Source organism: Shewanella sp. QJM3NY_23, from assembly GCF_056173105.1.
Map to the genome: position 1 here is coordinate 461,374 of NZ_CM149657.1, position 230,686 is coordinate 692,059.

Sequence of the window (230,686 nt, forward strand, 5' to 3'; positions counted from 1 at the left end):
TAGCAAGCGGGTTATGGTGCGCCGAGCCTGTCGACGCGCCTTAACCCTTATTGGATGAACATCACGCTGCGACTTAGCAAGACTGGCCAATAATTAGGTTGGCCGATAACAAGGCCGTCTTATGGCGCCTGTTGGCTCGTCGGCGTGACATCCTTGTTATGATGATTAGCATGGCCGTGTTATGGGCCGTGGTTAGCTGTTTTTGCTCGCAATGGCTGATATTGCTTTTAAAAAAATGTCAGTCGCTAGCATGCTTGAGCAGCGCTCAAATGGGTGAGTCTGGTCGTCACTAAGCGCGAATCTTGCCTTATTGAACAACTAACCTAGCAGCCTTGGTGACTAATATTAGTTAATTAATTGAAATAACTAACGATATAGACTTTGGCATTCCTAGACCAGTTTGATATTACAATGGCTTAGGTTCCTGATATTATAGGGGCAATATTCAGTGTCATCATTGCGTATCATGATGGCATGCGTTTGTTCTTAAAGGTAATCGATGAAACCGACAGAACCCGACTTACAGCTGAAGTCGCCGATCCAGAAAAATTATAATCGCGCTGTGTTTTACACCTACATAGGTGTGATTATTATGGCGTTGCTGACGGCGTGGGTGTTCTTTGAGCGGCAAAAGACCCAGATGATGACCCAGCGCGAAGAGTTAGTCGAGCGCCATGTGCTGCAAATCGACCTGCTGTTAGAGTCGAGTATTCGGGCGGTAAAGAGTCTGAGAAATGTCGCGGTCGATCATCTGAAGCTCGGTGAGCTGGTGCGTACCGAGCGGCTACCTCAATATGAAAAGTTTAACGAAAGTGGCCAATTTTTTACCCTAGAGCCCAGTTATGCTAAAAGCGGTAAGCCATTTACCAATATGGGGCGTATTACTGGCGCGGGCTCGCTCGATGGCCGCAGCGATAAGTTTTATCAAGAGCTCGAAATGTTGTTTGAGCTATCCTTGTCATTCCCGGTGGCGACCGAAGCCGCCCCCAAAGCATCCTCAGTATATTACATCTCTAAGCATCGAATGATGTCCTATTACCCTTGGCCTTCTGATGAGCTGCGCTTTCGAGATGAATTATTAAATAAGCAACAGTTTCAGCTGGTTACGCCTGCAATGAACCCTCAGCGCAGTGTGGCATGGAGCCCAGGCTATGTCGAGACCAACGGCAAGGGATTATTAACCACAGTTGGGGTGCCGGTGTACCTCGAAGATGAGTTTATCGGTTCAATCAACTTAGACATGACTCTGTCATCGCTCGACAAACAGATCCGCCTCTATTTTAAGATGCCGGGCACGGTAATTTTACTCGATCAGCAAAACAATATTTTGTCGCATAGTGGTATTAATACCGACGATATCAACCGGGTATATCACATCAGCCAGAAGATCCCCTCGGCGCTGCATTCGGTGCCAGAATCTGAGCTGTTTGACGCCCATGATGGTATTATGCGTAATGGGTATTATATCCACTCGGTGGCACTGCAAAATGCGCCGTGGCGCTTATTGTACCTGCAAGATCAAAACGAGCTGTTTAAAGATTCGTGGGAAAAGTTAGAGCTGACGTTTTTGTTGGTGGTGATCGCCTTGTCGGTGCTGGTGACCATAGTGCATTGGCAGACTCGCCGCTCGTTTGTTAATCCCGCATCACGTTTATTAAGCCATCTCGAAGGCTGCTCTCAAGAGCCGCGCAAGCCGCCAGAGAAGATCACTCCAGGCTGGGAGCCTTGGTTCCAGTTGGTGAGCCGTATTTTTGAAGAGAACCAACAATATACTCGCCACCTAGCGGAGCAAAATCGCCGTCTCGATAACTTGGTGGCGCGGCGCACAGCGCGATTGAAAGAGACCACAGAGCGGCGCGAGCGCGAGTACGCTTTACTGCGATCCTTGCTAGATTCGATCCCCGAAGCGATTGTCTTTAAAGACAAAGAAGGCAAGTACCTTGGCTGTAACAAGTCTGCCGAGCGGATGCTAGGCTATACCGAAAGTGAGATGATAGGCCAAGACTCGCAGGCAATGACCTCAAGTGAGCAGTCCATTCGTATTCGGGCCGAAGATGAACGGGTGCTGTCGGACCGTACGCCGCTGCGTTATCAAGAAAAAGTCGAGCTGGCGGGTAAGCCGGTACTGCTCGATACCCTTAAGATCCCCTTTTACAACCGCCGTGGTGAGCTGCTGGGGTTGATTGCCGTATGGCGCGATGTGACACGCGAATATGAATCGGCAGAGCAGCTGCGCTTATCTGAAGAGCGTTATCATCTGGCGATGGATGCGGTAGAAGATGGTCTATGGGATTGGTATTTGGACTCGGAGCAGATCATCTGTAATCCGGCTTACTATTCGATGTTAGGTTATGAAACCAATGAGTTTCCCGCTTTAGTGTCGACCATTGACGAGCTGATCCACCCTGACGATCGCATCCGCGTCGAAGAGTATCGTAATGAGTACTTAGCCAATCCGGTTGGCGCCTACGATATTGAGTTTAGAATGCGCGGTAAGAGCGGCATGTATCACTGGGTGCTAAGCCGAGGTCGGGTAGTGGAATTCACTAGCGACAACCAACCCAAGCGGATGGTGGGCACACACAAAGACATTACTCGTCATAAGAGTAACGAGGTGGCGCTGCTTGAAGCTAAGCAAGATGCTGAATCGGCCAACCTGTACAAGAGTGAGTTTTTGGCCAATATGAGCCACGAGATCCGCACGCCCATGAATGCCATTATCGGCATGCTGCAATTGGCGAGCCGCACCTCATTGACACCACAGCAGGCCGATTATCTCGATAAAGCCAGTTTCTCGGCGCAATCCTTACTGCGGATCATCAACGATATTCTCGATTTCTCTAAGATTGAGGCCGGTAAACTTGAGTTAGAAAAGGTCGCCTTCCCGCTGGATAAGGTGCTGGATCATGCACTGGATCTCAATGCGCTCAATGCCCAAGAAAAAGGGGTCGAACTGCTGCTATACGCCCCAGTCACCGCGGGCCTCATCTTAGAAGGCGATCCGCTGCGCCTAGGGCAGGTGCTGGTGAACATGCTCAGCAATGCGGTTAAATTTACCCAAAGCGGTGAAATTGAACTGGGGTGCGAAGATGTGGGCGAGCGCGATCACCGTATCACCCTTAAGTTTTGGGTGCGCGATACCGGTATCGGCATCAGCAAAGAGCAGCAAGAGAGCCTGTTTGATGCCTTTGCACAGGCCGATGGCTCGACCACGCGTAAATATGGTGGCACCGGATTAGGCTTATCCATCAGCAAGCATTTAGTCTCTATGATGGGCGGCACTATGCAGGTGCAAAGTGAGCTTGGTGTAGGCAGTACCTTTAGCTTTACCATCAGCTTCGAGATCGCCGCCGAGGCGGAGGTTAAGCCTTTGGTGGTGCCAGAGGTGCTGGGGAATTTAAAAACCTTGGTGGTCGATGACAACCCAACGGCGTTACAGATCTATTCCAGCGCCCTGCGTGATTTCCACTTTAGCGTTGAGACCGCCTCTAGCGGCGCCGAGGCCTTGTATAAGCTCGAGCGTGATCCTGTCGATCTGCTGCTAGTGGATTGGATGATGCCCGAAATGGACGGCGTGGAAGTGGTCAGAGAACTCGACATCATGGTCGCCGATGGCCGATTGCCTAAACGGCCGGTGATCATCATGATGACCGCTTATGCCTCAGATCCATTAAAAGAGGATTTGGATGAACTTAAGATTTACGCCATGCTGCAAAAGCCGTTTAAGGCATCGGCATTGTTCGATGAGATCATCGGTGCCTTCATCGACCAGCCTAAATTAGCTCCGCTGCCTGAGCCTCCTAAACTGGGCAATAATCAAGCCTCTGGGGTGATCCTTCTGGTTGAAGATAACTTTATAAACCAGCAGGTGGCGACAGAACTGCTGAAGAGTGCGGGTTATGAAGTGGATGTGGCCGAAAATGGTCAGCTGGCGATAGAACGGGTTGAGCAGCGCCGTTATGATGCGGTGCTGATGGACATTCAGATGCCAGTGATGGATGGGTTAACTGCCACTAAGTTGCTACGCGAGCGTTATTCGGCGCAGCAGTTACCTATTATCGCCATGACCGCCCATGCGATGTCGGGCGATCGCGAAAAAAGCTTAGCGGCAGGTATGAACGCGCATATTACTAAGCCCATCGTGCTTAATGAGTTGTTCGACACCTTAGCCCATTGGATCAATCAACCGCAGTAGTGCCGTTAACGGCAGCTTGTTAACCCAGCGGAAACCCATAATGGAGAAGCGTACTTTGCCAGTACGCCAATAACAGGAGATAAAATGAAGCCCTCAACATTAGCGCTGGCCGTGGTATTGGCTCTAGCGCCAGCGGTCAATGTCATGGCTGCAACGGATAACAGCGCCAACCTGATCAAACAGAGTCAGGCGGCTAATGGCTTTATTAATTTCTACTATGAGCAAGATTCTGGCGAACTCTATCTCGAAGCTAACCGACTCGAGCAGCCCTTTTTACTCATCACCAGTTTGCCCCATGGTGTCGGCTCCAATGAAATAGGGCTAGATCGCGGCCAACTGGGTGCTACGCGCATGGTGCAGTTTGAGCGCCATGGCCCTTATTTGATTTTAAAGCAGCTCAACACCGATTACCGCGCTGAGACCGAGGATCAAGCGGAGGTGCGCGCGGTTAACGAAGCCTTTGCCGAGTCGGTGCTGTGGCGCGGCAAAGTAGTACCTGGTAAGCGTCCTTTGGTGGCGGTAAGCGAGCTGCTGTTAAGCGATCTGCACGGCATTAGCAGCACCCTTAAAGAGACGCAGCAGGGGGATTATCGCCTGGACACTGGCAAATCACTGGTGTTACCCCAAGGGGTGAAGTCGTTTGAGCAAAATAGTGATGTCGATGTGTTACTCACCTTTACTGGCGCCAAAGCGGGCAGCCAAGTGGCAAAGGTGACACCCGATGCGCACCACCTGTCTATTCGTTTGCGTTACTCGTTTGTCGCCTTACCAGACAACGACTATCGCCCACGAGCTTATCATCCGATGAGCGGTTATTTGTCAGATGCTTATCTCGACTATGCGGCCGATGTCGATAGAGATATCGTCAAGCGTCATCTGTTACGCCACCGCCTAGAGAAAAAGATCCCCGGTGATGCCCCATCGGAAGTGGTTAAACCCATCACCTATTATCTCGACCCTGGTGTGCCAGAGCCTATTCGCTCGGCGTTACTCGATGGGGCGCGTTGGTGGCAAGATGCCTTTACCGAGGCGGGCTTTATTGATGGCTTTAAGGTTGAGCTGTTACCAGAAGATGCCGATCCGCAAGATATACGCTACAACGTGATCCAATGGGTGCACCGCGCGACGCGTGGTTGGTCGTACGGCAGCGCCATTACTGATCCGCGTACCGGTGAAATCATCAAAGGGCATGTCACACTGGGAAGCCAGCGGGTGCGACAAGATCACCTGATTGCCCGCGGACTCACCGCCGGTTGGCCTGATAGGGCCAGCGCAGAAGAAGCCAGTATGGCGCTGTCATTAGCCCGGATTCGTCAGTTAGCGGCCCATGAAGTGGGCCACACCTTGGGGCTTGACCATAACTTTGCCGCATCGACTAACGACAATGCCTCGGTTATGGATTATCCCCATCCAAAGATCACCCTCAATGGCGATAACATTGAGATTAGTCAGCCCTACGGTGAGGGAATAGGGCCCTGGGACAGGTACACCATAGCCTATGGTTATGGCCAGTATAGTGAGTCCAATCAGGCCAGTAAGTTGGCGGCGCTGATGAGCGATGTCGAGCGCCAAGGGCTGCGTTATATTGGTGAAGCAGATTCACGCGGCCAAAACGCCAGCAATGCCTATGCCAGCTTATGGGACAATGGTAACGATCCCGTGGCCGAGCTTAACCGTCTTGCTGCGGTGCGTAGCAAGGCGATTGAGCAGTTTTGTCATCAGGCCTTGTTAGCTGGGCAGCCCTTTGGTGAGCTACGCGATGCTTTTGTCCCCATCTACCTATTAACCCGTTATCAAATTACCGCCGCAGCGAAGTTTATTGGCGGCACAGATTATCACTATGGGTCTTCTGAGCTGGGTCAAAGCTGGCATTATTTAGCCCCCGCATTGCAACAAGAAGCCTTAGACAGTCTGTTACAGACCCTAAGCATGGACGCACTGCGCGTACCATCAGAGGTGATAGAGCAGCTTGTGCCTAAGTCGGGCAATTACCGCGCCACGCGCGAGAGTTTCCAAGGGGCTAACGGGGTAGTGATTGATCCGATTGGTATGGCCGAGGTGCTGAGCCGCCATGTGGCCCAAGCCTTGTTGTCGCCTTGGCGGCTTAATCGCGTCAGTCAGGCCTATTTGGCCGATAAAGAACAGCTATCAGTGATTAATTTGGTCGACCGATTACTGGGCGTGACCGCCTATAGCGATAGCCCATCGGGTGCTGATCTTGGTGTATGGATGCGCGTCAATGCGGTGGTCTTTGATGAGCTATTAGCCAGTTATCATAACGAACAGACCGCGCCCGAGGTGCAGGCCTTACTCTATGATCGTTTGCAATATGCACTTAAGCAGTTAAGCCGTAAGGTGAAACGCAGCAGCGATTTTGAAGCCGCGCATTTTGAATGGCTCAGACAAGGGGTTGAGCAAGGGTTGTTAGATGCCAAGGTGAGGTTAATTAAGCAGCCGCTGAGCTTGCCGCCAGGCTCACCCATTTAAGGGCCTCTTACTATGAGGGAGTGTTGTAGTGCTAAGCTTTCGGCCCTGATGGCGCAATATATCTTCGCGCCATCAAGCCTGAGAAAAAGCGCAAACAGTCTCGCCATCTCCTGGTATCATCTAGGGTCGATGGCGAGCCGTTAATTGTGGCTTATCCCGCGATTGGGGTATCACCAGTGCGAATGTTTTCCATGCTTTTAATTAGCATATAAATACAGGTGGTAATTAAACAGCCACCCAAGTAAAACACCACACCATGGGTCGCATCAGACAAGTTTGCCGCCAATATTGGGCCTAACACAGAGCCGACACTGTAGCTCAGTAACATCACTTCGGTGGCCGACACGATTTTCGCCATAGGTAACAGATCGCACGCTAAGGTGATCGCAATTGGGTAGAGCGCGAAGCTGCATGCGCCTAACACCAAGTAACTTATCACCAAAGGCACAAAGCTGCTTGCTTGTAATATACCGAGCACAGCTGCCGCGCCGATAAGGCAAAACATCGCCATCAACAGGCTCTTACCGATCCGCGTCGACAAATAGCTCACCAACGGCTGTACTAGCATACCGCCTAAAATGATGCTGGCCATCAAGGTGCCAGTATGTTCAGCCTGCTCAGGTTGGTTGGCTATATACATAGGCATCAAGCCATAAATGGGGCCCAATAATAGGCCTGATGCTAAGCAGCCCAGCATGGCCGGACGACTCAAGGATTTTATCTCTTTTAATGGCAGCTTTTGCTGATGTTGGCTCTCAGGCTGCCCAGAGGTAATTAACAAGGGCGCTAAAATAGCCAAAAACAGCAAGGCGATAACAAACAGGTACGGCGCTGCGCCTGTGGTTCCTAGTGGATCTATGGCTAATTGTCCCACGGCACTACCGCCATATAACGAGGTCATATATATGCCAAGGCGTTTGGCTCGCGCCTTAGGCGTGCTGGCCATTAACAACCATGACTCGACCACCACAAATACGCCTGCGACTGCGATACCGGCAATAAAGCGTGCCGCTAACCAAAACTCGGCGCTAGGGATCAACAGCTGGGTAATAACACTGGCGATCAATAACCCCAGAAACAGGATAAAAGCCAAGCGATGGCCAATTTTGGCCACCACGCGCTCAATACTCGTCGCACCAATTAGCAGGCCGAGATAGAACACACTGGCTAACCAAGGGGCCAGAGCGACATCCAGTTCAAATGCCGTTAGCGACAGTGGAATTAGGCTCATCAAAAAACCCGAGGCTATAGCAAAAAAAGACAGCCCAATGACAGGTGCTGCAGGATTGTTCGATTTGCAGCTAGCAGCGCATTCTACCATTAGAACCTCCGAGTTTAATGTGATAAATAGCCACTTGAATGCCAATATGGTTGTTGGTGGTTATTTGTTACTGTTTAATTTGGCGGCGAATGTAGGGCGCTTCGATGACGAAGTAAAGTTAATTTTTATCAATGATGAAAATTTAACTTAAAATTGCTGTTTGGAGCAGGTTTATTGAGCGTAAAGGTCAAGCACTTTGCTATCTAATGATGTTTTATTGTTAATTTATTAACGCTTATTTTGAGGGGTTTACTTGCTGTATATCGCCGTAGATGGTGATAAAAAGTGTTAATAAACTCGTTTTGATGTGGATGTTGGTAGTAAAAGGCTTAAAGTGAGGGTTTAAGCGGCTTGTTGTGGTAACCAGCCGCTTAGGGAAAGGTTGGTTTATGCTATTTGCAGCGCCACCATTTTTAGCGGGTGGTTGCCATCAAAAGAGGGGAAGTCACTGTGGCAAGCTAACCAAGTGGCGTGGCTGATCTTACGTCCCTGTTTTTCGACGCAGCGGCTTAGGGCATCGAACCAAGTTTGACGGTCGACTTTAGCGACATTATTACAACACACTATGGTGCCACCACTTTTAGTGGCCAGCATGGCCGGTTTAAACAGGCTTTGATAGTCGTTAATCAGATCCACTGTGCCAAAGGGGCTCTTGGCAAATCTTGGTGGGTCGAGAAACACTAAATCAAATTGTGTTTGAGGTAATTTAGGGTAGTTAGGCAACTTTTGATTACGTCGTCCTCCCACTGGCATCCCCGCGAGCTGACGCATGGCCGGAAAGGCATCACTTTGTACAAACTCACATACCGCTTCAACGCCATTGAGCTGGGCATTTTTACGTCCAGCGGCCAAGGCAAACGAGGAGAAATCCACATTCATTACACGGCTGGCGCCGCCAACGGCGGCCGCAGTACCAATACCGCAAGTATAAGAAAACAGGTTTAATACGGTTTTATCTTGGCTATTGGCTTGTACATATTCACGGCCGGCGCGCATATCGAGAAACAGTAGCGGATCTTGTCCTTCGTGACGCAGCTTGCTGGTGAAATGGATACCGTTTTCTTGCATCTGTTGTTCGGTATTGGCAAAGGCTTCTAATGTGTCGTCAAGCGGGTTGAGAATACGCGAGTTTTTGTTGGAGCGATCGTTATAGATCACCACAAGCGGTTCAATTTGGCTTAAGGCGGCGCGGATCTGATTGAGCTCATCATCGCTTAAGGTTTGATGAAACGTTTGGATTAACCAAGCATTGCCGTAGCGGTCGATATTGAGGCCATTAATGCCCTCGACTGTGCCATGAAATACCCGAAAACAATTGGTATTATTGATTTTTGCGTCAGCAATCAACTGCGCTCGTTGGTGTAGCGCCTTGGCTAACAAATCGTTGATTGACATAGCTTGGGGATCCGTATTCGATGGTATGCTTGAGCAAAGCGGCAATGATAGCAAATATCGCGAATAAGCGGGCGATAATCTTATCGTCAAGGCAAGGCTATGACGTAGGAGGTAGTAATGAAGGTGGTGTTAATTCATGGCATTTTTAACACGGGCCATGTGATGGCTTGGATGCGTAATAAGTTAACGGCGCAAGGGCATGAGTGTTTTGCACCCACACTGGCGCCCTTTGATGGCCGTCACGGCATAGAGCACGCCGCGCAGCAACTGAAACAAGCAATTGAGCAGCGTTTTGGCACCGACGATAACATCGTGCTGGTGGGCTTTAGTATGGGCGGTATTGTCGCCCGCTATTATCTGCAGATACTTGGCGGCGCGGCGCGCACCGAGGCGTTATTTTCTATCTCATCACCACATCAAGGCAGCTACTTGGCTTTTCTACCTTATCCCTCTAAAGGGATGCGGCAGTTGCGGCCTAATAGCGAGTTGCTAAAGCTGCTCGACGAAGTGCAGCAACCCATTGCCAATATGCCGCTCTATTCTTATCGTACGCCGCTGGATCTGACCATAGTGCCGAGCCGAAGTTCTCACTGGCCGCTGGCGATAAACAAGGTCTTTAAGGTGCCATTGCACCTATCAATGATCTTTAGCCAGCGGGTGGTCGATGAGATTATAGCCATGCTAGCTCTGCTGTCTAAAGGTGGACAAACGGCGACGTAGTGTCGGCAAAGCCTCTAGCGAACAAAGGATTAATCCGCTCCAGATCAGGGCAAAGCTCACCGCCTTCACCTGATCAAAGTGTTCATTAAAGACCAGTACGGCTAACAGAAAGTGCATGGTTGGCTCGATATATTGCATTAAGCCAATCATCGACAGACTGGTGGCTCGAATGGCGAGCGCAAAGAAGATAAGCGGCAGCAGAGTGACTGGCGCCGAACCAATATAAAGCAGTAGTTGGGTGGTTGAGCCTGACAAGGCACTACTTTGATCGGTAAATATCAGCCAAATTAAGTAGATTGCCGCAATGGGAGCCAATAGCGCCGCTTCGATAGTGACTGAGGTGAGCGAGTCAAAGTGAATAAATTTTTTACACAGGCCGTAAAGGGCAAAGAAACCGCCCATCAATAATGCCAGCCAAGGTAGCTCACCATAGTGAAATACCATGTAACAGATGCCTGCAATCCCCAATATTACCGCCCACTTTTGTGCTTGTGACAGTTTATCGCCGAGAAACAGTACGCCCAAGGCGATGGCGAAAAGCGGATTAATAAAAAAGCCTAAACTGGCCGCGAGCACCTGACCATGGGTGATGGCCCAAGTAAAACTGTACCAAGAGATACACATAATTAACGATGCAAGGCCGCACAAGGCAAGCGAACGCTTATGAGCCATTAACTGGCGCATTGATGGCAGAGGCCGGCGCAGCATGATAAACACTAATGCCATAAAGGGAACCGAGAAGAGTAGCCTAATGGCCAGCATCTCATTGATATCGGCATTAGGCAGGTATTGATAGTAAAGCGGTAATAGTCCCCAAAGTAAAAAAGAGACGAGTGCCAAGGCGTTGCCTTCAAATGTGTTGCGAGTTGAGCTGTGCATAATATTCCGACGTGTTGAGCTTATTTGTGGTGAAAAAGTGGCTAGCATTAACGCGGCGGATTCTCGCATTGGTGCTATACATTAACTGTGATATGAGTCACTATTTTGATGGTGTCATGATAGCAAGTCACGGTTTAAGACTAAGGTGCTAAAACGTGAAAGAGTGAGCCCATCTTGTGTTTAATGAGGCGATGAACACCAAGTCTTGGCTCCTTATGATTAGTTGTCTGGCTATTGTGCAGATGCTTCGCGGCAGGGAGCTGCGGCTTTGATTTGTAACAAGCTGTTAACCTGGCTGTTCTTTTGCCCGAGAGTCGGTAGATTAGTTAAGTTGATAATTAGGCAATGAAAGGAGCGAGTTTTACATGAACACAGCCCAAATCGGTTTGCGATGGTCACTTGCCATGATATTGCTGCTTACTCTGTCTACAGCGCAGGGCGCATCGATCAGTAGCCGACTATCATTGTACTCGCACCATATAGACGTTGGGTTTCGCATTACCCATCCCATCCTAACGGTCAACTTGTTGCCAGACCCAGGTAAAGAGTTAGTCGCTATCGGTGTCGATGATAGGCATCAACGCTGGCTGGGGGTGTATGCGTTCGATACTGAAGTAAAACAATATCGTCAGCGGGTAAAGCAACCTCTACCTAATGCGCTGTTTGCGTTCGATATCTCACCTGATAACCTAGAAAATCCCGATGCCATACAAGCACTGTACTTTCTCTCTAGCGACCGTTTATGGAGATTACAGTGGCGTGACAGCCAAGTTGAATTTGTGCCATTAATGACGGTCGATCCGCTGATCTTGAGCTCGCGAGTCGATTTTATCTCCCGTGGGCGCTTTGTACGCGATCTTAATCGTGATGGGCTGGATGACTTTATTATTAGCAGCTTTGAGCAGAGCGCACTATTGATACAGCAGGCCGATAAGCGCTACATCACTCAAATATTACCTATCCAGCCGCAGATGCTGTTGTATTTTGATGGTGCCAAGTATACCGAGGCTAGCCTCTATTTCGCCGATCTTAATCTTGACGGTCGCGAGGATATTGTCAAGGTAGCTGAGGGCGAATTTGAGGTGTATTACCAGCAAGATGATGGCCTGTTTACACCCTTACCCAATTACTTACCTGTGAGCTTAGCCATCAGCGGGCAAGATTGGTGGAGTAAACGTGATGCTTATGGTGAGGCGCTTGATCAAAGTAATTTAGTCTATCGAAAGGTCGAACATTTGGGCGACATTAACCATGATGGTCTGGCAGATATGGTGGTGCGCTATACCAAGAGTTCAGGAGTGCTGGATCGGGTTAACGATTATGAAATTTACCTAGGCAGTAAAATAAAAGACAAGCTGCAGTATGCCAAGGTGCCTAGCAGTGTGATCCGCGCCGAGGGTACCTTAACTGGGTTTGAGCTGGTGGATATCGATAATGATAAGGTTGATGAAGTGCTGGTGTCGGGCTTCGATATTGGTGTGTCGCAGATCATCGGTGCGCTCGTGTCGGGAAGCATTGATCAAGATGTACACTTATTTAAAAGTGATGCTAATAGCCGCTTTGCCAGTAAACCTAATATTACCAAAGAGGTGGAGTTAAGCTTTAGTTTAACTTCGGGGCAAACGGGGCAACCTGTGGTGACTTTTGCCGATATTGACGGCGATGGCTATCAAGATCTCTTGCTCTCTGGTGGCGAGCAGGCACTCACGGTGTATTTAGGCGAGCCGGGTGACAGCCTGTTTAATCGCAACGATGAAACTCTTAAACTACAGCTGCCCCGCGATGGTGAGATGCTCAGCGTGAGCGATCTTAATCATGACGGGAAAGATGAGCTAATCATTAAATATGGCCGCGAAGACAGTCAGGCACTGCAACAGCAATTGATGGTGATTATGGCGCAATAGCCAGGGTTGAACATTGTGCAAAGAAGCTAATGACACCACGAGCGGTGCCTAACAAGCTAGTGCAGTAAGTAGAGAGTGGCCAAGCCTAAAAAAGCAAATAAGCCTATTACATCGGTGACCGTCGTCAGCACCATGCCACCCGCCAGCGCAGGGTCAACATTGAACTTTTTAAGCAGTAACGGGATAGTCGCGCCAGCAAATCCAGCCACCGTCATATTGATCAGCATTGCGCCGCCAATTAAGGCGCCTAGGGCGACATCGCCTTTCCATAGCCACACGGCAGCAAACACCAAAATTGACCAGAGTAGACCATTAAGAAATCCGATGGCTAACTCCTTGCCAATTAACCAACGTGAGTTACTTTGGCCTATCTGTCCTAACGCGATACCACGGATCACCAGCGCTAAGGTTTGGTTACCTGCCACCCCGCCCATGCTGGGCACTATGGTCATTAATACCGCAATGGTGGCAAATTGTTCTATGGTGCCTTCAAACATATTGCTCACCGACGCCGCTAACAGTGCGGCAAATAGATTAATCGTCAGCCAGAGTGAGCGCCGAAAGGTACTCTTAAGGACCGGGCCGAAGGTGTCGGTCTCATCATCCATTCCGGCCATCCCCATCATCGAATGCTCAGCATCTTCACGGATCACATCGACAACGTCATCTATGGTGATCCGCCCAAGCAGTTTATTGGTTTTTTCATCGACCACAGGTGCCGATACCCAGTCGTGGCGTTCAAATAGCTGCGCGACTTCACTGTCGTGCATACCCACAGGGATCCCTTCGAGTTCTTGGTTCATGATGTCGCGCACCGATGCATTCGGATCGCAGGTGAGCAGATCGGCGATCGCTACGCCACCAAGCAGGCTGTCGTGTTTGTCAACCACATATAAGGTATCGGTGGCTTCTGGTAATTCACCACGAATACGCAGGTAACGCAGGATCACGTCGACATTCACATCTGGCCTTAGGGTGACCGTATCTGTGTTCATTAAGCTGCCGGCGGTGTCTTCTGGGTATGACAGAGCCTGTTCGACTCGCGCCCTATCTTGGCTGCGCATCGATTGCAGTACTTGATTGAATACGCTGTCTGGCAGGCTACGCAATATGTAGGCCAGGTCGTCGGTATCCATATTTTCGGCCGCTTTTGCTACGCGCTCAGGGCTCATCTGGCTAATAAATTGATCTTTGAGCTCTTCACTGAGTTCATCGAGTATCTCACCCGTATGGGCTTGATCGATAAGTTGCCATAATACTTGCCGCGCACGCGGTGGAGAGGACTCTAAAATAAAGGCGATATCCGAGGCCGCCATGTCGTGCAGCATACTGCGTACATGGACAAACATACCGCTGCTCAGGGCTTGCGTCAGCTGCTGTAAACGTTGATCTGTAGTTTCATTATCTAACACTTCGATCGGCATGACTTCCCCTTGGAAAAATGGCGCGGCGACATAGGTTATTGGTTAAGTAACCTGAACTCGGGATAATTATAGAATGATATGAGCCGTTTAGGCTCGAGGCGGGGCGATTATACGGCTTCTTCGAATTTTGCGTCAATCAGTGCGCTAATGGCATCGAGTGCCGCTTGAGCATCTTGGCCTTCACTGGTGATGGTAATGGTTTTACCAAAGCCGGTTTCTAGCATTAATAGCCCCAACACACTGGCGGCAGAGGCTTGCTTATCACCCTGAATTAAGGTGACTTGGGCATCAAACTGAGCGGCTAATACCGCCAATTTGGTAGCAGCTCGTGCATGCAGTCCCAGTTTGTTGCAGATGGTTAGCTGGCGCTCAAGCTTCATGTTTCTTTAACTCTCTGTGGCGCGCTTGAACCTTGTGTTTACCTTTATTAAATAATTTAGCAAGTTGGTCGGTAACATAGACAGATCTATGCTGGCCTCCAGTACAACCAATGGCGATAGTTAAGTAGCTACGGTTATTGCGTTCAAGGTGCGGCAGCCAAGTTTCGAGCAAATTCTCTATCTGCCAAATAAACTTGTTCACTAGCGGCTGTTGGCTTAAAAATTGCTGCACTGGTTGGTCGAGACCTGTCAGCGGACGTAACTCCGTTTCCCAGTGGGGATTGGGCAGAAAACGCACGTCAAACATAAAGTCAGCTTCACTTGGCATGCCATATTTAAAACCAAACGACTCAAAGTTAATCACTAATTCTTTATCTACTGTTCCCAGTAAGATCTCGCGTACCTTATCGCTTAAATCATAGATGTTAAGCGTCGAGGTATCTATGTAGTGATCGACCATCTTGGAGATAGGCTCGAGCATTTTGCCTTCAAGCTGTATCGCCTCTTTAAGGGAAACTTTTGAGCGTGATAGCGGGTGTAATCTACGGGTTTCACTGTAGCGTTTGAGTAACACATCGTCAGAAGAGTTTAGAAAGAAACTCAGTAATTCGGTATCTTTAGGAAGATTCGCTAGCTGTTTTTCAAGCTGGATATCTTCGCTGGGCATGTTGCGCACATCGACGCTTATCGCAACAAGTTCATTTCTACCTTTAAGCTGACTGAGCAGCGAGTCCATCATCTGCAGTGGCAGATTGTCGACACAGTAATAGCCCAGATCTTCCAGTACCCTAAGGACTACCGATTTTCCTGAGCCTGAGCGCCCAGATACCATTACCAATTTCATTGGGTGATCACCTGATACAGTTCTGCTTCGTCGTGGGTTTTTCTTAGCTGTTTGATGATAGCTTTATCACTTAATTTCTCTGCCATCGCGGCGAGAGTGCTAAGGTGTTGCTCGCATTGATCTGCGGGAACCAATAATGCAAAGAGGATATCGACCGGCTGATTATCAATTGCATCGAATGCAATTGGCTCTGCACATTTTATCAATACGGCGACGGGCTTCTCAATATTCGTCAGCCGTCCGTGAGGGATCGCGATACCATTGCCTATACCTGTGCTGCCCATTTTCTCTCTCGCCAAAAGGCTTTCAAAAATCTCTTGAGAGGAAAGGGTGGGGTACTGGACAGCGGCCAAGTCGCTGATAAGTTCCAGTACCTTTTTCTTACTGCCCGGAGTGGCGCAGGTTGTGCACTCCGGCCGCAGGATGGTACTAAGTTCCATCGTTAATGTTTTGTTAGCTTCTCTTTGTGTTTAATGACCTGACGATCTAATTTATCGATCAGGGAATCTATCGCGGCATACATATCCGCGTGCTCTGATGTTGCAAATACTTCTCCACCACTAAGATGTAACTTTGCTTCAACTTTTTGCATCAATTTTTCGACATTTAATATCACGTGGACATTATTGATCTGATCGAAATGCCGTTCAAGCTTTGTAAACTTTTCTTCAACATAGTTGCGCAGAGATTGGGTGATCTCAATGTGGTGCCCAGTCAGATTTATTTGCATAAAGTGATTCCTCCGGTTTCCAGTTGTTGATTATAAGCTTTTACGTTGATTTGACGGCGGTATCAACATCGCTTCACGATATTTTGCTATCGTGCGTCTAGCGACTTGAATACCTTGCTCGGCTAACAGTTGCGCCATCTTACTGTCACTTAAGGGTTTCTTCTGATTTTCTGCGGCGACTAGCTTCTTAATAAAAGCGCGGATCGCAGTAGAAGAGCATTCGCCACCATCGTCGGTCCCGACATGGCTGGAGAAAAAGTATTTTAGCTCAAAAATCCCTCTTGGAGTGTGCATATACTTTTGGGTGGTGACCCGCGAGATGGTCGATTCATGCATTTCGACCGCCTCGGCAATATCATTAAGCACCATAGGTTTCATCGCTTCTTCACCAAACTCGAAAAATCCTTGCTGGAAATCGACAATGCAGTTGGTAACCTTGAGCAAGGTATCGTTGCGGCTCTCTAAACTTTTTAGAAACCATTTAGCTTCTTGCAGGTGACCACGAATAAACTGGCCATCGGCTTGGTTTTTGGTGCTGCGCGCCATCGAGGCATAATGTTGGTTTACATTAATCTTAGGCATACTATCGGGATTAAGCTCGACCACCCAGCGACCTTTTTTCTTGCTAACTGTGACATCGGGGATCACGTATTCGTCGCGACTGGCAGTAATGGCCAGCCCCGGGCGCGGATTGAGGGTTTGAATTAGCGCTATGGCCTCGCGTAATTCATCCTCTTTCAGCTTGGTCTTACGCATCAATAGGCGAAAGTCTCGCCCGGCGATAAGATCTAAGTAATCACGGATCAAGAGTCTGGCGTTGTCGATATGCGGGGTGTCGGGGCTGTATTGGGCCAGTTGGATCATCAGGCATTCGCTGAGGTCTCTGGCACCAATCCCGATAGGATCGAAATGTTGTACCCGCTTTAATACCGCTTCAATTTCGTCGAGTTCGATTTCAGGATCGCCCATGGCTTCAAGAATATCGTCGCAAGTTTGCGTCAAGTAGCCACGCTCGTCTATGGCATCAATGATGGCGGTGGCGATAGCGAGGTCGTTGTCAGAAAAGGGAGTGAGGTTTTTTTGCCATTCGAGGTGTTCATACAAGCCTTCGCTGGTCTCCCCTTGAAATGGCATGTCATCGTCGCGCATCGCACCAGAGCTGGAGTTAGGTGATGCGGTATAGACCTCATCCCATGTAGTGTCGACGGGCAGCTCATCGGGCATAGAGTCTTGGTTGAGTGCATCGGAGGTTTCTAAGCTCGAATTGTCTTCACTCGAGTCGACTTGCAGTTGCTCATTGTAATCGGTGTCGAAGTTGTCATTACGCTCTTGTTCTGAGTCGATATTGGCGCCTTCTTGCTCCTCGTCTAACTCGAGTAGAGGGTTAGACTCTAGTGCTTGCTGGATCTCTTGCTGCAATTCCAACGACGACAGTTGTAACAAGCGAATAGCTTGTTGCAACTGGGGCGTCATGGTTAAATGCTGACCCATTTTGAGCTGAAGTGACGCTTTCATCGTACTGCTATTCCCTTGTTTCTAATTCTAAAGTGAGAAAGCTGCCTCTGGTATTAAACCGCTAAGGCGAATGATCTACTTATAAGGTAAAAGCGGTTTCGCCTTTACCTTGAGCGCTAATAACGTTAACTATAGCTTGAATTGTTCCCCTAAGTACACCGCTCGAACTTGTTGGTTATCTAAGATCTCAGCGGGGGTTCCTTCTGCAATCAAGTTGCCGTGGCTGACAATATAGGCTTTCTCACACACATCCAATGTTTCCCGTACGTTGTGGTCAGTGATCAGTACCCCAAGGCCACGATTTTTCAGTTGCTCAATAATCTTTTTGATGTCGATAACCGAAATGGGGTCGACCCCGGCGAAGGGTTCGTCGAGCAAAATAAACTTAGGGTTGGCGGCTAACGCTCGGGCGATTTCGACGCGTCGACGTTCACCACCGGACAGTGCCATCCCCTGACTATCGCGGATGTGGGTGATATGAAACTCTTCTAGCAGGTGCTCCAACTCCTCTTCGCGCGCATCGTTACTGAGTTCGCGTCGGGTTTGTAATACCGCCATAATATTATTGCGTACCGATAATTTACGGAAAATACTGGCTTCTTGCGGTAGATAGCCAATCCCTTTGCGAGCGCGCAAATGCATAGGATCTAGGGTGAGATCGTCATCATCAATAAAAATACGTCCCTTGTCACTTTGCACCAGACCAACCACCATATAAAAGGTCGTGGTTTTACCGGCGCCATTAGGGCCTAGCAAGCCGACAATTTGCCCTGTGCGCACGGTTAAGCTGACATCTTGTACCACGGCACGGCTCTTATAGCTTTTGGCTAAGTTAACCGCTTTTAGCGTCATCTCTGTCATTACTGTTCCTGCTTGGGCTGTTCTTGGGGCTGACTTTTGCTGTTGTCTTGGTAACTTTCGGGTTGAATGATGGTGATAACGCGATCGCTACCCGTACTTTCGGCTATCAACTGTTGCTGCTCAATGTTGTAGCGAATTTGATTACCTGTGACTTGGCTACCTTCTTGTTCGAGGGTGGCATTACCAATTAGGGTTAGAGTGCGGGTCGACAGTTCATAGCGGATCTCATTGGCGCTGGCTGACGCTGGACGACCATTTTCCATCACCTGTGTATAAGTGGCTGGCTTACCCTTTGCCACTAAGATTTTGCCACTACTATTTTCTTTGGTAAAGGCGCGTAATTCATCGGCTAAAATTTTAATGGAGCCTTGAGTCACCTCTACTGGGCCATTGAAGATAATCTGATTATTTTTAATATCAGCTTCTTGGCTTGCGGCTGAAATCTTAACCTCTTGCAGCAGGTCGGTTTCATTCGCCGCACTCTGCAGGCTAACCATGGTTAACAGGCCTGCAAGAATAAGATTATTTAGTTTCATATGTTCCTTCTACCTGGCTCGTCAGTCGTACTTTTTGTGCATTGAGGTCGGCATATAAGCCTTTTCCGGTAATCAAAAAATCGTTACCGGTGATCCGAATGGTTTGATCGGATGTCATGATCATGGTGTTGAGGTCCAATTCCATGTAGTTGGTTTCTATGGTTTGGATGGGCTCTTCAGGGCTAATGGCATCAATAATGACATTATTTTCCAAGATGACTTTGCCACTGTCTTTGTCTAATGTACCCCGAGCCGAGCGCAACCGCCACTGAGCATCGCCGTTATCGGGATAGACCAGATAAATGGGCTGGGTAAAATAGGTCATATTACGCTCGGCATAGTGTTCCATATGGCTAGCCGAGACGCGGCTATTAAGTTTGCCTTGTTCGTCGTATTGCACGCTATTGATGTTGTTAATCACATAATCTGGACGATCGGACGCGTCGAGCAACAGCGCTTGTGATCCTTGCTTAGTCTGCACCTGCCAATAGAGCACTAAAGCGGTACCAAAAAACGCGATAATCGCCAGGGTGACTCTATTCATATGCTCATACCGTGAGCCGATTCAAACTTATCTTGGCTTAGCAAAATAAGGTCGGTTAATTCACGTAGCGCACCATGGCCGCCATTAATATGGGTGACCATATCGGCATGCTGCTTAACATAAGGGTGACCATCGGCGACGCACACCGACAAGCCGACTTGTTGCATTACGGGTAGGTCGACCATGTCATCGCCAATATAGGCCACCTGTTGTGGGCTGACTTGATAGCGTGCCAGAAGCTCTTGGTAGGGGATGAGCTTGTTGTCGACCCCTTGATAAATATGGCTAATGCCAAGGGCCGTCATACGGTCTTCGACAATTTTCGATTTACGTCCGGTGATAATCGCCACGGCAATATCGCTAGTCAGTAGCGAGCGAACGCCATAGCCATCACGAGTATGGAACGTTTTTAGCTCGTCGCCAGAGTTACTCATATAAACCAGCCCGTCAGAAAACACGCCGTCTACGTCACAAATCAGTAGTTTAATCTGTTTAGCTTTTTGCCAGGCTGAATCAGTGATAGGGCCGTAAAAACCTTGATGCGCCATTTTAAATCACTCCTGCTTTAACCATATCGAGCATGTTGAGTGCGCCAATGGGTTGCTGTTGAAGGTTAGTCACAATTAAGCCATTAATCTGCTTTTCTTCCATTATGTTGAGCGCCTCAGCGGCTAAAATGCCGTCGGTGACGGTAACGCAACCTTGGGTCATGACTTCGCTGATGGAGGTGGTTCTGAGATCGACTTCAGCATCGATCACGCGGCGCAGATCGCCATCGGTAAAGATGCCAACCAATACGCCATTGTCATCGATAACGGCGGTCATGCCGAGACCTTTCTTAGAGATCTCATATAATGCGTCGGTAATACAGATGTGTTGAGGCACTAAGGGCAGTTCATCGCCTTGGTGCATCACATCGCTGACTCTTAGTAGCAATTTACGCCCTAAGCTGCCACCAGGGTGTGACAGGGCAAAGTCATCTTTAGTAAAGCCTCTAGCCTGCAATAGAGCCACAGCAAGTGCATCGCCCATCACTAGGGTTGCAGTGGTACTGGAGGTCGGCGCGAGCCCAAGTGGGCAAGCTTCTTCTGGCACGTCGATACACAGGTGTACCATAGCATGTTTTGCCATGCTGGAGTCGGGTTTACCTGTTACCGCAATCACTGGCAGCCCCATGCGTTTTATCACCGGCATGAGGGTTAAAATTTCACCGGCTTCGCCCGAGTTTGAGATGGCAAGTACAATATCATTTTCACTCAGAACGCCGAGATCACCGTGGCTGGCTTCGCCGGGATGCACAAAGAAGGCTGGGGTGCCAGTACTGGCTAAGGTGGCAGAAATCTTGTTGCCAATATGGCCCGATTTACCCATGCCCATCACGATCACTTTGCCGGTGCAACTCAGAATTAACTGGCATGCCTTGGCAAATTCGCTTGAATCGACATATTGATAAAGATTATCGAGGGCATTACGCTCGATATCGATAACATTACGCCCCCATTGGCGTAGTTGATCTGCATCTACCATCTTGTTCTCTCTATTAAAAAATCAGTTTGGGCCAGACCTGTAATTAGGATTGAAAAACGAGCACCTGATAAGCAATAAAGCTCATTAACAACACTCCGCCGTGCCAAGGTTTGAGCTGACGCGACTTTCCAGTTAATAGGATCAGTATGGCTAAGGCACTGCTGGTCGCCAATACCATGTAAAAGTCTCGTGTGCTGGCGGCGGCATCGACAGCACCAGGGGCGATCAATGCAGGTAGCGCGAGTACTGCTAAAATATTAAATAGATTCGAGCCGACGATGTTGCCTATGGCTAAATCATCTTCTTTTTTCAGTACCCCGGCAACACAGGCGGCTAATTCTGGCAGACTGGTACCGACGGCGATAATGGTGAGACCAATCACCAGATCCGATAAGTGGTACGCTTTAGCGATACCCACGGCGCCATTGACCATCCAGTCGGCCGATAGCGGCAGTAAGATAATACCGACGACTAACCAGAGTATGGCTTTGATTGTCGGGACATCTTTGGGGATTTCGCTATCAGACTCATCGGCTAACAGATCGGCTTCTTTGTTACTGACAGCATGCCAAATCAGGTAGCCCATTAAGGCTAAAAACAGCAGCATTAGGCCCACGCCCTCAATGCGGGTCAGTTGGCCGTCATGCAGGAAATACCCTGCAATCACAGTGGCGGCCAGCATCATAGGAATTTCACGCTTTAAAGTTTGCGAGCTAACGGAGATGGCACCCAGTAGTGCTGTGAGCCCGAGAATTAAACTGATGTTGGCGACGTTTGAGCCTAGTACATTACCAATGGCGGTATCGGTCATGCCTTCCATTGATGCCGTCGCGGCGACAAACATTTCCGGCGCCGAGCTGCCCATGGCAACAATCGTTAAACCAATTAACATGGGTGGTAGGCCCAAATTGCGGGCAAATGCGCCGGCACCATAAACGAATTTGTCGGCACTCCAAACTAGAGTGGCTAATCCAGCAAGCAGTAAAAAAATATTAAAAAGCATTAAAGTTCATTTTTGTTTGAGTGTCTGCCGCGCATTTTCGCTGGATTTGAACAAAATTGAAAGTATTGCGGCAAGATAGTGTCGATTCAGTTGTGCACAATAGGTCAATTACGTACAATTTGCCTCTTTTTGTGCCGATTTATCATGGAACATATAGGTCTTACAATGATCAATGAACGAGCAGATGATGACGCCACGCCGCTAGTCGAGATTGAACATCTGGCTTTTAGTCGCGGTTCTCATGTGATTTATGAAGATGTTAGCCTGTCGATCCCTAAAGGTAAGGTTACCGCCATTATGGGCCCCAGTGGGATAGGTAAAACCACCCTACTTAAATTAATCGGTGGCCAATTACAGCCCGATCGCGGCAATATTAAAGTCGATGGTATCGATGTACATCAGTGCAACCGCAGTGAGCTGTTTGAGCTGCGTAAGCGTATGAGTATGTTATTTCAAAGTGGTGCACTGTTTACCGACATGAATGTGTTCGATAATGTCGCCTTTGCCTTACGTGAGCACTCAGGCTTACCCGAAGCCATCATCAAGCGTATCGTACTGATGAAGTTAGAGGCCGTTGGCCTGCGCGGCGCGGCGAAGATGATGCCCAGTGAGTTATCTGGTGGTATGCAGCGACGTGCAGCATTAGCTAGAGCTATCGCCTTAGAGCCTGAGCTGATTTTGTATGATGAGCCATTTGCGGGCCAAGACCCGATATCTATGGGTGTATTGGTTAAGCTTATTAGAGAGTTAAGTGATGCACTTAATTTAACCTCAGTCGTGGTATCTCACGATGTGCAAGAGGTATTGGGCATTGCCGATTATGTCTATGTGTTGGCCGACAAACGTATTATTGCTCATGGTACGCCTGAAGAGTTAAGGCTGGCCGATAATCCAAAGTTGAAGCAGTTTATTGGTGGGGAGCCTGATGGCCCAGTGCCATTTCATTTTCCTGCTCCAGATTACCAAAAGGAGATGTTAGGTGAGCTTAACTGATCACATTGCTGGTATCGGCCGTAGTGCGATAGCCAGCGTGACTGGGCTTGGCAGTGCAGGGCTGATGTTGTGGGGCGCGATAGCGCGAGTGCCTAAGCCGCGTAAAGGTATCCCGCTGCTAATCAAGCAGTTGTACGTTATCGGTGTGCAATCTATGGTGATCATCTTGGTCTCTGGCTTGTTTATCGGTATGGTGCTTGCGCTGCAGGGCTATAATATCTTGGTGGGGTTTGGCACCGAAGATAGCCTGGGGCCTATGGTGGCGCTGAGTTTACTCAGGGAGCTTGGCCCTGTGGTCACCGCATTGCTGTTTGCTGGGCGAGCTGGCTCAGCTTTGACGGCTGAGATTGGCTTAATGAAGAGCACCGAGCAGTTGTCGAGCCTAGAGATGATGGCCATCGATCCGCTGCGGCAGATCATCGCTCCTCGTTTTTGGGCTGGGGTGATCAGCTTGCCGTTACTGGCGTTAATGTTTACCGCCGTGGGGATTTACGGTGGGCATATCGTTGGTGTGGAGTGGAAAGGGATCGATAGCGGCAGCTTCTGGTCTATTTTGCAGGCATCGGTCGAGTGGCGCCAAGATATCGTTAACTGCGTAATTAAAAGCCTGGTGTTTGCTGTCGTCGTGACTTGGATAGCCTTGTATCGAGGCTATAATGTGATCCCAAATCCTGATGGGATCAGCCGAGCGACCACCCAGACTGTGGTGCAATCGAGCCTAGCGGTATTAGCGTTAGATTTTCTGTTAACTGCAATGATGTTTGGCAGTTAATTATTGTTTGTTTATGGATGAACTAATGTACCGCAGATCGCGGTACGTATAGAATTGAGTGGTATGAGAGTATGTTGACTCGGAAAATTGAACTATTAGTGGGCGTGTTTATTCTGTCTGGTTTGATGGCGTTTTTAGTGTTGGTGTTTAATGTGGCTAACATCGAAGTTAAACCAGGGCAAAGCCATTACACCCTGTATGCTAAATTCACCAATATTGGTGGTCTTAAAGTGCGCTCACCAGTCAAAGTCGGTGGCGTCGTAGTTGGACGTGTGACTCAAATCAGCTTAGATCCAACTGAGCTGGTGGCCGTGGTCGAATTGGCGATGGATAAGCAGTATGAGCAGTTTCCAGAAACCAGTAGCCTGTCTATTTTAACGTCAGGCTTATTAGGTGAGCAGTTTTTAGGGCTGACCCCCGGGTTTGTGATGGACGATATCGGCATGCTGCAAGAGGGGGACTATATCGATGATACCCATTCCGCGTTAGTGCTCGAAGACCTGATCGGCCAGTTTTTATATAGTGTTAAATCGAAAGACAATTAATAGGGATCATTATGAAACAGTTATGCAAAGTCATCTTTGCCAGCATGGTGTATTTAGTTAGCTCTGTCAGTTATGCTGCCGACCCAGAGGTGAATATTCAAAATCCCTATGCCATGGTTGAATCGGTAGCCAATAAGACTTTTGCCCGTTTTCATCAGGATATTGACATAATTAAGACCAATCCTGACCATCTTAAGGTGATAGTCTCTGATGAGTTGATGCCTTATATCGACTACAAATATGCCGCATACAAGGTCATGGGCTCCTATTTACGCCAGAGTACGCCAGATCAGCGCGATCGTTTTGCTGAGGCTTTTAAGACCTACTTAATTGCCACCTATGCTCAGGCTTTTACCGAGTACACTAACCAGAAAGTGGAATTTGCGCCGGAAAAAAGTTTTGCCGATGAGAAAATGGTTGATGTAAACGTGCAGATTATCGAACAAGGCCGCCCGCCTATTAAGCTGCAGTTTAGAGTGCGCCGTCTTAAAGATGACAGCTGGAAGGCGTTTGATCTGGTGGCTGAAGGGGTGAGTTTACTCTCTTCAAAGAGTGCTGAAATCTCTAATTTGATCCGCCAAAATGGTATCGATTCGGTGATTGAAGAGTTACTGACACACACCAGTAACCACATTAGTTTGGGCAAATTGGAGACTAAGCTGTAATGCTGACGTTTAACAACGAAGGTAGCACTTGCTTGGTTTGCGGCGAGTTGTCACAGCAAGCGGTGATCGCGCATTGGCCTGAAGTTGAGCAGTTACTCACTTCTGATGTGTCACAGCTCAATCTATCTGGTATCACCTATGCCGACACGGCGGGGATGGCATTATTGCTGCAATTGATGGCACAACAGCGTCAAGGCGGTGGTTCATTAACCTTGAGCCAGGCACCGCTGCAATTACAAAAATTGATTGATTTATATGATTTACAAGACTTCTTCGTCGAAGAAGCCAATTAAAGGTTACCCGTTCATGGAATGTAAAGCGATTGAGCAGCTTCTGACTGAAGCGCTATCTCTAGAAGAAGTACACGTGACTCAAGATGGCACCCATTATAAAATTGTTGCCGTAGGTGAGTGTTTCGATGGCGCTAGCCGAGTGAAACAGCAGCAGATGATTTATGCCCCTTTGATGGAACAAGTGACTAGCGGTGCATTGCATGCCATCACGATAAATGCATTTACTCCAACGCAATGGAAGCGTGAAAAAATCTTCAACATGCCAGCGTAGAGAGTCATTGTGGATAAACTAAAAATTCAGGCCAGTGGTGCATTGGCCGGTGAAGTTGTTATTTCTGGTGCAAAAAACGCCGCGCTGCCTATTTTGATGGCGGGTGTGTTAGCCCAGACAGATTTTGTCGTCAGTAATGTCCCTAACCTCAGAGACGTTAATACCAGCTGCGAATTATTACGTTGCTTAGGGGCTGATGTTAAGCGGGCCGACAGTGGCGAAATCACCATCTCTACCACCCATCTAAATGAGTTCTGCGCGCCCTATGAATTGGTGAAAACCATGCGGGCGTCGATTCTGATTTTAGGCCCATTATTGGCACGTTATGGCACTGCAGATGTGTCATTGCCTGGCGGTTGCGCTATTGGCGCACGTCCAGTTAACTTGCATCTGCATGGTTTAGAACAGATGGGCGCTAAAATTGAGGTGAAAGAGGGTTACATCAAGGCGCGTGTCGATGGCCGTTTAAAAGGCGCACATATCTTTATGGATATGATCAGCGTTGGTGCCACCGAAAACTTAATCATGGCCGCAGCGCTTGCCGATGGCGAAACTGTGATTGAGAATGCGGCGCGTGAGCCAGAAGTCATTGATTTAGCCAACTGTTTAATTGCTATGGGCGCTAAGATCAGCGGTGCGGGTACTGATACTATTCGTATTCAAGGCGTTGAAAAATTAAATGGTTGTCACTATCGGGTTATGCCTGATCGTATTGAAACCGGCAGTTTCTTGGTTGCGGCTGCTGTCACGCGCGGTAAAATCCGCTGCACTGCTGCCGATCCTTCAACATTAGAATCTGTGCTAGCCAAACTTGAAGATGCCGGCGCGCATATCACCACGGGTGATGATTGGATTGAGCTCGATATGCAAGGTAAGCGTCCGAAGGCAGTTAATATCAAGACCATGCCTTACCCTGGCTTTCCTACCGACATGCAAGCGCAGTTTTGCGTGCTTAACGCCTTAGCCGATGGTACCGCGACCATTACAGAAACGATTTTTGAAAATCGCTTCATGCATGTTCCTGAGCTTATCCGTATGGGGGCGACGATGGAGCTAGAAGGTAATACTTGTATTATTCAAGGTATTGAAAAGCTTAATGGTGCTCAAGTGATGGCGACGGATCTACGTGCCTCTGCAAGCTTAGTGATTGCCGGTTTAGTTGCTGATGGCATCACTACAGTTGATCGTATTTATCACCTCGACAGAGGTTATGAGCATATCGAAGACAAGTTTAAAGGTCTCGGTGGCGAAGTGGTGAGAGTGAGTTAACCCACTTGTCTAGCGACTCGTTTATATAAGTTAAAAAACCACCGATAGTTCGGTGGTTTTTTTTGCTATCTAACGTATTACTTTGTCTGTTTTATAATCAAAGCTTGGTACGGTAATCCTCCCATTTTTAACTGCAATTAAAAATAGAAGTTAGGCAGCCATCAGTGGTGGCCTGCCGTTATTAGCTTTATGTGGTCTTTCATGATTGTAAAACCATAACCACTTAGTTGCATAGTCCTGCACCTCTTTAATTGATTCGAACAGGTACTTGCTGAGCCAACTGTACCGAATTGTTTTGTTATGTCGTTCGATATAAGCGTTTTGTTGTGGATTACCTGGTTGAATATATTCAATTCGAATATTCTGGCATTTAGCCCACGTTGTAAACTCAGTACTGATAAACTCAGGGCCGTTGTCACAGCGAATAACTGTTGGCTTAGCTCGATACTCAAATACCTGCTCTAGCGCTCTAATAACCCTTACAGCAGGAAGTGAAAATCCTGGTTCAATCACTAAAGCTTCACGCCGATAATCATCTATGACATTAAATAATCGGTAATTTCGACCATCTGATAACTGGTCATGCATAAAGTCGACAGACCATACTTGGTTAGGTTTTATCGGCTCTTTTAGTGGTTCCGGTGCATTTCGTTTGAGTCGACGTCTTGGACGAATACGCAGGTTCAGCGCTAGCTCACAGTAAATTCGGTACACTCGCTTATGATTCCATGGCTTGCCTTTTACATTACGTAAATAATCGAAGCACAGACCGAAGCCCCAATCACTTTCATCTTCGGTCAGCTTAATTAGCCAATTTGAAATCTGTGTATTTTCCGCCGATAATTTTGCTTGATAACGAAAGCATGTCTCACTGATAAAGAAAGCCGAGCAGGCCTTACTAATACTGATGTTGTGGTTAGCCACCGCAAACTGAGCGAGTTCTCTTCGCTCACAGGGCTTTACCACTTTTTTGCCATAGCTTCCTGAATGATTTCAGCTTTAAGACGCTCTTCTGCGTACATTTTTTTAAGTCGCCTATTTTCATCTTCTAGCTCTTTCATCCGAGCCATGAGTGATGCATCCATTCCCCCATATTTAGCACGCCATTTATAAAACGTTGCACTGCTCATACCGTGCTCTCGGCAAAGCTCAGGTGCGGGCGTACCAGCTTCAGCTTGCTTCAAAATCGTCATAATTTGACTATCCGTGTACCGCGACTTTTTCATATAGAACCTCCTGCGTTTAACTTACGAGAAAACTCTACTTTTAACAGCTGTTATTTTTCGGGGGGATTACCGTACTGTTAGAGGGGGGCGTAGTAAGGTAAGATGCATAACAAATTCCACTTTTATCGTGACGTCATCAATAGCAAAGGCTTAAAAGTGAGGGCTTATAACGTCAAGATAATAGACTAGATTCATTATACTAAGGAGAGTATATGGAACACGGCAAAAGGATAATGATATTAATTGTGTTACTGCTAGCGGCATTGGGCTGTTATGTCATAGGTCTTCATTTAGGTGCATTGCTCTTTATCGTCGCTGGTGTGCTGCTCGAATGTGCTTTTTGGTTGCACCTATTTAATCGCGAACAAAAGAAGTAGTACTAAGATTATTAGAGCGATGGCAACCCATAAAGCTAGGCCTGCAATTTAACCTGAATTTAGATTGTTAGTTGAGCGGATTTTATTTAAGACGTTAGGGTTACTGTGGCTATTAGCATACTTAAGGCCAGCAATTGCTGACCTTATTGAGTGTTATGTACTAATTATTAGTTACTTACTGTTAGCCATCTAATTAGGCTTGATGACACCGCAATTAGGCAAGGCTTTCACCTAAACACATTTATCTAAATGCTTTCACCTATTGTCACGGGTACATCAAAGTATTGGCCGTTACGTATGATGGTCATGGTGACTTTGGTCCCTGGTGGGGTTTCTGCAATTCTGTCCATCAGCATCTCAACGCCAGGCACCACTTCATCGTTAAACTTGGTGATCACATCACTGGGTCTGAGCTTGGCAAAGGCTGCAGGGCCTTGGCGATCAATATCGGTTATCAATACCCCTGTGAGATCGGGCAGATTAAGAATTTGTGCCATCACAGGGTTAATAGGCTCGCCTGTAATACCTAATGCGCCACGGATCACCCGACCATCTTTTATCAGTTTACCCATAATGCTGTGGGCTAATTTAATGGGGATCGCGAAGTTAATCCCATGTCCACCACCTTCACCACCCACCTGAAATGCGGCGGTATTAATGCCAATCAGTTGACCGCTGGTGTCGATAAGTGCCCCGCCAGAGTTCCCTGCATTGATGGCAGCATCTGTTTGTAAAAAATCGAGGTAACGCGAGCTGAGGCCATTGCGCCCAGTAGCACTGATGATCCCTTGTGTAATGGTTTGGCCTAAGTTGTACGGATTACCTATGGCTAACACCACATCACCCACTTGTGCCGGGATCTCAAGGTTAATTGGGACGATTGGCAGGCTGTCACCTTCGATTTTTAAGACTGCCAAATCGGTTACAGGATCAGATCCCACCACTTCAGAGGTAAACTTGCGACCATCTTGCAAAGCGACCACGATTTCATCGGCTTTTTTAATCACATGGTAGTTGGTCAGTATGTAGCCCGCTTTACTCATGATAACCCCAGAGCCCAGCCCTTGCAGTGCTCCAGAGTTTAATGGTTGATTTTGGTCTATGCTCAGGCTGTAGATGTTCACTACCGCGGGGGCAGCCCGACGAACCGCATGTGAAAATGACAACTCAATTCCTTGCTTACCGCGGGACTGAAACAAGTTATTACTCGAGTGTTGCCCTGTCAGTAGTGGGGTAAGGGTCAAAAAGACGCCAGCCATGATCAGCCCAAAAAATACAGCTTTGCCAACATATATCGCAGTGTCTTTAAGAGTCATTATTGAATGAATTAGGAAAAAAGTTGAGTAAGATTAACATGTTTATTTATAGTGCACTATTAGCTATGTCAGGTTATTGCAGCAACATAAGCCGAGTAAAAAAAACAAGGAGGCGATAATGGGATTATCGCCTCCTTGTTGGGAGAGCATTTAACGTAGGACGAGATAGAGACTATTGCCGTCACGCAATATTTTCAGTGCCACCACACCCGTGGAATCTTTGAGCTCAGCTTTAAGGGCTTTAAGATTATCTATTCGGGTACGGTTTATACCTACAATAATATCGCCTTTGAGCAAACCACTGGCTGCAGCTGGAGAGCCTTGAGCTATTTCGGTGATCTCAACACCTCTCTTAACATTTTCAAGTGTTGCACCGGCTAGCATTGGGTGTACGGCTCCCGCTGCGGTTTCGCTGGCTTGATTTGCCTCACCCAAGGTGGCGGTTACGGTTTCTTTATCGCCATCACGGATCAGTCCTAATTTTACCGTTGCACCCGCCCCCATGGTGGCCACTTTGGCGCGTAATTCTTGGAACGACTTAATGGGCTTATCGTTAACGCTAATGATAATATCACCAGCTTTGATACCCGCTTTATCGGCGGCGCTATCAGGCATCACCTCGTTAACAAAACCACCATGTTGGGTTTCTAAGCCAAAACCTTCGGCTAGGGCTTTATCGAGATCGCGTCCACTGACACCAAGTACACCGCGACGCACTTCGCCATGTTCAATGATCTGCTCAACTAGGTTATTGACCATGTTGGCTGGGATCGCAAAGCCAATACCTACGTTACCGCCGCCTGGGGCCACAATCGCAGTATTGATACCGATAAGTTCGCCATTAAGGTTGACTAGGGCTCCTCCCGAATTCCCGCTGTTAATGGCCGCATCGGTTTGAATGAAGTTTTCTAGCATCTCAATCCCCAGCCCTGAGCGGCCCATAGCACTGACAATACCTGAAGTGACAGTTTGCCCCAGACCAAAGGGGTTACCAATGGCTACGGCAAAGTCACCCACCCTTAGTTCATCAGAGTCGGCACGCTTTAATGCCACTAGATTTTTGGCTTTAATTTGTAATAGAGCAATATCGGATTCAGCATCTGCACCGATTAATTTAGCTTCTATTTCACGGCCGTCATGCAAACCGATTAAGATCTCATCTGCGCCATCGATCACGTGATTATTGGTGACGATATAACCTTTGTCTGCATCGATAATCACCCCAGAACCTAAGCCTTTAAATGGGCGTTCTTGTACTTGTTCGCGTGGTGCATTAGGCCCAAAGAAATAACGAAACGCATCGGGTAGTCGTTGCTTAGATACGTGGGTTCCCGATACTGCCACGGCCACCACCGCAGGGGTGGTTTTTTCTAACATAGGGGCTAAGCTTGGGAGTTCTTGACCACCCACCGCTAATGGAATCGCTGCCTGAGAGACGGCAGGCATCACCATGAGGCTAGCACCTAGTAACGCTGCTGATAGTAGTGATAATTTTGTTTTCATTTATGTCATGACTCCAATAGTTGGGATAATGGACTTATGATAATCATAGATATAAGGTTGATTTACCTCATATCAAGTCATTAATCTTAAATCTGTTATTCACTCCGACCGTACTCGTTTACGCAAAGTTCAGCTTGATTAACAAAGGTTAATTTTTTTGTCATTTATTCAGTGCCTTGTTAATGGTTGTATTGCGCTTATGGCGAGCATTTCGTGGCGCTGTTTTGCCGTCTTTTGTCTGAGTGGTATGACTTAGGTACGCTTACTTAAAAGTACTGAATCCATGCCGCTGAGTCATCCCTCAATGTTTTTATGATATGTACAAGTGCCACTTGTTAAGCGTATAGCCGTTCTAGTGTAGTTGTTATTTTCGACTATCGTACAGCGTATGCGACTTAAGTCTAAATGAACGTATTTTAATGGTTTAATTCACCTAATCAGTGAGTTAGGTTGGTGTGATGGTTGATGTTAGTTAGATGGAATTAAGTAGATATTTATGAGATTTAGCATTGCTCGTGCTAACATCGCCTCGTTGATTTAAGGATAGAAGAGAATATTTCACGTGTCACATCTCACTCCCTGGGAACATTACCAGCAAGATTTACAGCGAACGGATTTCTCCCATGATCCCGCACAAGAACAAGCGGTTAAGTCGCTGCAACGTGTCTATGATGAACTTATAGTAAGCCAGCAGCCCCCTAAAGGATTGGCAAAATTATTTGGCTTTATGGGTAAATCGACTTCCCAAGTGAAAGGCTTATACCTTTGGGGCGGCGTGGGACGTGGTAAAACCTATTTGATGGACACCTTTTATGATGCCTTGCCGGGTGATAAAAAGTTGCGTGCCCATTTTCATCGTTTCATGCACCAAATTCATTTGGATTTAGATGGGCTAAAAGGTCAGCGAGATCCCTTATTGGTGATTGCTAAGCGGATGGCCGAACGTTATCAGGTGATCTGTTTTGATGAGTTTTTCGTCTCTGATATCACCGATGCTATGCTGCTCGGCACGCTATTTGAAGCCCTCTTCGCTGAAGGGGTGGTATTAGTTGCTACCTCTAATATTATTCCCGATGAGTTGTACCGAAATGGACTGCAGCGTGCCCGTTTCTTACCGGCGATAGCCTTGATTAATAAACATTGTGAAATTTTAAATGTTGATAGTGGTATCGATTACCGTTTGCGCACTTTAGAGCAAGCCGAGATATACCATTATCCACTTGATCCACAAGCCGATAAAAATTTGCTGAGCTATTTTGCTCAGTTAGCGCCAGAGTCAGAAATATCTTATGCGGCAATTGATATCGATGGCCGCGAAATTGCCATACGTCAGCAAGCGCAAGGCGTACTACTCATCAACTTTCGAAACCTGTGTGATGGCCCCCGAAGTCAGCGCGATTATATGGAGTTGGCGTGCCTTTATCATACGGTATTACTCAGCGGGGTAGAGCAGATGGGTAGCAATACTACAGGTGATGATATTGCTCGGCGCTTCCTCGCCATGGTCGATGAGTTTTATGAGCGCAACGTTAAATTGATTATCTCGGCTGAAGTTGAGCTGGAACAGATCTATACCGAGGGTTTACTCTCATTTGAATTTAGGCGCTGCCGCTCACGCCTTATTGAAATGCAATCCCATGATTATTTAGCATTGGAACACCTCCCTTAAAGATATCGGTTTATAAACGTTGATTATCCCAATGAGTTACGCGCCATGAATGGCGCGATAATTGATAAGGTAATCAAAATAACGATTAATTTATTCGTTACCTAAGTGCGATTAGCGTAACGCAGGGTAAATCATTTAAATTAGCTAAAAAATTAGATGATTTTTAACTCAGCTTTGTCTATAATTCGCGACCTGCCCTCGTTACTCCATCTATACGGTGGAAGTTGTAAAGCCTTATTCTTTGCTCGAAGGGGCGGGGAATGGCACTTTTTGTGTTGTTATTTAATAATGAATGACGGCATGTGAGACAGAATTTTAACATTGGGTTTTTGTAAATGAAGACTACTTTTACTGCTACACCAGAAACCGTTACTCGCGACTGGTATGTTGTTGACGCTGAAGGTAAAACTTTAGGTCGTATCGCTACTGAAATTGCTGCCCGTTTACGTGGTAAGCACAAGCCAGAGTATACACCGCACGTTGACACTGGCGATTACATCATCGTTATCAACGCTGAGAAAGTTACTGTTACTGGTAATAAAGCGAAAGGCAAAGTGTACTACTCGCACTCTGGTTTCATTGGTGGCATCAAGCAGATCACCTTTGAAAAGCTGCAAGATCATAAGCCTGAAATGATCATCGAGAAAGCAGTTAAGGGTATGTTACCTAAAGGTCCTTTAGGACGTGCCATGTTCCGTAAACTTAAAGTTTACGCTGGTACAGAACATAACCACGCTGCACAACAACCTCAAGTTCTTGATATCTAAACAGGATTAAGCAAATGGCTGCAACTCAGTACTACGGCACTGGCCGTCGCAAAACATCTACTGCTCGCGTATTCGCTAAAGCAGGTAGTGGTAACATCGTCGTGAACCAACGTCCACTTGACGAATACTTTGGTCGTGAAACTGCTCGTATGGTTGTTCGTCAACCTCTAGAGCTAGTTGAAATGACTGACAAGCTAGACATCTATGTAACTGTTAAAGGCGGTGGAACCACTGGCCAAGCAGGTGCAATCCGTCACGGTATTACTCGTGCACTGATGGAACTTGATGAAGCTCTACGTCCATCTCTACGCGCTGCTGGTTTCGTTACCCGTGATGCTCGTAAAGTTGAGCGTAAGAAAGTGGGTCTACGTAAAGCACGTCGTAAGCCACAATTCTCTAAGCGTTAATATTTCGCTTCGAAAATTCAAAAACCCAGCATTACGCTGGGTTTTTTTATAACTAAATTCTGCTATTTTTAGGATTGAGATTATTTCATTGTCCTATTTAAGGAACGCTGTTTATGTCACTGCAATTAATCATGCTTGCGCTCGGTTTAGTGCTGGTTATCGAAGGTATTGGACCTTTATTATTCCCTAATCGTTGGCGTGCTTACTTACAAGACATTTCCAATCAAAATCAAAGTCTTCTTCAGAGGCTGGGCGGTAGTTTAGTCACTGCAGGGGTGATCATATTGATTATTTTTTCATAAATTACTTGCCACTTCCCCCCTAAGATCTGCTAAAATCCCGTTTTAACCACTACCTTGCAGCAAATAATGGGCAAAAACGTCGTAGTTCTCGGCACCCAATGGGGTGACGAAGGAAAGGGTAAGATAGTCGATCTACTTACCGAACAGGCCAAATATGTCGTTCGTTACCAAGGTGGCCACAATGCGGGTCACACACTGGTTATCGATGGTGACAAAACCGTTCTTCATCTTATTCCATCAGGAATTTTACGCGATAATGTGAAATGCATTATTGGTAATGGCGTGGTGCTAGCACCAGACGCTCTGATGACTGAGATCAACATGCTTAAAGAGCGTGGCGTACCTGTAGAGGAACGTCTACTTATCTCTGAAGCGTGTCCTTTGATCCTTCCATTCCATTGTGCGTTAGATGTCGCTCGCGAAAAAGCGCGTGGCAACAATGCTATTGGTACTACGGGTCGTGGCATTGGTCCAGCATACGAAGACAAAGTTTCTCGTCGCGGTTTACGTGTAGGTGATCTGTTTGATGCAGAATTGTTTGCCGTTAAACTAAAAGAAGTTATGGCTTACCATAACTTCATGCTGACCGAATACTACAAGTGTGAAGCAGTTGATTACGAAGAGACATTGAAAGATGCTCTAGCCATTGCTGATTACTTGAAGAGCATGTGTACAGACGTATCTGAGCTGCTTGATCAGGCACGCAAAGCTGGCGAACCAATTCTATTTGAAGGTGCTCAGGGCACGTTATTAGATATTGACCATGGTACTTATCCGTTCGTAACCTCTTCTAATACTACCGCCGGTGGTGTTGCAACGGGTTCAGGATTTGGTCCACGTCATCTAGATTACGTTTTGGGTATCATGAAGGCATACACCACTCGTGTTGGTGCAGGTCCTTTCCCAACAGAATTGAAAAACGAAATCGGCGACTACTTAGGTACTAAGGGTCACGAGTTCGGTGCCACGACTGGTCGTAAGCGTCGTCCAGGTTGGTTAGACGTTGTCGCAATGAAGCGCGCCGTTCAAATCAACAGTGTTAGCGGTTTCTGCTTAACTAAACTAGACGTTTTAGACGGCCTAGAAGAAGTTAAGATCTGTGTTGGCTATCAATACCCAGACGGTACTGTAGCAACTACGACTCCGTTAGCGGCTGAAGGTTACGAGCAGGTAACACCTGTACTCGAAACCATGCCGGGTTGGAGTGAAACTACTTTCGGCGCCACTTCTGTTGATCAATTGCCACAAGCGGCATTGAACTACATTAAGCGTCTTGAAGAGTTGCTGGAAACGCCAGTCGATATTATCTCAACGGGTCCCGATAGAAACGAGACCATGATTCTGGTGAATCCGTTTAGTTAATCATAAGGGCCGCGTTAAGCGGCCTTTTTATTGAGTCAGGCAAAAGAAACGGCTATAGATAGACGAGCGTTATTAAGGTATATGCCCAGCTGCCGATAAGATAAGTTATACTGCCCAATGACTGTGTTCCTACAGGTGATACAGGGCGCGAAATCGATATAGAGAATTTTGTTATGCTACGATTGGTATTCTTTATTATTTTGAGTTCCTTATCTTTAACCAGCTACGCAGATACCGAGGCTGTTGAAGTTTACAGCCAAGAACAATTGATTGATATGATACGAGATAAATCGTATCTCACTCGAGTCACCAGTGACGACTGCCAGTTACTGCAAGATATTGAGGCCCGTGCCGAAGTGCTGAAACAACCGCTGTATCAGTACCTTTGGGCTGAAATGCTCAATTATGGGATTTGCGTGACCGCCAATCCGCCAAGGGGTATTTCATTGCTTCGCGATGCCGCCGAACAAGGTAGCGCCGAAGCCATGGTTAGGATTGCCGAATATTACCGAGATGGTAAGTTTGTCATCCAAGATAGAGAGCGTGCAGTGCAATACACACTGCCCGCTGCCGCCAGTGGCGATCTTCCTGCACGTATGATGTTAGTGAGGTTGTTTGGCGAAGGCTATGGTAGCCCACGAGATTACGAAATGGGTTATCATTGGCTATACAATGATGTATTTAGTGATGAGGCGATGAAACAACAAGCCTTACAATTATTGATGGTGCTAGAAGCAAAAATGCCCGCCAGTGCAGTTAAGAGGGCAAAGCAGGAGCATCTGAGATCCCGGTAATTGCCCCAAGCAATTAAGCATGGGCTGACATTTTGGATATTGAATGAGCAACGATCCGCATTTAAAGCGTGAACAACAGAAGTACGACAACCCCATCCCCAGCCGTGAGTATATTTTAGAATACTTGCGCTCACAAAAATCACCCCTCAATCGCGAAAAAATTGCAGATGCACTCAACATTGTTGATGAAGAGCAATTAGAAGCATTGCGTCGTCGTCTACGCGCGATGGAACGTGATGGTGAGCTAGTCTTTACGCGCGGGCAAGCCTATGGCTTACCTGAGCGCATGGACCTACTCAGTGGCACTGTGATTGGCCACCGCGATGGTTTTGGCTTTTTAAAGCTCGACGAAGGGGGTGATGACCTTTATATCAATAACCGTGACATGTTGATGTATTTTCACGGTGATAAGGTTTTAGCTCAAAAAGCTGGCGTCGATAGAAAAGGGCGCGGCGAAGCACGTATTGTGCGCCTAACTCATCAGCGCACCGCCCCATTGGTGGGCCGTTTTCATATCGACTCAGGCATGGCCTTTGTCATCGCCGATGACAAACGTATCACCCAAGAGATTTTAATCCCTAACGAAGATCGCAACGGCGCCCGTCAAGGCGATGTAGTGGTGGTCGAGTTAACACGTCGCCCAGGCCGCCATATCAAGGCTGCCGGTAAAGTGGTTGAAGTGTTAGGCAAAGAGATGGCACCCGGTATGGAGATAGAAATTGCATTACGTAATTACGATCTTCCCCACACTTGGTCGAGCGCTATCGAAAAGAAACTGCGCAAGATCCCCGATGAGGTAACCGAAGAGGAAAAGCAAGGTCGTGTCGACCTGCGTAAGCTGCCTTTGGTGACCATTGACGGTGAAGATGCACGCGATTTCGATGATGCCGTTTATGCCGAAACTAAAAAAAGCGGTGGCTGGCGCTTATGGGTTGCCATTGCCGATGTGAGTCATTATGTGCGCACCGAATCGGCACTGGATCAAGAGGCTCGCGCACGGGGTAACTCGGTTTACTTCCCATCGCAAGTGATCCCTATGTTGCCTGAGAAGCTGTCAAACGGCTTGTGTTCACTCAATCCTGGGGTCGATCGCTTGTGCATGGTCGCAGAAATGACCATATCAGCCACAGGTAAACTGTCGGGTTATAAGTTTTACCCAGCGGTGATGCACTCTCACGCACGTTTAACCTATACCCAAGTTGCCGATATGCTCGAAGGTGGTGAGGTGAGCGATGAGCTCAAACCTATCTTCCCGCATCTACAGACGCTGCAATCTTTGTATCTGGTCTTAGATAAAAACCGCGCTAAGCGCGGCGCCATTGCCTTTGAAACCACCGAGACCCAGTTTGTGTTTAACGCCGATCGTAAGATTGAGCGTATTGAGCCGCGTCATCGTAATCAGGCCCATAAAATCATTGAAGAATGTATGATTTTGGCCAACGTTGCCTCGGCTAAATTTGTGCAAAAGCATAAAGGTGAAGTGCTGTATCGGGTGCATGAAGCGCCATCTGAGCAAAAACTTACTAATTTTAAGGACTTCCTTAAAGAGCGTGGATTGACCATGGGCGGCGGTTTAGAGCCTACCCCTGGTGATTACCAAGCCTTAATGGAACAGATAGCAGACCGACCCGATGCCGAACTGATACAGGTAATGTTGCTGCGCTCGATGCGCCAAGCTACCTATACCCCAGATAATCAAGGGCATTTTGGATTAGCGCTAGAAGAGTATTCCCACTTCACTTCGCCTATTCGCCGCTATCCCGACCTTATCTTGCACCGCGTCATTCGCTATCTATTAGCCAAGGAGCGAGGTGAAGGCAAAGATAAATGGACCCCAGATGGGGGTTACCATTACCAGATTGAAGAGCTAGATCTGCTTGGCGCAGAGTGTTCAACCACTGAGCGCCGCGCCGATGAAGCGACCCGAGATGTCAGCGATTGGCTTAAATGTGAATTCATGCAAGATCATGTCGGCGACACCTTCGAAGCTGTGATCGCCTCGGTGACTCATTTTGGTCTGTTTGTACGACTAAGTAACTTGTTTATTGATGGTTTAGTACATATCTCCAGCTTAGGTGGCGATTATTATCATTACGATAATATGCGTCAGCGTCTTGTGGGTGAAGCCTCTGGTCTGGTGTACCAGATTGGCGATCCGGTGACGGTTAAAGTGGCCAGCGTGAATCTTGATGATCGCCAAATCGATCTTGTGATGGTTGGTGATGAGGGACGCTCGCCAAGGCGAGGTAAGAGTAATAAACCGCTGACGGCCCGTGAGCGGGTTAACCTTGAAGGTGCTAAGCAAGGTAAAGGGACTGGCGATAAAACGGCCCGCAAACCTCGACGCAGTAGCGCTAAGGCCGCAGCCGGTAATCCCAAGGCAGACGCCAAAGCCCCCGCTAAGCGTAAAACCAATGGGGCTAAAGGTGGTGCAGCTAAAGCCAAAGCGGATGCAGCCAAAACTGGCGCCAAAAAACGTAAGCCAGTAAAGCGTAAAGTCACTAAGTAATAAGCGCAGTAATAAGAGAAAATATATTAATGAAAAAACAAGATATCACCTTCGGCATTCATGCACTTGAAGCAGTGCTTAACCATAGTCCCGAACGTGTGATTGAGATGTGGGTATTGCAAGGTCGTGACGATCAACGCTTAACCCCACTACTTGAAATCGCCGCCCAGTATGGCGTGTCAATTCAAAAAACATCGCGTAAGGCCCTCGATGAGAAGGCGGGTAGCACCCAACATCAGGGTGTTTTGGCTCGCGTTAAAGCGGTTAAACAGCTTAACGACAACGATCTGTTAGCCTTAGTGGAAAAGACCGACACCCCATTTTTGCTCATCCTTGATGGCGTTACCGACCCACATAATCTGGGGGCCTGTTTACGTAACGCTGATGCCGCAGGTGTTCACGGCGTCATCGTGCCACGTGATAACTCGGTTGGCTTAACCCCAACGGTTAGTAAGGTAGCATGCGGCGCGGCTGAAGTGGTGCCACTGTTTCAGGTGACTAACCTCGCACGTACCATGAAGAGCCTGCAAGACAAGGGGATTTGGATCATTGGCGCAGCAGGCGAAGCTGAGCATAATCTGTATCAAGCCGACCTTAAAGGACCGCTAGCCATCGCCATGGGCGCCGAAGATAAGGGCCTGCGTCGTTTGACTCGCGAGAGCTGTGATTCACTTGCCTCCATCCCAATGTCGGGCAGCGTTTCGAGTTTAAACGTATCGGTCGCAACGGGGATTTGTTTATTTGAGGCGGTTCGCCAAAGAATTAGCTAATCGCCAATTCGATGGTGAATTGTTGATTTGGCCATTAGCTGGCGATAGTTTTTAGCCAATAGCGTTGATAGATGCCGATGAGGGTTACCTTCATCGGCATTTTTGTTTCTGGTATGAGGCTAATGTTGCTTGCAGTAATATTTGAACGAGGTTCTTGTCGAGCAGTGAGTTCGGTAACATTGCCAAACAAGGTGCTGCTGTTGACCTTGAAATAAGCGTCAGCATCCCTATTTATTATTAGCTAACCTCAGATCGGTTTAACGTAACACTGAAATCACGTTGAATTCTGCTGATGTAATATTGAGTTGTGGCTTATTCTCTTTGAGTTGATAAGCCACTAAACCACCTATCACATTAAGCATGAAACCATGTACGCTGCGGTGCCGTGTATGCTCTATTTGTGAGATGTTTTTTAGCTGGTCATTGATTGTTTCGATAATAAATCGTCTAGAAAGCATGGCTCTATCCCATAATGATAAAGCCTTTGCTTTCATATTTTTACGCACGTTATTAACGATAGTTACCCCACGTTCTAATAGGTCGCCTGCTAACGCTTTGCCGATATACCCCTTATCAGCATAGAGTTTATCCATTGATTCAACGACCATATCTTTTACGGGTTTCGTGTCATGAACATTCGCAGGTGTTATTTTGGCTGCAACGATGCCACCTCGATGGTTCACAATAAGATGAAGTTTAAAACCATAGAACCAGCCCATCGTGCCTTTTCCTCGGCTGGCGAGACCTGCTAGCGTTTTATGCCTTGGAATTCGTAAATTATGACAAACCTTAATGCTCGTTGAGTCAACGAACTCGATGCCTGTCGGTTCGCTTTTTAAAGAGGAAAAATAACTGCACATTGGAATGACTGCACTCGGCATGACTTCAAGAAATCGAGTGTAGCTGAGTAAGTTTGGAAAATCAGATTTGTAGAAACGAGCCAGATATCCTGTGTGAAAATTCTTGAAGTCACGATGATTAGACATATGGAAGGCGATGATAATTGTCATAATTTCACTCATCGTCATTCTGCCTGCGCGCTTACGCTTGCGAGTTCCATCGGTTAGGCACTGTTGTTCCCATTGAGGAATAAAAGCATTACAAAAATCATCGACATCACAAAATACATCCACTAAATTATTCATATGCCCTCTGCGTGATTGATTAATCTTGGTCGAGAGATCTGATCACAAAGAGGGCTATTAGTTCAATTTCTTATCCCGAGTTCAGGTTAGCTAGTGCCACCATAAAGAGGTTATATCGATGAAAAAATTACGTATTAAAAAGATGTTAGCGGTTTCGGCCTTAATGCTGTTGCCATCGCCTATGGTCATGGCATCTAGCGATTGCACACATTTAGTGGGCTGTGAAAGAAAATTTTGTGAAATTGAAACTCAGCTAGCACAGGCTAAAAAACAGCATAACTCACATAAAGTTAATGGGTTAACTAAGGCACTTGAAGCGGCTAAAGCTAACTGCAGCAATGCAGCGTTACGCCAGGAGTTGATTGAGGATATTGACGATGTTAACCAAGATATTGCCGAGTATACCCAAGCATTAAAGGAAGCTAAGGCGGAAGGCAAGCAAGACAAGGTGATGAAGTACCAACATAAACTGCAGGATGAGCGGCAGCAGTTATTGCAGTTGCAAACTGAGTTATCCTATCTTAAGTAATGCGGTGCTCACTGACCGACGGGGTTATCAGCAAATGGTCATGAGCGTAAATCTGAGATGGTGTGCCAGTGACGGCGCCCCATCTCCAATATCATCCCTGTCGCTAAGCCCGCTGCGGTATTGACAAATAAACAGATCGTCGCGGTCGAGAGAATGACAAAAATACAAAAGGGTTTACCGTCGATAAAGCGTTTTGACCATGCCAACTGCACTCCAGCAATGGCAAGCAGGCTGCCGAGCACCGCTAAGGGGATAAGCGAGAGTAGACTCGCGATGTTCTCACCCCAACATAGGGCGATGAGTAAGCAACTGGTGCCAAACAGGGCTGGTGCAATCCAGGTTCTGGCACCAAAATGATATTGCACCGCTAGCCCTCCAGCGCCATGACACATGGCGGCTGCGCCAAAAGGGGCTAATAACAGGTTGGCCCAACCAGAGCTGGTAGCGAGGCGTTGAGGTGAAAATCTGTCTGGGTGATGATTGGCATCGTGGGGAAACTTTTCTTTCGCCATAGCTGAGGTAGCGATCACCGCATTGGTGAGCGTTAGTGCTAGCTGCGGCAGGACTAATAATCCGGCGGCAGAGGCCCACTCTTGCATGCTGGGCCAGCCAAGTTGCCAATCGTTGCTGGCTGCCAGTGTAAAGCTAGGGGCGAAGCCGCTGTTATATTGCCATACAATCCCGACCACTAGCACTAAAGGCATCACAAGGTAGGGCAGGGGTAAGAAACGGCTGGCAAACAGGGTACTAAAGGTCAAGATACCGATGAGCCAAGTGTCGCTCATCATCTGGGCCCCCATCCAAATCAGTTGTAACCCTATGGCCAATTGTATTCCAATGCTGATGGCAGGCGACAGCTGTTTAGCCATCCAAGTAATGGCGCCACTATAAGCCAAGATTAAAAGAATTACCCCCATCATTATACCGCTGGCTTGCAACATGCCGGGGGTTAACCCTTGGGCTATCACGAGCGCGGCAATCACTTTCATCGGTTGTACAGGTATCGGCCTGCGGTAGTAGAAGGCGCTAAATAGGGCGAACAGGCCAAAGCCGATAAAGATCCCTTGAGCCGAGAAGTGATTCAGGGCGATAAGGCCAAGCACTAAAGGTAAAAAAGTGCCTAAATCGGCAAAAGCTCCGCCGAATTCACCTGTAAATTGATTAATATGTTTCAGTCTGTTGCTATTACAACTCATATAGCTTGCCGCAGAAAATGGTCTTTTACTAACGCAATTTTAATGCCACATTTTTTGTGGTTATTCATAGGATTAAGCCACTAAATGGTCATGTTTTGCTAGAGGATGAGACAAAATGGCCAACTCGATAAAAAAGCTGTATCGAATTGGCCATAATGTCTTAACGGGATAACGGCGCTACCTGTTAGCGGTAGCGCTCATGAATCTAGACCTATTTTTCGTGTCTGACTCCTTGCTTGTTTTTCATCGGGTCGCCGTCATAACCTAAGGCTTGCCAATCCATACGAGTGCCTTTGTTGTGGCAGTCGTTACATTTAAGAGCTTGAGCTGATGGTGATACCATATGGTTGATACGCCACCACATTTCGGTTTCAGCAAAGCCATGCTCGCCACTGTATGTGATACCTTGCTCGGTTAATGCTTGGTTAGCTTCCATACCCAGTTTGGCGGCTTTATCCCAGTCGAAATCTTTCCAGTAGCCGCCTTTGCCATAAACCTTGGCCGTGACAAAGATATTTTGTTTCTTATCGTAGATCTGTTTGCCTCTGTGTACTTTGAACGGATAGATCTTAGCGGTAGCGTCGGTAATATCGCCTATGGGGTAAGTCAGTTTAGTTATCTTGGTGGGATCCATTTTATCGCCGACCATGTAGGCATCGGCTTTGCCGTTGTACCAAGCATATTCAGGAGCTACCATCTTAGCCCACACGAAGCTGCCTTTTTTCTTCATAAAGGTGTGCTTGCCATATTCATCGACGGTTTCTTCTTGATCGCTACCAGCAGTAGACCAATCCCAGCTCATCTTGGTGGGCTCATTGCGCGCAAAGAAGGGGATATGGCATGTCTGACAAGCCACACTAGCGGTATGGGTGTTAAGGCGGTTATTGCTGTGAGGCGCTGCTTCATGGCAGCTTTCACAGCCAATGTCATTCGTGCCGCCTGGTGATACACCCATGGCATTACCGCTGATTTGATGTTGCTCGGTAGCATGGCAGGTTTGGCACTGGAAGTCGTTGCCATCGCTGTCCATATGGACATCGGTTGCCTTATCTGGGTAAGCCATGGAGGAGTCGAGATCGCCATGTTTAACCGCATCTCCACCGCCGCCATAGAAGTGGCAAGTACCGCAGTTATCGCGGACTGGCATACCGACATTTTGCGCTACGCGCTCAAGGTTGACCTTGGCTAGCGCTTCACCCGCACCGGCAGGATCTTTAATATAGGTCCCTGTGGTGTCGTGACAGACCAAGCAGTCGACCTTGGTCATGTCGGTGAAGTCGAAGCTGTCGTCTTTCCAGCCATAACCGGCATGGCAACTAGTACACCTGGGTTCGTTACCCGAGATTGAGGTGCAAAAGTTATTGATGGCGTTTTTTTTGCCACGTTTAACTGTGCGTCCGGGAAGTTCTTGTTCCAATTCCCACGTCCAGTGGGATGATTTCATAAAGTCTTTAGCGTGATCTTCATGACATTCAACACATTGTGCCGTGACTTGTGTCCCTTGGTTAAAGGGGCCTTCAATGGCGTCTTTATGGGGATTGTCTGCGGCATTGGCGCTGGCCAGTCCCAATAGCCCCATGGCCATTATCGAGATTAAAAAGCGTGGATGTTTCATCGGGTGATCCCTACCCCCGGCATGAGCCGGGGGATAGTCTAAGTTTAGAAGTTGACTGTTAACGAGGCATTGATGTCAAAGGCTGTGTCGACCACAGGCAGCATCGAATAAGCGCCGCCTTCAATGACATCATCAATTTTTTGCGGCGCGCCAACAGGGGTACCGCTACCTGTGTATTCATAGTCGTAATACAGCCCTGCCAGTTTGATAAACATACGTGGGTTGATATCAAACATGTAGTAGGCTTCGGCAACATGACCACGGGTGGCAAGCTTACTGCCAATAGGATCGTCTTGCGCTTGAGTAAACGGAGTCCAGTATTTAGAGCCATAGTTATATTCCAGACCTAACTTACCGTAAGGCGCCGGAATTTGGATGCCGACATAAACGCCGTACCCATCTTTAGTGTCGGCGCTATCGGCGGCGTCTGGCATCATGATAATTTCGCTGCCGTCGGCGTTGAGCTGTGCTTCAAATACCGCATCACTTAAAATGCCGCCAAACATACCGGCATTGCCGTTGCCTTCGGCTCGTGTCCAGCCAAAAGAGGCGAATAGCTTCATATCCTCATCGCTTTCATAGGCGTAACCGACCCCCCCTAAATACATGTCACCAATCACCCCACTAGGTTGTACCCGGGTTTGAAAGTTGAAGTTTTCAAACTTCTGCATATCTTGGTACATGGTTGGGGCAAAAATGCCTGCCAGTTGAGTAGGAAAAGCCATGGTGCCTTTGAAGCCGTCGTTAATGTCTTTGGCACCAAACAGAGTAAATTGCAGGAAGTGGTTACCGTCGTTGATGGCGTCGATATTAAAACCACCTAGATGCGTGTCTTTGGTGACGATATCACCAAACATTTCGCCATTACCCCATTGTGACTCAAAGCCTTGGCCGTAACAGAAACGGACCACTTGGCCATCAATACCAGTGATCTCGCCTAAGTTGTAACCTAAGGTGGCGCCATCGAAGTTAAAGTTGACTAAGTGACCTGATGGCGTGCCGCCGCGCTTCTCGTTTTCCCTGTAATGTGATGGTGGGCCATAGGTTGAGGGGCGACGACCGATAGAAAGATAGGTGTTGGTGCCACCGATGTTTTTCCAATCGAAGTAGGCGCGCTCGACTCTGAGCCAATCACCGCTGGTATTGCCACTACTACTGCCATCCATGGTGAACGAGCGCCATGAATCAAATACTTGGGTGCCAGTCGAGTCCCCCCAGTTTTTATACATGCTTAATCGAGCTGAAAAGCCAACGTTGTCCCATACTTTGGCTTTTAGATTGAGTCTGAGGCGGGTGGTATAGAAAATATCGTTATCGATATCTTGTACCGATTTGGGCGCCAGCACATAAGGCATTACTCCCTGCAACATGCCATTTTGGAACGCACTGGCTAATTCAGGGTTGGCGCTTAACATCTTGCCTAATGGCGAGTTGGCATCGTTTGGCATTCCAAAGGTGCCAGACATGGCTTTTTGGCCAAAATCATTGAAGTCAACTTTGATGGCTGGGTTCCAAGTGACATTTTGATAATGCAATGAATGAGCCTTGGTACGAAAATCTCCTGTGAGTTGGATTCTATCCAGTGCTGTGTGGCGCTCATTTTTGTCTACGCGGCTATTAATATCGTCAATTTCTTCTGATAGCTCAGCTAGTTGCTGTTTTAAGTCTGCCAGCTTTTGTTGTTCTTGGTCGGCACTGTACGCGCCGCCAGAAAAGGCTAATGCATTGGCAATTAAAATCGATAGTAGTGTACGCATCTTTGTCTCTCCGTCGCGCGAGGTGCGCAGTAGATGGGCTTAGTGAGTTTTAACCGCAAGTCTGTGGTTGATCGGAATCTGCCGCATGGTCATAAAGAAACTGCTGAATATCCAAGCGGTCTTTTTCGGAGAGTTGCTCAAAAACCTCAGGCTTAACCTTGTGTTGATCACGTTTAAAATAGCGATCCCACTGGCTCATGGTTTTACTCATCGGAGTGATTTCACCGCCCGCATCGCCTTTGCTATGGCAGGCTTTACACTCTTTCTTGTAGAGGTGTTTACCTTTTTTCGGGTTACCGCCATCTACGGCATAAACTTGGGCGCCTAACGAGAATGTGAACATGATGCACGTTGCAATTTTTACTATGTTTTTCATCATCTTTCCTTAATCACCACCCGTGGTGATTTTTTATTAAACAAAGCGGGTGTTTGTTGTTAAAAAGTTTACTAAAGGAGTCGAGATGTGAGTTTGAGGTTGATCACCTTTACAATAAAAATCTAATTGATAAAAATATCATTGATATTAATCTAATTGATGTGATTTAAGTTTTTGTATTAAAAGCCTTTTGTTGTTTGTTGTTTTTGCGGGGATGAGGTGTTGGCTATCAATTACTGGTGGAGGTGAATCACACTTTAGTAGTTAAACATCTGCTAAATAATGGCTGTAATGTTAATGAACTTGTTATCGCTAACGCTGTGATTGTCGTCGAAAGGGGGCGTTATTTTTGGGAAATACGTCGCGATGGGCAGTATTTTGATCTTATCAGCCATAGTGGATTATCGAGCATATTTACGCAGCAGAGGCTGGGGGAGTAAAGGTTAAATACGGGCTAAATATCAGTATTTTTACTTGCCATATCATCTAGCACTTAAGAAATGAACTATCTTTAACAATCGAGCGTACTAATCTTTCAACACGCTTAAAATGACCATTATTCGGAGGGGGGAGAAAAGGGAATGAAGTGCCTTAGCATAATAGTGTTAATCACGCTGATGAGTCTCACTAGGTTTTCCTTTGCCGAGCAGCAATATGATGGTGTACATAACTCTGCCTTAAACAGTTCACACGTTGCCGTAAGTCATCAACATGGAGATCTCTTCAATCATCCTGTCTTGTCAGTGTTAGATGCGACTAAAGAGGCGCGGGGGATTGCATCGCCGCAAGCAGAGAGAACCTCTGCGACACAAGGTACATCGATTGTCTTGCCGACGGTGCAGATGCCAATGACACTGTTTCATAAGACTTATATCGAGGCGGTAGGTGTTGCAGATGCGATTCAAAGCAATTTAGACCATTTTGATGTTAACAATCCTGCAAATGTTTCAGAGTTAGGCTCTCTCGGGGCGTTGGTGTCGGGGGGAGTGTCTGATGTTGGCGTTGTATTGAGTTTTCCTCTATCAATTGTCAACATGCCAATATCGGTTGGGCTCTCGCCCAAAATACAGCGTATCGACACTTACAATTATGTAGTTAATGCGAATAACGTGACTTTTGATAGTGGTAATGATTCCCCCTATCGTAATGATGATACGGTATTTAATCTTGATGTTGGTGTGGTAATTAAGCCTTTTAATGGGCTAACCGTTGGCTTGTCTGGACGCAATTTAATCGACCCAAAACAACAGAGTGTAGAGTCATTAGGGCGGCAATTTACTTATCGAGTTGAGCCTTTATATACTGCTGGGGTGGCTTATGATTGGGCTGCACTTACCCTAACAAGTGATATCGATTTGAATGCTCATCAAGGTTTCGATGAAGTGGTTAGTACACAATATTGGCGCTTCGCAGGGGAGCTAAAAACCACGGATTGGTTGGCGTTACGTGTGGGTTATCGCCACAATTTAAACAATACCGCAATCGACCTGTATTCGGTTGGTACAGGCTTTAGTATTGGTCGCACCTTTAATCTGGACTTAACCGGGCTGTTTGGCAGTGATGATGCCATTGGGGGCGTGATCCGAACCTCATATCATTTTTAGTGATTATCTTGTTTGCTGATTTTTATTCCCTTTTACGGACACCTATTTGAGGTCGTTACGTTAGTTCTATAATCGATTTTACCGCTAAGATCAGCGCACTTGTACTGCACAATATCAGGGTAAGGCGTTGGGTTTTTTGTTTGTCGATGCCGCCGACAATACGATTAGCAACTACAAAGCCTAGCAGGACCGATGGTAGCAATAGCATTGAAAGATACAGATGACGCAGTGTGAGTAATCCACTGAAAGCCAAAATGATTAAGGCGATCATTGAGCTAAAGATGAAGAAGGCTGACAAGGCTGCGCGAAACTGTTTGGCGTCTTTTCCCGAGAGTAAAATAGCCATTGGCGGTTCACCAATGGCAGCGATATTACCAAAGATCCCCGACAATATGCCCGCCATAAAAAGATTACTGCGATTTATGGGGAGACGTAGCTTGAATAGGCTCAGAACCACGGCTAGAGCCACAATGATTGCAATGGCTAATCCCAATACTGGTTGTGGTGCTAGCAATAATAAGGTTGCGCCTAATATTCCGCCAGGGATACGCCCCAGTAAAGCATATTGTAAGCCGTTAAATTCCAGTGCGCGCCTCTCTCTTAGCAGGGTGAGTAAGGCGATAGAAAAGCCCATCATAATGACAGGTGCGGGCACTAGGCTTGGGTCGACGAGATAGAGTAACGGCGAGGCGACAACGGCTAAGCCAAAACCGATCAGGCTTTGGGTTAGGGCGCCAATAAAGATGATCAGCGACGCTAGGCCAAGGATCATGGGATCAATCATAAGTTCAGGCACTATACCACCAGGGGTTGCAGTGTGTTTAGACGTGATAAAGAGGAGGGATCGCAGTGCGATCCCTCTTTAGCAAAACAGGATAGGTAAAGTCGATTTACTCGACGTCTTCCCATTCGATGCCCATCTCAGTCATCAGCTTTTTCACTTCGGCTGGAATACTGTCGGGTTTGTCTTTTGACAAGTCATCATCATGGGGTAAAGGTTGGCCAGTATAAGCATGCAAAAAAGCTTCACAAAGCAATTCGCTGTTTGTAGCGTGGCGTAAGTTATTCACCTGACGACGAGTGCGTTCGTCGGTTAAAATCTTAAGCACCTTGAGGGGAATAGAGACAGTGATTTTTTTCACTTGCTCATTCTTCTTACCATGTTCAGCATAGGGGCTGATATAATCGCCATTCCACTCAGTCATTGACTCACCTGTTAATTCTCAAATTCGGGGCAGATTTTATACCCTTACCGGGTACAGTCAAATTATTGCCTCTAATTTTTGTTAATTGCAAATAGATTTCTACATGTTTGGACGTCTAAACGTCTAAATATGTTGACGCTACCGCTTGCCTTAGGTACATTTAGACGTCCAGACATCTATAAAGTATAGATGACTGCCGCCGATTTAACTTTAGGAGTAAAAGATGACTGAGCGTAAATTAGCCACGGCAGCTGTGCGTGGGGGGATAGAATCCGATACCCAATATGGTGCCGTTGTACCGCCCATCTATTTGTCGACCAATTACTCCTTTGATGGCCATCAACAACCGAGAGATTTTGATTATAGCCGCTCGGGTAATCCGACTCGCTGTATTTTGGCTGACGCCATAGCGGAGCTGGAACGTGGGGCGGCAGGCATAGTGACATGCACTGGCATGGCGGCCATCACCTTAGTAACCAATTTACTGGGGCCCGATGATCTACTCGTGGTGCCGCACGATTGCTATGGCGGCAGCTATCGACTATTTACCCACCTCGCCAAGAAAGGGGCATTTAAACTGGCAGTGGTTGACCAAACGAATGCCGCTGCTTTGGCAGACGTTATTGCTCGCCAACCTAAAATGGTCTGGTTAGAAACCCCTTCGAACCCATTACTGCGCGTGGTCGATATCGCAGCGATTGCGAGCCAGAGCCATGAAGTGGGGGCGCTAGTGGTAGTCGATAACACCTTTTTATCGCCTATCTTGCAACAACCTCTGTTGCTCGGCGCTGACATAGTGATCCACTCAACGACTAAATATATCAACGGGCATAGCGATGTGGTCGGCGGCGCGGTTGTCGCTAAAGATGCTGAAGTGGGTGAGCTGTTACATTGGTGGTCTAATACCTTAGGGTTAACCGGCTCAGCCTTCGATAGCTATTTGACCCTACGCGGCTTAAGAACAATTGCGGTGAGAATGCGTCAGCATCAAGCCAACGCACAGCAGGTGTTGGCTTTGCTAACCCGTCATCGCGCCGTTGATAAGGTCTATTATCCTGGTTTGGCGGGCCATCCAGGCCATGAGATCGCGTTAAAACAGCAAAAAGGTTTTGGTGCCATGCTCAGTTTTGAGTTAAAAGGTGGCGAAGCAGAGCTTATTGCCTTTTTAAATGCGTTAGAATACTTCTCTTTAGCCGAAAGCTTGGGTGGAGTAGAGAGCTTAGTGGCGGTTCCTGCTACCATGACCCACAGAGCGATGGAGCCAGCGGCTCGTTTAGAGGCAGGGGTGAAAGATACCCTTATTCGTTTATCTGTTGGGATTGAAGATGGTGACGATCTGGTGGCAGATATTCAAGCGGGTTTAGATGCGGCTATCGCGGTAAGTTGTTAAAGGTATTGAGGAGCAAAAAATGACACGATGTCATTTGCATAAATTTGGCGGTTCTAGTTTAGCGGATGCAGATTGTTACCGCCGTGTCGCTCATATATTACTCACCCATGGCCATAGCGATGATCTCATCGTGGTTTCTGCTGCGGGCAAGAGTACTAATTTTTTATATAAATTACTTGAGCTAACCGAGTCCGGTCTGTTGTGGCAAGAAGAGTTGCAAGTGTTGATCAGTTACCAGCAAAATCTGATCGAGCAACTGTTATCTAACGAACAGGCGCGCAGCTTGCGCGAGCGTCTATCGACCGATAAATCCCAACTCAGCACATTACTTTCTCTTGCCGATTTAACGGATTACCAACGCAATCAAGTGGTTAGTTTTGGCGAGCGCTGGTCATCGCGTTTACTTGCCGCGCTGCTGCGTGAATCAGGCGTCGGGGCAGTCGATGTGGATGCGCGCACTTTATTAGTGGCCGATGAAGGGGCGGTACCGCAAATTCGCATAGGGCAATCAAAGCAAAAAGTGCAGGCGATGCTGAATGCTCACCCTAATGAACGCCTAGTGATCACCGGTTTTATCTGTGCTAATGATAAGGGCGATACCCTGTTGCTGGGCCGTAATGGTTCAGACTTTAGCGCCACCTTGCTGGCCAGCCTCGCCAATATTGAACGGGTGACCATTTGGACCGATGTGGAAGGGGTGTTTAATGCCGATCCCAATCGCATTAACGATGCACGCCTGCTCAAAAGCATGTCATTAACCGAGGCTAATCGCTTAGCCCATCTTGGTTCGCCGGTACTGCATAACCGTACCTTACAGCCACTGTTTGACACTAACGTGAGCCTAGCGGTGCGCTCGAGTTATGCGCCCCATACCGATTTTACGCTTATTGCGCCTAAGAGCTTATCGGCTAGCGCGCCCGTCGTTACTAGTCTACCTAGCGTGTCGTTGTTTAGCTTAAGCTTTAATGCCGAGCTGCCTCAATTATTAGAGTGTTTTGCTAAGGCAGGACTGGCTCCCTTGGCCTACTGGTCATCGGCGTCTGGCCTTGCAGAGCTGGCCTTTACCCACGAGAGTGAAAAACAAGCGCGGGCGATATTTGAAGTCAATACTCAAGCACTGGGGATCGATGCATTAGAGGTGCGACAAGACTTAGGCTTAGTGGCGTTGGTCAGTGCCGATGCTGCACTTTATCGCCGGGGTTTTTCACGTCTATTAAGCCGCGATGCTCACCCATTGTGTAACGATGGCCTAAGTTTGGTCACTTTGGTCCCTAAGGGGCAGGTGAGCCTATTGACGCAAAAGGTACATCGTCGCTGCGCTGGCCCGCGTAAACGTATCGGAGTATTACTGCTGGGTATTGGTAATATTGGTGATGCGTGGATTGAGCTGTTTAAGCGGGCGAGACCGGTATTAAACAAGGAGCTTGAGGTCAGTCTCGAGTTGGTGGGATTACTGAGTTCCAAGCTGGCGCTATTAAGCGAGACCGATATCGATCTTAATCACTGGCAGCAGCAATTTAATGAGCAAGCAACCCCTTGGGATTACAGCCACCTGTTTGAACGATTACGCCATGTTGAATGTGATGAACTTATCGCGTTAGATATCAGTGCTAGCGCCGATTTAGCGTTGCAGTATCCAGCATTTTTTGCCCGTGGTATTCATATGGTTAGCGCCAATAAGCTGGCTGGCAGTGGGCCTTTACCTTTTTATCAAGAATTAAAACAGCAGCTGGATAATCGTCGACTTTTTTGGCGCTACAATGCCAGTTGTGGTGCGGGATTACCCGTGCAACATGCCCTAAATGATTTACATAACAGTGGCGACGCCATCGAAGCGGTGGGGGGGATTTTTTCCGGCACCTTATGCTGGTTGTTTGAACATTTCGATGGTACTAAACCCTTCTCTGAATTGGTGCTGCAGGCTAAGGCGCTTGGGCTGACAGAGCCCGATCCGCGTGACGATCTGTCGGGGCGAGATATGCAGCGTAAATTGCTTATCTTAGCGCGAGAGATAGGCCATGATATTGAGCTTGATGATATTGCGCTGCACTCTTTAGTGCCGCCGCATCTTGCGCAGCTCCCGTTGGCTGAATTTATCGAGCGTATCAGTGAGCTAGATGCTGAGATGCTACGTCAATATCAAGCGGCTGCGGAGCAAAATAAAGTGTTGCGCTATGTGGCTTCCTTGCAACACAGTGACGGTCAACTTGCAGCGCAGGTCGGGATTGAGTGGGTGGATCGCAACGATCCTTATGCTAACTTAACGCCCGGTGATAATGTGTTTGTGATTCGTAGTCACTTTTATCAAGATAATCCTTTGATTATTCGTGGTCCAGGTGCCGGCCGTGAAGTCACCGCTGCTGCGGTGCAATCGGATCTGGCGCAGATCTGCCGCGATCTATTGCAAGAGTAACCTCTTCTCAGACGTCATACCTTAAGCGGCCCAAGTTAGCACTTGGGCCGCTTTTTTTGTCGATAATGCCGCTATATAGTGCATCTAATACTTCATCTCAATGCCACATTATTCGCTTTTTCTTGGAAAATTTCTGTTATCCAGCCGGTAGTTATATCGGCAACACCTTGTCGGTAAGCAGGTAATACATTTTATGTAACAATGGCTTGATGCTCATGTCGCTCATGCTGTAATCGGTTTGTTGTAGAGGCGAATAGACTATTTTAATTTTGGTTAACTTTTACGCTTGACTTAGAACTGAGTTTCTCTAGTATGTAGACATATAGACGTCCAAACGTCTAAGTACTATCGTCGAACGTCTGAGGGAATAAAGATGGCTTTTCACCACGCGCAACATGCAAACTCATTAAACCAAAGCTTGTCTGAGCTTAATGGTGACATTAACGTCTCGTTTGAATTCTTCCCGCCAGCCACCCCTGAGATGGAACAGATCTTGTGGAACTCAATCAGGCGTCTCGAACCGTTAAAGCCTAAGTTTGTCTCGGTAACCTATGGCGCTAATTCCGGCGTACGTGATCGTACCCACGGGGTGATTGAACGCATTCAGAAAGAAACCGATCTGGTGGCTGCGCCGCACCTGACCTTAGTGGATGCCAGTGATGAAGAGCTAGTTGAGCTGGCCAAGCATTATTGGCATTCCGGAGTGCGTGACATAGTGGCACTGCGTGGCGATTTACCCGAGGGCAGTGCCAAGCCCACTCGATTTGCTAATGATTTGGTGCGCCTATTACGTTCGGTGGCCGATTTTGATATCTCGGTAGCGGCTTATCCAGAAGGCCATCCTGATGCGACCAATGCGCAAGCGGATCTGATTAATTTAAAAAAGAAAATTGATGCAGGGGCCAACCGTGCTATCACGCAGTTTTTCTTCGATGTCGAGTCCTACTTACGTTTTCGTGATCGTTGCGTGGCCGCGGGTATTGATGTTGAAATTATTCCAGGCATCTTACCTGTTACCAACTTTAAGCAACTTAAACGCTTTGCTGGCATGACCAATGTGTCGATTCCCCGCTGGTTACATAACCAATTTGAAGGCTTAGATGACGACCCTGCGACACGACAAATGGTAGGTGCTAATGTGGCCATTGATATGGTGAAAGTGTTATCGCGAGAAGGAGTTAAAGATTTTCATTTTTACACCTTGAACCGTGCCGAGCTAACTTATGCGATTTGCCATACTTTAGGGGTTCGCCCAGGGCAATAAGTCTAGGTTGTGTTGCCATCGTTATGTTTGAACGCATCCTGTTATTGAACGGATGCGTTTTTGTTTTTCGGGGAGCTTTTATAATTTTTTTGATGAAATCCATTACCTTATTCGTTCGAATCCCTCTATCATTAAGGGCAGTTATAATCGGGAGGATATTATGAGATCGATAACGTTAGGTTCGGCTTTGTTGTTATTGTCGATGCCTTTATTGGCAGAGCCAATGGCGATGCCGCCATCAGCACAATTGTGTGCGTCATGTCATGGCCCAACAGGGCAAGGTGTTGAGCCATTAGGCCCAAGATTAGCAGGGCTATCTGCTGAATATATCACTCAGCAGATCAAGTTGTTCCAAACAGGCCAACGCCAAAATGCCAGCATGACGCCTATGTCTATGGTGCTCCAAGGTGATGCAATTAAGCCTGTCGCGGACTATTTCTCATCTCAAGAAGTGCCTGAAGTCAGTGTTCACCTTCGCGGTGAAGCCGCAGTGTACAGCGACCCAACCCAAGAATTAGTGTATCAAGGTGACTGGGACAGAATGATCCCAGCATGTGTCACCTGTCATGGTCCGTCTGGCATAGGTGGGGGCCAGTTCCCACGTCTTGCTGGTCAGCAGGCAAGCTATATCAAGACCCAGTTACTTGCTTGGCAAGCGGGCACTCGCAAGGGTGATGTAGATGCAATGATGGGGACCATTGCAAATAAGCTAACCGCAGAAGAGATTGATGCGTTAGCCAAGTATTTTGCCGAGATCAAATAGGGAGTCTGACCATGAATCATGTTAAATCGCTACGCAGTGCTTTGATAGCGTTGATTGGACTCTGTATGCCAAGCCTAGTTATTGCCGCTGAGTTACCTGACAAACAGGCTGAATTACAAGTCAAGCCAAAGTCAGATGATACGGTTTATTTAACGCCAAGAGAGATGAGTGCCATACCTCAAGGGGCATTTGGCGATAAAGTTAAACAGGGTTATCAGCTGTTTGTTAATACTCAGCAGTTACGTGGTAAATATGTCGGTAACGAGCTGAACTGCTCTAACTGCCATATGGATGCAGGGCGTAAACCCAATGCATCACCGCTATGGGCTGCCTATATGGCTTACCCTGCTTATCGTAAGAAAAACGATAAGGTCAACAGCTATCAAGAACGTATTCAAGGTTGCTTTACCTACTCGATGAACGGGAAAGCACCGGCAGATGGCAGTGACGAGTTAGTGGCGTTATCTGCTTATTCCTACTGGTTGGCCATGAGCGGCTTGATGGATCAATATCAAGTGACGGGCGAAGTGCCAGAATTGAGCGATGCTGAGTTGCTCAAAGGCGGCAAGCGTGAAGACTTTGCTCTGCCCGCGGCGGTTAAAGCTGCGATGAATATCGATGAGTTGGCAAAGCTTCCTGGTCGTGGTTTTCCACCGATTGAAAAGCCTGAGTTAGCCTATTCTCCTGAGCGCGGAGCTACGGTTTACCAAGCGCATTGTCAAGCCTGTCATGGTGATGATGGCCAAGGGCTTGCTATTGCGGGTGTTTATAGCTTACCGCCATTGTGGGGGCCACAGAGCTTTAACTGGGGCGCAGGCATGCACAGGGTCAATACTGCAGCGAACTTCATTTACGAGAATATGCCATTTGGTAAGAGTATTCAGCTGACAAACCAACAAGCTTGGGATGTTGCAGCTTACATTAATTCGAAAGATCGCCCACAAGATCCACGCTTTAAGGGGGATGTTGAAGCGCTACAGAAGCAATACCATAAGCACCAAGGGTATTATGGTCAATCGGTTGATGGTGGCGCAGTTTTAGGTAGCCAATCTTACCCCGTGAATCCTGATAAACAGTAATCTTAGGCGTTAATAGGCTCTGCGATTGCCGTATAATAATCTGAATTAAGGGGTGTTAGCTTGGTTGCTGACACTCCTTTTTTATTGGGGATGATGAGGTATGACACACAACAAAGCGGTTGCGACTGCTGAGTCAAACTTGATATTAGGTGCAGCGATAAACTGCCCCCTATGCCAGCAATTAAATCAGTGTGCTATCGCCAACCTGCAGCCCAGCGCCTCTTGTTGGTGTCAGCGGCAGGCGTTTGTGCCAAAGGCATCATTAACCGTTAATGTTCGCCGCGATGCGTGTATTTGCCAAGTCTGCGCCGCCGAATTAATGGCAGAGCAGCAGGCTGGATTGAAACGCATAGATTGAACTAGGTAGGTGCAAGGGCGGATAACCTGCCTTACGTTTTAGCAAACGGGTAAATTACCCATTGTATAGCGGTAATAACTGTGGGTTACCCGCCATTGAATATAAAAAAGGAGCCATTAGGCTCCTTTTTTGTCGCGTTTGCGATGAGGTAACTCTCTTATTTAGCCACGCTAGGTTATGTCAACACATGGTGGCTTTAAGTGAGCCGGACTCGGCCTAATTAGGCGTTGTCTTTACCACCCTTACGGTGTGGTTTACGGTCGCCTGCTGGCTTACGACGACGTGGTGGACGGCTGTCATCACCCGCGCTTGCTGGCAGTTCGGTGCCGGCTTCACGGATGTTAAGTGGCTTACCACATACACGCACCTTCTTCAGATGTTGTAATACATCTTTTGGCATGCCGTCTGGCAAGTCGATGGCGGTCATTGAATCAAATAGTTGGATTTGTCCAATATAACGACTGTCGATGTTGGCTTCGTTAGCCACAGCACCAACAATGTTACCGACACCAACACCATGGTCACGACCCACGTCGATAACATAGCGGCACATCTTAACGTCTGGATGATCCTTCAAGGTATCAGCCGTTCCTAGATTGCTTGGCGTTGGGCGTGAATCACGACGGGTACGTTCGCGAGGTGCACGATCACCGCGTTCACCGCGTTCACGACTGCTACGCTCATCACGACTGTCGCGTTGACGTTCGTTGATATTAGGTAGCTGCAATGGACGATCTTTCTGAACTTGCTGTAGTAACGCCGCTGCAAGTACATCAGTATCGACTTCTAACTCTTGACATAGTTGTGCAACAGCGCCTTTCATGAAGTCTAAAGAATCTTTAGCAATGACTTCAGAAATCTGCTCACCTAAACGAGAAAGACGACGCTCGGTCACAGTCTCTGGGCTAGGCACGTCCATTGGCGAGATACGGCTCTTAGTCGCGCGCTCAATGGTACGCAGCATGCGCATCTCTCTGTGGGTTACAAATAGAATTGCCATACCAGTACGACCAGCACGGCCAGTACGACCAATACGGTGAACATAGGCTTCAGTGTCGTATGGGATATCGTAGTTAATAACGTGACCAATACGTTCAACGTCAAGACCACGTGCCGCAACGTCAGTTGCAATAATAATATCGAGCTGACCACGTTTTAGCTGATCAACAGCGCGTTCACGAGCCTGCTGGTTCATATCGCCATGTAGCGGTGATGACGCATAACCACGAGCTTCTAGCTTTTCTGCCAGTTCAACACAGCTGTTACGTGTACGAACGAAGATGATAATACCTTCAGTATTTTCAACTTCTAGTACGCGAACTAGCGCTTCTAGTTTGTTGTGTTGCGAAACTTGAACGAAACGCTGTTCAATTGATTCAACCGTAGTATGACTTGCAGCGATACTGATGTGCGCTGGTTCTGTAAGATATTTATTGGCAACACGCTTAATTTGCTCAGGCATAGTAGCTGAGAATAATGCTAGCTGACGCTGCTTAGGCGTGTGCTCTAGGATCCATTCGATATCATCGATGAAGCCCATTTTTAGCATTTCATCGGCTTCATCGAGCACCATAGCTTTAAGCGTATCAAGCTTAAGGGTGCCACGACGCATATGATCCATTACACGGCCAGGCGTACCGACGATGATTTGTGGACCACGACGCAATGCGTTAAGTTGTTGATGCATGCTTTGGCCGCCGTAAATCGGCAGTACGTGCATACCTTTCATGAATTTTGAATAGCTACCAAATGCTTCGGCGACTTGCACTGCAAGTTCACGAGTTGGGGCTAATACTAAAATTTGTGGCGTATTTGACGCTGGGTCGATCGCATTTAATAGCGGTAGCGCAAATGCACCGGTTTTACCGGTACCCGTTTGTGCTTGACCTAAAATGTCTTTACCGGCCATAAGTGGCTCGATACTAGCAGACTGAATTGGCGTTGGTTTTTCGTAACCAAGCTCGTCAAGAGCACGCAACAAAGGCTCGGAAAGACCGAGTTCGCGGAAAGTTTTTTCATTGGATGACATGGGTTGTAGCCTTGTGGTGTAGCAAAGTGCAGAGACTGCACTAAAGATTTTATAGACAGAAAATCAACCCCGTGTCGACTTCCCGCACCGAAAAGTATCAGTAAGCCGATTATTATAGCAGTGAGTTGAGAGATTGGCTACCACTTAAGTCTGATTTTTAGTAGTAAACATGGGTCTTCACAGCTAAAATCTATAATTAACAGTGAGTTGTTTTTTAATAAATCACAAATTAATCTATTGTTTTACTCGGTTATTTAAGAGATAACTGTCGATAATGAGTAGTTTGTAAGCCGTTTCTGTAACAGCTGCTAGAAACTCGATATCTAGCTTTGACGCAATGTCGCTGGTCTGATGATAATCGCTATGGGGCGGTACACCAAAATAGAGCCACGGCAGGTCGGCTTGATAAAAAGAGACGTGATCTGACGATCTTAACCAATCTATCCTTTGTATCGATTTACCCGCTTCGGGTGGGTGATTGGCTCTGATACACAACCCTACCGTTTGCATCAAACTGTTTTGAATAGCTGTAAATTGAGTAAAGTTTTTGCGTCCCTCCAAATAGATGGTGTGGTATGGGTTGGGGCGCCCCACCATATCTAAATTAATCACTAATTCAATTTGTGCCATCGCAGGTTGGCTGTTGTCATCTTGTAGCATTGCGACTAAGGCTTTGCTGCCATAGAGCCCTGGTTCTTCCGCATCGGTGGCGATAAAGAGTAAATGACTTGGCCGCTGCTGGCCCTTGGCATGCTCAGCCAGCGCTAGCATCGCGGCTATCCCCGAGGCATTGTCGTCGGCGCCTGGGTAAATCTCGGTGTCTTGTGTACCTAAATGATCATAGTGGGCGACAATCAGCCGCCATTGGTCGCTAGCTTGAGTTGCAGGTAGCATGCCGATGAGATTGACACCCTGGCGCTCAGTAAACTGATATTGATAGCTAAAGTGCTGGTCAAATTCCCTATCGCGCGGAGGGGCATTAGAGGGAAGTGGGGCGTGCAGCCTAGGCCAAGGCATTAAGCCCGCCTGTTGCATACGTAAGGTAAGATAGTCGCGGGTCATTGCTGCGCCGGGAGTCATGGTTTTGCGCCCAGCAAAAGCGGGTGAGCTTAATCTGGTTACATCCTCTTGTAGCTGAGGCTGATTGGCCCAAGTAAGCTGCAAGGGGCGATGACAAGCGTTGTCTGTACTGCTACATCCGGGTAAGAGCAGCGTAAAGGTTAAATAGAGCGAGATGAGGGTGATGATGCGAGCAGGATTGAGCACTCTCATGGGCACCTAGCTTGGGTGGTGGGCTAGGCTATAACTTAGCTACAATTAATTAATAAAGACAGTCAAAGCCAGAATGATGTCATACTGGCTTTGGTGGTTATCTTTAATAGAGCAACGCGAGTTGGCTTAAGCCTTGAGTAAAGGCTTAAGGAAGCGCGCGGTATGAGACGTTGGATGCTCAGCTACTTGCGTAGGAGTACCGCTGACCAAAATGGTGCCTCCACCTGAGCCGCCTTCAGGGCCAAGATCGATGATCCAATCGGCGGTTTTGATCACATCGAGATTGTGTTCAATCACCACTATGGTATTGCCGTGAGCCTTAAGGCGATGCAATACATCTAGTAATAGCTGAATATCGGCAAAGTGTAAGCCAGTCGTTGGCTCATCTAAGATATACAAGGTCTTGCCTGTGTCACGTTTTGACAGCTCTTTGGCCAGTTTGACCCGTTGTGCTTCACCGCCTGAGAGGGTGGTTGCACTCTGGCCAAGGCCGATATAAGACAGGCCAACCTCCATTAAGGTTTGTAGCTTACGGGCAATGGCTGGTACGGCATCGAAGAACTCTCGGGCTTCCTCAACGGTCATCTCCAACACTTCGTGAATATTCTTGCCTTTGTAACGAACCTCTAAGGTTTCACGGTTATAGCGTTTACTCTTACAGCTATCGCAAGGTACATACACATCGGGTAGGAAATGCATCTCAACTTTGATCAGACCATCGCCCTGACAGGCTTCACAGCGTCCACCTTTCACATTAAAGGAGAAACGCCCCGGCTTATAGCCACGGGTTCTGGCTTCTTGGGTCGCGGCGAACAGCTCACGAATAGGGGTAAAGATGCCTGTATAAGTGGCTGGGTTCGATCGCGGTGTACGGCCAATGGGGCTTTGATCGATATCGACCACTTTATCGCAATGATCCATCCCCTCTATTCGTTTGTAAGGGGCGGGCTCATCGACGGTGGCACCATTTAGCTGACGATGAGCGATCTTATAAAAGGTGTCGTTGATAAGCGTTGATTTACCTGAGCCTGATACCCCGGTCACGCAGGTAAACAGGCCTACAGGTATGGTTAAATCAACGTTCTGCAAGTTGTTGCCAGTTGCGCCAAACAGCTCGATAACTTGCTTTGGATTATATTGCGCTGGTGTTTCGCTGATGTGGATCTGCTTAGTGCCAGAGATATATTGCCCAGTTACCGAGTCTTTACAGTTGATAATATCATCTAAGCTGCCATCACAAATCACCTGACCACCATGAACCCCCGCGCCTGGGCCGATATCGATAATGTGATCCGCCATGCGGATCGCATCTTCATCATGTTCGACCACGATAACGGTATTACCCAGATCCCGAAGATGGATCAGGGTTTGCAGTAAGCGTTCGTTATCACGTTGATGCAAGCCAATGGAGGGTTCGTCGAGAACATACATCACCCCCACAAGACCGGCGCCAATCTGGCTGGCTAAGCGAATACGCTGCGCCTCTCCGCCAGATAAGGTGTCGGCAGAGCGCGACAAGCTCAAATAGTTAAGCCCGACATTGACCAAGAAGCCTAAGCGATCGCGTACCTCTTTTAAGATTTTTTCGGCAATTTGCGCGCGCTGACCTGTGAGTGATAGCTGCTCAAAATAGCTCATCGCCTCGCCAATTGACCATTCGGTCAGCTTTGGCAGATTAAGATCTTCAATAAAGACATTACGCGCCTCTTCGCGCAGACGCGAACCGCCACAACTGTTACAGGCTTGCGTATTAATATACTTGGCTAACTCTTCGCGCACCGAATTAGATTCGGTCTCACGATAGCGCCTGTCCATATTGTTTAAGATCCCCTCGAAAGGGTGGTTACGCACCACGACATCGCCACGATCGTTGATGTATTTAAACGCGATACTCTCTTTACCCGAGCCATGTAGTACGATGCGGCGAATTTTATCGCTGAGCTGCTCATAGGGCACTTCGACATCAAACTTATAATGCTCGGCCAATGAACTGAGCATCTGGAAATAGTAAAAGTTGCGTCTATCCCAGCCGCGGATCGCACCGCCTGCAAGGGATAACTCAGTGTTGGTGATCACGCGTTCGGCATCAAAAAACTGCTGCACCCCTAAACCATCACAGGTGGGGCAGGCGCCAGCCGGATTGTTAAACGAGAAAATACGCGGCTCGAGCTCGGCCATAGAATAGCCACAATGTGGACAGGCAAAGTTGGCAGAAAACAATAGCTCGTCGATATCGCCATCCATAGAGGCGACGGTGGCTATCCCCCCCGAAAGCTCAAGGGCGGTTTCGAATGATTCTGCTAAGCGCTGGGTGATATCGTCACGCACCTTAAAACGGTCGACCACCACTTCAATGGTGTGCTTGACGTGCAGTTCAAGGGTTGGCGGATCGGACAGGTCGCACACTTCACCATCGATACGGGCGCGGATAAACCCTTGTGCCGATAGGCTCTCGAGCAGTTTGACGTGCTCACCCTTGCGATCGTTAATCACAGGTGCGAGCAGCATCAAGCGGCTGCCCTCTGGCATCTCCAGCACCTTGTCGACCATTTGACTAACGGTTTGCGCCGCCAATGGCTGATTGTGGGTGGGGCATCTTGGCTCGCCGACACGGGCAAACAGTAATCTTAGGTAATCGTAGATTTCGGTAATAGTGCCCACGGTTGAACGCGGGTTATGAGAGGTGGATTTTTGCTCGATAGAGATGGCCGGGCTTAGGCCTTCAATATGATCAACATCGGGCTTTTCCATTAAGCTTAAAAACTGACGGGCATAAGCAGAGAGGGATTCGACATAACGACGCTGCCCCTCAGCATAAAGGGTATCGAAGGCTAATGACGATTTACCCGAGCCCGATAGGCCGGTGATAACGATCAGCTTGTCCCTTGGGATTGTCAGGTTGATGTTTTTTAGATTGTGGGTGCGGGCGCCACGAACTTCAATCTTGTCCATCTGTCTCTCTGATTGGCCGAATAAAAAAGAGACTGATTATCGCATAAAAATTGTCTCAGGTCATAGCAAGCTCACACAAAAGCGATAGGGGGAATGTTGACGAACGATTATGGCTTTGTGATTGAATAGCTACATATACATCGCATCTTTAATTTTTCTTTTTGAGCTAAATCCACGCTTCGTGATAACATGCGCGGCTTATTAATGTATTCATATCAGGGCGAAAAATGGCCAATAATGGACTGTCTAAGACTGAGAAAAAAGTCGCGTTTTCGTTAGCCAGTGTATTTGGTTTGCGCATGATGGGCTTGTTTATGATCATGCCAGTGTTTGCGCTTTATGGGCAACACTTAGAGGGCTTCTCGCCATTATGGGTGGGGGTTGCCATCGGGGCGTATGGGTTAACTCAGGCGGTGTTGCAGATCCCAATGGGGATCTTGTCAGACAAATATGGGCGCAAGCCAATTATTTTAATTGGCTTGTTGGTGTTTGCAATTGGCAGCGTGGTTGCAGCCATGGCGGACTCTATTTATGGGGTGGTTGCCGGACGCGCTATGCAGGGGATGGGCGCGATTGCCGCGGCCGTTTTAGCCTTAGCTGCCGATTTAACTCGCGATGAGCAGCGCACTAAAGTGATGGCGATTATCGGTATGTGTATCGGTTTCTCCTTTGCGCTTTCGCTGCTGGTCGGCCCCATTGTCGCGCAGCATCTTGGCCTCTCTGGGCTGTTTGCTATGACAGCAGGTTTAGCCTTGCTGGGCATGGTTATTGTACAGTTGCTGGTGCCAAACCCTATTAGCCAAGCGCCAAAAGGCGATACGGTTGCGGCGCCAGCTAAGCTTAAAGCCATGCTCAAAGATCCGCAGCTGTTCAGGCTTGACGCCGGTATTTTTATTTTGCATCTGGTGTTAACGGCGGTATTCGTGGCATTGCCATTGGATTTGGTCGATGCGGGTTTAGTTAAAGAAAAGCACTGGATGCTCTATTTCCCTGCTTTTATGGGCGCGTTTTTCCTTATGGTGCCGTTGATCATCATCGGCGTGAAAAAGAAAAACACCAAGGCCACCTTTCAAATTGCCCTGTTAATCATGATGGCAGCGCTCGCTTCAATGGCGTTATTTGCTAATAGCTTAGTGGTACTCAGTGCTGCGATTGTGCTGTTTTTTACAGGGTTTAACTATCTTGAAGCCTCACTGCCGAGCTTGATTGCTAAATTTTGTCCGGTAGGGGATAAAGGCTCTGCCATGGGCGTGTATTCGACCAGCCAATTTCTAGGGGCATTTTGTGGCGGCTTGCTTGGCGGCGGAGCTTACCAATTGGTCGGCGCGGCTGGGGTATTTGCTGTTGCATTAGGCTTGATGTTTATTTGGTTACTATTAACCTTAGGCATGGAAAATCCCGTGCTATTAAAGAGCTACACCTTAGAAGCCGAAGTTGAGGGCAAAGAGCAAGCCAGAGCCATGGCCACTAAGTTGTCACAGCTGCCTGGTGTAGCCGAGGCTATCGTGGTACCTGAGGAGAAAGTCGCTTATTTGAAAGTTGATGAGCATTTCGATTTGAGACAAGCGCGAGCTGTGTTAGGCTCTGTCAATTAACTGTTTGGGACTTGAGTTGACCTCACCCGTTAAGCAGTATTTATATTAGATTTGTAAGAATATCGCAGGAGATTTCAATGGCCAGTCGTGGTGTCAATAAGGTAATTTTGGTCGGTAACTTAGGGAAAGACCCTGAAGTACGCTACATGCCAAATGGCAATGCCGTAGCCAACTTTACAGTGGCGACCAGTGAGTCTTGGAAAGACCAGCAAGGTCAAGTGCAAGAGCGTACAGAATGGCACAACATCGTCATGTATCGCCGCTTAGCGGAGATCGCGGGTGAATACCTAAAGAAAGGCTCTAAAGTTTACCTCGAAGGCAAACTGCAAACCAGTAAGTGGCAAGACCAGCAAACTGGCCAAGACCGTTACAAAACTGAAATCAATGCCAGTGAAATGCAGATGCTAGACAGCCGTGGTCAAGGTGGTCAGCAAGGCGGTATGGGACAAAGTGCAGGTGGTTACGCGCCACAGCAAAACCAATACGCACAGCAGCCAGCCGCTCCCGCTTCACGCCCAGCACCACAACAAGCAGCGCCGCAGCAGCAGGGTTATGGAGCGCCGCAACAAGCCGCTCCTCAGCAAGGCTATGGCGCGCCACAGCAGCAAACGGCTCCTGCAGCGCCGGCTTATGCACCTAAGCCTCAAGCGGCTCCGCAGCAACAAGCGGCACCACAGCAGCGTCCAGCGCCGCAACAGCCACAGCAAAACTTTACTCCAGATTTGGATGATGGTTGGGATGACGATATCCCATTTTAGCAGACGGTTTATTTAAAACTGTAAAGTTAAAGTTAAAGTTAAAACCATATATGAACCCAGCATAAAAGCTGGGTTTTTTATTGCCTAAATTTCACCGCAGTAAACCACAACCCTAGTCGTTATCAGTTTCCCTGCATTACCCGAAAGTATTACTCCTTTATGCTAGATTTTTATCAGGTAGCCCATTGGTAAGGTTTTGGGCTGCCAAAAAAAGATAATTGCTGCTAGCGTAAGCTCCTTATAACGTATTTGGCGTAGGTGTTGGGCATGTGCGCTGTAGCCCTTAGCCGATGTTAAGTTGCGATGTTACAGGGACAGTATGATGATGCGAACCAAGTTTTCGGCACTACTACTATTAATATTGTGCTGCGTTACGCCTATTCAGGCACAAGACAATGATATCGAGATTAGTGGTTTAGTGATTGACCGTACGGTAACTCGTTTCGGTAAGGACTTTGTATTTTACTACGCCAGTTATTGGCGTGATCTGCCTTTCACTCAAGGGTTCAATGTCACCTTGTATGAAACGGTATTCCCTCAGGCTGGGACCTTACTTACGCTAGAAGTTAATGGCGTCACCATCTACAAAACCCATTTTGGTCGAAGAGCTAGCCCAATTAAAGAGCGGGCTGAGCAGGCCATTTTGTTGACAATCGATTACCTTGCCCAGGCGAGAGCAAATGCTATCACCGGTGAACTGGCTGATAAAAATCAAGGATACTAGGAATAATCATAATGAATAACAGGATGTTAATAGCTTCTATATTACTTTTATCTAGTTCGGTTTCGGCGACCGAACTGGTCTATACCCCGATTAATCCGAGTTTTGGTGGCTCGGCATTGAATGGTTCTTACTTGCTTAATAAAGCCAATGCACAAAATGATAATACGGCTGGCAGCAACGAAAAGGACTTTATCACCCGTTTTAAAGAATCATTAGAGCGTAATATTCTCAATACCATTACCCGTGGGGTTGCCAATGGTGAGATCACCGATGGTACATACGATACTGGTGATTTTAGGATTGAGGTGGCTTCAATCGGTGGTGGTGTGATGTTGACCATCACCAACTTAGTGACAGGTGAAGTCACCGTGATTGAAATGCCAGTTTACGGGGGATAGATGATGAGACAAGTTAGTATCTTACTCTTGAGTTTAAGTCTATCGGCATGCAGCTTACTGCCTAAACCTGAGCTGAATATTACTGAAGCTGAAATTAATCCCATTAGTAGCACGATGCAGGATTTAATCGCCAAACCAGGCCCTAAATACACCATTCCAGTAGCAGTTTACTCGTTTCGAGATCAGACGGGACAATATAAGCCACAGCAAAATGTCAGCTCATTTTCTACGGCGGTGACTCAGGGGGCCACCTCTATGTTGGTGCAGACCTTGTTAGACTCTAAGTGGTTTATGCCAGTCGAACGTGAGGGGTTACAGAACCTGTTAACCGAACGCAAAATCACTAAGAATCAAGCGCCCAAAGTGAGTAATGATGATGTGCCGCAATTGACCAATGCTCGGTTACTGTTAGAGGGGGGGATCATCAGTTACGAGACTAACATTAGTACCGGTGGCGCAGGGGTCGAATATTACGGTATTGGTGCCTCTGAAATGTATCGCGAAGATCAAGTGACGATTTATCTTCGCGCCGTCGATGTGCATACAGGAAAAGTGATGATGTCGGTGTCGACCACTAAGCGAGTGTTCTCCCAAGAGATGCGTGCAGGCTTAATGCGTTTTACCAGTTTAAATCGTTTGGCAGAGGCAGAGGTGGGTTTTACGACTAATGAACCCGTGCAGTTTTGTGTCTTGCAAGCCATTGAGCTGGCAGTGTCAGAGTTAGTCGATAAAGGGATTAAAATGGGCTACTGGAGTCCGTCTGAAGCATCAATAGCGGATGCTAATCCACTATCCTCTTAATTTTTTATTCCAATGATGCGGCAAATACATATTGTTTGCCGCATCATTGTTTATCGTTTCACTTCTACTTAACTTCTTCTTTTATCTCTTATCTTATCTATTTTGGGCTTAGCTAAGTATCGCTATATCGCGTCAGACAAGGTCCGATGTATTGCTGTTGCATTATTGTTAAGCGTTGGTGTTTTTTGTATCGTTATGTATCATCTTTGGCGGTAGCCAATGTTAACTTGGGCATCAGCGAGCCGATAAGCCTTGTTAGGCTATGTTAATTCAGGGAGAGAATTTAATGAGCAATATCGATGAACTTGTTTTTATTCATCAAGTAGCTGCACCGTGTCATTTAGCCGTTTTAGCCGAGTCTATCGGCATCAATACCCAAGTGATCAAAAAGCCTGCCGAATTGGTTGTGGCTCAAGATCGTCGTCGCTTGTTTCTGGTGTCACAAAAAGGGGCTGCACTTGACAGTAAAGGTATCCCCTTAATGGCTGCTCGGTTAATTTCTCAAGGCCCTGTGGCGTTATATCAAGTTGAGCGGCAAACCTTAGATGCAAGAGCGGCGCTGTTATTAGGCATTAAAGGCTTGCTGTATGATGATCAAGGAATGGATCTATTATTAACGGGTTTAAACAAGATGATCGCCAATGAGCTCTGGTATGACAGGGTGTTAATTAGTGAGGCGTTTAATCACCTAGTTAAGAAGCTAGATACTCGTGATGAAATGTCTTCCGATACGCTATCCATGTTGCAAATGCTAACGGGGCGCGAGCGGATGATCATTCAATTGGTGGCCAGTGGAGCACGGAATAAAGAGATTGCTCATCAACTTTGCATTAGCGAACATACCGTTAAGGCTCATATCTCTTCTATTTTTAGAAAAACCCAGTCGCGCAATCGCGTAGAACTCTTGCGTTGGGCACAGAGTCATCAAGCACATTTTGAGTTTAGAACTTAGTTATTTTAACCCACAATAAATAACCCATTTTGGTTGCTAGGTATCTCTATTCATTGAGGTATAAATAAGTATTAAGCGATAATAAAAAAGGAGCCCAAAGGCTCCTTTTTAGGTTAGCTGATATAACTACCTTAGTTTTGTACGATAGTGGCTACGTTAAAGTCACCAATTTGGGTTGCGTTGATCACGTTATTCATACCCGTTTGTGAGCCTTCTACTAAGTTGTCATTGCCGGTTTGCGCAATGGTGAGACTGTTTGCATCACCCGATACGTTGAAAGAACTCACGCCGTCGTTACCCCCAACCCAGTTACCGCTACCGTTTTGAGTGATTGAGGTAAAGTTTTCGTCACCAGTGATGATCAAATCAACTAAGTTAAGCTCACCATCTTGCGACACAGTGACATCGGTGTTTTCAAAACCCACTACTGAAACAATAGCTTCATTAAACCCAATACCATCTTGAGTCACATCGACTTCGTTATCATCACCAATGGTTTCTACGTAGGCGTAGTTGTCGTCACCTTCTTGAGACACTTCAATGTCGTTATCTTCACCAACAGCAAACGCATAAATTTGGTTGTTATTGCCAGTAGAAGAGAGATCAAAGTCGTTATCATCGCCAGCGTAAGCACCAAAAGCGGCATAGTTGTTATCCCCTTTTTGGTCTAAATCAACGTCGTTGCTGTCTGTCGTGATTTCAAATTCAGCTAAATTGTTATCACCTTCTTGAATGATATCAATGCGGTTGTCACTGCCATCGATAACCGCGACGTAGGAATCACCTACTGAGTTACCAAAGCCTTCTTGGCGGACAGATACATTATTATCATCACCCGTGCTGAACTGCAGTACCACGTTGTTGAAAGCCCCGTTTTGGTCAAACTCGATGTCGTTGTCTGACCCTTCTAAGGCATAGATAAAGCCAGTGTTGAAGACACCTTCTTGAGTCATTTCAATGGTGTTATCATCGCCGTTGATACCACGAACACCGGCTAGGTTTAAATCACCATTTTGGGTCAGGCTTACATCATTGTTATTGCCAATATTAGGGCTTAAGTCGAGTGCGATCATCCCTGCTTGGTTTGAGTCACCATTTTGAATGATGGTGCCATCGTTATCGTTACCTTGAACGCGAAATACGCTGAAGTTTTCGTCACCGTCTTGGCTCACGTCAGTGCTGTTATTATCACCAATGAGCTCAATGTTCGATTCGTTTAATGAGCCAATTTGAGAGACTGTGGTCTGGTTATCATTTCCGGTGATTTCAATGGTACTTTTGTTCCAAAAAACCGACTGAGTCACACTGGCGTCGTTGCCGTCGCCCTCTATAGCGATATCCGATACATGCCATTCATCGGTTTGTTCTGTAGTGACAGTGTTACCCACTCCATTACTCTCAACATAGGATTCGTTCCAAACACCATTTTGAGTTACTTTAGCCGTTTGCTCGGCCCCTTCTTGATTGACATCGGCGATATTAAGATCACCCGTTTGCAGTACAATTGCTTCTTGTTCTACACCGTTTTGCTCAACGGTAGCTTCATTGCTAATGTTTGCAAAAGCCTGAGTACTTAAGCTTGCGGTGATAGCTAATGCGATTAACGATTTTTTGATTTGCGGTGTCATGATTTGACGCTCCCTGTATTTAATATTGCGTTATTGTGATTGCTGCACCATCGGCAATCTGTTCAATTGAAAAATTAGCGCTTCCTAGCTGGTTGAGCTGTACTACATTCTCGTTACCAATTTGGGTTATATTGGCTTGGTTATCGAATCCGGCCTGCATAAGCTCTACCTCATTATCTTGACCGTATTGCATCACCTGAGCCTTATTACCGCTACCCATCTGGAGTAGGTTGGTGATATTGCCTTCACCCGACTGACTTAGGTATGCATGGTTTAATACACCTAATTGAGTTAGGTTGATGGCATTTTCTCGCCCAGAGCTTTCAAGTAGAGTTTGCAGTGTTACTGGAAGGGCGTTTAGCCCACTATCAAGCTCAGTTGCTTGGCTAGCGACTGAGATCAATACGAGTGCAATCGCGGCTCCCATTCGGTTAACTACTGACACGTAACGCTCCTTAAACTTGCGATATAAATAAAGAAAAACAGCTTCTTTATTTACGTTCACTGATGGAATACCTAGCTAGCTAGGCATCCTATTCAGCGTTAGATAGTCAAGGTACAGGGCTGCCAGAGCGCTGCAATCAGAAAAAGGTCTACTTATTTTGGCATGCTATAACGTCGACGCTTTACCATTTAATAGCTTTTAATCATTGATATTTAAGAGTTAAAAGCTTTAAGGCTGTTGGGCTTGCTTGGTAAGGCCTAGCCCATGTTACTAGTACTTAAGGATTAAAGCGTCGCAAGCCTCTTTTCTAATCTTGGCTTATGTGGCAACAATCTTCGCGTTAACTCTCGCCGGCGATTCACTGAGGATTAGGTTGTCAATTGACGATAGCCTAACGGCTTGGTCGATGTATGGAGTACCGGTTCGTAAAATATAAAGGACTAATAGGAAACGTGTTTATGATAAACAAACTGACACCTTTAACAGCGGCGATTGCCGGTATTATCGCTGTTTCTGCCGCCCCAGCGCTCGCCAAGACGCCCATTCAGCATGAGTATGTAAAAGACTCGCTGTTAGTGGTTTATAAAGACAATGCCACGCTAAGTGAGCGTGCCTCGGCGCAGCGTCTCGTTAGCGCGACGATTCGTGATGCGAATGCTGACGGAGTGGATGACCGCTTTGCTAAATTACTCAATGGTAAGCTGGCTCGATTGTCATTACGAAAAGGTACTGATATCGATCAAGCGATTAAGCTTATTAGTCGCCATCCTGCGGTAAAGTACGCTGAGCCAAACTATGTTATTAAGGTGAGCGGTACGCCTGATGATCCTAATTTTTCATCGTTATGGGGGTTAAATAATACTGGGCAAGATGGCGGTACAGCCGATGCCGATATTGACGCTCCTGAGGCGTGGGATATCACCACAGGCGATAGTAATATCGTCATCGGCGTGATTGATAGTGGCGTAGATTATAACCACCCGGATCTGCAAGCGAATATGTGGGTTAACCCAGGGGAGATCGCCGGCAATGGTATCGATGATGATGGCAATGGCGTGATCGATGATATTTATGGTTATAGCGCTATCAATGACAATGGCGACCCTATGGACGGCAATGGTCACGGTACTCACGTTTCTGGCACTATTGGTGCCACAGGTAATAATGGGGTCGGTGTGGTCGGAGTTAACTGGGATGTCAGTATTATCGGTTGTCAGTTTCTCGATGCCGACGGCTATGGCTCTACCGCAGGCGCAATTGCTTGTATCGATTACATGACTGATTTAAAAGTGAACCATGGGGTGAACATCAAAGCCACCAACAATTCATGGGGCGGTGGTGCATTTAGTCAGGCATTGAAAGATGCGATTGATGCGGGTGGTGAAGCCGGTATCTTGTTTGTTGCCGCATCGGGTAATTCGGGGTCAGATAATGACGTCTCGCCTAGTTATCCTGCAAGTTACGAGTCAGATGTAGTCTTTGCCGTTGCCAATACTAACCGTAATGACAATATGTCGGGTACTTCGCAGTATGGGTTAACCAGTGTTGATATGGGCGCACCCGGCAGCTCAATCTTATCGACGGTTCCAGGCGGTGGCTATGCCACTTATTCTGGTACTTCGATGGCATCTCCTCATGTTGCGGGGGCCGCGGCTCTTGTTTGGTCAATTAACCCAGATCTAAGCCCGGTCGAGATGAAAGAGTTACTGATGATCTCTGGCGACGCTAATGCGGCGCTTACTGGTAAAACGGTGGCTGGTACTCGTCTAAATGTGGCTAATGCACTCGATCAAGCTAACCCTGAGCCGGGTTATCGTTTTACGGTAACCCCAATGACACAAAGGGTTGAGGCTGGCAGCGCGGTCAGTTATGACTTTAGTGTGGGTAGCGTAGCAGGCTGGGATGGTGAGGTCGCGCTGACCGTTGAAACGACACCAGCACTCAATGGCGTGTCACTTTCATCATCGACAGTAGGCGCTGGTGATGACTTTACCCTAAATGTCGCCACTGAAGCTGAAGCGGCGTGGGGAGATTATCAGATCACAGTGACCGGTGATGATGGGGCAACGGTGAAGTCAAAAGTGGTTTCATTGTCTGTCTATCCACAAGGATTGAATGATATTCCGTATGACAATGATGAGGTCATTGCGATTCCTGATAGTAATTCTGAGGGGATCACCAGCATTATTAATGTTGCCGATCCTGTTTTTGTATTTGGTTTAACAGCCGATGTGAATATTACTCATACTTGGATTGGCGATCTTGTGGTTAAGCTAACGTCTCCTGCTGGCACCGAAGTGGTGTTACATAATCGAGATGGCGGCAGTGCTGATGATATTGTTAAGTCATGGGTGCTAAGTGACTTCGATGGCGAAATGGCGACAGGCGACTGGACCTTATCGATTACCGATAATGCTGGCGGAGACACGGGAACCCTTAATAATTGGGGATTAGTGATCACTGCATTAGGTGACGCTGCACCAGCTGCTCCTGTAGCAAGCTTTGAGTATGCTATTGAAGGGCTCGATGTTAACTTTAGCAACACCAGTACCGACATTAATGATGATATTGTGAGCTATCAATGGGACTTTGGTGACGGTGCTGGCTTGTCTAGTGAAATGAATCCAATGTACAGCTATGCGGGTGCTGGTGTGTATACCGTTACACTGATGGTCACTGATAGCGAAGGCAGAACCGACACTTATTCAAACGACATCGAGTTATTTGAGCGTGTTGTTAGCGCAAGTGTGGTGCGTACTAATCTTTCGCGTCGAGGCAGTGCCATGGTTGATCTCAACTGGGACGGTGCAATAGGCGAGTCTGTTGTTATCTACCGCAATGGCGAAGCGATCGCCACAACGGCTAACGATGGTAATTACCGTGACCGTTTTAGCACTGTGGAAGGCGCGGCATTTGACTATGTTATCTGTGAAACCGATAGCAACTTGTGTTCTGACATTATTACGGCGCAGTTCTAGTTTATTGATAACGCTAGTTCATTGACGATTGCCACTTGAGCGTTTTAACACTGAGTGTTAAAACGCTCCTTAAAGCAATAATGCTTATGATCTAAAATGAGCTTAATTTAAAGCGGCCCACGGGCCGCTTTTTTATTAGTTCAGTGATGAGTGTTAAATAAGATTAATCAGGTAAGCTATTAAAATGTATTGAAAATGAGACTGTATAAAATTATTTCTCCCTCAGAACAGGCTAAATAAAGCTTGATGGTATCAATAGTGTTATGTTTATTTGAATGTGAGGGTTGAATTATCCTTTGCTGAGACGCACTTTATTATCGCGCAGGTGTGAACGGACTCAATCTTAGGTTAAGGCGAGCACATTTGCCTTATCGTTATGCACCTATCTCTATGCTGACGCTGAGCGATAAACAGCATTAAGTGGCAACCTATGGCGGCCATTAATGACTTGGTGCTTGCCACCCACATTAATCGAAGAGAGTCACCTATGAATAAAAGTAAGCAACCTTGCCTGCAGGCGCATGTTAGTCACCCTGGCGAGGCAGAGGTGATCTCTTTGACCCAGGGGGAGGTGGCGTTACCTGCACCTGATCAGGTATTGATTAAGGTGCACTACGCCGGGGTTAATGGCCCCGATATCGCCCAGCGTAAAGGGCTTTATCCTGCGCCAGAGGGGGCTAGCCCAGTGTTAGGCCTTGAAGTGTCGGGTACCATTGTCGCCATTGGGGAGTCGGTAACGCAGTGGCGTATTGGCGATAAAGTTTGTGCCTTGGTGCCAGGTGGTGGTTATGGCGAGCTGGTGGTGACTTGGGCTGCTCACTGCTTACCTATCCCAAATGGGCTTAATTTGGCGCAAGCGGCGGCGTTGCCCGAGACATTTTTTACCGTGTGGGGGCACCTATTTATGCGCGGTGGTTTGCAAGCTGGAGAGACGGTGCTAATTCACGGTGGCTCGGGCGGTATAGGTTCGGCAGCGATAGCCCTAGCTAAGCAATTTGGTGCTAAGGTTATCACCACCTCTTCAAGCCAGCAAAAGTGTCAGTATTGCCTCGATTTAGGCGCCGATCACGCGCTTAATTACCGAGATGACACATTACTCGAGCAGATTTTAGCTATTGCCCCTGATGGCGTCGATGTTGTGCTCGACATGGCCTCGGGCGATATGATTAATCTTAATTTGAAAGCGCTAAGGCTCGAGGGGCGTTTAGTCACCATAGCACTGTTACGCGGCGTGACGGCGAATGTAGATGTGTTTCGTATAATGGCCAAGCGCATTACTTGGACAGGTGCCACACTTAGACCGCAATCGGTAGCGGCGAAGGCGAAAATAGCTGATGCATTACGTGAGCAAGTGTGGCCCTTATTTGCTAGTTCCTCAGCCCAGCCTCTGGTGCCTCAGCTGTTTGCTGAGTTTGCTTTTAGTGATGTAGTCGCGGCGCACCGCTTGATGGAGTCCGGTCAGCATACCGGGAAAATTGTGCTTAATATGGCAGCTGAACAAGGATAGTGCTAGCAGCGAACAGGCCACATCGATGAGGAGGTTGATGGTGCTTGTGTTTAGAAAAAACTTGAATAACTGATTTGATCGGCTAAATTCGATATGAGTATCTGCAGAATGCACAATTTGATAGCAATTAGATGAAATAGATCGATTTGGCTATTGATTTCTGCCGATTTTTATTAAGAATGTGCGCAAGCATCGCTGCAGGTTATTTCTGAGTGATGACAATGACTAAGCTAACGAAATTGTCAGCTTAATAATTTTATATTGGTATGTGTTGATTTAAGGGTATTAGCATATATGTATGACACTTCTAAAGAATCTGTCTGGTATGGTGAGCTGCGTACTGCTCGAGGTAACACCATTCTCATTCATGATAAAGAGTTCCCTGAAGCCTCTGCGGGACGCGTTTATCTTTATAACACGGCAAGAGATGCCGTGATTGAATATGCAGTTGATATTGTTAAGGTAAACCTGCATGACCTTACGGATGAGGAGATCAAAGCCGCTAAAGCAGAATATGATGCTAAATGGCAGGTTACCCGAGAACAGTTTATGCGTCAGCATTCTGCTTGGGTTGAAGCGATACATGCTAAGCCTGCACCGGCGCCAAAGAAAGTGAAAATTGATGTCGATTTAGATTCAGATGATGACGATGATGACGTTGAATTGGAAGTCGACAGCATAGATGATGGTTTCGATGATTGGTCGGATGACGATGAAAGTTAAGTGTCAGCTTGTATCAACCCGCTTGTCAGTTAGGTATGAGGTTTGATGTTAGTGTTTGTCATTTGGGTATGAGGTTCTAGTGTAAACTAGGGCCTCTATCTAACAATATCGATTAACCCCCCGATTAACCCCTTAGATGTGCCTATTGTTGAGTAATTTCTACCTTCACCTTAAACGACGCTTTATCCTCTGTTTCCCCACACATTTTGGCTTTGCTGTAGTCTCTAAAATCTGTTGTGGCACAGACTTGCGACTAACGGTCCTCGAGCATTACCTTGGCGGTTGTCGTTAAGGAGCTAAAAGGCCGAATGCAAAAACAATATTTCAGCGACAGGATTTACGCTTAATAAAGCTCACCCTCAAGCCAGCTTTCGTCAATGCGGCTAGCGCCACCACTGGCCGAACATAGATAAACGGTCGGTTCAATCCCAGTTCTCACTTGATATTGGGCTTCAATCGCCGCCACCACAGTATCGCTCAGTTCATGGTCAACTAGCGCGACGACGCAGCCACCAAATCCTTTGCCTGTCATACGCACTCCACCTTGTTGGCCGACAACCTGAGCGATGATTTCAACTAAGGTGTCGATTTCCGGCAAGCTTATTTCAAAATCATCACGCATCGAGGCATGAGATTGCGCCATCAACTCACTTAAGCGGGCAATGTTACCGGCCTGCAGAGCATGGGCGGCGTTTTGAGTGCGACGATTTTCGCTGAGCACATGGCGTGCGCGGCGATAAATAAGCTCCGGCAGCTCGCTGCGAGCGGCCTCTAAGGTCGGTAAGTCCAAGTGACGTAGGCTGTCGATCGCAAAGTGATCCGCCACCTGTTGGCACTGCTGACGACGTATCGCTTCTTGTGCCTCGACTTCACCGCGCGGGAGATTGGAGTTAACGATGATCAGGCTTAGGCTTTCGGGGATTGGCACAGGTTCACTGTCGAGATCTTCGCAATCAATTAGTAATGCATGATCTTGTTGACCCATCGCGCTGATGATTTGATCCATAATGCCACAGGCATAACCCACATATTGGTTTTCACCACGCTGTGCCATTTGGGCCACGGCTAATGGAGATAGGCGTAGCTGGCTGCAATCGTTGACGGCTGTTCCGAAAGCGATTTCTAATGCGGCTGAAGATGATAGCCCGGCGCCTAGTGGCACGTTACCTACTACAGCTATGTCCATCCCCTTTGCTGGCAGACCAGAGGCGGCCATAGCGGCGGTAAAGCCTTTGAGGTAGTTTATCCACCCATCCTCAGGATCCATCTTGCCTTCTTGGCCAAAGTGCCAGCTGTTAATTTTGCCTGGATAGGCATCCGACACAGCTCTAAAACGATCGTCTTCGCGCTTTTTTACTGCGATGATGGTGTGAAAATTTATGGCAGCAGGCAATACAAAACCGTCGTTGTAATCGGTATGTTCACCGATCAAATTGACACGCCCAGGTGCACGATACAGATCGTCAGCATTGGTGCCAAAGGTTTGCACAAATAATTTATTGGCGCGTTGCGCGGGATTTGCCATGCTATCAAGCTTCTCAGAAAAGGGTGATCACTCTCTGCACCGAGTATCGGTGACAGTATTTTCACGCCATTGTTGGGTCGTGATTCGTTCCTTGTCATTTTTATATCATGAGTTTACCGATTGTGTAACGCAGTTTTTGCTTATCGGCGAATATGATATCAATCTTAGGGTCTATGCGGGCGCCGCTGACAGCAATACGAGGGGGAAAGGCGTTGGGAGCGATGTCACCAAGCCGAGATTCAGCAGGTGAGATGAGTTTGTCCGCTTGGCTACTTAGTCATAAGCGGCGCGAGCAAGGGGGCATAAACGGCGCGAGCAAAGGGTAAGCCGCTACCTGCTATCAAGGACATAGCAGGTAGCCAATATCAATAGATGCTCAGATGATTAGCTGGCGTTCGCTTGGGGCTCGATAACAATATCGGCTTCGTGTTGTTGACCGGACTTAAGTTCATGCACCACATGCTCAACAAAACCCGCACCAGCAGCTTCGTAGAGGTTAAATACGCTGTGAACGCCCGCTTCTTTGAGGGATATTGCATCTTCACTGTATTGCACAATAGCACTTAGCTTGCCTTGATAATCGAGACGTTTAAGTTGCTCTACGGCAAACTCATTACCCGTATGGTGAGGCATCGCCAGCAGCACTAATTCTAGATTTGGCGCGCGGTCGAGCTTTTCCCAAAAATCGGTATCAGATGCATCCCCCTGCACCACATTTCGACCTTCTGCTCGATGAAAATCGACTAATTCCTGTTTATGTTCAATCCCTAATATTTCGCCTTCAAACTTATTGGCCAGCTCATCGTAGGCTCCAGAACCAATTCGGCCCATACCTAAGATTAGAAAGCGCGGATTACCAACTCTAATGGGCCTGTCTTCAGGGTGCAGTGGATGGCGTTCTAGCTTCTGTAGCCGACTTTGGTACTTTTGGTATAAACGGCTGGAAGCTGCATTTAATGGGGCGGCAAAGAGAAAACTAAGACTTAACGCCACCGCTAAAATGACCATCCAATGGGCTGGTAACCAGCCTTTGCTGGTGGCCACCGCTGCTACAATGAGGCCAAATTCGCTGTAGTTACCTAGGTTAAATGAGGTCATCAATGAGGTGCGCGAGCGCAGCTTAAAGTAGGTCAATAGATAGAGGAAGAGCACTATCTTAATCGGTACCACCAAGACCAGCAGCGCGGCAACGCCAATATCACTAAAGCTAGGTAATCCATTTAGACCGACAGTTAAGAAGAAGGCAACCAGAAATAGTTCTTTAAAATAAAATAGTGATTTAGCCAGTTCCGATGATTTAGCGTGTCCCGCCAATAATATACCAATGACCAAGGCGCCTAAATCCGGTTTTAAGCCGACTAACTCAAATAGGCCTGCGCCGACAACTAACGCCATAACTAAGCCGAACAGGACCAGTAACTCACCGTGGCCAACACGGTCGAATGCCTTATAAATAAGTGGTCTAGCAAAGGGTAATAACAGCAAACCCAGCGCCCAGATAGAGGGGATATCACCTTTGGATATGGTTAAAAATGCGACCGCAAAGATATCTTGCATGATCAAAATACCAATGGCGACTCGGCCATAAAGGGATTGCATGTCACCTTTATCTTCGAGTACTTTGACGGCAAAAATGGTACTTGAAAAGCTCAAGGCAAAGGCGAGTAGGGCCAATTGCTCTAGATCTAAGCCACTCAGTTGTTCTAGTCCTATCAAGCCTAGTAGTTTGAGTAGCGGCACCAAAAACAGCATAGAGCCAATTAAATGCAGGCTGGAGCCTGCCCACACTTCCACTTTAAATAAGCTGCGAAGATCCAGCTTTAACCCGATAGCAAACAGCAGTAGCGTGACCCCTAAATTGGCGAGCTGCTCCAACAGGGGCAAGCTGGTTTCATCTAGGCCAAACAAAAACAACATAAAGCCTGCCACTAAATAGCCTATTAAGGGGGGTAATCCGATACGACTAACTAAGATGCCACAGGCTAAGGTAATGATGAGTATGGCTGGTTCCATGTTGCTCCTTGGGGGATGAGGTGTGTTCCATGACACTAAACAGCGCTTATAATATAAGATTTAGATTAACAATAAATAAAAAATCACCGTACAGAACCATTTTTTATCTGCGGCAGTATCCTATTGATTGCGGTGTTAATAACAAACAAGCCTCCCGAGGGAGGCTTGTTAAAGCTAAATTAAATGAGCGGGTTATTGCTATTTTTTCTCTATGACGAGATCGAGGTGGCTGGCAAATGCCGCTGGCTTCATAAAGCCAGTGACACGCAGTTCATCACGTAACTGCCCTTGAGCGTCAAACATCAATAGGCTAGGAAGCCCCAATACGTCGTAATGCTCTAACAGCTCTACATCGAGTTGATCCATTTTGGTCACATCGGCTTGCAAAAATACCATCTGGGCTAAACGTTGTTGCACTGCCGAGTCTTTAAAGGTGATATTTTCAAACTCTTTACAAGCCACGCACCAGTCGGCGTAGAGATCTAGCATTACAGGTTGACCTTGTGCACTGGCGGCCTCAATTTCAATTTGCAGGTCAGCCAGTGACTTAATGGTTTTGTGGGTCACCATGTGATCACTCGTTTGATTGCCGTTATGGGCTTGGAAACCCAGCCTGCTCATAACAGCTTGGAAGCCGTAAGAGAAGCTAGCTAACAGCATCAATAATAGTAAAACTGAACGTACGGTTTGTTTCCAGGTAAATTCAGTCTGTTTATTTTGGTGCATCAGGTAACCGACTAAACTCACGCCCCACAGTGCCCATAACAGGTCTGAGGTGAGTCCGGTCCAGATACGGCCTAGCATCACGATGGATACGGCAATCAGCAGGAAGCCAAAGATGGTTTTTATCACATCCATCCATGCGCCGGCTCTTGGCAGGAGTTTGCCACCTGAGGAGCCAATGATAAGTAGTGGTAAGCCCATGCCCATGCTCAACACATATAGTGCCAAAAAGCCTTGCAGTAGATCGCCAGTCTGCGCCACATAAACCAAGGCACCAGAGAGTGGCGCAGTGGTACAAGGTGAGGCGACTAAACCAGAAATCACGCCCATCAAGAACACGCCAGCAACATTGCCGCCTTTTTGGTTATTGGAGAAGCGGTTCATTTTTTCTTGCCAGCTTGAGGGCAGTTTTAAGTCGTATAGACCAAACATGGATAAGCTGAGCACGAAAAACAAAATAGCCAATACAATCAATACCGCAGGGTGTTGCAGGGCCGCTTGATATTTCATCCCCGCCGAGGCGACCACGAGCCCAAGTAAGGAATAGGTGATTGCCATACCTTGTACGTAAACCATCGACAAGCTAAACGCCTTAGCGGTAGACAGTTTTTCACCTTGACCGACAATAATGCCCGACAAAATGGGGTACATGGGGAATACGCAAGGAGTTAATGCTAGACCTATGCCTAAGCCAAAAAAGATCACTAAGGTTCACAGTAAATTATCGCCTGATAACATCTGGCTTAGTGAATCTTGCTCGGTAATCGGGGCTCTAGATTCTGGCGGGTTATTGGCCGCTGCGTCTTCAATCGCGGTGTTATCACTTACTGGTAGCACGCCGTCGTTAGCGGTAACTTCTTTGAGCTGTACGCTGCGTTTGGTTGGCGGATAACAGAGTTTGCCTTCGGCGCAGCCCATAAAGGTCACGCTGAGCGTGCTATTGTTAGCGGCCTGTTTGATTGCTAGCGGAATTTCAACGTAAGAGTAATATACTTGTTGCTCGCCGAAATACTCATCAGTATGGGTTTTGCCTTGGGGCAGTAGTATTTCGCCGAGCGTGGCGCCGTCCGCTTCAAACTTAAGTTTGTCGCGATACATATAGTAGCCATCGGCTATCACCCAGCTGAGTTCAAGGCGTTGGTCTTGTTGTTTGAAATCAAATACGAATGCCTCATCCACAGGCATTAGTTTGGGTTCATCCTTTAGGAAATCGAATTTGTTGGCGCCGAAAATGCCTTCGCTATATGCGCTGGGGGCAAGCAGCAGAAATGACGCAAGAACAATAAACAGTATTTTCTTCATATTTGTGTAGTTTCTTTTATCCAATCTAAGTAAGCAGCAGAGCCATAAGCTATCTCGGTAGCGATAAGTTCTGGCACATCATAGGGATGTAAAGTTAATATCAGCTCAGCAACCTCATCATAGGCTTGACTGAGGCATTTTATTTGTAATGAGATCTCTTGCTCCTCGTACAGATTGCCTTGCCATAGGTAAACCGAGGTCACCGGCGCTGACAATTGCACACAAGCCGCGAGCCTCGCATCGACTAAGGCTCGAGCGATGGCGATAGCACTGTCTTGGTTTGGGCAAGTCGTCATGACTAATAAACAGGTATCATGCATGTTAGTATCGTCTTCTTAGGTTGTGATTTTGCGCTGTAGCCAGTGGATGCTTGGTGTTATACCTAAATAGCGACACATAACAGCGAGCATGGCGTCACTCTCAATGGCGGATACTTTACGACTTTTACCGTCTAGTTGCATTAAACGACGGTTAAAATAGTGAGATTATCCAAGGTAATTTGCTTAGGCCTAATGGCTAGGTTTTATTGCCCAGCTTGAAAGTAGACCCCTTCAGCCCCATTTAGTTTTCAATGAATTAAAAATTATTTAGTGAGGTCAGTGTGTTTTTTATTCTATTAGTGATCTTTGTACTGGTGCCAGTCATTGAGTTAAACGTACTGATCCGTGTCGGTGAAGCCTTAGGCAGTTGGACTACGGTGGGATTAGTCTTACTGACTGCCGTAGTTGGGGTGTCTTTGGTGCGTAGTCAGGGGATCCATACCCTAATGCAGGTACAGCAAAAGCTGGCAAGAGGTGAGGCGCCAGGGCAAGAAATCGTCGAGGGCATGATGTTGGCTATTGCCGGGTTGCTGTTGCTGATCCCTGGGTTTGTGACTGACTTTATCGGCTTATTATTACTGACCCCAATAACCCGTATTCCACTGGCGGCGTTATTGTATAAACGTATGCAATTGAAAGTGCTGCGCCAAGGCGATTTTCACGCCAATTTTGGTCAAGGGCCTTTTAATCCTCATGACTCAGCAAGTGGGCGTTCGCCCTTTGGTGAGGATCCGTTTAAAGGCGATCAAGGCAATACCTTCGATGGCGATTATGAACACAAGCATGATGAGTCTGATACTCAACGTCTGGACGACAAGCAAGATAATGCAAAGAGTGACGATAAACAGCCGCCCAAACACTAATCTTTTGTGGATAGCGCCTTAGGATTTTTAGGGTAAAAGTGCTCGGGTTTGCTGTCGATATGGTTAAAACGGCGAGTATTTTTATAAGGCAGTTTCATAAAACCTGAGACCCCTTTGCCCTGAATTTTATCCACATGGCTTAAGATCCTGTCCAAACTGGCGCGAAATGCTGCTTGTTTCCTTGGGTTCAGCAAGCGTAAGTAGCTGTGAATTTTCATGTGGTGGGGAAGCACCTCAAAAATAATACAGCCAGTATGATGAATCTGATTTATCCAGCCCAGCTCAGTCATAATCGCTTTAGGGAGTTCGAGATTTTCATCGGGATCGCGGCCATCTTCAAAATAAGAGTGTAGCCGCGACTTATCTTCTAATGACGGCACATCGCCCACTTCAAAGGGGAGTTGTTGATCTGGGCAGAGCTTAAAGGGTTGGCTGGTATCGCTGCGTTCAAGATGCAATGTATCTCGAGCATTAAAGAAACAGGCCTTAAACACCCCAATGCGACGTATCCCTCGCGCTAAGGTCACCATATTATTCACGGCTAGTACCAACGCTGCTTTTTCATCGCGGTTATAGGTCGCGAGGTTAGAGTCGATATAAACGCCAGACTCTTGCCAATGAATTGCCAGCCCACCGACAATTGAATATTGCCCGACTCGGCCAACTGCGGCGATAAAGCCTTTCTCGGTATCACCCATACCCGCCATAAAGTTGCGATAATATTTCTCAAGCTGTAGATCGTCCATCTTAGCGATGGGGTCGTCACTATTATGCTCTTTAAGAAACGATTTACGCGAGCTGTAACTGACGGTTTCGACCTCCTTGCTGCGGGGGAGTGACCACACAGGTATGTCAGGTTTAAGAGGGGGACGGGGTAACTCGGGTAGATGCAACCGATGGCTATGAGCCATGCTTTTGAGAAAGTAGTCACCCGCTTGATTGCGGGTTTTTGGGTCGTCACTGAGCATGCCATCTAAAGTGCGGGCGAGTTCAATAGGCAAGCCGATACTGGCGGCGGGGATCACCTTGCTGCCAAAGCGGCTGGCTTGCCCAGAAGCCAAGGCGTATAAGGTTGCCGCAACCCCTTGCTCGTCGAACCTTGGGCTCGACAGTGCGCCATTGAGTTGCTCTTCCCCAATAAAGTAGACATCCCCCATGCGAGCATTGGTATGTTGTTGATCGCTTGAGAGCAGATCCATCACATTGCCATTAACTGGGTTGCCTTGGCCATCACGCTGGGCAAAGACTGCTGAGCCCCAATCAATTAATGACAGTTGCTGGCTGTCAACATCGTAAACTAAGTTAGAGGGTTTAATATCACCATGGACGAGGGGACGGCCGTGGTGCAGATACTGCACAATATTAGCGAGCTGCCGAGCAATGCTCATGATCATTGCTACAGGTAGCGCCCCTTTACGCAGGCAAAGCTTATCGAGATCTTCTCCGGGGGCTCTTGCCATCACCAAAATGCCCTGCTTACCGACACGCTCAAATTTAATCATAGGTGGCACATTTGGGTGGATCACCTGCGACAGCATAAAGGCCTCCTCTTCGAGGCGGTCTTGAATGTGTTGCGGCAGGGTCATACGGGAAAATTTAAATACGTGGGCATGGTGCTGAGCATCGACGCCAGCAAAAACAAAGCCGTAAGCGCCTTTTCCGACCAACTCTATCTTTCGATACCCTAGTTTGAGCAATTGCTGCTTACACAGGCGGATCCAGGCCCTATGTTTGCGCGCATCATCCGCCTTAAGCAGATAGATAGATTGCTCTTCAGAGATATAGAAATGCTGTAACTGCGGCGTTGCTGCGCTGAGGTTGGCCATGGTCGGTATCGTTAATAATGAATATGTTTTTATAACAAGAACAAAGGCAACTGCACAATAGCTAGATTTTTCATACTTGGGACTCCTAACTGATTTTTTCGCTGCTGATGTTGACCTACATCAATTATGATCCACAGCCATAAAGGTAACCTAAAGCTAATATAAATATTAACCGCTTAAGTTAAGAGCAGATATCCGAACAATAGGAGGGTGTGATGTCACAACCCGATAAAGCCCTGTTAATAGAGTTATTGGACTACCCCAGAAAGCGTATTGTGCAGTCGATGGAGTTAAAGTTTTGCCCCCATGCCGGTTTTTTTAACAGCACAGATCTGCAATGTATTCATTGTCATCAGGGGATGGAATGCACTTGGATGAACCATAATGATGAGCTGGTGGCCGTTGAGCAAAAATCGGTGCAAGAGTTAAGGCAACAGTTGTTGATTGCGGTTGATTTTATCGATTCGAGTTTAACGCCGCACCATTTGTCGCGGCGTAACTGTGAGTGTGAAAACTGCGTCTGGCTCAGACGGGTACAAAAGGTATTGAATATTGCTTAACTTTCGTATCTTTAGTTAAGCTTAGTTTTGCACCCGCCCACACTTGGCAGTAAAGTACCCTGCAGATTATTTGTCATGAGTCGCAGCGGAGCTGGATATGCAACCAAGTTTTTGGCACGAAAAGTGGGCATCGAAACAGATAGGCTTTCATCTAGGTGAGGTTAACCCATTATTAATTGAACACTGGCCGCAGTTGAATGTGGCATCGGGGGCAAGTGTATTTGTGCCCATGTGTGGTAAGAGTTTAGATCTGTGTTATTTGGCCGAACAAGGGCTGGAAGTGGTGGCTTGCGAGCTCAATCAAGCTGGCGTAGAACAGTTTTTCACCGACAATGAGTTAAGTGTCGAGGTTCAAACCCTAGGGGAACATACGCGTTATTGCACCGAACAGATTACCCTTTATCAAGGTGACTTATTTACCTTACCGACTCATCTGACAGCCCACTGCAATGCCTTTTATGATAGAGCCGCCCTAATTGCGTGGCCCGAAGCGATGCGCCGACAATATGTTAAGCAGCTAGCCAAGCTTATCGCCCCCCAAAGTATTGGTTTACTCATTACCTTAGATTATCCTCAGGCCGCCCTTAATGGCCCACCGTTTGCGGTGTCTGATGATTGGGTGATGGCTAACATGAGCGAATACTTCGAGATTGAACGCTTGCGCTGTGATGATGTGTTGGCTCAAAACCCACGCTTTGTCAGCAAACAGGTGCCTTGGTTAACTGAATCTGTGTATCGCTTAGTGAGAAAGGGGTAGGTTATTATTTCCAATAACCAATAACCAATAATCAATAATCAATAATCAATAATCAATAATCAATAATCAATAATAAAAAGGCGACCCAGAGGTCGCCTTTTTATCGAACTAGAGTCAGAGACTCAGCCGATTAGAAGTCGTAACGTACACCCACAGTGAACACGTTGTCATCAGCTAGGTCTACTTTAGCAGTACCAACTTTGTAATCACCTTCGTACATAGCGTAGTGGCCATATACTAGTGTTGATTTAGCTACGCGGTAGTCAGCACCAACAGTAAGGTTTTTAACACTTACATCGCTTACGGTTGCTCTAGCAATGTCAGTCTCATTTACTAAAGGTGTGTTTTTATCATTAGGATTTAAGTTTGCGAAAGCGTTGTTAAAATACTTACTTAAACCTGCTTCATCAACGCCATATTGTACCTTAAGGTTAACACCATTTAGGTTATAAGCTGCGTTGACGAAATAAGTATCACCTTCTAGGTTTTCAAACTTAGTGCTTTCTGAGTTTTGATATAGGCCACCAATTTTGAAGTCACCCAATTTAACTTGAGCAACACCACGGTAGGCGTCGATACCAGCAATACCTTTGTTATACGCTGCAGCAACATAATAGTTTTGCGCTTTAAACTTCTTGTCACCTACCGTTGCACTAAATGCATACTGCTCTTTATCGCTGGCATGGTTATCTTCCATCAGATAAGTTGCGTTGACAGTCACTAAGTCAGCAATCTTTGGTGAGTAGTACCAGATGCCGTCAGCTACACGTGACTGAGCACCAACTAAACGGTCGATATCGGCGTTACTGTTACCAAATAGGTCGATGCTGCCTTCTGATTGTTTAAATACAGTGTCGTTACGACCTACAAGTACAGTACCTGCGGCGCTCTTAAGGCCTAGGAAAGTGTTACGAGCCTTAAATACATCACTATTAGATGAAGTGTTTTCTACTTGGAATTCCATTTGGTAGATAACTTCAACTCCATCAGCAATCTTTTCGCTACCCTTAACACCAACAAGTGAAAAGTTATTTTCTAGAATGGTGCCTTTTTTACCTTCTTGTGTAGTTACACCCGTGTCTGAGTTTGTCACGGTTAGGTCTAAACGACCATAGAAGTTAGGACCTTCGGCTAGCGCACCGAATGAAGCCAAAGTGAGTACAGAGGCGATTGATGCAGAGATTAAAGATTTTTTCATGTGTAGTGCTCCCAAGAACTGAGTTCTGTTCCATTTTGTAATGGTTATTAACATCGTTTCCATATTTTGTTACGAGCATCCCTACTCGCAACAAGATGGTCTGCAGTGTACCTTTTTGTGGTTTTAAAATTGTGGTTTAGATCAAATTTTTACCGATTGAGAAAGCTTTTTAGTCAAGTTTTGCAAACAATTTGCTCACCTTGTGTAAAAAGTAATCGCTAGGTATAAGCCGCAATTGTTCTCCTGCTAACACACTCAAGCGACTCATTAACAAGGTTAATTAAGTATTGCTCAATAAGCAGGAGCTAACATTGTAGTTTATTTACTGAGTAATGTAGCCCGGTGGTGTGATAATTCTGTTGTTCAGTTGTGCTTTGATCAACAAAGTTTGCTTATATCGTTCGACATTGAATGAATATTTTAAGAAAGTGTTGCTCGACACTCGACACTCGACACTCGACACTCGACACTCGACACTCGACACTCGACACTCGACACTCGACACTCGACACTCGACACTCGACACTCGACACTCGACACTCGACACTCGACACTCGACACTCGACACTCGACACTCGACACTCGACACTCGACACTCGTTGCGGTTTGCGCCAATGGTGAACGCGAACCATCTTAATTGAGTTAAGGGGGCCGTACCCCTCAGTGTGTTGCAGGGTTTTATTTTCGCTTTGTTGGTGTTTAGGATAAAATCGACACGTCTTTTATCACTATTTTTATCTCTATTTTGGAGTACAGCTTGAGCTTGCCAACACATACAGATGCATACTTAAATCGATTCGCCGGCATAGGTCGCCTTTATGGTGCTAAGGCATTAACCCTGTTTGCACAGTCCCATGTGGCAGTGGTGGGAATTGGTGGGGTAGGCACCTGGGCTGCAGAGTCATTAGCACGCAGCGGTATAGGTGAAATTACCTTAATCGATCTCGATGATATCTGCGTGACTAATACCAACAGACAGTTGCATGCACTAAAAGAGACTGTTGGTGAGTCTAAGGTTGCGGTGATGGCAGAGCGTATTCGGCAGATAAACCCTGAGTGTCGAGTTAATGAGGTGGAAGACTTCATTACTCTTAATAATCTTGCTGAGTATTTTAACGGTAAAAAAGCCGGCGGCTCGCTCGATTACGTCATCGATTGTATCGATGCGGTAAAACCTAAGGCGGCACTTATTGCCTGGTGCAAGCGTCAAAAGTTACCCATAGTCACAGTTGGTGGGGCGGGGGGGCAGACGGATCCCACTCAAGTACAGGTAACTGATTTAGCAAAGACCTACCAAGATCCCTTGCTGGCCAAAGTCAGAAATATACTGCGCCGCGAATACCATTTTTCAAAGAACGTGCAGCGCCGCTTTAGTATTGAAGCCGTGTTCTCGACCGAGCAACTGGTTTATCCCCAAGGTGATGGTAGCGTTTGTAATACCAAGGCGACGGCCGAAGGCAGCATGCGTATGGACTGTGCCTCAGGTTTTGGGGCAGTGACTGTCGTGACTGGCACCTTTGGTTTTGTTGCCGTCAGTCGAGTGCTGAGCAAGCTTGCGGCTAAAGCTTATAACAAGTAAAGCGTACCTACGGGGTGATGTTCAGCAAACTGCTTAGCCGGTGATAACATTGTCAGTGAACGGATGTTACTGATGCTGCCAGTATATTGACTGAGTAGGTGTTATCACGCCATGTGAATGCAAATCGTATTTCATGGCGCCGTGCTCGCCTATGGTGGTGAAGTGATTGCCGCTAAGGTTAAGGATACTATTACTAAGTACTAAGGTTGCTGCCCGAGTGACTTAAGGCGAATAATCCATTAGCTATTTCGACCGCCATACTCATAGTACATAAAGCCTATAAAGTAAAAACCACCTATGGGTGGCTGTGTCATCTCATGGCGCAACGAGTCTATTTTAAGTCATGCAACTTTATTTTATTTTGGGCGTTATTCTGCCTATTTTTGGTATCTAATTTGCATTGTTAAGCTACTGCAGATTTTTTGACACTGGATATTAAAATGGAAAAGTTGAATTTGACTCTTTTTAAGCACGCAACGCCACAGCAAGTGATGTTTAACTTAATCCTATGGCTAACATTAGTCAGTGCGGCCTTGATGTTTGCCCCACTGTCGGTGATTAGTTCGCTTAAGTTAGAAGGGTTGGTTAATCAGCACGCACATATTATTGGATTAGGGCTGCTGCTTGGTATGGCTTATCTGTTGATGAAAGTCGCGAACTACTTTATCGACGAGGCGATTACACACCTCAAAGGGAAGCGCACCCTTGAAGTCATTGAAAAGAAGGTGCTGTTACTCGATCCGACGGAGCGGGCATTACTGCGCGAGTTTTTCTTACAAGGTGAAACCATTTTGACCCTGCCTGAAAATGAGGCGGCAGTAAAAAGCTTACTCGAGAGTAATATTTTAGAGTATTTAGGTAATAAGAAACATTATGCAATTCAAGGGCCCACTGCCGATTATAAAATCTCAATGGCAGCAAGGAGTCACCTTAATCGTCAAGTTCTACGCTTGCCGCAAGGTGAGCCTAATCAAGAGCAGATCCAGTTGTTGATGAAAGCTAGACCGCACTTTATTCATAGTATGGTGCCAAGCCGCAAACACGCTGCTTGAGTGATGTTGAGATAAAAAGAGGGGGCGTAAGCCCCCTTTGCATTAGAAATGTGTATTAACACTGAGCCTTAAAAGACCCTATCTATTCTGGTTTTGACTTCGATATAAACAGCCACATGATGTATGACATTATTCCAATGGTGGTGAAGATAACTAACATAGACATTAAACCAATGGGGTTACCGAACATTAAATCTAACCAAAATGCCATTTGAGAAGTCCTCTTTCGCAGATGTTTATAAAGATGTCACAGCTAAATTAGCGCTATTAGATATGCAGTATGCTGATCTTGATCAATTAATGATGCCAAAGCGTTTCTGATCTGCATTAATTTGGTTAAATCTGTGCTGGTGATCGTGTTGTTATTTATTCGCAAGGTTGATGTTGGGTTTATCCACTTCCCAGGCGAGTGAAATTTGCTCATTCGATAATTAATCGTGTTCAAAAGACTTGCCATTGGCTAAAGCGAAGGTATAATTCTGTTCACTTGCTAAGGAGATGTTGTTTAGCAAAGTCTATTTGATAAGCCGGAGTGGTGGAATTGGTAGACACGACGGATTCAAAATCCGTTTCCTTCGGGAGTGACGGTTCAAGTCCGTCCTTCGGTACCATTATCAAATACTCTCATAGAGAGATAATTAACCTGCTCTATAGCAGGTTTTTTTGTCGATGACATTGCAGATGTGGTGGAATTGGTAGACACGCTAGCTTCAGGTGCTAGTGGCCTAACGGCCGTGCGAGTTCAAGTCTCGCCATCTGTACCAAATCGCTTGATGAGAGACACTTGCCTGCTTTTTAGCAGGTTTTTTTATGCCTGTAATTTGCTCTTATCATGGCCATGCATAAGAAAGCAGGGCTAGGCCTACTTTCTTATTGCCGATTTCAGTGGCTTAACTTTGTAGTATTTTCAATGGCAGGCCGAGCATGTCGTCGCCGCTACCCGCGAAATACCAGATGATAGCTACCAAGGCCCCAACCGTTAGCAGATACCAAATCGCCGAGAAGAGTTGTCCGTATCTGTCTAATGGCAATAGATGACTCTGATGACGCGTTTTCCATTCAAACACTATCTCCATGCTGCCGATTAAGAGTAAGAAACCCAGTAGTGCTAACCCTAGTGTATAGCTGATAAACACACCCACTGCGGCGCCAGCGATACAGGCCATAAGCCCCAGCGTACTATTCATCGAAAAACTGATGCTTTTAAGAATATGGCCGCCATCTAAGGGTAAAATTGGCAATAGGTTAAATAGGTTTAGTAGTGCGTTAAAGGTGGCTAATCCGGCAAAAAAGATATTGCCAGTGGCCCAGTAAGCCAATAATGCCGCCAGCGACATCAATAGGCCGAAGGTGGGCCCCATGATAGAGATCACCACATCTTGCCAACGGGTATTGATTTTTTCGTCACTAAGCGCCAAGCCGCCCATGAAAGGGATAAGGTAAATCCCTTTTGTTTTCATACCGAAATATTGCATGGCGCGGATATGACCATATTCATGAAACACTAAGCAGGCGATAAGCGCTAAAGCAAATTGCAGCGAAAAGAGCCAAGAGTATGCGGCCACACTGGCACCAGCAAGTACCACCTTGATCACCTTGGCACTCTTAAATAACTTAAATCCCAATGAGCCTAAACCAACCCAGCTAAATTGTGGCTTGGCTGCTATCGGTTGTACCGGTGTTTGTTGTTCTATGTCTTTGCTGTTACGGCTGCCTTGAGTGATGATGTCATCGTCTTTTAATAGGCTGTATTCTAAATGAAAAGGTTGCCATGCTAGGTCAATAGATAGGGTGATTATGATGCTCGGCTGGCCATCAGCTAATGGATTTTTTAGTTCAAACTGATGCTGTTTTAAGCCCTCATTATTGGCAGATGCCGGTAGCGCCGACACTAATTGTCCGCCCCAATACAGTTGTTGCCAGCCCGCCATTGAGCCCTCTAATCTTAGCTCTTTACCTAAACAGTCTATCTTAAGGAGTTCCACGTCATATCTCTTGTTGATTGGGCATCATATGGGCGAATTATGCCTGTAAATATGCTAAATATGAAACAGGTATAACACTAAGTTATACCTGAGAATATTGAGACAGAGATGACACTGGTCAATGACGGCTATAGTCGAAGCTGATCTCATGATTATGATTGTTCACAATGCAGGGGCCATGTTCGCGCTGGGTTCGCTGGTGAGCTGGGCCTATATGCAGCTCAACATTGGCAAAAATATGTTTACTGGCTTCGATCCGATATTGCTGATAATAATCTTCCACTTCTCGTTGCAGTAAGGTGTATTCCACCTCCTCACGGGCGCATTCGGCGGTAATACGATGTTTCTCTTCGAGCATTCCTTTGACTTGTTCAACCATCAACTCATCATCTTGCCAACTGGCTTTTGGTGGCAACTTGTTTAACCTTGACTCAATATTGAGCCTAGCGACCACCATCTGTTTGATACCTTGATCCAGCTGTTTTAATGCCTCTTTCAGCTCACCTAAGTGCATGGCGCAATAGGTTTCTGTTTTGGTGCCCGCGGTGGCACCGATGATCACCGCCTTGATGCCTTTATTCGCTTTGGCTATGCCACCAACTAAATCGCCTCGACGACCATTGGCATCACTGACGGTGAGCCGAGATTGAGTTTCGGTGTGACTGTGCAGCAGTTGTTTGGTGATCAGGATATCTTTGTCGGCCGTAACATTTGAATACTGTACAAATTGTGCCGAGATCTGCCCCTTCGCCTCTAAAGTGGTCGACAGTCGCTCATCTTTTAGCTGGCGGCCGATCACCCCTTTACTGACGGTGATATCCCCTTGCGCAATAAGGTGGGCCGAATCGACAAAGCCCATGACGGTAATATCGCCACTGCTTTTAACGACCATTCCTTCATGGACGTCACCTGTGATTAAGATGCTGCCTTTAAAATCGACATTACCATAACCGATATCGACATCTTTTATTTGCAGTACATCGTCAACCTGCATGCCGTTAGTGGTTTCGACAGGCTGGCCAGCTTTACTGGCGATAAGCGTGTTGTGGCAATCTCTTAAGAAGTGAGTTCCATTGCCAGCGACCATTTTTATATCTTTGCCTATCACTGGGGTGAGCTTTTCGCCGTTGACTTTATAACCCTCAGAGCCATGAGTTGCAGGTGTTTTAATCATTAAAACGTCATTCGGTTTGACCATGATGACCTCACCGAGATTGCGCATATCGACGGTGCCATCTTCGCGCTTTTGTGGCTGCAGTAAACGTTCTCTCGCCAGGGGCACTTTACGTTCAATGCTGGCGTGGACACCGTTAATTGCTGCTTTGCCGTGGGCTATCACTTCGGTGCACTGCTCACCCGGACGCAGCTGGGTTAATTGCTGCAGTGCTGATTGAATTTTTAACTTGCTTAACCCCATACAGATAGCTTGTTGCTTTAATGCGTTAAGAATATTGGGCAAGCTGATCTCCTTGCCACCCCATGCTGCGGTGAGGGTCATTGCAGCGCTCATCTTGTCTTCGGCAAGCTTAAATTCAAGCTTGCCATCACGGCGCTCTGCAATGTTAAACAGTTGGGGGCTGTGGCCGTCATCTTGATCGATAAGTTGGTTGACTTGTATGACGGCTTTATCGATAACAGGTTTCAGTGGATATAGCTGACAAAATTCGCTCAACGAAAGTAGTTGGTTAATCATCTCGACGGAAATGGGGCCGTGGATAGCCGGGGTCACTTTGAGTTGAGCTAATGTACCATCACTGCTTAGTTCGATTAGTTCAGGGGACAGCATAAGTGTTTCCACAAGTTGACTCTTATTATTAGTCACTCGAGTATAACAGCATAAAGTTTAGCCAATGAAGCCTTAATTTGCTAAGTGTTGAGCTGGGTCTCGCAATACTAATCAAATTAAATCATTAAATTATTTATCAATACGCCATGATAACAGCAGTGGGTGTTAAGGCTTGATGGGGGGCGGTTGAATTCACTTTTCCGCCAGTGGGCTACAGTGAAAAAAGCTAGGCGACAGGGGGGCGGCTAGCTAATCTCTTCATCCTAGCGTTAACAATAGGTCATTTGCGTTGCGAGTAAACCTTGTACTTATTGTTTTCAGCGCTGACATTGACGCCCTTAAAAGTGCCAGCGATAGCCTCACTATAGGGCAGGTGGCGATTGGCGACGATATGCCATTGTCCACCGCGAGTGAGTTTTTGTGCGCTATCTTGTACAAATTGGGTGGCGATATTCGTGGTGCGATGTAAGCCATCATGAAACGGCGGGTTAGAGATAATCGCGTCAAATTGCCCCTGGGTTTGTGCTAAGCCGTCTGATGGATAGACTTTAGCTGTCATATTATTGGCCGCGAGCGTCAGCTCACATGAGGCTAGTGCCATGGCGTTAATATCGACACACTCCATTGTGATAGCGGGGTCTGCTTTGAGTAAGGCGGCGCTAATCACGCCGGCGCCGCAGCCAAAATCGAGCACTCTACCCGAGAGTTTCGGCAAATGTTCAAGCAGTAACTTCGTGCCTTCATCTAAACGTTTTTCGCTAAATACTCCCACCAAATTACAGATGGTTAATGCGCCTTGTGGAGTATCGAGTGTATAGCGGCTGACCCAGTCATTGAGATTCATTTGCGGTGCGGCTTCTATTAGCTCGGCGCTAAATAACAAACAGTGGCGAGCGTTATCCAGTTTGCTAACTGCATCAAAGTAGTTTGGTAGCTGTTTAGTTAGTGAGCGCACTCCACCCTTATTTTCACCCACTACCAGCAGTTGCCCACCTGGTTTAAGGTGCAGACCGGCTAAATTCAGTAGGTAGGGCGCTAAGCTTTTAGACTTAGGATAAAACAGCACGACACAATCGAATCGCTCATCATTGGTCATTTGATGGCCAAAATTCAGTTGTAGCCGCTCAGAGCCGTAGGGTAATAGTGGTAAATGGTGGTTGAAATCCAGTGCTAAGGTGCTGACCTTATTCGCGACGCTCAGTAGCTCTTTTGCTAATAAGTCGCCTTCGATGTTGAGCAGTAAAACATCTTTTGATTCAAGTAGATGACTGTTTCTTACGATCAGTTGTGATGGATTAGATAGCACGAATAACCAATATCATAGGGAAAATTTGCAGGGATTATATCCCATGGGCAGAGATTATAAATAATCATTTTATTCTGCTGCTGAGCTGATTTTTGGCTAACCTATTAATTATATGGAGTTAAGTCTCTTTTTAGTCTGGAGTAGCGACTTGTTAATGCTTGGCATCTTACAGCTTCACCTTCATCTATACCTTGTGCTTGGAGTATAAATTGAAGGTGGCGATTAATCATCATTAGCTAATATTAAGCGCATCTTGCATACGCACTTAACCATGCTGCACGCCAGAATTAGGCCGCCAAGGCCTATAGGCCAATGCCAAGTTCAGCACTTAAGCCCCTCATGTATTTTGCCAACTTAAGCCGTAAAGTTAAGCACGTTAGGGGCTAATCACGTTGTGGTAAGTGTCTGTTACTGAGTGAGCGTGACATTAGTGGCGCTAGGCTTTTGTGTTAGTGATTGCGCCTTGGCTTTTGGGCTTGCAGGTGTCTCCACCGCAATTTGGGGAGCGTCTTGATTTTGGGATTGCTTAGCAGGCATCACCTTGGGTAATAGGCTTATTATTTTGTTGGCGATATCGGTATTATCTTGATAGCCAGAAAATATGCTTGCCGCAGGGCCTGTGGCAAAGACTTGCACATCCATGCCGGTATGACCATCGGTTGTCCAGCCAGTGTTAGAGCGGATATCAATAAGGTGTTTAATGGCGTTATCGAGCACCTTGTGCCCTTGCATTCGAGCATTTGCCAGTTGACGCGTTTCGGGCTCACTCAGTGATAAACCCAAGCGGCTTTCAACTACGGTGCGCCAGTCATCGGCGCTAATCGCTTCGGCGGCAATCGTCGTAGGGCTGGCGCTGATGTTACGCAATATTTGGCTGTCCCAGCGATAGTCGCCATTGGCTCCTATCGATAATCCCCCTGTGTTGTGATCGGCCGTCACCACTAACAAGGTGTCGTTGTGGTTACGAATGTATTGCTCAACCACCTCTATAGCTTTGGCAAATTCATGCATCTCGGCCATTGCGCTAGCAATATCCTTGTTATGGCCGGCCCAGTCGATAAGGCTGCCCTCGACTAATAAGACAAAACCTTGCTGATTAGTTGAAAGTAATTCAAGGGCTTTACTTGTCATCTGGCTAAGATGATTGGCCTCAGGTTCATCAATGGCCCAAGGTAATTGCACATCGGCAAAGAGCCCGATGACCTTAGGTTGCGTCACCTGTGATAGCTGGCTGAAATCGGCAAGATAATGATAACCCTTGGCCTCAAACTCTTTAATGAGCGCAGCGGGGAAATACTTTTGCCCACCGCCAAGCAGGACATCGGCATCGGTATTGAGGTAGCTTTTGGCTAATGTCTGGTAGTTGCGGCGACTCTCGTTGTGGCTCAAAAAGGCGGCGGGAGTGGCGTGGTTAATTTGCGAGGTGACCGCCACGCCAGTACTCATATGGCGTTTTTTCGCCAGTTCCATGATGGTATCAATGGGTTGCTTATCGGTATCGACCGACACGGCACCATTATAACTTTTGACCCCAGTCGCCAGTGCGGTGGCCGCTGCTGCTGAATCGGTTACCACGCCGCTAACCGCTGCCGGATAAGTACTGGCACTGCCGATGGCGAGACGATCGAACACCGTCTGCTCAACCTCTTGAGTGCTAGGGTTATCCTGATAATAACGGTAGGCGCTGGTATAAGCAGGCCCCATACCATCACCCACCATGATCACGATATTTTTAGGACGGCTAGGGGCCGCCTCTGGCGATAATGGATTGGCACTTATCACGCTGCTGTGCAGCAGCGCCGTAGCAAGTGAGCAGGTGGCTATAAGCGTTGATAACTTCATCATGGCTCCAGGTTATGACTTAATTCGTGCTTCGATAGCGTCCATCAACATGCCGGTAATATCGACGTCATAAGCTGCCTGGATCTCTTTGATACAGGTTGGGCTGGTGACATTAATTTCAGTCAGTTTGTCGCCAATCACATCTAAACCGACGAAAATCAGTCCACGTTTTTTCAACTCAGGGCCAATCGCATTGGCAATGGCCCAATCGCTTTCAGACAAAGGCTGCGCCACACCCCTACCGCCAGCGGCTAAGTTACCACGGGTCTCACCTTTTTGTGGGATCCGCGCCAAGCTATAAGGCACAGGTTGGCCATCGACCACTAAGATCCGTTTGTCACCTGAGGTGATATCTGGGATAAAGGCTTGCGCCATGGCATATTGCTGACCGTGGTTGGTGAGGGTTTCGATGATCACCCCAAGGTTAGGATCGTTTGGTTTAACGCGGAAAATTGAGCTCCCGCCCATACCATCCAATGGCTTTAAGATGATATCGCCCTTTTGTTGATAAAAAGCACGAATACGCGTAGCATCGCGCGTCACTATGGTTTCGGGAGTAAACTCGCTAAACCAAGCGGTAAACAGTTTTTCGTTGGCATCACGTAAGCTTTGCGGCTTGTTGACGATTAGCACGCCTTGCTCTTCGGCGCGCTCAAGCATATAGGTGGCGTAGATAAACTCAGTATCAAACGGTGGATCTTTGCGCATTAAGATGACATCGAGTTCAGCCATTGGGGTGTCGACGGCGTCACCTAACTGATACCAGTTTTGCTCATCTTGCTGCACAGTTAATGGGCGCATGGTCGCCATAGCGACGCCATTGACCATGGCAAGATCATGCATCTCCATATAGAACAGCTGATAACCCCGAGATTGGGCCGCCATCAGCATGGCGAAACTAGAGTCTTTCTTGATGTTGATGTCGCTGATGGGGTCCATCACGATGCCAAGCTTAATCATCTCTCTTTCCTTATTCAATTGTGGCGCATTCGTTGTAGCGAGTGGGTTAGCCCAAGTCGCCGAAATTAAGTTGTAGTGCACTTATGGCGGTTAAGGCTGCTGTTTCGGTGCGCAGTACCCTTGGGCCTAAGAGCACATCGGTAAAGTTGTCTTGTTCTGTCAGCGCAATCTCTTGCTCCGATAATCCACCTTCTGGGCCAATCAGCAGGCGTACACGCGTGGTATTAAGTGCTAAGCCTTTAATACCGTGCGAGGCTCTTGGATGTAAATTGAGCTTAATGGCGGTGCTGCTCTCATGGCTCCAGTCTGCTAATGCCATGGCGGGTCGCACGACAGGGACCACGCTGCGACCCGATTGTTCGCAAGCGCTAATCACAATTTTTTGCCATTGCTGAATCTTTTTCTCTAAGCGTTCGCCCGATAATTTAACTCCGCAACGCTCTGAAAATAGAGGTGTTATTGTATTCACGCCCAGTTCAACTGACTTTTGGATGGTAAAGTCCATTCTATCGCCGCGGGAGATCACTTGCCCAAGATGCAGGTGCAGTGGTGATTCATTGTCGTTAACCGTTTTAGTTAAGACCTTCACTTCGACATTTTTCTTACTGGCACTGACGATCTCGGCTACATAATTGTGACCATCACCATTGAACAGTTCAAGCTGTTCACCTGGGCCCATTCGCAGTACGCGGCCTACATGTCCAGCCGCTTCAGCATCGAGCATAACGCTAGAGGCTAGGTCTAAGGAGCCTGCTTGGTAAATTCTGGGTATTCTCATCTGCTACTCCGCAGTTTGCTGTATCTTGGCTTGTTGCTGACACTGGCTTTGCACAAATGGGTTATGGTTGCCCTGACGTGTGGCGATGGCGTTATCGCGTCGGCACTCAATAGTATCAACTGGATAGGTTTTATCCCATGCTTTAAATAGCTTTAGCTGACTTTTGGCAATTTGTAAGCCGTAAGTCTGCTGCATATAAAGGTAGGTACGCGCGATCTGTCCACGGGTATGGGGTGGTGGTTCCACTTTACGAGACTTGAAATCGACGACCATGGCACATTGACCATACTGCTCCGGTGTTGCGTTCCACTGGCTAAAGCGGTAGTTGCTGCGATCGCCATTGACTTCGCCGATAGCGGGCACCAAATTATGCAGGTCACTTTCCATTTTTTTAAACAGGTTATCGCTCTTGCCGCAATGTTTACGGCCACCTTGTTGCCAACATTGGCGTTGATGACCAAACTCCCACGCGGGGACTATGTGCTCCCATTCAATTCTGCTGGCGCGCTTTTGTTGTTTACGCACCTGATAACCACAGCGATTAAAATCCGGTTGCCACAGCTTGCCCGTAATGGTGATGTCGCAGCCGCAATAAAAACTGGTGGTGGTAAGGTCTTGACTGTAAATCGTGCGCGCAATTTTTTTGGCTTGGTTAAAACTGCTAGGGTGCGAGGCAAGGGTATTGGCCGATACCAGTGATAATACCAGCAACGCCACAGCCCTCAACGCCACAAGGCGCAGAGCATAAATATTTCTTAACACATCTAATCCCTAAAAAGATAACAAAGCTTGCCAGGCACAGTGGCGAGTGACGCGACAGGGCCATGGCAAGCTTAATGACAGCACTTCGGCTGTTTGGTGCCGATTTTACGGGATGGGGCGCAGCTTAAGCAAGGGGCGAGGAGCACTGGTGTTCGCTTGCCCTGAATTGAGCTGTGGATTATGTATGCTACCTCGTGGGTGGTGATGCCAAGGTGAGGGTCTGTTTACAGCGTCGGCAGCGATAACGAGTTTGCTCTCGCATGACTTTGTTATGGCGGCGAATACTCAAGGCTATCGGACCACAAGCACATTGATAAGCGAAGGTTTTTCCTTGCACTGAGCGGGTATCTAAGCTGTGAGTTGTGCTTGGTGTCAGCTTAAACAGGGTTGTCATTAGGGTTTGCCACTCAATGCCATGGGGTTTGACTCGGCCATAAAGCTGGTGGACGAGCAGGTGGCATATCTCGTGGGGGACGACCTGAGTTAAAAATATCTCTGGGTTTTCTTCGAGTAAGACGGCATTAAACCTCAACTTATTGAGTTGTAAATGCGCTGTACCAGCGCTTTTACCTCTGAGTTTAAAGTTAACTTCTGGGCGAGGAAAACGGCGCTGTAATTGATGCTCAGCGTGTTGATAACAAAGGTCAACTTGGGCCAGTATTTGTGCTTGGTTGTCTGTCTGTGGCAATTGTGTTGTTGCAGCAGGTGATAAGCAAGCCTTAAGCGTCATACCTTTCTTAATCAGGGTGTTAATGCGTTGATACATCTTAAATCTTATGTTTGCGCCCCTGTTGGGGCGGGGCGCTGTTGGTGGTGCGGATTATAACCGAGTTGCAGCGGCTTCGACCATAGTGGTTATCTGATCGACAATCGCCATCTCGGTGGCGGCATCGTGGCGACTGACCCGCGGGGTGTGAATATGGCCTACCTTAATAGCACTATTAAATTGCTGCCCTAAAAGCACAGCACGGTAGGAGATCTCATTGGAGAGATAACCGCCGCCAGAGCCTTCAACCGAGGTCGCATTTTGCAATTCGAGTAATGAATCAGCGCTAAAAGTCCCTCTTGTTAATGTGGTCACAGTACGATTGTCATTGATTGGCCATCGTCCTTCGATGTTTTGCATTGCGCCAACTGGCAATGAAAACTCCACAAATTCAGGGCCGTTTAAGGTGTTGCCCTCTAGTAATGGTGCTTTAGGTGCCGTTGGGGTCGCCCCCGTCATGATGTTGAGGTTGTCAGGAGCCTCTGCACTGCGGTTACGGCCTGGGAAGCGTTCTAAATCGAAGTTATCACGACCCATGCTGACGGTAAAAATGGCATCTACGCTATTATCGCGATAAATAGGTGTGAGAAGTGATTCAATGATCCCTTGGTCAAAGTCGGCAAATCTAACTGGTATCATAACTGTCTCAATTTGAGCTTGCTTACCATTAACCGTGAAGCGGTAACCATCGAGAGCTAAAGCGGCTAAGCCCGAAGGGTTACTTTGGTCAATATTGCGATCGAGAAAGAAGGGGTCGAAGCCCGTTAAGAGTATGCGGATTTGGTTATGACTATCGAAGTTAATGTCGCTAAAGCCACGGGAGGATTTCTCTACAGCGTTAAGCAATATGGTGCGTTGCCAAGGGGCAATGTTAAATGCAGGTTGATGTTGTTTTAACTGAGTTTTCATTGCTAGGCGACTCCAATAGAGCGGCCTATCATCTTGACCGCCAGATTGTACGTCTCTGACTGCTTGCTGCCATAAGCGCTCGCCTTGACGAGCGACCATTTGGGTCATCACCAACTCATCTGATTGACGCCGAAATTTTTGTTGTAAATCCTCTACCATCGCCTGATATCGGTTGACCACATTCGGCATGGCAGCACTCGCTTTGGGTAATCGCGCCTCTTCAATATCCGTTTTAGCAGCTACGGGCAAAGCGATAATGTGGGTTGCAAGCAGAGTACATAACAGTGCCGAGCGCAAGTGAGTCATTGCCATATCCTTTCAATTGTTAACTGTACGGTAAACATACGCAATATCAGGTGACTAAGCACCAACATGGGGCGTATTTTTGGGCTTCAGTATGCACCAGAATAGTGGTGATGGAAAGTTGCCTAAACTTGACGCTGATAATGGATAAAGTAAATAACAATCACTCGTTTTAGTTAGCTTTTTCAAGTAGGTGGCTATTATATAGCAGATGGATGACGAATAATTTAATCGCTCGCTCCGTCTAATCGGTTTTTTATTACTATACTTTCTTACTCTAAATTATGCGTGAAATCGTTTTGTTATGGTTATATCGATAATTAACTTTGATAGAAAAAGTTAATTATCTAAACACTCGTTTAATAAGGAGTGGTCATAGGGTTGTGGCCCTTAAAGGGAGTTTCGATATGAGATGTCTTAGCATTATCGGTCATGATTATGACGATGTGTTATGTCGTGGTTTAAAAAAGTACGATATTTATTCAGAGTTTTATGTGGCTGAAAATTTACAAAGCTTTAGCATTAATACCGATATATTACTACTCGACTTAAGGGGCGGGGATAAAATTGCTTGGGCTGAATTGATTTTGAATCGATTAAATAAAAATACTTTAGTGTTGATGATGGTTGAAAAGGAGCAACTTCAAGTTGATGATATTCAAATGCTTATTGCTCAATATGCTTGGGATTATCATACTGCACCATTTGAGTTAGAGCGATTGGCTCGCATTCTAGGGCACGCATTAGGCTTGATTAGAATGCGCTTAAGGTGTGCAGCCCAAGCTGATAGCTCAAAGCATTTACCCTCAAAAACTATTATGTGCTCTCGGGTGATGAAGGCCTTAGGTAAACAAATTTATCGCGCGGCACCAACCGATATCCCTATTCTTATTCGTGGAGAAAGTGGCACGGGTAAAGAGCTGATAGCTCGCGAAATACATCAAAAATCTCAACGTACATCAGGTGAATTTGTGGCGGTAAATTGCGGGTCATTGATTTCAGGTGTAGTGCAATCTGAATTATTCGGCCATGAAAAAGGGGCTTTTACTGGAGCCATAAACCGGCATAAAGGCAAAATAAGCCAAGCTCATGGCGGTACGTTATTTTTGGATGAAGTAGGTGACTTACCACTGGATCAACAGGTTAATCTGCTGCGTTTTTTACAAGAAGGTACCTTTGATGCAGTCGGTGGAAGTCAGCCGACCTCTGTTGATGTGCGTATTGTTGCCGCGACACATATCGATTTAGATGCAGCGATTAAACGCGGTGAGTTCCGCTTAGATCTGTTTTATCGTTTAAATGGCCTCACGCTTGAGTTGCCACCACTGCGTGACCGTAAGGAGGATATCATCTCCCTTGCTGAGCACTTTTGTCAGAAATATGCCTCAGAGTATGCTGTAGGAGTTTGTCATTTTAGCGAACAAGCTAAAGTCGCTATGTTAGAGCACCAGTGGACAGGTAATGTGCGTGAATTAATTAATCGTATTCGTCGTGCGGTACTACTATGCGAAACTGGTATTATACAAGCCTCTGATCTAGAACTTGAAAATTCAATGAATCAATCCTGTTTTGCTAGAGGGTTAAAGAAAATTAAAGATGAAGTAGAAAAAAATACCCTTATTCAAGTCATGGAAAAACATAGCGGAAAAATGGATGTTGTGGCAAGTGATCTGCAAATATCAAGAGCGACACTATACCGCCTAATTGATAAGCATGACATTTATGCAATCGATTCTTAATTCTCAATAGTGAGACGCTGACGTTAATTTTTAAAGATAATAAGATCAAGGTCTTATTATTTTTTTGTCTTAAATTTGAGACGGTTTTTTTCATTAATAATATAAGGCGTTGATCTTTAACGTTTCATTTTTTGGCCTGTTATTTGCTCTATTCATTACATGATTGCTACCAATCTAAATGAAGAGGGCTAAATGAGACTAAGTTACGGACAACGGTGTTTATGTTTATTATTGAGCGCGATGGCTTGTACTGTTGCTGCCGATAGTAATAGCCCTGATGTGGGAGAGTCCAACGCAGGTAGCTCAAGTGTTGCAAACCCCAGTGTCGGCATCCAGAGTTATAGCCTTAGTTCGCCTAGCAATACCGCTATTGTCGCGCCGCAGGCTTTTTTAAATGTTCAGGGCCGAGTGGCAATTAATCAATCAGCTGGCGATCAAAACCTACAAACCAATAGCCACGCAATTGGTGGGCAAGTCGTCATCCTCTCTAATCAGAAAAACCCTTACATAGCCGACAGCACTTACGGTGACGCTATGAATCAAACGTCAATCGAAGAGTTAGCGTTCGAAAATAGCCAAGGGTTGATCAGTATTAATCAGGTCAGTGGGCAAGGAAACATTCAAGCCAATCTTGGGGCCATAGCGCTTCAATCTGTTGTTGGTTTTGGTCTCGATGACAAGTCACTTGAAAATGTGACCAGTCCCAGTGCGTTACCTATTGGTCATCTTGATAATAATCAGTCTTTTATCGCGCCTGATAGTTTTGAAAATGTGCAAGGGATCGTGCAAATCAACCAAATTTCTGGCGATGGTAACACCGCCATAAATCAGTTCTCGCTGCAGTTACCAAGTGGGAATTAAATCATCCTAATGGAGAAATGGAAAATGGAAATGAAAATGAAGAAATTAACCTTAGTAATGTGTATTAGTGCAGCAATTAGTGCCAATGCGTTTGCCAACGGTGAAACAGATTCAGATAGTTCTGTCGAACTCAAAAAGGAAGTGAGTGTTACCAAGGATCTTGCATATAAAGGTAAAGTTAACATTTCAGGTGATATCGGGGTTAATGGCCTAGGTATGGCTGTGGTTGAGAACAATCAAGAAGTGGGCGCTAATATTGTCAGTAACTCTTATGTTGATAATGCGGCTTCTGTTTCCGATGAGGCTTTTAGTAATGCCAGCGGTAATATTGGGGTAAACCAAGCGGCAGGCGATAATAACGTGCAGGGGAATTCTGCAGCGCTCGCATCGATAGACGCCTCGTTTGCTTTTGGCTCTGGTGATGCTGAAATTTTCAGTAGCCAACGTGGAACATTCAACGGTACGGGTAATTACGCTTCCACCAATAGTGCCAGCATTAGTGGCTCAGCATTCAGTGGGGCCTCGGGCAACATAGGTGTGAACATCGCATCAGGTGCCAATAACGTTCAGGCCAATAATATGGCAGCTTCCGCACATACAGGTAGCTTAGGTGAAGCGACTGTCTCAAACACCCAAGTTTCAGGTCATAATATTACCTTAAATGAAAGCGTTGTGCAGAATACTGCTGAATCTGTTGATATGACGTTTACACTTAATGCAACGGGTACTTATGATGGCGATATCGATCAAAATGGCCCATTTTATCCAACCATTTGGCAAGATGATGGTACCCATGACAACGGTGATGATGCCTTTTTATGGGGTCATATTGATATGGATGGTGAAAACCCTGACGGAGATACCCATGCTTTCACTGAAACCGGTACGCAGACTTTAGCTGGTACCGTGACTGGTTCAATGCCTTTCTTTATTGAAACCGTCACTCAAAAAACCACTAATACTGTTGCTATAGCGGGTGGAGCTTTCCAAAATGCGTCAGGTAATATTGGCGTAAATATGGCATCGGGTAGTGGCAATCTACAGTCGAACAACCTGTCTCTTACAAGCATGACTGGAGGAGCCATCCTTTCTGAACAATAATTACTCAACATTCTTTTAGTATCGCAGCGGCTCAAGATGCTTTGAGCTGCTGCATCACTAAGGACCCCCAGATGAAGTATTTATTGTTATGCCTGTGCTTAGGCATTCATCAACATGCCATTGCAGCAGACATAATGTTGACAGGCATGATCCCCGGCATGGGGAACTACACTAAAAATATCCAAAGTATCAGAGAGCGTAAGTTTGAATTTGTGGTGCCGCAAAGAACAGACTTTTCATGTGGTGCAGCCAGTTTAGCTAGCATTCTTAAGTATGGATATGGTCAAGATGAAATAACCGAAGAGCATGTATTATTGGGTATGCTCGAGATTGCAGATATTGAGTTAGTGCAAGAGCAAGGTTTTTCCTTGTTAGATATGAAACGCTACTTAGCAACGCAGAATATGCGTGGCAGAGGATATAGGGTGGGAGTAAAAGAGCTTCTACAGTTAAAAATTCCGGCGATAGTGCTTTTAAATGATGGTGGGTACAGTCATTTTGTTGTGATGAGGCGGTTTACTGAAAACCAGGTTTTTCTTGGGGATCCCGCACTTGGGAATCGTATTCTAGATTATGAAGAGTTTGCCAACAAATGGAACGGAATTGTCTTTGTCGTTATAGGCAATCAATACATTAAAGACAACCCGCTGATAACGCCTAGAAACAGATTAACGTACAACGTGTTAAGCCCTATGCAGCCATTAACCGATGCTGAACTATTAGAGTTTGGTTTCCAATATGCAGACATGCTTTAAAGGAGGCAAAATGAAATTTTGCTTAGTAACAGGGATTTTGTTGGCCAATTCTGCTTTAGCATCCAACCTACCATTAGATGCTTTTGATGCACAAGCGCCATTATCAGATCAGGAGTTGGCTCAGCAGAGGGGTAAATATACCCAAAATGGTCAAGATTTTTACTTTGGTTTATTGATGCAAACCCAATATCTCAATGCTCAAGGTGTCGCTCAGCAGGTGAGCATGCAAATTGAAATGTCGGCATCAAATGATCGTCCCGAACTTGTCATTACCATTGCAGATAAAGGAGCGCTAACAGATAACTCGCTGGGATTGTCCACTTCTGGACAGGCGAGTGGCTTGCAGCAACAAATTCAAATCACAGGTGATTTTAATAACGTAAACAATCAACTCGATATCACTCAGGGGGCATTAGACCCATTGGCTAACGGTGTCGAAATCATATTAGGACAAACCTTAGTTAACAGTAGTGGTAATGTGCTCTATTCTGCTAAAAGCGGTGAATTGGGTTATCGGGTCGACTTGCAATCAGCATCGTTTGCACAGGGAGTATTATCCCAAGAGGGTAATGGCCAGTTGATGCAATCAATCAATATTATTGGTGGGTTTAATCAAATCACCAACAGCTCATTAATACGCTATCAAGGAATTGATATTGGAATAAAAGAGCGACAATTAATGGGCTTACAGGTACGCGACATCATGGGAATTGGTCTATAGTTTTCAGGCGAGTATTTGCCTAAGACCACAAAAGTTAATCAAGGATAACTATCAATGGACGTCAAATGGACTAAGATTGCCCTGCTAGTATCGATTGCGTGTGTTAATTCCCCCTGTTTCGCGGCTGATAACGATCAAAATCAACCTTCAATGACAGAAGCTGACGAGCTTCAATTGCTAAAAAAACAGCTCATCTTTCTTAATAAACAAGCACAGATGCAGCAGCAAGCCATTAATCAAATGGCGCAAAAAATCTTAGCGAAAGAAGCAACGCTTAATCAATCCCAGCGTAATACCACCGATGCGCAGGAGCAAACAGCTCAAAAGATCGAGCGACAACCGCAACAACCTCGTGCTCAAGAGCCAGAGTCTTCAACCTCGGTAGCACAAGTGAAAAAGGAACCGGAACGCTCTCGCAGCACAGATGATGTGTTGCAAGAGGCGCATAATGTGTTTGATCGTAAGTTAACAATCGAACCCTCTATGACCTACAGTTATTATGGGCGTAAAGACTTGGTCTTACGTGGTTTTCTTGCCTTGGACGCCATATTTTTAGGTAACTTAAACCTCGATAGAATTCGCTCTAATACGGTCCAGCTTGATTTAACTACGCGCTATACACTCAATGACCAATGGCAGTTCGAAATGGGGTTTCCCTATGTGTATCGCCTTAATAAATATGAGTCGGTAGGTGAGGGGAATTCGAGCCAGCTATATGAGTCTGCCAAGGTTGAAGGTGGGCAAATTGGAGATATGAGTTTAGCCGCTTACTATCGGGTGATGACCGAGGGCAATGGTTGGCCCGATTGGGTTTGGAACGTCAGGGTACGTTTGCCTACGGGCACAGATCCTTTTGGTATTGAGCTACAGTCCTCTGAGTCGGGTAATTTAACCTATCCTGTGGATATTGCCACGGGTGCTGGCGTGGTAGGGCTCTCAACTGGTTTTAGTTTGGCTAAAACCTACGATCCAGCAATTGTATTTTTTAATCTCAACTACGGCACCTTTATCCCTGAAGAATATGGCGATCTATCAGGACTACCTGGATTATCGCCCGGTGAGATCGATTTAGGGGATTACATTGATTACAGTTTGGGGCTTGCATTTGCGGTGTCAGAAAGAATGAGTATTGGAATGAGCTTTAACCAGAGGTTTTTCGCTAAAACTCAGCAGCGTCCTAAAGGCAGTGATTGGCAAGATATCACTAGGACAGATACCAATACCGCATCGCTTGGCCTTGGCGCGACATTGGCGCTAACTGAGAACCTGTCTATGGTCACAAGCATAGGTGCTGGCTTAACCGAAGATTCGCCCGATTATCAATTAAGCTTACGTTTCCCGTATCGTTTCTAGTTGTTGACATTTTACAGAAGTAATCTTGCTCAAAATATGACTATAGCGATGATAGCGTTATGGTCATTATTTTATGTGAAATTGAGTTAAACGGCGGGCTAATTTTAAATGGCTAATACTGAAAGTATTAGCCATTTTATTTTAGTTATTACAGGTTTTTATTTATCAAGGCATATAGCAAGTCAATACCATGCCATTTGAGGATTAGCGGCGGTTGAGGGAGGTTGGTTGTTCTGCTTACCCACTATTGTGAATAATGAGCACTGTTACATCATTAACGACTGTAGTGACTCATGGCTACTGAAGCGTTTAGTAAAAAAATCTAAAAACACGCTAATGTTCGTCGCCAACTGACGTCTGCTCGAATAGACCCCGTACACTTTAAAGGGCTCGATGGGCCAGTCTTGCAAAAGTGGTACTAGGCTGCCGCTGGCTAACTCGGTTTTACACACAGAATTAGATAGCATGGCAATGCCAAAATCATCTAATACTAGCTGTTTGACCATAATGGCACTGTTAACTCTGACTTTTCGTTTAAAGTTGACCATGGTCTTACGTTGGCCTTTACCTAGCGGCCAAATAGGGGCTGAGCGCGAAGTACCAAGTAAAATACCGTGATGTTCGCTCAGTTCCTGTGGTGTAGCGGGGGTGCCTTTGGCTTTTAAATATGCTGGACTAGCCACTAATATAGGTTGGCGCTCTAGCAGTAAACGCGCCACCAAGTCAGAGGATTGCAGCGGACCATATTTGATGGCGATGTCGTAGCCTTCGCCGACTAAGCCAACATCATTATCGGTAAATTGAACGTCGAGTGCCACGTTGGGATATAAGCGCATAAAGCTACTGCATAAGTTGGCTATGAGCTCTTGGCTAAATGAAACCGGAATGGCTACGCGTAGCGAACCAGATACATCATTATGAGTATTTTCAATGGTTGCCTTGGCAGCTTCGACTTCATCGTTAATACTACTGCAGTGTTGATAAAATAATGCACCCACTTGAGTCAGGCTTAAATTACGCGTATCTCGCTGCAATAAACGTACGCCTAGCTGCTCTTCGAGTTGGGCGACTTTACGACTTATTGTGGATTTTGGCATGCCGATATCACGGGCCGCCTGAGAGAAGCTCTTAGCTCTCACTACCGCTGCGAATAGCATCATACCGTTCAAATCTGGCATTATTTTATCACTGTCTCAAAAATGGAACATAGCGTCTAAGTCAGTTTAATAGCATTTGACCCTATAACAAAGCTATATTTATGGGCTAAAAATTTTAGAGGCTAAAGCAGAGGATCAATTGATGACCAGCACCAATCAGCCCACAAATACGACTCAGGTTCAAACTGCCGATCCGCTTTTTCTTCAAGCAGAGCATTTGGCACAAGATTTTTCTCTGTTTCCAAAACACAGTAAGCAGAGTCTGTCAGAGCAGATTAACGGTTTATTAAGTGAAGAGACTATTCAGTCTAATCTTAAGGAATTGGAACAGTTAGACGTAGACGGTTACGTTGCTAAAGTGATTCAACCCACCTTAGATAAAAACCGCCTTGGCGCTAAGCGCGTTATTGCCGATCTCAAAGGCAAGTTGATCACCGATAAACACTTAGGCCCATTTTACAGTGCTGAGGTTGAGCTCAATTTTGGTACTCGCACTCGCCGTATCGGTTTTATTGCCCAAGAGCGCACCACCAGTAATGGTGCATGGATGCCAGAGCATCATTTAGCGGCTTGTGCGGCCATTCGCCACTTTGCTGAATTGTCTATGCCTATCGTTTACCTTATTGACACCCCTGGTGCCGATGCAGGTGAAGTGGCTAACAGTCAAAACCAAGCACATACGATTTCTAAAGCCATTGCCGAGAGTGCCAACGTCGATGTTCCGACGGTAGGTATCGTGATTGGTGCTGGCTATTCTGGTGGCGCAATCCCGTTAGCAGCGGCCAACATTTTGTTGTCACTGCGTGATGGTATTTTTAACACCATTCAGCCTCAAGGTTTGCAAAGCATTGCGCGTAAGTACAACTTGTCATGGCAAGAGTGTGCTAAGTCGGTAGGCGTATCGCCAGAAGAGCTTTACACCTCGGGTTGTATTGATGGCATTATCGATTTTTCACCGTCAGATAAAGATGAGCGTCAGCATAATCTTCGCCGTGCGATCATTAGCAGTATAGAAGCGGTTGAGAATGCCGCGGTGCAGTTTGTTCGCGAGTCGAAAGATTTACGTGAGCATTATGACCGCAGCTTAAATCGTTTCCTGAGTCCGTCAAAGAATCTCTCTGCGTTAGAAGAGCAGGCAGGATTATCGGTTGCTGATAACCCAACGATGCACCTCAATTTATTCGGTAGTTCATACCGTTACCTGCGTTACTTAACCTTACGTAGTCGTATTCATTCGATTTCTCAAGAGCAGTATGGCCGCTTATCCAAGGTGAGCGTACCTGAGGGCGATCTGCTGGCGCGTATTCAGCAGGAGCAAGATAAGGTGTTCCAGTCTTGGTTATCTAGCCCAGATAAACTGGTTTACGACGAAGAGCTCAATAAGCTATGGGGTAACTTTACTGCCAAGCGTGATGATGTGTCTACCGAACGTAACATGCTGACGCGGTTTATTTTAGGTGAGCCTAAAGAGAATTATAAAAAGGCGCGTAAAGCACTGTTATTCAATATCGGTTGGTCGCTATACCATCGCTGGAAAGGCAACGCCGAAAACAACTTCAAAGGCTTAATCCAATATCTAGAAAGCTTGCCTGATGAAGTGACGCAAGCTGACTGGCCAGAGCTTAATCAGCTGACGGTTCTGGATGTGATCGTCCATGACGAGCTACGCGAAGATTTTATTTGGCAATGCTATAACATCTTAATTTTCAATGCGCTGTATGACAACGTGGTGGGCAACTTAGCTTCAATCGCAAAAGAAGCCATGATGACGAAGAGTTTATCGCGCGCCTCTGTCGACAGCCTGCTGCATGACTCAATCGATCGCGCTATCTCTAAACAAGATACCGCTAACGATAAGAACAAGTTCTATAAGTGGCTGAAGTACTTTATGTCGCAGTCAAACCGTGCCGATCTACTGACTAAAACTGAGCAGTGGAAGAGCGTAGGTTTTCCGCAACTTAACGACAGTCTATTTGTTATTTTGACCTATTTCTTCGAGCGTCTACTGCCTGAGTATTTTGCCAGCGAAGAGAAGAGCAGCGACTACACTGGTGCCATTAACCCTGTGCGTATTGGTCGTCGTAAAGACTTCTGGAACCGCTTGACCATGGGTTATCAAGATCTGCTTATCCAGAAAGTGCTTCGCGATGAGAAGCGCAAGGGTAAGATGACTTGGGAAAATGTCATTGCTAAATTCTTCAGTGATTTTGATGAGTTAAACGGCGACAAAATGTCGGCTAACCTGCTTAATTTCCCAGGTTTCCGTTTATCGATTGAAGATGCACTCGATAAAGGCATTCGTCCATGCGGTTTGATCACTGGTACCGCAAATGTTGAGTACAAGGGACAAACCATTCGCGCAGGTGTTGCGGTATCCAATACAGCATTCCAAGCGGGTGCGTTCGATATGGCCAGCGCCGAGAAATTCAGTGCCTTGTTGATTGAATGTGCTAAACGCAGACTGCCGGTTATCTGTTTCATCAGTTCAGGTGGTATGCAGACCAAAGAAGGGGCGGCGGCGCTGTTCTCTATGGCTGTGGTAAACGACCGTATTACCCGTTTTATTCGTGATAATGAACTGCCAGTGTTGATGTTTGGTTTCGGTGACTGTACCGGTGGGGCTCAGGCCAGTTTTGTGACCCATCCTTTGGTGCAAACATATTACCTGTCGGGCACCAATATGCCGTTTGCAGGTCAGATGGTGGTACCCGCTTACTTACCATCAACCTCGACACTGTCGAACTACCTGTCTAAGGTTCCGGGCGCAATGAACGCCTTGGTCACTAACCCATTTAGCGACACTATAGATGAGCAGCTAATTGGTATCGATCCATTAATGCCTAAGCCGACGGCTAAGATTGAAGATGTTATCGGTAATGCTATTTCAACGTTAGTGCCTGAAATGCAAGTGGCCGAGGAAGAGATTGTACAAGACGACCCTCGTAAGTTGATGAAGCCTATTGAAAAAGTACTGGTGCATGCGCGTGGTTGTACCGCGGTTAAGCTTATCCGTAAGGCCCATGACAACAACATCAGCGTAGTCTTGGTGGCGTCAGATCCCGATATGACCTCGGTACCGGCCGACATGCTTGATGAAAATGATAAGCTGGTCTGTATCGGTGGTAACACTTCAGATGAAAGTTACCTTAACGCCTATTCAGTGCTGAAAGTGGCTGAATATGAAAAAGTGGATGCGCTGCACCCTGGTATTGGCTTCCTGTCTGAAAGCCCACAGTTTGCTGCATTATGTGTCAACAATGGGATCAACTTTATTGGTCCTAGCGTACACAGCATGACGACCATGGGTAACAAGTCGAACGCGATCAAAACCTCGCAGTCGCAAAATGTCCCCGTGGTACCTGGTAGTCACGGTATCTTGACCAACGCAGAGCAAGCGGTCAATGTGGCCAGCGAAATTGGTTACCCAGTGCTGCTCAAAGCGGTACAAGGTGGTGGCGGTAAGGGTATTCAAGTTGTTGAACGCCCAGAAGATATGATTTCTCTATTCCAAAAGACCTCTACCGAAGCGGCGGCGGCATTTGGTAATGGTGATCTTTACCTAGAGAAATACGTCACCTCTTTGCGTCATATTGAAGTGCAGTTACTGCGTGATCAATTTGGTAACACTAAGGTACTAGGTCTACGTGATTGTTCGGTACAACGTAACAACCAGAAAGTGATTGAAGAGTCTGGCTCAACCATGTTGCCAGATGAGCTTAAGCAAAAGGTGATGGAATACACCCGTGCATTAGGCGATGCCACCGATTACATGGGCGCAGGTACGGTAGAGTTTATCTACAACCTCGATACCAATGAAGTCTACTTCATGGAGATGAATACTCGCCTACAGGTTGAGCATCCTGTCACCGAAGCAACCTCTGGTATTGATATTGTCAGCGCCGGTTTCGACATTGCCGCTGGTCGCTCTATTGAGCACCTTGAGCCACAAGAGATTGGTTATGCCATCGAAGTGCGTGTCACTGCCGAGAAAGCGGCATTAGACAGCAATGGCATATTGCAGTTATTACCGCATCCAGGGGTTATCACTGAATATGCGATGCCAGAGCGCGATGATATCGAGATCATCTCGATTGCCGGCGAAGGCAAAGAGGTATCACCATACTATGACAGCTTGATCGCCCAAATCATCTGCCGTGGTGAGTCGCGCGAAGATGTGATCAACAAGCTGCATGACTATCTTGCCAACGAAGTGGTCATTAAAGGTATTGCGACCAATATTCCGTTGCTCACACGTATCTTAAAAGATGGTACCTTCAACGAAGGCGTGTATGACACTAACTATCTACCACGCTTCATGGCTGAGCTGGATATTCCTGAGCTGATTGCCGAAATGGAAGCGGCGGCGGAAACCGTTGGCGTCGATACCGAATCGCTACGAGTTGGTGAGAGTAATGAGCTGAAAGTGCTGGCGCAAGGCGCTGGTATCTTCTATACCTCGCCAGCACCGGGTGAAGCTGATTTCGTCAAAGAGGGTGACATTGTCACTGTCGATCAGACGCTTGCGTTAACCGAAGCGATGAAGATGTTCTCACAGGTGACCCTAGCAGGCTTTAACCGCCAAGGCGCCGTGTTGTACCCAGAAGATAAGCAATATCGCATTGAGCGTATTCTTAACAGCAACGGGCAGCAGGTCTCACAAGGCGAACTCCTGTTTGTGGTATCACCCGTTAACTGATGCCATCGAGAGCCACCTAAGCTAATAAAAATACCCATCGCTTGATGGGTATTTTTTTATCTGTTTTTTGTTGCGCTTCACTGGGGATCTGTGGGCTTAGTTAATGTTGCCGAAGGGGGCGTTTGCAGTGCCCATTTGAGTAATAAGGGGCCGGCAATGGTGGTAATGGCGATCACCAATACTAATTCGGTAAAAAGCTTTGCGCTGATGATGTTCATCTGAAGCCCCATTTCGGCAAACACCAGTCCCACTTCTCCCCGTGGCACCATGGCGCAGCCAACAATCAATTTAGAACGCGTAGGGCCATTGATGAAGGCTCCGGCTGCAACTTTTGCCACAATGGCCAAAAGTGACAGCGCAATCAGAATTAACATACCGCTGACGCTGCTATCGATTTGGCTTAAGTCGAGACTGATCCCCACATAGACAAAGAAGATAGGCGCAAACACATCGACTAAGGGTTTCGATGCTACCTCCATCTTATGGGTAAACGGGAAGGGGTTTTTAAAATAACGGTGCAGTGGCGACACAAATTGACGGCTTAATGCCAAGCCAACGGCGAACCCGCCGAGCAGCGCAGGCGCGCCAAACGCATGGGCTATCCAGGCAAATAAACAGATAAGGCTTAAGGTAATAATCGCTTCATAGCCGCTGTGTTGGTCGGTGGGTCTTATAGCCCTGAACAGGTACAATAGTCCGCGCGCCAGTGGGGGCGCTAACAGTAAAAAACCGACGACTTTAATAATAAGCAGCAAGGTTGCCGATATGCTGAGTTCGCCAGAGGTGGCGAAGTTAAATAGCACGCTGAGTAAAATCACCCCGGCGATATCATCGATAACCGCCGCCCCCAAAATAATATGTCCCTCGCGGGTTTGAGCCTGTTTGGCCTGCGCAAGTACTCGCACCGAAATACCAATACTGGTCGCTGTGAGGGCGCAGCCTAAGTAAATGGCGGTAAAACTGGGTTGATTAAGCCAGAGTACGGCACAGACTCCAACAACTACCGCTGGTAGTATGATACCGATTAAGGCGACGCCAATGGCGCTGCCGCCGGCTTGATAAAGGTGTTTTATCGAGGTTTCGCAGCCGATAGAAAATAGCAGCAGTATCACCCCCAGCTCAGCCATTATCGCCAAGGTGTCGTGGGGGGAGACCCAGTTAAGCAGGGTTGGACCGATTAAGATGCCGGCCAGCATTTCACCCACCACAGCAGGCAGTTGCAAGCGCTTAAACAGTTCGCCCAGTAGGCGGCCACAGAGCAAGATTAAGCAGAGTGACAGCACAAAGCTATCTATGGCCATATTGGCCTCCTGCCGCAATGGTGTATATGATAGTGAGCTTGGTCAATTTCATGACCAAGATCAAGGCATAAGTCACAAACCGTGACTAAGCTCAACTTAAGGTTTAGCGGTAGGAGAAAACCATGGATAAGGTGTTTATCATTTCGCAAAAAGAGCAGCAACAAGCCGATGCAATTGCCACTGGAGTGGAGCTTGCAAGGGCCTTGGACAAAACGGCTGAAGTGTTTGCTTATAGTTATGAGTCTTTTAGTGGCAAAGAACACTATAACCCCCGTCTTGCTGCTGTAGCTAAGCTACACATTATGCAGCAGCGTAATAGTGAAATTGAAGCGCAGCTGCAATCGCTTAAGGTGGACGATGTCCCCGTTAATACTGTGTGGACTAAAGATCTTTTCGAACATGCTTGTCATCATTCTATTCGCCATGGCTTTGATTTAATGATTAAAGCGGTGCATGATGCCGACCACTACTTACCCGTTGATTGGCACCTGATCCGCCACGTTAAAATTCCGCTGATGTTACTGACCGATAACCCAATTAATCGCGCCAATAGCGTGCTGATGGCCGTCGATTTAGGTAGCGATAAAGCCATAAAACAGCAGCTTAACCATAGTGTGATAGCTCATGCTCGCCAACTTGCCAAGGCCACGGGCTGCGCCTTGCATCTTGCCTATGTGGTACGTGTGCCTAAGATCCTCAGAGATATGGATCTCATCAATACCCGCACCCTGATTAAAGAGGCTCATCAGCGTTATCAATCGCAGATCGATGAGCTTGGCTTGCCGCAGGATAATATTCATATTTTAGCGGGCGAGCCCGATCTCTGTTTATATGAACTTGCCTGTCGTTTGCGGGCTCGTTATGTGGTGCTCGGCGCTCGTCAGCGCCGCGGTCTGCTTGGCTATGTTATCGGTAATACCGCTGAAGCCATGCTAAGTCGTATCCGCAGTAATGTGTTGGTTATCCCAGCTGACGACCAGTTACTGGCGTCGCCTGTTTAACGCTTATTGTATTGGTAATGGTTGATGTTGGCGCCGCCAGTGGCGTTTATGCCATTCATCTATTAGTAATAATGTGAGCGCAGTGGTTAATAGTATTAACCACTGCGCTAAGCTGATGGGACTGACGCCAAGCGCTTGGCTGATACCGGGTAAATAGCCAGCGCTAATATGAATGCTTTGGGCTATCACAATCCCCAGTAACAGCAGTGGGTTACTTAGCCAAGGCATGGCAAATAGCGAACGACGCTCCGAGCGACTGTTAAGGGCGTGCACATTTTCAAATAAGACCATCAACATTAAGGTTAGATTACGTGCAGCTTCTTCGCTGGCGCCCATTTTTAGGTTTAAGGCAAACAAGCCAAAAGCGATCGTCCCCATCCACAAGGCACTTACTAATACGCGCTCTAGCATAAGGCGATCGAATATCGGCTCAGTGGGTTTTCTTGGCGGCTGTTCTATCTCATGCCCTTCGGCGGGCTCAAAGGCCAGCGCCACATCTTGCACGCCGTTGGTGACCAAGTTGAGCCATAAAATTTGCAGTGGAAACAGTGGGATGGGCAGGGCAAACAGAACGCTCAAAATAAAAAGCAGCAGCTCAGCAGCGCCGGTACTGATTAGCAGATAGATCACCTTGCGGATATTGTTGTAGACGATGCGCCCCTCAATAATCCCTTTGACTATTGAGCTAAATTTATCATCGGTTAACACTAAGTCGGCACTCTCACGCGCCACATCTGTGCCTTTACGCCCCATGGCAATGCCCACATGGGCATGTTTAAGCGCAGGGGCATCGTTAACGCCATCGCCTGTCATGGCGACAAATTCTCCTTGGCGAATCAGTGATTCGGTGATCTCCATCTTCTGTTTAGGCTGTACCCGAGCAAACACGCGGTGGCGAGCCACCAAGGCATCAAACTGAGCTATGCCAGCCTGCTGCGCCTGACTAAGCTGCTCCCCAGTGACAACGTTATCATCGCTATCTGACACCAGCTTAAGTTGATGGGATAGGGCAAGGGCGGTCACAGGGTGATCGCCGGTGATCATCGCCACCTTAATATGGGCTCGCTGACAAAGATCAACCGCCGCTATCGCATCATCCCTCAGCGGATCGCTCATGGCGACCAGCCCTAAAAATGACAGTTCAGTAAAGGGGTGGCCAGGATGCTTGAGTTTGCCCGACGCCACAGCCAAAACCCGATAGCCATGTTGCGCCATATAGTGAGTTTGCTGATGGATCAGGGCAAGCTGCGTTTCGGTTAGGCTACACATGGTGAGCAGTTTCTCCACCGCGCCTTTCACCGACACTATCATCTCGCCCTCTATAAGATTAATGCTGGCGCTAAATTGGTTTTCAGACTCATAGGGAAACAGTTGCTCTTGTTGTGGTTGCAGCGAAGACGTCATAGGTAAATTGAGCTTATAGCCTAGGGCTAGAAATGCCAGATCGACCCCATCGCCATCGGCGTGCATGGTGTCATAGTCAAACTCAAGGTGGGCCTCGTTGGCTAAGATGCCGCTTAAACCAAGCTGGTACAGTTCAGGCGCGCCATCATGATCTATGGGGGCTGAGTCATCCTCCTTATGGATCAAGCCGCTGGGCGATAAGCCTGCGCCCGCTACGTGATATTTATCGCCATTGACTAGCCACACTTGGTTGATGGTCATCTCATTAACCGTCAATGTGCCAGTCTTGTCTGAGGCGATATAGGTGCACGAGCCTAAAGATTCGACCGCAACTAATTTACGCACAATGACATTGGCTTTCGACATGCGCTTCATGCCTATGGCCAAAGCCACAGTGATAGCGGCGGGCAGGCCTTCGGGGATCGCCGATACTGCCAGCGCTACCCCAAGCAGAAACACCTGCGACAAATCGGCGCCGCGTAGCAGGGTGAGGCCAAAAATAAGCGCAATAATTACCAAGGTGGCAGCAGCGATAATCAGGGTAAAGCGCTCAATACGCTGCATCAGTGGCGGTTTGGTGTGACCGCCGCTGTGAACCATATCGGCAATTTGGCCGATTTGGGTTTGCTGCCCAGTAGCAATGACTATGCCTTCGGCGCGGCCATGGGTGACTAAGGTGCCAGCAAAGGCTAAATCACTCTTGCTGATCGCCACCGACTCGCCAGTTAACGCCGACTCATCCACCTTAAATTGGTCTTGTTTCTCAATGCGAATATCGGCGCCAATGCGATCGCCATTACCAAGCATCACATAGTCTCCGGGGACTAAGCTGCTGCTGTTGATGGTCACAGGGTGGCCGTCGCGGTAGACACGGCTTTGCTGCGGCACCATATTTCCTAGGGCATCGGCCGCTTGCTGGGCTGAGTATTCTTGCACCGTCCCTATGATGGCGTTGAGCATCAGCACGGCAAAAATAAAGATGGCATTAATGAATTGGCTTAACAGTAAGCACACTAAAAAAGCCGCCAATAACACATAGATAAAGGCGCTCTTAAACTGGGTTACAAACAGTTGTAAAAAGCTTAATTTGGGCGGTTTAGGCAGGCAGTTTTCACCGAATTCTTGTAAGAGTGTCTGTGCTTGCTGACTGGTGAGTCCGCGCAGTGCCACTGCAGATCCTTAAGTTAAGGGTGGGGGGGATATGCTTGATCTATAGCTGATCTTTATCCGCTTTGCTGGGAATTGCTTTGCTAGTTGATGGAGATCAATGGTCAATATGCCGCCGCCAAGCTTAGCGGCAGTCAGTTGTGGTGTAACGAGCGGTGCGGTATCGAGTGGTGAGGTAAGTGATGGCTCCAGAGAATAGGCATCAGTTTAGTTATCAATATGATGCCTAGGTCATGTTTAGTTAAGCAGCGGATGATCTTCAGGCAGCTGACGACTGATCCATAAGATCAATTTGTGTTTCATATTAGGGCCATCTTCTTTGTCTGTGGCCAAGGGCTGGATCAGTTTATCTTGCACTAACAGTCGGTAGATACATTCGACTTTATCTTTAGGTGAGATGCCTTTGCCGAAATCGGCAAACCCGCGTTTTTTTGCGTAACCTACGCCAATATCCATGGCGAGTTTTAACAGTTGTGCGTCGTGCTTACCTTGTTTCATAAAAGGCTCCATCAAAGCTGATAACCACAAGCTACCCTAAATCACATCAATAACAAAATAGCTAAGCCCCATTTTTGAATAACAAGGGCAATTTGTGTTTAAGTGGACAATCAACTGGTTACTCTTACAGCAATCAGCAATAAAAAACGGCACCAACATCATAGGAGGTTAACGCGCATGATAGAGATTAACGGAGTGGATCATGTGGTTTTTCGTACCACCAAGCTTGAGGCTATGCTGCATTTTTATACCCAGGTACTTGGCTGTCATCTGGAGCGGCAGCTAGTAAAAGAGGGCTTAACTCAACTGCGCGCAGGCACTGCCCTCATTGATATTGTCACCTGCGATAGTGAACTCGGCCGCCTCGGTGGCAAGGCACCGCAGCAAGATGGCCGTAATGTCGACCATGTATGCCTGCTCATCACCTCAATGGATGAGCAGGCATTACTGGATTATCTCGCAGAATTTGGTATCACCACCGAGGGATTCGCCAAGCGTTATGGGGCCCAAGGTTTCGGACGCTCGGTTTATATCAACGACCCAGAGGGGAATGCGATCGAACTAAAGTTTTCGAATTAGTGCTGTCGAAAGGGCAGCTTACAGCATTTTGCCTTTGGCTTAGTGTGTGTTGGGAAGTGCGTTGTGAACCATAGCTTCATGGTTTATCAATTGCCTTCGAATGAAGGTGTTGGCATTTTTGGCTTGTAGCATTTGGCTGAATTTAGTGTTGGTAGAGTGTCTTTGAAATTTGTATCTTCACTGTAACTAATCGCCTATCCGGCGAGGATTGTGCAGATACTGCTGCTACACGGAGAGCTTGGCAACAGCCATATGCTTGCGAACGAGAGACAGGGATTGTCGAACTGGCTTTTAGATAGGGATATCGTTGTGAGCCATCCGTGGAGGCTCGACGATGGCATCCCTGCCATCAACGTCCGCAGCCGCATCTGCACCGAGTTATCACTCTCTTCGATTTGACCTTTCGGGATTAATCGGCCAATCAAAAGTTAAATCGTTTTTGGACCAAAGTATCTTGGCCTTCGAATGAAGGTTGAGGCATTTTTGGCTTGTAGCATTTAGTCGAGTTTGTTTTTATTGATTGATGGTAGCGTTAACCTTCATCATTTTGAATTGCTTGCCGCAGGCCTTTCGTGCAGGTGCTTCTTCGGCATCGCTGTAAACCCATCCCTGGGCGCTCTGCGATTTCTGAATCGCCACTACTTCACTAGACGACTTTTAGCCTCATTAAAATATTGACGTTCATACTCTAACGGTGATAGCCCATTATTGGAACTATGTTGTCGTTTCGGGTTGTAAAACATCTCAATATAATTAAATATATCCATCTTAGCATCATCCCTTGTAGCATAGATTTTTCGCTTAATCCGTTCTCGTTTCAGTAGTTGAAAAAAGCTCTCCGCCACTGCATTATCATGGCAGTTGCCTCGACGACTCATGCTACCTTCCAAACCATGAGCACTCAGAAATTCACTCCAATCATGACTCGTGTACTGGCTTCCTTGATCTGAATGCACTAAGACTCTTTCATCTGGCTTACGACGCCACACCGCCATCAGTAAGGCATCTAACGCAAGCTCTTTGGTGATCCGACTACCCATTGACCAACCAATGATGCGACGTGAAAACAAGTCCATCACCGCGCCAAGATAGAGCCAACCTTCATGTGTTTTGATGTACGTAATATCCGTTACCCAGGCTTTATTGGGCGCTAGTGGGTTAAATTGCCGCTCTAAGCGATTTGGTGTCACCACATGTTGATCACCGCCAGGAGCTCTAGGTTTACGATAACCAACTTGTGCTCGCAGTCCCGCTTGTTTCATCAGACGATGTACACGATTAATACCACACTGTTCACCAAGGTCACGTAGATCCCGATGGAGTTTACGGTACCCATAAACACCACCCGATTCTAGCCAACACTGTTTGAGTTGACCTGTGAGCCGTTCATTATCGCGTTGCCGATTCGATTTGTTGCAGCTTCTCCACGCGTAATACCCACTTGGATGAACATCAAACAGCTGACAAAGTTGCCGCACAGAATGGCTGTGGTGATGCTCTCGGATAAAGGCGTATCTTACTCGGGGTGGCTTGCGAAGTACGCCGCGGCTTTTTTTAACAAGTCACGTTCTTCAGTAACTCGTTTAAGCTCTTTCTGTAATCGTTTGATCTCAGCAGACTCTGCAGACTTCTGCTGGTGCTCCTCAGAGTCAGGGCCGTAGCGTTTAATCCAAGCATAAAGACTATGAGTGGTAGTCCCTAAACGCTGAGCAACGTCAGCAACGGAATGACCGGCAACAGTAACTTGTTTAACCGCTTCGATTTTGAATTTTTCGGGGTAACGTTTATTGTTCATGAACACCTCTTTTTCGCTAGTTTATCTAACTAAAAGGTGTCTAGGAAATCAGTGGCGATTCATAGAGTGTCTTTGAAATTTGTATCTTCACTGTTATCAATCGCCTGTCCGGCAGGGAGTGTGCAGATACTGCTGCTACACGCCGTGAATCCATCCGTGGAGGCTCGACGATGGCATCCCTGCCATCAACGTCCGCAGCCGCATCTACACTGGGTTATTCTGTCTCTTCGATTTTGCTTCATTTCGTGCGAGTAGCTAGTTAAAAAGCTAACTCGGTTTTGGACAAAAACGTTTTAGAAGCTTTGCTTTATTTAGCAAAAAAGATATTAGGAAAAGTATGGTTACAATACCTTCTTAAGGTGTAACTCACGCAATACGCCTTAATCACTAAAACCAACGCATAGTAAAGATGCCACGCGTGCCAAATAACTCTAAACAATTTGTTAAAATTCAAGTTATATCAATCTTTGCATTAACGACATTGTAGATAACCTATAAAAATCCGCGGCTGACTCAATGACTTTCATTTCATCTAAGGGTATTTCTAAATCATCTACTGACTTGGGATGTGTTAGTCGATGTCTGATACTGACAGCTTCCTGAAAAGTGTTCCATTCATTGCCGATAGTATTCAGCGGGTTATCAATATCTCGAGCTTTCGACGGAACTGAAAAAGACAGTTTAATGCTATCGAGAATAGAGGACTTTAGAACGATTTTGTTACCGTCTTCACCAAACTTATAACCGCGAAGTTGGTTTACTTGCTTCTGATTTAAGGCAAAATGGCCCATTTCGTGGCAATCGAGCCACAACTTATTTAGTCTAAATGTATTGCCATCTATGAAAGAAAATACCGCTTTAACATAGGCTCTTCTCGTGTATGGAGTGCATTTATTACCCCAAATTTCAGCTGCTTCACTACAGTCACAGACTAAAACATCAAAAAATTCCGAGTAATATTTAATATCCATGCATTCCTCATCTGGAGAATTGATGCTTAACCCCGCATTAAGCGGAACTAAAACAGTGGATTAGAATGTGTAGCGAGTAAGATTTTAACCCATTGTTTTAAATTTGTTTAAATGCCTTTCTATGTTTTTAGTCGAAGCTCTAAAAAACGCTTCATTAACTTCATATATTCAGAATGTTTTTGCTCAATTTCAACTTTGTCCGCAGATGATAGTTCATGCAAATACCCATTTCGAAGCTGTCTAGCACTCTTACTTCCTCTCTTTCCTGATCCCCCCTTATAAATCAAAAGTAGATCTTCCGTATTAAAGTGCAAATTGAAATGTGCGAGTGATTTAGAAAGGCTTTGAGTATTCAATTTAGTCTGCGATGGTTGTTTATCTGTTTGGTAATATTGCTGTAATTTGGTAGCAAAAACTTCACAGCGAAGGTATAAACCAATAAATTCACCGACCGCTCCTTGGCATGAAAACCCAGGATCATTTTTTGATACGCTATCTAACCCCAAATTTCTTCGGGTAATCAAAGCTAACTCTTGTTTGGTACTTCTTTTGATAATGACTACCTTTTTTGAGATAACATAACACCCAGCTAATAGTGACCGTATGTAGGCGCGTGATTTGCGCAGCAAATGGCATGACAGCTTAGGTGAGTCTGGATTTAGCAGCTAGTTATATGCCGTTTAACAATCATAATCTTCAGTCCAGCCTTCATGCACTTCATTAGCGCTATTAACCATATCTTCACACCCAGAAAAGTTATGAGTCCCTCCGGTATCGTCATGTTCAAAATTTGCACTTTCAGAATAATCATAACCCGAATGATTCCCGACAATATTTTCTGACTCTGAATCAAGGCGATCCGCATGAGAAACCTTTTCATTATCTTCATCAAACATATCTTGAATATCTGAATTTTTCATGAGTTCTCTGGCATATAACGCCCAAAACGTTAACGAGCCCAGCCCGCAGGACGATGTTGCCTTTGCTTATTAAGTTTTTATAATGAGGATTTATTTTTGCTTATTAGACCCCAAAGTTCTTTATTTTCTGGAGCTTCGAAACGCACTGAACCTGCACGAACTAGTATTTTTCTTAGCTCATTATCTTCGAAGCCGCCCAACCTCTTTTTAATTTCATCGAAAGATCGCTTAGTCCACTTATCGTTACTGAGAAGGTCCTTCGCAACTTTCTCGGCCATGAATTCAGTTTTCAATTCTTTCTTGAGCCGCTCTTCCTGAACTCGAAAAGTAATATATCCAGTTAAAGCTGCGACAATTACTGCTGTAAGGAATTCCCACATATCACTCTCCTTGAAACTTAACATTTGCATAGTGCGCATATTGGACAAAATGTGCATGGACATTTATTAAACCTATTATCTAAGCCGCATTTAAGTAAAGCTATTGATTAATAAGCACTCTATCAGAGTGGCGCAGAAAGAACGAGCACACTAGATCGAAAAAGTGTGCTCTGACACAAAGGCCTTGCTGAAGGCAAACAGTTAGTGCAGTTAATAGATTAGTGAATCTAGGGTAACTGACAGATTATTTACCTACACTACTTACCGAATTTAACTTGCTTTGGGGCAAAAGCTTCTTAGCCTTTAACTCACTGGTCGTATCAAATGAAGTCCAATCGAAGAAGCGTTAGAGATAGGTGTAAGCGCGGTTTTGGCCCTTGGCGGCATGGATGCCGCCGTGGAGCGTATAGGGATATATTCACAGCGAGCCAAAAGAGCGCTTGCACATAAAGCCTGCGGCAGGCTATTAATTGCCATTAAGGTTCGACCTTCAAACACTTTCAATAAATGAAAATACAGCCAGCCGCTACTCAAACAAATGTCATCGTTCTTCATTCCAAGACCAGCACACTTTGGGGCAAAAGCTTCTTAGCTTTTGATTCTGAGTTCACACCAAATACGGCTAAATCGAAGAGGCGTTAGGTAGAGGTGTAAGCGCGGTTTTGGCCTTCGAAATCATGGATGATTTCGCAGAGCCCACACGGACGTGCTTGAACAACGTCCATGCCTAAAAGCCAGTTCGGCATCCATGCCTCTCGTTCGTAAGCACGAAGCTATGCTTCACTCACCGAGCCAAAAGAGCGCTTGCACATTCCCCGCCGGACAGGCGATTAATAACAGTGAAGGTTCGACCTTCAAACACTTTGCCATTATTGCAAACACAATAAAAAACCACCTATTGCTAGGTGGTCTTTGCTTGTAACAATAGGCTAGTTTTCAATCCTGCTCGAAGCTCGCACGTTATTGGTTAGAAAAGTTATTCTCAACCAACTTCTGCTTGTTCTCCGCTTGCGGTACGTGGCACGTAGTACAGTTGAAATACTCATTGTTGAGCTGGCTATCGGCCTGCATATGCGAGTCATGAATTGGGGTTGCTTTCATGCGCACGGCTTTATCTGGGCTGTGGCAAGTCATGCAGCCGTTTTTCTTAATGGTAATTTGATAGTCGGCCTTATGGGGGATCAGCGGGGGCTGGTGGGCAAAGCTGCGGGCTATCGGCTCTCCCTTTTTAGGGTAAGTGGGCATCGCATCGGCAGCGCGTACCTCAGTGATCGCCGCGTGGCTGAGCGAGTTCACATTAACGGGCTCTGTTTTGGCTGGTGCGAGTTCAGCTGCGCTGGCATTGAGCGCCATGAGCGCGACTAAAGTGAGTGCTTTTTTCATTGGTTGTTCTCCGCCTTTAGGGCAATTCGATTTTGATACTGAAATACGCGTGGAGCACAGACATCGATGCAGCGACCACATAGAGTGCAGTCACTGTCGGTTATCATGGGATTTTTCCCTTTTAGTGCAGGTTTTAATACTTGGCGCTCGGGGCAAACCTCAAAACAGGCCATGCAGTTATCGCAGCTGCTGGCGTTGACAGCGCTGATTTTGATTGGGCTGGTTTTACCCAGTAGGGCAAACATCGCCCCGGTTGGGCAGAGGTGACCACACCAGGCTCGCTCGCAAATGAAGAGATCGAGCAAGAAGATGGCGGCTAATATCCACAAGCCACTCCCTGCGCCAAACAAGATGGCGCGATAGAGTATGGGCACCGGGTTTACCCATTCCCACACCGCAATACCGGTGAGCAGCGGCAGTATGAGTACCACGGCTAATAGGTAATAGCGTAAATGCCGTGGCATTTCGCTTGTGCGGGGTAAATGTAACTTACGCCTTAGCCAGCTGGCGGCATCAGTCACTAGGTTGACTGGACATACCCAGCTGCAAAATACCCGCCCACCAGCTAGCCAATAGAAGATGGCGATAACTGCGGCGCCAAGTAGCAAACTGAGCTCTGGCCAGTGGCCGCTCATTAGCACTTGCAGTGTCGCTAGTGGGTCGGCCAAGGGGACGGCACCTAACAACTCACTGCTAGACAGATTCCCCTTAAGCAGCCAGAAGCCAAACCAAGGACCAATCGCAAAGGCAAGCAGGACTACTAGCTGGCAAGCGCGGCGCAGCAATAGAAACTTGTGGGCGCGCCACCAGCCGAGTTGGTCAATCGCGGCTTGGTCAAAGCGCGTCTTGGCCGCTTTGTTTGTGGTATGACCCATGTTGTTATGCGTCATGGTGTGAGCCCCTTGTTTAACATCTCAAGCGTGGTCTCTTCGGTGTTGATATAGGTATCGTGTGTGGCGGTTTTCCCCTTGGCAATATGGGGCGGTAGCACTTTGATCGCCGCTTCTTGCAACACGCAAGCATGCTCACACTTACCACAGCCGGTGCAGCTGTCGCTGTTGACCGTGGGGATAAACAGGGCGTGATGGTCGCTACGTTGATTGTGCAGGCGCTCAAGGGTGATTGCTTCATCAATCAATGGGCAGACGCGATAACACACATCGCAGCGAAGCCCTTTAAAGTTGAGGCAATTTTCTTGGTCGATAAGCACCGCAACCCCCATTTTTGCTTGGGTGATATCCGTCAAGTTGTGATCCAGCGAGCCCGAGGGGCAGGCTTTGACACAGGGGATATCTTCACACATTTCGCAGGGGATCTTCCGCGCCGTAAAGTAAGGCGTCCCCGTCGGCGCACCCTCAAACCAGCGGGCCAGTTTAAGGGTGTCATACGGGCAAGCCTCAACACATAGACCGCAGCGCACACAGGCAGATAAGAAATCATCTTCTGCTAACGCGCCAGGGGGCCTTATTGCTAATGGGTCAAGGTGCGACGATTGCTTCGCCACGCCAGTGATCCCTAATCCCAATAATCCCATCGCACAGCCAGCCTTAGCCGAGGTGGCTAAAAACTGGCGGCGATTAACGCCTTTGGCTTGGGTGTGTCGATTGACCTTACTCATAGCGTACTGCTCAAACCTCTTTTAATGGTACAAACTCTTGGTGAAATAAACTGCCTTAGGCTTTCATCACTTTTACTGGACACTTCTTGTAATCGGTCTCTTTCGATAAGGGATCGGTCGCATCGAGCATGAGCTTATTCACCAGCTGACGCGCATCGAAAAACGGCATAAACACTACGCCTCTTGGCGGCTTGTTACGGCCTTTGGTTTCGACGCGAGTTTTGACTTCACCGCGAGGTGAGGCAACGACGACCTCATCGCCGCGCTGCAGGCCTCGAGCTTTGGCGTCTTCGGGATGCATGAAAATTTGTGCATCGGGATAGGCGCGATAAAGCTCAGGCACGCGAGCGGTCATGGAGCCAGTATGCCAGTGCTCTAGCACGCGACCGGTTGACATCCATAGATCATATTCGCTGTTAGGCACCTCGGCTGCGGGCTCATAAGGCAGGGCAAAAATCACCGCTTTACCATCGGGATGGCCGTAGAAATTAAAGCCTTCGCCCGCCTTAACGTAAGGATCGCTACCTTCGACAAAGCGGCGTAGGGTTTCTTTGCCGTTAACGACAGGCCAGCGCAAACCGCGAGAGGCATGGTAGGCATCAAAGTCTGCCAAGTCGTGGCCATGGCCGCGACCAAACTGGGCATACTCTTCGAACAGGCCTTTTTGCAGATAGTAACCCACGGCTGCCGACTCATCATTAAGCTCGCCTTTGCAGTCAGACTGCGGGAACTTGTTGACAACACCGTTGGCAAATAACACCTCATACAGGGTTTTATCGGCGTACTCAGGCTTTTTGGTTATCAGCTCTGCAGGCCATACTTCTGACACTGTAAAGCGCTTCGAAAACTCAATTAATTGCCATAAGTCTGACTTAGCCCCTTCTGGCGCTTTGACTTGCTGATGCCACATATGGGTGCGGCGCTCGGCATTACCATAGGCACCCTCTTTTTCTACCCACATGGCTGTTGGCAGAATCAAGTCAGCTGCCATGGCGGTGACGGTTGGGTATGGGTCAGATACCACAATGAAATTGTCTGGGTTGCGGAAGCCGGGATAGATCTCCTCGTTAATATTGGGGCCCGCCTGCATGTTGTTGGTGCACATGGTCCAATAGCAGTTGAGCTTGCCATCTTTAAGCATACGGCTTTGCAATACGGCGTGATAACCGGGCTTGGGTGGAATGGTGCCTTCGGGCAACTGCCAATGTTTCTCTGCGATGGCCCTATGCTCGGGATTGGTCACCACCATATCGGCGGGCAGACGGTGAGCAAAGGTGCCCACTTCACGGGCGGTACCGCAAGCCGAAGGTTGGCCTGTGAGTGAGAAAGGGTTATTACCGGGGGTGGCGATTTTACCCGTCAACAGGTGGATGTTGTAGAGCATGTTATTGGCCCATACACCACGGACGTGCTGGTTGATCCCCATGGTCCATAGGCTCATGATTTTCACATTGGGATCGGCATAGGCTTTGGCCATGACTTCGAGTTTTTCAGGCTCAACACCACTCATTTTTGCGGCGTATTCTAGGGTGTAAGTACTGACAAATTTGGCGTACTCATCGAAGCTAATGGCGGTCGATTTACCATTGCCTGGGTTTTTGGCTTTTTGCTCTAACGGATGCTCAGGGCGTAAGCCGTAACCTATATCTGTGATGCCTAAGGCAAACTTGGTGTGCTTGTTAACAAAGTCCTTGTTAACCGCATTATTTTGGATGATGTAGTTGGCTATGTAGTTCAGAATGACCAGATCGGATTGCGGCTTAAACACCATGGGATTATCGGCGAGGTCGAAGCTGCGGTTTTCGAAGGTAGATAAGACATGTACCCGACAATCGGCATTACTGAGGCGGCGATCTGACAAACGCGCCCACAAAATGGGATGCATCTCGGCCATGTTGGCGCCCCACAAAACAAAGTGGTCGGCCGCTTCTAGGTCGTCATAACAGCCCATGGGCTCATCGATACCAAAGGTGCGCATAAAGCCCACCACGGCAGACGCCATACAGTGACGCGCGTTAGGGTCGATGTTGTTGCTGAGAAAACCGGCTTTGTGCAGTTTCGAGGCGGCGTAACCTTCCCAAATGGTCCATTGGCCCGAGCCAAACATGCCCACCGCGGTCGGCCCTTTGGTCTTGAGTGTGTGTTTCCACTTTTCAGCCATGGTATCTAAAGCGACATCCCAACTGACGGGCGTAAATTCGCCCTCTTTATGATATTGGCCGTCTTTCATGCGCAGCAATGGTGTGGTGAGTCTGTCTTTGCCATACATGATTTTTGATAGAAAGTAGCCCTTAATGCAGTTAAGGCCTTTGTTAACCGGGCTTTCTGGGTCGCCCTTAGTGGCAACCACTTTACCGTTATTGGTGCCCACTAATACGCTACAGCCCACGCCACAAAAACGGCAGGGGGCTTTATCCCACTTGATGGTATCTGTTTGCTCTGCAGCTTCAACGATCTTCACTGGCAGAGTGACTCCCACTGCCGTGGCAGCGGCAACTGCGGCGTTGGCTTTGAGAAACTCGCGGCGGCTAATGCTCATGGTGTTTCCTCACTCTTTTCTTCTACTGGTTCAACTTGATGATAGACAAGGCTGCTCGATAGCACCCCGTTGAGGGCGTTAATGGCTTCGATGTTTTTGAGTATCGATGCTTGTGATTCACCCTCTAGGGTGACCACAAACTTTGCTTGGTCGCTGATAGCGTGGATATCGGCGCCGGCTAAAGCCTCGATATCTGCGGTAATTTGTGCCACTGCGCTTGGCGCAGCGTGCACCACTAAACTGGTGATATGGTATTCCTGACGCATGGGTTTACCTTGTTATTCGCAGTAACGATAGCCAACGCTGCTGGTTAGTTACAGTGACCGCTTTAGGGTTAAATTGAGTCTAAGCCTTGTTATTTTTGTGGGTATACCTCTTGAGAGGTAACTGATTGGTTTGTCGATCAAGATCAAGTTTTTAAGCGTGACCTAACACTCAGTTTGCTATTTATGGGGACAGCGCTATTGGTGTAATTAATCAGCTTAGTAAGCAGATAGACGATTCGCCAGTGTTGAAGTGAACAAGATAAGTGTGCAGATGAGGGCGCTTAAGTGGGCTGTTTGTCGCGTCTTGCTCGCGGGCATATGAGAGGAGCGGCCAGATAACCGATGCAATCAATCGAGGTTGACATCTATTTGGCGGGGGGACTGTTTTATCTGGCGATTGAGCCAAAAATGGCCGGGGTTGTTGCTGGCCAATGGGTTAACGGGACGTGATAACGCATATTGGGCAAGCCTTTATGCTGTTTATTGAGCTACTCGTTATCGGTTAATAGCCTGTTAGCTCCATATAGCCAGTGCCTTGGTGACTCCCCGATATGCTAATGGGGCCTTCCCAATAGCTCACGCTCAGTGGCATATGGCTGTCACGATTTAATGGTTTAATCGTCAGTTGCAGTTGTTCACTTGCAATGGCGATGCGCCAGGCCACAGGGTATCGCCCCGACGGCGTTTGTTGCCAGTCGGTGGGCGTCATTTCAATGTCTGCGGGGGCGCTGGTGGAGTCGATATTTCGCCCGCTGCCATCGGCATACATGCGTCTGGCGCTGTAGAAATAACTCGCTTGACTATCGCCGCTGCGCAATTGAAACAGCATCAGCGCCGAGCCATCGTCTAAACGCAGCGCAAACCAATCCCAGCCTTGTTGATGTTTATTGAGAAACTGTGAACTCCACTCTCTGTCGAGCCAAGCGTCGCCTGAGACGTTAACCGACTTACCCTCTAGGGTGACTTCGCCAGTGACTTGGATGAAAGGCTGGCTGTAGTAATAAGAGGCTACGCTGCCATCACCGCTTTTAATGCTGTAGCCCTTATCGCCCTGTAATTGATAAGGGGCACTAGTGTTAAGTGACAATCGATAACTGAGCTGCTCATCGCTGACGGTTAAGGTTGCCGGAAACAGGTCTTGGCTTTGACTCTGCCACAGCCAGTTGTCCAGTTTTATCGCCAATGGCGCCGCATCGCTGCCGGCTAATTGAGGTTGAGCCCGTGCCCAGCGCTCTTTAGCCACATGTTGCTGGGCGGTGGTCACCGCGCTGTGGGCCATATACAGCTGGTTAGTGGCCCAGGTTGATGAGGATTCACTCGCCTTGGGCGATAGGGCTATCCTAAATTGTGTCCATTGCAGCCCCAGAGGTTGACCCGATGCCGTGGTGAGGTTGGCGGTCAAATACCACCATTCTTGGCGAAAATCGTTATGGGCTTGGTGATCTTCAGGAAAGCGCAGGGTTTGCCCAGGGGTGACCTGAGTATAGCCCTGTAGATTATCGCCCATCAGTGAGCCCATTGCGCTTTGAGGGTTGGTGTCTGGTGCATCGCAGCCAAGCAGTAAGAGTAATAGGGCGAATAGGCCCGCGCGGGGCGAGAATAATAGCGTCATAACACATCACTCTGTAGGCTACTGATGAGAGGGCGGCGAGTTTGCTGATACAAGGGCAGTGCTACGGCAAAGCCGCTAGCGACTAGGGCGAGCAGAGTCACTTCGAAGTAGGCTTGCCAATCCCATATCATGGCTATGCTCCAACCAAAGGCTTGTAGGGTCACTTTATTGATCAGCAAGTAGCCTAGTAGCGCGCCAGTCGGCAGGGCAACAATACAGGTGAGTATGACCATTAACAGCATTTGGCTGGTGACCATAAGGGAGAGCTGGCGGCGATTAACCCCTAAGGTGTACAGGCGTGCAATCGGCGCCATACGGGCTTGGGTCAACATATAACAGGCGCTAAACAAACCAATGGCGGCCACCAATAAGGTTAAGCTATTAAGCACCTTAGTAATGGAAAAAGTGCGTTTAAACATCTCTACCGCTTGCGCCTTAATACGGGCTTGGCTGTATATCAGTGCATCTGATAGCGAAAACTTTTGCATCAAGCCTTGGCTCAATTGCGTTAAGTCGCCTTGATAGGTCACCGCTAAGCTAATGGGTAAGGTGGACAGCTTAGCTTGGTGCCAGATGACAGTAGAGACGATGACCTCGCCATAGGGGTTACCATAGTCGTAGTAAATCGCCCCCACGGTAAGGGGACTATCGCCAAGCACATCGACCTTAATCGTGTCGTTTAACCCCAGCTGGTGTTTAATGGCAAAAGGTTCACTGACCATCACCACATCACCGGTTAAAAAGCGCTGCCACAAGTTATCGACAGCGGTTTTAAGCACTGTGGTGTGTTCAACAGAGTAGTCATCACGGGCGACTAAGTAGATAGGCTGCTGCTTAGCGCGGCTCTTAATCGACCACTGCTCATAAATGCCAGTGACCTGTTTATCGGCGGCTAAATAGGCTTCAATTTGCTGCATCTGGCTGCTCGGTGGGCGGATATAAAGGTCGGCATGCAAACGCGCGTTGAGCCACTGTTTGAGCGTGATTTCAAAGCTGCCCACTAGGCTATTCATCGAAATATTAGCCGTTAGTGCCAGCAGCATGGCCATCATGGCGAGGGAGAGCGGCGGGATAAGCTCCTTGGTTTCGGCAATTTGATAACCGACTAACCCTTTGGGCGCAACACGCTCAATAACTTGAATTAATTGCTGTAATAACCAAGGCAAGGCCAGCGGGATACTGAGCACCACTAAGCCTAATAACGCCATGGTGATCCGGTAATTGTCGGTTAATGCCATGCCAATTAAGGCCACCGCTGCCAAGCACAACGACACCCATAGCTGCCGCTTATGGGCACGATGGGCACTCGCTTGTTGATTAAATTGCCCGGCGCTCTGGGCCAGCGGTTGGCGCAGCAGCTCAATAAACAACGAGCTACAGGCCAGTAAGGCGGCGATAAAGGTTAACAAGGTCGCCTGAGCTAGCCATTGCCATTGCCATATTCCCGGTAAAATAGTGGCTCCATAGAGCTGTTCTAGGGTCACTGAGACCATAGGCTGTAACCAATAACTGAGCTGCAAGCCACCAATAAATCCGATAAGCGAACCTACTACAACCAACAGCAGCAGCTCGCTCGCTAGTGCCGACATGATTGATAGTTTCATGATACCTTGCTGCTGCAACTGAGTGATCAGTCGTTTACGTTTAAGCAGGCTGTAACGCACGCCGTTATAAGCGATAAACAGGCCGACAATAAAGGCCAGTAAGCTCATGGCAGTGAGGTTAAGGTGAAAGCTGTTAGTGAGCGCTTTCATGCTGTCGCCATTGTCACTTGGGCTGAGATGCGCCTTACCTTCAAGCCATTGCTCTATTTGGGCTTTTTGTGCGCTAACATCGTTAAAAATGGCGATATAACTCAGTTGCTGCGGTTTATTGAGCAGCTGCTGCGCCAGCGAGATATCCATCAGTAGGCGGTTGCCTAGATTAAGTTGGTCATCCACGGCGATAACATTGAGCGTTTGCCCTTCGACAGTCAGCGTAGGTTGATTGAGCTGCTCGGCGTTTGATTGACTCATTAATACGATAGGCTCGCCAGCGATAAGTTTTGCCAGTGGCAGCGCGTTACCGTTAAAGCGATGCCGACTTGAGGCGGTATCGTCATTTGAGCTATGGCTGCGGGCCGCGCTCATGGCGGCGATAATGTCGCTGCCTTGTACTTGCCAGTGCCGCGCCTGTTCGTCCACCAGCATGCCTTGCACCACCGCCAAGCTGTGGGTGATCCCCTGTTGGCGCAAGGTAAAATAGAGCTGTTCATTTAAGGGGGTATTAGGCAGTGGGGTGATAAACCACTTGGCTTGCTGGCTTAACAGTTCGGTGGCGTTACTATAGCTGTTGATCGCATTTTCATTGGTCGCGCGCACGCCTGTAAGCAGGGTGACCGCGAGGATAATACCGATAATAATCGCGCCCGCTTGCAGCGGTGATTGTCGATAATGAGCCAAGAACACCCGCAGGGTGAGTTGCCAACCTTTTAGGGCTTGAGGATTACCGATGTGACGGCTACTGGGTGGGTTATTCATGAACCTTACCCAAATCCAGGTGCCAGCGGCGCTGCATAAACTCGGCGCACTCTTGGCTATGGGTGACCATTAAAATACTGGTGTGGTGCTCAGCCGCGAGAGCGCAAATCAGGCGCATCACCTCAAGGCTGGCCTGTTGATCTAAATTGCCTGTGGGTTCATCGGCGAGTAACAGCGCAGGTTTATGTGCCAGCGCCCTTGCAATGGCCACGCGTTGCTGTTGTCCACCGGACAGGGTTTCCACATGGCGTTTACGCAGGGCGCTAAGCCCCAAGGTGTCGACGAGGTGATCGCACCAAGGGTTCCAGCGCTCGTTATTGAGGTGCAAGGGGAAAGCGATATTGTCTTCAACATTAAGCGGGGTGAGTAGATTAAATTGCTGAAAAACAACCCCTAGTTGCTGGTGGCGAAACTCACTCCAGCACGCATCATTCCACTGGGTGGTTGGCGTTCCCAAAAGGGATAAGGTGCCCGAGGTCGGCCGCTCAAAGCCAGCAATAATATTGAGTAAGGTGCTTTTACCGCAGCCACTGGGGCCGGTTAAGGCAACGGTGTCGCCTCGCTGCAGGTGTAAATCGACATGATCGAGTACCTGATGAAACTTATCGCCGTCGGTAAATCCTTTGCAGATCTTATCTAGCGTAATAACGCTTGTACTCATGACAACTCCTGTAGTGCATCACCTTAGGGACAAGCCTTGGTCAAATAATGCGCGAGTAAGATATTGGTAACACATTGCAATTTAACATTCATCTTCTAATTGCATTGATTGTCGATTGCATCAAATAAGTGGTTGATTTAGACCGTGGGGTTATACGGGGGATAATCCATAAAGGATCGGCTTTATTGCCCGGTATAAAACGATAGCAAAGGTGGACGTACTGAAAGGTCTTAATTTATTGCTTTATTAAGGTGGGTAAAATGTAAAGGTTAATCATTGATCAAGTTTGGTATGCCAACAAGCTCTGAGCACACGTGTAATGACGCATTCTCTATGAATTGATCTTGTGGATGAGCCTGCTTTCTTGTTACCTTTAGCGAAAATTTAAGCGTAATAAGTACTCTCATGAATAATCTTGTGATCAAACCTAATTATGTCACTTTGTTTAGCTGCGTTGGCCCCGAGTGTGAAGACAGTTGCTGTAACGATTGGACCATTACTTTTGATAAGAAAAGCTATAAAAAAACCGTTAGCCATCCTAAGTTTGCCTCGCTTGCCAAAATAGCCTTTACCGAAGTGAAAAAAAATGCGGCTAATTGGGCCGCCATTAAGCTTGATGAGCAGGGAGGCTGTCCATTTCTCGATGAGCAAAAGCTGTGTAATATTCATAAGCATGCTGGTGAAGCGGCCTTAAGCGACACTTGTAAGACTTATCCTAAACTCGACCGTCTTGTTGGTGGTAACAAGTACCGCTCGCTGAGTATGTCTTGCCCAGAAGTCGCGCGTATCGTGTTGTTTCATCCCGATGCATTTCAATTTGATGTGCAAAATAGTGGAAATAAGGCGGTAGTTAAGCCCTCTCCGGTATGGCTCGAAAAAAGCCATGAGTACAGCCTAGAATTATTAGCTGGCTTAGGGCTCGATTGGGAGCCGGCGCTGCTGGCCATTGGTTTATTACTGAAAACCAGTGAAGAGGTGCGAGCGGGCCTGTTACCCGATAGCGCCCTCGATGAGCGTTTTTTACAACTGAAGCAATTTGCCGAGGCGGGATTATTGGTCGAGCAATACGCTAAATTGCCTTATGCTCCTATCCCGCAGTCGCACGCCTTTTTGGGTATTCATTCTACTTTTTGTAAAATTCACTCTCGGGCCACAAGGGCGCGTTTTACTCGCTTAAACGAGGCGGTGTCGACCATCTGCAATGAAGACAATGAGTTTAGTGTCGCGGCCATGAATCAGGCATGGAATGATATTGCGCTCCCCGCATTAGGTGAGCATAGCGATCTGTTTGAGCGTTATATTCTCTACGCGATTTTTCATCATCACTTTCCTCTGCTTGGTGAAGAGGCGCCGCTGAAAGCCTTTAGGTTGTTGGTGCTCGATTGCTTTATCATGCGCAGTTATCTCTCGGCGATGGCGCACCAGCATAAGCAGCTCACTGAGAGTGACATCATCTTGTGTTTTCAGATTTATCAGGTGGTCAGGCAGCATCGTCCAGTTATGGCGCAAACTATTGAAGAGGTAATGCGAGAGTGTGAGATTGAGTCGGTGCCCGCGGTGATAAATCTATTAAAAACTCAGCCGTAGTCTGAGGTAGTAAGATCAATAATGGGGCAATTATGCCCCATTTTTATTGGGTGTAGCCGAGATAATTCAATGAACTAATGAACTTACGCAGTTACCTGCTCAGCCACAAGCTGTTTGCGTTTAGTAAAGTAGTGGCGGGTTTCAGCCAAAATCACATCTCTTAAGCCGATGATCGCAATGAGGTTGGGGATCGCCATTAGGCCATTGACGGTATCGGCCAGCATCCAAATTAAGTCCAGTTGGATAAAGGCGCCGGCGGCGATTAAGCCTAAAAATAACCATTGATAGATTTTAATGCCGTGCTGGCCGAGGCGGTTACCCGTGAGGTAGTGCCAGCAGCGTTCGCCATAATAGTGCCAGCCTAAGATAGTGGTAAAGGCAAAACAGACCAGCGCGATAGTCACCACATATTGACCGACGATGACCGAGCCACCAGAGGCAAATGCGGCGCTGGTCATGGCGGCGCCAGCAGTGTCGCCATTCCAGACGCCGGTGATGATCAACACTAAGCCTGTCATGGTACAAATTAAGATGGTGTCGAAAAACGTGCCCGTCATGCTCACCAGCCCTTGCTCAACCGGCTCGTTGGTTTTCGCCGCCGCGGCGGCAATGGGCGCACTCCCTAGACCAGACTCATTGGAAAATACTCCGCGAGCAATACCAATTTGCAGTGCTTGGGCCACAGTGGCGCCAAGGAATCCCCCGGCGGCCGAGATCGGGGTGAAGGCTGAGTGCAATACCAATTCAAAGGCTGGAATTATTTGCTCTGAAAAGCTAAATAAAATCCAAATGCAAGCTAATACATAGCCTATTGCCATAGTGGGTACTAACTTTTGTGCGACATTGGCGATACGTTTAACCCCGCCCAAGGTGACGGCGGCGACTAACAGGGTTAAGACCACGGCGGTCCCCCAAGTGGGGATGTCGAAGGCAATGGTTAAGGCATCGCTAATCGCATTGACTTGGGCGAAGGTGCCGATCCCAAAGAAAGCCACGCCAATACCAAATAGGGCAAAGAGTTTTGCCAGCCAAGGTAGCCCCAAGCCGCGTTCAATATAGTACATGGGGCCACCGGCAATATTGCCACGTTCATCGACCGTGCGGTATTTCACCGCCAGCATGCATTCGGCGTATTTGGTCGCCATGCCAAAAAAAGCGGCCAGCCACATCCAAAAGAGAGCGCCAGGTTCACCAATTTTTATGGCGGTAGCGACGCCAACAATATTACCTGTACCTATGGTGGCCGATAGGGCGGTGCACAGCGCTGCAAAAGATGACAGATCCCCTTTACCGCTGGCGGGTTTAAATAACAGGCTTAACGCCAAGGGTAATTTAAACACCTGTAATAGCCGCAGTCGCAGGGTGAGGTATAGACCTGTACCAACCAATAAACATAGGGTAATGGGGCCCCATACAATGGCATTGATATCAGTGAGTAAAGCGTGAAAGTTCATGTTGTTCCTCGAGTATTAAACTGCTTGACGATTCGTCTTAATAATCGGAGGAGGAAAAGAAATGGCTGAATTTCGGTATCGTAAAGTGCAGATGTGCTGTTTCGACCAAGCGATGGCAAAAAATGGGCAGCGGCAAATGACGACGCATACAGTCATCCTCTCCTCTGTCCTTTTGCCTGAGCGTTTCGCGGTGATGGATTGATACCATCGCCACTTTCGCCTTCGGCGCTGTGTCATATTTAGGTAAACGCTCACCTATCTGTGCACAGTCTCTCCAGAGGCTCGTCCAGTAACAGTCCTCACCACCTAAGTGGTACCTGAAAGAGTGCTCTGTACGTTAAGCGCTGAGCTTATGCATGCAGAGTTGCCTCGTCGGTGTGGGGTTAATCCCCGCTCTCCTGCTACCTTCATCCGAACGGATCCCTTTTACAGATGAAGTGATACCACTTGAGTCTGTAAAGGGGCTGATATCATGCGCTAATTGCGGATGTGGCTCAAGGGGGTAACTTCAAATTTGTGTATCATCTCGGCCGCTCGCTGATTTTTTGAGCGGGTGTCAGTAGCGGTTAATGACCTTGGTTAATCTTGGCTTTATCTATGTCTAAGGCCACAGTGGTAAATTATTTATCCCCAGCCCCCTTACATCTTTGCTTGCTGTAGGTTTACAATAAAAACCATAATCACGCTGTGGTTATAAAACTCTTATGTTGCTAAGCGCTGTTGCTTTTTCGCACACAGAGACTCTAAGGTGTATCGTCACCTCATTGACTTGCCCAAACTTGCCTTAGCGCAAACAAGCCGTGATCTCGACTCATTACACTCGATAGCCCGTTAGTGTGTTGCAAGCGTTAGCGCTACATTATCGGGATTAAGATGTTATCAGCACTAAAAAAATCATTGAGTAAATCGCTTTCTGGCGCCGAGTTGCAAGCCAATGTGTTGGCAGGCTTAACCGTTGGCGTCATCGCGCTGCCCTTATCTATGGCACTGGCTATTGCTAGCGGTGTGCCGCCGCAACATGGCCTGTATACCGCGATGGTCGCTGGGGCAATTATCGCCATTACCGGGGGCTCTAAAGTCAATATTTCGGGGCCAACAGCAGCCTTTGTGGTGATTTTGCTGCCGATAGTACAGCAGTTTGGCTTAGGCGGTTTGCTGCTGAGCGGCTTTATGGCAGGCATGATTTTAGTGCTGATGGGCATGGCGCGGCTGGGTAAGCTGATTGAGATCGTTCCCTATCCTGTCACGATAGGCTTTACCGCTGGTATCGGGGTGGTGATCGCCACATTACAAATTAAAGACTTTTTTGGTCTGAGTGTGGCGCCTGTAGAAGGTCACTATTTACAACAGGTGTCGGCCATAGGCTCGGCGTTTTCTAGTATCACTTGGCAGGAAACCTTGATTGGTGCAATCACTTTAATGGTGTTATTGCTGTGGCCAAAGTTGCGCTCAAAAATACCGGCACACTTAGTGGCACTGACCGTTGGCGCCGTTGTGGGGTGGTTGTTAACCCAAGGGCTAACCGATTTTAGTGTGGCGACCATAGGTAGCCGTTTTCATTATGAAATTGGTGGGGTGGCAGGGCAAGGGATCCCGCCGTTATTGCCCAGCTTTACTTGGCCATGGGCGCTTCCCGATGCCAATGGCACTCCCATAGGCTTGAGTTTTGAGCTGATTAGGCAGCTGTTGCCTTCGGCGATCACCATTGCCATATTAGGCGCATTAGAGTCTTTGTTATGTGCGGTGGTAGCCGATGGCATGTCGGGCAAACGGCATCACTCTAATGATGAGCTGATTGGTCAGGGGATAGGCAATATGGTGGCGCCCCTGTTTGGGGGGATCCCCGCCACGGCAGCCATTGCCCGCACGGCGGCGAATGTGAAGGCCGGTGGCAGCTTGCCGCTGTCGGCGGTGGTGCATAGCGGGTTTATCTTATTAAGCATCTTAATGTTGTCCCCGTTATTAGCTTACATTCCGATGGCGTCGATGGCGGCATTACTGTTAGTGGTTGCCTGGAATATGAGTGAGGCGCGCCATTTTATGCGCACGCTCAAGATCGCGCCTAGAGACGATGTGGTGATTTTACTCGCCTGTTTTTTACTGACCGTGTTATTTGATATGACCATTGCCGTTGCGGTCGGTATGGGAATGGCGGCAATCTTGTTTATCCGCCGCAGCATAAGGTTGAGTGGTCCTAAAGCGATGAAGCTCGACCATGAACAGTATGCGATTCCTGAGCAAGTGGTTATTTACGATATCGATGGGCCGCTGTTTTTTGGCTCGGCGCAAAAGGCGCTGCAAACCATCACGGCGGTGCGCCCTGACGTACGAGTGGTGATTTTAGATATGTCCCATGTCACCTTGCTCGATATGAGTGCCATTGTCGCGATGGAATCGATAGCTCAGCAACTGCAGAGCAAAAATGTGGCGCTGATCATTAACAATCTGCAGCCGAGAATGATCCTTAAATTACGCCGCGCAGGCATAAGAAAGCGCCAGGGTAAGGTGGCCTATGCGCGCCACCTTGAGGACAGTTTAACGCTCGCCAAAACCTTATTATAAAGGATAGTAGACCGCTTAGGTTACTGTTACCTAAGCGGTTATGTTTATCCCTGTTTAGCTTACTTCTCGATGAAACCCTGCTATAGAGAATTAAAAATTTAACCTTGGTAACTGTTATTGTTAATGTTATTTCTTGCGCCGCTGTAGTAGGATTCAGCAACCTCGTTACAAGCCGTTTGCAGGATGCTTACAAGTGACGACGGTGTAAAACTGAGTGCTATCCTGTTGAAGGGGGCATGAGCTATTCAACCTTTCACCAGTAGACCGCTTAGTATAAGTTACTGAAAATATAAAAATTAAAACCTACTCATAAATACGGATGGTGATAACAATGCTAATATTCTTTATTTGTATTGGGTTACTCCTACTGGCTTATAAATTTTACAGTCCTTTTGTAGAACGTCAGGCGGGTATTGACCCTAACGCAAAAACTCCTCAATCTCGTTTCAATGATGGCGTCGATTATGTCGAAGTGCATCCGGTTAAGGCGTTCTTAATTCAATTTTTGAACGTGGCGGGTGTAGGGCCGATTTTCGGTCCTATCTTGGGGGCGTTATACGGTCCAGTAGCGCTCGTCTGGATTGTACTGGGTAACATTATTGGTGGTGCGGTGCATGACTACTTCTCTGGTGTATTAAGCATCAAAGAGGACGGTAAGAGTCTGCCTGAAATTGCCGGTCATTATTTTAATATCTATTTTAAAGCCATCATGTTGATCTTTACCGCCATGCTGCTGTTTTTTGTGGGCGTGGTCTTTATCATGAGCCCAGCAGGATTGCTGAGTAATTTGGATTTTTTCAAAGACACCATCTTTGCTGAAAATACCTTTTGGGTATTGGTTATCTTGGGCTATTACTTTTTAGCAACCTTGCTACCAATCGATAAAATCATCACTAAACTCTATCCATTTTTTGGATTACTGATGATTGTTATGACAGTATCGATTGCCGTAGCTTTGTTGTTCAGTGCGCCGCAACTGCCAGAGATGGGCGATATCTTTGCTTATTTCGATCACAGCCATTACAACAACGACCTGTTGGCGCCCAACCCTGATGGATTACCAGTTTGGCCCCTGCTGTTTGTGACTATTACTTGTGGTGCGATCAGTGGTTTCCACTCGACACAGGCTCCTATCATGGCGCGTTGCTTAACCAATGAAAAATATGTGCGTCCAGTGTACTACGGCGCAATGATGTCAGAAGGTATTGTGGCGTGTGTGTGGGCTATGGCAGGTATTGCGGCGTTCCCGGGCGGTTATGTTGAGCTAAAAAGTATTCTCGATGCAGGCGGCCCTGGCCTAGTGGTAAATCAGGTAGCGACCACTTACCTAGGCGTTGCTGGCGGTATTATGGCGATTATTGCCGTGGCCGTGTTTCCTATCACCTCGGGTGATACTGCGTTTCGCTCATTGCGATTAACCATTATCGATGCCTTTAAGATCCCACAGAGCATTCGTAATCGTCTCTTTGTTGCTGTCCCTATCTTGGTGATCGCCTACTTTATGACCAAAATTGACTTCTCTTTGGTATGGCGTTATTTCGCCTTCTCTAACATGTTGTTATCGACCAGTGTGTTGTGGTTAGCGACGAAGTACTTGTTCGATCGTGGCACCATCCACTGGATCGTCAGTCTACCGGCGACCGTAGGTACCAGTGTGACCGTCTCTTATATCGCCACGGCAGGGATAGGTTTAGGGCTTGAGCAATCATTGAGTCAGCCCATCGGTATCGCGGCTGGGGTGATCTCCTTAGTTGGTATCATCATCGCAGACAGAAGACGTAAAGTCGCAGTCGCATAAGCGGTCTGAGTGACTCTTGTTAACAACCGCTCCATGTTGCATGGGGCGGTTTTTTTATGGGTAGTCATTGTAGTCAGATTAAAATGCAGTAGGACGAGTTAAGTCGAAACGCTGCGCTTCTGAAATACCGTAATAAGCCGATGGGCCGCCGGCTCGCAGCACAGGCTCGGCCAGCGCCGTTTGATAAACACCTTGAGCGTCAAGCAGATGCGGTGCAATATGCACCGCAACCACTTCGCCAAGTACTAACCAAGTATCAATTTTGTCCCCGTTAGCCGCCTGCAGTTGAATGCATTGCGATAGCTTACATTCAAAATTCACTGGGCTTTGTGCCACCCTATCGGCCGCCACGAGAACGCCCGGGGCAGGAGTGAGCCCGGCAAACTCAAATTCATCTCGCCCATGGGGTAAGGCCGCCGAAGTTTGGTTCATCTGCTCGGCTAAGGGGCGCGTTGCTAAATTCCAGACAAATTGACCCGTATCGACAATATTGGCCACGCTGTCTTTATAGCCGACGCTGGCAAAGCCGATGATGGGCGGATGATAGTTAAAGCAGTTAAAAAAGCTATAAGGTGCCAGATTGCGATCACCTTGCGCATTGCGTGAGGCGATCCAGCCAATAGGGCGCGGGCCAATAATGGCATTTAAGGGGTCATGGGCTAGGCCGTGGCCGTTGCGGGGTTCATAAAAGTAACGCTTATCTGTACTCATATTGCACCTAAAGTGATTGCCTGTAAGAGCCATTTAAGCGCCAATTGCGACTAAATACAAACAGCGCAGGGCTGTTTATTCCAGTGGGCTGCGCGATGTTGCCAGGAGTGTTCTCGTCATCTGAGGGCTGCGCTATACTCGCAGGCATCTTATGTCACAGGACACCTGTTTAATGATTATTTTGACCACCAATTTAGGTGATATAGAGATTGAGCTCGATATGCAACGGGCGCCGATCAGCAGCAAAAACTTTCTCAAATATTGCCAAGAGGGATTTTTTGAGGGGACCATTTTTCATCGAGTGATTAAAGGTTTTATGATCCAAGGTGGCGGTTTTAGCGTCGATATGCAGGAGAAGCCAACGCGGGCGGCTATCGTTAATGAAGCCAATCGTGGCCTTAGCAATGTAAAAGGCACCATTGCCATGGCGCGTACCGATGCGCCTCATTCGGCCACCGCTGAGTTTTTTATTAATCTGGCCGATAACACCTTTTTGGACCATGTCGCCACGACTAATGCCGGCTGGGGATATGCGGTGTTTGGTCGCGTAAATGCGGGCATGAATGTGGTCAATCAAATTGCCTTGCAAAAGACTCAGTCGCAAGGCAAGCATGATGATGTTCCTGTTAAGGCGATAGTGATTGAAAAGGTCACCATTGTTAATTAGTCCAACATGTAATAGGGGCGAGCAATCGCCTCTTTGAGCTCCCTTATCGAAAACACCTTAGAGAAACGACCAAAAGCTTGCCCCTGGAAATAGAGTTCTACTACAGGCAGGCTAAATACATGGTGCGCCGCTGCAATGGCGGGGTGTGCATGGCAGTCGATATAAGCCCACTTCATCTGACTAAACTCATCCCTCAGCATGTCACCTATTCGCGGTTTAATGCTCTGACAAACCCCGCAATGAGTGGCACCAAACAATAACAGCACAGCATTATTTTGTTGCAGCAACTGGCTAAGTTCAGTGGCGCAGTGGATCTCAATTAGCGTGGTCATGATGATTAACCTTGTGGGTTTGCGAGGCGATATAAGTCGGCATCATCGAGGCTACGACCTGACTTTTAACTACCTCTAAAGCGGTATTTTTGCGACATATGATAGCGTAATTTGTCTAGGCAGATCACACTTCTCAATATAGGAAAGTTTATCGGTTGTCGCTGATGGCAGCTGTGGATACACTTAAATTATAAGTTGCATTTATAATGTGTGTTTATTTGGGCGCTGAGCCACAGTATTAATGGACATGCCTGACTGAATACGTCAAGAATGGCCATTCAATGAGGTTAAGTGATTTTTAATCAGCTAATTATGTTGAATGTTATATTGGAATAGTCATGTTGAATATCGATGATCCACGCGCAACAGAACAAACACCAGCCATATGGCGTTTAGGCTTTCGGCCATTTTTCCTCGGGGGAGCCATACTGGCCACTTTGTATATCCCTTTGTGGTTGGTGACTTGGTTTTTGCCGCAATTTAGCCTGTTTTCCAATCAATTCTGGCTTAAGGTGGTGCCATTATGGTGGCATCCCCATGAGATGCTATTTGGTTTTGCCTTGGCGATTGTCTGCGGTTTCTTACTGACATCGGTGCAAACGTGGACCAATCAACCTAGCTTAAAAGGGTATCGATTGGCATTGACGTTCGGTTGTTGGTTGATGGCTAGGTTATTGTTGTTATTGCCTATGGCGCTGCCGCTATGGTTACCGTCGTTATTCGATTCACTGTTTTTAGCCATCACGGCTATAACCTTATGGCGCTGTATTTATAAAGTTAAGCAGTGGAATAACATTGGTTTTCCCATCATGTTACTGCTTGCCTTAGTGATTAATTTACTCAGTTACTACGCGCTCAGTGAGCGTAATTTCACCCTTAGTCAGCAGATTTGGCAGGCGATGTTATGGTGGCTGGGACTGTTGATCACCATAGTGGGTGGGCGCGTTATCCCCTTCTTTACGGCTATGCGCATTAAGCAGTCTAAGCCCAATCCCATCGTCATCTTAGACCGTTGCCTCATCCTGTTAATGCTGACGCTTGTGCTGCAGGCAATGGTGAAGGTCATACCAGCTAATATCGAGCAAGGCTTGCTGGTCGTTGCCGCCCTGCTGCATTTCGTGCGCTGGTCTCGTTGGTATCCTCATAAAACCTTGGGTGAACCTTTGTTGTGGTCGCTGCACAGTGCTTACTTATTTTTGCCCATTACCTTGGCTGCACTGGCGTGGAATATTGATGATGAGAATGCTTACCGTCAACTACTGCACCTATTTGCCATCGGCACGCTCGCCGGGATCTGTTTGTCGATGATCTCGAGGGTATCGCTGGGTCACACCAGTCGCAATATTTATCAGGGGCCCAATATGGCTATCGCCTTTATCGGATTGATCCTCGCGGCCTTACTGCGTGCGGTTTTACCACTGCTGTGGCCGCAATATGCTCAGACCTGGCTATGGTTAGCGGCGGGGTGTTGGACCGTCTCCTTTGGGTTGTTTGTGTGGTTTTATCTGCCGATCCTCACTCAGCCCAGAATAGACGGACGCCCTGGCTAGCAGGTGCTGCTCGATATCGGTATGAATATTGTGTTAAACGTTGTTAAAGAGGGATGATTTATAATGTTGTTTAATAAAGGGTTATTCGGCTCTGCCCTAGGGCGAAACAAAGGCTTGCTATTAACGCTATTGGGTAGCGCTATGTGGATAAATTATGGCTACGCCCTGGCAGAGTCAGCCAGTCCTGAAACGATGCAGGCTAAGTTTCCTAATCAATATACGAGCTGGGCGGCGACATCAGAGCAGGAGGAGCGGACCGATATGCTGGCCAGCTACCCAGCTGCTATTGTTTTATGGGCTGGCTCTGCATACGCCAAAGAATATCACAGCCCTCGCGGTCATCATTTTGCGGTGGCCGATGTCAGTCATACTTTACGTACGGGCGTGGCGCCAGCTGCTGGGGAGCAAGGCCTATCGGCGAGTTGCTGGACCTGCAAATCGCCGGATGTGCCGAGATTAATCGATAAGCTGGGTGTAGAAGGCTTTGCGGCGCAAAACTTTACCGATCTCGGCAGCGAAATGAACAGCGTGGTGTATTGTACTGATTGCCATGTCAGTGGCTCTGCCGAATTAAACTTACCGCGCCCGCACGCTCAAGATGCCATGGCTAAGGTGCACCTGCCGTTTGATAAACAAGACAGTAATATGCAGGGAGCCCAGGTGTGTGGCCAATGTCATGTGACCTATTATTTTCAGCCTGAGCGCAGTAATAAGGTTAACATTCCGTGGATATTTGGCAGCACCGCCGACCTTATCGAGAAATATTATGATGCGCGTCGTTTTTACGAGTGGATCCATCCCATCTCGAAAACCCCTATTTTAAAAGCGCGCCACCCTGAATTTGAACACTGGAGTCGCAGCCAACATGCTGAAGCAGGCGTCACCTGTATTAGTTGTCATATGCCACCTGCAAAAGATGCTGTGGGGCAAGAATTTACTAATCATCAAGTGGGTAACGCGTTGGCAAATTATGAGCAAGTGTGCCAAGACTGTCATGCTAATAAGACCGATTTGGTTGGCCGGTTGCAACGGGCCAAGATGCAAATTGACGCTAAGGCTCGTGAGGTAGAAGATTTGTTGGTAAAGGCACATTATGAAGCGGGCGCCGCCTGGGATGCGGGCGCGAATTGGCCGATGATGAATGATGCCATCATGGCTATTCGGCATGCACAGTGGCGCTGGGATTTTGCCATGTCGTCACATGGTTTATATGCCCATAACCCTCAAGAAGGCAACGAGTTGCTCGATAGGGCGATTGAGCTGGCTAATGAGGCGCGCCGCCATTTGGCAGGTGTGTTGAAAGAGCTGGCCGTCACCCAAGTCATTTATCCCGATATATCGACTAAACAGACGGCTCAGCAGGCGGTTGGCATTGATTTGGATAAATTGACCGCAGAGAAACAGGCATTTATTAAACAAGAAGTTGATGCACATTGGTCTGCAGTGAGCCGCCATGGTTACTCACTCGATTAACCTGAGTGCGTTATTCACTGTAATAGCGGCTCTGGGCAATTACTCTTCGGAGCGATTAACCACGGTGACTTATGGTTCAAGGTGTCTTATGTCCAAGGTGACCTATGTATAGTCATTAAAGTTTATAGCCACTAAAGGCGGGTGGATCTTGCTAAGGGTGAATATCGATAAGGGCGCAATCGTGATAATGATTGCGCCTTTTTATTGCCATATAGGCTGATATGGTGACGGCAAGGTCAATGTGGCCTTGCCGATATATTGCTTAATATGGTGATTATTGAAAGGTATAGAGTAGGTTGAAAGTGGTTACGGTATCGGTTTGTTTCGAGCCTTCGGGCACCACTTCTGTGTACTTAACGTTCATGCCGATTTTAAAGGCCCAATCTTGGAACAGGGTATTTTTGTAACTTAAATCTAGGGTTAAGGTGTTGTTTTCTTCGCCAGCTTCTGCGGTCAGATCGGCGTTAAAGCTAGTATATTCGTGGATGCGTTGCTCAAATTTGGCTGCGGTACGTAAAATGATATCGCGATCGGCGGCGGGATCGGGAATGTCATCGGTTACCGCTGGTAAATTATAACGATAACCAGGACCAATTTCTAAACTGAGGCGGGTGTTATTGTCGCTGATCGCATCGAAACCATAGCCGGTTGAAACGGTAGAACTGCGGGTATAACTACCGAAGCGATCTTTAATAAAGTCGCCGCGAGCGAACACATAGCCGCTGTAAAATTTATAACTGGACTGCAGTTGTAGGTCGTACTTTTCCGAGGTAGTTTTTTCCGCATCGGCGGCGTAATAGGCTTTTATCACCCCTTCTTGACGGTACACCGCCGTATCGTAAACCAATTTTGTTCGGCCGTTAAAGCTACTGGAGTCGGTGTTACCTGTGTTGATCTGTAAACCCGCTTCGATTTCGGCGGAAAAGTCACTGGGTGGCTCTTGGTAGTCGGGCGGAACAAGCGCCCAGGCGCTGTAAGAAAGAGTGAGTGTGACGAATAAAAGAGTAGCTCTTACCATTATTATTGTTCTTAATTTGCTTAAGTGAGCCCAGATTAGGCACTCGTCAAAACGACAGCCCAGTATCATACCGTTTCAATGCCCTGTCGGTAAAGTCCGTCGGCTTAAGATATTGCTTGAATTTTGTCGGGTGTGCAGGTAATATTCCGCGGCTTAATTCAGTCACTTTAATTAGTTCCTTGCCTCTATTTGGTTTGACTGAGCCAACAACGAGGCTAGATAACCGTAAGGAGCAAAAAATGCGTCATTATGAAATCGTATTTTTAGTTCACCCTGATCAGAGTGAACAAGTGCCAGGTATGATCGAACGTTACACGGGTATTCTTACCCAAGCTGGCGGTCAAATCCATCGTTTAGAAGATTGGGGCCGTCGTCAACTGGCTTACCCAATCATCGAATTGCATAAAGCTCACTATGTTCTTATGAACGTAGAAGCGACTGCAGAATCGGTTGAAGAGCTAGAAACAGCTTTCCGTTTCAACGACGCTGTTCTTCGTAGCATGGTTATGCGCACTAAAGGTGCCATCACTGAAGCTTCTCCAATGGCTAAAGCAAAAGACGAGCGTGATTCACGTCGTTCTAGCGAAGATCGTCCAGTTGCTGATGCAGCTGATGAATCTGAAGAAGCCGCTGAAAACACAGCAGAGTAAGTTTTTCTGTGTCCACCAATAACTTGGTGTTATCTGGAACCATAACCCGTTCTAGAAGCTTTAAAAGCCCTGCTGGTATCGCGCATTGCGTTATTATGTTGGAACACAAATCACAGTGTTATGAAGCTGAAATGCTCAGAAACGTATACTGTCAGATACAAGTCATATTGAGCGGCGAACGCTTTGAAAGCGTTACAGACAAACTGAAATCCGGGGTGGATATCGAGGTTCAAGGTTTTATTGCTCTGCAACAAGGGCGAAATGGCCAAAACCGTTTGGTATTACACGCTGAAAATGTCGAATTGAAAACTTAGGAGACTGTCACATGGCACGTTATTTCCGTCGTCGCAAGTTCTGCCGTTTCACTGCAGAAGGCGTTACAGAGATCGATTACAAAGATATCGCTACTCTAAAGAACTACATCACTGAAAGTGGTAAAATTGTTCCTAGCCGTATCACTGGTACAAACGCTAAATATCAACGTCAACTAGCTCGCGCCATTAAGCGTGCTCGTTATCTTTCTCTACTGCCGTACACTGATTTACATCAGTAATACTGCATCAATTTAGAGGAATATAAAATGAACGTTATTTTACTTGATAAAATCGCTAACCTAGGCAACTTGGGTGACCAAGTTTCTGTAAAAGCGGGTTACGCACGTAACTACCTTTTACCACAAGGTAAAGCTGTTGTTGCTAACACTGCTAACACTGAAGTTTTTGAAGCACGTCGTGCTGAACTAGAAGCTAAGTTAGCTGCTGATCTAGCTGCTGCAAACGAGCGCGCTGAAAAGATTAACGCACTTGAGCCAGTTGTTATCGCTTCTAAAGCGGGTGACGAAGGCAAGCTATTCGGTTCAATTGGTAACCGTGATATCGCTGATGCAGTTACTGCTGCTGGTGTTGAACTTGCTAAGAGCGAAGTTCGTCTTCCACTAGGTGCTATCCGCACTACTGGTGAATACGAAATTGATGTTCAAGTTCACACTGAAGTTAAAGCTGTAGTTAAAGTTTCTGTTGTTGCAGAAGCTTAATAACTTAGCTTAATAGCTTTAAAGAGAGCACCGCACTAACGTGATTAGAGCGGTGTTTTTTTATGCCTAAAATAAGCGACTAGCAAGTTGGTAATTTTAAACCGGCAATAAAAAACCACCCGCAGGTGGTTTTGATATGGCCTAGGCGGTTAATTACTGACGAGTGTTAGCTCATCAAGCAGATTATCGGCATGATCCACCTCATCCATCATCCACAGGATATACCTAAAGTCGACGTGCACAGCACGTGTAATGGTTGGGTTAAAGAACCAATCTTTAGTGATCGCCTCATAGGTCGAGTCAAAATTCAGCCCCACCAGTTCACCTTTGCCGTTAAAGACCGGTGAGCCTGAGTTACCTCCCGTGGTATCGACACTGGATAGAAAGTTAACCGGCACCGAGTCGAAGCGTTCAGGTTTATCTATACAAGAAAACAGACGACACAACCAAGATGCAGGATCTTGATAAACCGACTCCACTTGGTGACTGCCATAGCGTTTAGCTGTAATGGCATCCAATACCTTTTGCGGCGCATTAAATGGCGTGACGCCAGTATGTTTAGCCGCAAGCCCTTCTAAGCGGGTAAAGGGCTGTTTATAGAGCGCATCTTTTGATTGATAACCATCGACCATGCCGTAAGTGATTCGCAAAGTACCGTTAGCATCGGGATACACAGGCCAATCGTTTGCCTTGTAGTAGGCGATAACCGCTTGCATATAATCTGGGCGGGCTTTAGACAGTTTACCGGCTAGGGTCTTTTGTGCTTGCTCTTGTGCCATATTGGTGTCGTATAGGGCAACCGCTAAGCGAATAAAGGGATCGCTACTGGTTTCAAAGGCATTAACATCGGCATCCATCCAGCCTAAACGTTTAGCTTGATCTGTAAGTGAAGTTAATGAGTAGAGGCCGTCTAATTTATCTGACAGCGTGATGTTACTCCCTTCGGTGTTGAGCATCTCGTCGAGCTCAGCCACTCGATGTTCTTGCGCCAGATACGCGTTAAGATCCTGCAGCCATAACGTCTTATCAACGGAAATGGCAAAACGTGAATCGATACGTTTAAGACGCGCTTTAAACATCTTCATGTCACGGGTTTGATAACCCTCTTCACGCTCAGCATCGGGCTTGGTTTGCTCTTTGGCTAAGCGGTAAAGCTGATTGGCCGCAGACAACAAGGCGCTAGACTGAGCGTTGTCGAAGAAGTAGCGCCGTTGCTGCGCTGCACGTTGCTCAATCAATAAGGCTTCGAGTTGGTCAAATTTGGCTTGGTAGTGCTGATACTCACTATCGTTTGCTAGCCAGTGGCTAAAGCTATCTTCGCGTGACTGTTTGATGCTCGCAATATCGGTAGCCTTAAAACCATCGAGTAGACCATTGTACTTTTTCATGCGGTTAGCCATCGACAGTAGCGTGCCTGCATATTTGATGGCTACATCCGTATCATGTTCTCCCATGGCTTCAAGGGTATCGATACGCAGTTGATAGCGCGTTGCGAGGGTAGGGTAGAGCCAGTCGCTGGCAAACTTAAGTTCACTGGTGAGGCGGTAACGGCTGGTCGAACCCGGATAGCCTGCGGCAAATACGCCGTCACCGGCTTTGACGCCATCGCGGTTAATCTTGAGGTAGCTTTTAGGGGTAAAGGGCACGTTGTCAGCTGAATATGCCGCAGGCTTACCATCTTTGCCTACATAAGCGCGCAAGAAGGTAAAGTCGCCCGAATGGCGCGGATATTCGTAGTTATCGATATCACCACCAAAGGCGCCCACGCTCTCTGGTGGGGCATAGACCAGACGCACATCACGAATGATTAACTGCTTGATAAGGTAGTATTCTAAGCCGTTATGAAAACTGCGTACCGAGCAGCGGTAGTTTTCATCGCTCTCACACTGTTTGATTAAGGCTTTGCGATGGGTTTGGATTTGCTCAAACCGTTGCAGTGGATCGTCGCTTAATTGGTGTTTGACTTGGTCACTCACATCGGTGACCGCCTCGGTAATATACAGGCGCTCATTAGGGCCCGCCGAGGGTTCATCGCTCATTTTTTTGGCTAAGAAGCCGGTTTCGATGTAGTTATGTTCTTTTTTACTGTTGTATTGGATAGCCTGATAAGCACAGTGGTGATTAGTCACAACTAACCCTTGGGGGGATACGAAACTGGCGGTACAATACCCGAGGCCAACAACGGCATTCATTGGGTATTGGGTCAGATCGGCGAGTTGCTCTGCTGGAATGTGAATACCGCGTTCGCTAAGTTTATCGGCGATTGACGGCATCTGATAAGGTTGCCACTGCCCTTCATCGGCTATGGCGATGCCCGATGACAGCATTAAGGCTGCAACCAATGCTTTGCGCATGTTTATTCCTTAATTATTATAGGTGTGTTTGTTGGATTAACTGGCGTAGGCTGCCAGTTATGGCTCTGCTTGACCCCAGTTTTATATCATATTTTGCCTAATTGTTGGAAATTTGGAGAGTAAATGGCACAGCAAGGTAGTTTTCAGGCTAAGAAAAAGCCCAGAGATTTACAACTCGATGCATTAAAGATGCCGCCACATTCGATTGAGGCCGAGCAATCTGTGCTGGGTGGCTTGATGTTGGACTCTGACGCGTGGGATAAAGTGGCTGAGGCCGTGGTAAAAGAAGATTTCTATTCCCGTTCTCACCGGATGATCTTTATGGCGATGGAGTCTTTGGTGGCTGCCGGCCAACCGATAGATTTGATCACCGTATCAGAGCAGCTCGAACTTGAAGATAGTCTTGAAGATGCCGGTGGTTTTGCCTACTTAGGTGAAATTGCTAAAAATACCCCAAGTGCAGGTAATATTTTATCCTACGCCTCTATCGTGCGTGAGCGTGCGGTGGTACGCGAAATGATTAAAGTCGCCAACGAGATCGCCGATGCCGGCTTTAATCCTGAAGGGCGAAACTCGGGCGAGCTACTGGATTTAGCCGAGAGTAAAGTCTTTAAAATCGCCGAGCAGCGCACCAATGCCAATGAGGGACCAGAAGGCATTAAGACCATTTTGGAAAAAACGGTCGATAAAATTGAAGCCCTATATAACAACCCGCATAACGGTGTTACCGGGGTATCGAGTGGCTTTGGCGATTTAGATAAGATGACCGCCGGTTTCCAATCGGGTGACTTGATCATCGTGGCGGCGCGTCCCTCTATGGGTAAGACCACGTTTGCGATGAACCTGTGTGAGCAAGCGGCATTGAATGAAGGCAAACCGGTATTGATTTTTAGTCTCGAGATGCCTTCAGAACAGATCATGATGCGTATGCTGGCGTCGCTTGGACGCGTCGACCAAACCAAGATCCGTACCGGTCAGCTCGACGATGACGATTGGGCTCGGGTATCGTCGACCATGGGCATTATGCTCGAGCAGGGCAAGATGTATATCGATGATGGCTCGGGTTTAACGCCAACCGAGGTGCGTAGCCGCGCGCGGCGGATTGCCAGAGAGCATGGCGGCTTGTCGATGATCATGATCGATTACCTGCAATTGATGCAGGTACCTGCTTTGTCAGACAACCGAACGTTGGAGATCGCCGAGATCTCTCGCTCGCTTAAAGCGTTGGCAAAAGAGCTGGAGATCCCGGTGATCGCCCTGTCACAGCTTAACCGCTCGTTGGAGCAACGCGCCGATAAACGCCCTGTAAACTCGGATTTGCGTGAATCGGGTTCTATTGAGCAAGATGCGGATTTGATCATGTTTATTTATCGTGATGAGGTGTATAACGACGACTCACAAGATAAAGGCACCGCAGAGATCATTATTGGTAAGCAACGTAACGGCCCCATCGGCCGGGTGCGTTTGGTGTTCCAAGGCCAATATTCACGCTTTGATAACTACGCGGGTCCTCAATTCGAAGAAGATTAATAGCCAGTGGGGCAGGATGAAAGATGATTTATCTTGCCCCGCGAGCCGTTAATTTGCGCTATGTTGTTATAGGTTACTTGCTTCTAAAATAAGGTTATTGTTTGAAACCCTTTCCCCGTGCAGAGATCAGTGCCGCGGCGCTGAAATCGAATTTACGCCGATTACGCGAGCTCGCCCCCCACAGTAAGGTCATGGCGGTGGTTAAGGCTAATGGCTATGGTCATGGTTTACTGAATGTTGCTAACTGTCTATCGACCGCCGACGGTTTTGGCTTGGCAAGATTAGAAGAAGCGCTCGAGCTCAGGGCGGGTGGTGTTAGCGCTAAACTGCTGCTGTTAGAAGGCTTTTTTCGTCAAAGCGATCTGGATCTGCTCGTTACCCATGACATAGATACCGTGGTGCACCACGAGTTTCAAATCGAGATGCTCGAGCAGCAAACATTAGCCAAGCCGGTTACCGTATGGCTAAAAATTGATTCGGGTATGCACAGGCTTGGCTTTAATCTGGCCCAGTTCAACGCCATTTATGCCCGTTTAATGGCGTGCCCGCAAGTGGCCAAACCTATCCATTTGATGACCCACTTTGCCTGCGCCGATGAGCCTGATAATCCAGCGACGGCGAAGCAAGCCGAGCGTTTTAATGAGATGACTCAAGGCCTTCCTGGGTTTCGCACGCTAGCTAACTCTGCCGCAGCATTGTACTGGCAGCAAACACAGGCCGATTGGATCCGCCCAGGTATTGCGCTTTATGGTGTCTCACCCGTTGCCAATGACTTTGGCAGTAATCATGGTTTAGTGCCAGCCATGGAGTTGGTGTCGCAGCTCATTGCTGTTCGCGACCACAAGGCCGGCGATCCTGTGGGCTATGGCAGTTATTGGCATGCTAAGCAAGATACCCAATTAGGCGTGGTGGCGATTGGTTACGGTGACGGTTATCCGCGTAATGCCCCAGAGGGTACCCCAGTGTGGGTCAATGGCCGCTTAGTACCTATTGTTGGCAGAGTATCAATGGATATGCTTACGGTGGACTTAGGCATAGACGCCACTGATAAGGTTGGGGATGCAGTAATGTTGTGGGGCAAGGCGTTACCCGTTGAGGATGTTGCTGAGCATATTGGTACTATTGCCTACGAGTTAGTGACCAAGTTGACCCCGCGCGTTGCAGTGTGCATGGACTAACGACAAATGCCCATTAGCGGTGATTTCAATAACGATTAAGCACCTTAACGATCTAAGTCGTTAAGGTCTGTACTGTGTTAGCGCTCGAAACAGATTTCGATATAGGCGTTGCCGAATTCGCTACTAAAAGGCATAACGATTTTTTGCCCATCAGATTTATGGGCTATGGTGTGTGCTTTACCCGATACCACAACGGGGGTCGCCATCTCAAAGTCGTAGCCCTTTTCGCCTAACAGTTTTTTTGCTCCACCCGTCACCATGTTGGTTAATTCGCCGACCAGATCGGTGATCTCCTCGTTGATATTTTGCGGCTTTTCCCCCAGCATTTTATGCATGATCTCAAGAATCAATGGCGCTTCAAAGGTGATCGATAGCGATCCCTTTGTCTGCGGCCCAACCATGCCAATAAGCCCCGAAACGTCTCCCTTAGCGATATTATCTTGCTTTAAATTTGGCTTACCCGGCGTTAGCTTCATGCTCGCCATGGTCTCCAGCACATTGAGTAGCGAGGCTAAGAAGGGGTTAATAAAGTTAACATTCATGACGGACGAGGCCTTATTTTAACAAGGATGAATTCAAGGCTATAAGCTTAGGTGAATTTAGCGTTATAACACATTGTGGTTTGACCACCTTAGCATAGGCGTACCGATAACGAGCAAGGGCTTTATTAGGCTTACGCGATCGTTTGACGCTTTTATAGGCGGCATTTTAAGTTTGTCATTAATTTGTGTTTTATCTGTTGGGTAAACGTGTCAAATAGGCGCTGATAGTAGGGGCAAGTAGCAAGGAGAAGCGGGCGTGACATGTCTAGAAGATATCGCAGGCAAATTTGCCTGCTCTTTTTTACGTCTCAATTGACCGCAAACCTGTGCATTCTCTAGTGGTCGAGGTAAAATGCCCGGTCATGCCCTTTACTGTGGCTTGCTAAACTAGGGGATACCGTTTTTTATGTCGTTACATATCATGCCATCAGTCATCAATCGTACTTTCAGCATTGCGCCCATGCTGGATTGGACCGATAGGCATTACCGCTACTTTGCTCGCATCATGTCTGCTCAAGCTTTGCTGTATACCGAGATGGTGACAACGGGAGCGATTATCCATGGTAAGGGTGATTATTTAGCGTATAACGAAGAGGAGCACCCGCTTGCACTACAACTTGGGGGGTCGAATGCGGCTGACTTAGCTACCTGTGCCAAACTGGCTGAGCAGCGTGGTTATGATGAGATTAACCTCAATGTCGGTTGCCCGTCAGATAGAGTGCAAAATGGCCGTTTTGGTGCCTGCCTTATGGCCGAACCTAAGTTGGTGGCCGAATGTGTCGATGCTATGCGCAGTGTAGTGGATATTCCCGTTACGGTTAAAACCCGTATCGGTATCGATGAGTTAGACAGTTATGAATTTTTGACTGAGTTTATCGACACCGTTAGCACAGCAGGCTGTGACACTTTTATTATCCATGCCCGAAAAGCTTGGTTGCAAGGCTTGAGCCCAAAAGAAAATCGTGAGATCCCTGAGCTGGATTATCAGCGCGTTTACCGTTTAAAGCGCGATTATGCGGCGCTGAGTATTTCTATTAACGGTGGCGTAAAAACCTTAGATGAATGTGCTGAGCATCTTAAACATTTAGACGGTGTAATGGTGGGGCGTGAAGCCTATCAAAATCCTTATATATTGGCTGAAGTTGACCAGCGTTTATGTGGTAGCGAAAAGCCAGTGTTGAGCCGAGATGCCGTGCTAGAAAAGATGATCCCCTACATCGAAAAACACTTACAAGCGGGCGGGCGTTTAAATCATATCACTCGCCATATTACTGGGCTGTACCAAGGTGAAGTGGGCTCTCGGGCGTGGCGTCGTTATGTGAGCGAAAATGCCCACAAACCTGGCGCGGGCATCGAAGTGATCCATCAGGCTAGGGCCAGCATGGAGAGTGTGTAAATAAGTACTAGCCATGTTATTGGATAGCATCAGGGTTTAATTCATTTTTACCTTATTATGTCAGCGTAAGCCTTCACCTTTGGTGAAGGCTTTTTTGTTGCGCTCGGCGCTGATCTGGACGTTCGGCGTAAAGGGTAGTAAAAATGACCACTGCCTAGTGAAACTCGCTAACTCCTACCATTTCGCTTAATCCTTGTTTGTTATTAAGAACAATTACCGCGTTAGATTAATCGCTATTTTTCAGTTGCTTGCATTGTTTGTGCGCTGTTGGCATACAGTTTGTATTGTCTTGCTTATCACCATTAAAGAGCAAAGGATAAGACCATGAACAAGTTCACTAGAATGTCATTAGTCGCTGCCACATTTATCGGGATCAGTTTTTCTGCAACGGCAGAGGATTTTATACCTAATGAGATCAGTGCCACTTTGGAGCGCCAATTAGCGGCGCAAATGCAAGAGGCGATAGCTGTTGCTCAACAAGAATTAACATTGTCACTGCAAGCGCAGTTGTCGGAGTCGCTGCTTGATAGTGGCTTTGAGTCATCGAACCCGATAGAAGAGGCGGCAACGTTAGACCAACATGCAGTGATTGCCAGTGTGAGTCAAAAGGACTAAGCAGATGTATTTTTGGGAGCTGGCATTGATTTTATTATTACCTGTATTGGGTTTTGTTATCTGCGCGGCACTGGTGTGCACAGTAAGAAGCCTGACAGGCAGTTAACTGCTCAATACCTAAATAGGAGTCACCGATGAAGATTGATGATTTAACAGACACCCTAAAGCGGCCTAGTAGCTTGATTTGTGGGGTTGCGGCAACAATGGCCGATAAATTTGCTTGGTCGTGCCTGTGGACTCGCGTGGTGTGGGCGGTAGCAGTGGTAATGAATCCGGCCATGTTCTTACTGATTTATTTTGCGCTTGCACTGGTATTACCTAGGCGAAAATCGCCTTATTAGCCACATAGGCCGTGATTGATAGGTCATAGCAAGTGTTAAACCAGATGATAGTGATATTTATTGAGAGGATACGATGATGAAACTTAGATTAACTAGTACACAGAGCCCAGCCGCTCTTGCCGTGGAATTAGGCGTGGTCATTGTGATTAGCCTGCTTGTTTTTACCTTGGCACTTTAGATTAAGCTTTTAATATTAAGTGAGTTAGAACGTATTTTAATGTAAGCGTAATTGATGAGTGTGAGCATTTAACCTGATCGCTAATATCACAGTGACTCCTGATACAGGCCAAAATGGTTGATAGTAAGCCATGCGGTGGCAAACCGCACAGACAGTATCTTACCTTCAACAGGGCACAAAGAATTGCGCATAAAGCTCATCCAAAGCGCATTGTATGGTTTGGGTTATCTAATGACTGCATCGAAGTCGAGTGAGGTATTACCTAGTGATGTTGCCGGCTTAGTGCGACTAAACCGACGTTATGTCATGACTCGCTTATGCTGTTACTTATTCAAAAAAGCGGTAAATTGCGCCTTAGCTTCATCACTTTGCAGTCGCAGTGCGAACGCCTCTAACTCTTGTTGCATTTGCGAGCGCACTGCCTCGATATCGTATCGCATTAAGCGGCGGCTCGCCTGTAAGGCTTGAGGCGGTTTCTGTGCTAACTTAATCGCTTGGTTGAGCGCATGGTCAAATAGCTGCTCACTGGGTAATACCTGATTGACGATATTCATCGACAATGCTGACTCGGCATTAAAGCTTTCACCTAATAGCAGTAATTCGGCAGCTTTTTGCGGCCCCACTAAACGTGGCAATAATAGGCTGGCACCGGCTTCGGGAACCAAGGCTAAATTGACAAAGGGGAGTTGAAATTTAGCGCTATTATCGGCGTAAACTAAGTCGCAATGCAGTAGCAGTGTAGTGCCGATCCCCACCGCCGCTCCCGTCACCGCCGCAACAATGGGCTTATTGAGATCAAGCAGGGTAAAAAGAAACTTAAACGCAGGATGCTCTGGACCTAAGTTACTATTTTTTAAAAAGTCAGCGATATCATTACCTGAGGTGAAACAATCTGTTTGCCCTTTAATCAGAAAGGCATTAATTCCGTTGTCTGATTCCCCTTGGATAAGGTATTCTGTGAGCTGATTGTACATATCGAGATTAAGCGCATTGCGTTTTTCTGGGCGATTTAAGGTGATAATGCGAACGCCCTGCTCATCCTGAATTTGAATGGTACTCATTGGTCAAGATTCCTTATTGTGGCAAATGGGATTAAGAAGGAGTTTAAGACATTGAAACAGATTTTCAAACACGCGTTTAACTTTGTGTTGCTATCATGCACTTCATTCTCCGTTTTGGCAAATGTGATGCTAGTAGATGGCTATGTGAGAGCCATGCCTGCTAGTGTGCCCAATACGGCTGCCTATTTTACCCTGATGAATCATGGCCCTGAGATTAAACTAGTCGCAGTGGAAACCGATGTCGCTGAAGAGGCGCAGTTACACACACTGGTTGAAGAGGAAGGCGTGATTAAAATGCGTCAGCAGCCCTATTTTACCATTGCAGCGCATGGTAATTTGGCGTTGGCCCCATCGGGCGACCATGTGATGCTGCTAGGCTTAAAGCAGCCATTACAAATTGACCAGAAAGTTGATTTAACGCTTAAATTTGATGATGGTACCGAGCAGGACATTATCCTGAAGGTCACCAAGCAAGATGCGGCTAAGCAAGATGGTGAAATGGATCATCATCACCACCATTAATGGAGTAATCGTATGCAGATGACATGGAAAAAAGGTGGCCTAGTGGCCGCAATAGTGTTCCTAATTGGCTATTTTGTCAGTGTGTGGTGGAGCATCGAGCCTGATAGAATTGAACCGCACCAACTTAACAGTGCAACCGGCCAAAAAGTGGTGGGCTATGCGACCACAACGTCACTGATTTTGACGGTCGAGACACTGCTCGATAAGAGTGGTGGCTGGTTATCTAACGACATTATGCCGCCCTCGCTATTTATGGATAACATGCCGGCGTTTGAATTTGGTGCTATCGAGCAGGCACGCGATCTTGCCTTGATCATGCGCAAAGAGTTTAGTCGGTCACAATCTCAATCTACCGCCGATAACGATCTGTTAGCCGCCCATTCTAAGCTGAATATTGAGCACACCAGTTGGTTGGTTCCAAGTGCTGAAGGCGAATACCGTGACGCGGTTAAATTGCTCAAATTGTATCGTGCCCGTATTGCCGACACCAATAATCCCGATGCTCAGTTTTATGCCCGTGCCGATAACTTAAACGAATGGTTAAAAGAGGTGCAAAAGCGCCTAGGCAGTATGTCGCAGCGTTTGTCTGCTAGTGTGGGACAAGAGCGTCTCAATACCGATTTAGCCGGCGATACCGAAGCCAGCCAGTCGACCCCGAATCTAGCGCGTAAGCAGATAAAAACAGGTTGGTGGGAAATCGATGACGTCTTTTATGAAACTCGCGGCGCCACTTGGGCCTTGCTGAATTTTATGAAGGCTATCGAGGTCGATTTTGCCGATGTATTAAAGAAGAAAAACGCTGAAGTCAGCTTACAGCAGATCATTCGTGAGCTGGAAGAAACTCAGCAACCTGTGTGGAGTCCGATGATCCTTAATGGATCAGGGTTTGGCATAGTGGCTAATCACTCATTGGTGATGGCCAATTATATTTCCCGCGCAAATGCTGCGGTTATTGATCTCACTAACTTATTGACTCAAGGTTAAATGATGAAAAAAACACTACTTGCATGTGCTCTGCTTACTTCACTAGCAGCGACTTCTGCACAGGCCGCAACACTGGTTGGTTTTAAAGTGGGTGGCGATATTTGGCAAGCGGATACCAATGGTACTTTTGCACAAGGTGGTCAAACTCAACAAGATTTTGATTACGGCTCATCAACACAAGGTAGCCTTTGGGTCGCCGTTGAGCATCCGATCCCATTAGTACCTAATGTTAAAATTCGTGAAAATCGCTTAGATGCCGATGGTCAAGGCACATTGGTTGCGCCTTGGGCTTTTGGTGAACACACCTTTAACCCAGGTAGTATTTCGACCGCGACCAACTTAAGCAACACCGATTTTGTACTGTATTATGAGCTGCTCGATAACGATCTAGTCGCACTCGATTTAGGTGCTGCTTACAAGCGTATGCACGGTTCATATCGAGTTGCTGATGCTGGCCATCCTGAGCAAAAAGATCTTAGTAGCGGTGTTGTGATGGCGTACGCTAATGCCGAAGTAGGCTTGCCCGGTCTAGGTTTATATGGGTTTGCTGATGTGATGCTGGGCGTAGATGAAACTAGCGTATATGACTATTCTGTTGGTTTAGGCTGGCAGTTTGATGGGGTCGCACTCGATACTAAAATCCGTGTCGGTTATCGTGACTTTACTTTCGACGTTAATGGCTTCGATGGTATTACTGCTAACTCACAGTTCAAGGGCGCTTTTGCCGGTGTAGAACTGGTTTTCTAACGCTGTCATCTATCCTAGGGTTTGTATCCTGATTTGGTCAATGAGAGCCATAAAAAAAACCGCCTAATGGCGGTTTTTTTATGACTAATGGTTAGTCGAATTTACTGGCTGACAACAGGCGCGATTAAACCACTGTTAATCGCAATCACATCATCTTCATTCAGGGTTCCAGCCGCTTGTTTTAGCGCTAAAATGGAGTTGATGTAACCGTAACGGGCATTCGATAACTGACGTTTTGAATCGTATAAGTCACGGGTACGGTTTAGTACGTCAACAATAGTACGAGTCCCCACTTCAAAACCTGCTTGGGTTGCTTTAAGTGCACTCTCTGAAGAGATAACGGATTGCTCATAAGCACGGATCGAGCTGATAGAAGCACCGACGTTATTGAAGTTGTTACGCACATCTTTAACGACTTTACGGTACGTTTGCTCCATCTTTTCACTGGCTTCAACATACTGATATTGCGCTTGATTAACTTGTGAACTTACCCTGAAGCCTTCGAAAATGGGAACGCTTAAGGTCAGGCCAACATTGGCATTATCCACATCAGGCTGATTACCAATTTGGTTCTTTTGCTCAAGATTAGTGGTGTAACCTGCACTTAGGTTTAGCGATGGCATATGACCTGCTTTGTAAAGCGTGATGGTCTGCTGGGCAATATCTTTGCCGATGCGGGTCGCCATAAGATCAACACTGTTACTCTCGGCCATTTTTAACCATTCACCTGGTTTAGCAGGTGTTGGTGAGACTGCAGTGAAGCGATTAGTATCTAAGATATCGATTGATTTATGGTCGATACCGGTAATTTCGCGTAAGGCTTCGTAGCTGTTAATCAGCTGGTTTTCCGCTAAAATTTCTGAGGCACGGGCTAAGTCATACTGTGCTTGGGCTTCATGCACATCGGTAATAGCGGTAAGGCCTACCGCAAAACGTTGTTTTGTTTGCTCTAGTTGACGTTCAATCGCGCGTTTTTCTGCGCCTTTAAACTCGTAGTTATCTTTAGCCGATAAGACTTCAAAATAAGCACTCGTCACACGAATAATCAGGTTCTGCAGTACCGAAGCATAAGCAGCATCGGCCTGTGTGGCGGCAAGCTCCGCTAAATCCAGCCCAACCCATGCACTGTGATCGTAAACCACTTGCTTCAATGACACGCCGGCATTTAAGCCGCTGTTATAGATACTGTCGGACACATCTGACCAACTCTTGCCATAACCCACGCTGGCACTTAATGTCGGCAGCAAGGGGGCTCGATTTTCTTCGATCTGCTCGTAGAGTCTGTCGCGTTGAGATTGAGCCTGAAGCGCAATAGGATCACTGGTGAGAGCTTGTTGATAAATTTGTAATAGATCATCGGCGTGCACGGCTGAAGTTGTTGCCGTTAGCGTCAAAGCTGCACATAAGGTGCGGATCTTAAATTTCATTACCTGTCCTTTTTTAGACATAAATACTCCTTTGGGTGGAGCGATTTACTTAATAAAGTTAAGTGATGCTTTACAGCAAATCATTTGAGTAAAGCGGTTTGCGCTTCCCGACGCTTCCCGATACATCTAAACTTGTAAGATTAAGATACTAAGATATTAAGAAATTAACCAATTTTAAGTCAACTATGAAGTGTAACAGTTTTTGATTTTATGTCTGCAATTTTTGGGGGGTGACATGCTATATTTACCTACCCAGCAGCCCCAACCGCCATCAAGATAATTCAAAGGAAAGTGGATGAAGCAGAAATTTAGCCGCGATGATATCGAGATGCTGAGTCAACACACAGTATATCAAGGATTTTTTCGCGTTGACGAGTACCGTTTTAAGCATAGATTATTTGCTGGTGGTTGGAGCAAAGTAGTGACTCGAGAGGTGTTTGAGCGTGGCCACGCTGTGGTGGTTCTGCCCTATGATCCCGTTAGCGATAAAGTGGTGTTGATTGAGCAAATTCGGATTCCTGTTGTGGCGGATACCTCGACACCATGGTTGTTTGAGTTAGTGGCTGGCATGATTGAGCCTGGTGAGTCGCCAGAGCAAGTGGCACATCGAGAGCTACGAGAGGAAGCGGGTCTAGTGGCAAATAAAATGGTGCGGGTGTGTGACTACTTTGCTAGCCCAGGCGGCAGTAGTGAACGCTTTGACTTTTATTGGGCGAAGGTGGACGCGAGTCTAGCAAATGGTATTCATGGACTCAGTGAAGAGCATGAAGATATTAAGGTGCATGTCATGTCACGTGAAGCGGCGTACCAACTATTATGTGATGGGGTGATAAATAACGCCTCGACTATGATTGGCCTGCAATGGCTGCAATTAAATTACCAAAAATTAAGAGAAGGGCTGTGACAGTTTCGTTAAACAAGCGGCACAATAGCTACCAAGTGGACGTCAGTCGCTTTTTGGCTTTATGTAGCCGAAATTACTTTAATATATTGCGTTGGCTGCCAGCCTCTTGCGAGCAAGGGCTTTGTTGGCAAGTCGATGGTGATTTTGGCAGTTTAGACGTTAAGTTGCTCGAAAATACCCAATATACCCAATTGATTGAAATCTCCCGAGCTATCGACTCTGTGCAATTAATTGATACCCCTAAGGTTGTCGTTCGTGTTTATCATGATGCTAAATTAGCAGAAGTGTTAACTAGTCGACAGATTTATCGCTTAAGACCAGTATATGATTACCCAAATATACGTATGTATCATAGAGACGAAAAGTACCAGGTAAATGCTTTTCTTGAAGAGTTACTACAGATTGACAATCATGTCAGGATTATTTGTCAGTCGACATTTTAGGGTTTTAATGTGCTAAAAGAGGCTATCTCTTATTCTATTGGTGACGGTGAGAGCGTTAGACTGGTTCAAGTGACCGATCCGCACCTGTTTGCCGATCGCGAAGCTCAGCTTTTAGGCGTTAATACCGCAAATAGCTTAGATGCTGTACTTAATACCATAAAAGCGGTTGATTATCCGGCGCATTTGATGTTGGCGACGGGGGATATTAGTCAGGATTACTCGCACGAGTCTTATCATAATTTTGTGCGTGCAATTGCACCGCTTAATTTACCTTGCCATTATTTACCTGGTAATCATGACGATCCTCGGGTGATGCATCTGCATATGCAAGGGCCTCGAGTGTATGGCGAGCAACGCATTTTGGCGGGTAACTGGCAAATTATCATGTTGGACTCCACTGTTAGGGGAAAGCCCGGAGGCCATATGGCCGACACTCAGCTAGCCTTGATAGAGTCCGCGGTCGCAGCGCAGCCAGATAAACACACCTTGCTGGTGATGCACCACAATCCAATTTTGGTGGGCTGTCAGTGGCTAGATCAACACTGCATGGACAACGGCTCAGATTTTATTGCCAAGGTCGCTAAGCTACCTCAGGTTAAGGGATTATTGTGGGGCCATGTGCATCAAAGCCTAGATCAAACCTATCCGACAGAGCATGGCGCCATGCGTTTAATGGCAACACCTTCCACCTGTATCCAATTTAAACCTAAATCGCCTTATTTCGCTTTAGATGCACAGCAACCAGGATATCGATTACTGGAGCTGAAAAGTGATGGTGGTATATTGACCAGTGTTTACCGGGTACCTGGCAATAAGTTTTCTCCCGATCATGAGTCAAGTGGTTACTAACTTCTTCTCATACTAGCGCTGTATCAGGGTGATACTTGATTGGAGCTAAAGCTTTATTTGGTGAATTGCGCTGCCAATGTTAGCATCGTGGCACTTACTCTATCTGTCGGTACCTTTTGATTTGTTCGGTGTCGTTAGCATCGGTATCGCGAGTTAAATAATAGCAATAGTTATCGAGGAAATATGCTGCTCTATCTCCATGGCTTTAATAGCTCCCCTCAGTCAGACAAAGGACTGGCGACCGCTCGATATATTGCTAAGCATTTTCCACAACTCTCTTTTTTTCAACCGCAGTTACCCGCCACTCCCGCCGCCGCGATGACACTATTGATAGAAATTGTCGAACAAGCACTAGCTAAAGGGGAGTCGCTGCATTTTATTGGTTCATCATTGGGGGGCTACTTTGCCAGTTACCTCGCCGAAACCTACGGTGGTAGAGCGGTGCTTATTAATCCGGCCGTCACTCCTTACGCATTATTTGATGATTTTATCGGTCAACAGTACAATCCGTATACTGACGAAACGTATCAAATATTACCCGAGCATAAACAAGAGGTTGCGCTGTATGATACCGAGGTTATTCTAAATCCTGAGCGATTTCTTGTATTATTACAATCCGGTGACGAGGTGCTCGATTACCAACAAGCAGTGAATAAATACCATTGTTGTCAGCTGCTAATAGAGGCGGGTGGTGACCATAGTTTTATCGGCTATGAACAACAGTTGGATAGGATCTGCCAGTTCCTGTTTCTTAATAAATAGACATGTAGGGCCGCAATAAGGCCTGAATAACCATATGTGTGTGCCATGACAAATCAATACACCTCAGATGCAATTGAAGTACTTAATGGACTCGACCCTGTTAAGCGTAGACCCGGCATGTATACCGACACCACACGTCCGAATCATTTAGGACAAGAGGTGATCGATAACAGTGTGGATGAGGCGCTGGCAGGACACGCAACTAAAATTGACGTGATCCTTCATAAAGATAACTCGCTAGAAGTTATTGATGATGGTCGTGGTATGCCCGTTGATATCCATCCAGAAGAGGGGATTTCTGGGGTCGAATTGATCTTAACTAAGCTGCATGCTGGCGGTAAGTTTTCTAACGATAACTACCAGTTTTCCGGTGGCTTGCACGGGGTGGGCATCTCGGTGGTCAACGCCCTGTCAGATCGCGTTGAAATTAGCGTAAGACGTGGCGGCGAAGTCTATGAAATGGCGTTCGAGAATGGCGATAAGGTTGAAGACCTTAAGGTCACCGGCACCTGCGGCAGACGTAATACGGGCACCCGGGTGCATTTTTGGCCTACCGCCAGCTATTTTGATTCGGTTAATTTCTCTATCCCAAAACTGGTTTATTTACTGCGCGCCAAAGCGGTATTGTGCCCAGGGCTACGCATTAAATTCACCAATAAGCAAACTGGTGAAAGCGAAGAATGGTTTTATGAAAGTGGCTTAACCGATTATCTGCAAGCGTCGATTAATGGGGCTGAAACCTTACCCAAAGAGCCGTTTATTGGCACAATGACCGGCAATACCGAAGCGGTTGATTGGGCGATAACTTGGCTGCCAGAGGGCGGCGATTATCTTAATGAAAGCTATGTTAACCTTATTCCCACGCCGCTTGGCGGCACCCATGTCAACGGTTTTAGGCAAGGCTTACTCGACTCGATGCGCGAGTTTTGTGAGTTCCGTAATCTGATCCCGCGCGGTATCAAGCTCTCGCCCGAAGATATTTGGGACCGCAGTAGTTATATCTTGTCGATTAAGATGCAAGATCCTCAATTTGCAGGACAAACCAAAGAAAAACTCTCTAGCCGCCAGAGCGCCGCATTTGTTTCAGGTATTGTGCGTGATGCCTTTAGTTTATGGCTTAATACCCATACTGAGCAGGCCGAAGCCTTAGCCGATATGTGTATCAACAATGCGCAGAAACGGTTAAAAGCGGCTAAGAAAGTGGCGCGCAAAAAAGTCACATCGGGCCCAGCGTTACCCGGAAAGCTCACCGATTGTAGCGGCCAAGACCCTATGCGTGGCGAGCTGTTTTTGGTCGAGGGTGACTCGGCGGGTGGCAGTGCTAAACAGGCAAGAGACCGTGAGTTTCAAGCCATCATGCCTTTGCGCGGTAAGATTTTAAACACGTGGGAGGTGGATGCCTCGCAGGTATTGGCCTCGCAAGAGGTGCATGATATTTCGGTGGCAATAGGCTGCGATCCTGACAGTAGTGATATTTCAGAGCTGCGTTATGGCAAAATTTGTATTCTTGCCGATGCTGACTCCGACGGATTACATATCGCGACCTTGCTGTGCGCACTGTTTATGAAGCATTACAGAGTGTTAGTAGAGAAAGGCCATATCTATGTGGCGATGCCTCCGCTGTTTCGTATCGATGTGGGTAAAGAGGTCTTTTATGCCCTCGATGAGGCCGAAAAGCAGGGTATTTTAGACCGTATCACTGCCGAGAAAAAGAAAGGCAAAGTACAGGTGACTCGCTTCAAAGGTTTGGGTGAGATGAATCCGTTGCAACTGCGTGAAACCACAATGGATCCGAACACTCGTCGCTTGGTACAGTTAACCATTGATGAGGCCGATGATACGATGGCACTGATGGATATGTTGTTAGCGAAAAAACGCTCAGGTGATCGAAAAGCATGGCTAGAGACCAAAGGGGATATGGCTCAGTTATAACCTGAATAATGACTCAAAGATTGTATAGGTAGATGAACTTAAGATAATGAAAAATAAAACGATAACTACTTTATCTTTTAAGTTGTTTATAACTATGGTCGCCATGGTTATGGCAACAGGATCCAAGGCCGAACGGCAGTCAATTATGATCACCGTGGCTAAAGGTTTTGGGCTCTCTTTATATGCTGCAGATCTGGGTGATGCCAAGCAGATGGCAATGGGCGCTAATGGCACCTTATTTGTCGGCTCTTATAAGGCGGGCACTATTTATGCGCTGGTCGATGCTAATGCCGATGGCCGAGTCGATAAGCGCTATATTGTCGCCAAAGATCTGCATTACCCTGAGGCGATAGCTTTTCATGGTGGCGATCTCTACGTGGCTGAAAGTTCGCGTATTATTCGCTACGTGGATGTTGAAAACCGCTTACGTCGTCCTAATCGTGGTAAAGAGGTGTATAACCGCTTACCGGGCAAAACTAATAAGAGCCACCGTGCGATGCGTTTTGGGCCAGATGGTCGCTTATACGTTGCAATTGGTGCGCCCTGTAATGTGTGCGAAGCCCCGGCGCCGTTTGGCAGTATTATTGCTATCGATGTTAACACCGGCAGTAGCCAGCAGGTGGCGACAGGCTTGCGTAATGTGACCGGTTTTGATTGGGCGCCAGATGATAATAAATTGTGGTTTGCCGATATAGGTCGCGATTGGATGGGTGACCGATTGCCCCCCGATGAGATTAATCGCGTCGATACCGTTGGTAGTCATTATGGCTTTCCCTATATTCATGCTACTGACGTAGAGGAACCCGCTTATGAAAAACCTAAAGGGTTAAAAGTGACCCCGCCGGTATTTGAATTACCCGCTCACGTCGCGCCAATGGGATTGCAGTTTTATCGTGGTAAGCAGTTTCCGGCAAAATACCACGAACAGATGTTTGTTGCCGAAAATGGCTCGTGGAACCGGTCGAGTAAAATTGGCTATCAGGTCACTATGCTGACGCTTGCGGGCGATGAGATAGTAGATCGACAAACCGTGGTGAGCTTTCTAGATGGCGAATTCCCGGTCGCTAGACCCTATGCTCTGCTGTCAGCTCCCGATGGGGCTATCTATATTTCTGATGATTTTAAAGGCAATGTTTATCGACTGTTTTATAAAGATAACGGCGTCAATGAGAGTGAACCGAGTGAACAACAGGATCCAAACCAATGAGTGATGCGATAGATTTGAGCCTCGATGGTGTCGAGCAGATGCCCCTGAGGCGTTTTACAGAAGAAGCTTATCTCAATTACTCTATGTACGTCATCATGGACCGTGCATTACCGCATATCGGCGACGGATTAAAGCCAGTGCAGCGGCGTATTATTTACGCCATGAGTGAGCTGGGCTTATCGGCGCAGTCTAAGCATAAAAAATCGGCTCGTACCGTCGGTGACGTATTGGGTAAATACCACCCTCATGGTGATAGCGCCTGTTATGAAGCCATGGTATTGATGGCTCAGCCATTCTCATATCGTTATCCGCTGGTTGACGGTCAAGGTAACTGGGGGGCACCCGATGATCCTAAATCGTTTGCCGCCATGCGTTATACCGAGGCGCGTTTATCGAAATTCTCTGAAGTGTTGCTCACCGAGCTGGGTCATGGCACTGTCGATTGGGGGGTTAACTTCGACGGCACCATGAAAGAGCCGCTGGTATTACCAGCCCGTTTACCACATATTTTACTTAACGGTATTACCGGGATTGCGGTGGGGATGGCGACGGATGTACCGCCCCATAACGTGCGTGAATTAGTCGATGCTTGTATCGAATTATTGGATAACCCTAAGACCGAACTTGAACGCATTATGGAGTTGGTTCCAGGGCCTGATTATCCGACAGAAGCGGAAATTATCACGCCTAGAGCCGATATCGCTAAAATTTACAGTACTGGTCGTGGCTCGATTAAAGCGCGCGCCGTGTACACAATCGAAGCGGGCGAGATAGTGATCACCGCACTGCCGCACCAAGCCAGTAGCGGTAAGATTTTAGAGCAGATAGCCGCGCAGATGCAGGCCAAGAAGCTGCCGATGGTCGCCGACTTACGTGATGAGTCAGATCATGAAAGTCCTGTACGTATGGTGGTAGTGCCTCGCTCTAATCGCGTCGATTGCGATCAACTTATGGCGCACTTATTTGCCACTACCGATCTGGAAAAGAACTTTAGGGTCAACTTAAACGTGTTGGGACTCAACGGCCGTCCGCAGGTTAAAGGGCTTAAGCAGCTTCTTAGCGAGTGGTTAGAGTTTAGGATGAGCACCGTCAGACGCCGCCTAGAACACCGACTCGATAAGGTGCAGGCAAGATTACATATTCTTGATGCCTTGATGATAGCTTTCCTCAATATTGATGAAGTGATTGAGATCATCCGTTATCACGACGATGCGAAAACCGAGTTGATGTCGCGCTTTAGTTTGAGCGAAGATCAAGCCAATGCCATCTTAGATTTAAAACTGCGCCATTTAGCCAAACTAGAAGAAGTGAAGATTAAGGCGGAGCAGAGCGAACTCGAAGCCGAACGTGAAAAGCTCGAGCTACTGCTTGGCTCAGAGCGTCGCATGAAAACCTTAATCAAAAAAGAGCTTAAACAAGATGCTGAAACCTATGGCGACGATCGTCGTTCACCACTGGTCGAACGTCAAGAGTCTAAAGCCTTAAGCGAGCAAGAGTTAGTCCCAGTCGAAGCGGTGACTGTGGTCTTATCGGAAAAGGGCTGGGTACGTTGTGCCAAGGGCCATGATATCGACCCTACAACACTCTCTTATAAGGCGGGGGATGGTTTCCTCTGCGCCGCCTCAGGGCGCAGCAATCATGCCACCGTGTTTATTGGCAGTACCGGCAGGGCATTTGCCACCGATACCCACACCTTACCGTCGGCGCGTAGCCAGGGTGAGCCATTAACCACGCGCTTCCAATTGTCGCCAGGTGAAACCATTGAACATGCTTTGATGGGGGAAGATGGGCAATGCTTCTTGCTGGCTAGCGATGCCGGTTACGGTTTTATTGGTGACTACAAAGATATGGTGTCGCGTAATAAGGCGGGTAAAGCCCTATTAAGTTTGCCTGCGAATGCCAAAGTGCTGCAACCTAAACGGGTCGATAAGTCTCGTCGTGAGTCGATTTTAGCGATCACTAACGAAGGGCGGATGCTACTGTTTTCAGTAGATGCACTGCCACAACTGTCTAAAGGTAAAGGTAATAAAATCATCGGTATTCCGAGCGAGCGCGCTAAAAACCGTGAAGAGCTACTGATGCACTTGCACGTAGTGCCTGAAGACACTGCCGTCACCTTGTGGGCGGGTAAGCGTAAGTTGACCTTAAAACCTAGTGATCTTGAGCATTATCGTGGTGAACGTGGCCGCCGTGGCGCTAAATTACCGCGCGGTTTACAACGTGTCGATAAGGTGGAACTCGGTGCTGATGAGCCAGTACTTTAAGCCGTTTTAGGTTCTTAGTGCTTTAGGTCTTAGTTAGGTCTAAGTGCTTTAAGTCCTGAGTGAGATAGCAAATAGCGAGATAACAAAAAAGCTGCTTTAAGCAGCTTTTTTTGTTGGTCATTTTTATGTCTAATTTTTATATCTAAGGATTTGCACCATCACCTAACTCTGGAGCAAGCCTCTGGTATAAGCTTTGTTTGTGGGTCTGTCACAGTATGGCTGATGAGTCGATTAAGCCACTTCGTAGAAGTTAGGCGTGACATCTAATCTCGCTTGAATGATCTCGCTGGCCATGCGGGTGCATTTACCGCATTGACTGCCGACACCCAAGCGTTTTTTGAGATCGGCCCAAGAGGTATCTCCCTGATCAACAGCTTGTTTAATCTGAGTATCGGTAATGGCATGGCATAAACAAACGTACATACTATGGCTCTCTCTATAGTGATGCTTGAGAGTGTAAATGAAAACGATTCTCAATACTAATAACTTTAAGTTATAGCTAGTATTTATGCTGTAAGGTTCAGCTATTAAAAAACCAGAGGCGATGTTAGCGCGTTTTGATGGTCTGCTGGTTGGGCTTTGGCGCAAATATAATGGCTACAGGCGGATTTTCAATAGCAGATTGTTAATAACTGAGACTGAGTCGCTGTTCAATGTGGGGGCTATGGCTTAGGTGTTACGTGCGCCTTGCCAGCATTGAGCGCTCGTCAATGCAGCTAAGCTTAGCTGCCTAACTGAGCTATCTAATTGAGCTATCTAATTGAGCAGTGAGGTGCACCGCTTAGTATCACTTTTATATCAATAGCCGCGTTCAAAGTTGACTAAATGGCTGAGCGCTTGCCCCTTGATGAAGTGGTGATAGTTAGCGGCAAATATTTCCACCACTTGTTCAGGTCGGCTTGGAGCCGCGATATGTGGGGTGATGGTGGCATTGCTTAATGACCATATGGGATGGTTGGCGGGTAACGGCTCTTGATTGAACACATCTAAAATCGCTTGTTGCTTGGGTCGCTGTAGTAGTTGTTGATATAGCGCATCGAGATCGAGTACATCACCTCGCCCAAGATTAAATAAAATGGCTTCATCTTTAATCATACTGAGCATTTGGCTGTCTAAAATGCCTCGGGTATCTGGCGTACTAGGCAGGATCGCGGCAATGGCATCGGCCTGGGCAATATGGCTGGGCAGATTGGTGAGGGTATCGACCTTATCGAATCCAGTCGTTGGTTTGGCACCGCGGTTAATTCCGGTTACCTGCATGCCGAAATGTTTGGCTGTTTGGGCAATATGTTTGGCAATATTGCCTGTGCCTAAGAGTAATAACTTTTGCCCTTGCAAGGTTTTAAAGCTGCTAGGGCGCCATATTTTATCCGCCTGTTGTGACTGATACTGTTTATGTTGACGTTGATGAGCCAGCAAGTAGCCAAATAGATATTCACTCATTAAAGGGCCAAATATCCCTTTAATGTTAGTGAGTTGGTAATCGCGGCGTAGGCGAGGTTTGACTAAGGGGTCGACACCCGCATAGGTTGATTGCATCCAAATCAATTGCTGCGCATGACCCACCAGTGGCGCCGCTAATGGGGGCTCTGCCAACCAAATATTCGCGCTGAGAATACTGCTAGGATCATCGTCTAGTAGCGTCAGTTGTGGGAGATGACATGAGTCGAGCAGTTGGCGATATTTTTGGTTGTCACTGGTCAGCAGCAGCAGTTTATGTTCCATGGCAAGTCCCCATTATCATTGGCGTTGTCGCGTTAATTAGGCGGTCATAGCGAGCATGCTTGACCTAGTGGGTTAACTTGGCAAGCGTAACTGAGTTATGTTACCTGAATGGATCAATATAGTGTATTAGCTTTTCTGCTAAGCTGCTCGATAACTTGCTGACTAATATCAGGATAGTTACTAAAAATCCCATCAACGCCCAGTTTAGCTAAATAGACGATATCTGCTGCATCATCGACGGTATAGACATAAACTTTAGCACCACGCTGATGGGCATCTTTGACTATATCTGAGGTGATAAAGCTCAAGCTGAGGTGCAGCGAGTAAGCCTGTAAGTGGCTCACTAAGGCGGCATTATCAAAAGGAATGCCCTCAATAAGCGGCGCCACTAAGGCTTGAGGAAACTGCTGTTTGACGCTGGCAACGAAGTGGTGGTTAAAGGAAGAGATCAATAGCTTATCGGCGCTAAAATTTAGCTTAGATAAGATGTTAGGGTACAAGCTTAAAAATGGCGCCAGTGAGTTCATTCCCTTGAGTTCAATATTAACGATACAGTCGACGTGTTGCAGATAAACCAGCAACTCCCAAAGGGTGGGGATAGGCTCTGCGCCGACGCGTACCGTGGCTAAATAGGCTTGGCTGACCTCTTCTATGAGTCCTGTGCCAGTGCTTTTACCGTCGAGGCGCCTATCATGAAATACATACAGTTGGCCTTCGATATTGTGCACGTCAATTTCGATAGCCGTGCACCCAAGTTGCACTGCTTTTTTAATCGCGGCTAGGGTGTTTTCTGGCGCATAACCGCTAGCGCCTCGGTGAGCAAATACCTGCATCAGTTTCTAATCAACCCTTGAGTTTCTTTGCCTTGGCCACTGTTAATATGCACTTCAAGCTGTGGATAAGCGAGCTCTAAATCGTTTTCTTTGAGTTTCTTATTAACCTGTTTATGCAGCTTGTGACGCAGCGGCCAACGGGTATTCATGTCTTTTGCATAGGCGCGAATTTCGTAATCTTGGGTGTGTTTACCAAAGCCTGCAAACCAGACTTCGGGCTCAGGAATCGCCAGTGCTTCATCGCACTCTTTAACTGCTTGATACAGTGCCGCTTCAACCCGGGCCGGATCTGAGTCTCGCGCTACCGAGACGTACACAATCACTCGAGTGATAGGATCGGATAATGACCAGTTGATCAGCTGCTCGGTAATAAATGCTTTATTAGGCACAATGATCTCTTTGCGATCCCAATCGACAATGGTGGTGGCGCGGATCTGAATTTTACTGACAGTGCCAGTTAAGTCGCGAATCGTGACCGTATCTCCAATTCTCACTGGCTTTTCGAATAAGATGATAAGACCCGATATAAAGTTTGCGAAAATTTCTTGTAAGCCAAAACCCAAACCCACCGAGAGGGCAGCCACTAACCACTGCAGCTTGGACCATTCCATCCCTAAGGTAGAAAAGCCACTTAACATACCAAAAAATACCACCAAATAGCGGCTTACCGTGGTAAGCGCAAAGCCTGTACCCGGTGTTAAATCGAGCCGCTGGAGGATCATTAGTTCCAGCAGGCCGGGTAAATTAGTGGCAATCATTAATGAAAAGCCCACAATAATCAGTCCCAGCAGTAACGATTTAAGCGTGATAGGCAACTGCTGAGAGATGCCATCGATCACGGTCGAGCTGGTCCAGAGGGTGATACCATCCAAAAACGAGAAGATGGCACTGTGAGTCTGGGTCCAGAGTCCAATTAAGCTGATTAAGAAGGCGAGGGTCAATAGTGAACGCACCAAGCCTAATGATTGGCTAGAGATGGTTTCTAGATCCACCACTGGCTCTTCGTAGGTGTCGCCTTGTTCATTATTGGCGCTGTCGTCATCTTTTTCTCGTTGGGCCAATATTTCGGCGCGCTTGGCTTTTGCACGGTGGAAGGCGATGCGCCGGCGCTCAATCAGCATCCAGCGTTTGATCAGTTGATAGAGCAACATAAAGCTCAATGATAAGATCAAGGACAGTTGCAGCTGTAGCAACATTTGGAAGGCGGTAAAGTAGTAACCTCTAAAGGCTAATATGGCGCATGCGGGCGGCAGCAATAACATTACGGCCCAGAGTGTTTTTTGCAGTAAGCGTTTATTTTTGTCATCTTGATGGTAAAGGCGTTTCTGTTTCGATAGCTGTAAAATATCTTTATAAAACCAAAACAGCATGATGGCGAACAAGATAAAGGCGCCACGGCCTAAGCTGTTACGGATCATCGAGGTTTCTAATACCTCGGTAAAGCCCAGTACACCAATAATTGGCATGGTCATTAATGTAAAAGTGCGCAGTCGTTGCTGCCCCGCATGAATGGTGTTGGCATCGCCTTTAAAGTGGCCAATTAACACCCCTTTTTCTAACGCGAGCAGGTCGGTAAACCGATATAGCAGATATAAGGCGGCGATAGCTAAGATCCCCATACCAACCGATGATACCAGGTTATGCTGTGAGTAATATAAAATCAGTCCACCTGCCAGTAACGGTAAGGGTTTAATAGCGCTATAACAAAGCGAAATAAAGAGGGCTGTGATCGTGTAGATAAACTTATCTTGGGTCACGTTGCCAACAAACGCAGCGTTGTGGGTCATGGCTTTATTAAAACTGGGCGTGACTAAGTCCTGTAGGACTAGGCATAAGACGAATAAGATTATCCACCAAGACCACAGCGTACTTTGCTCACTAAAGGAGTCGGTAATTTGGTGCCAGGGAGCTTGGGTTAGCAGCCATTGGCTACTTTGCAGCAGATCACTAAACCAGAATCGGTCAATACTATTGGCGTTAGCAACCCAGAACAGATGTTCGTTGAGGGTTGTTTTAAGATTTTTGTATTGTTGATTGAGTTGCTCATAGAGCACCCGCAGTTCGGCTAACTCGCCGATATACAAATCGTAGTTTTCCAGTAGTTGTTGTTGCAATTTATACTGTGATTGCAACAATTTAGTTTGCAATGGTGTGTGATCGCTCGCCCCGTTGTTGAGATTGGCATGCAAGGTGAGATCTTGCTCTATTTGATAGCGTTCAAGACGTGCGTTGGCGATATCATTGCTGATAATGTCTTGGTTTGGTGGTTTAGGCAGTGACGATAAAATGCGCAAAAAACGCTCACCAAACGCCGAATTCAGTTTGACTAAGCCTATCTGCTGCTGAATATTACTCAACTGCTTGGCTTGCATTTGATATTGGGTTTCGGCTTCTTCTTGTTTGGTGGCCACTTCGCTCATTTGGTAAGTGAGTTGTTGTAGCTGTTCGCCGTAGGCTTGGTTTTGTTCATTAAGTGCTAGCGCAAGTGCATCATCGGTTGCCGAGGTTTCAATTTGGCTGGCCGCTATGGTGGCGGCAGTGGTTTTATGACGTTGCACTGAAATCGCCGCATTTAGCTTTTCGATCAGCTGTTCTTGCTGGATCAATTGGCGGCGCACTAAGGTTAACTGTTGTTGAGTGAGGGCGATCTGTTTTTGGCTGCTGGCAAGCTCTGATTCCAGTGTCGACAATGTCTGGCGGTAGAGCCGCCCTTGGGCTTCGGTTATGTCGGTTTCGTTACTGCTACTGGTGCGAGTGTGCTGCGCTAGCGTGCTATTGGCCTGCGTAATAATGGTGGGCAGTTGATGCTGTCGTTTGATCAGTTCGTTAATTTGTTGCCCTAGGCTGGCTTCAATCTCTTTTAGTTCAGATAGGCGAAGGTAAGCCATGGAGGCTTGTTGGCTTAAATCTTGTTGTGGTTGCCAACTTAACGGCTTAGATGCCTGCTCTATTTGTTTGCTGATATCATTTTTTTTGTTTTGATATTGATGCTGCAGCGCCTCGAAATTACTTTGTAGTTCGCGCTGCTCAGTGATCTGTTGTTCAAGTAAGGCCAGTTGTTCTTCGGGGGTTTTTGTTGTGGTATTCGTGTTTTGGCCTATCCCTAAATGTTTGTTAAGAGATAGCGGCGAGTTAGCAGTGGCTGCAAAAGAAAGAACGCAAAGAAAAACGAGTAAAATACGAGACATAATCTGCTTTTAGTTGGCATTAATACATGGATAGACCGCTATATAGTACCAATATAGATTGAAAATGATATTGATGGATCGGTTAATTTGAACTGAATCGCGACAGGGCGACTTGATCTGCTGTGCTCGCCAATCGCCTTGGTTATGTCGAGGCCATATTTGACTGTTGTTTCGATCGCTGATTTTTATGGCTCTGTTGCGTCTCATAAATGGCCGTTACCACAACCAGCGCGCCGCCAATGATAGTATTTAGCGCTAACTCTTCACCCAGTAGCCACAATGCTAATAACGCACCATATAAGGGCTGCAAACAGGAAACTAAACTGACAGTTTTGGCGCTAAGTTGACGTAGTGCTGATGTAAATAACGCATGTGGCGCGGCGGTAAATACCACGCCGAGTAGGATTATCAAGCCCCAAACGGACTGGTTAATGGTGCTGATATTAACTTGGTGCCAAGGCATTAAAAACACAACGGCCACTGCGGTTTGATATAGCATAGCTTGTGCGCCGCTATACTCAGCAAAGTAACGCTTGTGGAGTAAATTACGGGAAGTAAACAGCATGGCAGAGAGTATGCCCAAAATGATCCCCAAGGTGACATCGTTGCCGAGAGTGGCTTCTGGGATCAACAAACTGACGCCGCAGAGCACACTAATACCGCTTAGTAAGTCGGTGCGTTTGAGGCGGCTTGCGTTAAACAGTGGCTCAATTAATACCGTCATCACTGGATAGGTAAAAAAGGCAATCATCCCTATGGCTACAGATGAGAGCTGCATAGAGGCGAAATAGGTCACCCAATGCAGGCTCACGATAATCCCAAGTCCAAGCGCAATAAGGTAATCTTTGTGGGCGTTAAGGCGAAGGCGACAACCACTGCTTTTAACAATAAGTGCCAAGATAAGGGCAGCAACAGCACAGCGCAGCAAGGTAATGTCGAGGGCACTTAGTGGGATCAATTTAGAAAACAGTGCCGTCCCACCAAACAGTAAGACGGCAATATGCAGCTCGATTAATCCGTGATGGCTGCTCGCGTTCGGCTTCAATGTCGCAGTTAGTCTATTTTGGCAAAGGCTTGACCCATGCGCGTTACCGCTTTGGGTTTAACGCCGTCGGCAAACTCTTCAATGGCATCTTTAGCAAACAACATCACCACTGTACTGCCTAGCTTAAAGCGACCCATTTCCTCACCCTTATCCAAGGTTAAGGCTTCTGGCCCTTCGGTTGGGTAGTCCCAGGTGAAGACTTTTTTACCCGTTGGCGGGGTGACAGTGCCAGCCCAGACAGTTTCAATGCTAGCGACAATCGTTGCACCAACAAGCACCATAGCAATAGGGCCGATTTCGGTTTCAAATATCGCCACGACTCGCTCGTTTCGAGCAAATAGCCCTGGTACGTTTTCAGCCGTTAACGGATTGACCGAAAACAGTTCACCAGGTACATAGGTCATCTTAGACAAGGTGCCTTTAATCGGCATATGAATGCGGTGGTAATCTTTAGGCGCCAGATAGATAGTGGCAAAATCGCCCCCTTCAAAGCGCTTAGCATCATCGACTTGATCGCCCAATAAGGCTAAAGCAGAGTAGTCATGGCCTTTAGCCTGAAAGATGCGCCCCGACTTGATAGGGCCACATTGACTGACGGCGCCGTCGACAGGATGGACGATATAATCGTCATCATCACATAAAGGGCGAATCCCCGGTTTTAATGCGCGGGTAAAAAATGCGTTAAAGCTGGCATAAGCCTCTGGTTCACTTTGGGCGGCTTCGCTCATATCAATTTTGTACTGCTTGATGAACCACTTAATTACGCTAGTGGTGACCATACCTAGCTCTGCTGCCGCCAACTTGCCTACTAGGCGTGAGAGAAGGTGTTTTGGCATCATGTATTGCAAGGCAATTTTCAGTTTGTCCACGTTAGTTATCCTTAAAATCCAATATGGCTATGTTGCTGTCTGTTGTTAGTCGCTGTCATTTCTAAAATGACGAGCATGGCGCTGCTCATCGAGGCTGTCTATGATGCGATGATAGTTGTTGTACCTATCTTCGAATATTTTGCCTTCGTTAAACGCAGCGGTAATGGCACAACCTGGATCGTTTTTATGTTTACAATCCCTAAACTTACAGGTGCCAATATAGTCTCTAAATTCGATAAAACACCAGCCGACACGCTCAGGAGGTAGATGCCACAAAGCGAATTCGCGCACGCCAGGGGAGTCCACTAGGTCACCGCCGCTGGGGAAGTGTAGTAATTTAGCCGTGGTGGTGGTGTGTTGACCTAGGCCTGAGTTTTCAGACACATCGCCAGTGAGTAATTCGGCGTCGGGTAATAACGCATTGATTAATGATGATTTACCAACGCCTGATTGGCCGACAAATACACTCACTTTATCTTTAAGCAGCGCTTTTATGGTGTCGACCCCTTCGCCTTCGATGCTGCTGACTTTATACACAGGGTAACCAATTTCTTGGTAGCGACGTAAAGCCGCCTCAACTTGAGGGGCTTCCTCTTCACTGAGTAGGTCAATTTTATTGAGGATAATGACTGGGGCTATACCAGTGTCTTCAGCGGCCACGAGGTAACGGTCGATAATTTGGGTGGTAAAACTCGGTACTACCGATGAGACAATCAATATTTGGTCAATATTGGCGGCAATAATTTTGATGCCATCGTACATGTCAGGTCGAGACAATGACGAATGCCTTGGGTGCACCGCTTCGACAACGCCGGCTATGGTCGCTGTGGTTTCAACGGCAAGGCGGACAATCACTTTATCGCCAGTGACTAAACTTTGAATATTTCTGCGTATGTTACAGCGGACTAATTGGCCATCTTCGGTTTCGATATCAGCATGTTGACCAAAACGAGAGATGACGGTGCCGAGTAACTCGGGCCCAAGTGAACTATCTTGTAGTTCTGGAGCGGCGTCACCCGCCTCTTTGCGTTGCAAACGTTTTTCGTGGTTAGCACGCATGCGGCGGCGCTGGCCTTGACTTAAAGGTTTCTTTTTACTCACAGTGTAATCATCGTCAAAATAAGGTTATTTTGTGTTGTCTAAAGAAAGCAGTATGATACACGGTCTTAAACAAAAAAGCCTGAATTTAGGCAAACGTAATAATAAGGCAGAGACATGGCTGCAGATGAAAGTAATCTGATTTGGGTTGATCTAGAGATGACAGGGTTAGAACCTAGTGTCGATAGAATCATTGAGATAGCGACTATTGTGACAGATAAGGAGCTAAATATTCTGGCAGAGGGCCCTGTGATTGCGATCAATCAGTCAGATGAAGTGTTGGCAGGCATGGATGATTGGAACCAGAAACATCATGGTGAGTCTGGCTTAATTGAACGGGTTAAAGCAAGCCGCATTAATGAAGCGCAAGCAATTGAACAAACGATTGCATTTTTAGCGTTACATGTACCCAAAGGTGTATCACCTATGTGCGGCAATAGTATTGGTCAAGATAGACGCTTTTTGAACCGTTATATGCCAACACTTGAGGATTACTTTCATTATCGTAATATTGATGTGAGTACGGTAAAAGAGTTGGTTCGTCGTTGGAAGCCTGAAGTAATGGACGGCTTTACTAAGCGTGGTACCCATCAAGCATTGGTCGATATTCAAGAATCTATTGCTGAATTGCAGTTTTATCGTGATAAAGTATTTAAAATTTAATCAATCAGTATAAATTTTTAAAGCAAGGGGTTGCAGCGGTGCGAAATTCTCCTATAATGCGGCCTCAACTTTCAGCTAGCAGCTCACGTTAGCAGAATTGAAATGCGACATTAGCTCAGTTGGTAGAGCGATACCTTGCCAAGGTATAGGTCATCGGTTCGAACCCGATATGTCGCTCCAAATTACAATCTACAGCATCACCAAATGCTATAGAAAAAGATTTATGCGACATTAGCTCAGTTGGTAGAGCGATACCTTGCCAAGGTATAGGTCATCGGTTCGAACCCGATATGTCGCTCCAAATTACAATCTACAGCATCATCAAATGCTATAGATAAAAAGATTTATGCGACATTAGCTCAGTTGGTAGAGCGATACCTTGCCAAGGTATAGGTCATCGGTTCGAACCCGATATGTCGCTCCAAATTACAATCTACAGCATCACCAAATGTTATAGACAAAAAGATTTATGCGACATTAGCTCAGTTGGTAGAGCGATACCTTGCCAAGGTATAGGTCATCGGTTCGAACCCGATATGTCGCTCCAAATTTGATTGCGACATTAGCTCTGTTGACTCTTTTATAGAGCAAATAGTGCGATACCTTACCAAGGTATCGTCATTGGTATCGATTTCGAACCCGATATGTCGCTCCAATCTCCCTCTTGTTTTATTATCCCCCTTAAAATCAAGTTCGATAACTTACTGATTTATAGAGTATGGTGTGCTTCTAACACGGCATGTCGTTCCAATTCCCTATTTTTATTATCTCCTCTTAAGCTCAATCACGACATTAGTTCTGCTGATTCTATTATTTAGGGTAAGAGCGATACCAAGCTAAAAGGTCATTGGTATCTATTCCTAACCTCATCTATCGCTTCAATTGTGCATTCTTGTTTGTTGTGGTTGCTTTTTAAATGTCTTATATAAGTTCAACTTTGACTTGGGTGATTTGTGCCCCATTTCTTTAACGAAACCTAATATAAAGATGATTGAACTGTGTAAACTATGACCTTGTTCAAAAAAATATCCGCAAAATACTTCATAATAAAATCGAATCAATATTATCGCCTAGTCAAATGGCTTGGATTGGAGAGGGTAAGATGAGATTTCAGCAGCTTAATGAACAATTGGAATATGTCTCTAAGTGTCGCTTAGAAATGGCTCGATTATATGGGCGTTTGCACAGTGCGGTTGATTCATCGCGCGTCAAGTTGATGCTTGAGTATTTACAGCAGCATGAAAAAGAGATGTCACAGAAGATAGACGATTATATCGAAGAGGCCCCCTCTAAATTATTAGAACTTTGGTACAACGATATTGTGTTTGAAGATTTTATCAAACGTTGCCAAGAGATAGTTCCTAAAGCCAATATGAACGAAGAAGATCTATTGGAACTACACTTAGATCTAGATAATCGTTTGATTGGACTGCTGCAGAAAACGGCCGAATCATCTGTTCCTGGCGATGTTAAAAATGCGATGAGCGAGCTGGTTCGAGTAAAGAAAATTCAACAGCAGCGTTTAGTGCATAGCTGTATTCGTATGGATGATATCTAAATTTCGTCGTAAACTCGGTAGTTTAAAAGGCTTAAGCTACCGAGAGTTATCTGTTGCTAGGGCTAAGCCCATCATTAGGTGATATTGCCACTGGCTTGAACCACTCTCACCGTTCTCATTCTGGCACGCTTTTCCATGCTTTATTGCTCAAGGTCGCTACGTTGTTTAACTCCCACCCCGTATAATGCCAACTTTTACTTAAAGCTCAGACTTAAGCCTTACTATCTGGCTCATTTTTTTGTGCAAGATCAAACTTATCTCAATAATTACAGTGACTCGTGAATCTAATGACCAATATGCTATCTAACATGGAATATGCTAAGCCTTAGCTACCGCATAGGATGTTTTATTAACGTATTTAGGAGTCTCCCCATGTTGTTTTGTGATGCACAGCTTCCGCAAACATTATATTCGACTCAAATGGTGAGAGAGGCTGAGGCCCATTTTATCCATTCAGGCGACATATCTTTATTAGGGTTAATCGATCGCGCAGGGCAGGCGGCCTTTGCATTACTGCAACAGCAAAATAAGTTAACTAGCCATATTTTGGTGTTAGCTGGATACGGCAATAATGGGGCTGATGCTTATATCTGTGCCACGCTTTTGCTTGAGGCTGGCTGCCAAGTTAAGCTGTATGCTTTAGAGCGAGAACCTATTGGTGAAGGCGTGAGCTATGCCAAAGCGGCGTTTGTAGCAGCAGGTGGTCACCTAGAACAGGATTGGCAGCCAGCATTATTAGCGGCAGATGTGGTGATAGATGGTTTACTTGGTACTGGCTTTCACGGTGAACTCAATGAGGCGTTTACGACCATCATTACCGCTGTTAATCAGCAGCCTTCTTGGGTGTTGTCTATAGATGTACCTTCGGGAATTAATGCCGATACGGGGGCAGGGCAACTGGCTATTAAAGCCGATGTGACATTGACCATGGGAGCGGTAAAACAGGGGCTTGTTACGGGTAAGGCCCGAGATTGCGTCGGTTACTTATGGTTTGCCGATATTGGATTAACCCAACACCTTCCCGCGTCTACAGTCATAAATATAGCTCATCGAGTCACCGATTTAGGCATGCCCACTCGGGCACAAAATAGTCATAAAGGCTCTTGTGGTAAGGTCACTGTGATCGGGGGCGATATCGGCATGGCGGGCGCGCCAAGGCTTGCCGGAGAAAGCTGTTTACGCGCCGGTGCTGGTCTTGTTGCCGTGGTTTCCAGGCCGCAGCATCTCCCTATTATCAATGCTGGGCGACCAGAGCTGATGTTTTGGGGGTGTGAGCTGGTTGATATGGAGGTGTATCAACGATTAGGGTGGGCCGATGTATTGCTAATTGGACCTGGACTTGGCAAGCACGATTGGGGATACAATTTACTCAAGGCCACCGGATTGAGTGACAAGCCATGTGTCATGGATGCCGATGCTCTTAATTTACTGGCTCTTGAGCCCAATAAGCAGCGACATTGGGTGTTGACGCCCCATAGTGGCGAAGCGGCAAGATTATTGGGGATCAGCATTGCTGACGTTGAACAAGATCGCTTTGCAGCGGTTTATGCCCTGCAGGCCAAGTATGGTGGCGTTGTGGTATTGAAAGGCGCGGGCACACTTATTTACGATGGCACTCGTTGTCATGTCGCCCCAGTGGGTAATCCTGGTTTAGCTAGCGGTGGTAGTGGTGATGTATTGGGGGGCATAATTGCGGCGTTAATGGCGCAAGGTATGTCCAATATGGATGCAGCCAGTGCTGGTGTTGTAGTGCATGGCGTCGCCGCTGACATGGCTGCTAAAGAGGGTGAGCGTGGCATGTTGGCTTGCGATCTGTTTCCGCATATTCGGGCGTTAGTGGACAAGATTTAAAGCCGTCAGATTAAAAACAGCTAATGTTTGTTTAGATAGAATTCAGTTTGGGTTAAAGTATCTGGTTATAATCAGTTTGCCCAATTTAGGTTACGACGAATACACCATGACGCCAGTGACAGTTTATCTTGAAAATGAGTTTGATACCGTGAGCTTAGGGCAGCAGTTAGCTCAAGCGATCACACCTCCGCTAACCATCTATTTGAGTGGTGAATTAGGCGCTGGAAAAACGACTTTTAGTCGTGGTTTGATCCAAAGCTTAGGCCATCAGGGAGCAGTTAAAAGCCCTACTTATACCTTAGTTGAACCCTATGAACTGAATGGTATTGATGTCTATCACTTTGATCTATATAGGCTCAGTGATCCTGAAGAGTTAGAATTTATGGGAATTAGAGATTATTTTGCCGATAACAGTTTATGCATTGTGGAATGGCCCGATAAAGGGGCAGGTATATTACCCGAAGCCGATCTGCTTATCGATATAAAATACCTTGAGCAAGGGCGAGAAGTCACCTTAAGTGCAAATAAGCCAGCAGGGCAGTTACTGTTAGATAGTTTACATAATAATGATAACAACTGATTCGATAATAAAGCGCGTGTTGCTGCTGTTACTGCTGTGTGTTCCAGCAATAGCTCACAGCGCAAACAGGTTAGATGGTGTGCGAATTTGGGCCGCGCCAGAATCGACGCGGGTGGTATTTGACCTGGGTCAGCCGCCGCAATACAGCCATTTTACCTTGACGAATCCTTATCGACTGGTGGTCGATCTGAGTGGCACTTCCACAGCAATGGATCTGAGTAAAATCGAGAATAATAGTAAGCTGGTCAAAAAGGTGCGCATTAGTCAGCCGCCGAAAAAAGGCACGCTCAGACTCGTTATCGATATAGTTAAGCCTGTGAAAGCTAATTTATTTGCTTTAACTCCCACAGCGCCATACGGCAATCGTTTGGTTGTCGATCTCGATGGCGGTGGGCCTGATAAGCAGGCAGTAAAGGCAAAACCTGTCCCTGAATTAAGGGATGTGATTGTCGCGATTGATGCAGGCCATGGCGGAGATGATCCAGGGTCAATCGGTCCTAAAGGTACCTATGAGAAAAAAGTGGTGTTGCAGATTGCTAAAAAGGTAGAAGCGAAAATTAATGCCACCCCAGGCATGAAAGCTGTCATGACCCGCTCTGGCGACTATTTTGTTAATCTCAATAAGCGCTCAGAAATTGCACGCACCAGTAAAGCCGATCTATTAGTGTCAATCCATGCCGATGCATTTACCTCGCCTCAACCACAAGGTGCCTCGGTTTGGGTGTTGTCAATGCGACGGGCTAACAGTGAGATCGGCCGTTGGCTGGAACAAAAAGAGAAACACTCTGAGTTGCTCGGCGGTGCGGGTGAGATCATTCAAAATGCCGATAATGAACAGTATCTTGCCATGACATTACTCGACATGTCGATGGATCGATCTATGGCTATTAGCCATAATATTGCCGGTGATGTATTACTCAATTTAGGCAAGGTCACTAAATTACATAAGCACCAGCCAGAAGCGGCCAGTTTTGCGGTATTAAAGTCTCCCGATATTCCCTCTATTTTGGTTGAAACTGGCTTTATCTCTAACCATAAAGAGGAGCGTTTACTGACACAGCGCGAGCATCAAAACAATATTGCCAATGCGGTACATAAGGGCGTATTACGCTATTTTGAAACCAATCCGCCAGCCAATACCCTTCTGGCTAATCGCAGCACCTTGAGTCATAAGGTCGAAAAAGGTGAGTCGTTGTCGGTTATTGCTCATCGTTATCAGGTGTCGATTAGCAGTATCAAAAAAGCCAATAATCTTAAATCAAACACAGTTCGTATAGGCCAGAAACTGGTCATTCCCCGCGCTTAATAGGAGTCAAAATGACCATTAAAATTTTGCCTCCTCAGTTGGCTAACCAGATTGCCGCTGGTGAGGTTGTTGAGCGTCCCGCATCGGTTATCAAAGAGTTGGTTGAAAACAGCCTAGATGCTGGCGCGACTAAAGTTGATATCGAAATCGATAAGGGTGGCAGTAAGCTGATTAAGATCCAAGACAATGGCTCTGGGATTGAAAAAGATCAACTTGGCTTGGCGCTATCGCGTCATGCGACCTCTAAATTGGCTTCTTTAGATGATCTCGATGCTATTTTAAGCTTTGGTTTTCGTGGTGAAGCACTTGCCAGTATTAGTTCGGTATCGCGTTTAACCTTCACCTCGCGCACCGCCAGCCAAACTGAGGCGTGGCAAGCATATGCTGAAGGCTCTGAAATGGCGGTAAAAGTGATCCCCGCTGCGCACCCTGTGGGTTCTACGGTCGAAGCGGTCGATCTGTTTTTTAATACCCCCGCTCGTCGTCGTTTTCTGAAAAGCGATAAAACGGAGTTTACTCATATCGATGAGTGGCTTAAGCGGATTGCTTTAGTGCGACGTGATATCCATTTTACCCTAAAGCATAATGGTAAAATGGTGCGTAATTATCGTCCGGCGAATACCCAAAACCAGTATCTACAGCGTTTAGCTCAGGTGAGTGGTAAACAATTTGCAGAGCATGCATTGGCGGTAGATTGCGAGCATAATGGGTTAAAGCTCAGTGGCTATATCCAGTCGCCGCATTTTGACGCGAGCTCAAGTGATACCCAGTATTTTTATGTTAATGGTCGATTAGTGCGCGATAGGCTGGTTAATCATGCAGTGAGACAAGCGTTTGCTGAGCAGTTGCAAGGCGTTCAGGTTGGCTATGTGTTGATGCTTGAGCTTGACCCACATCAAGTTGATGTCAATGTGCATCCAGCAAAGCATGAAGTGCGTTTCCATGAAAGTCGCTATGTACATGATTTTATTTTACAAGCCCTACAATCGGCTCTGTCACAGGCTGAGCAGCTGCCGTTGAACGCTTATCAGCCTGAGGGCGATGACGCTCCAGTGGATCACGCTGAAGCGCCATTAGTGCAATCAACGCCAGCGGCAAACCGTCCATCGTCGCCGTTTGCGGGCCACTATAGCGCGCCTTTGTCTGCAACCCCTACAGCTAGCGAACGCCATGTGCATGAACGAGCTGCTTCGGCGTATGGTCAAAGGGAATCAGGCTATAGCCAGTCTTCAGGCGCTGAGTACCGCGCAAGCCGCTCAGATCGTTATCAAGCACCAGATTTACCTTCGCAGGCGGCCATTGATAATTATGCGCAGTTGCTTGCAACACCTGATGTAAACAGGCCCACAGCTGCACCACCATCGCCTATGCCTTTGGTTTTAGCGGGGCAATACTGGGTAATAACACAAGACAATGCACTCAAGTTATTGGCGTTTACAACCGTCGCTGATGTGGTGCTGCGTCAACAGATAGAGCACAAGCTTGCATCAGGACTCGTGGGGCAACCACTATTGATGCCTGTGTCGATAAAAGCAGACAATGACTGGCTTGATACTCTTGAGCAACGAGAGCTACTTATCAGGAAGTTGGGCATCGAATTAACTATTCGATTGGGGCAGTTGATTATCAAAAAAGTGCCCCCATATCTAAGGCAAAGCCAGTTAGCGAATGTGATCGCTGAGTTTTTACAGTGGATTCGCTTTGAAGAGCCTGAAGATGAGGCCATCGTGAATTGGTTAGTTGGCCATGGACGAGATCATTTTACTTCGGCGTCAGCACTTTGGACTGATTTTTGTCAGTTAGCTGAGTCGCAACAGCAACAAATAATATCGAAAGCCAAGGCGTTACCTTGGCAAGAGTGGTTAAGTGAGCAAACGAGTGACTAGCAATAATAAGCCGACAATTTTAACCCTAATGGGGCCGACGGCATCCGGCAAAACGGCGTTAGCTATTGAGCTCGTAGAGCGTCACCAGTGTGAAATAATCTCGGTTGATTCAGCCCTCATCTATCGTGATATGGATATAGGCACTGCTAAACCCAGTGCTGAAGAGCAGCGCCGTGCACCACATCGATTGATAGATATTCGTGACCCTAGCGAAAGTTACTCTGCTGCCGATTTTCGTCACGATGCGCTTAACGAGATTGAACGTATTTTAGCCGCGGGTAAAACACCGTTATTAGTGGGTGGAACCATGCTCTATTTCAAAGCCTTGCTTGAGGGGTTATCGCCTCTGCCTGCGGCAAACAGTGAAATTAGAGCCGATATCGCCAAAGAAGCTGAAACATTAGGCTGGCAAGCATTGCATCAACAATTGCAGCAGATTGATCCCGTGTCGGCGCAGCGTATTCATCCTAACGACCCACAGCGTTTATCGCGGGCATTAGAGGTGTTTCGCATCAGCGGTAAAAGCTTAACTGAGCTAACTGAGGTTAAGTCGGCCGCATTACCTTACTCTGTTGTGCAATTTGGTATATCGCCAAGCGATCGGAAAGTGTTACATTCTGCTATTGCTGCACGATTTGACACTATGTTAAAGCAAGGATTCATCGAAGAAGTGCAAGCACTGAAAGCGCGTGGTGATTTGCATTTAGAGTTACCTTCTATGCGCTGTGTGGGGTACCGCCAAGTATGGCAATACCTCGATGGTGATTACGACTATGATACTATGGTTGAAAAATCCGTAGTTGCGACTAGGCAATTGGCTAAGCGTCAATTAACATGGTTACGTGGCTGGGCCGATTTAAATTGGCTGGAGAGTGGTGATGATGCAAATATAGGTCGACTAATACAATATTGTCGCTAGCTAATTCATTCACTCTATATAATACTAAAACCAAACCCGAAGTTGATGCAGCATTAGGTTTTATTTAATTTTAATAAAAAGGAAATTATATAATGGCAAAGGGGCAATCTTTACAAGACCCATTTTTGAACGCATTACGTCGTGAACGCGTTCCGGTATCTATCTACCTTGTTAACGGTATCAAGCTTCAAGGACAAGTTGAATCATTTGATCAGTTTGTTATTTTATTGAAGAACACTGTCAGCCAGATGGTATATAAGCACGCAATTTCAACAGTTGTGCCAGCGCGCCCATTTAATGTGAGCAACCATCACAACACCCCAAATCAAACGGGCGGTTACAATGCACCAACAGATGAAAGTGCTGAGTAATTACCTGAGGAGTTTGCTTTTTGTTTGATCGCTATGAAGCGGGAGACGCAGCCGTTCTTGTTCACATCGACTTTGCCGATGAAAGCAGTAGAGAAGATATTACTGAACTTCGTTTGTTAGTTGAGTCGGCAGGAGCTAAAACCGTTGGTGTTATAACGGGAAGTCGTCGCTCTCCAGATCGTAAGTTTTTTGTTGGTTCAGGGAAAGCGGAAGAATTAGCAGCGTTAGTTGCTGCCACTGACGCGAGTGTGGTTATTTTTAATCATCCATTGAGCCCAGCCCAAGAGCGAAATCTTGAGCAGGTGTGTCAGTGTCGTGTATTAGATCGTACAACACTGATCCTCGATATTTTTGCCCAACGTGCGCGTACGTACGAAGGTAAGTTACAGGTGGAGCTAGCGCAATTGCGCCACATGTCGACACGCCTAATACGCGGTTGGACCCACCTTGAAAGACAAAAAGGCGGGATCGGCCTACGTGGTCCGGGTGAAACACAGCTTGAAACGGACAGACGTTTATTGCGTGGGCGTATTAAAACCATCAATAAACGTTTGGAAAAAGTCGACAAGCAACGTGAACAGAGTCGACGAGCTCGTCAGCGCAGTGAATTAGCTACCGTGTCCTTGGTTGGTTACACTAATGCTGGCAAATCAACATTATTTAATGCGCTTACTGTGTCAGATGTTTATGCGGCAGACCAATTGTTTGCCACGCTCGATCCGACCTTAAGAAAATTGGATTTACAAGACGGACCGGTGATTTTAGCCGATACCGTTGGTTTCATTCGGCATCTTCCGCATGATCTGGTAGCCGCCTTTAAAGCGACCCTACAAGAGACGCGTGAAGCCGATCTTTTGTTACACATAGTCGATTGTTCTGATGACAATATGGGTGATAACTTTGAGCAAGTTCAATTGGTGCTCAAGGAGATTGGTGCTGATGATATTCCTCAATTGGTTGTCTGTAATAAGATTGACCTGTTGGAAGATGTAGGCCCTAAGATCGATTACGATAGCGAAGGGGTTCCTACGCGTGTGTGGGTTTCGGCTCAACAACGCAAAGGCTTGGAATTGCTCGAGGAGGCGATCAACAAAATTGTGGGTCGTGCCGTTTTAGAGCTTACCTTGCAAATCCCAGCGACGGCTGGGCATTATCTTGGTCAGTTTTATCGACTGGATGTGATACAGCAGAAAGAGTATGACGATCTGGGGAACTGTATCTTGTCTGTGCGTTTATTAGAAGCCGATTGGCATCGATTAACAAAGCAGAGCCAAGGGGAATTGGAAACCTTTATTGTTGAAACAGCAACAGTAGAGTAGTTTTTAGTAATCTCGTTTATTTCATACCTATGGAGTGCTAAATGGCTTGGAACGAGCCCGGTAACAAGGGTCAAGATCCTTGGGGAAATAAAAATGGCAATGACAAAGGGCCACCAGATCTAGACGAAGTGTTTAAGAATATTTCTAAACGCTTTGGCGGCAAAGGTAATGGTTCTGGCGGTGGATTCAGTACATTAGGATTCGTTATTGTTTTAGGTATCGCCGTGGTGGTGTGGGGACTCTCGGGTTTCTATACCGTTAAAGAAGCTGAAAAAGGGGTTGCGTTACGCTTTGGCAAATATATCGGTCAAGTGGAACCTGGCTTGCAGTGGAAAGCGACCTTCATTGATGAAGTGTTTCCGGTAAACGTGAGTAACGTTCGCTCGATCCCTGCATCAGGAAGCATGCTGACTGCTGATGAAAACGTGGTGTTGGTTGAGCTTGATGTGCAATACATTGTAGTCGATGCTTATCGCTATATGTTCAGTGCTGTCGATGCGAATTCTAGCTTACGTGAAGCTACCGATAGTGCTTTGCGCTATGTGGTGGGTCACAATCGCATGGATGACATCTTGACCACCGGGCGTGATCAAATTCGCCGTGACACTTGGGATGAAGTGAACCGTATTATCGAGCCTTATAATTTGGGTATCGAGATCCGCGATGTCAACTTCTTACCAGCGCGTCCACCTGAAGAGGTGAAAGATGCCTTTGATGATGCTATTGCAGCGCAAGAGGATGAGCAACGTTTTATCCGTGAAGCCGAGGCGTATTCGCGTGAGATTGAGCCTAAAGCTCGTGGTACCGTACAACGTATGGAACAGCAAGCTAACGCTTACAAGGAACGTGAAATTTTAGAAGCGCGTGGTAAAGTGGCACGCTTTGAAAAATTACTTCCAGAGTATCAAGCTTCTCCAGATGTGACTCGTAATCGTCTTTATATCGATGCAATGTCAAAGGTTTACTCAGGTGCTAACAAAGTATTGGTCGATGCGAAAAGCAGCGGCAATATGATGTATCTACCATTGGATAAACTGATGGACCAAAGCAAGACATCTAAGCAACCTCAAGCGGCTGCGCAAGGCTCATCTAATGAGTCTGCTAACAGCGTAGTGAATAGTGTAGGTATGCCACTCGACGGGCGTCCTTCTCGTAGCGACCGTACTCGCCAGGGGAGAAACTAATCATGGGTAGATTATCTGTCATTATTATCGCAATCTTGATTGCGACTGGTTTATCTTCACTGCTGGTCGTTAATGAAGGTGAGCGCGCGATCGTATCGCGATTTGGTAAAATTCTTAAAGATGATGGCGTGACACGGATTTATGCGCCTGGTTTACACGTTAAACTACCATTGATCGATAAGATTAAGTTTTTAGACTCACGCATCCAGACTATGGACGGCGCAGCAGATCGCTTTGTGACTTCTGAGAAAAAAGACTTAATGGTCGATTCATATGTTAAGTGGCGTATTTTTGATCATGAAAAATACTACTTAGCGACTAATGGTGGTAATAAAGTCCAAGCGGAATCTTTATTACAACGCAAGATCAACAACGATCTGCGCACCGAGTTTGGTCGCCGCACTATCAGAGACATCGTCTCTGGTAGCCGAGATGAGTTGCAACAAGATGCGTTGAGAAACGCGTCTGACAGTGCCAAAGATTTGGGTATTGAAGTGGTCGATGTACGTGTTAAGCAGATTAACTTACCCGCTAACGTGAGTTCGAGTATCTACCAGCGTATGCGCGCAGAGCGTACCGCAGTAGCGAAAGAGCATCGCGCACAAGGTAAGGAGCAATCTGAGATCATTCGTGCTAAGACCGATGCGAGCGTAGAAATTCAAATTGCAGAAGCTGAGCGTAAAGCCTTATCGGTACGAGGTGAAGGTGACGCTATTGCAGCAAAAATCTATGCAGATGCTTATAACAAAGATCCTGAGTTTTATTCTTTCTTACGTAGTTTGGAAGCATATAAAGCCAGTTTCTCAAACGGTTCAAACGTGATGGTATTAGAGCCAGACAGTGACTTCTTCAAATACATGAAGCGTTCTGACGGCAAATAAGCCATAAAAATAAAAAAGCCCGACGAGTTCGGGCTTTTTTGTACTTATTAAATTCAAACAACTAATTTAGCTTAAGTTGTTAATCTATCGTTAATCAATTTTCTGCTTCATTTTCGCATAATATGTGCTATTTCCCTTGCTATTGCCCCTATAGATTGATTGTTTTGCAAACAGAGTTAACTTTGTTCGCTGTTTTACTATGATCTGCTTCTAATTTTTGGCTATAATGAGCCCCGCCTCAAATTTGATTTTTGTGCTTTGGGGTAAAACCCCAATATCAAATTTTTTAAAACAAAAATTCCAACACTCTCTGGAGATAAGTGGATGAGCAATGCGCCAGTCGATACCGGACGTCGCAGATTCCTGACCGCAGCAACCGCCGTAGTAGGTGGTGCTGGTGCCGTCGCTGTAGCGGTTCCTTTTATAAAGTCATGGAATCCGAGTGCCAAAGCGAAAGCTGCAGGTGCACCGGTTGAAGTAAACATTAGTAAGTTAGAGCCGGGTCAGTTGATCCGTGTTGAATGGCGTGGAAAACCTGTATGGGTTGTCCGTCGCACCGAAGAGATCTTACAAGGTCTTGCTACTCACGATGAGAAATTACGTGATCCTGGTTCGAGTGAAGAACAGCAACCTGCCTATGCGCAAAATGCGGTTCGTTCAATTAAGCCTGAGTACTTTATCGCTGTAGGTCTTTGTACTCACTTAGGTTGTTCTCCGACGTATCTTCCCGATACCTTTGGTGAGCAAGTCGAAGGTGTGGCCTCTGGTTTCTTCTGTCCATGTCATGGTTCAAAGTTTGATATGGCAGGCCGTGTATTCCAAGGCGTTCCAGCACCCTTAAACCTTGTTGTTCCACCTCATCAATACATTGATGACGGCAACGTAATTATCGGTGTCGATCAGGGAGCTGCGTAATGGTAAAGAATATTATTGATTGGATTGATGCAAGAATCCCCATGACGGCCACCTATAACCGTCATGTTGGACAATATGCAACACCAACAAACTTTAACTTTTGGTACTTCTTTGGCTCGCTAGCCATGCTAGTGTTAGTCAACCAGTTACTGACTGGTATTTGGCTAACGATGAACTACGTACCAACCGCGGAAGGTGCGTTCGCCTCTATTGAATACATCATGCGTGATGTTGAATATGGTTGGTTACTGCGTTATATGCACTCCACTGGTGCCTCTGCATTCTTTGTCGTTATCTATCTGCACATGTTCCGTGGTCTTATCTACGGCTCATATCAAAAGCCTAGAGAGCTTCTCTGGTTGTTTGGTATGCTAATTTTCCTTGTGTTGATGGCCGAAGCCTTTATGGGTTACCTACTACCTTGGGGACAGATGTCTTACTGGGGAGCTCAGGTAATTATCTCGCTATTTGGCGCGATCCCTGTGATTGGTGATGACCTAACGCTTTGGATCCGTGGTGACTTTGTTGTTTCAGGTGCAACACTAAACCGTTTCTTCGCACTGCATGTGATTGCACTCCCATTGGTGCTAGTCGTATTGGTATTCTTGCACTTAATTGCGCTACACGAAGTGGGTTCAAACAACCCTGACGGTATCGAAATTAAGAAGAATAAAGATGAAAATGGTTGGCCAAAAGATGGCATTCCATTCCACCCTTACTACACAGTAAAAGATATTATGGGCGTCGCAGGCTTCCTAATTGTCTTCTGTTATGTATTGTTCTTTATGCCTGAAGGCGGTGGATACTTCCTAGAGAAGCCAAACTTCGAAGCAGCTAACCCGATGAAGACACCTGAGCATATTGCGCCAGTTTGGTACTTCACGCCTTTCTACGCGATTTTGCGTGCGATTCCTGACAAGCTGTTAGGGGTTGTAGGTATGGGCTTAGCGATTGCTGTGTTGTTTGTTTTACCTTGGCTAGATCGTTGTAAAGTTAAGTCGGTGCGCTACCGTAGCATGATCCACAAGCTTAACATTGGTCAGTTCGCTGTATCGTTTGTTGTCTTAGGATACTTGGGTGCGGTTCCAGCCACGCCAGCGCTAACCATTGCGGCTCGTATCTTTACTCTGACTTACTTCGGTTTCTTCTTAGCGCTTTGGATTTACAGCAAGAATGAGAAGACCAAGCCTGTACCAGAGAGGTTGACTCACTAATGAAAAAATTATTGATTGCATTAATTACATTGGTGCCATCACTTGCCTTCGCTGCAGGTGGTTCAAATGTACATTTAGAAAGTGCCAACATCGACCTAAAGGATACTGAGTCACTGCAACGTGGTTTAGATAAATTTCAGCACTATTGTGCTGGTTGTCATAGCACTCAGTATCAGCGTTATAACCGTGTTGCCGAAGATTTAGATATCTCATTAGACGATATGCGTAATAAGTATATGGTCGTTGAAGGAGCTAAAGTTGGCGATTTGATGGAAAACTCGATTCCTGAAGTTGACGCGGCAAAATGGTTTGGTGCAGCGCCGCCTGATTTGACTCTGGTAGCTCGCGTGCGTGGTGAAGATTGGATCTACACTTACCTTAAGAGCTTCTATCATGATGAGAGTCGCCCATTTGGCGTGAACAATACCGTCTTCCCATCAGTGGCCATGCCTCATGTGATGCAAGAACTGCAAGGCCTATCGGTTAAGCAAGAAGATGGTAGCTTTGTGACAACTGGCGGTAAGCTTACTGCAGAAGAGTACGACCAAGTAGTGCGTGACATCACGGGATTCCTTGTTTATTCAGGCGATCCGGTCAAACTTGAGCGTGAAAGCTTAGGTTGGTGGGTGATGGGCTTCCTGTTCATTTTCTTTATCGTGGCTTATCTGTTAAAGAAAGAATACTGGAAAGATGTACACTAACCCCTAATAAAGGTTAGAATGTATTATCCGCATATTCCAAACGGGGGGCTTTGCCCCTCGTTTGTTTTTGCTTTTTTAGCTTTCGACTTAATTTTGGAGGGTATCAATGGCTGTTGCTGCCAATAAACGCTCAATCATGACCCTGTTTTCAGGCGCTGACGATCTCTATAGCCACCAAGTACGTATCGTATTGGCGGAAAAGGGCGTTACCGTTGATGTTCTACAGGTTGACCCTAATGAGATGCCTGAAGATCTTATTGAGCTAAATCCATACAATACAGTTCCGACATTAGTTGATCGTGAGCTAGTACTTTATAACTCGCGTATTATTATGGAATATTTGGACGAGCGTTTTCCTCATCCGCCACTAATGCCTGTTTATCCTGTATCTCGTGGTCAGACTCGTTTGATGATGCACCGTATAGAAAACGATTGGTACACCTTAGTAGATCGTATTCGTAAGGGGGATCGTGCCGACGAGGCGCGTAAACAGTTGCAAGAGAGCTTAACCTCAATTTCGCCAATCTTTAATGAAATGCCTTATTTTATGGCGGAAGAGTTTGGTCTGGCTGATTGTTATTTAGGTCCGCTATTATGGCGCCTGCCTGTACTGGGTATCGAGTTAGATAGCCGCACAGCCAAAGAAGTTAAAGCCTATATGACGCGTCTATTCGATCGTGAGTCATTCAAAGCATCATTAACAGAGTCTGAGCGCGAAATGCGCATGGGTATCTAAAAATGAAACCGATGACACCTAATCGTCCGTACTTGCTGCAAGCATATTATGATTGGTTGATGGACAATGAGCTAACGCCACATGTAGTGGTTGATGCTTATGTTCCAGGCACTCAAGTGCCTCAGCAATATGTTAAAGATGGACAGATTGTGCTGAATATTACCGCCAGTGCGGTGGGTAATTTACAGATCGGTCACGATGCTATCGAATTTAGCGCTCGTTTTGGTGGTGTGCCTCAGCAAGTTGTTTTACCTATGGCATCCATCGTGGCTATTTATGCACGAGAGAATGGTGCGGGGACGGTATTCGACCAAGAAGAAGCCTATCAGATTGAACTTGAGCCAGAAGAGACAGGCCTATCGGTAGTCGAGCAGAAACCTGCGCCAGCGACGTCTTCAACACCTGAGGGTGATGAAGCTAAGCCTAAGCGCCGTGGTCATCTAACGGTCGTTAAGTAGCAATACGTTTAACTGCATATTACAAAAAACCAGCCAAATGGCTGGTTTTTTATTGCCTACTCTTTGTCGAGTTGGGCATTGAGCTCATGGGGTTTGCTAGTGGATGAATAGTTAACTTCTCTGTGTTAGCATCTGCGCCACAAGAACAACCTCACGACCTTAGGCTAGTAGCAGTATATGCTCTTAATGATCGACAATTACGATTCATTTACGTATAACTTAGTGCAGTATTTTCAGCAGCTCGGGCAGGAAATCATAGTTAAACGCAATGATGAGATCACCCTAGCACAAATTGAACAGTTATCGCCTCGCTTACTGGTTATCTCGCCGGGGCCTTGCTCACCTAATGAGGCGGGGATTTCATTGGCTGCTATTAGCCATTTTGCTGGTAAATTGCCGATATTGGGTGTCTGCTTAGGTCACCAAGCCATTGCTCAGGTGTTTGGGGCGAGTGTGGTGCGCGCCAAACGCGTGATGCACGGCAAAACCAGTCGTATTACCCATAGTGATAAAAGGTTGTTTGCAGGGCTAAATCAACCGTTAACTGTGACTCGGTATCACTCACTGTTAGTCGACAGTGTACCGAAAGATTTTGTACTCGATGCTTGGTTTGACGATCCGCTTCACGGACGCGAGATCATGGCGATGAGCCATTGCTCTCTACCTATCTATGGCGTTCAGTTTCATCCAGAGTCGATTTTGACAGAGCAAGGGTTGGAGTTACTAAAGCGCTTTATCGATATGGCGGCTTAACTTAGGTATAGGTGCATATTTTACAGCTTACCTGCATTTTCTTTTTCAAACTGTTACAACATTTTTACTTGTCCTTCCGCGTTTTTAGTCCATTTTGTGATATAAAAGGCAGCAAAATAACTGCCATGCAGCGACAGCTGTTTATGCAAAATAATAAGAAGGAAGGATGATGATGGGTGCTTTTCGTGGTTTTAGCCTCAGCCTATTAACGCTCGCCATGTTGGGTGGCTGTGCTACCTCATTGCAAGAAAATTCAGCAGAGACGACAACCTCTGCGCCAGTCAACTTGGCTGCACCGCCAAGTATTGGCCACCCCCTCACACTTAAGCAAATAATGGCCAATCCTGATTGGATGGGGATTTTTGCCAAGGGCGAATATTGGAGTGATGACAGTCAATCGATTTATTTTGCCAGACAGGCCCATGGCGCACCGATTAAGACCTATTATCAGCAGCGTCTAACTGAGCCCAGTGCTAATGAGTTAGCATTAGAACAATTACATGCCGCGTCACAGCAACACGGGGTTTTGGACAACGCTAAAACACGTAAAGCCTACCTTTACCAAGGCAATTTGTTTGTTAAAAACCTGTTGTCAGGCCAAGTGACTCAGTTGACGCGTCAAAATATCGCTATCGATGGGGTGCGGTTCCTAAACAGTGGCGATATCGCTTATTGGCAAGGCGATGATATCTTTAAGATCCATCAAGACTCTGGTTTGCTGGAGCAGATGGCTAATATCAAGATGGCTATAGAGCCCAAAGGGGTAGAGGAGCCATCAAGCTACATTGCCAAGCAACAACACAGATTGATTGAGTATGTGGCCTTGCAGCAAGAAAATGCTATCGCAAAGCAAACCTATCAAACTCAGCTGGCCAAGAGCGATCCAACCTTATCGGCCAAAACCTGGTATTTAGGTGATAAAGAGGTAGTGACCCAGTTAAGCCTGTCGCCAACGGGACGCTATGTTTTATTGTCGCTGCGTGACAAGGATTATAGCTGGCGTGCCGAGCATGACATCATGCCTAATTACCTAGGTAAGGATGGCTATGTTGATGCTGTTCCTGCGCGAGCACGGGTTGCAGAAGACAAGCATCCAGGCGAGCGTTTAGTGTTATTAGATCTGCAAACCCGAGATAAAAAAGAGATCACTATCGAGGGATTAACTGGTTTTGATGACGATGTCTTAGCCAAGGTTAAAGCTGAAAATGCGCAAGCTAAGGGCGAGCGTTACCAGAGCCAAACCTCCCCGCGTAAGGTGCAATTAATGCAAGATTGGGGTTGGTCTCAAAGCGCCATTCAATGGCAAGCTACGCAGGATAAGGTCGCAGTAATGCTGGAAGCGATTGATAATAAAGATCGCTGGCTTGCCACACTCGATATCAACCAAGGGCGTTTAGTTACCCAGCACAGATTGCACGATGATGCTTGGGTAAACTACAACTTTAATCAGTTTGGTTGGTTACCCAATAGCGATAGCCTTTATTATCTGTCTGAAGAGACTGGTTACTCTCATCTCTATGTAAAAGCAAAGGGGAAGGAGGCTACGCCACTGACTCAGGGGAAATATGTTGTTAGCGATATCATCCTTGGCCCTAAAGCGGAGTTTATCTACTACAAGGCCAATAAACAGCACCCTGGGATCGATAATGTTTATCGGGTTGAGATAGCCTCGGGGAAAGAGCAGCAGTTAACCCAGTGGAATGGTCAGCTCGATTACCAACTTAGTCCTGACGGCACTAAATTGCTGCTTAATGCATCTCGTCGTACTCAGCCAGCAGAGCTGTTTGTACAGGCCATTGATGGTGAGTTAACTCAGCTAACCCATTATACCAGTGATGCCTTTAAGCAATATCCGTGGCAAGCGCCCGAAGTGGTTGCTGTGCCGTCAACCCATGGCGCCGATGATGTTTATGCGCGAGTGTATTTACCTCAAGGGTATGATAGCGCCAAGGCGGATAAGTATCCGGCGGTGATCTTCAATCATGGCGCAGGTTATCTGCAAAATGCCCATTATGGCTTCTCGGGTTATTTTCGAGAGTTTATGTTTCATAACTTACTGACTCAAAATGGTTATGTTGTGATGGACATGGATTATCGTGGGTCCAAAGGTTACGGTCGTGATTGGCGCACCGCGGTTTATCGAAATATGGGGCACCCGGAGGTTGAAGATTTAAAAGATGGCGTTAGCTGGATGACAAGTAACGTCAATGTTGACGCTAATCGTGTTGGCACCTATGGGGGATCTTATGGTGGTTTCCTTACCTTTATGGCGTTATTTACTGAGCCTGAGCTATTTCAGGCCGGTGCAGCTCTGCGCCCTGTGAGTGACTGGGCGCATTACAATGCGCCTTATACCTCTAACATTCTAAATACCCCTGAGGTGGATGCTATCGCCTATGAGCGCAGCTCACCCATAGAGCACGCCCAAGGGCTTAACAAGCCATTATTGATCATGAGCGGTGTACTCGATGATAACGTCTTCTTCCAAGATAGTGTGCGTTTAGTACAACGTCTCATTGAATTGGAAAAGCCGATGTTTGAAACGGCTATTTATCCGGTTGAGCCCCACGGTTTTCGTCAACCATCGAGTTGGCTGGATGAATATCGTCGAATCTTTAAGCTGTTCGAACAAGAGCTTAAATAAATAACAACACAAGGCTTCCTATGGGAAGCCTTTTTTATATCGCAAAATAAATAAGTTAGCCTAATAGCATGATATTCCGTTATCTATCGTTACTAAAATGTCCGTTTTTTACCACGACAGCAAGCTGTCTGAGTAGGGATTTAGTGTAATATAGAGTGATTAAGCGTTAATTTTGGCCTGTCATAAAGGGGTTTAGGTGGGAAAATCTGTTTCAGGTGGTGTGCGTCCGGGCATTATTATCGATATTGAACATAGGTTATTGAAGCAGCTGATTGTGGGTAAGCAAACAACGACGGCTTCGATGTTTGATGAACTCGATAGAGAACTTGAAGGTGATGCTAATAAGCTAGCTATCGAGCGCGATGCCATATTTGAACGTTTATCTAAGCAAATTCAAGCCAGGCAAGTCTTTGAGGCCGTATCGGCACAGCTCATTAGTACGGTTAACTCCACTTTAGATAACCAATTAGCCTCACCAGAGCAACTGCTGGCGCAATCGGGGCTCAACCAGAGTCAAATGTTGATGTTGGAGGTGCTACATCAGCAAAACATTGATATAAATCGTTTAAGGCTGATCATTAACGATCTGCCTTGGCTTTGTCGTGACCTAAGCAATATCGTTAACAGCCCTTCTTTTCGACAAAAAAGGCAGCAGCGCTCCGATGTGAAAGTGACTGACTTGAAATTAGTGCTTAATTTTATTGGTATTGAAAATCTGCGCCAAGTGATCCCCTATTTTTGTCTACGAAATTGGCTGCCAACCGCTAATGCCAATTTGCTATGGACTACCCGTAAGCTATGGCGTTATTCGATGCTTACCGGCATAGCGGCTAAAGCTTTGGCTAAGCTTAATGAGCAAGACGTGGCCTTTGCTTATAGTTGCAGCTTGTTATACCAATTAGGCACTTCAGTGGTGCTTAAAAATGGTGCAAAAGTGTTTGAAACTGTCTGGGGTAATTGGCTTAGAGAAGCCAGTGCTAGCCGTGATAAAGAGCTATATGATGCTGTATTAGCAACTGAATTCCCAGCTGATAATATTTATCAGCAGGCATTGCAGCATGCCCATAAACTTAACTGGCAACTGCCTAGCTTGCTCGATTTTACCGCGAGCCCCTTGACTCAGGTACAAATTGAACTCGATACCCATTTAGCTTACAGCGAGCTATCGACCTATGCGGCCTTAGTCGCCCGAGCGAGCTGCTTTGCTAAGGTGATGATGTTAGAAGAGATGCGCTTAATCACCCCAAAAGAAAAACATTTAATGTTTGATTATTATGAGTTATCAGAGCAAGAGTTGCTCAGACTCAAGGGGCAAAATTACCGTAAGTTAGACCTCTTATAAGCTCACTTAACCCTCTTTGCTCAGCCAAGGCTGTCTTCGATAGTCTTGGTGGTTGTAAATGAATGCAGATGTAATCAATTTCCTCGTTACGCCATCGTTAATAAATGTGTATGTATTCATTATTACTGCATTGTTAATGGTTTTTCAGTCAAGTAAGTTTTTTTGTGACTAAATATGCTGTAAACCCCGCCTTTAAACGCTTGTATAAGTCATAAAGCCAAATCTTTATGCATTAATCGTGCACCTGTTCAAGGTGTATAGTGTTAGAAACTAGTATTTTGTTCACATTTTCGTTATTAATGTCATCTAAGATAACTCAATAACCGTCGTCGTTGCAGGTCATTGTCACGACTAAAGGCGGGTACGAATGGTTTTTAAAGCCATCGACAACAAAGAAAGGATAGAGGAATGAGCGTTAACAACAAGCTAACCCGAGCCCAGTTTGATGAAGTTATGGTGCCTAATTATGCACCTTCTGCCGTGATCCCAGTGCGTGGTGAGGGAAGCAGAGTATGGGATCAGGATGGCAATGAGTTTATCGACTTTGCCGGTGGCATCGCGGTAAATTGTTTAGGTCACTGTCATCCAACATTGGTTGCAGCGTTAAAAGAGCAAGGCGAAAAGCTTTGGCATCTTTCGAATGTGATGACTAACGAACCTGCCTTGGCGTTGGCGACTAAATTGGTCGATGCCACTTTTGCTGAAAAAGTCTATTTTGCTAACTCTGGCGCCGAAGCAAACGAAGCGGCGCTTAAATTGGCTCGCCGTTATGCGCTAGATAAATTTGGCGCAGGTAAAGAGCAAATTATTGCGTTCGATAAAGCCTTCCATGGCCGAACTTTCTTTACTGTGACGGTTGGCGGCCAAGCGGCATATTCTGATGGATTTGGTCCTAAACCTCAGGGCGTGACGCATTTACCGTTTAATGATATTGCCGCGCTTGAAGCTGAAGTATCAGATAAAACCTGTGCGATTATGCTTGAGCCTTTGCAAGGTGAAGGTGGGATTATTGATGCCTCACCTGAGTTTTTGGCTGCGGTACGTGCATTAGCCGATAAGCATAACGCCTTGGTTATTTTCGATGAAGTGCAAACCGGTGTAGGGCGCTTAGGTGCGCTGTATGCTTACATGTTGACCGACGTGGTGCCAGATATCCTCACCACGGCCAAAGCCTTGGGCGGCGGCTTTCCGATTGCAGCAATGCTGACTACCACTGAGATTGCCGAGCACCTTAAAATCGGCACTCACGGTTCAACTTACGGTGGTAATCCGTTGGCGTGTGCCATAGGTAATGCGGTGTTGGATGTGGTCAATACACCTGAAGTGCTTGATGGGGTTAAACGCCGCGAGCAGTTGCTGCGTGATGGCCTAAACAAGATCAATGACAAGTATCAAGTCTTCGCTGAGATTCGTGGTAAAGGCTTGTTGATGGGCGCGGTATTGAATGAGCAATATCAAGGTCGTGCTAAAGACTTCTTAGTTGCAGGTATCTCACAAGGGCTTATGAGCCTGATTGCCGGTGCCAATGTGATCCGCTTTACTCCTTCTCTTGTGATCCCTGAGGCTGATATTGCCGAAGGTCTGGTGCGTTTCGAGCGCGCGGTAGCTCAAGTGGCTGCAGACTAAGAGGCGAAAAAGCGCGAGGCTCCATTATCGCGCTTTTTTGTTAGCATAAATTCTTGGCTCTCAAGTGCATTTTCGGCACATACCTGCCGTGCTGCCTGTACTTGAGCGCCTTGATAAGTGAGGAGACTCAAAGATGTTAATTATCCGCCCCATCCGCTCGAGCGATTTTGCTGCGCTGTACCACATAGCAGAAGAATCAGGCCATGGATTTACGTCTTTACCCGTCAATGAGGAGTTGCTGCGCAATAAGATTGCCCGCTCAGAAGCCTCATTTGTAAAAACTATCGACAAGCCATTTGATGAAGGTTATCTGATGGTGCTCGAAGATACCGACACCCAAGAGGTGGTGGGTACCTGCGGTTTAGAAGCCGCTGTGGGCATGGTCGATGCGTTTTATCATTATCGTTTAGGCACCGAAGTGTACCACTCGGAGCAAATTGACGTGCGCAATGAGGTTGAGACCTTAACCTTATGCCACGATTACACTGGATCAGCCGAGCTTTGTACTCTGTTTTTAGGCGACAAATACCGTAAAAATAATAATGGCCGCATGCTGTCACGCAGCCGTTTTCTATTTTTAGCCCAACATAGCGATCGCTTTGGTGAGACGGTGATCGCCGAGATGCGTGGCGAGAGTGACGCCGAGGGGAATTCCCCTTTTTACACTTGGTTGCAGCAACACTTTTTAGGTATCGACTTTGTGCAGGCCGATTATCTGTCAGGCCTAGGGCAAAAAGCCTTTATGGCAGAGATGATGCCTAAAAACACTGTGTATGTGTGTATGTTGCCAGAAGCCGCACAAAAGGTGATTGGCGAAGTGCATACTAATACGCGTCCGGCGCTTAATCTGCTGCAAGCCGAAGGCTTTCGTTGCCGCGGTTATGTGGATATTTTTGATGGCGGCCCCACGGTCGAATGCAATATTAATGATATTCGTTCGGTCAGAGAAAGCCGTTTATTGACGGTCAAGGTCGGAGATATGCCGCCCTCTGACAGTAGTTTTATCCTCTCAAATACTTTGTTAGCCGATTATCGCGCCACATCAGCCAAGCTGGTTGTCAGCGATGAGACCGATGAAGTGATTCTCTCTCCTGAGCTCGCGGCCGCATTAATGGTTGCCACAGGCGATCCCATCCGTGTCTTAGCAATGTAGGAATAACCAATGACTCAATTTATTAACGGCCAGTGGGTTGCCGGTCTTGGTCACGATGTGACCTCAACTAACCCAGCAAATAATGACATTATCTGGCGCAGCAAAACGGCGACAGCAGAGCAGGTTAATCAAGCCGTTGCAGCGGCGCGCGCGGCACAGTTTGACTGGTTTATGCTTGGCTTTGATGCACGTTTGGCGATTATTGAAGCTTACCGCGCCGAACTTGAGGCGCACAAAGATGACATCGCCGAAACCATTGCCCAAGAAACCGGTAAACCTCAGTGGGAAACCGCTACCGAAGCGGGGGCCATGATAGGCAAAATCGGATTATCCGTTGCCGCTTACCATAAACGCACGGGCAGCAGCGAGAATGAAACTCCAGCTGGACGCGCTGTATTGCGTCACAAGCCCCATGGGGTAGTGGCGGTGTTTGGCCCCTATAATTTCCCTGGACACCTGCCTAATGGGCATATAGTGCCTGCACTATTAGCGGGTAACACTGTGGTATTTAAGCCGTCGGAGTTAACGCCTAAAACCGCTGAGCTGATGCTAAAACTGTGGCAACAAGCGGGTTTACCAGCCGGAGTGATTAACCTAGTGCAAGGCGAGGTCGACACAGGTAAAGCCTTGGCATCACATCCGCAAATTGATGGCTTATTCTTTACTGGTAGTTCGCGCACGGGTCATCTTTTGCATCAGCAATATGCAGGGCATCCGGGTAAGATTTTGGCATTAGAGATGGGCGGCAATAATCCACTTATCATCAAAGATGTCAAAGACACTAAGGCCGCGGTGCACGATATTATCCAGTCGGCTTACATCTCTTCTGGGCAGCGTTGTACCTGTGCTCGTCGACTCTACATAGAGCAAGGCGATGCCGGTGATGAGTTACTCAATCAACTCGTGCAAGCGGTCAAACAGATCAAGGTCGGTGCATGGAATGCTCAGCCTCAACCCTTTATGGGCTCAATGATCTCAGAGACTGCCGCCAAAGGCATGGTGGCGGCGCAGCGTAATCTACTTAACTTAGGTGCTACCGCGCTGGTGGCGTTAACGCATCTAGAGGCAGGTACCGGGCTGGTTTCTCCTGGGCTTATTGATGTCACTCAGGTGATTGAATTACCAGATGAAGAATATTTCGGCCCGCTACTGCAAGTGGTGCGTTATAGCGATTTTGATCAAGCGATTACGTTAGCGAACGCTACCCGTTATGGTTTGTCTGCAGGGCTACTTGCCGACAGCCGTGACGATTATGAGTATTTCTTAGCGCGTATTCGAGCTGGCATCGTTAATTGGAATAAACAGATCACAGGGGCATCGGGCGCGGCGCCATTCGGTGGTGTCGGCGCATCGGGCAACCACAGAGCCAGCGCATTTTATGCGGCCGATTACTGTGCCTATCCAGTTGCCTCGGTAGAAGCCGATGTGGTGAGCTTACCTGCGACACTCAGCCCAGGTTTAACGGTATAGCGCTCAATAGATGGGGGCCTTTATTCCCCCATGTTTATAGACTAGCTGCAAGTTTATTGGCGACATAATTAACGGACAATAGATGCCGTTTAAGGATGAAATTGATGCACACAGATGTAAACCAGCTTTTTGCGTCCCTGTGGGATGATTATGTTGAAATGACCCCTTCTGCCGCAAAAGTACACCAACTCTTGGGTAAGGGTGAGCCGATCATTAACGATCACATTGCCCTGCGTACCTTTAATCTCGACAAGGTTAATTTAAGTGTGTTGGCCAACCATTTTGAGTCTTTGGGGTATGTAGCGTGTGGCGACTACCATTTCGAAGCCAAGAAACTTAAAGCAAAACACTTTGAGCACCCTGATGCGACTCAGCCTAAGGTGTTTATCTCTGAGCTATTGGTGGAAGAGTTTAGCCCGCAGTTGCAAGCCATAGTGAAAGACTTGGTCGACCAAGTCGATGTTGCTGCCACCACGGCGGATAACTTCCTCTATTCTGGGTGTCACTGGACGCTGGATATTGCCACCTATGAAGCCTTACTCGCTGAAAGTGAATATGCCGCGTGGGTTGCCGCCATCGGTTACCGAGCTAATCATTTTACGGTATCGATTAACCATTTAGCGGGGGTCGAAACCCTAGCTGAGGTTAATGAGATCCTAAAAGATAACGGTTTTGTGCTTAACTGTGTGGGCGGTGAGATTAAAGGCTCGCCAGAGGTGTTACTTGAGCAATCATCGACCATGGCCGATAAAATAGCGGTGAGCTTTAGCGACGGGCAGAAGACGATCCCTAGCTGTTTTTATGAGTTTGCCCTGCGTTACCCTAAAGCCGACGGTGAGCTTTACACCGGCTTTGTGGCGGCCTCTGCGGACAAGATTTTTGAAAGCACCAATAGTTAACTGCCCTGTGGCGTAGCGAGCGAGTATCAGCCTGCGTCAAGGCACTAAAAAGCCGATGTTGAAGCATCGGCTTAATTAGATGGTCCGCCTCACCCCTAAGCTAAGCTTAGGGTTAGGCAATCAAAGAGGCGAACCATCATGTCTACTATTAAAGTCATTGGGATCGATTTAGGCAAATCTTCTTTTCACCTTGTTGCTCATGACCATAGCGGTCGAGAGCAATTTCGAAAGCACTTATCTCGTACAAAACTTATTGCGTTTTTAGCTCAAACACCCGCCACCATCATCGCGATGGAGTCATGTGGTGGCTCACACTGGTTAGCCAGAAAGTGCCAGTCTTTTGGGCACGAAGTTAAACTCATTCCCCCGCAGTACGTTAAACCTTACGTTAAAACCAATAAAAATGATTATATTGATGCCGATGCGATAGCGGAAGCATCAACGCGCCCATCGATGCGCTTTGTTGGTGTTAAAACTGAAACTGCTCAGGTTATCTCAGTGCTCCAACGTATTCGTTCTAGTTACGTAAAAGAGCGTACCGCGTGCATGTCCCGTATTGGAGCTATCTTGCTTGAATTTGGTATGAGCTTCCCTAAAGGACATAGCAAGATGAAAGCCTTGTTTCAATGGCTTGCCGATAATAAAGAGCCCATTCCTCCGATGTTAATGCAGGAGCTAATTGAACATCATGAATACTATGAACAACTTAATGAGCGTATTGCAGGACAAGATAGAAAGCTGAAACAGCTTGTCGAGCAAAGTGAAGACGCTCAATTGCTGAAATCTATTCCTGGTGTAGGAGATTTAACAGCAAGCCAGTGCTTAGCCGATATCTCTGATGTGAGTCACTTTAAAAACGGGCGCCAGTTAGCTGCGTGGATAGGATTAGTCCCACACCAATACTCAACTGGCGGTAAAAGCACGTTATTAGGAATAAGTAAGCGCGGCAATAAAGCGCTAAGAACCTTGTTCATTCATGGTGCTCGGTCGATTTTATCTAGGCCTGAAGTCGCGGTGGCGGTATTTGGAGAATGGATACTTGAGCTTAGAGCGAGAAAGCCATTTAATGTAGCAGTTGTTGCTTTGGCGAATAAATTAGTGCGGATAGCGTGGTCAGTGTTATCGACCAAGCAAGCATTTGAAGTAAGAGTTTAACCCGAGTTTGCAGATGATAGAGAAGATGACAGAACGGTCAGACCACTAGATTGAAGACCTGACATAAAAAACAGCAACGCAGTATGCTTTTGGCTTTTTGAGGACAATCTAGCGCGGAACTCATCGTGGAGCGGGTGGTAAGCACCTAATGAAGACTCCGAATACATTAGCGCAAACCAACCTCGTTATCGAAAATATCATTTGCAATAACGAGGCGGACCATACATTTTTATTGGCTTAACGCTACAAATTTGAGCAAATTAAGCTACCGCGGTTGAAATTACCTTGCTTTAATCTACTTTGGTTTTAACTGCCGAGGTTTAAATTCTAATGGCTTAAAGTTCTTTCCCCCTTAACCCATCAGCCCCTTAATCCCCTGGAGTACAGCTGCCACTGCCTCACTGCGGCGTAAAGCGTAACTGAATTTTTAAGCCACCAAGGGCCTCACTGTGCTCAAAACTAAGATCAATCTCATACTGCTCAGCAATGTCTTTTACAATCGAGAGCCCTAAGCCATGACCTATGATGCTCTCATCTAAACGGGTTCCTCTGTGAGTAAGCAATGACAGTTGATCACTATCGACACCGCAGCCATCGTCTTCGATGGTTAACAGTATCGGCTTATCAGCATCTTGCGCTGGCGTGGTTGTGCTAGCGGTCACCGTCATTACGCTAATAGATACTTGAGATTTAGCCCATTTAAAGGCGTTATCGAGCAGGTTGCCAATCAGCTCCATGCCATCTTCCCTGTGTATCGGCAAACGACTGATACTGTCATCAATGGCAAATTGGCACTGTATCTGTTTGCCATGGTGAACCTTATTTAAGGTCTGACACAGATCATGTAGATCTTTGGGCAGCTGCATCTGCGCCGCCGGTAGCATGTCGCCAGTGATCCGCGCCGCCGCCAGTTTGCGCTCAATCATTTTATGAATAAGGTCGAGTTGCTTTTGCAATGCCATGGCCGAGTCTGGGTCTTTTAGCCCCAAAGCTTCAACTTGCTGCTGCATCACCGCCAGCGGAGTTTTTAAACCATGACTAAGATTGCCTAGATTATTACGGCTGCGTTCCATCTGCTTACTTGAATATTGCAACAGCTCGTTATAGGTGGTGGCTAGTGGCGCAAGCTCTGGTGGTATCTTATTAACATCTAAAGAGGTTATTTCCCCACCACGCAGTTTGATTAAAGCCTGCTGCATATCGTTTATCGGTTTAAAGGATTGCCTTAAAACTATAAAAATCCCCGCGATCATGGCTAGCAGCATGGCTAAGTTGACCCCAAGCTTAGTGCCATAAACTTGGGTAAAGACTTGACGGCCAATACTTAAGTCTTGGGCGACCGTAATGGTGGCCTGTACTAAGGCGGTCTCGCTGCTTAGCCCTAAAGAGAGCAGTTGGATGTCGTGATTTTGCGGCCCTTTGGTCTGCCAGACTCGGGTTTCCCCTTTGGTTAAAGGACGAATATCGAGGCGTTGATCCCATAAGGAGCGCGATCTTAGCTCGATATGATCCATATTAAGCTGGTAGTAGCGCCCCGAATAGACAGGTTTGTAGAAGCTCGACAGCTGGCTTTGATCTATGGTGATGTTGCCGTTATCGAATTGAATCGCCAGTAATACCTGCTGTAAATCTTCTTCGAGACGGTCAATAATTGAGTCATGAAACGCTTGCCTGAGCATCGACTCAAAAATCACGATGGCAATAAAGGTTGAGATGATCACCAAGCCTGATAACCACAGGCTCAGCTTGGTGCGAATGGAGATCATTGTTTTAAGCCGTGAAAAATATACCCTTGTCCGCGGCGCGTTTCGATGGCGGTTTTGCCCAGTTTTTTACGCAGATGGGTCACGTAAACCTCAACCACATTACTCTCTTTTTCGTCGTCAAATTGATACAGTTTGTCGGTCAACTGCGCTTTTGATAGCAGCTTTTTGGGCGACATCAAAAAAATCTTCAGTAAGCGAAACTCCATGGCGGTCAGTTCAAAATGTTGCTCGCCAACGCTGACGCTTTGCTGGCCCTCATCTAAAGTCACCCCCTCGAAGCTGAGTTCTTTAGTGGGAGTACTAGCCTTGCCGTGGGCACGGTTGATCAGTGCATTGATGCGGGCCAACAGCTCCTGAGTATGAAACGGTTTACCTAAGTAATCATCGGCGCCAGCATTAAAGCCTTCTACTTTTTCGTGCCATTGACTGCGAGCCGTCAGCATAATGACTGGTGTGTTAACCCCTTGATTACGCCAATTTTGTAGTAACAATAAGCCATTACCATCAGGCAAACCTATATCGAGGATCACGCAATCATAATTGGTCTCTTTGATAAGGTAGTCAGCTTCTGCGGCTTTATCGGTGACATCGGTAACGTAACCCGCTTGTTTTAGCTGTTTTACAAGCTCTGCAACTAAAAGGGTATTGTCTTCAACGAGCAGCAATTTCATATATGGGTTTACCTGTTTGGGTGATCATTTTTGGCTGGAGCAACTTAAAAAAGTGATTGTTCCTAAGTGATTCTTAACCTAGTTTTTAGCACCAATCAAATTAAATAAGTGATCTATTTATGGATTAAAAAATGGTTTGCACAAGGCGTTTATTTAAATAACGAGTTATTCGAATGATAAATTTTATAACACCATAGCTGCGCATGTTAACCATCAAGCATGACCCGGTAATTAATACGATTGGTATAAATCATACACCTTTTCCAAGAGGCCATGTAGCGTCGTGTTATTTTTTGTCGTATTGGCAACTGGAGGGCAGTTCCGTTGTGTCTCTTGGCTCGCCAGTGGTGGCATCAATTTTCAGAGAGATTAATTCGCCTTGGGGACTTCTGAGTTGTAGATGGTAATGCCATTGGCCTTGAGTTTGATATAAATGTGCGTCGAGCAGTTTGACGCGGCAATAGCCTTCAACTTTAGTCAACACGACATCAAATGGCAGTATTTTTCCGTCGCTGACCAGTTTCTTGGCTTGATTGTGCTCAAGTTCGGTAAAAGGCGTGGCTGATAACGAGGCGAGCGAGAAGGCATAGAGGATGAATGCACTAGCAATGTAGATGGGTTTCACTAATGCTGTCCTAAAAAAAGTGGCCTGACATAATGTCAGGCCACTTTAGCGAAGATCTATTAAATCTAACTTAACGCTAGCTTAGCGAGTACCATAAACTACGATAGTTTTACCGTGCGCCTGGATAAGATTTTGCTCTTCAAGCATTTTTAGGATTCGGCCCACAGTTTCACGTGAACATCCTACGATCTGGCCAATCTCTTGACGAGTGATCTTAATCTGCATACCGTCAGGATGGGTCATTGCATCAGGCTGTTTAGCTAGGTGCAGTAAGGTTTGCGCAATGCGACCAGCAACATCAAGGAAAGCTAAATCGCCCACTTTCTGGCTGGTACTGTGCAGGCGGTAAGCCATTTGCGAAGAGAGTTTCATCAAGATCTCAGGATTAACCTGGATCAATTGCTTAAACTTCTTATACGAGATCTCGGCGATCTCACACGCTTGCTTAGCGCGAACCCAAGCGGTACGTTCAGCTTGTTCTTCAAACAAGCCTAATTCACCAATAAAGTCGCCTTGGTTAAGGTAAGAGAGGATCATCTCTTTACCTTCTTCATCTTTGATTAATACTGCAACAGAGCCTTTAACTATGTAGTACAGCGTATCTGAGTCTTCACCAGCATGGATCAGTGTGCTTTTGGCTGGATATTTATGAATGTGACAGTGTGATAAAAACCATTCCAAAGTTGGATCCGGTTTAGGCTTACCAATCAGAGCCATGCCTGTGTTCCTCGACTGAATTAATGTATATACAAGAATATGCTAAATAAGTAGATTACGTCAATTGAGCAGAAAAAACCTCGTGAGAGATCAAACTTTGCGACAAATTTGCAACCCAATAAGCAGATTTTACCGTATTGTAAATATCGGACTTTATAATGATACATTAGTAATATATGTCAACTATTACCGCGTTTAGTCGGCGGTATTTGCCCGACAATGCAGTATGCATCACATCAAGCGCTTTACGCTATTCGTTAACCCTTTATTTACGCTTAATGCTACTTATTGGCTGAGAATGTCAATTTTGTTTAAAGAGCACGGTTTTTTTAACGATTTCTCTCGACTTAGCGCGGCGATTATTGCTAACGTTATTGGTCTGTATTGGCACTCGCTTAACCAGCCTTTGTACCTCTTGGCTGTTGAGTTAACATAGTTTGATGACTCATCAATGATTGGTTTAACTGACAGCGTTAATGTTAAAGATGAATACCAGCGTGGTTGTTTTATCGCACCAGCGATTTTTATTGCTTAAGTCAGCCTTAGTTGACAGATTGAGCTGTTTGATTTGGGAGACGTGAACCATGAAGATTAATACGTGGATGATAGCCGCCAGCTTATTGCTTGGCAGTGCGGTGAGCCATGGTGCGTTCGCATTTTCGATTCCGGCCACGGCGCAAGCGCAAGCCGCTAGCAAGCTGGCCCATATCCAGCTGAAAGCGGCTCAAGGCGAAGCCGAAGCGCAATATTTGTTGGGATTAATGTATGTATCGGGACGCTTTGTCTCGCAAGACACCTCTCTAGGGCAACAATGGATCATTCGCGCCGCAGAGCAAGGTCATCTAAAAGCGGTGCAAACCATTGCCGATCTCTCCTTCGATGGCAAGCTTATCGATAAAGATTTAGCCCAAGCTGAGCGCTGGTATCAACAATTAGCCGCTCAAGGCGATACGCGAGCGAAATTTCGTTTAGGGTTTATTTATGCCTCGGGTGGTCATGGGGTGGTGCGAAATTGCGGTAAGGCGGTCGATTATTTTCTTGCTGTGGGTGATAACGTGGCGCTGGGCAATGCGGCGTGGATATTATCCACTTGCCCTGAATCAGAGTATCGCAATGGCGATAAGGCGATGGCTATCGCTAAGGGATTGGTTGCAGCCAATAACCAAGACCCGACTCATTTAGATAACCTTGCGGCGGCGTACGCCGAAATCGGTGACTTTAACGCTGCGGTCAATATCCAGCAACAAGCTATCCATGCGCTTAAGCAGATGGCTGATCAACATCGTTTTGATGAGTTTCAGTTACGCTTGCAGCATTACCAGCAGCAAAAACCTTATCGCGAAACCTTACCCTTATAGCTTACCTTTAATCGTTAGTGGCGGTGAGTTTTGGCGGTGAGTCTGATTGTCGCCACTTGCTAACATGGGCGTCGTCATATCCCCCTTGAGCGCGCGCCCAAGCGTGATCTTTTTAGCCTAAATCACCAGTGCGACAGCTCTAGCTCATCTTTTATCCATTTTTTTGCTATTGGCGTTTTAGCTTCAGCTTGGCGATGAGCCTGCTAAGGCGCGTATATGGGGGCAAAATAGGAGTCATGTAGTGCCTTAAATAAGGGCAATACGTTGGATAACTGACTAAGACAATCTAATCATCACAAGTCACTAAGCTCAAGCTGGATAAGCCACTAATGTGCGGATCACAGTGTGGATCTTATTGGGAGCAGCACCGGATGCTAATGCGAGGATCAAACTAATGCAGGAGGTTTAAGTCGGAGTTGGGGGAGTAAATGGTGCGCTAGCATACTCAAGGAAGCAAACAGATCAAGATGGGGGAATTCACTCCCAAGAGTATACTAACTATCAGTCTTTCGCCTGAAATCCCGATGAATGAGATTCTACGTGGGCTGACTTAAACGAAGCTTAAGCTACGCAATTATTCATTATCTAAATCGAGTAGCTGTTGTCTTTTTTCTTGTAGATCGCGGATAAGCGGATTCAAAATAAGCTCCATCGCGAGCGACATTTTACCGCCAGGCACCACCAAGGTATTGATGCGAGACATAAATGAGCCATCGATCATCTTAAGGTAATAGGGAAAGTCGACGTTTTTGATACCGCGAAAGCGGATCACCACAAAACTTTCATCTAAGCTGGGGATGGTTTTGGCGCTAAAAGGGTTAGAGGTATCGACGGTGGGCACACGCTGAAAGTTAATATGGGTGCGTGAGAACTGCGGCGTCATATGGTTAATATAATCGTCCATGCTGCGCACAATTGAGCCCATCACTTTCTCGCGGCTATGACCACGTTCAGAGGTGTCGCGAATGATCTTCTGGATCCACTCTAAATTAACAATGGGGACCATGCCGATAAGTAAATCCACATGCTGCGCTACGTTGCACTCATCGGTGACCACCCCACCATGTAAGCCCTCGTAATAGAGCATATCGGTATTGTCGGGCAGTGGTCGCCATTGGGTAAAGGTGCCGGGCATCTGATTAAAAGGCACCGCCTCATCAAAAGTGTGTAGGTAGGAGCGCGTCTCACCTTGGCCCGTTGCGCCATAATCTCGAAAACACTGCTCGAGTTTCTCGAAGTTATTGGCTTCTGGGCCAAAATAGCTGATATTTTTGCTGTCGTTTTGCGATTGGCGGATCTTCAGTTCCATCTCGGGACGGGTATAGTGATGAAAGCTGTCTCCCTCGATCACAGCCGCGTTGATCCCCAGTTGGCGGAATATATGGCTGAACGCAGTCGTGGTAGTGGTGGTGCCGGCTCCAGAGGAGCCCGTCACGGCAATTATCGGGTGTTTGGCTGACATTTATTTACCTAAAAACGCTGAAGTAGTCACGGTCTGCTAAGCAGGAGTGAAGCAATAGTTATACGGTACAGACCCTGTGCAGGTCAATCTTCTGTTGATCTGGCTAAGGTATTGTCTTTGTGACGAATCGCAATCGATTCATCCTCTTCACTGTACTCTACAACCAGCTCATTACGCGATAATGCCTGCTGGCATTGTCGTATCGCCGTAGACATTGCCGCATCATCGAGGGCGGCAAAACTGCCATCTTCCATCTGAGTGAATAAAAACTCTTTGATCAAGTTATTCAATGTATCACTGGGCAGTTGTAGTAACGCTGAGTAAGGCACCAACATGGTTTATTGTCCTATGTCGAACAGAAAATGAGTGATACGTTTTTCTAAATAATATTGCGGTTTTAGTGGCGTACCGCCATCGATAAACCCCACATGGCCGCCATTATGATGCAGCTCATACTGCACAGCGCTCGCCAGCTCACTGGCATTGGGGATCACCTCATCATTCATAAAGGGATCGTCTTTGGCGTGGATCACCAGTGTCGGCTTGGTAATTTTACTCAGATAGGCCAGGCCGCTGGCGCGTTGATAATAATCGGCTACGCCGCTAAAGCCGTGTAAGGGGGCGGTAACCCGATCGTCAAACAGATGGAAGGTCGTTAACTGCGCAATATCGGCATGGGACACTGGCATCTGGCCTTGCAAGGAGGGCATATCGAGTTTTTCACGCACTTTTTGCTGTAACTGTTTGATAAGGTAAGTTTGATACACTTTCGAAAAGCCGCTTTTCAGCCTAGTGGCACAAGCCGCCAGTTGCAGTGGTGCCGAGATCACTATCGCTCGGTCAACCAAACTGTTATCGGCTTGCTCGCCTAAATACTTTGCCAATACGTTGCCACCTAAGCTATAGCCGACAGCCAATAAGGGGCTGGTGGGAGAGCGCTGCTTAAGCATGCTAAGGGTGGCCTGTAAATCTTGGGTGTCGCCGCTGTGATAACTGCGAGCCAAGCGATTACTCACCCCAGAGCAGCTGCGGTGATGATGCACCACGGCGCATACCTGCATACCGGCCAAGCGGTTAAGTAGGCGCCTAACATAATGGGAGTCGGCGCTGCCCTCCAAGCCATGCACCAAGACCACAATGGCTTGATTAGCCTTGGGCTCACCTAAAAAATCAATATCGATAAAGTCGCCATCATCGAGTTCTAGGCGTTGGCGTGTTAGCGCGGGGCCGTTTACTTTTGTCAGCACCGGTAATATCGTCTGAATATGCGGGTTTTTAGCCCACCAAGGGGGTGAAAATTGTGGTTGCGTCATCATTGGCTGTTGCTGAATATTAAAACGTGTGTTTAATTATTGTAAGTGTCGGTTAGTGTATCACACAAAGCGACGCTGAAATTACGCCATGGTGGTGATGATTGAATATAAGGAATGGCATATGAAAAGGCGGACTTTTTTGGCTACCGCGCTCGTCGGCACTGGAGCGTTGGCTTTAGGTGTCACTCTTTATCGTCCGCCTTATGTGCAAGTTAATAAGGCGCTCGACCGTCATCACCGGCTGTTATTCAGTTTATTGCTACCTGTGGTGTTAGATGGTGCACTACCGCAAACCGAGTCGCTGCGAATTGCCGCGCAAAATCGTACCTTAGATGCCATTAGCGACACCATGGCATTACTCCCTACAGATGCGCAAGCCGAGCTAGAGCAGTTACTGAATCTGCTGGAATCGCGGCTTGGCATGTTGCTGCTCACCGGGAGCATGACGCCACTGCTACTGCGTAGCCCAGCGCAACTGATTGCCATGTTAGAAAGTTGGCGAAACAGTTACTTAGATATGATGGTCACCGCATATCAAGGTTTAAGGGAGTTGATAATGGCCAGTTACTACGCCTGCCCAGAGCATTGGTCGCGGCTACATTACCAAAAGCCCGCTCTGTTTGGCTAAACCACCGGGCTCACTCATGTGGCTAACGATAACCGTTCGCTGCGTAATGATAGCCACCATAATCCACCCTTAAACAAGGGTTACAGCATTAGCACGGAGGCCAGACATTGGCGATACCAGACCCCATAGTAGAAGGCCTAGCAAGCGGATGGCATCATATCGATGGCAGTCATCTTGACGCGCCCACCACGTTAGAAGCCGATGTCGTGATTGTAGGCAGCGGTGCTGGTGGCGGTGTAGCGGCGGAGATCCTTACTCAAGCCGGTTTATCGGTGATCATCATCGAGGCGGGGCCGCTCAAGTCCTCAGAGAGTTTTAATATGGAAGAGCGCCGCGCCTATCCCAACTTGTACCAACAAGCGGCCTCGATGAAAACCAAAGATAAGGCGATAGGCATTTTTCAGGGGCGCGCCGTAGGTGGCTCAACCACCATCAACTGGACCACATCGATTCGTACCCCTGACGAGGCCCTGCGCTTTTGGGCTGCTGAAAAATCGGTGAGCGGCCTGACAAGCGATACTCTAGCGCCTTGGTTTGAGCAGATGGAGCAGCGACTCAATATCAGTGAGTGGGCTATTGAGCCTAATAACAATAACCTGGCGCTCAAGCGCGGCTGTGAAGCCCTAGGCTGGCAGCACACAGTGATCAAGCGTAACGTGGCGGGCTGCTGGAACACAGGTTATTGCGGCATGGGCTGCCCAGTAAATGCCAAGCAGTCGATGTTAGTGACCACCATTCCGGCGGCGCTATCCCAAGGGGCGACGTTAGTCAGTCGAGTGAAAGTGACTAAAATTGAGCACCACAAGCAGCAAGTGTTTGCCTTAAAAGCGCAGGCGCTGAATGACGCCCTCACGCCGACGGGTGTCGAAGTACTGTTTAAGGCCAAGCATTATATTTTAAGCGCTGGTGCCATACACACCCCAACCTTGATGCTGCGCTCAAAACTGCCCGATCCTTATCAACTCATCGGCAAACGCACCTTTTTACATCCCACATTACTCAGTGGCGCACTGTTTAACGATGCGATTAATGGCCACAGCGGCGCGCCGCAATCTATCTATTCTGACCAATTTGTGTGGCAAAATGGCGCCTCTGGCGAGCTAGGTTATAAGCTTGAGGTACCACCGATCCACCCGGTGTTAATTGCTTCTAAAACCTTAGGATATGGCCAGAGTCATGCGCAGTTAATGGCCGAGTTTAATCAACTGCAGGTGACCATAGCGCTGGTGCGCGATGGTTATCATAATGACAGTCAGGGAGGCCAAGTGCAGCTAACCGATAATGGCTTTAATCTCGATTATCCGCTTAACGAGGCGTTTTGGGGGGCGGCGCGGCGTGCCTTTGCCAGCATGGCAGAGCTGCAATTTGCGGCGGGCGCAAAGCAAGTGCTGCCCATGAGTGAGGGTATGGGGCTGTTGTCGAGCTGGGCCGAGGCGAAACAAGCGATTGCCGAGATGCCCTTAGCACCACTGAAAACCATCGTCGCGTCGGCGCATGTCATGGGCGGTTGTCCAATGGGTGAGGACCCGGCAATGGCGATGGTCAATAGTCAGGGGCAATCGCACTATTTCGATAACTTGTCGGTGATGGATGGTTCAATCTTTCCCACCAGTTTAGGGGCCAATCCTCAACTGTCGATTTATGCGATTACGGCTAAAAATGCCACCGCGTTAGCGCAGCGGTTAACCTCTGGCATATCAACGCCCAATGGCTGAGCGTCAATGCCGCAGAGGTAAGTTACCTGTTGGATATGCGCGCCAAGTGCTCGCCAATATCCATATCGAACAGGCTCAAATAGCGGGCTAGGTTATCGGCATGGGGTGAGGATTGCAGTAAGCTTGGGGTGTGCAAAATCAATTTTTGCACCTTGCGCTCTAACATCAGTTCCACCGTCAACATCTGCTGATACTCATCGGGGGCGAGATGGCCTTTACTGAGTTTTCGCAGGCGACGATAGGGCTGGAGCAAGTTGAGCTCAAAGCTTGCTATCTGTGTGGTGAGATGTTGCCAGCTTTGAGTAGGCATAAGGTAGTCATGGCTGTCGAGCCAAGTTGCCAACAGCGCTAGGTTAACATTTACCCCGTGTTCATCCTGTAGCTTGAGGTACTCAGCCTGCTGCTGGGCATAGAGTAAATCGCAGTCTTGCCAAAGCGATGGAGGAAGTTGGGTTAAACACGTCATGGTGACAGATCCTTGTGCTACTTGATTTCGATTAACAGGTGTTATAAGCGAGCGTGAACTATCCAAGTTTTGGCTATGTATTTGTGCGCGCGAAAGCCTTTAGCGTTCATATTAGCCTTGAGCGTTAACATTAGCCTTAGATGCAATCTGCCTTGAGGCGAATAAACCGCCTCAAGGGAGTTGGATGACTGTATTTAGATGACTGTATTTAGATGACTATAGTTAAGTGGCTATGGCTAAGTGATTGTAGTTAGGTGATTTGCGCGGTCACGCTTTGTTCCATCGCTTCAATCTGTTCTTGCAGTTCCAGCCACTCCATTTCGCTCTCTTCCAATGCTTGGGTCAGCTCGGTTCGCTCGCTCAATACCGCCGTCAGCTTGGCCTTGTTATCGGCATCATACAGGCTGGTGTCGGCCAGCATGTTTTCTAATTCGCTTAGGCGTTCGCTGCACTCTTGCTGCTGTTTTTCCAGCTTGGTTTGTACTTTCTTCAGCGGCGACAGTTTTTGTCTTAACTCAGCTTCGAGGCGCTTTTGCAGTTTTTTATCTTGTGCAGGCGAAGCTTCGCTCACGCCTTCGTTGTGATTATCGCTCTTGGCCGCATCGAGCAACCATTGGTGATAATCATCGAGATCGCCATCGAAGCTACGCACTTCACCTTGATCCACCAAGTAGTAGTCGCTGCAACTGAGGCGCAATAAGTGCCTATCGTGAGAGACGATAATCATCGCCCCTTCGAAAGATTGCAGTGCCATGGTGAGCGCATGACGCATCTCAAGATCTAAGTGGTTGGTGGGCTCATCGAGTAGCAGCAGGTTAGGGCGTTGCCATACCAAGAGCGCTAACACCAAGCGGGCTTTTTCGCCACCCGAAAAAGGCCGCACTGGCGATAATGCCATGTCACCGTTAAAGCCGTATCCGCCCAGAAAATCACGCAGCTCCTGCTCGCGATGGTTGGGGGCAAGGCGCATTAAATGTTGCAGCGGTGAGTCATCTAAGCGTAAAAACTCCAGTTGATGCTGGGCAAAGTAACCTATGTTAAGTCCTGGGTTGGTTTCATAGATGCCGCTTAGCGGTTGCAGTTGCCCCGACAATAACTTAATCAGAGTGGATTTACCCGCGCCGTTACGTCCGAGCAGGCCGATACGCGCACCTGGCACCAAGTTAAGGTGAACATGGTTTAAAATCACCTTATCGCCGTAACCTACAGAGACTTGCTCCATTTTCACCAAAGGATTGGGCAGGGCGTCGGGGGCTTTAAACTCCATATAAAATGGGCTGTCGGCTTTAGATGGCAGTAGTTCAGCCATGCGTTCGAGCGCCTTTAAGCGGCTCTGGGCCTGCTTAGCCTTACTGGCCTTATAGCGAAAACGGTCAACAAACGACTGCATGTGCGATCGCTCTTTTTGTTGGCGCTCATACGCCACCTGTTGCTGCGCCATCCGCTCGGCGCGAATGCGTTCAAAGGCGCTGTAATTGCCTTTGTAATAGTTGAGTTTGTGGTGTTCGACATGGACAATTTCATCAACAATGGCGTCGATAAAGTCCCTGTCGTGACTGATCAGAATCAAGGTGCCTTGGTAGGACTTAATCCACCCCTCAAGCCAATACATGGTGTCTAAGTCTAAGTGGTTGGTGGGCTCATCGAGCAGCAACAGATCCGAGCGACACAGTAGCGCTTGGGCCAAGTTGAGTCGCATGCGCCAACCACCCGAGAAACTTTTAACCGGATTTTGCTGATCGGCTTCGGCAAAGCCAAGGCCAGCCAATAAACTGGCGGCGCGCGATTGAATGGTATAGCCGCCGATGGCATCGAGTTTGCCGTGCAGCAAGGCAATGGCATTACCGTCGTTATCTTGCTGGGCTTGATGCAGTGCTTGCTCTAATTGTCGATATTCTTTATCGCCGTCAATCACATATTCTAATGCGCTGACATCTAACGCGGGTGTCTCCTGCGCCACCGAGGCAATTTGCCAGCCACTAGGAAGGCTAAACTCGCCTTTATCTAAGCTTAAATGACCGAGGATCAGCGCTAACAAGGATGACTTACCCGTGCCATTAGCGCCCACTAAGCCGACTTTATGGCCGGGATAGATGGTCAGTGACGCTTCGTCCAATAGGGTTTTTGAACCACGAATAAGTTGTGCTTGAGTAATGGTGATCATTAAGGTCGACTTGATACTGCATGGAGATAATTGGCTGAGGATAATAGCGTAAAATCGCCTATTTTAGCCACCGTTTAGCAATAACAATTTCTAACTAATGGAAGTCTTTTTGATTGGCTTATGGCAAAATGCCGCCATTGAATTGCTAATTTACAGACTACAGGTTAATCGCAACGTGAGTAAAGTCAGAGTAAAGAAACGTTTTGTCGCCGGCGCTAAGTGCCCCAAGTGTAAAGCGGTAGACAGTATCGTGCTGTTTAAAGAGCAAGGAGTTGAAACGGTAGAGTGCGTCGAGTGTGATTACCGTGAGCAACAAGCCGAAGCCGAGGTTGCCGCTAAGGCGACAGGTGGTGTTATTGGGGTATTTAAGCCTTAAATAACTTAAGCCCTTAAACAGCTAGGTGCTAGGCGCTGGCACCTAGCACTGACATCTGCCGCTTAATCCTTAAAGCCTTCATATAAAAACAGATGACGCGTCTGGTTAAAGCGTGCTTCATCGCTGTTGATAAAATCGATAGCCAGTTGCGCCTGCTCTTGGCGACACTTATCGAGCTTGGCGATTTCATATTCGTTCATCACTATGTTCATCGCCTCGACCGTCCATTCGCACTCACCTTGGCCTATGGTGACTTCGTCGGGATCATAGTGAGTCACCATCCAGTCTTGCAGCTGCTCAGTTGAGATCTGCTGATTTTTCCATTGTTCAAGTTGTTCGATAAGTTGGCTTTTGCTGATATTGGCTTGTGTCATTGGGTAGTTAATTACTGGCTGATAAATCTTGCCGCCTAGGATACCGATTTATAACCGGCGATGCGATGCTAAATGGAAGTTTGCCGATAACTTAGGCTTAATTGACTTAGGCTTAATTAACTTAGCCTCAATTAACTTAGCCACAATTGACTTAACCTTAATTGACTTGGCCTCAAGCTGCGCGTCTTGGTGATGTGACTGTTATCGCTAGCGCATGCCCTATCTTTTATCCCTTGTTGTTTCGTCATAGTCATATTAGCCATTGCCATTTAGCCAATGTTACTTCGCTCCGCCACTGCTCATTAGCCACAGCTTTTTAGCTATTACTCATTAGCCACTGCTCATTAATCACTGCTCATTAACCATAGTGACTCACTAGCAGTCCACTGAGCCAAGTGGTTTAACCCATAAGCGAAGGGTGAGCCTGTGGTGTGTATCGCAACCTTGATAAAATGGCGGGGTCATTTAGGTTGCAAGTGTTGCCTTGTTGTACGCGGCGGGGTAATTTGTTGTGTTTTTTTATTTTTGGATCACATCAAATGAATAATAACGTTACATCCAAAGCCACCGAGTCGGCTGCGTCGACTCACACTAAGACGGCTTTTCCGCGTATGTTTTGGGTCGCCAATGGCGTCGAACTGCTCGAACGCGCCGCCTATTATGGCGTGTTTATCGTCATCACCTTGTATTTGTCTCGTATCTTGGGCTTTAGTGACGTAGAAGCGGCGTGGTTGGCTGGCTCCTTCTCGGCGGGTCTCTACTTTTTACCCACCTTCAGCGGTGCCTTAGCCGATAAGATAGGCTTTAGGGGCGCCTTGTTGCTGGCGTTTGGTCTATTGACCATAGGCTATGCCTCATTAGCGATTTTCCCCATGCTAATAGAAAACCAAGGGCTGGTGGAATACGGTAAAGACACTGTCTACCATGGCTTGAGAGAAGCCGATATTCGCTGGGCGATTATCCCTATCTTAATCGTCATCATGATTGGTGGCTCCTTTATCAAGGCGGTGATCACCGGCACGGTTGCGCTATCGACCACCACAGAAACCCGCGCTAAGGGCTTTTCTATCTTTTATATGATGGTTAATATCGGCGCCTTTTCCGGTAAAACTGTAGTTAAACCGCTGCGCGAGTCGATGGGCGATCTGGGATTAATTAACCTCAACTATTTTGCCGCTAGCATGACGCTACTGGCGTTTATTAGTATTTTGCTGTTCTTTAAGAGCACAGATAACAATCGCTCGGGTAAGAGCCTGGGGCAAATTTGGCAGGCGCTCACTAAGGTTCTTGGTAATGGCCGCCTAGTGTCACTAACTGTGATCATTTCTGGTTTTTGGATGGTGCAACATCAGCTGTATGCCACCATGCCAAAATATGTGCTGCGCATGGCGGGGGAAGGCTCTTCCCCTTCTTGGTACGCTAACGTTAATCCGCTGGTGGTGTTTCTGTGTGTGAGCCTAGTGACCACGCTAATGGCAAAACGCAGCGCACTTTCTTCGATGACCATAGGCATGTTTATCATGCCTGTTTCGGCACTATTAATGGCCTCGGGCAATATGTTTGCCGGGACTGACACCATTTTAGGCATGCATCCTATTGCGGCGATGATGATCATCGGCATTGTGTTCCAAGGCTTAGCGGAGTGCTTTATTTCGCCGCGTTTCTTGGAGTACTTTTCACTGCAAGCACCTAAGGGCGAAGAGGGCTTGTACTTAGGCTTCTCGCATCTGCATTCGTTTATTAGCTCATTGCTGGGCTTTGGTTTGTCAGGATATTTACTCGAGGCTTACTGCCCTGATCCGCGCACCTTTAGTGACCATGCTGCCTGGGTTGAAGCATCATCCCATGCCCACTATATCTGGTACGTGTTTGCCGGTATCGCCAGTGTGTCAGCAGTCTCATTAATTATCTATGGCGCTGTGATTAAACGCATGGACGCCAAAGTGACAGCTGAGGCCGAGCTGGCCACCGCTTAACTCGCGACTCTTTTAACTGCTATTTTTACCGCTATCTTAACAGCTGTTATCTCAAGCCCCTTCGCCGCGTAGGTAAATGCTCACGCGGCGTCGGGGCTTTTTAGTGATTAACCCTTTTAACCACACTTGCCTAACGCACTTTGATTAAAACATTGCTATAATCGCCGCCAATACAGGGCAGGGCTTAACGCATTCGGTAATATGAGGGTGTTGGGTTTGCCTATCGACATGCTTTAAATTCGATTAGCTGTGCACGCGCGATTAATACTCGGCCAAGCCCAGCTGTCCGACTAGGAAAATACCGTGAGTCAAGCCGACAACAACACCGCAACTGCTTTTAACAGCCTGGCGTTAAAACCTGAACTGCTCGAGACCCTAACCACCATAGGTTTTGAGTCTATGACCCCCATTCAAGCCAAAAGTTTGCCAGCCATCTTAAACGGCGAAGATGTGATTGGCCAAGGCAAAACTGGCTCAGGTAAAACGGCCGCCTTTGGCTTAGGATTACTCAATAAATTGGATGTGAAACGTTTTCGCATTCAAGCTTTAGTGATGTGCCCCACCCGCGAACTGGCCGACCAAGTTGCGGCCGATCTGCGTACGCTGGCCCGTGGCATCCATAATATTAAAATTTTAACCTTGTGTGGCGGCGTGCCTATGGGGCCACAAATTGGCTCGCTTGAACATGGTGCCCATATTATTGTGGGTACGCCGGGTCGTATTATCGATCATCTCGATCGCGGTCGTTTAGATCTTGAAAACGTCAACATGTTAGTGCTTGATGAAGCCGATCGCATGTTAGAAATGGGGTTTCAAAAAGAGCTCGACGCCATCATGCTCGCCGTGCCGCGTGAGCGTCAAACCTTGCTGTTTAGCGCCACTTTCCCAGAGCAAATTCAAACCATTAGCGAGCAGTTTTTGGTCAACCCTGTGATGATCAAGGTTGAAGGCAAGCACGACGGTGACACCATTGACCAGCATTTTTATGAGTGCGGTAACAATAACGATCGCATGAAAGCCCTGCGCCTGCTGCTACTGCATCACAAGCCAGAAAGTGCCGTGGTGTTTTGTAATACCAAACGCGAAACCAAAGATGTGGCCGCGAAATTGGCTAACGATGGCTTTAGCGTTGTGGCGCTGCACGGCGACTTAGAGCAGCGCGATCGCGACCAGATGTTACTGCGATTTGCCAACAAGAGTGCTAGCGTGATGGTGGCTACCGACGTGGCCGCACGTGGGCTCGATATCGATGCGCTCGATATGGTGGTTAACTACCATGTAGCTTACGACACCGAAGTGCACATTCACCGTATTGGCCGTACTGGCCGCGCGGGCAGCAAAGGGGCGGCGCATACCTTCTTTGACCATGAAGACGGTTACAAAATTGCACTACTTGAAGATGAAATTGGCCGTGACATCGTGGGCGAAGCCTTGCCAAGCGAAAGCCTACTCGACACTTACCCACCCCAGCCACGCATGGTCACCATTCAAATTGATGGCGGTAAGAAAAACAAAATTCGTCCAGGCGACATTTTAGGTTGCCTCACAGGTGACAACGGCATCGAAGGCTCAGAAGTGGGCAAGATTAAGATCACCGAGTTTCGCTCATACGTTGCTGTCGATCGCAAAGTGCTCAATAAAGCCCTTAACAAGATCACCAAGGGTAAGCTTAAAGGTAAGAGCTATCGCGCATGGGAACTGCGCTAACTCTTTAGCTGGCGATTTGGCATAATTAGCTATCACGCTATAGCCTGCGGATGTTGCATCGCGGGTGTTGAATATCCACACCTTTTTTTGCATTTTGACAAGAGCACGCGTTTGAAGTTTGCGGCATAACGGTTAGCGTACGCTCGTTTAGCCGTGATTATGGCAACACACGTCTCGTGGGGGTTTTATCTCGGCGGTCAACGACTCTAAGCATGTTGGCTCGGCGTCAGCAGTTAATGTGTAGTCATGTGGTCTGAACTCAGACACTTGCCTCTGTTGTTTTAAATCCATCCCTATTATCTTTGTCATCACGATAAGGTTTATATGACTGTGGTTGTGATAATACCTATTCAGAGCGCAGTGCAGAGTGGCAAAGATAATAGGGCAAACGGCAAGGCTTAGCTAAACCAGCCTTTTATTTTGCTAAGCAATGATCCGCTGTAAAAAGGCGTTATCTGCTCAAGACAATAGTTGCTGATGGCATCTTTAGTATCTGATTTAATATGGTGTGTTTTAATCTCTAAACCATTCAGATCTATTTTTCGTTGCAGCGTGTTGATATCAGAGCGGATACGATTGAAATCATCGCGGTTGTTATCATCAGCAAATTGCACTCCTAAGATGAAGGCATGATCTGAACTACTTTTTGTTAAATCCAACTGACAAGACTCAATAAGGTAGGCGTGTTTAACGTTAGCGTACTGAGATAACACCTTTTTCAATGGCGTATATAACGGCAGATCGTCATGCAATATTTTGGCTACGATAGAGAGACGACCATTATGTCTGATAAGCGTCACCTCAGGCAGAAGCATATATCTTACTTCATCTTCATCTAAGGTTTTAGACAGGCTGGTATTAGGGTTGAGTACCATGTCCACACCTGACTGCAGCAATAGATTAAAAATCGTTGCGGCTTCAAGTTCCATAACCCCATGATACTCAGTACCTTCATTTTTCATTAGCTGTACGGCCTGATCGACCGCGGCTTGAGATGTAAACACAGGAGCGAAAGGATGAGCGCTGCCATCTTCAAGGGGGACATACCACTGCATGATGTTGATTGACATAGTGCCATCTGCTGCAGGTTTGCCGTTTTCGATGGTGTCATCGTCGCTTGAGTCGCTTAATAAAAACAGCTTAGCTTGGACCAGCTGTTGGTAAAATGCTTCGGCATGGGTGTTATCGGTTAATGCTTGTTGGAAGCTCAGCTCTAGTGAATTGCTCGGATTGAGTTGATGTTGCATACATAATTCCTTTTAAACTAACTGCCACAGTCCTTGTCTTTATGCGCATCTAAATTAGGCCTGCCCAGAGGGTCTGATGAGATGCGAAATCATAAATGAAGGCGCCGCTATAAATCTAGCGATATAGCTCATATTTGGTAAAAAATGTCTTTGCATAACACCTAAATGTTAAATGCTAAATGTTTAAAAATTAACGGTTTAAAATATTAGTGTCTAATGGCCCAGTTATACCTAAGTGAGTTGGCCTGCGAATGAAGGTTGATGGCATTTGGGTTTTTAGCATCAGTCTAATTGGTATTGAATAGAGTGCTTGATGGTCGCACCTTTGCTGTGATTAATCGGGAAATGTGCAAGCGCACTTTTGGCTAGGTGAGTGAAGCCTAGCTTCGTGCTCACGAACGAGAGGCTGGGTGAGCTTGGCGACAGCCATATACTCGTGAACGAGAGACTGGGATGTCGAACTGGTTTTTGTATATGGATATATTTTGTCGAGCTGGCTTTTATACATGGACGTTGTTTAAGCACATCCCTGTGGGCTCTGCGCCAGCATCCCTGCTGGCAAAGGCCGCAGCCGCGTTTACACTTGGTATCGAACGTTTCTTCGATTTGGCTGCATTTGGTGTGAGCCGCTAGTTCAAAAGCTAACTTAGTTTTGCCCCAAAGTGTGCTGGTCTTGAAATGAAGGCTTGGCATTTTTTTAAGTTTACTTGAGCAGCGTTATGCTGAATTTTCATTTATTGATGTGCTATGAAAACGCACCTTAATGGCAATTAATAGCCTGCCGCAGGCTTTATGTGCAAGCGCTCTTTTGGCTCGCTGTGAATATATCCCTATACGCTCCACGGCGGCATCTGACCTCCATGGATGGAGGGAATGCCAAAAAATGTAAGGAACATTTTTGGCCATGCCGCCAAGGGCCAAAACCGCGCTTACACCTATCTCTAACGCTTCTTCGATTGTACTTCATTTGATACGACCAGTGAGTTAAAGGCTAAGAAGCTTTTGCTCCAAAGTGTGCTGGTCTTGGAATGAAGGCTTGGCATTTTTGGGATTAGCTATAGTAGCGTTCGGCTACATCTTATTTGTTAAGTGTGTTTGAAGGTCGAACCTTCAATGTGAGTTAATTGCTTGCAGCAAGCTTATGTGCAAGCGCTCTTTTGGCTCGGTGAGTGAAGCATAGCTTCGTGCTTACGAACGAGAGGCATGGATGCCGAACTGGCTTTTAGGCATGGACGTTGTTCAAGCACGTCCGTGTGGGCTCTGCGAAATCATCCATGATTTCGAAGGCCAAAACCGCGCTTACACCTCTACCTAACGCCTCTTCGATTGGACTTCATTTGATACGACTAGTGAGTTAAAGGCTAAGAAGCTTTTGCCCCAAAGTGTGCTGGTCTTGGAATGAAGAACGATGACATTTGTTTGAGTAGCGGCTGGCTGTATTTTCATTTATTGAAAGTGTTGAAGGTCGAACCTTCACTGTTATTAATCGCCTGTCCGCCGGGGAATGTGCAAGCGCTCTTTTGGCTCGGTGAGTGAAGCATAGCTTCGTGCTTACGAACGAGAGGCATGGATGCCGAACTGGCTTTTAGGCATGGACGTTGTTCAAGCACGTCCGTGTGGGCTCTGCGAAATCATCCATGATTTCGAAGGCCAAAACCGCGCTTACACTTGGTATCGAACGTTTCTTCGATTTGGCTGCATTTGGTGTGAGTGGCGAGTAGAAAGCTAACTCAGTTTTGCCCCTTTATCATTTAGAACAATTACTCATTCGAACTTTGTGTTTCTGTGTTTACCTTATATTAACTAATGCGGAAAGCAAAAGATAAGGCCCTAGTAACTTGTCTTGTAGTATGCCTTAAAGACTATCAAGAGGGCTTATGACCCCAGTATGATGGCCACCAATCACATGGGTATATATCTCGGTTGTTTTGACATCACTGTGTCCCAATAACTCTTGGATGGTACGAATATCATGCCCTTTGAGTAATAAAGATGTTGCAAATGAATGGCGGAAAGTATGGGCGGTAACGCGCTTATCTATACCACTGTTAGTGGTAGCTTGCCTTAATACTCGTGAAAAAGCCGTTGGATGAATATGGTGTCTGCACACGTAGTTGTCACTTGGGTGCATACAACGGCGGCTAGCAGGAAAGATATATTGCCAATGAAACTTAGAGGCGTTACTGCGGTATTTTCTGATGAGAGAGATGGGCAATGAAGCAAGTCCAAAGCCATCTGACAAATCCGTCTCGTGGAGCTTTTTTACCTGTTTTATTTGTGACTTTAGAGCATCAATCAATCCGTTAGGTAGCATACAAACTCGATCTTTTTGCCCTTTACCTCGGTACACAAAGATAGATTTAGTGGTTAGATCAATATCTTTTACCCTAAGTTTTAGGGCTTCCTTTAATCTTAGGCCTGAGCCAAATAGGATGGCACCAATTAAATAGTGGTAGCCTGACAAATTGCTGATGATCAGTTTTGCTTCTTCGTTAGACAATACCTGCGGTATTCGTTTAGGGGCTTTTGCATAGGGAAATTGTAACTCATTGGGCTCAACTTTTAACACATGGCGACAAGCAAATAAAATGGCACATAGGGCCTGTTTCTGGGTGCTCGCCGACACTTCGCACTCCACTGCTAAAAAACAGAGAAATTGTTCAATCAAAGCGGGGGTTATATCTGCTCCATGACGAATATTGCAATGTCGAATGAAATAGCGGTTCCAATAGAGGTAGGATTTTTCTGTTTGATAGCTGTAATGGCGTACCCTGATCTCTGTCCGTATAGCCTCCAAAAATGTTAATTGCCCCATAACCGTTACCTCACTAGCGTACTGTATGTATATACAGTTATAGTTCAAGTTAAGATAATTACTATGAAAAAGATGCATAAATCGTTTGATTGGCGCATCGATAATACTAACTTTTAAACATTAACTCATTATTATCAATAGTTTGTAATATATATAAAAGTGCTATGCAGACCTCGTAAACACCTATGCATCTTTTTTATCTGCTAAATTGTCATATTTAACCTGTATTTTTTGTTAAAAAATATATTTACAACAAACACTTACAAGTGATATTTTGACGAAGAGACTTACAAGAAAGCAGGAGGTTATCCTGCTGCTAATCAATAAGCTGTTCTTGACCTGCGGTAGACGATTTTTAGCAAACAAGAAGTGATATTTCAGTCTAGCCGAAGGCATAGATAGAGCCAAACGCGATGGAAGAAACGCCTTATTTATGGTAGCTTGAAGGCCCTTGCTAAGGCTCGTAAAGCGAAGCTTTCAAAGAGACCTGCAAGAGTCTTCAAGTAAAGCAGCGATGCTTCCCTCACGCCGCAGGGGGCTCACATCAGCCCCAAGGGCATGGAATATGAACTCACGGATTGAGTAGCGATAACCTCCTCTCTCCGAAAGTAAAGAACAAGCCGTTACACGAGACCTTCGGCTCGTGAACTAGATCGTTATGTTTCTAAGGTAGGTTCATGGCAAATAGCAAGTTAACAGGAGGGGCTGGAGAGCATTATGTTGCTTATGCTCTATCTGCATTTGATTATATCTGTGCATTGGTCAGAGAAGGCTCCCCCACAATTGATCTTCTTGCATCAAATGTTAACGGAAGTAAAACGGTTAGCGTCCAAGTAAAAACGAGTAAATCTGCCAAGAGAAAACGTGGTAGAGGTGAAAATAGAGATTGGCACCATTTGGAGTTCACGCTTGGAAAGCATGCAGTTCAGCATGCCACTGAAAATTTCATCTTTTGCTTTGTCGATCTTAGAGGTGAAAAGTTATCAAACACCCCTGATGTCTATGTCATTCCATCAGAAGTAATCAGAAGCCATTACGATAAAAGAGATCTCAGTAAGATAAAGTGGCTCAGATTGCATTGGAGCATAGAGAAAATGGAGCCATTTAAAAATAACTGGGAACCATTTCATAATCTTCTTAGATCAACAGAAACCGAAACATAATCGGGTAGCCGGAGGTATCTAGCCTCCAGCCCCCACACCACCCTGCATGCGGCTCCGCACAGGGCGGTTCATTTAGAACGCCTAACCTGTTTTCTGGTTCGGATAGTGAACCGCGATCCATCCATCTCTCAGTGAATACAATCCTGCTTTCTTAAGATACTCATTACTCAGCGCTTGCTGTATTCCTGGTGTTTTCGAGCTCCGCCATGGGCCTTTACTTGTGATCCCACAAGCAACGGCTGCTTGGATCCTGACGCCTCGTTTAAGTAAATTCTGCACCTTAGTCCGTGGTTTTCGCCACTGACGCCAGTAGCACATCCGTACTCGACGACGGATCCAATGGTCTAAATCGATACACCCTTGGTAAGCGTTGGCTATGCCAAAGTAATTGATCCAGCCTTGCATGTATTGACGCATTTTAAACAGCTGATAACTCATACTCACGCCCCAATTTCGGTTCGTTAGTCGCCTCATCTTTTGTTTGAAAATGTGTAATGTTTTAGCATGCCACTGGATCTTTCCGCGGTTAAAGGTAAAACCAAGGAACTTGCTTTGATCGACCTTAACCACTTGGCTTTTCTGCTCATTAACGGCCAGTTTTAGCTTAGTGGCAAGGTATTGAGTAATACTCTTGAGTACCCGTTCACCCGCTCGTTGAGATTTTACCAAGATGATAAAATCGTCTGCGTAGCGAGCGAATTTATGCCCTCGACTTTCCAGCTCTTTATCCAGACTATCCAACATAATGTTAGAGAGTAATGGTGAGAGTGGGCCGCCTTGAGGCACGCCTTCAAAACTTGCTTCAAATTGGTCGTTGATCATCACGCCAGCACGCAAGTATTTACCAATAAGCGCCAGCAGACGCTTATCCTGTACCTTGATCCTCAATTGAGTCATCAACAGGTCGTGATTTACTCGATCAAAGAACTTGGACAGATCAACATCGACGGCAAATTTGCGTTTCAGTTTGATGATATCCCTTACTTGCAGTACCGCTTGTTTGGCATTTCTGTTCGGCCTAAAGCCAAAGCTGTTGATCGAGAAGAATGGGTCAAACAGTGGCGTGAGTATTTGAGCAATGCCTTGCTGTATCACACGGTCAATGACGTTAGGGATCCCCAATTTGCGTTTACCTCCATCGGGTTTGTCGATCTCTACGCGCCTGACCGCTGAGGGTTGGTATTCACCTAGCTCTAATTGAGATTTACACTGTTGCCAGCCGCCTTGTTGCATCCAGAGCGGGAAGGCTTCGATGGTCATGCCATCGACGCCAGCTGCGCCTTTATTGGCTTTAACTTGACGCCACGCCCGGTGTAGATTTTCAGGTTCGAGCAGTTGTTGGAATAGATCGCGGTTGAAGGCCGGTTGCATATCAATACGCTGCTGATAGTAATCGTCTGGCGACGTAGTGGGTATCGACAAGTTTGACAAGACTCCTCCTTCTTCTAAATGTTCAGGCCTTCACCATGTACCCACAACGCTACCGCCGGGTATGCTATCCCATCCATTACGATGGGCATTGGGCTACTATGCCGTCTGCTGACTTCTGCTTAATCACATGCCAAGTTACCCTGTCATGCGCTATCGGTTTCCATCTAGTTCGCTCTTTTCAGTCGATGAAATTGAAAAGCCAAGGCACTTATAAACCAGAGCCTCACTGGTTAATGACCGATCGCGTGTTAAGCAGATCTCCCCAGATAAGAACATGAACTTTCTTTGCACTGCTGCATCATTTACGGTGGCCATTAGATCACGTGGTTTCGTCGTCTTGTGCCAACTCACCTCTAGCCTACGCCTCATATGATGTTCTTGTTCATCAGCTCGCAAATTTGCTAGCGGCTTCCTTCAGACCAATCCTCGCGGATAAGCCCTTGCCATTCGCTAGTAGTTAACGTTTAATAACAGTATGTTATTAAACGGTGATCTTCCTACAGAGGACTTTCACCTCATTAGTTCATGCCCATGCTGGGCGTACACAAATGGCTGTTGACGGACGCACCTACGCTGCGCTCCGGCACGCCGCAAAGCCAAGCGTTAATCTATACAAATATTAATCTGAAACAGACTAATTAGAACATTAGTCCTAA

200 protein-coding genes, 7 tRNA genes, 1 pseudogene and 1 riboswitch are annotated in these 230,686 nt (G+C 46.9%); of the genes and pseudogenes, 116 read left to right on the plus strand and 92 right to left on the minus strand.

What is annotated here, in order from left to right:
- The first annotated feature begins 499 nt into the window (after positions 1–499).
- Together AC0VXX_RS02200 and AC0VXX_RS02205 are read left to right on the plus strand one after the other, a co-directional pair.
- Positions 500–4,195: a response regulator gene (locus tag AC0VXX_RS02200; RefSeq protein ID WP_475515731.1), complete on the plus strand. Its 3,696-nt coding sequence runs from the start codon at positions 500–502 to the stop codon at positions 4,193–4,195.
- An 84-nt stretch (positions 4,196–4,279) separates the two neighbouring features.
- Positions 4,280–6,682 (plus strand): zinc-dependent metalloprotease, encoded by a 2,403-nt coding sequence (locus tag AC0VXX_RS02205; RefSeq protein ID WP_475515732.1) that lies wholly within the window; start codon positions 4,280–4,282, stop codon positions 6,680–6,682.
- Between the two features lie 151 nt (positions 6,683–6,833).
- Here AC0VXX_RS02205 and AC0VXX_RS02210 read toward each other — a convergent pair whose 3' ends face one another.
- The gene (locus AC0VXX_RS02210) at positions 6,834–8,003 is read right to left on the minus strand and encodes an MFS transporter (RefSeq protein ID WP_475515733.1); all 1,170 of its coding nucleotides are present in this window, start codon (positions 8,001–8,003) and stop codon (positions 6,834–6,836) included.
- On the opposite strand from AC0VXX_RS02210, the gene AC0VXX_RS02215 reads away from it, so the two are divergent.
- On the plus strand, positions 7,951–8,154 hold the full coding sequence (locus tag AC0VXX_RS02215) for a hypothetical protein (protein WP_475517073.1): 204 nt from the start codon (positions 7,951–7,953) through the stop codon (positions 8,152–8,154). The genes AC0VXX_RS02210 and AC0VXX_RS02215 overlap by 53 nt on opposite strands.
- A 236-nt stretch (positions 8,155–8,390) precedes the next feature.
- Here AC0VXX_RS02215 and AC0VXX_RS02220 read toward each other — a convergent pair whose 3' ends face one another.
- The gene (locus tag AC0VXX_RS02220) at positions 8,391–9,398 is read right to left on the minus strand and encodes a class I SAM-dependent rRNA methyltransferase (RefSeq protein ID WP_475515734.1); all 1,008 of its coding nucleotides are present in this window, start codon (positions 9,396–9,398) and stop codon (positions 8,391–8,393) included.
- A gap of 117 nt (positions 9,399–9,515) precedes the next feature.
- Between AC0VXX_RS02220 and AC0VXX_RS02225 the strand changes: the two genes are divergently transcribed.
- A complete protein-coding gene (locus AC0VXX_RS02225; protein ID WP_475515735.1) occupies positions 9,516–10,118 on the plus strand; it encodes a lipase family alpha/beta hydrolase in 603 nt (200 codons plus the stop codon).
- On the opposite strand, the gene rarD is transcribed toward AC0VXX_RS02225, so the two are convergent.
- Entirely contained in the window at positions 10,080–10,997 is a 918-nt protein-coding gene (gene rarD, locus AC0VXX_RS02230) for an EamA family transporter RarD (protein ID WP_475515736.1), read from the minus strand. The two genes, AC0VXX_RS02225 and rarD, sit on opposite strands and share 39 nt — an antisense overlap.
- A gap of 365 nt (positions 10,998–11,362) precedes the next feature.
- Here rarD and AC0VXX_RS02235 point away from each other — a divergent pair, with 365 nt between their 5' ends.
- The gene (locus AC0VXX_RS02235; protein WP_475515737.1) at positions 11,363–12,901 is read left to right on the plus strand and encodes an FG-GAP repeat domain-containing protein; all 1,539 of its coding nucleotides are present in this window, start codon (positions 11,363–11,365) and stop codon (positions 12,899–12,901) included.
- Positions 12,902–12,957: 56 nt separating this feature from the next.
- On the opposite strand, the gene mgtE is transcribed toward AC0VXX_RS02235, so the two are convergent.
- The 12 genes from mgtE to AC0VXX_RS02295 all read right to left on the minus strand — a co-directional run bounded on the left by mgtE (position 12,958) and on the right by AC0VXX_RS02295 (position 22,265).
- Positions 12,958–14,325: a magnesium transporter gene (gene mgtE, locus AC0VXX_RS02240; RefSeq protein ID WP_475515738.1), complete on the minus strand. Its 1,368-nt coding sequence runs from the start codon at positions 14,323–14,325 to the stop codon at positions 12,958–12,960.
- Between the two features lie 107 nt (positions 14,326–14,432).
- Positions 14,433–14,705 carry an HPr family phosphocarrier protein gene (locus AC0VXX_RS02245; protein ID WP_475515739.1) on the minus strand — a complete coding sequence of 91 codons (273 nt, stop codon included), beginning with the start codon at positions 14,703–14,705 and terminating at the stop codon, positions 14,433–14,435.
- Entirely contained in the window at positions 14,695–15,549 is an 855-nt protein-coding gene (gene rapZ / locus AC0VXX_RS02250) for an RNase adapter RapZ (RefSeq protein WP_475515740.1), read from the minus strand. The genes AC0VXX_RS02245 and rapZ overlap by 11 nt, the downstream gene beginning before the upstream one ends.
- The gene (gene ptsN / locus AC0VXX_RS02255; protein WP_475515741.1) at positions 15,546–15,989 is read right to left on the minus strand and encodes a PTS IIA-like nitrogen regulatory protein PtsN; all 444 of its coding nucleotides are present in this window, start codon (positions 15,987–15,989) and stop codon (positions 15,546–15,548) included. Before ptsN ends, rapZ begins: the two co-directional genes overlap by 4 nt.
- Before the next feature lie 2 nt (positions 15,990–15,991).
- Positions 15,992–16,279 carry a ribosome hibernation promoting factor gene (hpf, locus tag AC0VXX_RS02260; protein ID WP_475515742.1) on the minus strand — a complete coding sequence of 96 codons (288 nt, stop codon included), beginning with the start codon at positions 16,277–16,279 and terminating at the stop codon, positions 15,992–15,994.
- A 30-nt stretch (positions 16,280–16,309) separates the two neighbouring features.
- Complete coding sequence (locus AC0VXX_RS02265; RefSeq protein ID WP_475515743.1) at positions 16,310–17,794, minus strand: RNA polymerase factor sigma-54; 1,485 nt, start codon at positions 17,792–17,794, stop codon at positions 16,310–16,312.
- 129 nt (positions 17,795–17,923) lie between these two features.
- Positions 17,924–18,655 (minus strand): LPS export ABC transporter ATP-binding protein, encoded by a 732-nt coding sequence (gene lptB, locus AC0VXX_RS02270; RefSeq protein ID WP_475515744.1) that lies wholly within the window; start codon positions 18,653–18,655, stop codon positions 17,924–17,926.
- Positions 18,655–19,191: a lipopolysaccharide transport periplasmic protein LptA gene (gene lptA / locus AC0VXX_RS02275; protein WP_475515745.1), complete on the minus strand. Its 537-nt coding sequence runs from the start codon at positions 19,189–19,191 to the stop codon at positions 18,655–18,657. Before lptA ends, lptB begins: the two co-directional genes overlap by 1 nt.
- Positions 19,178–19,735, minus strand: coding sequence for an LPS export ABC transporter periplasmic protein LptC (lptC, locus tag AC0VXX_RS02280; protein WP_475515746.1), 558 nt, complete (start codon positions 19,733–19,735; stop codon positions 19,178–19,180). The genes lptA and lptC overlap by 14 nt, the downstream gene beginning before the upstream one ends.
- Positions 19,732–20,283 (minus strand): 3-deoxy-manno-octulosonate-8-phosphatase KdsC, encoded by a 552-nt coding sequence (kdsC, locus tag AC0VXX_RS02285; RefSeq protein ID WP_475515747.1) that lies wholly within the window; start codon positions 20,281–20,283, stop codon positions 19,732–19,734. The genes lptC and kdsC overlap by 4 nt, the downstream gene beginning before the upstream one ends.
- 1 nt (position 20,284) lies before the next feature.
- Positions 20,285–21,262 carry a KpsF/GutQ family sugar-phosphate isomerase gene (locus AC0VXX_RS02290; RefSeq protein WP_475515748.1) on the minus strand — a complete coding sequence of 326 codons (978 nt, stop codon included), beginning with the start codon at positions 21,260–21,262 and terminating at the stop codon, positions 20,285–20,287.
- A 43-nt stretch (positions 21,263–21,305) separates the two neighbouring features.
- Entirely contained in the window at positions 21,306–22,265 is a 960-nt protein-coding gene (locus AC0VXX_RS02295; protein WP_475515749.1) for a calcium/sodium antiporter, read from the minus strand.
- 165 nt (positions 22,266–22,430) lie between these two features.
- On the opposite strand from AC0VXX_RS02295, the gene AC0VXX_RS02300 reads away from it, so the two are divergent.
- The 7 genes from AC0VXX_RS02300 (at position 22,431) to murA (ending at position 27,073) form a co-directional block, all read left to right on the plus strand.
- Positions 22,431–23,258, plus strand: coding sequence for an ATP-binding cassette domain-containing protein (locus AC0VXX_RS02300; RefSeq protein ID WP_475515750.1), 828 nt, complete (start codon positions 22,431–22,433; stop codon positions 23,256–23,258).
- On the plus strand, positions 23,245–24,030 hold the full coding sequence (gene mlaE, locus AC0VXX_RS02305; protein ID WP_475515751.1) for a lipid asymmetry maintenance ABC transporter permease subunit MlaE: 786 nt from the start codon (positions 23,245–23,247) through the stop codon (positions 24,028–24,030). The genes AC0VXX_RS02300 and mlaE overlap by 14 nt, the downstream gene beginning before the upstream one ends.
- 71 nt (positions 24,031–24,101) lie before the next feature.
- Positions 24,102–24,575, plus strand: coding sequence for an outer membrane lipid asymmetry maintenance protein MlaD (mlaD, locus tag AC0VXX_RS02310; RefSeq protein WP_110455777.1), 474 nt, complete (start codon positions 24,102–24,104; stop codon positions 24,573–24,575).
- An 8-nt stretch (positions 24,576–24,583) separates the two neighbouring features.
- Positions 24,584–25,240, plus strand: a complete 657-nt coding sequence (locus AC0VXX_RS02315) for an MlaC/ttg2D family ABC transporter substrate-binding protein (protein ID WP_475516911.1) — start codon at positions 24,584–24,586, stop codon at positions 25,238–25,240.
- Positions 25,240–25,533 carry an STAS domain-containing protein gene (locus AC0VXX_RS02320; RefSeq protein ID WP_475515752.1) on the plus strand — a complete coding sequence of 98 codons (294 nt, stop codon included), beginning with the start codon at positions 25,240–25,242 and terminating at the stop codon, positions 25,531–25,533. The genes AC0VXX_RS02315 and AC0VXX_RS02320 overlap by 1 nt, the downstream gene beginning before the upstream one ends.
- Before the next feature lie 13 nt (positions 25,534–25,546).
- The gene (locus tag AC0VXX_RS02325; RefSeq protein WP_110455780.1) at positions 25,547–25,804 is read left to right on the plus strand and encodes a BolA family protein; all 258 of its coding nucleotides are present in this window, start codon (positions 25,547–25,549) and stop codon (positions 25,802–25,804) included.
- Between the two features lie 9 nt (positions 25,805–25,813).
- Positions 25,814–27,073, plus strand: coding sequence for a UDP-N-acetylglucosamine 1-carboxyvinyltransferase (gene murA / locus AC0VXX_RS02330; protein ID WP_475515753.1), 1,260 nt, complete (start codon positions 25,814–25,816; stop codon positions 27,071–27,073).
- A 150-nt stretch (positions 27,074–27,223) separates the two neighbouring features.
- Here the strand turns inward: murA and AC0VXX_RS02335 are convergent.
- Positions 27,224–28,299, minus strand: a protein-coding gene (locus AC0VXX_RS02335) for an IS3 family transposase (protein ID WP_475514310.1) whose coding sequence is annotated in 2 segments (ribosomal slippage) — positions 27,224–28,047 and positions 28,047–28,299 — 1,077 coding nt in all. Because the reading frame shifts where the segments join, the coding sequence is not laid out codon by codon here.
- Between the two features lie 212 nt (positions 28,300–28,511).
- Between AC0VXX_RS02335 and AC0VXX_RS02340 the strand changes: the two genes are divergently transcribed.
- Positions 28,512–28,676: a hypothetical protein gene (locus tag AC0VXX_RS02340; protein ID WP_475515754.1), complete on the plus strand. Its 165-nt coding sequence runs from the start codon at positions 28,512–28,514 to the stop codon at positions 28,674–28,676.
- Between the two features lie 245 nt (positions 28,677–28,921).
- Here AC0VXX_RS02340 and degS read toward each other — a convergent pair whose 3' ends face one another.
- Positions 28,922–29,992: an outer membrane-stress sensor serine endopeptidase DegS gene (degS, locus tag AC0VXX_RS02345; RefSeq protein WP_475515755.1), complete on the minus strand. Its 1,071-nt coding sequence runs from the start codon at positions 29,990–29,992 to the stop codon at positions 28,922–28,924.
- Positions 29,993–30,142: 150 nt separating this feature from the next.
- Positions 30,143–31,495, minus strand: coding sequence for a Do family serine endopeptidase DegQ (degQ, locus tag AC0VXX_RS02350; RefSeq protein ID WP_475515756.1), 1,353 nt, complete (start codon positions 31,493–31,495; stop codon positions 30,143–30,145).
- A 562-nt stretch (positions 31,496–32,057) separates the two neighbouring features.
- Between degQ and zapE the strand changes: the two genes are divergently transcribed.
- From zapE to rlmB, 8 genes are all read left to right on the plus strand, one after another.
- Positions 32,058–33,164 carry a cell division protein ZapE gene (gene zapE / locus AC0VXX_RS02355; protein WP_475515757.1) on the plus strand — a complete coding sequence of 369 codons (1,107 nt, stop codon included), beginning with the start codon at positions 32,058–32,060 and terminating at the stop codon, positions 33,162–33,164.
- Between the two features lie 335 nt (positions 33,165–33,499).
- The gene (gene rplM, locus AC0VXX_RS02360; RefSeq protein WP_028762636.1) at positions 33,500–33,931 is read left to right on the plus strand and encodes a 50S ribosomal protein L13; all 432 of its coding nucleotides are present in this window, start codon (positions 33,500–33,502) and stop codon (positions 33,929–33,931) included.
- A gap of 14 nt (positions 33,932–33,945) precedes the next feature.
- On the plus strand, positions 33,946–34,338 hold the full coding sequence (gene rpsI, locus AC0VXX_RS02365) for a 30S ribosomal protein S9 (protein ID WP_028762637.1): 393 nt from the start codon (positions 33,946–33,948) through the stop codon (positions 34,336–34,338).
- A gap of 113 nt (positions 34,339–34,451) precedes the next feature.
- Positions 34,452–34,640 carry a DUF2065 domain-containing protein gene (locus AC0VXX_RS02370; RefSeq protein WP_475515758.1) on the plus strand — a complete coding sequence of 63 codons (189 nt, stop codon included), beginning with the start codon at positions 34,452–34,454 and terminating at the stop codon, positions 34,638–34,640.
- A gap of 66 nt (positions 34,641–34,706) precedes the next feature.
- The gene (locus AC0VXX_RS02375) at positions 34,707–36,002 is read left to right on the plus strand and encodes an adenylosuccinate synthase (protein WP_475515759.1); all 1,296 of its coding nucleotides are present in this window, start codon (positions 34,707–34,709) and stop codon (positions 36,000–36,002) included.
- A 173-nt stretch (positions 36,003–36,175) separates the two neighbouring features.
- Positions 36,176–36,796, plus strand: a complete 621-nt coding sequence (locus tag AC0VXX_RS02380) for a tetratricopeptide repeat protein (protein WP_475515760.1) — start codon at positions 36,176–36,178, stop codon at positions 36,794–36,796.
- A gap of 43 nt (positions 36,797–36,839) precedes the next feature.
- Positions 36,840–39,305: a ribonuclease R gene (gene rnr, locus AC0VXX_RS02385; RefSeq protein ID WP_475515761.1), complete on the plus strand. Its 2,466-nt coding sequence runs from the start codon at positions 36,840–36,842 to the stop codon at positions 39,303–39,305.
- Between the two features lie 29 nt (positions 39,306–39,334).
- Positions 39,335–40,075 (plus strand): 23S rRNA (guanosine(2251)-2'-O)-methyltransferase RlmB, encoded by a 741-nt coding sequence (gene rlmB / locus AC0VXX_RS02390; RefSeq protein ID WP_119977219.1) that lies wholly within the window; start codon positions 39,335–39,337, stop codon positions 40,073–40,075.
- Between the two features lie 257 nt (positions 40,076–40,332).
- Here the strand turns inward: rlmB and AC0VXX_RS02395 are convergent, their stop codons facing one another.
- The gene (locus tag AC0VXX_RS02395) at positions 40,333–41,220 is read right to left on the minus strand and encodes an IS982 family transposase (protein WP_475515762.1); all 888 of its coding nucleotides are present in this window, start codon (positions 41,218–41,220) and stop codon (positions 40,333–40,335) included.
- A gap of 118 nt (positions 41,221–41,338) precedes the next feature.
- Between AC0VXX_RS02395 and AC0VXX_RS02400 the strand changes: the two genes are divergently transcribed.
- Positions 41,339–41,749: a DUF1090 domain-containing protein gene (locus AC0VXX_RS02400; RefSeq protein WP_475515763.1), complete on the plus strand. Its 411-nt coding sequence runs from the start codon at positions 41,339–41,341 to the stop codon at positions 41,747–41,749.
- Positions 41,750–41,787: 38 nt separating this feature from the next.
- Here the strand turns inward: AC0VXX_RS02400 and AC0VXX_RS02405 are convergent, their stop codons facing one another.
- The 4 genes from AC0VXX_RS02405 to AC0VXX_RS02420 all read right to left on the minus strand — a co-directional run bounded on the left by AC0VXX_RS02405 (position 41,788) and on the right by AC0VXX_RS02420 (position 46,696).
- Positions 41,788–42,945, minus strand: a complete 1,158-nt coding sequence (locus tag AC0VXX_RS02405; RefSeq protein WP_475515764.1) for a putative sulfate/molybdate transporter — start codon at positions 42,943–42,945, stop codon at positions 41,788–41,790.
- Between the two features lie 211 nt (positions 42,946–43,156).
- The gene (locus tag AC0VXX_RS02410) at positions 43,157–44,530 is read right to left on the minus strand and encodes a tetrathionate reductase family octaheme c-type cytochrome (RefSeq protein ID WP_475516912.1); all 1,374 of its coding nucleotides are present in this window, start codon (positions 44,528–44,530) and stop codon (positions 43,157–43,159) included.
- A 74-nt stretch (positions 44,531–44,604) separates the two neighbouring features.
- Positions 44,605–46,317 carry a DUF3373 domain-containing protein gene (locus tag AC0VXX_RS02415; RefSeq protein WP_475515765.1) on the minus strand — a complete coding sequence of 571 codons (1,713 nt, stop codon included), beginning with the start codon at positions 46,315–46,317 and terminating at the stop codon, positions 44,605–44,607.
- A gap of 49 nt (positions 46,318–46,366) precedes the next feature.
- Positions 46,367–46,696 (minus strand): c-type cytochrome, encoded by a 330-nt coding sequence (locus AC0VXX_RS02420; protein WP_475515766.1) that lies wholly within the window; start codon positions 46,694–46,696, stop codon positions 46,367–46,369.
- Positions 46,697–47,274: 578 nt separating this feature from the next.
- Here AC0VXX_RS02420 and traF point away from each other — a divergent pair.
- Positions 47,275–48,297, plus strand: a complete 1,023-nt coding sequence (gene traF / locus AC0VXX_RS02425) for a conjugal transfer protein TraF (RefSeq protein ID WP_475515767.1) — start codon at positions 47,275–47,277, stop codon at positions 48,295–48,297.
- Positions 48,298–48,352: 55 nt separating this feature from the next.
- Here the strand turns inward: traF and AC0VXX_RS02430 are convergent, their stop codons facing one another.
- Both AC0VXX_RS02430 and metJ read right to left on the minus strand, forming a co-directional pair.
- Entirely contained in the window at positions 48,353–49,081 is a 729-nt protein-coding gene (locus AC0VXX_RS02430; protein WP_475516913.1) for a sulfite exporter TauE/SafE family protein, read from the minus strand.
- 106 nt (positions 49,082–49,187) lie between these two features.
- Entirely contained in the window at positions 49,188–49,502 is a 315-nt protein-coding gene (gene metJ / locus AC0VXX_RS02435; RefSeq protein WP_110455796.1) for a met regulon transcriptional regulator MetJ, read from the minus strand.
- A 223-nt stretch (positions 49,503–49,725) separates the two neighbouring features.
- On the opposite strand from metJ, the gene metB reads away from it, so the two are divergent.
- The 6 genes from metB to AC0VXX_RS02465 all read left to right on the plus strand — a co-directional run bounded on the left by metB (position 49,726) and on the right by AC0VXX_RS02465 (position 56,769).
- On the plus strand, positions 49,726–50,892 hold the full coding sequence (gene metB / locus AC0VXX_RS02440) for a cystathionine gamma-synthase (protein ID WP_475515768.1): 1,167 nt from the start codon (positions 49,726–49,728) through the stop codon (positions 50,890–50,892).
- A 19-nt stretch (positions 50,893–50,911) separates the two neighbouring features.
- The gene (locus tag AC0VXX_RS02445) at positions 50,912–53,305 is read left to right on the plus strand and encodes a bifunctional aspartate kinase/homoserine dehydrogenase II (protein WP_475515769.1); all 2,394 of its coding nucleotides are present in this window, start codon (positions 50,912–50,914) and stop codon (positions 53,303–53,305) included.
- A gap of 373 nt (positions 53,306–53,678) precedes the next feature.
- Positions 53,679–54,569 (plus strand): methylenetetrahydrofolate reductase, encoded by an 891-nt coding sequence (gene metF, locus AC0VXX_RS02450; protein ID WP_475515770.1) that lies wholly within the window; start codon positions 53,679–53,681, stop codon positions 54,567–54,569.
- A 202-nt stretch (positions 54,570–54,771) separates the two neighbouring features.
- Entirely contained in the window at positions 54,772–55,332 is a 561-nt protein-coding gene (locus AC0VXX_RS02455; protein WP_475516914.1) for a c-type cytochrome, read from the plus strand.
- A gap of 65 nt (positions 55,333–55,397) precedes the next feature.
- Entirely contained in the window at positions 55,398–56,411 is a 1,014-nt protein-coding gene (locus AC0VXX_RS02460; protein WP_475516915.1) for a c-type cytochrome, read from the plus strand.
- A gap of 100 nt (positions 56,412–56,511) precedes the next feature.
- The gene (locus AC0VXX_RS02465) at positions 56,512–56,769 is read left to right on the plus strand and encodes a cysteine-rich CWC family protein (RefSeq protein ID WP_475515771.1); all 258 of its coding nucleotides are present in this window, start codon (positions 56,512–56,514) and stop codon (positions 56,767–56,769) included.
- A gap of 220 nt (positions 56,770–56,989) precedes the next feature.
- On the opposite strand, the gene AC0VXX_RS02470 is transcribed toward AC0VXX_RS02465, so the two are convergent.
- From AC0VXX_RS02470 to uvrA, 3 genes are all read right to left on the minus strand, one after another.
- Positions 56,990–58,798 (minus strand): DEAD/DEAH box helicase, encoded by a 1,809-nt coding sequence (locus tag AC0VXX_RS02470; RefSeq protein WP_475515772.1) that lies wholly within the window; start codon positions 58,796–58,798, stop codon positions 56,990–56,992.
- A gap of 234 nt (positions 58,799–59,032) precedes the next feature.
- A complete protein-coding gene (locus AC0VXX_RS02475) occupies positions 59,033–60,070 on the minus strand; it encodes a M28 family peptidase (protein WP_475515773.1) in 1,038 nt (345 codons plus the stop codon).
- 126 nt (positions 60,071–60,196) lie between these two features.
- Positions 60,197–63,022 (minus strand): excinuclease ABC subunit UvrA, encoded by a 2,826-nt coding sequence (gene uvrA, locus AC0VXX_RS02480; protein WP_475515774.1) that lies wholly within the window; start codon positions 63,020–63,022, stop codon positions 60,197–60,199.
- A 227-nt stretch (positions 63,023–63,249) separates the two neighbouring features.
- On the opposite strand from uvrA, the gene AC0VXX_RS02485 reads away from it, so the two are divergent.
- From AC0VXX_RS02485 to AC0VXX_RS02510, 6 genes are all read left to right on the plus strand, one after another.
- Complete coding sequence (locus AC0VXX_RS02485; RefSeq protein ID WP_475515775.1) at positions 63,250–64,617, plus strand: MFS transporter; 1,368 nt, start codon at positions 63,250–63,252, stop codon at positions 64,615–64,617.
- A 77-nt stretch (positions 64,618–64,694) separates the two neighbouring features.
- The gene (locus AC0VXX_RS02490) at positions 64,695–65,375 is read left to right on the plus strand and encodes a single-stranded DNA-binding protein (protein WP_475515776.1); all 681 of its coding nucleotides are present in this window, start codon (positions 64,695–64,697) and stop codon (positions 65,373–65,375) included.
- 325 nt (positions 65,376–65,700) lie between these two features.
- Positions 65,701–66,099, plus strand: coding sequence for a curli production assembly/transport protein CsgE (locus tag AC0VXX_RS02495; RefSeq protein WP_162599159.1), 399 nt, complete (start codon positions 65,701–65,703; stop codon positions 66,097–66,099).
- 11 nt (positions 66,100–66,110) lie between these two features.
- On the plus strand, positions 66,111–66,497 hold the full coding sequence (locus AC0VXX_RS02500; RefSeq protein WP_475515777.1) for a curli assembly protein CsgF: 387 nt from the start codon (positions 66,111–66,113) through the stop codon (positions 66,495–66,497).
- Positions 66,498–67,298, plus strand: a complete 801-nt coding sequence (locus AC0VXX_RS02505; RefSeq protein ID WP_119977244.1) for a CsgG/HfaB family protein — start codon at positions 66,498–66,500, stop codon at positions 67,296–67,298.
- Positions 67,299–67,584: 286 nt separating this feature from the next.
- Positions 67,585–68,250, plus strand: a complete 666-nt coding sequence (locus tag AC0VXX_RS02510) for a response regulator transcription factor (RefSeq protein ID WP_475515778.1) — start codon at positions 67,585–67,587, stop codon at positions 68,248–68,250.
- Positions 68,251–68,381: 131 nt separating this feature from the next.
- On the opposite strand, the gene AC0VXX_RS02515 is transcribed toward AC0VXX_RS02510, so the two are convergent.
- Both AC0VXX_RS02515 and AC0VXX_RS02520 read right to left on the minus strand, forming a co-directional pair.
- The gene (locus AC0VXX_RS02515; protein ID WP_475515779.1) at positions 68,382–69,878 is read right to left on the minus strand and encodes a curlin; all 1,497 of its coding nucleotides are present in this window, start codon (positions 69,876–69,878) and stop codon (positions 68,382–68,384) included.
- 19 nt (positions 69,879–69,897) lie between these two features.
- On the minus strand, positions 69,898–70,305 hold the full coding sequence (locus AC0VXX_RS02520) for a curlin (RefSeq protein WP_475516916.1): 408 nt from the start codon (positions 70,303–70,305) through the stop codon (positions 69,898–69,900).
- A gap of 476 nt (positions 70,306–70,781) precedes the next feature.
- Between AC0VXX_RS02520 and AC0VXX_RS02525 the strand changes: the two genes are divergently transcribed.
- The 3 genes from AC0VXX_RS02525 (at position 70,782) to AC0VXX_RS02535 (ending at position 75,531) form a co-directional block, all read left to right on the plus strand.
- Entirely contained in the window at positions 70,782–73,301 is a 2,520-nt protein-coding gene (locus tag AC0VXX_RS02525) for a S8 family serine peptidase (protein ID WP_475515780.1), read from the plus strand.
- 487 nt (positions 73,302–73,788) lie between these two features.
- The gene (locus AC0VXX_RS02530) at positions 73,789–74,808 is read left to right on the plus strand and encodes an NAD(P)H-quinone oxidoreductase (protein ID WP_475515781.1); all 1,020 of its coding nucleotides are present in this window, start codon (positions 73,789–73,791) and stop codon (positions 74,806–74,808) included.
- Between the two features lie 294 nt (positions 74,809–75,102).
- Positions 75,103–75,531, plus strand: coding sequence for a hypothetical protein (locus AC0VXX_RS02535; RefSeq protein ID WP_475515782.1), 429 nt, complete (start codon positions 75,103–75,105; stop codon positions 75,529–75,531).
- Positions 75,532–75,874: 343 nt separating this feature from the next.
- Here the strand turns inward: AC0VXX_RS02535 and galK are convergent, their stop codons facing one another.
- The 4 genes and pseudogenes from galK to cutA form a co-directional block, all read right to left on the minus strand.
- Positions 75,875–77,056: a galactokinase gene (gene galK, locus AC0VXX_RS02540; protein ID WP_475515783.1), complete on the minus strand. Its 1,182-nt coding sequence runs from the start codon at positions 77,054–77,056 to the stop codon at positions 75,875–75,877.
- Positions 77,057–77,440: 384 nt separating this feature from the next.
- Positions 77,441–79,069: a cation:proton antiporter domain-containing protein gene (locus AC0VXX_RS02545; protein WP_475515784.1), complete on the minus strand. Its 1,629-nt coding sequence runs from the start codon at positions 79,067–79,069 to the stop codon at positions 77,441–77,443.
- 198 nt (positions 79,070–79,267) lie between these two features.
- Positions 79,268–81,094 (minus strand): annotated as a pseudogene (locus AC0VXX_RS02550) (protein-disulfide reductase DsbD).
- Positions 81,091–81,414, minus strand: coding sequence for a divalent-cation tolerance protein CutA (gene cutA / locus AC0VXX_RS02555; RefSeq protein ID WP_475515785.1), 324 nt, complete (start codon positions 81,412–81,414; stop codon positions 81,091–81,093). Before cutA ends, AC0VXX_RS02550 begins: the two are co-directional and overlap by 4 nt.
- Positions 81,415–81,695: 281 nt before the next feature.
- On the opposite strand from cutA, the gene AC0VXX_RS02560 reads away from it, so the two are divergent.
- A complete protein-coding gene (locus tag AC0VXX_RS02560; protein WP_475515786.1) occupies positions 81,696–82,277 on the plus strand; it encodes an FxsA family protein in 582 nt (193 codons plus the stop codon).
- Here AC0VXX_RS02560 and AC0VXX_RS02565 read toward each other — a convergent pair.
- The gene (locus tag AC0VXX_RS02565) at positions 82,274–84,103 is read right to left on the minus strand and encodes a protein kinase domain-containing protein (RefSeq protein WP_475515787.1); all 1,830 of its coding nucleotides are present in this window, start codon (positions 84,101–84,103) and stop codon (positions 82,274–82,276) included. The genes AC0VXX_RS02560 and AC0VXX_RS02565 overlap by 4 nt on opposite strands.
- A gap of 215 nt (positions 84,104–84,318) precedes the next feature.
- Between AC0VXX_RS02565 and AC0VXX_RS02570 the strand changes: the two genes are divergently transcribed.
- On the plus strand, positions 84,319–84,663 hold the full coding sequence (locus tag AC0VXX_RS02570; RefSeq protein WP_119977265.1) for a hypothetical protein: 345 nt from the start codon (positions 84,319–84,321) through the stop codon (positions 84,661–84,663).
- A 97-nt stretch (positions 84,664–84,760) separates the two neighbouring features.
- Positions 84,761–85,420: a thiopurine S-methyltransferase gene (locus AC0VXX_RS02575; protein WP_475515788.1), complete on the plus strand. Its 660-nt coding sequence runs from the start codon at positions 84,761–84,763 to the stop codon at positions 85,418–85,420.
- A 130-nt stretch (positions 85,421–85,550) separates the two neighbouring features.
- On the opposite strand, the gene AC0VXX_RS02580 is transcribed toward AC0VXX_RS02575, so the two are convergent.
- Positions 85,551–86,618, minus strand: a complete 1,068-nt coding sequence (locus AC0VXX_RS02580) for a porin (RefSeq protein WP_475515789.1) — start codon at positions 86,616–86,618, stop codon at positions 85,551–85,553.
- A gap of 420 nt (positions 86,619–87,038) precedes the next feature.
- Positions 87,039–87,233 carry a hypothetical protein gene (locus AC0VXX_RS02585; protein ID WP_475515790.1) on the minus strand — a complete coding sequence of 65 codons (195 nt, stop codon included), beginning with the start codon at positions 87,231–87,233 and terminating at the stop codon, positions 87,039–87,041.
- Positions 87,234–87,375: 142 nt separating this feature from the next.
- Between AC0VXX_RS02585 and tcdA the strand changes: the two genes are divergently transcribed.
- Together tcdA and AC0VXX_RS02595 are read left to right on the plus strand one after the other, a co-directional pair.
- Positions 87,376–88,197: a tRNA cyclic N6-threonylcarbamoyladenosine(37) synthase TcdA gene (gene tcdA / locus AC0VXX_RS02590; RefSeq protein WP_475515791.1), complete on the plus strand. Its 822-nt coding sequence runs from the start codon at positions 87,376–87,378 to the stop codon at positions 88,195–88,197.
- Positions 88,198–88,637: 440 nt separating this feature from the next.
- Positions 88,638–89,249 carry a superinfection exclusion B family protein gene (locus AC0VXX_RS02595; protein ID WP_475515792.1) on the plus strand — a complete coding sequence of 204 codons (612 nt, stop codon included), beginning with the start codon at positions 88,638–88,640 and terminating at the stop codon, positions 89,247–89,249.
- Positions 89,250–89,331: 82 nt separating this feature from the next.
- On the opposite strand, the gene AC0VXX_RS02600 is transcribed toward AC0VXX_RS02595, so the two are convergent.
- Entirely contained in the window at positions 89,332–89,460 is a 129-nt protein-coding gene (locus AC0VXX_RS02600; RefSeq protein WP_110455829.1) for a DUF3149 domain-containing protein, read from the minus strand.
- A gap of 315 nt (positions 89,461–89,775) precedes the next feature.
- Here AC0VXX_RS02600 and AC0VXX_RS02605 point away from each other — a divergent pair.
- Together AC0VXX_RS02605 and AC0VXX_RS02610 are read left to right on the plus strand one after the other, a co-directional pair.
- Positions 89,776–89,860: transfer RNA gene (locus AC0VXX_RS02605), tRNA-Leu, on the plus strand.
- A gap of 66 nt (positions 89,861–89,926) precedes the next feature.
- Positions 89,927–90,013: transfer RNA gene (locus AC0VXX_RS02610), tRNA-Leu, on the plus strand.
- A 126-nt stretch (positions 90,014–90,139) separates the two neighbouring features.
- Here AC0VXX_RS02610 and AC0VXX_RS02615 read toward each other — a convergent pair.
- The 9 genes from AC0VXX_RS02615 to AC0VXX_RS02655 form a co-directional block, all read right to left on the minus strand.
- Positions 90,140–91,180: a site-2 protease family protein gene (locus AC0VXX_RS02615; RefSeq protein ID WP_475516917.1), complete on the minus strand. Its 1,041-nt coding sequence runs from the start codon at positions 91,178–91,180 to the stop codon at positions 90,140–90,142.
- Positions 91,181–91,352: 172 nt separating this feature from the next.
- Positions 91,353–93,020 carry a DUF342 domain-containing protein gene (locus AC0VXX_RS02620; RefSeq protein ID WP_475515793.1) on the minus strand — a complete coding sequence of 556 codons (1,668 nt, stop codon included), beginning with the start codon at positions 93,018–93,020 and terminating at the stop codon, positions 91,353–91,355.
- Positions 93,021–93,300: 280 nt separating this feature from the next.
- Entirely contained in the window at positions 93,301–94,326 is a 1,026-nt protein-coding gene (locus AC0VXX_RS02625) for a methyltransferase (protein WP_475515794.1), read from the minus strand.
- Between the two features lie 408 nt (positions 94,327–94,734).
- Complete coding sequence (locus AC0VXX_RS02630) at positions 94,735–96,168, minus strand: alkaline phosphatase (protein ID WP_475516918.1); 1,434 nt, start codon at positions 96,166–96,168, stop codon at positions 94,735–94,737.
- A 12-nt stretch (positions 96,169–96,180) separates the two neighbouring features.
- Entirely contained in the window at positions 96,181–97,128 is a 948-nt protein-coding gene (gshB, locus tag AC0VXX_RS02635; RefSeq protein ID WP_475515795.1) for a glutathione synthase, read from the minus strand.
- Positions 97,129–97,174: 46 nt separating this feature from the next.
- Positions 97,175–97,906 carry a 16S rRNA (uracil(1498)-N(3))-methyltransferase gene (rsmE, locus tag AC0VXX_RS02640; RefSeq protein ID WP_119977277.1) on the minus strand — a complete coding sequence of 244 codons (732 nt, stop codon included), beginning with the start codon at positions 97,904–97,906 and terminating at the stop codon, positions 97,175–97,177.
- A 3-nt stretch (positions 97,907–97,909) separates the two neighbouring features.
- Positions 97,910–98,647, minus strand: a complete 738-nt coding sequence (locus AC0VXX_RS02645) for an endonuclease (RefSeq protein WP_475516919.1) — start codon at positions 98,645–98,647, stop codon at positions 97,910–97,912.
- Between the two features lie 208 nt (positions 98,648–98,855).
- Positions 98,856–99,434, minus strand: coding sequence for a SprT family zinc-dependent metalloprotease (locus AC0VXX_RS02650; protein ID WP_475515796.1), 579 nt, complete (start codon positions 99,432–99,434; stop codon positions 98,856–98,858).
- A 54-nt stretch (positions 99,435–99,488) separates the two neighbouring features.
- The gene (locus AC0VXX_RS02655) at positions 99,489–100,649 is read right to left on the minus strand and encodes a hypothetical protein (protein WP_475515797.1); all 1,161 of its coding nucleotides are present in this window, start codon (positions 100,647–100,649) and stop codon (positions 99,489–99,491) included.
- Positions 100,650–100,972: 323 nt separating this feature from the next.
- Between AC0VXX_RS02655 and AC0VXX_RS02660 the strand changes: the two genes are divergently transcribed.
- From AC0VXX_RS02660 to AC0VXX_RS02685, 6 genes are all read left to right on the plus strand, one after another.
- On the plus strand, positions 100,973–102,385 hold the full coding sequence (locus AC0VXX_RS02660) for a sigma-54-dependent transcriptional regulator (protein WP_475515798.1): 1,413 nt from the start codon (positions 100,973–100,975) through the stop codon (positions 102,383–102,385).
- Positions 102,386–102,577: 192 nt separating this feature from the next.
- Complete coding sequence (locus AC0VXX_RS02665) at positions 102,578–103,246, plus strand: hypothetical protein (RefSeq protein ID WP_475515799.1); 669 nt, start codon at positions 102,578–102,580, stop codon at positions 103,244–103,246.
- A gap of 24 nt (positions 103,247–103,270) precedes the next feature.
- Positions 103,271–104,347: a hypothetical protein gene (locus tag AC0VXX_RS02670; protein WP_475515800.1), complete on the plus strand. Its 1,077-nt coding sequence runs from the start codon at positions 103,271–103,273 to the stop codon at positions 104,345–104,347.
- A gap of 71 nt (positions 104,348–104,418) precedes the next feature.
- Entirely contained in the window at positions 104,419–105,102 is a 684-nt protein-coding gene (locus AC0VXX_RS02675) for a C39 family peptidase (RefSeq protein ID WP_475515801.1), read from the plus strand.
- 10 nt (positions 105,103–105,112) lie between these two features.
- Positions 105,113–105,823 carry a hypothetical protein gene (locus AC0VXX_RS02680; RefSeq protein ID WP_475515802.1) on the plus strand — a complete coding sequence of 237 codons (711 nt, stop codon included), beginning with the start codon at positions 105,113–105,115 and terminating at the stop codon, positions 105,821–105,823.
- A gap of 54 nt (positions 105,824–105,877) precedes the next feature.
- Positions 105,878–107,176 carry a cell envelope integrity protein TolA gene (locus AC0VXX_RS02685; protein WP_475515803.1) on the plus strand — a complete coding sequence of 433 codons (1,299 nt, stop codon included), beginning with the start codon at positions 105,878–105,880 and terminating at the stop codon, positions 107,174–107,176.
- A gap of 266 nt (positions 107,177–107,442) precedes the next feature.
- Here AC0VXX_RS02685 and AC0VXX_RS02690 read toward each other — a convergent pair whose 3' ends face one another.
- Positions 107,443–108,354: a LysR family transcriptional regulator gene (locus AC0VXX_RS02690; RefSeq protein ID WP_119977296.1), complete on the minus strand. Its 912-nt coding sequence runs from the start codon at positions 108,352–108,354 to the stop codon at positions 107,443–107,445.
- Positions 108,355–108,475: 121 nt separating this feature from the next.
- Between AC0VXX_RS02690 and AC0VXX_RS02695 the strand changes: the two genes are divergently transcribed.
- A complete protein-coding gene (locus AC0VXX_RS02695; protein ID WP_475515804.1) occupies positions 108,476–113,029 on the plus strand; it encodes an ATP-binding protein in 4,554 nt (1,517 codons plus the stop codon).
- Between the two features lie 77 nt (positions 113,030–113,106).
- On the opposite strand, the gene AC0VXX_RS02700 is transcribed toward AC0VXX_RS02695, so the two are convergent.
- A complete protein-coding gene (locus tag AC0VXX_RS02700) occupies positions 113,107–114,330 on the minus strand; it encodes a cation:proton antiporter (RefSeq protein WP_475515805.1) in 1,224 nt (407 codons plus the stop codon).
- A gap of 122 nt (positions 114,331–114,452) precedes the next feature.
- Here AC0VXX_RS02700 and AC0VXX_RS02705 point away from each other — a divergent pair, with 122 nt between their 5' ends.
- Complete coding sequence (locus tag AC0VXX_RS02705) at positions 114,453–115,331, plus strand: universal stress protein (RefSeq protein WP_475515806.1); 879 nt, start codon at positions 114,453–114,455, stop codon at positions 115,329–115,331.
- 3 nt (positions 115,332–115,334) lie between these two features.
- Here AC0VXX_RS02705 and AC0VXX_RS02710 read toward each other — a convergent pair whose 3' ends face one another.
- Positions 115,335–117,905, minus strand: a complete 2,571-nt coding sequence (locus AC0VXX_RS02710) for a cation-translocating P-type ATPase (RefSeq protein WP_475515807.1) — start codon at positions 117,903–117,905, stop codon at positions 115,335–115,337.
- Positions 117,906–118,139: 234 nt separating this feature from the next.
- Complete coding sequence (locus AC0VXX_RS02715) at positions 118,140–118,400, minus strand: DUF5062 family protein (RefSeq protein ID WP_110455847.1); 261 nt, start codon at positions 118,398–118,400, stop codon at positions 118,140–118,142.
- Positions 118,401–118,577: 177 nt separating this feature from the next.
- Between AC0VXX_RS02715 and AC0VXX_RS02720 the strand changes: the two genes are divergently transcribed.
- On the plus strand, positions 118,578–118,979 hold the full coding sequence (locus AC0VXX_RS02720) for a VOC family protein (protein ID WP_475515808.1): 402 nt from the start codon (positions 118,578–118,580) through the stop codon (positions 118,977–118,979).
- A 638-nt stretch (positions 118,980–119,617) separates the two neighbouring features.
- Here the strand turns inward: AC0VXX_RS02720 and AC0VXX_RS02725 are convergent.
- The 13 genes from AC0VXX_RS02725 to AC0VXX_RS02785 form a co-directional block, all read right to left on the minus strand.
- Positions 119,618–120,774, minus strand: a protein-coding gene (locus AC0VXX_RS02725; RefSeq protein ID WP_475515219.1) for an IS3 family transposase whose coding sequence is annotated in 2 segments (ribosomal slippage) — positions 119,618–120,537 and positions 120,537–120,774 — 1,158 coding nt in all. Because the reading frame shifts where the segments join, the coding sequence is not laid out codon by codon here.
- Positions 120,775–121,229: 455 nt separating this feature from the next.
- Entirely contained in the window at positions 121,230–121,745 is a 516-nt protein-coding gene (locus AC0VXX_RS02730) for a hypothetical protein (protein WP_475515809.1), read from the minus strand.
- Positions 121,746–121,864: 119 nt separating this feature from the next.
- Complete coding sequence (locus AC0VXX_RS02735) at positions 121,865–122,269, minus strand: hypothetical protein (protein WP_475515810.1); 405 nt, start codon at positions 122,267–122,269, stop codon at positions 121,865–121,867.
- A gap of 156 nt (positions 122,270–122,425) precedes the next feature.
- Positions 122,426–122,665 (minus strand): hypothetical protein, encoded by a 240-nt coding sequence (locus tag AC0VXX_RS02740; protein WP_475515811.1) that lies wholly within the window; start codon positions 122,663–122,665, stop codon positions 122,426–122,428.
- 77 nt (positions 122,666–122,742) lie between these two features.
- Positions 122,743–123,045, minus strand: coding sequence for a hypothetical protein (locus AC0VXX_RS02745; protein WP_475515812.1), 303 nt, complete (start codon positions 123,043–123,045; stop codon positions 122,743–122,745).
- A gap of 960 nt (positions 123,046–124,005) precedes the next feature.
- Positions 124,006–124,428 carry a nitrate reductase cytochrome c-type subunit gene (locus AC0VXX_RS02750; RefSeq protein WP_475515813.1) on the minus strand — a complete coding sequence of 141 codons (423 nt, stop codon included), beginning with the start codon at positions 124,426–124,428 and terminating at the stop codon, positions 124,006–124,008.
- Entirely contained in the window at positions 124,425–125,318 is an 894-nt protein-coding gene (napH, locus tag AC0VXX_RS02755; protein ID WP_110457128.1) for a quinol dehydrogenase ferredoxin subunit NapH, read from the minus strand. Before napH ends, AC0VXX_RS02750 begins: the two co-directional genes overlap by 4 nt.
- The gene (gene napG, locus AC0VXX_RS02760) at positions 125,315–126,046 is read right to left on the minus strand and encodes a ferredoxin-type protein NapG (protein ID WP_475515814.1); all 732 of its coding nucleotides are present in this window, start codon (positions 126,044–126,046) and stop codon (positions 125,315–125,317) included. The genes napH and napG overlap by 4 nt, the downstream gene beginning before the upstream one ends.
- A 55-nt stretch (positions 126,047–126,101) precedes the next feature.
- Positions 126,102–128,585, minus strand: a complete 2,484-nt coding sequence (gene napA, locus AC0VXX_RS02765) for a nitrate reductase catalytic subunit NapA (RefSeq protein WP_475515815.1) — start codon at positions 128,583–128,585, stop codon at positions 126,102–126,104.
- A complete protein-coding gene (locus AC0VXX_RS02770) occupies positions 128,582–128,851 on the minus strand; it encodes a chaperone NapD (RefSeq protein ID WP_475515816.1) in 270 nt (89 codons plus the stop codon). Before AC0VXX_RS02770 ends, napA begins: the two co-directional genes overlap by 4 nt.
- A gap of 502 nt (positions 128,852–129,353) precedes the next feature.
- Positions 129,354–130,463, minus strand: coding sequence for a lipocalin-like domain-containing protein (locus tag AC0VXX_RS02775; RefSeq protein WP_475515817.1), 1,110 nt, complete (start codon positions 130,461–130,463; stop codon positions 129,354–129,356).
- Positions 130,460–132,982 (minus strand): ABC transporter permease, encoded by a 2,523-nt coding sequence (locus AC0VXX_RS02780; protein ID WP_475515818.1) that lies wholly within the window; start codon positions 132,980–132,982, stop codon positions 130,460–130,462. Before AC0VXX_RS02780 ends, AC0VXX_RS02775 begins: the two co-directional genes overlap by 4 nt.
- Positions 132,975–133,643, minus strand: coding sequence for an ABC transporter ATP-binding protein (locus AC0VXX_RS02785; protein WP_475515819.1), 669 nt, complete (start codon positions 133,641–133,643; stop codon positions 132,975–132,977). The genes AC0VXX_RS02780 and AC0VXX_RS02785 overlap by 8 nt, the downstream gene beginning before the upstream one ends.
- Positions 133,644–134,048: 405 nt before the next feature.
- Between AC0VXX_RS02785 and fliB the strand changes: the two genes are divergently transcribed.
- Positions 134,049–135,230: a flagellin lysine-N-methylase gene (gene fliB, locus AC0VXX_RS02790; RefSeq protein ID WP_475515820.1), complete on the plus strand. Its 1,182-nt coding sequence runs from the start codon at positions 134,049–134,051 to the stop codon at positions 135,228–135,230.
- A gap of 83 nt (positions 135,231–135,313) precedes the next feature.
- Here the strand turns inward: fliB and AC0VXX_RS02795 are convergent, their stop codons facing one another.
- Positions 135,314–136,684, minus strand: coding sequence for an alanine/glycine:cation symporter family protein (locus tag AC0VXX_RS02795; RefSeq protein ID WP_475515821.1), 1,371 nt, complete (start codon positions 136,682–136,684; stop codon positions 135,314–135,316).
- Between the two features lie 154 nt (positions 136,685–136,838).
- A riboswitch (glycine riboswitch) is annotated at positions 136,839–136,972 on the minus strand.
- Between the two features lie 585 nt (positions 136,973–137,557).
- On the opposite strand from AC0VXX_RS02795, the gene dauA reads away from it, so the two are divergent.
- Entirely contained in the window at positions 137,558–139,246 is a 1,689-nt protein-coding gene (dauA, locus tag AC0VXX_RS02800; RefSeq protein WP_475515822.1) for a C4-dicarboxylic acid transporter DauA, read from the plus strand.
- 331 nt (positions 139,247–139,577) lie between these two features.
- Entirely contained in the window at positions 139,578–141,044 is a 1,467-nt protein-coding gene (locus AC0VXX_RS02805; RefSeq protein WP_475515823.1) for a carbon starvation CstA family protein, read from the plus strand.
- Between the two features lie 78 nt (positions 141,045–141,122).
- Here AC0VXX_RS02805 and AC0VXX_RS02810 read toward each other — a convergent pair whose 3' ends face one another.
- On the minus strand, positions 141,123–141,755 hold the full coding sequence (locus AC0VXX_RS02810; protein ID WP_475515824.1) for a flavin reductase family protein: 633 nt from the start codon (positions 141,753–141,755) through the stop codon (positions 141,123–141,125).
- A 172-nt stretch (positions 141,756–141,927) separates the two neighbouring features.
- Between AC0VXX_RS02810 and AC0VXX_RS02815 the strand changes: the two genes are divergently transcribed.
- Entirely contained in the window at positions 141,928–142,422 is a 495-nt protein-coding gene (locus AC0VXX_RS02815) for a peptidylprolyl isomerase (protein ID WP_475515825.1), read from the plus strand.
- Here the strand turns inward: AC0VXX_RS02815 and AC0VXX_RS02820 are convergent.
- Positions 142,419–142,754, minus strand: coding sequence for a thioredoxin family protein (locus tag AC0VXX_RS02820; RefSeq protein ID WP_475515826.1), 336 nt, complete (start codon positions 142,752–142,754; stop codon positions 142,419–142,421). The two genes, AC0VXX_RS02815 and AC0VXX_RS02820, sit on opposite strands and share 4 nt — an antisense overlap.
- A 338-nt stretch (positions 142,755–143,092) precedes the next feature.
- Between AC0VXX_RS02820 and AC0VXX_RS02825 the strand changes: the two genes are divergently transcribed.
- Positions 143,093–144,304, plus strand: coding sequence for an NnrS family protein (locus tag AC0VXX_RS02825; protein WP_475515827.1), 1,212 nt, complete (start codon positions 143,093–143,095; stop codon positions 144,302–144,304).
- A gap of 141 nt (positions 144,305–144,445) precedes the next feature.
- On the plus strand, positions 144,446–145,777 hold the full coding sequence (locus AC0VXX_RS02830; protein ID WP_475516920.1) for an ammonia-forming cytochrome c nitrite reductase subunit c552: 1,332 nt from the start codon (positions 144,446–144,448) through the stop codon (positions 145,775–145,777).
- A 274-nt stretch (positions 145,778–146,051) separates the two neighbouring features.
- Here AC0VXX_RS02830 and AC0VXX_RS02835 read toward each other — a convergent pair whose 3' ends face one another.
- Positions 146,052–146,795, minus strand: a complete 744-nt coding sequence (locus AC0VXX_RS02835; RefSeq protein WP_475515828.1) for a DUF481 domain-containing protein — start codon at positions 146,793–146,795, stop codon at positions 146,052–146,054.
- Between the two features lie 239 nt (positions 146,796–147,034).
- Here AC0VXX_RS02835 and rpsF point away from each other — a divergent pair, with 239 nt between their 5' ends.
- From rpsF to rplI, 4 genes are read left to right on the plus strand one after another with little or no spacing between them, the layout of a single operon-like run.
- Positions 147,035–147,445 carry a 30S ribosomal protein S6 gene (gene rpsF / locus AC0VXX_RS02840; RefSeq protein ID WP_110457147.1) on the plus strand — a complete coding sequence of 137 codons (411 nt, stop codon included), beginning with the start codon at positions 147,035–147,037 and terminating at the stop codon, positions 147,443–147,445.
- 8 nt (positions 147,446–147,453) lie between these two features.
- Positions 147,454–147,759, plus strand: a complete 306-nt coding sequence (gene priB, locus AC0VXX_RS02845; protein ID WP_110457148.1) for a primosomal replication protein N — start codon at positions 147,454–147,456, stop codon at positions 147,757–147,759.
- 11 nt (positions 147,760–147,770) lie between these two features.
- Positions 147,771–147,998: a 30S ribosomal protein S18 gene (rpsR, locus tag AC0VXX_RS02850; RefSeq protein ID WP_011867078.1), complete on the plus strand. Its 228-nt coding sequence runs from the start codon at positions 147,771–147,773 to the stop codon at positions 147,996–147,998.
- Positions 147,999–148,025: 27 nt separating this feature from the next.
- A complete protein-coding gene (gene rplI / locus AC0VXX_RS02855) occupies positions 148,026–148,478 on the plus strand; it encodes a 50S ribosomal protein L9 (protein WP_475515829.1) in 453 nt (150 codons plus the stop codon).
- 149 nt (positions 148,479–148,627) lie between these two features.
- Here the strand turns inward: rplI and AC0VXX_RS02860 are convergent, their stop codons facing one another.
- On the minus strand, positions 148,628–150,832 hold the full coding sequence (locus AC0VXX_RS02860) for a S46 family peptidase (RefSeq protein WP_475515830.1): 2,205 nt from the start codon (positions 150,830–150,832) through the stop codon (positions 148,628–148,630).
- A 123-nt stretch (positions 150,833–150,955) separates the two neighbouring features.
- Between AC0VXX_RS02860 and dnaB the strand changes: the two genes are divergently transcribed.
- Positions 150,956–152,362 (plus strand): replicative DNA helicase, encoded by a 1,407-nt coding sequence (gene dnaB, locus AC0VXX_RS02865; RefSeq protein WP_110457153.1) that lies wholly within the window; start codon positions 150,956–150,958, stop codon positions 152,360–152,362.
- Positions 152,363–152,463: 101 nt separating this feature from the next.
- The gene (alr, locus tag AC0VXX_RS02870; RefSeq protein WP_475515831.1) at positions 152,464–153,540 is read left to right on the plus strand and encodes an alanine racemase; all 1,077 of its coding nucleotides are present in this window, start codon (positions 152,464–152,466) and stop codon (positions 153,538–153,540) included.
- A gap of 77 nt (positions 153,541–153,617) precedes the next feature.
- On the opposite strand, the gene AC0VXX_RS02875 is transcribed toward alr, so the two are convergent.
- Positions 153,618–154,082: a chemotaxis protein CheX gene (locus tag AC0VXX_RS02875; protein ID WP_110457155.1), complete on the minus strand. Its 465-nt coding sequence runs from the start codon at positions 154,080–154,082 to the stop codon at positions 153,618–153,620.
- 406 nt (positions 154,083–154,488) lie between these two features.
- Here AC0VXX_RS02875 and dusA point away from each other — a divergent pair, with 406 nt between their 5' ends.
- The 3 genes from dusA (at position 154,489) to AC0VXX_RS02890 (ending at position 156,434) form a co-directional block, all read left to right on the plus strand.
- Complete coding sequence (dusA, locus tag AC0VXX_RS02880; protein ID WP_475515832.1) at positions 154,489–155,478, plus strand: tRNA dihydrouridine(20/20a) synthase DusA; 990 nt, start codon at positions 154,489–154,491, stop codon at positions 155,476–155,478.
- A 324-nt stretch (positions 155,479–155,802) separates the two neighbouring features.
- Positions 155,803–156,093 carry a hypothetical protein gene (locus AC0VXX_RS02885; RefSeq protein WP_475515833.1) on the plus strand — a complete coding sequence of 97 codons (291 nt, stop codon included), beginning with the start codon at positions 155,803–155,805 and terminating at the stop codon, positions 156,091–156,093.
- Between the two features lie 134 nt (positions 156,094–156,227).
- Positions 156,228–156,434 carry a PspC domain-containing protein gene (locus tag AC0VXX_RS02890; RefSeq protein WP_475515834.1) on the plus strand — a complete coding sequence of 69 codons (207 nt, stop codon included), beginning with the start codon at positions 156,228–156,230 and terminating at the stop codon, positions 156,432–156,434.
- A gap of 501 nt (positions 156,435–156,935) precedes the next feature.
- On the opposite strand, the gene AC0VXX_RS02895 is transcribed toward AC0VXX_RS02890, so the two are convergent.
- On the minus strand, positions 156,936–157,673 hold the full coding sequence (locus AC0VXX_RS02895) for an enoyl-CoA hydratase (RefSeq protein ID WP_475515835.1): 738 nt from the start codon (positions 157,671–157,673) through the stop codon (positions 156,936–156,938).
- Between the two features lie 51 nt (positions 157,674–157,724).
- Between AC0VXX_RS02895 and AC0VXX_RS02900 the strand changes: the two genes are divergently transcribed.
- From AC0VXX_RS02900 to AC0VXX_RS02910, 3 genes are read left to right on the plus strand one after another with little or no spacing between them, the layout of a single operon-like run.
- The gene (locus AC0VXX_RS02900; protein ID WP_475515836.1) at positions 157,725–158,195 is read left to right on the plus strand and encodes a copper chaperone PCu(A)C; all 471 of its coding nucleotides are present in this window, start codon (positions 157,725–157,727) and stop codon (positions 158,193–158,195) included.
- Positions 158,196–158,207: 12 nt separating this feature from the next.
- Positions 158,208–159,179, plus strand: a complete 972-nt coding sequence (locus AC0VXX_RS02905) for a DUF2333 family protein (RefSeq protein WP_475515837.1) — start codon at positions 158,208–158,210, stop codon at positions 159,177–159,179.
- A gap of 3 nt (positions 159,180–159,182) precedes the next feature.
- A complete protein-coding gene (locus AC0VXX_RS02910) occupies positions 159,183–159,926 on the plus strand; it encodes a TIGR04219 family outer membrane beta-barrel protein (protein WP_475516921.1) in 744 nt (247 codons plus the stop codon).
- A 101-nt stretch (positions 159,927–160,027) separates the two neighbouring features.
- On the opposite strand, the gene tolC is transcribed toward AC0VXX_RS02910, so the two are convergent.
- Positions 160,028–161,353 (minus strand): outer membrane channel protein TolC, encoded by a 1,326-nt coding sequence (gene tolC / locus AC0VXX_RS02915; RefSeq protein ID WP_475516922.1) that lies wholly within the window; start codon positions 161,351–161,353, stop codon positions 160,028–160,030.
- Between the two features lie 295 nt (positions 161,354–161,648).
- On the opposite strand from tolC, the gene nudF reads away from it, so the two are divergent.
- The 7 genes from nudF to parC all read left to right on the plus strand — a co-directional run bounded on the left by nudF (position 161,649) and on the right by parC (position 169,714).
- Complete coding sequence (gene nudF, locus AC0VXX_RS02920) at positions 161,649–162,257, plus strand: ADP-ribose diphosphatase (protein ID WP_475515838.1); 609 nt, start codon at positions 161,649–161,651, stop codon at positions 162,255–162,257.
- On the plus strand, positions 162,215–162,700 hold the full coding sequence (locus AC0VXX_RS02925) for a DUF1249 domain-containing protein (protein WP_475515839.1): 486 nt from the start codon (positions 162,215–162,217) through the stop codon (positions 162,698–162,700). Before nudF ends, AC0VXX_RS02925 begins: the two co-directional genes overlap by 43 nt.
- A 9-nt stretch (positions 162,701–162,709) precedes the next feature.
- The gene (gene cpdA, locus AC0VXX_RS02930; RefSeq protein ID WP_475515840.1) at positions 162,710–163,549 is read left to right on the plus strand and encodes a 3',5'-cyclic-AMP phosphodiesterase; all 840 of its coding nucleotides are present in this window, start codon (positions 162,710–162,712) and stop codon (positions 163,547–163,549) included.
- Between the two features lie 183 nt (positions 163,550–163,732).
- Positions 163,733–164,311: a YqiA/YcfP family alpha/beta fold hydrolase gene (locus tag AC0VXX_RS02935; protein WP_475515841.1), complete on the plus strand. Its 579-nt coding sequence runs from the start codon at positions 163,733–163,735 to the stop codon at positions 164,309–164,311.
- Between the two features lie 45 nt (positions 164,312–164,356).
- On the plus strand, positions 164,357–166,243 hold the full coding sequence (gene parE / locus AC0VXX_RS02940; RefSeq protein ID WP_475515842.1) for a DNA topoisomerase IV subunit B: 1,887 nt from the start codon (positions 164,357–164,359) through the stop codon (positions 166,241–166,243).
- Positions 166,244–166,346: 103 nt separating this feature from the next.
- A complete protein-coding gene (locus AC0VXX_RS02945) occupies positions 166,347–167,450 on the plus strand; it encodes a PQQ-dependent sugar dehydrogenase (RefSeq protein ID WP_475516923.1) in 1,104 nt (367 codons plus the stop codon).
- Complete coding sequence (gene parC / locus AC0VXX_RS02950) at positions 167,447–169,714, plus strand: DNA topoisomerase IV subunit A (protein ID WP_475515843.1); 2,268 nt, start codon at positions 167,447–167,449, stop codon at positions 169,712–169,714. Before AC0VXX_RS02945 ends, parC begins: the two co-directional genes overlap by 4 nt.
- Before the next feature lie 231 nt (positions 169,715–169,945).
- Here the strand turns inward: parC and AC0VXX_RS02955 are convergent, their stop codons facing one another.
- The 7 genes from AC0VXX_RS02955 to rsgA all read right to left on the minus strand — a co-directional run bounded on the left by AC0VXX_RS02955 (position 169,946) and on the right by rsgA (position 178,475).
- Positions 169,946–170,137: a bacterioferritin-associated ferredoxin gene (locus AC0VXX_RS02955; protein ID WP_475515844.1), complete on the minus strand. Its 192-nt coding sequence runs from the start codon at positions 170,135–170,137 to the stop codon at positions 169,946–169,948.
- A gap of 375 nt (positions 170,138–170,512) precedes the next feature.
- Entirely contained in the window at positions 170,513–171,439 is a 927-nt protein-coding gene (locus AC0VXX_RS02960; RefSeq protein ID WP_475515845.1) for a D-2-hydroxyacid dehydrogenase, read from the minus strand.
- Positions 171,440–171,552: 113 nt separating this feature from the next.
- A complete protein-coding gene (locus AC0VXX_RS02965) occupies positions 171,553–172,272 on the minus strand; it encodes a glycerophosphodiester phosphodiesterase (RefSeq protein ID WP_475515846.1) in 720 nt (239 codons plus the stop codon).
- The gene (locus AC0VXX_RS02970) at positions 172,272–175,460 is read right to left on the minus strand and encodes a mechanosensitive ion channel domain-containing protein (RefSeq protein ID WP_475515847.1); all 3,189 of its coding nucleotides are present in this window, start codon (positions 175,458–175,460) and stop codon (positions 172,272–172,274) included. Before AC0VXX_RS02970 ends, AC0VXX_RS02965 begins: the two co-directional genes overlap by 1 nt.
- 142 nt (positions 175,461–175,602) lie before the next feature.
- On the minus strand, positions 175,603–176,505 hold the full coding sequence (locus tag AC0VXX_RS02975; RefSeq protein WP_475515848.1) for a DMT family transporter: 903 nt from the start codon (positions 176,503–176,505) through the stop codon (positions 175,603–175,605).
- Between the two features lie 8 nt (positions 176,506–176,513).
- The gene (asd, locus tag AC0VXX_RS02980; RefSeq protein ID WP_475515849.1) at positions 176,514–177,374 is read right to left on the minus strand and encodes an archaetidylserine decarboxylase; all 861 of its coding nucleotides are present in this window, start codon (positions 177,372–177,374) and stop codon (positions 176,514–176,516) included.
- A 45-nt stretch (positions 177,375–177,419) separates the two neighbouring features.
- On the minus strand, positions 177,420–178,475 hold the full coding sequence (rsgA, locus tag AC0VXX_RS02985; protein ID WP_110457176.1) for a small ribosomal subunit biogenesis GTPase RsgA: 1,056 nt from the start codon (positions 178,473–178,475) through the stop codon (positions 177,420–177,422).
- Positions 178,476–178,589: 114 nt separating this feature from the next.
- Between rsgA and orn the strand changes: the two genes are divergently transcribed.
- From orn to AC0VXX_RS03130, 29 genes are all read left to right on the plus strand, one after another.
- The gene (gene orn / locus AC0VXX_RS02990) at positions 178,590–179,135 is read left to right on the plus strand and encodes an oligoribonuclease (protein ID WP_110457177.1); all 546 of its coding nucleotides are present in this window, start codon (positions 178,590–178,592) and stop codon (positions 179,133–179,135) included.
- Positions 179,136–179,239: 104 nt separating this feature from the next.
- Positions 179,240–179,315 (plus strand) — tRNA-Gly (locus AC0VXX_RS02995).
- A gap of 45 nt (positions 179,316–179,360) precedes the next feature.
- Positions 179,361–179,436, plus strand: a tRNA-Gly gene (locus AC0VXX_RS03000).
- Positions 179,437–179,483: 47 nt separating this feature from the next.
- Positions 179,484–179,559, plus strand: a tRNA-Gly gene (locus tag AC0VXX_RS03005).
- A 47-nt stretch (positions 179,560–179,606) separates the two neighbouring features.
- Positions 179,607–179,682 (plus strand) — tRNA-Gly (locus tag AC0VXX_RS03010).
- Between the two features lie 9 nt (positions 179,683–179,691).
- Positions 179,692–179,790 (plus strand) — tRNA-Gly (locus AC0VXX_RS03015).
- A gap of 447 nt (positions 179,791–180,237) precedes the next feature.
- Entirely contained in the window at positions 180,238–180,693 is a 456-nt protein-coding gene (locus AC0VXX_RS03020; RefSeq protein ID WP_475515850.1) for a hypothetical protein, read from the plus strand.
- A 372-nt stretch (positions 180,694–181,065) separates the two neighbouring features.
- Positions 181,066–182,544, plus strand: a complete 1,479-nt coding sequence (locus tag AC0VXX_RS03025; protein WP_475515851.1) for an NAD(P)H-hydrate dehydratase — start codon at positions 181,066–181,068, stop codon at positions 182,542–182,544.
- A 106-nt stretch (positions 182,545–182,650) separates the two neighbouring features.
- On the plus strand, positions 182,651–183,124 hold the full coding sequence (gene tsaE, locus AC0VXX_RS03030; protein ID WP_475515852.1) for a tRNA (adenosine(37)-N6)-threonylcarbamoyltransferase complex ATPase subunit type 1 TsaE: 474 nt from the start codon (positions 182,651–182,653) through the stop codon (positions 183,122–183,124).
- Positions 183,111–184,430 carry an N-acetylmuramoyl-L-alanine amidase gene (locus AC0VXX_RS03035; protein WP_475515853.1) on the plus strand — a complete coding sequence of 440 codons (1,320 nt, stop codon included), beginning with the start codon at positions 183,111–183,113 and terminating at the stop codon, positions 184,428–184,430. Before tsaE ends, AC0VXX_RS03035 begins: the two co-directional genes overlap by 14 nt.
- Before the next feature lie 11 nt (positions 184,431–184,441).
- Complete coding sequence (mutL, locus tag AC0VXX_RS03040) at positions 184,442–186,316, plus strand: DNA mismatch repair endonuclease MutL (protein ID WP_475515854.1); 1,875 nt, start codon at positions 184,442–184,444, stop codon at positions 186,314–186,316.
- 28 nt (positions 186,317–186,344) lie between these two features.
- Positions 186,345–187,235 carry a tRNA (adenosine(37)-N6)-dimethylallyltransferase MiaA gene (miaA, locus tag AC0VXX_RS03045; protein WP_475516924.1) on the plus strand — a complete coding sequence of 297 codons (891 nt, stop codon included), beginning with the start codon at positions 186,345–186,347 and terminating at the stop codon, positions 187,233–187,235.
- Between the two features lie 92 nt (positions 187,236–187,327).
- Positions 187,328–187,606 (plus strand): RNA chaperone Hfq, encoded by a 279-nt coding sequence (gene hfq / locus AC0VXX_RS03050; RefSeq protein WP_475515855.1) that lies wholly within the window; start codon positions 187,328–187,330, stop codon positions 187,604–187,606.
- A 20-nt stretch (positions 187,607–187,626) separates the two neighbouring features.
- A complete protein-coding gene (hflX, locus tag AC0VXX_RS03055; protein WP_475515856.1) occupies positions 187,627–188,925 on the plus strand; it encodes a ribosome rescue GTPase HflX in 1,299 nt (432 codons plus the stop codon).
- Between the two features lie 41 nt (positions 188,926–188,966).
- Positions 188,967–190,109, plus strand: a complete 1,143-nt coding sequence (gene hflK / locus AC0VXX_RS03060; RefSeq protein ID WP_475515857.1) for an FtsH protease activity modulator HflK — start codon at positions 188,967–188,969, stop codon at positions 190,107–190,109.
- Between the two features lie 2 nt (positions 190,110–190,111).
- On the plus strand, positions 190,112–190,990 hold the full coding sequence (gene hflC / locus AC0VXX_RS03065; protein WP_475515858.1) for a protease modulator HflC: 879 nt from the start codon (positions 190,112–190,114) through the stop codon (positions 190,988–190,990).
- Positions 190,991–191,314: 324 nt separating this feature from the next.
- On the plus strand, positions 191,315–191,905 hold the full coding sequence (gene petA, locus AC0VXX_RS03070; protein WP_475515859.1) for a ubiquinol-cytochrome c reductase iron-sulfur subunit: 591 nt from the start codon (positions 191,315–191,317) through the stop codon (positions 191,903–191,905).
- Positions 191,905–193,119, plus strand: coding sequence for a cytochrome b (locus tag AC0VXX_RS03075; protein ID WP_475515860.1), 1,215 nt, complete (start codon positions 191,905–191,907; stop codon positions 193,117–193,119). The genes petA and AC0VXX_RS03075 overlap by 1 nt, the downstream gene beginning before the upstream one ends.
- Positions 193,119–193,820, plus strand: coding sequence for a cytochrome c1 (locus AC0VXX_RS03080; RefSeq protein WP_475515861.1), 702 nt, complete (start codon positions 193,119–193,121; stop codon positions 193,818–193,820). The genes AC0VXX_RS03075 and AC0VXX_RS03080 overlap by 1 nt, the downstream gene beginning before the upstream one ends.
- 106 nt (positions 193,821–193,926) lie before the next feature.
- A complete protein-coding gene (sspA, locus tag AC0VXX_RS03085) occupies positions 193,927–194,556 on the plus strand; it encodes a stringent starvation protein SspA (protein WP_475515862.1) in 630 nt (209 codons plus the stop codon).
- A gap of 2 nt (positions 194,557–194,558) precedes the next feature.
- A complete protein-coding gene (locus tag AC0VXX_RS03090; protein ID WP_475515863.1) occupies positions 194,559–195,014 on the plus strand; it encodes a ClpXP protease specificity-enhancing factor in 456 nt (151 codons plus the stop codon).
- A 177-nt stretch (positions 195,015–195,191) separates the two neighbouring features.
- Positions 195,192–195,767, plus strand: a complete 576-nt coding sequence (locus tag AC0VXX_RS03095; protein ID WP_475515864.1) for an anthranilate synthase component II — start codon at positions 195,192–195,194, stop codon at positions 195,765–195,767.
- Positions 195,768–195,936: 169 nt separating this feature from the next.
- A complete protein-coding gene (locus AC0VXX_RS03100) occupies positions 195,937–198,411 on the plus strand; it encodes a S9 family peptidase (RefSeq protein ID WP_475516925.1) in 2,475 nt (824 codons plus the stop codon).
- Between the two features lie 196 nt (positions 198,412–198,607).
- The gene (locus AC0VXX_RS03105; protein WP_475515865.1) at positions 198,608–199,753 is read left to right on the plus strand and encodes an HDOD domain-containing protein; all 1,146 of its coding nucleotides are present in this window, start codon (positions 198,608–198,610) and stop codon (positions 199,751–199,753) included.
- Between the two features lie 408 nt (positions 199,754–200,161).
- The gene (locus AC0VXX_RS03110; protein WP_475515866.1) at positions 200,162–201,379 is read left to right on the plus strand and encodes an aspartate aminotransferase family protein; all 1,218 of its coding nucleotides are present in this window, start codon (positions 200,162–200,164) and stop codon (positions 201,377–201,379) included.
- Between the two features lie 133 nt (positions 201,380–201,512).
- The gene (gene astA / locus AC0VXX_RS03115; RefSeq protein ID WP_475515867.1) at positions 201,513–202,532 is read left to right on the plus strand and encodes an arginine N-succinyltransferase; all 1,020 of its coding nucleotides are present in this window, start codon (positions 201,513–201,515) and stop codon (positions 202,530–202,532) included.
- A gap of 9 nt (positions 202,533–202,541) precedes the next feature.
- Positions 202,542–204,002, plus strand: a complete 1,461-nt coding sequence (gene astD, locus AC0VXX_RS03120) for a succinylglutamate-semialdehyde dehydrogenase (RefSeq protein ID WP_475515868.1) — start codon at positions 202,542–202,544, stop codon at positions 204,000–204,002.
- Positions 204,003–204,106: 104 nt separating this feature from the next.
- Positions 204,107–204,901, plus strand: coding sequence for a 2-oxoadipate dioxygenase/decarboxylase family protein (locus tag AC0VXX_RS03125; RefSeq protein ID WP_475515869.1), 795 nt, complete (start codon positions 204,107–204,109; stop codon positions 204,899–204,901).
- Between the two features lie 138 nt (positions 204,902–205,039).
- Entirely contained in the window at positions 205,040–206,056 is a 1,017-nt protein-coding gene (locus AC0VXX_RS03130) for an IS110 family RNA-guided transposase (RefSeq protein WP_475514106.1), read from the plus strand.
- A gap of 398 nt (positions 206,057–206,454) precedes the next feature.
- Here the strand turns inward: AC0VXX_RS03130 and AC0VXX_RS03135 are convergent, their stop codons facing one another.
- From AC0VXX_RS03135 to crp, 4 genes are all read right to left on the minus strand, one after another.
- Complete coding sequence (locus AC0VXX_RS03135) at positions 206,455–207,822, minus strand: ATP-binding protein (RefSeq protein WP_475515870.1); 1,368 nt, start codon at positions 207,820–207,822, stop codon at positions 206,455–206,457.
- Complete coding sequence (locus AC0VXX_RS03140; RefSeq protein WP_110457201.1) at positions 207,819–208,493, minus strand: response regulator; 675 nt, start codon at positions 208,491–208,493, stop codon at positions 207,819–207,821. The genes AC0VXX_RS03135 and AC0VXX_RS03140 overlap by 4 nt, the downstream gene beginning before the upstream one ends.
- 286 nt (positions 208,494–208,779) lie before the next feature.
- Positions 208,780–209,118, minus strand: coding sequence for a PepSY domain-containing protein (locus tag AC0VXX_RS03145; RefSeq protein WP_475515871.1), 339 nt, complete (start codon positions 209,116–209,118; stop codon positions 208,780–208,782).
- Between the two features lie 81 nt (positions 209,119–209,199).
- Positions 209,200–209,835 carry a cAMP-activated global transcriptional regulator CRP gene (gene crp / locus AC0VXX_RS03150; protein ID WP_012156707.1) on the minus strand — a complete coding sequence of 212 codons (636 nt, stop codon included), beginning with the start codon at positions 209,833–209,835 and terminating at the stop codon, positions 209,200–209,202.
- A 584-nt stretch (positions 209,836–210,419) separates the two neighbouring features.
- Here crp and AC0VXX_RS03155 point away from each other — a divergent pair.
- Positions 210,420–211,193, plus strand: coding sequence for an SEL1-like repeat protein (locus AC0VXX_RS03155; protein WP_475515872.1), 774 nt, complete (start codon positions 210,420–210,422; stop codon positions 211,191–211,193).
- A 574-nt stretch (positions 211,194–211,767) separates the two neighbouring features.
- Here AC0VXX_RS03155 and AC0VXX_RS03160 read toward each other — a convergent pair.
- The 3 genes from AC0VXX_RS03160 to AC0VXX_RS03170 all read right to left on the minus strand — a co-directional run bounded on the left by AC0VXX_RS03160 (position 211,768) and on the right by AC0VXX_RS03170 (position 213,968).
- Positions 211,768–212,655, minus strand: a complete 888-nt coding sequence (locus AC0VXX_RS03160; protein ID WP_475515873.1) for a phosphoribulokinase — start codon at positions 212,653–212,655, stop codon at positions 211,768–211,770.
- Positions 212,656–212,738: 83 nt separating this feature from the next.
- The gene (locus AC0VXX_RS03165) at positions 212,739–212,990 is read right to left on the minus strand and encodes a YheU family protein (protein WP_475515874.1); all 252 of its coding nucleotides are present in this window, start codon (positions 212,988–212,990) and stop codon (positions 212,739–212,741) included.
- A gap of 3 nt (positions 212,991–212,993) precedes the next feature.
- The gene (locus tag AC0VXX_RS03170; protein ID WP_475516926.1) at positions 212,994–213,968 is read right to left on the minus strand and encodes a hydrolase; all 975 of its coding nucleotides are present in this window, start codon (positions 213,966–213,968) and stop codon (positions 212,994–212,996) included.
- 121 nt (positions 213,969–214,089) lie between these two features.
- Here AC0VXX_RS03170 and AC0VXX_RS03175 point away from each other — a divergent pair, with 121 nt between their 5' ends.
- Both AC0VXX_RS03175 and AC0VXX_RS03180 read left to right on the plus strand, forming a co-directional pair.
- A complete protein-coding gene (locus AC0VXX_RS03175) occupies positions 214,090–214,596 on the plus strand; it encodes a TAT leader-containing periplasmic protein (RefSeq protein WP_475515875.1) in 507 nt (168 codons plus the stop codon).
- A gap of 107 nt (positions 214,597–214,703) precedes the next feature.
- Positions 214,704–216,311 carry a GMC family oxidoreductase gene (locus AC0VXX_RS03180; RefSeq protein WP_475515876.1) on the plus strand — a complete coding sequence of 536 codons (1,608 nt, stop codon included), beginning with the start codon at positions 214,704–214,706 and terminating at the stop codon, positions 216,309–216,311.
- A gap of 22 nt (positions 216,312–216,333) precedes the next feature.
- On the opposite strand, the gene AC0VXX_RS03185 is transcribed toward AC0VXX_RS03180, so the two are convergent.
- Complete coding sequence (locus AC0VXX_RS03185) at positions 216,334–216,777, minus strand: TIGR02444 family protein (protein WP_475515877.1); 444 nt, start codon at positions 216,775–216,777, stop codon at positions 216,334–216,336.
- Positions 216,778–217,027: 250 nt separating this feature from the next.
- Positions 217,028–218,941, minus strand: a complete 1,914-nt coding sequence (locus AC0VXX_RS03190; protein ID WP_475515878.1) for an ABC transporter ATP-binding protein — start codon at positions 218,939–218,941, stop codon at positions 217,028–217,030.
- 175 nt (positions 218,942–219,116) lie between these two features.
- On the opposite strand from AC0VXX_RS03190, the gene AC0VXX_RS03195 reads away from it, so the two are divergent.
- On the plus strand, positions 219,117–219,317 hold the full coding sequence (locus AC0VXX_RS03195) for a YheV family putative zinc ribbon protein (RefSeq protein WP_475515879.1): 201 nt from the start codon (positions 219,117–219,119) through the stop codon (positions 219,315–219,317).
- A gap of 62 nt (positions 219,318–219,379) precedes the next feature.
- Here AC0VXX_RS03195 and AC0VXX_RS03200 read toward each other — a convergent pair whose 3' ends face one another.
- Entirely contained in the window at positions 219,380–219,691 is a 312-nt protein-coding gene (locus AC0VXX_RS03200; protein WP_475515880.1) for a hypothetical protein, read from the minus strand.
- 539 nt (positions 219,692–220,230) lie between these two features.
- Here AC0VXX_RS03200 and AC0VXX_RS03205 point away from each other — a divergent pair.
- Together AC0VXX_RS03205 and dbpA are read left to right on the plus strand one after the other, a co-directional pair.
- Positions 220,231–221,667: an MFS transporter gene (locus tag AC0VXX_RS03205; RefSeq protein ID WP_475515881.1), complete on the plus strand. Its 1,437-nt coding sequence runs from the start codon at positions 220,231–220,233 to the stop codon at positions 221,665–221,667.
- A gap of 303 nt (positions 221,668–221,970) precedes the next feature.
- Entirely contained in the window at positions 221,971–223,374 is a 1,404-nt protein-coding gene (gene dbpA / locus AC0VXX_RS03210; RefSeq protein ID WP_475515882.1) for an ATP-dependent RNA helicase DbpA, read from the plus strand.
- A 398-nt stretch (positions 223,375–223,772) separates the two neighbouring features.
- Here the strand turns inward: dbpA and AC0VXX_RS03215 are convergent, their stop codons facing one another.
- Complete coding sequence (locus AC0VXX_RS03215; protein WP_475515883.1) at positions 223,773–224,621, minus strand: SseB family protein; 849 nt, start codon at positions 224,619–224,621, stop codon at positions 223,773–223,775.
- Between the two features lie 453 nt (positions 224,622–225,074).
- On the opposite strand from AC0VXX_RS03215, the gene AC0VXX_RS03220 reads away from it, so the two are divergent.
- Positions 225,075–225,254 (plus strand): hypothetical protein, encoded by a 180-nt coding sequence (locus AC0VXX_RS03220; RefSeq protein ID WP_475515884.1) that lies wholly within the window; start codon positions 225,075–225,077, stop codon positions 225,252–225,254.
- Positions 225,255–226,476: 1,222 nt separating this feature from the next.
- Here the strand turns inward: AC0VXX_RS03220 and AC0VXX_RS03225 are convergent.
- The gene (locus AC0VXX_RS03225; RefSeq protein WP_475514785.1) at positions 226,477–227,436 is read right to left on the minus strand and encodes an integron integrase; all 960 of its coding nucleotides are present in this window, start codon (positions 227,434–227,436) and stop codon (positions 226,477–226,479) included.
- A 677-nt stretch (positions 227,437–228,113) separates the two neighbouring features.
- Here AC0VXX_RS03225 and AC0VXX_RS03230 point away from each other — a divergent pair.
- Positions 228,114–228,599 carry a hypothetical protein gene (locus AC0VXX_RS03230; RefSeq protein ID WP_475515885.1) on the plus strand — a complete coding sequence of 162 codons (486 nt, stop codon included), beginning with the start codon at positions 228,114–228,116 and terminating at the stop codon, positions 228,597–228,599.
- Between the two features lie 81 nt (positions 228,600–228,680).
- Here the strand turns inward: AC0VXX_RS03230 and ltrA are convergent, their stop codons facing one another.
- The gene (gene ltrA / locus AC0VXX_RS03235) at positions 228,681–230,030 is read right to left on the minus strand and encodes a group II intron reverse transcriptase/maturase (RefSeq protein WP_475515886.1); all 1,350 of its coding nucleotides are present in this window, start codon (positions 230,028–230,030) and stop codon (positions 228,681–228,683) included.
- Positions 230,031–230,686: the final 656 nt, after the last annotated feature.

Excerpts from the sequence above, each read along its gene's own strand:
- AC0VXX_RS02945 (WP_475516923.1), top strand. The coding sequence starts at position 166,347 with ATGGTTATGGCAACAGGATCCAAGGCCGAACGGCAGTCAATTATGATC.
- metJ (WP_110455796.1), bottom strand. The coding sequence starts at position 49,502 with ATGACTGAGTGGAATGGCGATTATATCAGCCCCTATGCTGAACATGGT.
- gshB (WP_475515795.1), bottom strand. The coding sequence starts at position 97,128 with ATGATTAAGCTTGGCATCGTGATGGACCCCATCAGCGACATCAACATC.
- AC0VXX_RS02545 (WP_475515784.1), bottom strand. The coding sequence starts at position 79,069 with ATGGAACCAGCCATACTCATCATTACCTTAGCCTGTGGCATCTTAGTT.
- AC0VXX_RS02460 (WP_475516915.1), top strand. The coding sequence starts at position 55,398 with ATGCCAAGCCTAGTTATTGCCGCTGAGTTACCTGACAAACAGGCTGAA.
- AC0VXX_RS03160 (WP_475515873.1), bottom strand. The coding sequence starts at position 212,655 with ATGTCAGCCAAACACCCGATAATTGCCGTGACGGGCTCCTCTGGAGCC.
- AC0VXX_RS02825 (WP_475515827.1), top strand. The coding sequence starts at position 143,093 with ATGTTGAATATCGATGATCCACGCGCAACAGAACAAACACCAGCCATA.
- crp (WP_012156707.1), bottom strand. The coding sequence starts at position 209,835 with ATGGCTCTGATTGGTAAGCCTAAACCGGATCCAACTTTGGAATGGTTT.
- AC0VXX_RS02265 (WP_475515743.1), bottom strand. The coding sequence starts at position 17,794 with ATGAAAGCGTCACTTCAGCTCAAAATGGGTCAGCATTTAACCATGACG.
- AC0VXX_RS03025 (WP_475515851.1), top strand. The coding sequence starts at position 181,066 with ATGTTGTTTTGTGATGCACAGCTTCCGCAAACATTATATTCGACTCAA.
- cutA (WP_475515785.1), bottom strand. The coding sequence starts at position 81,414 with ATGCATGATACCTGTTTATTAGTCATGACGACTTGCCCAAACCAAGAC.
- AC0VXX_RS02775 (WP_475515817.1), bottom strand. The coding sequence starts at position 130,463 with ATGACGCTATTATTCTCGCCCCGCGCGGGCCTATTCGCCCTATTACTC.
- AC0VXX_RS02420 (WP_475515766.1), bottom strand. The coding sequence starts at position 46,696 with ATGATGAAAAACATAGTAAAAATTGCAACGTGCATCATGTTCACATTC.
- AC0VXX_RS02685 (WP_475515803.1), top strand. The coding sequence starts at position 105,878 with ATGGACGTCAAATGGACTAAGATTGCCCTGCTAGTATCGATTGCGTGT.
- AC0VXX_RS03020 (WP_475515850.1), top strand. The coding sequence starts at position 180,238 with ATGAGATTTCAGCAGCTTAATGAACAATTGGAATATGTCTCTAAGTGT.
- parE (WP_475515842.1), top strand. The coding sequence starts at position 164,357 with ATGACAAATCAATACACCTCAGATGCAATTGAAGTACTTAATGGACTC.
- AC0VXX_RS02295 (WP_475515749.1), bottom strand. The coding sequence starts at position 22,265 with ATGCTTTTTAATATTTTTTTACTGCTTGCTGGATTAGCCACTCTAGTT.
- rsmE (WP_119977277.1), bottom strand. The coding sequence starts at position 97,906 with ATGAGAATACCCAGAATTTACCAAGCAGGCTCCTTAGACCTAGCCTCT.
- AC0VXX_RS02205 (WP_475515732.1), top strand. The coding sequence starts at position 4,280 with ATGAAGCCCTCAACATTAGCGCTGGCCGTGGTATTGGCTCTAGCGCCA.
- hflC (WP_475515858.1), top strand. The coding sequence starts at position 190,112 with ATGGGTAGATTATCTGTCATTATTATCGCAATCTTGATTGCGACTGGT.
- AC0VXX_RS02935 (WP_475515841.1), top strand. The coding sequence starts at position 163,733 with ATGCTGCTCTATCTCCATGGCTTTAATAGCTCCCCTCAGTCAGACAAA.
- uvrA (WP_475515774.1), bottom strand. The coding sequence starts at position 63,022 with ATGGACAAGATTGAAGTTCGTGGCGCCCGCACCCACAATCTAAAAAAC.
- AC0VXX_RS02320 (WP_475515752.1), top strand. The coding sequence starts at position 25,240 with ATGCTGACGTTTAACAACGAAGGTAGCACTTGCTTGGTTTGCGGCGAG.
- AC0VXX_RS03140 (WP_110457201.1), bottom strand. The coding sequence starts at position 208,493 with ATGAAATTGCTGCTCGTTGAAGACAATACCCTTTTAGTTGCAGAGCTT.
- AC0VXX_RS02885 (WP_475515833.1), top strand. The coding sequence starts at position 155,803 with ATGAACAAGTTCACTAGAATGTCATTAGTCGCTGCCACATTTATCGGG.
- AC0VXX_RS03230 (WP_475515885.1), top strand. The coding sequence starts at position 228,114 with ATGGCAAATAGCAAGTTAACAGGAGGGGCTGGAGAGCATTATGTTGCT.
- mlaD (WP_110455777.1), top strand. The coding sequence starts at position 24,102 with ATGTTGACTCGGAAAATTGAACTATTAGTGGGCGTGTTTATTCTGTCT.
- AC0VXX_RS03190 (WP_475515878.1), bottom strand. The coding sequence starts at position 218,941 with ATGATCACCATTACTCAAGCACAACTTATTCGTGGTTCAAAAACCCTA.
- AC0VXX_RS02715 (WP_110455847.1), bottom strand. The coding sequence starts at position 118,400 with ATGAAACAAGGTAAGCACGACGCACAACTGTTAAAACTCGCCATGGAT.
- AC0VXX_RS02380 (WP_475515760.1), top strand. The coding sequence starts at position 36,176 with ATGCTACGATTGGTATTCTTTATTATTTTGAGTTCCTTATCTTTAACC.
- AC0VXX_RS03090 (WP_475515863.1), top strand. The coding sequence starts at position 194,559 with ATGAAACCGATGACACCTAATCGTCCGTACTTGCTGCAAGCATATTAT.
- AC0VXX_RS02890 (WP_475515834.1), top strand. The coding sequence starts at position 156,228 with ATGAAGATTGATGATTTAACAGACACCCTAAAGCGGCCTAGTAGCTTG.
- traF (WP_475515767.1), top strand. The coding sequence starts at position 47,275 with ATGAAGTGCCTTAGCATAATAGTGTTAATCACGCTGATGAGTCTCACT.
- ptsN (WP_475515741.1), bottom strand. The coding sequence starts at position 15,989 with ATGGAACTTAGTACCATCCTGCGGCCGGAGTGCACAACCTGCGCCACT.
- AC0VXX_RS03175 (WP_475515875.1), top strand. The coding sequence starts at position 214,090 with ATGAAAAGGCGGACTTTTTTGGCTACCGCGCTCGTCGGCACTGGAGCG.
- hpf (WP_475515742.1), bottom strand. The coding sequence starts at position 16,279 with ATGCAAATAAATCTGACTGGGCACCACATTGAGATCACCCAATCTCTG.
- metB (WP_475515768.1), top strand. The coding sequence starts at position 49,726 with ATGACTGAGCGTAAATTAGCCACGGCAGCTGTGCGTGGGGGGATAGAA.
- AC0VXX_RS02510 (WP_475515778.1), top strand. The coding sequence starts at position 67,585 with ATGAGCAATATCGATGAACTTGTTTTTATTCATCAAGTAGCTGCACCG.
- AC0VXX_RS02400 (WP_475515763.1), top strand. The coding sequence starts at position 41,339 with ATGAAAAAATTACGTATTAAAAAGATGTTAGCGGTTTCGGCCTTAATG.
- AC0VXX_RS02905 (WP_475515837.1), top strand. The coding sequence starts at position 158,208 with ATGCAGATGACATGGAAAAAAGGTGGCCTAGTGGCCGCAATAGTGTTC.
- rlmB (WP_119977219.1), top strand. The coding sequence starts at position 39,335 with ATGAAAAAACAAGATATCACCTTCGGCATTCATGCACTTGAAGCAGTG.
- AC0VXX_RS02680 (WP_475515802.1), top strand. The coding sequence starts at position 105,113 with ATGAAATTTTGCTTAGTAACAGGGATTTTGTTGGCCAATTCTGCTTTA.
- AC0VXX_RS03155 (WP_475515872.1), top strand. The coding sequence starts at position 210,420 with ATGAAGATTAATACGTGGATGATAGCCGCCAGCTTATTGCTTGGCAGT.
- AC0VXX_RS02620 (WP_475515793.1), bottom strand. The coding sequence starts at position 93,020 with ATGCTGTCCCCTGAACTAATCGAACTAAGCAGTGATGGTACATTAGCT.
- AC0VXX_RS03130 (WP_475514106.1), top strand. The coding sequence starts at position 205,040 with ATGTCTACTATTAAAGTCATTGGGATCGATTTAGGCAAATCTTCTTTT.
- AC0VXX_RS02895 (WP_475515835.1), bottom strand. The coding sequence starts at position 157,673 with ATGAGTACCATTCAAATTCAGGATGAGCAGGGCGTTCGCATTATCACC.
- rapZ (WP_475515740.1), bottom strand. The coding sequence starts at position 15,549 with ATGAAATTGGTAATGGTATCTGGGCGCTCAGGCTCAGGAAAATCGGTA.
- fliB (WP_475515820.1), top strand. The coding sequence starts at position 134,049 with ATGAATAATCTTGTGATCAAACCTAATTATGTCACTTTGTTTAGCTGC.
- AC0VXX_RS02615 (WP_475516917.1), bottom strand. The coding sequence starts at position 91,180 with ATGGCGGGCTGGCAACAACTGTATTGGGGCGGACAATTAGTGTCGGCG.
- AC0VXX_RS03080 (WP_475515861.1), top strand. The coding sequence starts at position 193,119 with ATGAAAAAATTATTGATTGCATTAATTACATTGGTGCCATCACTTGCC.
- lptB (WP_475515744.1), bottom strand. The coding sequence starts at position 18,655 with ATGACAGAGATGACGCTAAAAGCGGTTAACTTAGCCAAAAGCTATAAG.
- AC0VXX_RS02445 (WP_475515769.1), top strand. The coding sequence starts at position 50,912 with ATGACACGATGTCATTTGCATAAATTTGGCGGTTCTAGTTTAGCGGAT.
- AC0VXX_RS02485 (WP_475515775.1), top strand. The coding sequence starts at position 63,250 with ATGGCCAATAATGGACTGTCTAAGACTGAGAAAAAAGTCGCGTTTTCG.
- AC0VXX_RS03135 (WP_475515870.1), bottom strand. The coding sequence starts at position 207,822 with ATGATCTCCATTCGCACCAAGCTGAGCCTGTGGTTATCAGGCTTGGTG.
- AC0VXX_RS02245 (WP_475515739.1), bottom strand. The coding sequence starts at position 14,705 with ATGAAGCTTGAGCGCCAGCTAACCATCTGCAACAAACTGGGACTGCAT.
- AC0VXX_RS03205 (WP_475515881.1), top strand. The coding sequence starts at position 220,231 with ATGAATAATAACGTTACATCCAAAGCCACCGAGTCGGCTGCGTCGACT.
- AC0VXX_RS02650 (WP_475515796.1), bottom strand. The coding sequence starts at position 99,434 with ATGTATCAACGCATTAACACCCTGATTAAGAAAGGTATGACGCTTAAG.
- AC0VXX_RS02370 (WP_475515758.1), top strand. The coding sequence starts at position 34,452 with ATGTCACTGCAATTAATCATGCTTGCGCTCGGTTTAGTGCTGGTTATC.
- AC0VXX_RS02235 (WP_475515737.1), top strand. The coding sequence starts at position 11,363 with ATGAACACAGCCCAAATCGGTTTGCGATGGTCACTTGCCATGATATTG.
- rarD (WP_475515736.1), bottom strand. The coding sequence starts at position 10,997 with ATGCACAGCTCAACTCGCAACACATTTGAAGGCAACGCCTTGGCACTC.
- AC0VXX_RS02325 (WP_110455780.1), top strand. The coding sequence starts at position 25,547 with ATGGAATGTAAAGCGATTGAGCAGCTTCTGACTGAAGCGCTATCTCTA.
- dnaB (WP_110457153.1), top strand. The coding sequence starts at position 150,956 with ATGGCACAGCAAGGTAGTTTTCAGGCTAAGAAAAAGCCCAGAGATTTA.
- lptC (WP_475515746.1), bottom strand. The coding sequence starts at position 19,735 with ATGAATAGAGTCACCCTGGCGATTATCGCGTTTTTTGGTACCGCTTTA.
- AC0VXX_RS02600 (WP_110455829.1), bottom strand. The coding sequence starts at position 89,460 with ATGGCATTTTGGTTAGATTTAATGTTCGGTAACCCCATTGGTTTAATG.
- lptA (WP_475515745.1), bottom strand. The coding sequence starts at position 19,191 with ATGAAACTAAATAATCTTATTCTTGCAGGCCTGTTAACCATGGTTAGC.
- dusA (WP_475515832.1), top strand. The coding sequence starts at position 154,489 with ATGTCGTTACATATCATGCCATCAGTCATCAATCGTACTTTCAGCATT.
- miaA (WP_475516924.1), top strand. The coding sequence starts at position 186,345 with ATGGGGCCGACGGCATCCGGCAAAACGGCGTTAGCTATTGAGCTCGTA.
- napH (WP_110457128.1), bottom strand. The coding sequence starts at position 125,318 with ATGACGCATAACAACATGGGTCATACCACAAACAAAGCGGCCAAGACG.
- AC0VXX_RS02580 (WP_475515789.1), bottom strand. The coding sequence starts at position 86,618 with ATGAAAAAATCTTTAATCTCTGCATCAATCGCCTCTGTACTCACTTTG.
- metF (WP_475515770.1), top strand. The coding sequence starts at position 53,679 with ATGGCTTTTCACCACGCGCAACATGCAAACTCATTAAACCAAAGCTTG.
- AC0VXX_RS02720 (WP_475515808.1), top strand. The coding sequence starts at position 118,578 with ATGATAGAGATTAACGGAGTGGATCATGTGGTTTTTCGTACCACCAAG.
- AC0VXX_RS02490 (WP_475515776.1), top strand. The coding sequence starts at position 64,695 with ATGGCCAGTCGTGGTGTCAATAAGGTAATTTTGGTCGGTAACTTAGGG.
- AC0VXX_RS02860 (WP_475515830.1), bottom strand. The coding sequence starts at position 150,832 with ATGCGCAAAGCATTGGTTGCAGCCTTAATGCTGTCATCGGGCATCGCC.
- AC0VXX_RS02820 (WP_475515826.1), bottom strand. The coding sequence starts at position 142,754 with ATGACCACGCTAATTGAGATCCACTGCGCCACTGAACTTAGCCAGTTG.
- AC0VXX_RS02290 (WP_475515748.1), bottom strand. The coding sequence starts at position 21,262 with ATGGTAGATGCAGATCAACTACGCCAATGGGGGCGTAATGTTATCGAT.
- parC (WP_475515843.1), top strand. The coding sequence starts at position 167,447 with ATGAGTGATGCGATAGATTTGAGCCTCGATGGTGTCGAGCAGATGCCC.
- AC0VXX_RS02695 (WP_475515804.1), top strand. The coding sequence starts at position 108,476 with ATGACCAGCACCAATCAGCCCACAAATACGACTCAGGTTCAAACTGCC.
- AC0VXX_RS02595 (WP_475515792.1), top strand. The coding sequence starts at position 88,638 with ATGGAAAAGTTGAATTTGACTCTTTTTAAGCACGCAACGCCACAGCAA.
- kdsC (WP_475515747.1), bottom strand. The coding sequence starts at position 20,283 with ATGGCGCATCAAGGTTTTTACGGCCCTATCACTGATTCAGCCTGGCAA.
- AC0VXX_RS02665 (WP_475515799.1), top strand. The coding sequence starts at position 102,578 with ATGAGACTAAGTTACGGACAACGGTGTTTATGTTTATTATTGAGCGCG.
- AC0VXX_RS02970 (WP_475515847.1), bottom strand. The coding sequence starts at position 175,460 with ATGTCTCGTATTTTACTCGTTTTTCTTTGCGTTCTTTCTTTTGCAGCC.
- AC0VXX_RS02830 (WP_475516920.1), top strand. The coding sequence starts at position 144,446 with ATGTGGATAAATTATGGCTACGCCCTGGCAGAGTCAGCCAGTCCTGAA.
- AC0VXX_RS02875 (WP_110457155.1), bottom strand. The coding sequence starts at position 154,082 with ATGAATGTTAACTTTATTAACCCCTTCTTAGCCTCGCTACTCAATGTG.
- AC0VXX_RS02810 (WP_475515824.1), bottom strand. The coding sequence starts at position 141,755 with ATGAGTACAGATAAGCGTTACTTTTATGAACCCCGCAACGGCCACGGC.
- rpsI (WP_028762637.1), top strand. The coding sequence starts at position 33,946 with ATGGCTGCAACTCAGTACTACGGCACTGGCCGTCGCAAAACATCTACT.
- AC0VXX_RS02415 (WP_475515765.1), bottom strand. The coding sequence starts at position 46,317 with ATGCGTACACTACTATCGATTTTAATTGCCAATGCATTAGCCTTTTCT.
- AC0VXX_RS02375 (WP_475515759.1), top strand. The coding sequence starts at position 34,707 with ATGGGCAAAAACGTCGTAGTTCTCGGCACCCAATGGGGTGACGAAGGA.
- AC0VXX_RS03095 (WP_475515864.1), top strand. The coding sequence starts at position 195,192 with ATGCTCTTAATGATCGACAATTACGATTCATTTACGTATAACTTAGTG.
- AC0VXX_RS02220 (WP_475515734.1), bottom strand. The coding sequence starts at position 9,398 with ATGTCAATCAACGATTTGTTAGCCAAGGCGCTACACCAACGAGCGCAG.
- AC0VXX_RS02395 (WP_475515762.1), bottom strand. The coding sequence starts at position 41,220 with ATGAATAATTTAGTGGATGTATTTTGTGATGTCGATGATTTTTGTAAT.
- degS (WP_475515755.1), bottom strand. The coding sequence starts at position 29,992 with ATGACTCTTAAAGACACTGCGATATATGTTGGCAAAGCTGTATTTTTT.
- AC0VXX_RS02770 (WP_475515816.1), bottom strand. The coding sequence starts at position 128,851 with ATGCGTCAGGAATACCATATCACCAGTTTAGTGGTGCACGCTGCGCCA.
- AC0VXX_RS02690 (WP_119977296.1), bottom strand. The coding sequence starts at position 108,354 with ATGCCAGATTTGAACGGTATGATGCTATTCGCAGCGGTAGTGAGAGCT.
- rplI (WP_475515829.1), top strand. The coding sequence starts at position 148,026 with ATGAACGTTATTTTACTTGATAAAATCGCTAACCTAGGCAACTTGGGT.
- AC0VXX_RS02960 (WP_475515845.1), bottom strand. The coding sequence starts at position 171,439 with ATGGAACATAAACTGCTGCTGCTGACCAGTGACAACCAAAAATATCGC.
- AC0VXX_RS03170 (WP_475516926.1), bottom strand. The coding sequence starts at position 213,968 with ATGACGCAACCACAATTTTCACCCCCTTGGTGGGCTAAAAACCCGCAT.
- AC0VXX_RS03165 (WP_475515874.1), bottom strand. The coding sequence starts at position 212,990 with ATGTTGGTGCCTTACTCAGCGTTACTACAACTGCCCAGTGATACATTG.
- rnr (WP_475515761.1), top strand. The coding sequence starts at position 36,840 with ATGAGCAACGATCCGCATTTAAAGCGTGAACAACAGAAGTACGACAAC.
- AC0VXX_RS02910 (WP_475516921.1), top strand. The coding sequence starts at position 159,183 with ATGAAAAAAACACTACTTGCATGTGCTCTGCTTACTTCACTAGCAGCG.
- AC0VXX_RS02730 (WP_475515809.1), bottom strand. The coding sequence starts at position 121,745 with ATGGATATTAAATATTACTCGGAATTTTTTGATGTTTTAGTCTGTGAC.
- astA (WP_475515867.1), top strand. The coding sequence starts at position 201,513 with ATGTTAATTATCCGCCCCATCCGCTCGAGCGATTTTGCTGCGCTGTAC.
- AC0VXX_RS02505 (WP_119977244.1), top strand. The coding sequence starts at position 66,498 with ATGATGAGACAAGTTAGTATCTTACTCTTGAGTTTAAGTCTATCGGCA.
- AC0VXX_RS02525 (WP_475515780.1), top strand. The coding sequence starts at position 70,782 with ATGATAAACAAACTGACACCTTTAACAGCGGCGATTGCCGGTATTATC.
- astD (WP_475515868.1), top strand. The coding sequence starts at position 202,542 with ATGACTCAATTTATTAACGGCCAGTGGGTTGCCGGTCTTGGTCACGAT.
- hflK (WP_475515857.1), top strand. The coding sequence starts at position 188,967 with ATGGCTTGGAACGAGCCCGGTAACAAGGGTCAAGATCCTTGGGGAAAT.
- rplM (WP_028762636.1), top strand. The coding sequence starts at position 33,500 with ATGAAGACTACTTTTACTGCTACACCAGAAACCGTTACTCGCGACTGG.
- AC0VXX_RS02655 (WP_475515797.1), bottom strand. The coding sequence starts at position 100,649 with ATGACTCACTTGCGCTCGGCACTGTTATGTACTCTGCTTGCAACCCAC.
- AC0VXX_RS03035 (WP_475515853.1), top strand. The coding sequence starts at position 183,111 with ATGATAACAACTGATTCGATAATAAAGCGCGTGTTGCTGCTGTTACTG.
- AC0VXX_RS03075 (WP_475515860.1), top strand. The coding sequence starts at position 191,905 with ATGGTAAAGAATATTATTGATTGGATTGATGCAAGAATCCCCATGACG.
- AC0VXX_RS03215 (WP_475515883.1), bottom strand. The coding sequence starts at position 224,621 with ATGCAACATCAACTCAATCCGAGCAATTCACTAGAGCTGAGCTTCCAA.
- sspA (WP_475515862.1), top strand. The coding sequence starts at position 193,927 with ATGGCTGTTGCTGCCAATAAACGCTCAATCATGACCCTGTTTTCAGGC.
- AC0VXX_RS02675 (WP_475515801.1), top strand. The coding sequence starts at position 104,419 with ATGAAGTATTTATTGTTATGCCTGTGCTTAGGCATTCATCAACATGCC.
- AC0VXX_RS02780 (WP_475515818.1), bottom strand. The coding sequence starts at position 132,982 with ATGAATAACCCACCCAGTAGCCGTCACATCGGTAATCCTCAAGCCCTA.
- AC0VXX_RS02495 (WP_162599159.1), top strand. The coding sequence starts at position 65,701 with ATGCGAACCAAGTTTTCGGCACTACTACTATTAATATTGTGCTGCGTT.
- AC0VXX_RS02575 (WP_475515788.1), top strand. The coding sequence starts at position 84,761 with ATGCAACCAAGTTTTTGGCACGAAAAGTGGGCATCGAAACAGATAGGC.
- AC0VXX_RS02670 (WP_475515800.1), top strand. The coding sequence starts at position 103,271 with ATGGAAATGAAAATGAAGAAATTAACCTTAGTAATGTGTATTAGTGCA.
- rpsF (WP_110457147.1), top strand. The coding sequence starts at position 147,035 with ATGCGTCATTATGAAATCGTATTTTTAGTTCACCCTGATCAGAGTGAA.
- mutL (WP_475515854.1), top strand. The coding sequence starts at position 184,442 with ATGACCATTAAAATTTTGCCTCCTCAGTTGGCTAACCAGATTGCCGCT.
- AC0VXX_RS02430 (WP_475516913.1), bottom strand. The coding sequence starts at position 49,081 with ATGATTGATCCCATGATCCTTGGCCTAGCGTCGCTGATCATCTTTATT.
- AC0VXX_RS03200 (WP_475515880.1), bottom strand. The coding sequence starts at position 219,691 with ATGACACAAGCCAATATCAGCAAAAGCCAACTTATCGAACAACTTGAA.
- AC0VXX_RS02740 (WP_475515811.1), bottom strand. The coding sequence starts at position 122,665 with ATGAAAAATTCAGATATTCAAGATATGTTTGATGAAGATAATGAAAAG.
- AC0VXX_RS03125 (WP_475515869.1), top strand. The coding sequence starts at position 204,107 with ATGCACACAGATGTAAACCAGCTTTTTGCGTCCCTGTGGGATGATTAT.
- AC0VXX_RS02815 (WP_475515825.1), top strand. The coding sequence starts at position 141,928 with ATGATTATTTTGACCACCAATTTAGGTGATATAGAGATTGAGCTCGAT.
- AC0VXX_RS02530 (WP_475515781.1), top strand. The coding sequence starts at position 73,789 with ATGAATAAAAGTAAGCAACCTTGCCTGCAGGCGCATGTTAGTCACCCT.
- AC0VXX_RS02535 (WP_475515782.1), top strand. The coding sequence starts at position 75,103 with ATGTATGACACTTCTAAAGAATCTGTCTGGTATGGTGAGCTGCGTACT.
- hfq (WP_475515855.1), top strand. The coding sequence starts at position 187,328 with ATGGCAAAGGGGCAATCTTTACAAGACCCATTTTTGAACGCATTACGT.
- AC0VXX_RS02215 (WP_475517073.1), top strand. The coding sequence starts at position 7,951 with ATGACAGGTGCTGCAGGATTGTTCGATTTGCAGCTAGCAGCGCATTCT.
- AC0VXX_RS02500 (WP_475515777.1), top strand. The coding sequence starts at position 66,111 with ATGAATAACAGGATGTTAATAGCTTCTATATTACTTTTATCTAGTTCG.
- AC0VXX_RS02805 (WP_475515823.1), top strand. The coding sequence starts at position 139,578 with ATGCTAATATTCTTTATTTGTATTGGGTTACTCCTACTGGCTTATAAA.
- rpsR (WP_011867078.1), top strand. The coding sequence starts at position 147,771 with ATGGCACGTTATTTCCGTCGTCGCAAGTTCTGCCGTTTCACTGCAGAA.
- AC0VXX_RS03220 (WP_475515884.1), top strand. The coding sequence starts at position 225,075 with ATGTCGAACTGGTTTTTGTATATGGATATATTTTGTCGAGCTGGCTTT.
- AC0VXX_RS02835 (WP_475515828.1), bottom strand. The coding sequence starts at position 146,795 with ATGGTAAGAGCTACTCTTTTATTCGTCACACTCACTCTTTCTTACAGC.
- AC0VXX_RS03100 (WP_475516925.1), top strand. The coding sequence starts at position 195,937 with ATGATGGGTGCTTTTCGTGGTTTTAGCCTCAGCCTATTAACGCTCGCC.
- AC0VXX_RS02925 (WP_475515839.1), top strand. The coding sequence starts at position 162,215 with ATGGCTGCAATTAAATTACCAAAAATTAAGAGAAGGGCTGTGACAGTT.
- AC0VXX_RS02300 (WP_475515750.1), top strand. The coding sequence starts at position 22,431 with ATGATCAATGAACGAGCAGATGATGACGCCACGCCGCTAGTCGAGATT.
- AC0VXX_RS02965 (WP_475515846.1), bottom strand. The coding sequence starts at position 172,272 with ATGCAGGTATTTGCTCACCGAGGCGCTAGCGGTTATGCGCCAGAAAAC.
- AC0VXX_RS03110 (WP_475515866.1), top strand. The coding sequence starts at position 200,162 with ATGAGCGTTAACAACAAGCTAACCCGAGCCCAGTTTGATGAAGTTATG.
- AC0VXX_RS02210 (WP_475515733.1), bottom strand. The coding sequence starts at position 8,003 with ATGGTAGAATGCGCTGCTAGCTGCAAATCGAACAATCCTGCAGCACCT.
- AC0VXX_RS02785 (WP_475515819.1), bottom strand. The coding sequence starts at position 133,643 with ATGAGTACAAGCGTTATTACGCTAGATAAGATCTGCAAAGGATTTACC.
- AC0VXX_RS02955 (WP_475515844.1), bottom strand. The coding sequence starts at position 170,137 with ATGTACGTTTGTTTATGCCATGCCATTACCGATACTCAGATTAAACAA.
- AC0VXX_RS02465 (WP_475515771.1), top strand. The coding sequence starts at position 56,512 with ATGACACACAACAAAGCGGTTGCGACTGCTGAGTCAAACTTGATATTA.
- AC0VXX_RS02705 (WP_475515806.1), top strand. The coding sequence starts at position 114,453 with ATGGATAAGGTGTTTATCATTTCGCAAAAAGAGCAGCAACAAGCCGAT.
- AC0VXX_RS02630 (WP_475516918.1), bottom strand. The coding sequence starts at position 96,168 with ATGAAGTTATCAACGCTTATAGCCACCTGCTCACTTGCTACGGCGCTG.
- AC0VXX_RS02225 (WP_475515735.1), top strand. The coding sequence starts at position 9,516 with ATGAAGGTGGTGTTAATTCATGGCATTTTTAACACGGGCCATGTGATG.
- AC0VXX_RS02520 (WP_475516916.1), bottom strand. The coding sequence starts at position 70,305 with ATGGGAGCCGCGATTGCACTCGTATTGATCTCAGTCGCTAGCCAAGCA.
- AC0VXX_RS02750 (WP_475515813.1), bottom strand. The coding sequence starts at position 124,428 with ATGAAAAAAGCACTCACTTTAGTCGCGCTCATGGCGCTCAATGCCAGC.
- napG (WP_475515814.1), bottom strand. The coding sequence starts at position 126,046 with ATGAGTAAGGTCAATCGACACACCCAAGCCAAAGGCGTTAATCGCCGC.
- AC0VXX_RS03225 (WP_475514785.1), bottom strand. The coding sequence starts at position 227,436 with ATGGGGCAATTAACATTTTTGGAGGCTATACGGACAGAGATCAGGGTA.
- AC0VXX_RS02475 (WP_475515773.1), bottom strand. The coding sequence starts at position 60,070 with ATGAGAGTGCTCAATCCTGCTCGCATCATCACCCTCATCTCGCTCTAT.
- degQ (WP_475515756.1), bottom strand. The coding sequence starts at position 31,495 with ATGAAAACAAAATTATCACTACTATCAGCAGCGTTACTAGGTGCTAGC.
- AC0VXX_RS02340 (WP_475515754.1), top strand. The coding sequence starts at position 28,512 with ATGGAACACGGCAAAAGGATAATGATATTAATTGTGTTACTGCTAGCG.
- tsaE (WP_475515852.1), top strand. The coding sequence starts at position 182,651 with ATGACGCCAGTGACAGTTTATCTTGAAAATGAGTTTGATACCGTGAGC.
- napA (WP_475515815.1), bottom strand. The coding sequence starts at position 128,585 with ATGAGCATTAGCCGCCGCGAGTTTCTCAAAGCCAACGCCGCAGTTGCC.
- AC0VXX_RS02795 (WP_475515821.1), bottom strand. The coding sequence starts at position 136,684 with ATGAACTTTCACGCTTTACTCACTGATATCAATGCCATTGTATGGGGC.
- AC0VXX_RS02700 (WP_475515805.1), bottom strand. The coding sequence starts at position 114,330 with ATGGCCATAGATAGCTTTGTGCTGTCACTCTGCTTAATCTTGCTCTGT.
- AC0VXX_RS03185 (WP_475515877.1), bottom strand. The coding sequence starts at position 216,777 with ATGACGTGTTTAACCCAACTTCCTCCATCGCTTTGGCAAGACTGCGAT.
- AC0VXX_RS02565 (WP_475515787.1), bottom strand. The coding sequence starts at position 84,103 with ATGGCCAACCTCAGCGCAGCAACGCCGCAGTTACAGCATTTCTATATC.
- orn (WP_110457177.1), top strand. The coding sequence starts at position 178,590 with ATGGCTGCAGATGAAAGTAATCTGATTTGGGTTGATCTAGAGATGACA.
- mgtE (WP_475515738.1), bottom strand. The coding sequence starts at position 14,325 with ATGCCGATCGAAGTGTTAGATAATGAAACTACAGATCAACGTTTACAG.
- AC0VXX_RS02410 (WP_475516912.1), bottom strand. The coding sequence starts at position 44,530 with ATGGCCATGGGGCTATTGGGACTGGCCAGCGCCAATGCCGCAGACAAT.
- AC0VXX_RS02470 (WP_475515772.1), bottom strand. The coding sequence starts at position 58,798 with ATGTCATCCAATGAAAAAACTTTCCGCGAACTCGGTCTTTCCGAGCCT.
- galK (WP_475515783.1), bottom strand. The coding sequence starts at position 77,056 with ATGGCAAATCCCGCGCAACGCGCCAATAAATTATTTGTGCAAACCTTT.
- petA (WP_475515859.1), top strand. The coding sequence starts at position 191,315 with ATGAGCAATGCGCCAGTCGATACCGGACGTCGCAGATTCCTGACCGCA.
- AC0VXX_RS02570 (WP_119977265.1), top strand. The coding sequence starts at position 84,319 with ATGTCACAACCCGATAAAGCCCTGTTAATAGAGTTATTGGACTACCCC.
- tolC (WP_475516922.1), bottom strand. The coding sequence starts at position 161,353 with ATGAAATTTAAGATCCGCACCTTATGTGCAGCTTTGACGCTAACGGCA.
- AC0VXX_RS02745 (WP_475515812.1), bottom strand. The coding sequence starts at position 123,045 with ATGTGGGAATTCCTTACAGCAGTAATTGTCGCAGCTTTAACTGGATAT.
- AC0VXX_RS02405 (WP_475515764.1), bottom strand. The coding sequence starts at position 42,945 with ATGAGTTGTAATAGCAACAGACTGAAACATATTAATCAATTTACAGGT.
- dauA (WP_475515822.1), top strand. The coding sequence starts at position 137,558 with ATGTTATCAGCACTAAAAAAATCATTGAGTAAATCGCTTTCTGGCGCC.
- nudF (WP_475515838.1), top strand. The coding sequence starts at position 161,649 with ATGAAGCAGAAATTTAGCCGCGATGATATCGAGATGCTGAGTCAACAC.
- AC0VXX_RS02515 (WP_475515779.1), bottom strand. The coding sequence starts at position 69,878 with ATGACACCGCAAATCAAAAAATCGTTAATCGCATTAGCTATCACCGCA.
- AC0VXX_RS02200 (WP_475515731.1), top strand. The coding sequence starts at position 500 with ATGAAACCGACAGAACCCGACTTACAGCTGAAGTCGCCGATCCAGAAA.
- AC0VXX_RS02455 (WP_475516914.1), top strand. The coding sequence starts at position 54,772 with ATGCCTTTATTGGCAGAGCCAATGGCGATGCCGCCATCAGCACAATTG.